Source organism: Pseudoxanthomonas sp. OG2 (assembly GCF_014192765.1).
Lineage (GTDB): Bacteria > Pseudomonadota > Gammaproteobacteria > Xanthomonadales > Xanthomonadaceae > Pseudoxanthomonas_A > Pseudoxanthomonas_A beigongshangi.
The window spans coordinates 1,441,695-1,667,556 of the sequence record NZ_JACHYM010000001.1 but is presented as its reverse complement, the minus strand read 5'-3'; the positions used below and the strand labels follow the sequence as shown (position 1 = coordinate 1,667,556).

The following is a 225,862-nucleotide window of genomic DNA, read 5'->3' as shown; positions in this document are numbered from 1 at the left end:
GCCGTTCGTCCGACGCATGCCGGACGCTGGCGGGGTCATGACAAGGAGCGTGTACCGGAGCGCGCCGCGGCGAGGAACAGCGCCGCCGACACCAGCCACAGGCCGGTGAACACCACCGTCGCCGGCCAGGGATGATCCATGCCGGAGAACTGGGCAACCAGGCCGATCGTGGCCTGGGCGATGGCGGTGGCGGTGAGCGCGGCGGCCATGCCGCCCGGACGGAAGCGTGCGATGAACGCACTGGCCACGCCGATCGCCAGCACGCCGGCATACCAGAGATTGTAGGAATTGGTTTCGCTGCCGACGAACCCGACCGCCAGGTTCACCCACACCAGCAGGAACGCGGTGCCGACCGCGAGCAACGCGCCCGCCCGGTACCGCCAGTTGCCGCCCTTGCGCATCGCCACGTCGCAGGCGCCGCAGGCGACGGCGAGCATGCCGCCGAAGACGACGAAATCGGACAGCGTCCAGTTCACTTCGTCGGTGAACTGCATGGCGATCAGCGGCAACGACAGCAGGCAGGCGGCGGCGCCCCACATCAACGGGCGCCAGCCGGCGAAATGCGGTTCACGGGGATGTCGCGCGTCTGTGGTCATGAGCTTGTCTCCCTTCCGAGGTGGCCCAGCGTGCCGGCCAGGCATGAAAAAAGCAGGGCGGCTGTGTGAAGTGGAGATGAAAACAACGTCGATGCCATGCGTTTCAGATAGCAGGTAGCGCGAAGCCCCCAGGTCCAGGTCATGTCACGCCGGCTTGGCGGTTGGCGACGCTGACCTGGTTCATGTGGTGTGCCGGCGCTGGCGCCTGCGCCGCCGCCAGTATCGCCACAGGGCGACCACGCCCCCCAGCAACGCGAGCGCGGCGGTCGCCAGCACCGTCATGCGGACCGCTACACCATGCTGGAACACCACTTCCTCGCCCTCGCCATCCAGCGTGTAGGCGATGACGTAGTCGCCCATCGGGCCCAGGCCTTCACGCCCGCCCGCCGCGATCACCACGTACTGGCGTCCTTTCACCGCGTAGATCGATGGCGTGGCCTGTCCGCCGGCCGGCAGCTTGGCGTCCCACAGGATCTCGCCCGTCCTGCTGTCGAGGGCGCGAAAGCGCGCATCGGCGGAGGCGCCGATGAAGGTCAGGCCGCTGGCGGTGGTGACCGCGCCGCCGAGCACCGGCATGCCGACGTTCAACGGCAGCCACGGCAGTTCCTCCTCCAGCGTTCCGAGCGGACGCTCCCACAGCACCTTGCGCGCGCGCAGGTCCACCGCGACCACGCGTCCCCACGGCGGCTTGACGCACGGCGTTCCCTTGGCCGAGGCCAGCACACCGCGGCGCATGCCGTAGCGCGTGCCGTCCATGCTGTTGAACTCCTGCTCCGGATAGGCGTCGTCCTTGTCCCAGTCGAAGTCGGGCCGCGGGATCAGCGCCACCTGCATCGGCAGATCCGACACCGGCAGGATGGCGATCTGGCGCTGCGCGTCGATCGCGATGCCGCCCCAGTTCACCCCGCCTGCCCAGCCGGGCAGGGCGATGGTGCCGCGCACGCTGGGCGGGGTGAAGATGCCTTCCGAACGCAGCCGCGCGATCTGTTGCGCGCAGTCGCGGCGCACGCCGGGCGTAGGGCCCCAGGCATCGTCCGGCGTCAGCGGCGCGTGGCGCGCCAGGCGCAACGACGGCTCGGGCATCGGCTGGGTCGGCCAGGCCTGCTCGCCGGGCACATCCGAGGCGGGCACCGGCACTTCGCTGATCGGGAACACCGGTTCGCCGGTGCGCCGATCGAAGGCGAACAGGAAACCGGTCTTGGTCGCCTGCAACACCGCATCGCGCGGACCCTGCGCGGTCTGCACGGTGGCCAGGGCCGGTTGCGAGGCCAGGTCGTAATCCCACAGATCGTGGTGCACCAGCTGCTGCGCCCACACGCGCCGGCCGCTGCGCAGATCCAGCGCCACCAGCGAATTGGCATCGCGGTTTTCGCCCAGGCGTTCGCCGCCGTGGTAGTCCGGACTGGCCGAACCGGTCGGCACGTAGACCATCCCCAGCGCCGGATCCACCGACAGTGGCGCCCAGGCGTTGGCCGCGCCCACGGTGCGTGCCTGCTCCGGTTGCCAGCCGCGCGCGGCGGCTTCGGCCGGATCCCGGGGTACCGGATCCCAGCGCCACAGCTCGGCACCGCTGCGTACGTCGTAGCCGCGCACCACGCCTTCTTCCAGTGCATGCGCGCGGTTGTCGCCGACCGAGCTGCCGACCACCAGCACGCCGTCGGCGATCACCGGCGGCGAGGTCACCGCGTAGTTGCGCCATTCGCTGTCGGGTTCGTCGTGCAGGGTGATGCCGGTGCGCAGATCGATCGTGCCCTGCACGCCGAATCCGGCACAGGGCTGGCCGTTGGCGGCATCCAGCGCGATCAGGCGCGCATCCAGGGTGCCGAACATGATGCGCTCGCGGCAGGCCGCGCCGGCGGCGGCTTCCGGATCGCGCCAGTAGCTCACCCCGCGTGAGGCGGGATCGCTGTAGCGTTTGTTGCGTGCGACCTTCGCGTTGAACGACCACAGCTCGCGACCGCTGGCCGCGTCCAGCGCGAAGGCGATGCCGGTGCCGGTGTTGAGGTACATGCGACCGTCCACCACCAGCGGATTGGCTTCGAACCGCCGCCGCTCCGGATCCGGCAGGCCCGCGCCCAGTTCGCCGGTGCGGAACGACCAGGCGATACGCAGCCGGCCGACGTTGGCCGGGGTGATCTGGGTGAGCGGTGAATGCTGGCCGCCGCCGGGGCCGCCACCGTAGCTGGACCAGTTGTCCGCATCCGCCGCCCGGGTGCCCGCGCCTGCCAATGCCAGGACCACGCCACCCACCCATCCGTACCACGCCTTGCCCACCATAGGTCTTCGCTCCCGTGTCGTTGCCGGCGGAGTGTGCGCGCAACGGCGCGGGGCGGGAGAGGGAAGGGATGGATCGCGGGCCGCGGGGACGAATGGCGGGAAACCGGGGCCGAGCCGCGCCGTCATGTCGTCCGCCAGTCACCGATCAGCGCCGGGGGCCGCAATCGGGACGCCGCTCAGGCGTACGCCACCCAGCCGCGAAAGGTGAATCCGACGTGGAACAGCTCGATGCCGGTGAAGCCGGCGTCGGCCAGGATCGCTTCGTCCTCGGCGGGTGCAAGCAGATGCAGGTGCCGATCGATGGCGTCACGCCCGGCCGTCGCCTGCGCCGGTTCGATGCCGGACGCCATCGCGAAGGCGGCGTAGCGCGACAGCCAGCGTGCGCGTTGCTCCCCGTCCTGCGGAAAGCTGGCGTGGGCCACCACGAACGGCGCACCCGGCCGCAGCCTGCGCCGGACCTCGCGCAGGGTCCGCAGGCGCTCCCCGGCGGACAGGAAATGCAGGGTCAGCAGGCAGGCGCCCGCGTCGAAGGGACCGTCGGGCGCGTCGTCGATGGTGCCGGGCACCCATTGCGTGCGCGCCGCCAGCGGTCCCAGCGTTTGCGCGGCCAGATCCAGCATGGCCCGCGCCGGATCCACGCCGGTGAAGGTCCAGCCCGGATGGGCCTGGGCGAACGCCTTCAGTTCCAGCCCGCCACCTGCGCCGAGCACCAACACCCGCGCATCGGCCGGCGCCCGTTCGGCCAGCAGGATCGTGGCCATGCGTTGCAGACCGACGAATCCGGGCACCAGCCGCGGCGGTCCCTCGGCGTAGCGCGCCACGGCGGCGGCGTCGGAAAACGCGGAGGTGGGGTCGGTCATGCGGGACGCTCTTCGGAGTGGCGTGGTGGTGACTGGAACATCAGCCTTCGCCCCGCGCCAGCGCGTCCGGCTCGGGCTCAACGACGATGGCCGGCGCTTGCGGCTGATCGCCGTCGGCGCTCACCCGTCCCACCCACCACACCGCCAGCAACGACAGCGCCACCGCCACCCAGCCCGCGGTGCCGTAGCCGCCGATGGGGCCGGCGGGCGTTGGCGAGGACAGCATCAATCCGCCCAGGTAGGCGCCGCAGCCGGTGCCCAGCGCCTGCACCGCGCTGTTGGCGCTGAGGAACGCGCCGCGCTCGGCCGGCGCCGGCACCGTGGTCAGCAGCGCCTGCATCGGAATCATGCGGCCGGACATCAGCACCATGAAGAACGGGAAGAACGCCAGCATCGCGATGAAGCCGATGTGGGGCAGATGGGTCACGAACAGCATCGGCGCCAGCGACAGCAGCACCGCGACCCGGAACACCCGATGCTTGCCGTGCCGATCCGCCAGCTTGCCGATAGCGCGCGAGGTGAAGAACGTCGCCGCGCCGCCGACCATGTACAACCACGACAACTGGTCCGGAGCGATGCCGTGGTTGGCGACCAGAACCGGCGACATGAAGGGAATCACCAGCATCGAGGCGACCATCAGCAGCAGCGTCAGCACGAACGCATTGAGGTAGCGCGCCTGGGTGAACAAGCCGAACAGGTTCGGGAACGCCTGCTTCCACGGAACCGCCTGCCGCGCCAGGTGTTGATCCAGCGGCGGCAGCACGCGCGATCCGGCGAACCAGATCACCACCGACAGGCCGACCAGCAGCCAGAACGGGGCAGCCCAGCTGTAATGCGCGCCCAGCAACACGCCGGCCGGTACGCCCAGCACCGAGGCCAGCGAGAACGCCATCATCACCGTGCCGGTGGCCGCACCGCGGCGCGGACCGGGAATCACGTCGGCGATGATCGCCATCACGATCGAGCCGAGCACGCCGCCACTGATGCCGGCCAGCGCGCGCGAGGCCAGCAGCAGCGCGTAGCTGTCCGCCATCGCGCAGGCCAGGTTGGACAACGCGAACAGCGCGTACACGACCAGCATCAGCTTGCGCCGGTCGAAACGATCGATATAGGTGGCGGCCAGCAGGCCGGACAGGCCGGCACACCAGGAATAGGCCGACACCGCGGCCGCGAACGCGGCGGGAGTGATATGGAAGGCCTGCATGATCTGCGGACCCAGCGGCATCATCACCATGAAATCCATGATGAGGGTGAACTGGGTCAGCATCAGCAGCCAGAGCAGGTGACGCTCGCGGGGAGCGCTCAACGAATACATGCAACGTCCTTGCGGTCTGACGACCGGAGCAATGGGGGGATGGAATCAGTCTTCCAGGTTTTCGTGCACGCCCTGCGCGCCGCGTTTCCAGTAGGCGGCGGCGCGGATGCGTGATTTTTCGACACCGCGTTCATCCACCAGGTAGCGGCGCACCGCACGGATGTCGGCGGATTCGCCGGCGGCCCACACATGGCCATCGCCTTCGGGCAGCGCCAGTGTGCGCAGTGCCTGCAGCAGGAGCGGCTCGGCGGTGTCCGCGCCGTCGCGATGGCACCAGTGTATCGACAGTTCGGCATCGGTCCGCAGATCCGGCCGCGCCGAGGCGTTGGCGATCTCCAGCACGGCGATCGCGCGCGCGCCGGCCGGCAGTTCGCCCAGGCGGCGGGCGATGGCCGGCAACGCGGTGTCGTCGCCGATCAGCAGATGCCAGTCGAAGCCGGTGCCGATCACCAGCGAACCGCGTGGTCCGCCGACGCCCAGCCAGTCGCCCGGCTGTGCGCGCGATGCCCAGTCGGTGGCCGGACCGGCTTCGTGCAGGGCGAACTCCAGTTCCAGTTCGCAGGCGTCGTTGTCGTAATGGCGCGGGGTGAAATCGCGCATCACCGGGCGTGGCCTGTCGTCGCGGAACTCCACGCCGTTCGGACCGAGCTCGGGGAGTTCGGGACGCGCTTCGCCCGGCGCGGGGAAGAACAGCTTGACGTGATCGTCGAATGAAGCGGAAACGAAATCGCGCAACGAATCGCCGGTGAGGGTGACGCGCCGCAGATGCGGGGTGACGTCGTGCACGCGCGCCACCTGCAACAGGCGCAGTTTCAGCGGATGGCGGACGCGCACGACCGCCTTGTCGGCAACTTCGGACATGGAAACCTCGTGGGGGAGAGGTGAAACATTTCCGCCGCCCGAAGGCGGCGGAGGGGAACATCGGTCATTGGCCTTCGCCGTCCTCGATCTCGCGGGTGGCGCGTTCGAGGATGGCGGCGATGCGGCGCTGCTCGGCGGCCGGTACGCCATCGCGGCGCACCAGCGCGTGCTTCAGGGCGTGCCGCGCGCGGATCAGTTCGGGCACCCAGCCACCTTCATCGACATCGGCCTGCGGTTCGCCGGCGAACGCGCGCCGCACCGAATCCATCTTGCGCGCGATATGCGACAGCTTGGCGAGCATCAATTCGACCCGATCGCGGTTCGCCTCCAGATACTCGCGTCCAGGCGCCGCGAGCGCGTAGCGCTTGCGGTTGCCCTCGGCCTCCACGTCCACGTAGCCCAGCTCTTCCAGATAGGTGAGGGCGGGGTACACCATGCCCGGACTGGGGCTGTAGAACCCGTTCGAGCGCGCCTGCAGGGCCTTGATCAGCTCATAGCCGTGGCTGGGCTGGTCCTCCAGCAGGGCCAGCAGCAGCAGTTGCAGATCGTCGGAACTGAATTTGCGGCCCCGGGTCAGGCCATCCTCGCCAAAGCCGCCGAATCCGCCCGGAAAACCGGGGCCCGGCCCGTGGCGATGACCGCCGCGGCCGCCGTGGCGCCGGCCGACGGCCTGCCAGAACGCATGCACGGAAAAGCCTTCGGAGAAGGGGAAATCGCCGCCGCAGTCTTCGCCGCGGCGCGCGTGTCGGGGGTGATGACGACGCATCGGACACTCCTCGGTGTCATAAGATGCATCGTAAGATATATATCGTAAGAGTGTTCGTCAAGCCTGGACCGCGTGGAGCGTTTCCTGGATTTCGGCGCCCTTGGGTTATGGTGGCCGCCGCTCGTGGATCGGGATAGCGGGCATTCACTGGAACATCCGATGGCGACATCCGAAGACTCGATGGGGAAAACAACGACAGGCTCCGGCCAGGATCCGGAACTCCTGCGCCGCCTGCTGCGCGCCCGGGACCGGATGGATGCCGCCTCGCACGAGGACTGGCCGGTGGCACGGCTGGCGCGGGTGAGCCATGTGTCCGAGGCGCATTTCGCACGCTCGTTCAAGGAGGCGTTCGGCGTGCCGCCGCATCGCTACCTGCTGACCCGGCGCATCGAGCGGGCCAAGACCCTGCTGCGCGATACCGAACTGCCCATCCTCGACATCGCGCTGCGGACCGGCTGGAACAGCCTGGGCACCTTCGGCCGCACCTTCCGCGACATCACCGGCGAAAGTCCGGGTGCGTTGCGCGGCCGCGAAGGCGCCGCCCGCCGCTCGGCGCAGGCGATGCCGGCCTGCTATGCCAGCGCCGCGCACCGTCCCGATCTCACCATCGCAGTTTCGGAGAAGCGGCGGCGGGAGGCCGGTGCTACAAAGGCGGCCCCAGAGAAACCGGAGGTCACATGAGTCAGGGTGTTGGAATGGTTGGGCTGTACGTCCGCGATCAGGACGAGGCGCTGGAGTTCTACGTCGACAAGCTGGGTTTCCGCGTGCACACCGACGTGCGCAACGGCGACTATCGCTGGCTGACCGTGCAGCATCCGGATCAGCCGTCGTTCCAGCTGGGACTGTTCAAGCCGCAGGAGCCGGTGCTCGACGCCGCCACCGCGCAGACCGCGCGCGAGATTGTCGCCAAGGGCGGGATGCCGCCGCTCATCCTCGACGTCGATGACTGCCGCGCGGCCTACGAACGCATGAGCGGGCGCGGGGTGGAGTTCACCCAGCCGCCGGAAGAACGCTACGGCAATGTCGACGCCAATTTCCGCGATCCCTCAGGCAATGGCTGGAAGATGATCGAGTCACGTCGCGGCAAGCACTGAATCCACGTTGGTCCCGCACGCGGCCGGATGACCGCGCGCGGGCGCAGCACCGTCCGGCAACGTGCAAGCCCGCCCGAGGCGTCTCGGGCCAAGCGCAGAGGAAATCCCGATGAACAAGTGGATCCGTCAGTTCCACCGCTGGCTGTCGATCATCTTCACCCTGACCGTGCTCGCCAACCTTGTCGCGTTGGCGATGCAGAAGCAATCCACCTGGGTGGGATTGATGGCGCTCTTCCCGTTGATCCTGTTGATGATCACCGGACTCTACCTGTTCGCCTTGCCCTACCTGGCGAAGTCGCGTGCCGCCCCGCAGGCGGGAAGCTGAGGCACGGTGTCATTGCGCAAGCGCCAGCAGCACGATGCCCGTGGCGGCCAGCATCAGGCTCCACAGGCAACGCAGGGTCGCGGCGCGCCAATGACGCAGGTACCTGCCCCATCCATGGCAGGCGCCCCGCGCCAGAGCGCCGGTCACCAGCAGCATGGCGGTCATGTGCAGCGCCACCGCCGCCAGCAATGCCGCGGATGAGGAACCGGAGGCGGTGAAATCGCGCCACGGGCCGGCGGACAGGCACAGCGGCACCAGCGCCGGCACCAGGACCATGCCCAAACCGTGCGCGGTCGCCATCAAGCCGGACCACAGCGCCAATCCGACCGCGCCGAGGCGGTTCGCGGTGGGCGCGGGTGGCGCATGTCGGCGCCACAGGTGATGGCAGGCCAGGACGAGCAGGGCGGCTCCGGCGATGCGCGTGGCGACCGCCGCCTCCACGCGCAGGCCAATCGCGAAGGCGGTGGCGATCAGCACGATCGCCGTGGCATGTCCAATACCGATCGGCCACAACGCATGCCAGGCGTGTTCGCCACGGCCGGCATGGATCGCGCCGGCTGCGGCGAACATCCAGCCATTGGCCGGATGCAGCCCGTGCAGGGCACCTAGTCCGGCGATCGCCAGCCAGGGCCAGATCGTGTCCATGCCGCCGCGCCGGCCTTCGTGCTCAGCCGTGGCAACCGCAGGCGCTCTTGCCGTCCGCCTGTTCGTAGAGATCGTGGTGGCGCACCCAGGACATGGTGTCTTCCAGGCCGGCTTCGCCGCGGCCCTTCGGGGTGAGGTCGAGCAGCGGGTATGTCCCCATCATCACTTCCACGCCACGACCGAAGCGCGAGTAGGTGTGGAAGACGGTGCCGGCGTCGTCGCGATGGAACACGCTGATGCCGGGGGCCTCGGAATGCGGGAAATACTGGTGGGCGTAGTTGTAGTCGACCGCGCCGGTGGCCATGTCCTCGGGGGTGAAGCTGACCCCGAAGTCGTAGTTGAAATCGGAACCGAACGAGGACACCCACGGGAACTGCCAGCCCATGCGCGCGCGGAAGCGCTGGATGTCGGCCAGCGGCGCGCGCGAGATCACCAGCAGGGTGGTGTCGCGCTGGGCCAGGTGCGCGCGCGCGCCATCATGGTGATCGGCCATGTAGGAACAACTGCGGCAGCCCTGGTCGCGGCCGGGCGTGAACATGAAGTGCTGGACCAGCAACTGGTGGCGGCCGTCGAACAACTGGTCCAGCCGGCGCGGCCCGTCGACGGTATCGAATACATAGTCCTTCTCGACCTTTACCCAGGGCAGGGCGCGGCGTTCCTCGGCGATGCGATCGCCCAGGCGGGTCAGCTCCTTCTCGCGTGCGAGCAACGGCATGCGTTCTTTCAGCCATTGTTCGCGGCTGACGATGCGGGGGGAGGCGGCGGGGATTCGGGTAGTGAGGTTCATGATCTGCTCCTGGGGTGTGGGTAGAGCCATCGGGGGAGGAACGGTTGGTGTGGTGCGGGATTGATCGGATCGCGTGGTGGCGCCGGTGACCCCTTTCGAAGAGAGCGGATCCGCCGGAGGTGATCGGGGGATTTGCTTTTCGCGCCAGGAGCGAATCCTCCTCGGTCCCCCTTTTTTTCAAAGGGGGAGGTGGAACGGCGGGGAACTACCCCCTTCGAAGAAGGGGGTGGGCACCGGAGGTGACCGGGGGATTTGCTTTTCGCGCCAGGAGCGAATCCTCCTCGGTCCCCCTTTTTCAAAAGGGGAGGCAAAAAGCGTGAAAGGGCAAGTGCGGTGCTTGGTTCAGTGGCCCGCGCCGGACATCACGCGGCGTGTCGTGGCCTGCGCACCGCGCGGACCTTGCCGCTGCCGCCACCACCGGCGTAGAACAAATCCGCGCCATCGGACTCCAGCCCGCTCACGTTGGTGCCGGCCGGCATCTGCAAACGTTCCAGCACCTCGCCACTGTCGGGATCGATGCGGCGGATCTCGCTCTCGTCGCCTTCCCAGGTGCCGTGCCAGAGTTCGCCGTCCACCCAGGTGACGCCGGTGACGAAGCGGTTGGATTCGATGGTGCGCTGGATGGCGCCGGTGGCCGGATCGATGCGATGAATCCGGCGATCGCGGTAACGGCCGACCCACAGGCTGCCTTCGGCCCAGGCCAGTCCGGTGTTCCCGCCCACGGCGGGAGCCGGAATCGTCGCCACGACCTCGCCGCTGGCCGGATCGATCTTCTCGATGCGCGAATCGGTGATCTGGTACAGGTACTTGCCGTCAAAGGCGGTGCCGGCGTCGCAGGGACGCTCCAGCTTGCGAACCGCGGCGCCGCTGTCCGGATCGATGGCCACCAGGCGCTCGTTGGTGGCGGCCCAGATGCGGGTGCCGTCGTAGGTCACGCCATGCACGCCTTCGAGATGATCGAGCGGGTATTCGCGGACGATTTCGGCGGCCTTGGCCGGGGTGGCGGAACGGGAGGAAGTGCGGGTCATGGCCTGGCTCCTGCGTGGTGCGCCGGTTGCGGCGCGATGGAGACACTCTAGCCAGCGGGCAGGGTAGCGGGGAGTAACAAGATCGTCGTGAATCCGGTCAGCGGCGGCGCCACCCAGCGCCGGGCACGTGCACGCCCGACCGCGCGCGCGCGGCCACCGGCCTCGAGCTCGGCGAGCGCGCGCTGCACGGTGCGCTGGCTGGTATCCAGCGCCAGTGCCAATGCCGAAGTGGACCAGGCCGCGCCATCGGCAAGCAGCGCCAGCAGTTCGGCCTGTTCGCTTTCCAGCGGCGGCACCAGCAGTGCCACTTCGCGTGCGTCGTGCGGAATCAGCGCAAAGCCGCGCGCGGTGGCTTCGATGCGCGCCAGTGGTGCCGCCAACGCGCGCAGGCGGCCGAGTTCCACCCGCAGGCGGGCGCGGTGGGTCTCGTCCGGATCGCGTGTGCGGAACGCCTGTTCGATCAGGTGCTCGCGGCTGGCGTCGCCCGGCCAGGCTTCGGCCAGCACGCGCGCCAATGCGAACAGCACCGGCCGTCGCGCCAGCGGATACCAGGCGCCATCCCGACGCAGTCCGCGCCGGCAGGCATCGATCACCAATGCGCCGGAAGCGAGCAGGGTTTCGACTTCGTCCAGTCGCAACGACTGTTCGCCTTCGGTGTGCCGGCGCCGCGCCGCGGGGCGGGCCAACAGCGAACGCGCGTCGGCCACTTCCGCACGCAGGGCGGGAATGCCGGCGTGGAGGGCGGCTTCGTCGGCACGCTCCAGTGCGGCGCGTGCCGCGCCGGTACGCAATCCGCGCAGGGCCAGTTCGGCGCGCACCAACTGCGCGATCGCGGCCAGCGCCGGCGACAGCCGGCCGCGCGCCAGCACCGCCAGGGTGGCGGCGGCGGCGTCCAGGCGCCCGAGCAGCAACTGCCTGCGCGCCAGCACCAGGCGGCCCTGGCTGGCGTTGACGTGGTCGGCCTGCGCTTCCAGGACGGCGACGGCGTTCTCCAGCGCACGCGGGGTGGCGTCCAGATCCCGCATCGCCAGCGCGACTTCGGCTTCTGCGACCACGCATCGCGCGCGCGACAGCGGTTCGCGCGCACCGAAACCGCGTGCGGCCCGGCGCAGCAGTTCGCGCGCGCGCGCATGCTCGCCCAGTTGCGCCATCGCGATGCCGCGCAGCGCCAGCGCCGGCGGATCCTCGCGCAGGGCCACGCCCTTGAGCGCGCCCAGGGCATCGCCGGTGGCGAGGGCGCGTGCGGCGGCGGTGATCAGGGCGTCCATCGCGACAGGCTAACCGGTCACGATGGCCGGAGCGAACAAGGACGGCGAATGCCGGCCCATCCGCGCACGCAGCCGCGGGATGTGGCGGGCGGAACCGCGCGCTCAGCCCTCGGCGCGGTATTCCTTCTCTTCGATGAAGGTCGAGCCGGCCTGCTGGTTGATGGCGTTCTTCAGGCCTACGCGATGACCGTTGTGCTGGGCGACCGCGCGCGCCAACTGGATGAAGGCGTCATCGAACACCTGCGCGGCTTCCTTTTCGCGCAGCGCGTCCTGCACGTCCCACATGAGTTCGTTGGCCTGCTTCAGCTGCACCTTCAGCTCGGCCATGGTCGGATGGCGCTCGGCGATCGGCGCCCACAACGGCAGAAGATCCTGCAGTTCGGCGAGCACGTTGCGGCGCTTGCCCTCGTCGGTGATGCGCTCGGACTTGATCTCCAGGATGGTGATCTTGTCCGCCAGTTCACCGATCGACACCGGTACCCGAATCGAATCCACGTCCGTTCCTGCGTTGGGAATTTGCGCGGATGATAGCGGATCGTCCCCGTCGGACGGGGGCGGTCAGTCCGCCACCCGCACGACCAGCTTGCCGAAGTTGTGGCCCTGCAGCAGGCCGGCGAACGCGGCCGGCGCCTGTTCCAGCCCATCCACGACGTCCTCGCGCAGGCGGATGTCGCCGTTGGCGAGCCAGTCCCGCATGTCGCGGCGGAACGCCTCGAACCGATCCGCGTAGTGATCCAGGATGATGAAGCCCTGCATGCGCACGCGCTTCTGCAGGATCGTCGCCAGCAGCTGCGGCCGCTGATCCACCGCGCCGGTGGCGTCGCGATCGTTGTAGTGGGCGATGAAGCCGCACACCGGCACGCGCGCGTGCAGGTTGAGCAGAGGCAGCACCGCGTCCAGCACTTCGCCACCGACGTTCTCGAAGTACACGTCGATGCCGTCGGGACAGGCGGCGGCAAGATGTTCGGCCAGGTTTCCCTCGCGCCGATCCAGGCAGGCGTCGAAACCCAGTGCCTCCACCGCGAAGCGGCACTTGTCCGCGCCGCCGGCAATGCCGACCACGCGCGCGCCTTTCAGCTTGGCGAGCTGGCCGACCACGGCGCCGACCGCGCCGGTCGCCGCGGCCACCACCACCGTCTCGCCCGCGCGTGGCTGGCCGATGTCGAGCAGTCCGACGTAGGCGGTGAAACCGGGCATGCCCAACCCGCCCAGGGCGAGCGACGGCTGGGGCAGGCCATCCAGCGAGGCCAGATCGGATCCGTCCGACAGGGCGTAGTCCTGCCAGCCGGCGTTGGCGAGCACGATCTGGCCTTCGCGGAAACCGGGATGGCGCGAGCTCTCGACCCGGCTGACGGTGCCGCCGACGATCACCTCGCCCAGCGCCAGCGGCGGCGCATAGCCCGGACCGATCTCGTCCATCAGGTTGCGCATGTACGGATCCAGCGACAGGTGCAGCGTGCGCAACAGCACCTGTCCTTCGCCGGGCACGGGCACCGGCTCGCGGAGCAGACGGAAGTCGGTCGCCGCCGGCAGGCCGCGCGGACGCGCGGCCAGGGTGATGCGGCGGTTGAGCGGTGTTTCGGCGGAATCGGCGGGCAGGGACATGCGGAAGGCTCAGTGGAAACCGGTACGGGAAGGCAGTGCTTCGTCCGCCAAGTTGGCCGGACGCGGGCCGTGGCGCAGGGTCAGCAGGGTACCGAGCGTCATCATGACGACCGCGAACAGCGGACCGCCGATCGCGCCGACATGATCCACCAGCAGGCCACCGCCGATCGCGCCGGTGGCGATGGCGATCTGGAACGCGGCCACCAGCAGGCCGCCCGCGCCTTCGGCCTGATCCGGCGCGGCGCGGATGATCCAGATCTGGAAGCCGACCGGGAACGCGCCGAACGCGAAGCCCCATAGCGCGATGGCGACCGCGGTGACGATCATCGAGTGGCCGGCCAGCAGCAGGCCGATCGCCAGCAGCGCAATCAGGGTGCCGCCGAACACGATCGCGGTGCGCTCGCTGCGTCCGGCCAGGTAGCCGCCGGCGAAGTTGCCGAAGAAACCACCGATGCCGTAGGCCAGCAGGATCGCCGAGATCGCGCCCACCGACAGGTGGGTGACGTTCTCCATCAGCGGACGCAGATAGGTGAAGCCGGCGAAGTGGCCCGAGATCACCAGCAGCACCGCCAGCAGCGCCATGCGTACGCCCGGCCGGCCCAGCAACTGGCCGAGCACGCGCAGATCCGGGTTGGCCGTCGGCGGCAGCGAGGGCAGGGTGAAGATCTGTGCCAGCAGCGTGATCACGCTGACCACGCCGGCGGCGACGAACGCGCTGCGCCAGCCCCACAGTTCGCCCATCCACGCGCCCACCGGCGCGGCGCAGACGGTGGCGACCGAAACGCCGGTGAGGATGAACGACATCGCGCGCGGGAATTTCGATTCCGGCACCAGTCGCATCGCCAGCGCGGCGGCCATCGACCAGAATCCGCCCAGCGCCACGCCCAGCATCACCCGCGCCGTGAGCAACGGCCACAGGCTGTCGGCGACGACGGCCAGCGCGTTGGACAGCACCAGCAGCGTCGTCAGCGCCAGCATCACGTGCTTGCGGTCGATGCGGCGGGTGAGCAGCGGAATCGACGGCGCGGCGATGGCGCCGATCAGGGCGGTGGCGGTGACGGTCTGCCCGGCCGCGCCTTCGCTGATGGACAGATCGGAGGCCAGCGCGGTGAGCAGGCTGGCCGGCAGGAATTCGGCGGTGACCAGGCCGAACACGCCCAGCGCCAGCGCGCCCACGGCGGCCCAGCGGGCGGGGACGTCGTCGCCGGCGATGGTTGGGGAAGCGGTGTCGGCAAGCGGCGAACCGGGGTCATCCAGCAGGCCGTCGGCGGTGCAGTCGGAACAGGAGGGGGAAGACACGGGGGAGGGAATCCGGGGGAGCGGACGGGCAGATTAGGCGTATGATGCTGGCGTTTCCATGCCGGAAAGGCCGATATGCTTGCTCATTCGTCCAGGATTTCGAACCCCGCCACCTCGCGTGGCGAGGCCGAGGCGCCCGCCGGCGGACGCGACATGCTCACCCGGGTCCTGCTCGACCTGCGCCTGGACGGCGTCGAATACGGCCGCTGCGTGATGCAGGCGCCGTGGGCGATCGCCTTTCCGGCCAGCCGCGAGGCGCGCTTCCACTTTGTCGCCCGGGGCGGCTGCTGGCTGAAGCTGCCGGACGCGGACTGGGTGCGCCTGAACGCGGGCGACGCGGTGCTGCTGCCGCGTGGCGGTTTCCACGTGCTGGCCAGCGCGCCGGACGTGCCGACGATGGACATCGACGCGCTGGCGCGGGTGCCGGTGTCGGAGAACATCTACCTGGTCAAGGCGGAACACGACGGCGATGCCGATCCGGAAGCCAGCACCGTGATGTTCTGCGGCAGCCTGCGCTTCAACCTGGATCCGTTGCATCCGCTGCTGGCGATGATGCCGGACATGATGCGTGCCGGCGAACTGGCGCAGCGCGATCCCACCGTGCCGGTGATGCTGGAGGCGATGGAGCGCGAAGTCGCGCTGGATCGCATCGGCGCGTGCGGCATCCTGGCGCGGCTCGCCGACGTGCTGGCCGCCAGCATCATCCGCGCGTGGGTGGAATGCGGATGCAGCGATTCCTCCGGCTGGATCGCCGCCGTGCACTGCCCGTCGATCGGCAAGGTGGTCGCCGCCATCCACGCCGAACCCGAACGCGACTGGACGGTGCCGGAGCTGGCCGGCCTGATGGGCGCGTCGCGATCCCGCTTCGCCGAGGCGTTCACCCGCACGCTCGGCGAGACACCGGCGCGCTATGTCGCGCGGATCAAGATGTTCCAGGCGCGGCGCTGGATCGCGCAGGACGGCATGCGGGTGGCGGTGGCGGCCAATCGCCTGGGCTACGACTCCGAAGCCTCCTTCAGCAGGGCGTTCAAGCGCATCATCGGCCAGTCGCCCGGCGCGCTGCGCAGCGAGCATCTGCACGCGCGACCGCGCGCGGCGTTCGAGGCGCGCGCACCGCGCTGATCGTCGCGAGGTGCGGCGTGGTGCCGGTCAATGCTTGCGGACCTCATCGAGCCGGATCTCATCAAGGATCCGGCGCACCGCCCCGGCGACCACGGCCGGATTCTCGTACGGGATGACATGGCCGGTGTTTTCCGCGACCACCAGGAAGCCGTGCGTGGACAGGGTCGCCAGATCTTCCTGCCACTCGCGCCACTGGAGATCCTCCGCGTTCGGCGGCGTCTCGGTCTTGCCGCGCCGGATGACCGCCAGCGGCAGATCGCCGAGAGTGCCGTAGCCATGCGCCTGCCGCATCGCGGCGGGCACGCGATCGAGCGCTTCGTATTCCTGCTTGACCGTGGCCAGCACGCGCGGCAGGAACGCCACCACGATGTCGGGCTCGACGTCGGCCGGCAGCGGCACGACCGGACCGTCGCCCTGCGCCTTCTTCAACCCGGCATCGATTTCCGCCGCCAGGCCCGTGCGGAATTGCGCCGCGCCCGGAGTGAACAGATACGGCTCGGGACTGGCATCCACCAGCACCAGGCCGGCGACCTCGTCCGGATATTCCCGCGCGTACAGCCGCGCCAGCAGTCCGCCGACGGAATGGCCGACGATCACCAATGGCGTCCGCAATTTCTTCGCGGCGATCAGTGCGTGCAGATCCGCCACCATGTCCTGTTGCGTGCGGGCGCCGGGAACCGGATCGCTCCAGCCCAGTCCCGCGCGGTCATAGGTGCAGGCGCGGGCGAACGGCGCGATGGCGTCCTGCGCCTTGGAGAAGCCCGAATGCGCGGTGTACTGCGACAGCCCGGCCTCGAACAGCACGGTGGGAGCAGCCGCGTCACCCTTGCAGTCCAGGTGCAGGCGGCGTCCGCCGATATCCACGAGTTCGCCCGGCGCGGGTGGCGGAACGAACGCGGGTGGAGACGGAGCGGATTCATCCGCGAAAACGAGGTTGGCCAGGCCCAGGTTGGCCGGAATCAGGGCGAGCGAAAGCAGACACGCGCGAAGCATGGCGGGACTCCTTGGCAAGGGAAGCGGGAAGGCCGGCGGCGCCGGCCGGTGGTGTCAGCCGGAAAGATCCGGCAGACGGATGCGGGTGCGGCCGCGCTGCAGGCGGATCCCCAGGTCCACCAGCATGATGACGACGATCAGCGCCAGGATGCCGCGCGCACCCTGATCGGTCGGCGTGGCCTGGAACATGCGGCCGGCGGTGACCCACCAGAGCAGCAGTGCGATGAAGGCCGCGCTGGACACGATCTCCAGCTTGCGCATGAGCGGCGACCAGCGTCCCTGCACCAGTACGCAGGCCAGGATCGCGAAACTGGCCGCCCACAACGGCAGCACCGGCCAGGCGCGGATCCGCAGGAAATCCGGATCCAGCGCCAGCACCCGCGGCAACGCGCCGGGCAGATGCGGTACCAGCCAGGGCAGCGATACCACCACGGCCACGCCGATCACGAACCACGCCAGGCCGAAGGCGAGCGCGCCGCGGTTGACGCGTTCGGGATCGACCGCTCGCGGTCGCCAGCGCGGCTTGAACCAGCCGCGCTGGCGCAGCCACGCGGCGAGCAGGGTGAACATGATCATGAAGCCCGGCCACCAGAACGCGCCCAGGCCCGGACCCAGCCACCAGCCGGCCAGCGGCAGGCGGCCGTCGAACACGTGCGGCAGGCTGATCGCCCACTGGATGGCGAGGCCGATGATCGCGATCAGCGCGAACTTGCCGGTCTCCTGCGGAGGAATGGCGACCAGGCCCGGCGGGCGGTAGCGCGTGGCCACCTCGGCCGGCGTACCGAATTCGCGCAGCAGCGCCAGCACCATCGCATCGTCGGCGGGCCGGCCTTCGCCATCGGCGCGTTCGGCCAGCATCTCGGCGAGCAGGCCACGCAGTTCCAGCCCGATTTCGTTGCGCTCGCGTGCGGGCAGGCGGCGCATCACATCGATCACGTAGGCATCGATCACGTCGTTCACGTTCATTTCCCGTCCCCTTGCAGCAGTCCACCCATGGTCCCGACCAGCGAATCCCAATAGGCCTTCAATTCGGCGAGCATCGCCTCGCCCGCGTCGTTCAAGCGGTAATAGCGGCGTGGCGGGCCGTCCTCGATCCGCCACTCCGAGGCCAGCACCCCCTGGCCTTCCAGACGCCGCAGCAGCGGATACAGCGTGCCTTCCTCGATCGGCATGCCACGCTGGGCCAGCGCCTGCCGCAGCGAATAGCCGTACTGGAACTCGCGCAGCTGCGACAGCACCGCCAGCACCAGCACGCCGCGCCGCAGCTCCAGTTCCAGCTTGGATCCCGGGTTGTCGCGCGCTTCCACCATGTTCCACCCCGTAAAGTTTGGCGAACAGTACTTTGTGTTGCACAGTATGTAAATCCCGGGAAGCAACTTGCCGACGGACGGCGGCAGGACGCCCGGTGGCGGACGCCGAACGTACGAAAACGGACATGATGGCGTGCCAAGGGGGAAAGAATCTTCCACTGAATCAATCAGTTGAGCGCGCGTCACGATTGGCACGCGGCATGCTCTTCAAAGGGACATGGACATCGCCCGCCCCCAGACCCGCTCCGCGTCCCGCCGCCGCCTGCTGCTTGTCGGCGGCCCGATTCTGTTCCTGGCGGCGGTCGCCGCCGTCGCCGTGCTTGGCGTGGGCCAGGCCGCACCCAAGGTCGAGCGCGGCAGCCTGTGGATCGGCGACGCCGAGCGCGGCGACATGGTGCGCGAGATCCGCGCCACCGGCACGCTGGTGCCACGCGACATCCGCTGGATTACCGCCGGTGCCGTCGCCACGCTGGAGCAGGTGCTGGTGCAGCCCGGCAGCCGGGTGGGCGCGGACACGGCGATCCTGCGCATGGTCAATCCGGAGCTGACCGCCAACCTGGAAAAGGCCGAAGCGGCGCTGGCGGGCGCCGAGGCCGAAGTCGCCTCGGTGCGCACGTCGCTGGCCTCGCAGTTGCTGGACCAGCAGGCGCAGCAGGCGCAGGCGGAGTCGGAATGGCGCATCGCCGAGGTCAAGGCGCAGGCCTACGAGCGTGCGCACGCCGCCGGGGTGATGTCGAAGATCGATCTGCGCCAGGCGCAGATCACCGAGACCACCCAGCAGGGACGCGCGGAAATCGAAACCCGGCGCGTGTCCGCGTTCCGCCAGAACATGGCCGCGCAACTGCGCGCGGCGCAGGCGCGGCGCGACGAAGCCGCCAGCACGCTGGCGATCGCGCGCCAGCAGGTCGCGGCGCTGGACGTGCGTGCCGGCAGCGATGGCATCCTCCAGCAGATCGACGTCGAACCGGGCCAGCAGGTCCCCGTCGGCGCCAAGCTCGCACGGGTGGCGCGTCCGGATGATCTGATCGCGCGGTTGCAGGTGCCCGAAGTGCTGGCCAAGGACCTGTCGCTGGACCTGGCGGTGAGCGTGGACACCCGCAATGGCGTGGTCGAGGGTCGGCTCACCCGCATCGATCCGGCGGTACGCAACGGCAGCGTGACCATCGATGTGGATCTGGGACGCAAGCTGCCGCCCGGCGCGCGCCCGGATCTGTCGGTCGACGGGCGCATCCGCCTGGGCGTACTGCGCGACGTGATCAGCATTCCGCGCCCGGCGCTGGCCGTGCCTGGCAGTCCCGGCACCCTGTTCGTGCTGGACGGCGATGGCGAGGCCCGCCAGACCGCGGTGCGCTTCGGCGCCGCCTCCAGCGATCGCATCGAAATCCGCAACGGTCTTCGCCCCGGCGACCGCGCCGTGCTTTCCGACACCAGCCAGTGGGCGCAGTACCCGCGACTGCGTTTACGCTGACCTTTCCCAGGAGCCCCGATGAATACCGCCGTCCCGCCCGCTTCCGCCATCCCCGCACCGCTGCTGCGCCTGCAGCACCTGGGCAAGGTTTTCCATACCGACGAGGTCGAAACCCACGCCCTGTCCGACATCGCGCTGGACATCGCCCAGGGCGATTTCGTCGCCATCACCGGTCCTTCCGGTTGCGGCAAGTCCACGTTGCTGTCGATCCTGGGCCTGCTGGATGCGCCCAGCCGCGGCGAGTACTGGCTCAACGGGCGCAATGTCGCCGACCTGGATGCGCGTGGCCGCGCGCGCATCCGCAATGGCGAGATCGGTTTCATCTTCCAGGCGTTCAACCTGATCGCGGATCTGACCGTGGAAGAGAACGTCGCCCTGCCGCTGACCTATCGCGACGGCTTCGGTCGCGCCGACATCACCCGGCGGGTGCGCGAAGTGCTGGAACTGGTCGGCATGAACCATCGCACCCGCCACTATCCGGGGCAGCTGTCCGGCGGCCAGCAGCAGCGCGTGGCGGTGGCGCGCGCGCTGGTGGGGAACCCGTCGATCCTGCTGGCCGACGAACCCACCGGCAACCTCGACAGCCGCAACGGCGAGGCGGTGATGCAGTTGCTGGAACAACTGCACGAAAACGGCACCACGCTGTGCATGGTGACCCACGATCCCGCGTTCGCGCGACGCGCGATGCGCATCGTGCACATGCTCGACGGCCGCATCGTCGACGAGGACACCTTCGAGCGGCTGCGTCATGAGCGCGACATGGCGTTGCCGGGACTGGAGGCGGTGTCGTGAGCGCGGCGATCCTGTGGAACGAGGCGCGCCAGTCCTGGCGCGGCCTGCTGCGCCGGCCCGGCTACCTGCTACTGGCGGTGCTGACCCTGGCGCTGGGCGTGGCGACGACCACGGCGGTGTTCTCGCTGCTGGACCAGGCGCTGCTGAAGCCGCTGCCGTTTCCGCAGCCGGATCGGCTGGTCACCCTCGGCCAGTACTTCGACGGCGAGCGCAACTCGGCCGCGCCCGGTTACTACGCGCCGGTGCGGCGCATGCGCAGCTTCGCCTCGACCGGCATGCTGCGGAGCTGGGCGATCAACACCAATATCGCGCGCGGCGACGAGGGGCGGGTGGTCGGCTCCCTGCTCGTGGATCGCGGCTTCCTGGACACGCTGGGCCTGCCGATGGCGCTGGGCCGCAACTTCAACGCCGAGGAGGACCGGGTGAACGGTCCGCAGGCGGTCATCCTCAGCCATGCGTTCTGGACGCAGTACTACGGCGCCGATCCCGCCGCGATCGGCCAGACCCTGCAGGTGGAAGGCCGCGCCGCGCAGGTAGTCGGGGTGTTGCCGGCCGCGTTCCGCTGGCCGGTGCAGTTCGACATCCTGCTGTCGATGCAGCCGGACCTGGCCAGCACCAATCTGTCCACCAATGAGCAGATCATCGCCCGGATCAAGCCCGGCATCAGCGTGGCCGAAGCCTCGGCGGAAACCGGCGCCGTGCTCGGCGCGCTGCTTCGCCAGAACCCGCGGATGACCGAGGAATGGCAACGCCACCTGCTCGAATTTCCGCCCAACGCGCTGCCGCTGAAGGGCAGCGTGTTCGCCTCGCGCACCGGCAATACCCTGTGGCTGTTCTTCGGCGCGGGCGCGTGCGTGCTGCTGATCGCCGCGATCAACCTGGCCAGCCTGATGCTGCTGCGCGCGCTGGGCCGCAGCCATGACAGTGCGGTGCGCCTGGCGCTCGGCGCGCCACTGGCCCGGTTGGGCCTGCCGGCGCTGGCCGAGGGGCTGTTGATTGGTATTGGCGGCGCGCTCGTCGGCATCGCGTTGGCCTGGCTGGGCCTGCGCCTGATGGCCGGCTGGGTGCCACCGGAATGGATCCGCGGCGAAGCGGCCGCCTTGACCGGCACCAGCGTGGGCTTCGCCCTGCTGGCCGGCGCGGCCACCGCGTTGCTGGCGTCCGTGCTGGGACTGCTGCGCGTGCGCGGCTTGCAACTTACCCGCGAACTGGTCGGCGGCGGACGCGCGGGCTGGAGCCGCGGTGCCGGCCGGCTAGGCCGCGGACTGGTGATCGCGCAGGTGGTGGTGGCGGTGGTGCTGCTGATGGGGGCCGCCCTGTTCACCCGCACGTTGCAGCGATTGTCGGAGGTGCCGATGGGTTTCGAGAGCCGCGCGGTCACCATTTTCAGCCTGGCGCCGATCCGCGAACGCCACGCCGAAGTCGGCTCGATGGCCGAGCAGACCGATCGCATCGTCGAACGGCTGCGGCGGTTGCCCGGGGTCGCCCATGTCGGGGCGGGCAGCAACCCGCCCACGGCCACCCAGTTGAACTGGAGCTACGTGCTGCCGGACGGGCGCTCGATCAGCGCGCAGTACCGCTTCATGACGCCGGACTTCTTCAATGTGTTCGGCATGCCGGTGCTCGCCGGCCGCGGGATCGGCGAACAGGACACCGCCGGCGCCGAGCGCATCTGTGTGGTCAGCGCCGCGTTCGCGCGCCAGTACCTGGGTGATGCGCCGCTGGGAAAAATCGTCGCCATCGAGGACGACGGCGAGGATCGGCGCGTGCCGATGCGGGTGGTCGGGGTGGTGGGTGACGTGCGCCAGTTCGGCCCGGCCGAGCCGGCGCCTCCGATCGTCTACACCCCGCTGGCGCAGCTGTCCCCGGGCGCATGGCGGATCATCCGCGGATTCGGCGGACTGACCTATGCGCTGCAGTCGCGCGCCGGCAACACCGCCGGAAGCGCCGAACGCGCGTTGCGCGAGGCGATCGCCGAGGTCGCGCCGCAGCAGCCGATCTCCGATCTGGACGCGATGGACGCGGTGGTCGCGTCCACCACCAGCGAGCAGAAGCTAAACCTGCTGCTGGTGGGCCTGTTCGCCGGCCTGGCGCTGCTGCTGGCGGCGGTGGGCCTGTACGCGGTGATGGCGACCGCGGTGGCCGCGCGCCGGCACGAGTTCGGCGTGCGCGCCGCGCTCGGCGCCGACCCGCGCCGGCTGCTGCGGCAGGTGCTGCGCGAGGCCGGCCTGCAGATCGCCATCGGCCTGCTGGCGGGACTGGGCATCGCGATGGCGATGTCGCGGTTCCTGCAGCGCTATCTGTTCGAGGTGCAGGTGGCGGATCCGCTGGCGATCGGCGCGGTGGTGGCGGCGCTGGCGCTGGCCGGCCTGCTGGCCGCGCTATCGCCGGCGCTGCGGGCGGCGCGGGTGCCGCCGATGCAGGCGCTGCGCAATGAATAGCGCCCGCGCTCCGGCGCGGACGCTAGACTGGCGGCGATGAGCACCGTGCCGACTTCCCGTCCGTCCCCCAGCGCCCGCATCCTGGTCGTCGACGATCAGCCCGATGTGCGCGAGGCGCTGCGCATGCTGCTCAAGAGCGCCGGCTACGGCATGGTCGGCGCGGAGTCGCCGGAGATCGCGCTGGGCTGCCTGCGCGGCGACGAATTCGCCGCCGTGCTGGTGGACATGAACTACCGCCGCGACACCACCTCCGGCGAGGAGGGGCTGGCGCTGGTGGAGCAGATCGCCGCGCAGTGCCCCGGCCTGCCGGTGGTGGCGATGACCGCCTGGGGCAGCATCGAACTGGCGGTGACGGCGATGCAGCGCGGCGCGGTCGATTTCATCGAGAAACCGTGGCAGAACGCGCGCGTGCTGAACGTGCTGGAAAGCCGCATCGCGCTGGATCGCAGCCGTCGCAGCGAGCAGCGGCTGGGACAGGCGCAGGCGCTGCTGCTGCAGGAGGCCGGCGACGATTTCATCGCCGAATCACCGGTGATGCGCCGCCTGCTGGAGGATCTGGCGCGGATCGCCGAGAGCGACGCCAACCTGCTCTTGCTGGGCGAGAACGGCACCGGCAAGAGCCTGCTGGCGGGCTTCGTGCATCGCGGCTCGCGGCGCGCGGCGCGGGCCTTCGTCAAGGTCAACATCGGCGGCATCGCGCCGACCCTGTTCGAGGCCGAACTGTTCGGCCACGTGCGCGGCGCCTACACCGACGCGCGCCAGGATCGCGCCGGCCGGTTCGAACTGGCCGACGGCGGCACCCTGTTCCTGGACGAGATCGGCAACCTGCCGCTGGACCAGCAGCCCAAGCTGCTGCGCGCGATCGAGGAAGGGGAATTCGAACGACTGGGCTCCTCGCAGACGCGACGGGTGGACGTGCGCGTGATCGCCGCGACCAACGCGGATCTGGAAAGCGAAGTGGCGGCCGGCCGCTTCCGCCAGGATCTGCTGTACCGGATCAACACGTTCCAGGTGCGGGTGCCGGCGCTGCGCGAGCGCGGCGAGGACATCCTGCCGCTGGCGCGCCATTACCTGTCCGTCGCCTGCACCCGCTACCGCCGCCCGGTGCCGCGCATCGGGCGCGACGCCGAACGCGCGCTGCTCACCTACCCGTGGCCGGGCAACGTGCGCGAACTGTCGCATGTGATGGAACGCGCGGCGCTGCTGGCCGACGAAGGCGTGCTGGACGCCGCCGCGCTGCGCCTGCCCGGCGCGGCGGAGCCGCGGCTGTCCGAACGCATGACCCTGGAGGAAGCTGAAGCGCTGCTGCTGCGGCGCGCGCTGGCCGATCAGGGCGGCAACCTGCAACGTGCCGCCGACCAATTGGGCATCACCCGCCAGAGCCTGTACCGGCGGCTGGAGAAACACGGCCTGCGTGGCGATGAGAACGCCTGAGCGCGGACGCGCGGCGTGGCTGGTCGCGCCGTCGATGCTGGCGCTGGCGGCCGTGCTCGCGCTGGGCACGCCGGCACCGCGCGAGGCGGCCCTGTTGCTGATCTGCGTGCTGGCGCTGACCGCGATCATCTGGCGATTGCAGCGATACGCGGATGGACGCCGCCTGCGCACCCTCGACGGCCTGCTGGAATCGTTGCGCGAAGGCGACTACAGCGTGCGCGGCGCGGCTTCCGGTGGCGGCGGGCAGATTCAGGTGATGGGCCGTTTCAACGCGCTGGCGCAGCGCCTGCAGGACGAGCAGCGCGACTCCCATGAGAGCCTGCAACTGCTCAGCAAGACCCTGGCCGCGCTGGACGGCGCGGTGTTCGCGTTCGAGCAGGGCGACCGCCTGCGCCTGATCAATCCCGCCGGCGAACGCCTGCTGGGCCGTCCGGCAGCGGAACTGCTGGGACAACGCGCGGACGCGCTGGGACTGGCGCCGTTGTTCGATATTCCGAATGGCCGCATCCACCCGCATGCCTTTCCCACCCAGCAGGGGCGCTGGCAGATCGGGCACGCGTCGCTGCGCAGCCGCAGCCAGGCCGGCCGCCTGCTCGTCCTGCAACCGATGGAACGCGCGCTGCGCGACGAGGAAGCGCAGGCGTTCCGCCGCCTGCTGCGCGTGCTCAGCCACGAAATCAACAACTCGATGGCGCCGATCGCCTCCATGGCCGATACCCTGGCGCGCATGTTGCCGCCGGAAGGCGCGACGCTCGACCCCGAGGCGCGCACGGACCTTGCCCGTGGCCTGGACCTGATTGAACAGCGCAGCCTGGCATTGCAGCGTTTCCTCGGCGGCTATGCGCGATTGGCCAAGCTGCCCGAACCGCAACCGGCCAGCGTGCCGTTGGCGCCGCTGTGCGAGCGCGTGCGCCGGCTGGTCGACGAACGCATCCAGGTCGAGGTCGCACCGCAACTGCGGGTCGTCGCCGATGCCGATCAGCTGGAGCAGGTGCTGATCAACCTGCTGCGCAACGCGGTCGAAGCCGGCGGCAGCGCGCCGGTCGAGCTGTGCGCATGGGCGGAAAACGGACAGGCGCGCGTGCAGGTTAGGGACCGCGGCGAGGGGCTGCCGTCCAGCGACAGCCTGTTCGTGCCGTTCTTCACCACCAAGAGCGGCGGCTCCGGCATCGGCCTGGTGCTGTCACGCCAGATCCTGGAAGCGCAGCAGGGCAGCCTGGAGCTATTGTCGCGCGCACCGGAGACGGGCACGGTGGCGGAACTGCGGTTGCCGTTGGCACAAGACGGCTGACGTCTTTCCGCTAGGGCCGGGGCAGTCCCGCCGCCAGCCATGCCGCGCCCAGGCACATCGCCAGCACCCACAGCGCGGATCGCCGCACCCGCGCGGCGATCAGCAGGCCCAGCGCGACGATGCCCACGTCGACGGGCGTGCCCACCGCGTTCTTCCACAACGGGTCGTACAGCGCCGCCGCCAACAGGCCCACGACCGCCGCGTTGATGCCGGCCACCATCCGCGCCAGCCGCGGACGCGAGGCAATCCGCGTCCAGCCAGGCAGCAGCGCGATCAGCAGCAGGAAACCCGGCAGGAAAATGCACAGCAGCGCCACCGTGGCGGCCAACGGACGGGCGACGCCGGCATCCACACCGGCGCCAAGAAAAGCCGCCAGCGAAAACATCGGTCCGGGCATCGCCTGCGCGGCGCCGTAGCCGGCGAGGAACTGGTCCGCGCTCAACCATCCCGGCGCCACCAGCTTGGCTTCCAGCAATGGCAGCACCACGTGGCCGCCGCCGAACACCAGCGCGCCGGACTGGTAGCTGGCCGCCGCCAGTGCATCCAGTGTCGGTGCCTCGCCACGCGGCCAGAACGCCCATGGCAACCCCGCCGCGAACAGGACCAGCGCGATCGGCGCCAGCCAGCGCGGCACGAGCGGAGCCGGGCTGCTGCCCGCCGGCGCCGGCGGGCAGCACCACGCGCCTGCGATCGCGCCGAGGCCGATGCCCGCCAGCTGCCAGATCGGATTGCGGGCCAGCAACACCAGCACGGCGATCGCGGTCGCCAGTGCGATGCGGCGCGGGTCCGGGGTGAGCGTGCGCGCCATCCCCCACAGACCGTGCGCGACCACCACCACCGCGACCAGCTTGAGGCCATGCACCAGTACCAGCCCGAGGGGCGTCGTGGTCGCGCGCGGCGCATGCAGCGCCAGCCAGTACATCAACAGCGCCGAGGGCAGTGTGAAGCCGAGGAATGCCGCCAGCGCCCCGCGCCAACCGCCGCGCAGCCAGCCCAGCGCGAAGCCGAGCTGGCTGCTCGCCGGACCCGGAAGAAACTGGCACAGGCCCACCAGACCGGCAAACGCGTCTTCGTCCAGCCAGCGCCGACGCTGCACGAATTCGGCGCGGAAGTAACCCAGATGCGCCAGCGGCCCACCGAACGAGGTCAGCCCCAGCCGCAGGAACACCAGGAAGATCGCGATCGCGCCCGAGGGCGGCGCATGGGAACCGGTGGGCGATGGATGGCTCAAGGACATTCCTTCAGGACGGCGCGGCGCACGGAGATCGGACAGGCCACCATGATCCAACATCACCGCGATGACCCGATGATGGCAATTCCCCAAACGCTTGCGGGAGCGACGACAGTCGCGGCCACTTCCCGGGGGCACTGAACCCCACGGTCGCGACTTACGTCGCTCCTACGGGGAAGGAACGCCTTGATTGCAAGATGGATCACTTGCCAGCCATCGCCTTTGTCCGCTCCACTCAAGCCAACCTGCCATTGTGGGAGCGACGTCAGTCGCGAGCTTTTCCGCAGATGCCACGAGTCCCGCTTTCGCAACCAGCGTCGTTCCCGCAAGCGGGCGCGATCACGGTTGTAGGAGCGACGTCAGTCGCGACCGCTTCCCGGGGGGAGGCACAGAACGCCACGGTCGCGACTTACGTCGCTCCCACAAGGAAGTGCCGGGCGTGCCGGTCAATGCGCGGACGCTTCCATCCACCATGCCGGCGACCAGCTGTAGTCGTACAGCGGGCGCGCCTCGCGCGGCTGGTAGCCGGCCTGTTCGAACTCCCGCTGCCAGTCCACAACCGGCTGTTCCCAGTTCGAGGGCGCGACGCCGCGGCGCAACTGGCCAGCCAGCATCGGCGCGAGGAAGCCATGTGCGATCAGCGCCGCATCCTCGCCATACTGCGCCAGGCAACGTTCGTAGCGGCCGGCGACCGAATGGAAGTACGCGGGCGTGCCGTGCGCCAGCGCGGGTACGTCGAATTCCACCACCACCAGCGTGTCCACGCGCGGCCGCAACGCGCGCAGCGCGTCCACCCGTTCGGGGGGCGGCAGCGATTGCAGCGCGAAACTGGACTGCGCCAGATCCCAATGGTCGCCCTGCGACAGCCCCTGTACGAAGGCCTGCAAGGTGACGCCGTGCAGCTGCAGCCGTCCTTGCGCGTGGGCGCCGGCGAACTGTTCGGCGAACAGCGCCGCCAGCGCATCGCGCAGGCCGTCCTGCGGCTCTATCACGTCGATGCGGTCAGGCAGCCGCGTGCCGGCACGCAGCGCCGGCAATAGCGCCATGCCATCACCGGCGCCGATATCGAGCAGCCGATGCACCGCCGGCCGCGCATGGCGTTCGGCCATCGCCTGACTGACCGCCGCGTACAACGGCACGTTGTCGCCGCCCCGGATGAAGGCCTGGAACGCGGCGTGCGCCGCGTAGGCGTGGTCCGGGCCTTCGCCGGCCAGATGCCGCAGCAGCGCGGCGGCCATGCGCGATCCCCGCGCGTCCGCTTGCCGAAGCAAGGGCAGGGCGGTGGCGGGACGCTCGTCGGCGATGGCGGCAAAGGCATCGGCCAGTCGCGTGACGGCTTCGCCATCGACATCGGACTTCAGCGCGCCGGAGAGGTCGTGGCGTGGTTCGGCGTGGTTCGACATGCGTGCGAAGAAGGCGGAAGGCCAAGCGATTATGCCGAGCCACGCGTGGTTGGTCAGTCTTCCTCCAACGCCAGGAAACGCTGCGCGAGATGGTCGATCAAGTGGCGCACCGACGGTACCAGCCCACGCCGCGACGGGAATACCGCGTGGATGATGCCCTGCTTTGGCTGCCAGTCCGGCAGCAGCCGGATCAGGCGTCCGTCGGCGAGTTCGTCGCACATCACCATGGTCGGCAGCAGCATGATGCCGACCCCGGCGACCGCCGCCATGCGAATCGCGGTCATGTCGTCGGTGACCAGGCGGGGTTCGTGATGGACGGTGGCGAGGGTGCCTTCGCGATCGCTGAATTGCCAACTGTGATCGCGGTGGAACGGCCCGAGATCCAGGGTGGGATACCGCGCCAGGTCCGCCGGCGTGGCCGGTATCGGGCTGTTCTCGAAAAGACGCGGATTGGCGGCCACGTTCCAGCAGCGCTGCGCCAGCACGCGGATCACCAGATCGCTGTCCTCCAGCGGCGGCGGGCGCACGCGGATCGCCACGTCCACGCCTTCACCGACCACATCGACGCGACGGTTGGTCGCGTCCAGCAACACCGTGATCTTGGGATTCTCCGCCATGAAGTCGGCCAGCATCGTCCCGACCCGCGCATGCAGCAACGCCACCGGACAGGCGACCCGCACCACGCCGCGCGGCTCGGAGCGGGTGAGTTCGATCGCCTCCTGCGCGGCCTCGGCCTCCACGATCATCGCCTTGCAGTGGCGGTAGTAGTCCTGGCCGATCTCGGTCACCGAAAAACGGCGGGTGGAGCGCTGGATCAGGCGCACGCCGAGGCGCTCCTCCAGCAGCGCGATGCGCCGGCTGAGCTTGGACTTGGGCACGCCGAGTGCGCGCCCGGCGGGGGCGAACCCGCCGTGATCCACCACCTGGGCGAAGTAGAACAGGTCGTTGAGGTCGGTCGGAACCATGCCAGTCATCGTTCACCTGGTAGGACTCTGAGGATAAATCCTGCCGACTACCGGGTCCATCGTTCCGGGACTAACGTGGCGCCCATCGCAAATCAAGCCCGGTCCGCCCGGGCGGGAACCCACCATGAAGAAAGTCCTCGGCGTCTACGGCGCCCCGCGTCCCCACTGGGTCGGGGACGGTTTTCCGGCCCGTTCGCTGTTCTCCTACCAGACCCACGGCAGCCACCTGAGCCCGTTCCTGCTGCTGGACTATGCCGGCCCGTACCGGTTCGAACCGACCGAGCATCGGCGCGGCGTCGGCCAGCATCCGCATCGCGGTTTCGAGACGGTGACCATCGTCTACGAGGGCGAACTGGAGCACCGCGATTCTTCCGGCGCCGGCGGCCGCATCGGTCCGGGCGACGTGCAGTGGATGACCGCCGCTTCCGGGATCCTCCACGAGGAATACCACTCGCCGGATTTCGCCCGTACTGGCGGCACCCTGGACATGGTGCAGCTGTGGGTGAACCTGCCGGCCGGCGCCAAGATGTCCGCGCCGGGTTACCAGACCCTGCTGGATCGCGACATTCCGTCGATTGCGCTGCCGGAAGACGCGGGGCGGTTGCGGGTGATCGCCGGACGCCATGGCGATCACCATGGCCCGGCGCGCACTTTCACGCCGATGGATGTGTGGGATGTACGCCTGCAGCAGGGCCACGGCACCACCTTTGAAGTCGCCGAGGGGCGCACGCTCGCGCTGGTCGTCCTGAAGGGCGCGTTGCGCGTGAACGGCAAGCAGGCCGCGCACGACGCCCAACTGGTCGTGCTGGATCGCGATGGCGCCGACGTTTTTGTCGAGGCCGAGGCCGATACGACCTTCCTGCTGCTCAGCGGCGAACCCATCGAAGAACCGATCGTCGGCTATGGCCCGTTCGTGATGAACACCCAGGACGAGATCGTCCAGGCCATCGACGACTTCAGCCGTGGCCATTTCGGCCGGATCGCGCAGTAGTCCCGAGGGGCGCCCGCAGCGCGGGCGCCTTTTCCTTCCCGCGGGCGGCGACGCCCGTCCTCCCCCAACCGGAGTGTTTCCCATGAGCCTTCCCGCCAACTTCAACGGCAGCAAGCCGATTCTCGATCCCGCCAATGCCGCGATGCTGCTGATCGACCACCAGAGCGGCTTGTTCCAGACCATCGGCGACATGCCGTTCACCCGCGTGCGGGCGCACGCCACCGCGCTGGCGCGGATGGCCACCCTGGCCGGTCTGCCGGTGATCACCACCGCCTCGGTGCCGCAGGGCCCGAACGGCCCGCTGATTCCGGAAATCCATGCCGCCGCGCCGCACGCGCAGTACGTGGCCCGTCGTGGCGAGATCAACGCCTGGGACAACCCCGACTTCGTCGCTGCGGTGAAGGCGACCGGCCGCAAGCAGCTGATCATCGCCGGCACCATCACCAGCGTGTGCATGGCGTTCCCGTCGATCGCCGCGGTGGCAGACGGCTATCAGGTTTTCGCCGTGATCGACGCTTCCGGCACCTATTCGAAGATGGCCGAGGAAATCACCCTCGCGCGCGTGGTCCAGGCCGGCGTGGTACCGATGGACACCGCCGCGGTCGCCTCCGAACTGCAGAAGACCTGGCACCGCGACGACGCGCAGCAATGGGCCGAGATCTATACCCAGATCTTTCCGAACTACCAGTTGCTGATCGAAAGCTACATGAAGGCCCAGGACGTGCAGAAGAACCACGAAGCCCTGGATTCGCAGCGCGCCTGAGCGCCTGCGACCCGGCCGATCCGGCGATGGCCGGTTCCGCGCTTCCGCATCGCGATGCCGTCCTCCTCCCCGCGGCGTCGCGGTGCATCCCCCGGCGGTGCCGGACCCTCCACAGGAGCCACCAGCCGGTGCAGGTAAATTCCATCGCTTCGATGGTTTGCCAGTTGCTGGTCAACAACATCGTCGGTGCGTCCCCGGCATCCAATTCTCCTACGATCGCAGCGAGTAAGCGTTTCCGGGATGGGCGGGACGGGCGGGTGGCCCGTTCCGCTCATTCACGGTCCATGCCCTCGACGTAGGCCTTGAGCACGTGCAGGGTGCCAGCCCAGTAGAACGTGGTGTGGTGGAAGATGGCACCCGTGGGAAATCCGTGCGCGGCCAGGGTCAGGCGGGTGCCGCCGTTTTCTTCCGCCAGATCGAAATGCAGGTGCGTCTGGTTGGCCGGTTCGTCCGCCAGTCCCGACAGCGAGCTGAGATAGCGATAGCCCAGCGCGTGCGGTGGATCGAAAGCCAGCACCACGCCGCGATTCTCGAACGGCACATTATGGAAGCCCCGGATGGTGATGGGAGCGCCGATCCGCCAGTCGGTCGCCACCGAAATCCGCAGTTCGGGTTCGCCCATCCAGCGCGGCAGGTGCGCGGGGTCGGTGAGCGCGAGCCAGACCCGCGCATTGGAGGCGTTGACGTAGACGTGATCGGTCCATTCACCGGGCACCGCGTCGTCGGACCGTGCCGTGTCATCCATGTGCGAGGCTCGCGGCAATCAGCGCCACCGACACGATCGCCAGCCCGATGCCCAGCCAGTTGATCCGGCTGAGCCTTTCGCCGAAGGCGAACGTGCCGACCAGCGTGCCCAGCACGACCACGCCCAGGTTCATCGTCGCGAAAACCACCGCCGGATGGCCGGGCAATGCCTGGTGGGCCTTGATGTAGAACAGGATGTTGGCGAAGTTGCAGGCACCGACCAGCAGGCCGGCGAGCAGCGCGCCGGCTTCCATCCGCGCCTGTCCGCGCAGCACGCGCGCGCCGTGCACCGCGATCATCAGCAACAGCGCACCGGCAAAGGCCACCGCGAGCGAAGCGGCGAACGGGGTTCCGGCCATCGCGATGCGCTTGAGCAGGATGTCGACCGCGGCGTAGCCCAGCAACACGGTCAGCGGCAGCAGCCAGCGCGCCCGCGCCACGGCGGTGCCGCCATCATCGCCCGCGCGGGGGCGCGAGACGATGCCGGCGATCGCGATCAGGCCCAGCAACAGCCCGGCCAGCTTGCCGGCATCGGCGGTTTCGCCGAAGAACAGGAAGGCCGCACCCAGCGAGACCACCAGCGACAGCCGCTGGGCCACGTCGGTGCGGGCGATGCCGGCCGCGCGCACCGACGCGGCCATCGCGAGGAAGATGCCCGGCAGCAGGATCACCAGCAATCCCAGCGCCAGCCAGGGCGTGCCCGGCTCCCGCAGGCGGGCTAGAGGCGGGTCCAGGGTGGCCAGGCACAGCGCCAACGCCGCCACGTAGTTGCCCAGGATCACCGGCACCATGCCCAGTCCGCGCCGTTGGGCCAGTTTCAGCAGCACCCCGACCAGTACGCTGAACAGGACGCTGACGATCAAGAAGGACATGCGCGGGCCGTTAGGGAGGGGCGGCGATTATCTCCCGGTGGCCGGGCGTGCGCCGGATTCGCGTTTCAGGACCATGATCCCGGTACCAATGGGTCATGGAAGAAGGTCTGCATTCGCTTATCATCGCGGCTTCCGCGGGCTGCCATTCGGATGGTTGCGGCGGAACTCAGGGGAGGGGCCCGACGGCCCCGCAATGTTTCAACCAAACAGGGATTGATTTTTCATGTTGAAGATTTCTTTGAAGCAGGCCGCGCTGGCGGCCTCCATGCTGCTGATCGCCGTGCCCGCCTTCGCCGCCAAGAGCGCCCAGGACACGCGCAAGGAAAAAGTCGCGCAGATTCCGACCTGCACCAAGCCGCTGGGCACCATCTCGGTGATCGAGCCGGAAGACGTGGTGAACTGGTGGACCGGCCAGCAGCTGCCGGCGCCGTCGCGCCTGATCAAGGTCTTCGTCAACAAGTCGCGCTGCTTCACCCTGGTGGATCGCGGCGTCGGCCTGAATGCCGCGATGAGCGAGCGCGCGCTCGCCGCCGACGGTGAGCTGCGCAACCGCTCCAACATCGGCAAGGGCCAGATCAAGGCGGCCGACTACGTGCTGGTGCCCGACCTGATCTCGCAGAACTCCAACGCCAGCGGCAACGCCATCACCGGCCTGCTGGGCGGCCTGATCGGCGGCACCGCCGGTGCCGTGGTCGGCGGCCTGAACTTCAAGAGCAAGACCGCCGACGTGGTCCTGACCCTGACCGACGTGCGTTCGTCCGAGCAGGTCGCGATGGCCGAAGGCAACGCCAAGAAGACCGACATGGGTTGGGGCGCCGGCGGCGGCCTGTTCGGCGGCAGCGGCGTGGGCGCGGCCGGCGTGGGCGGTTACGCCAACACCGAGATCGGCCAGGTCATCACCCTGGCCTACCTGCAGGCCTACACCGATCTGGTCACCCAGCTGGGTGGCGTGGCCGAGAACGCTTCGGCCGCCAGCGCCCAGCAGGCGGTCGAAATGACCAAGCCGGGCCGCCTGTTCGCCAACGCCAAGGGCACCGGCAAGGCCGTGCGCGATCTGGAGCCGGGCATGATGCTGTACCCCACCGGCACCAAGGAAGGCGTGATGTGGGAAGTCGAGGACGAACTCGGCAACAAGGGCTGGGTCTCCTCCACCCTGGTGCAGCTGGCCCGCTGAGGCCCGCGCCGCACCTGACGCACCGGAGGCCGCGGGAAACCGCGGCCTTCGCGTTTTCCGGGGCCGGCGGGGCCCGCGCTTGGTTTTCACCCGGACCGGCCCAATAATTCCCGCCATGGAAATCAAGTCCGACAACCCCGAACACGGCTTCCAGTTCCCCGGCACCTTCGAACTGAGCGCCATGGGCACCGCCAACGCGGGCCTGGAAACCGAACTCCCGAAACTGCTGACCCAGGCCGGCGTGGAAGTGATCCACGAGGACATCACCTGGAAGCACTCCGCCAACGGCAAGTACGTGTCCGTGCGCATCGCCTTCCAGGCCGCCAGCCGCGAACAGTTCGACGCCGCGCACGAAGCCCTGCGTTCGCATCCGGAAGTGAAGTGGACGCTGTGAGCCGTCCGTGCGTGGTGCGTGAACTGGGACGCCAGCCCTACGAGCCGGTGTGGCGGGCGATGCAGCGCTTCACCGACGCGCGCGACGAACAGACTCCCGACGAGCTGTGGCTGGTCGAGCACGATCCGGTATTCACCCTGGGCCAGGCCGGCAAGCCGGAGCACGTGCTGGCGCCCGGCGACATCCCGGTGGTGCAGGTGGATCGCGGCGGCCAGGTGACCTATCACGGTCCGGGCCAGATCGTGGCCTATCCGCTGTTCGACCTGCCACGGATGAAGGTCGGCGTACGCGACTATGTCTGCAAGATCGAGCAGGCGATGATCGACACCGCCGGTGAATGGAACATCCACGCCGAACGCAAGTCCGGCGCGCCTGGGGTGTACGTGGCAGGCGCCAAGATCGGCGCCCTCGGCATCCGCGTGCGCCACGGCCGCACCTTCCATGGCCTGGCCTTCAACGTCGCCATGGACCTGTCGCCCTGGCACCGCATCAATCCCTGCGGCTACGAAGGCCTGCAGGTCGCGACCCTGTCCGATCTCGGCGGCCCCTCGGGGCTGGAGCAGGTCAAGCCCGTCCTGCTGGAAAAACTGGCCGCGCAGTTCGGCCTGGACCTGCAACCCGAAACCACCCTGCCGGATCTCTCGCTGGCCGCCTGACAAAGCGAAGGCTCCCTGTAGGAGCGACGTCAGTCGCGACCGCTAACCGTGCCTTCCCGCTTCTTCCCATGACGCGCATGCCCTGGGGGAAAGCACGGGTTTGCTTGCGCATCAGTTTTCCGGTCGCGACTGACGTCGCTCCTGCAAACAAAGCCGGGACGGCATGCCACAATCCGGCGATATGGATGACAACGCCCCGGTTTCCGACACCGATCTCGAAGCGCTGATCGAACGCGGCCTGGCCCGCCTGCGCGAATCCTCGCCCGCCTCGGCCGAACTGCTGGCCGATGCCGTCCGCGCCGCGCGCGTCGGCAGGGTGATCCTGGCCAGCGACTTCGCCCTGGAAACCCTGCGCCGCCAGCCGGAACGGCTGGAAGCCCTGTTGCGCGACGATGGCGCCGCGCCGACCCCCGCGCCGATCCTGGCGGCCGATGAATCCGGACGCTGGCAGGAACAACTGCGGCGCTACCGCGCCGCCGAATCGACCCGCCTGATCTGGCGCGACGTGCTGGGCCTGGACGACGTCGACGCCATCCTCGCCGGCAGCACGCGGCTGGCGGAGAACTGCCTGCGCATCGGCCTGGAAGCGCTGGAAGCCGAATTCGCCCAGCGCCATGGTGTCGTGCGTGCCGCCGATGGCAGCGTGCAGCGGCTGGTGGTGTTCGGTCTCGGCAAGCTGGGCGGCGGCGAGCTGAATTTTTCCTCCGACGTGGATCTGGTCTACGCGTTCCCGCACAACGGCGAATCCGACGGCGCGCGTTCGCTGGCGGCGGAAGACTACTTCGCCCGGCTCGGCCAGCGCCTGGCCAAGCTGCTGGACGAACCCACGGTCGATGGTTTCTGCCATCGGGTGGATTTGCGCCTGCGCCCGTTCGGCAATGCCGGACGGGTGGCGCTGTCGTTCGCCGGCATGGACCAGTACTTCCAGCGCGAGGGTCGCGACTGGGAACGCTACGCCTGGCTGAAGGCGCGCGCGGTGGCCGGCGACATCGAAGCCGGCGAGCGCTGGCTGGAGAGCCTGCGCCCGTTCGTCTACCGCCGATATCTGGACTACACCGCGCTGGACGGCCTGCGCGAGATGAAGGCCGCGATCGCCGCGGAAGTGGCGCGCCGCGAACTGGCCGACGACATCAAGCGTGGTCCCGGCGGCATCCGCGAAATCGAATTCCTGGTGCAGGCGCTGCAACTGATCCGCGGCGGCCGCGAACCGTCGCTGCGCGAGCGCCGGCTGATGCCGGCGTTGCGCGCGCTGGTCGCGACGCGCCAGGTGGTCGAAGGCGATGGCGCCGCGCTGGGCCAGGCCTACCGCTACCTGCGCCGGCTGGAAAACCGCCTGCAGATGCTGCGCGATGCGCAGACCCATGCCTTGCCGGACAACCCGCTGGATCGCGAGCGCATCGCACGCGGGCTCGATTACCCGGACTGGCCGACGCTGCTGCTGGCACTGCAACGCCAGCGCGATCGGGTGGCGCAGGAATTCGCCGAGCTGCTGGCGCCGCGCCGCGGCCAGGCCGAGCCCGGCGTGCTGGAACACTACTGGCGCGCGTTGCCGGAAGGCGGCGACGAATCCGCGCTGGCCGACGCCGGCTTCGCCGACGCCACCACCGCCGACGGCGCGCTGCGCGATTTCGCCCGGTTCTCCGGCGTACGCGCGCTGTCGGACGGATCGCGCGCGCGACTGGATCGGGTGGTGCCCGCGCTGCTCGGCGCGGCGGCGCGCTCGGCGCAGCCGGATGCCGCGCTCAAGCGCGTGCTCGCGCTGCTGCAGGCGATCCTGCGTCGCGCCAGCTATCTGGCGCTGCTGGACGAACAACCCAGCGCGCTGGCGCGGCTGGTCGACGTGCTGGCACGCAGCGCGCTGCTGGCCGAACGGCTGGCGCTGTATCCGCTGCTGCTGGACGAACTGCTCGACGCGCGCGTGTCGGGCCCGCTGCCGGACAAGCAGAGCCTGCAGGCCGAATGCAACCGCGCGCTCGATGGCGGCGATGCCGAGTCGACCCTGCGCGAATTGAACGAACGCCGGCTCGCGCTGAGCTTCCGCATCGCCATGGCCGCGCTGGATCGCCGCCAACCCGCCCGCGAAAGCACCCGCCAGCTGGCCTGGCTGGCCGATGACGTCGTGCGCGTGGTGCTGCGTACCGCCGAGGAGGAGGTCGCCGCCGCGCACGGGCGCGTGCCGCAGGGACGCTTCGCGGTGATCGGCTACGGCAGCCTGGGGGGCGAGGAGCTGGGCTTCGGCTCGGATCTGGATCTGGTGTTCCTGTACGACGCGCCCGCCGACGCGCAGTCCGATGGCGCGCGTCCCCTGGAAGCCGGACGCTGGTACGCGCGGCTGGCACAGAAGATCGTGGCGCTGCTCGGCGCGGAGACCGGTGCAGGGCGGCTCTACGACGTGGATGTGCGCCTGCGCCCGGACGGTGCCAAGGGCCTGTTGGTGTCGTCACTGGCCAGTTACCGCGAATACCAGCGCGAGCGTGCCTGGACCTGGGAACACCAGGCGCTGGTGCGCGCGCGCGGTGTCGCTGGTGACGAGGTGCTGCAGCAGGATTTCGAGGACATCCGCGACACCACCCTGTCGAGGTTGCGCGATACCGCGCAGTTGCGCGATGACGTGATGAAGATGCGCCAGCGCATGCGCGCGGAACTGGATCGCAGCGACGCCGCGCGTTTCGATCTCAAGCAGGGCGAGGGCGGCCTGGTCGACCTGGAGTTCCTGCTGCAGTACCGCGTACTGCGTGAATCGGGCGCCGCACCCGCGCTGTTGACGCCGCGCAACACCGCCTCGCTGATCGCCGCGCTGCTGGCAACCGGCCGCATCGACGAACCGACCGCGCAGGCACTGACCCAGGCGCATACCGTGTTCCTCGCCGAAGGCCTGGCCTGCACCCTGGACCGGCGCCCGCGGCTGGTGCCGGAGACCGCCGCCATCGCCACCGCCCGCGCCGCCGTGCGCCACGTGCTGGCGGCCCACGATCTCGATTTCGGCGGGTAACCCTGTGGTGTTGTGCAGGAGCGACGTCAGTCGCGACCGTAGTCTCCGTACCGCCGGTATCTCCGGTCGCGACTGAGGTCGCTCCTACAAAAACAGCTCATTCCCCCGCATAAAACCCCGACCGTTCCAGGAACGCCTCCACCTTCGCGCCATCGCGATAGTCAAGCTCGATGATCTCGGCCAGCGCGCGTGACTGGTCGGGTGCGCGCTGGTAGTAATCGCGCATGATCGCGTAGCCGATGTAGTAGCCCAGATCGCCCGTGCCGTAGGCATTGCCCGGGCCGTTGTAGAGCCAGCCGCTCCAGTCCGTGGCGTGCATCTGCGCTCTGAAATCACGCTTGAGCGTGGCTTCGTTGCGTGGTCCGTAACGCATGTACGGCTGCGCGGGTACCTGGCCGGTAATGCGCTCCGCGACGAAGTCCGCCGCGCCTTCGTACATCGCTTGCGCCAGCAGGTTGGCGCCGGGTCCCTTCTGTTGGGTGTGCACGTACTCGTGCACGTTGAGCAGCACCAGCTGCGTGCCCGGCTCGCTGCGGAAATAGACGCCCAGCGCCCTGGACATGCGCTCCGGCAGTTCGGACACATCGGTCCGCGGATCGCCGCCGGCGATTTCCGCGCCAATCAGCACCTTGTCACCGAGCGTGGTGCCGCTGGAGCGCAGGCAGCCGATGGCGAAATAGATCCGGGCCGGCCGCAATGCCGGATACAGCTCGCGGAAGCGGGCGATAGCGGGCGCGAACTCGCCGCCGCGCGCCGCCAGCGCCAACGATCCGGTGCGCACCGAGCCCCAGAACTTCGGATAGCGCCGGATCGCGTCCAGATAGCAATCCGCGTCGTAGCCCTTGGCCTGCATGAACGCCTTCAGGCCCGCGCTGCCGGGATCGAGGAACTCCCGTTGCAGGATCCGACGCCGGTTCGCATCGTCCGGTGTGGCGACGATGCGGTCGTACGCGGTCCAGAAGCGATCGACGTCGGCCGATTCGACTCCGCCGGCACCGCCGTCGCTCCGCCCCAGCCCGGGCAGGGCCAGCATCATCAGGCCCAGCAGCAGGGCGCCCAGGGCGTGTACGTAGCGCATGCCTTCACCCTCGTCGCCGGAAAACAGGAACCGGTTGGATGCGCCGGGTGGGCAGGGCGTTTAAAGCGGCCGCCGACGGCAATCCTGGCCATCGGTGGAGGCACTCAACTGAAATCGGCCAGATGGTTGATGCGAGCACCGGCGAAGCCGAACTCCGAACGTCCCTTCAACGCCAGTTCGGTACCGGCGGCGGGGCCGCCGGGGACGTCCTGGGCGAGGGTGCCTCGATAGTCGATCTCCACGATCGTCCGCTCGGGATCGAAACGCCATGATGTCACCCGCTGTTCGCGGACGGAGAACAACCGCCGCGATTGCTCGGCGAGCGCGCGAAAGGCGTCGCGCCCGTCGGTGGCGGTGGTGAGCGCGCCGCCGGCATGGTTCTCGAAGCGCACGTCGTCGGACAGCAGCGCGACCATGCCGTCGATATCGAAGGCGTTGTAGGCGGCGATGTAGCGTTCGACCAGGGCCTGCTTGTCGGCATCGTTCATGGGAACACCGCGTGGGGGAGGAAGGCCCACTTTATCCGTCACCACCGTGATCGCGCTGTTTCCTTGATGCGGGCCGTTTCCCGTCAGCCGACGGAACCGCCCAGCCGTTCCCGCAGCACGCCGGCCACGCGCGCGGTTTCGCGCAAGGGCTCGACCGCGAACGGCGCCAGCTTCCCGTCCATGGCGCGGATCCGGCCGCTGGCCAGCAGCGCGTCGAGGAACCGGCGCGGCCGTCCGCTCACGCGCGGCGGATCGAACACGAATACCGGCACGCGGGTGGCGCAGGCTTCGGAGATCATGTTGACCGAATCCGGCGAGCACACGATGCGGTCGGCCCAGGCCAGCAGCCCCGGATAGGGGTTGGGACCGTCGGCGTCGTCAATCCAGGTCAGTCCCGGCGTTTCGACGAAGCGGTGGCGCAGCGCGTCGCGGACCTGCGCGTCGGTGCGCCGCGAAGCGGTGATCAGCAGGCTGCCGCCATCGCGGGCGAGCATCGCCTCCAGCCGGCCGGCCAGCACTTCGAAGGCATTGCGGTCGAAGCGGGCATGCGCACTGCTGCCGCCCAGCAATACGGCGGTGCGCGGTCCCGGCAGATCCGCGAACGCGGCAAATCCGCTGCGCGCCTGCGCCAGCCAGGCGTCGTCGATGGGGTTCAGGCCGCCCTGCACGGTGAGGACGTTGGCGCCGGCCAGGCCGTCATGCGCGGGCGCGATCACCCAGTCCCACAGCGACGGGTCCAGCCGCGGATCCAGGATCTGCACGACCCGGCTGCCGGCCGCGCGCAGCATTCGGGTCGCGAGCGCGGCCTGCCGGCCGCAGCCGATGGCCAGCCGCGGCGGGGCGGCCAGCGCGGCCCGGAACGCGGACCCGAACGCACCCGTGTCCCCGGGCAGCCGCCGGGGCGCCCACCAGCGCCAGGGCGCGCTCGTCCGCAGGACCAGTGCCTCGTGCGGTGCCGCCTCCAACGCGCCGGCCAAGGCCGACGCCTGGCGGACGTTGCCCGCATGGCCGTCAGTGAGGGTCCAGAGGCGGTCGGAAAGCAGGGTGGGGCGGTCTGTTTGTTCCACCTGTCAAAACAATCCGTTCCGGAGCAGCCGGATGATCGCCAAAGTCGGGACACTCTACACTGGCCGGGTTGTGATTCGCGCGGTCGGGCGAATCCGACGTGCCCGATCCCGCCTCCTTTCGGATGAACCTTTTCCCCGGGTCTTCCGCCGGCCGTCGGTCATGTCGCCCGCCTCGACCCCGCCTTGACGAAGCCTGACGTATTCGACTGACCACCACCCCCGGAGATTCCACCATGCGCAAGACCCTGTTGATTGCCGCCCTGTTCGCGTTCGCCGGTTCCGCGTTCGCCGCCCCGGTCACCTACAAGATCGACCCCAACCACACCGACGTGATCGCGCAGTGGAGCCACTTCGGCTTCTCCAACCCGAGCGCGCACTTCGGCAAGGCCGACGGCACCATCGTCTATGACGCCGAGAACGTGTCCGCGTCCAAGGTCGAGGTGACCCTGCCGCTGTCGGGCCTGAACAGCTTCGTCGCCGATTTCGACGAGCACCTGCGCAGCGCCGATTTCTTCGACGCCGCCAAGTTCCCGGCCGCCACCTTCAAGAGCACCAAGGTGGAAGCCGCCGGCGAAGGCAAGCTCAAGGTCACCGGCAACCTGACCATCAAGGACATCACCAAGCCGGTGGTGCTGGACGTGACCCTGAACAAGGCCGGCGAGCACGCCATGGCCAAGCGCGCGGCGATCGGCTTCGACGCCACCACCACCGTCAGCCGCACCGAATTCGGCGTGGGCAAGTACGCGCCGGCGGTCAGCGATGAAGTGAAGCTGCGCATCACCACCGAAGCGATGGTGCCGAAGGAGTAAGTCTCCCCGGGGCCGGTGCCCCTCCCTCCCCCGACCGGCCCACCCGCGCCGTCCGGTTTCCGCCGGGCGGCGTTTCTTTTTTTCGCCGGCCTTGTCCGCGGCGCGCGCACGGGCCCGGTTTCCCCACCGGTGGTAAACTTCCCCGGTTCCCCCGAATCGCATCGCCGCCATGAGCCAGACCGCCACCGCGCCCGCCAACGCCGAGAAGCGCTACACCGTGCATCGCGCCGACCTGCCGTTGAGCTGCCCGCTGCCGTCGATGGCGCTGTGGAACTCGCATCCACGCGTGTACCTGCCGATCGAGGATGCACCGGGCGGCGAAGTCCAGTGCCCGTACTGCGGTTCCCACTTCGTCCTCGCCGACTGATTCCGGCCGGGCCGCGATGCCCCGCCTGACCGTGGTGCAACTGCTGCCGGCGCTGGAGTCCGGCGGCGTGGAGCGATCGACCCTGGAGATCGCCGAGGCGCTGGTCCGGGCCGGCCATCGTGCCATCGTCGTCTCCGCCGGCGGCCGGTTGGTACCCGCGCTGGAAAAGTCCGGCGCCGAACACATCACCCTCGACATCGGCCGCAAGTCGTTGCTGACCCTGCGGCACGTCCGCACCCTGCGCGATCTGTTCCTGCGCGAGCGCCCGGATCTGGTGCACGCCCGTTCGCGCCTTCCGGCGTGGCTGGGATGGAAGGCGCTGGGCGCTGTGCCCACCGCGAGGCGCCCGCGCTTCGTCACCACCGTGCACGGCCTCAACTCGCCGGGTCGCTACAGCGCGATCATGACCCGTGGCGAACGGGTGATCTGCGTATCGGAAACCGTGCGCGACTACGTGCTGGCGCACTACCCGCGCACCGATCCCGGCAAGCTGCGGGTCATCCCGCGCGGCATCGATCCGACACGCTTCCCACATCGGGCATGGCCTGATCGGGCGATGCGCGCCGAGTTCGCCAGCGAATACCCGGGCCTGGCCGGCGACGGCCCGCTGCTGTTGCTGCCCGGCCGCGGGACGCGGCTGAAGGGGCATGGCGATGCGGTCTCGCTGCTTGCCCGGCTGCGCGCGCAGGGACTGGACGCGCGATTGTGGATGCCCGGCGCGCGCGAAGCCGGTCGCGAGCAGTACATCGGCGAACTGGAACGGCAGGCCGGGCAGGGCGGCTTCGGCGACGCGCTCGTGATCACGCCACCGACCGCACGCATCGCCGATGCCTATGCGGCGTCGGATCTGGTGCTGCAACTGTCGCGCAAGCCCGAGGCATTCGGTCGCACCGTCATCGAAGCGCTGTCGGTGGGACGTCCGGTGGCGGGCTGGGCACATGGCGGCGTCGGCGAACTGCTGGCGGAACTGCAACCGCAGGGCGCGGTGCCGCCGTTCGACGAAGCAGCGCTGCTGCGGACGGCACAATCCCTGCTGGCGTCGCATCCGTCGCCTTCAGCGGCTACGATGCCGGCCTACACCCTGCGTGCGATGCAGGACGCCACGCTCGCCACCTATCTTGAACTCGCCCATGACCGCCAGCTCGCCGATCACTGAGAACGCGCAGCACGCGCCCCACGGCTGGCGCTGGGCGCCGGCGTGGGTGCTGACGTTCGTCGCGCTGTGGCCGATGCCCGGGTTCGCCGAGGGCGTGATGGTGCTCGGCGCATTGGCGGCCATCGTCCGCTTGCTGCTGGCGCGCTTCCGCGGCAGTGCCAGCCTGCTCAGCAATCCGGCGTGGGCGCTGACCAGCGTGATGTTCCTGGCCTACTGGCTGCCCGAGCTGATTTCGGCCGTCGAGGCGGTCGACTCCGCGCGCGCGCTGCGCGAGGCGGTGGTGGATCTGCGCTACCTGCCTTTCCTGTGGCTGGTCGCCGCCGCAGTGGCCAACGAACGCGGCCGACGAACCACGTTCGGCGGCCTCGCCGTCATCGTGGCGGTATGGACCTGCGATGCGCTGCTGCAGGCGGTGTCGGGCACCAGCCCCTTGTTCTGGAGCCTGGATCAGCTCAAGCAGCTGACCAGTGGTCATTCCATGTGCACGGCCGAGGACGTGGCGGTGCTGGATCGCCTCAGCGGCTTCCTGGGGCCCTGCAACCTCAAGCTGGGCGTGGTGCTGGCCAGCCTGTCCCCGTTCGTGCTGTTCGGCGCGGGCCGGAAGCTGGGAACCTTCGGATGGGTCGCCGCGGCCGCGGCGGTGGGCGTGGTGATCATCCTGGCCGGCGCGCGCGCCGCCTGGATCACCTATGCGCTGGTGCTGGTGTTCTCCGGCCTGCCGCTGCTGGGCTGGAAGCGCCTGTTGGCGGTATTCGCCTTCGGCGCGCTGGCGCTGGTCGCACTCGGCGTGTCCTCGCCGCAGCTGCGCGAACGCCTGGACCGCACCAGCCAGGCCCTGGCCGCCGACGAGGACGGCGTCGACATGGCGCTGTCCGGACGTACCCAGATCTGGGGCGCGGCCTGGTGCATGGTCAAGGAACAACCGATCAACGGCGTCGGCGTGAGGGGATTCCGCAAGGCGTTCCCCGACTGCGATCCGTTGCACGGCGGCCGCCCGGCATGGGGCCACGGTCCCGCGCTGCATGCCCACCAACTGGTGCTGGAAGTGCTGAGCGAAACCGGCGGCATCGGCTTGCTGCTCTGGCTGGCCGGCGCCGCGCTGGCCTGGCGCGCCTGGCGCTATGCGACCCCGCAGGCCAAGGAGCGCGCGCGCCCGGCGATGCTGGCGCTGGCGGTGACGGTGTTCCCGTTCAATACCCACCTGGCGTTCTATTCGACATTCTGGGGCGGGCTGACCCTGATGCTGGCCGCGCTCTACACCGGTAGCCTGCTGGCCCGCGAGGCCGCGCCGGAATCCGGGCCGGCGGCGTGATCCGGTTGGCGGGTCCCGCGGCCTGAGCGAGGCGTGTCCGATCCGGACTGCGCGGACTACAGGCGGACTACGGGTCGTACCGCTTGCTGCGGCCTTCGGGCTGGCGCTTGAAGCGGCGGTGGATCCACAGGTACTGCGCGGGCGCTTCCCGCACCATCGCTTCGATCTGCGCGTTGACGCGCGCGCTGTCGGCCACCGCGTCCTGCGACGGGAAATCCTCCAGCGGCGGCGCCACCCGCAGGATGTAGCGGCCGCCTTCCCGGCGATGGAAGAACGGCACCACCGCGCATCCGGTCAGGCGCGCGAGCTGGTGGGTGGCGGTGATGGTGGCGGCCGGCACGCCGAAAAACGGTGCGAACACCGTGTCCTTGCCGCGCATGTCCTGGTCGGGCGCGTACCAGAGGAAACCACCCTGCTTGAGATGACGGACCGCGCCGCGGATCTCGTCGTTGGTGAACATGTGGGTGGCATAGCGCAGGCGGCCGCGCTTGACCGCCCATTCGAACACCGGATTGCGGTGGCGCCGGTACATGCCGGCCAGTTCGATGTGGTCGCAGATGAGCCGGCCGCACATCTCCAGGGTCATGAAATGCCCGGACACCATCAGCACGCCGCGCCCCTGCGCGCGCAGCGCCTGCAGGTGTTCCAGTCCTTCGACGACCACGTCGCGCCGCATCGGCGTGATCGAGCCCCACCAGGCGCGCGCGAATTCGAACAGGCCGACCCCCAGCGCCTGGAAGCTGTCCTTCAGCAGTGCCTGCCGCTCCGCCTCGTCCATGCCCGGGAAGCACAGCGCGAGGTTGACCTCCGCCGCGCGCCGGCGCGAAGGCGCCAGGTATGGCGCCAGCCAGCCGATGCACGCACCCAACGCGCGCTGTACCGGCCAGGGCAACTGCGCCCCGGCGACCATGACACCCAGGCCAAGCCACTTCAGCCACAGGCGTGGGGAAAACGGGGGGCGGGCGGGCATCTGCGGGGCGGCCATGGCTTAATTCTAGCGTCTTACCTATCCTTTCCCGATGCGGAAGGACTTCACCGAGCGTTTGTTGCGTGGCCTGTACTCGGGCGCGCTGTACCTGTTGACGCCCGTCACCGTGTACCACCTGATCTGGCGCGGTTTCCGCTTCGCCGAGTACTTCCAGCGCTGGAACGAGCGCTTCGGCAGCTACGAGCGCAAGCCGGAGCCGGCGGACATCTGGCTGCATGCGGTGTCGGTGGGCGAAGTCAACGCCGCCGCGCCGGTGGTGGAAGCATTGCGCCGCGCGCGTCCGGACCTGCGCTGGGTGGTCACCACCATCACCCCGACCGGCTCGGAGCGGGTCGCCGCCCTATGGGGCGACAGTGTCGAACACGTCTACGCGCCCTACGACCTGCCCGGCGCCGTCGGGCGCTTCCTGGACCATTACCGCCCGGCGATCGGCCTGGTGATGGAAACCGAGCTCTGGCCCAACCTGCTGTTCGGTTGCCAGGACCGCCACATACCGACCTACATCCTCAACGGTCGCCTGTCGGCGCGTTCACTGCGTGGCTACAGCGTATTGCGGCCGTTGATCGCGCGCACCCTGCGCACCCTGCGCCGGGTCGCCGCGCAATCCGATGCGGATGCGCGCCGGTTCGTGGTGCTCGGCGCGGATCCGGAACAGGTGCGCGATATCGGCAACCTCAAGTTCGATGTGCGTGTTCCCGATGGACTGGACGGATTCGTGGCGGGCTTCCGCGAGAACGTTGGCCCGCGTCCGGTCTGGATCGCGGCCAGTACCCACGAGGACGAGGAATCGGCGGTGCTGGCGATCCACCGCCATCTGCGCGCGCGCTGGCCGGATCTGCTGCTGCTGTGGGCGCCGCGCCATCCCGAGCGCTTCCCGCGCGTGCAGGAAGCGGCCGAAGCCGCGCACCTGCGCACGGCCTCCCGTCGCGGGAAGCGCTGGCCGGCCGCGGATACCGACGTGTTCGTCATCGATACGCTGGGGGAACTGGCTTCGTTCTACGCCTGCGCGGATGTGGCTTTCGTCGGCGGCAGCCTGCAGCCGATCGGCGGCCACAACCTGCTGGAACCGGCCGCGGTGGGCACCCCCGCGGTGACCGGTCCGCACCTGCACAATTTCGTCGAGATCGCCAAGCGGCTGAGGGAGGCCGATGCGCTGATCGTCGGCCAGGACGCGCAGGCGGTGGCGGCCGGCGTGCAGCGCCTGCTCGAGGACCCGATCGAACGCCAGCGCATGGCCGACAACGGACGCGCGCTGGTCGAACACGGACGTGGCGCGCTGGCGCGCACGCTGGCGATGATCCAGCCGGATCTGCCGCCCTCGGTGGACTGACGCGCAGGTGAGTACGCCCGTCATTCCTCCACAGGCGCTGGCCGGCGTGCGCGTGCTGGATCTGTCGCGGGTGCTCGCAGGGCCCTGGTGCACGCAGACGCTCGCGGATCTGGGCGCGGACGTGATCAAGATCGAGCGCCCCGGCAGCGGTGACGATACCCGTGGCTGGGGCCCGCCATTCCTGCGCGATCACGATGGCCACGAGACCGGCGAGTCGTCGTATTACCTGTGCGCCAACCGCAACAAGCGATCGCTGGCGGTGGATATCGCGACCGCCGACGGGCAGGCGTTGATCCGCCGGCTGGCACGGGGCTGCGACGTGGTGGTGGAGAACTTCAAGGTCGGCGACATGGCGCGCTACGGACTGGACGCCGCCCGCCTGCGCACCGACGATCCGCGCCTGATCTATTGCTCGATCACCGGCTACGGACAGACCGGGCCGTATGCGCGCCGCCCCGGTTACGACTTCGCCGTGCAAGGGCTGGGCGGCCTGATGAGCGTGACCGGCGAACGCGACGGTCTGCCCGGCGCGGGACCACAGAAGGTGGGCGTCGCCGTCGCCGATCTGTTCACCGGCATGTACGCCACCGTCGCCATCCTGGCCGCGCTGCGGCATCGCGACGCGACCGGAGAAGGGCAGGTCATCGACATGGCGTTGCTCGATGCGCAGGTGGCGATGCTGGCCAATCTCGGCAGCCAGTACCTGGTGGGCGGCGTCGTGCCGCAAAGAATGGGCAACGGCCATCCGAGCATCGTGCCGTACCAGGCGTTCGAGGCCGCCGACGGCCACGTCATTCTCGCGGTGGGCAACGACGCGCAGTTCGCGCGTTTCTGCGCCATCGCCGGACATCCGGAATGGGCCGGCGATCCGCGTTTCGCCCGCAACGCCGATCGCGTGCGCAACCGCGACGTGCTGGTTCCATTGATCGCGTACGCGATGCGCATGCGCGTACGCGCGGATTGGCTTGCGGCGCTAGAAGCGGGCGGCATTCCATGCAGTTCGGTCAACGACATCGACGAAGTGTTCGCGGATCCGCAGGTGCGTGCACGCGGCCTGCAAGTGGCCGTGGATCATCCCGCGCGGGATGCGCTGCCGTTGGTGGCCAGCCCGCTGAGACTGTCGGCCACGCCGGTGCGCTATCGAAGCGCGCCGCCCACGCTAGGGCAACATACGGAGGAAATCTTGCGCGAATTCGGCTTCAGTGGAGAAGAGATTGCGGCTTTATGGGCGGCCGAAGCTATATCCTCTTAGTTCAAACGGAGCAACAGTCTCCATTGCTGTTGCTCCGTACCTCGGACGACTCAAGGGACGGTACAGGCCATCGTTACCCTCACAATCCAAGGTCCGAACTTTCCGACCTGTTGTTGGCTTATCACGTTAACTCTGGCGAACCTTGAGTCACCACCCATGAATGCACATTGTCGTTTGACTTCCATTGTGGCGAAGTTCATGGCGCTGGCCTGTGTTGAACCGGAACCGCTTCCATAAACCGTTCTTGTCCAAGCGGCTTGAGCCCCTTGCGTTGCCAGGCACAGGATCGCAGCAGTGCCAAATGCAACTACACACTTTTTCATTGCTAGCTCCTTCTTAGCGGATGGGAGCGTTGAAGCTATGAACGTTTCTACATGTAGTTGTTATCTATCGGTTAGTTCGAAGAGAAAATCCTTCAAAATTAGATTAGTCATATTCTTGGAGCAACTAAAAAAGGCGGGCCGAAGCCCGCCTTTTTGGTTGTTGCCCGGAAGATAGTTTTAGTTCGTACCGGTGGCCGCCGGCGCCAGACGCGCCTCGGCGTTGACCGTCAGCAGGCGGTTCACGTCTTCGACATCGGCGCGCTCCAATGTGCCGGCGGCCTGCTCCAGCAACAGCCGGTTCTGCAGGTACTGGTACTTGGAGCGGGCATACTCGACCTGCGCCTGGAACAGCGTGCGCTGGTTCTGCAGCACGTCCAGCACGGTGCGGGTACCGACTTCCAGACCGACTTCGGAAGCGTCGTAAGCGCTCTGCGCCGACACCACCGCCAGGCGGCGGGCCTCGACCTCGCTCACGCCCGCGACCAGCGCCTGATAGACATTGCTGGTATTGCGGACCAGGGCGCGCTTGGTCTGCTCGACGGTATCGTCGGCGATGTCGCGCTGGGCCAGGGCCTGGCGCACGCGCGACTGGGTGGCGCCACCGGCGAACAGCGGCACGTTCAGGGTGAGGCCCCACCGGTGGCCTTCGGAATCGCTCGAAATACCCGGGCTGCCGGGGCCGTGCACCGAATCCCAATTGGCGCCGTTGCTGTAGCTGCCCTGGAAGCTGAGGGTCGGGTAGTGAGCGGCGCGCGCGCTGGACACGCCGAAGTCGGCGGCCTGCTTCTGGAACTCGGCGGCTTTCAGTGCCGGATTCTGTTCGACCGCGCGATCCACCCAGCCCTGCGCCGACTGCTCGGCCGGCAGTTCGGGACGGAAATCGTCCGGCAGGCCCTGCAGGTTGCTGATCGGCTGGCCGGTCAGCTCCGTCAGTGCGCGATAGGTGTCGTCCAGGGTGTTGCGGCTCAGGATGGTGCTGGCGCGGGCGCTGTCGTACTGCGCACGGGCTTCATGCACGTCGGTGATCGGCGCCAGGCCGACTTCGAGGCGCTTCTGGGTGTAGTCGAACTGCTTCTTGGCGGCAGCTTCGTTGGTCTGGGCCGCGGCCAGCGACTCGATCGCGATCAGTACGTCGAAGTAGGCCGCCGACGTGCGGGTGATCAGTTCCTGGTTCGACGAGTTGAGGCTGTAGTCGGCCGCGGAGCTGTTGGCGCGCTCGGCACGCAGGTTGGAGATGCGGCTCCAGTCGAAGATCGACTGGCTCACCGTGGCGCCGTAGGTGCGGCCCTTGGTGTCACCGACCGCGACGACGTTGCCGAATTCATCCTGCTGGAAATTGCCGGGGCGGCTGCTGTGCGAACGCTCATAGCCCACCGAGCCATTGAGCTGCGGAAGCAGCGCGGCGCGTGCCTGCACCTTGCCTTCCTTGGTGCTCAGCGTGTTGGACTCGGCGATCGACAGCTGGGTATCACCGGTCCGCGCCAGATCGAAGGTCTGGAGCAGGTCGGTGGCGCTGGCGCCGACGGGCAGGGCAAGGGCGAGCGCGAGTACGAGGGGGCGACGGCTCATGCGGTTTCCTTATTGATCCTTTAGAAGACGAACTTCGGCGCCGGGGCGGCGCCGACAAGGTAGGCGAGATCAGTCTCGAACAACGATTCGATGCGGCCGCCGTTGACATCGGCGTGGTGCAGGACCGCTTCCATCACCGGCGACTGTCCGCGCACGACGAACAGGCGGCCACCGGGGCGCAGCCATTCCAGGAAACGCACCGGGATGCTGTCCACCGCCGCGGTCACGCAGATCGCATCGAAGCGGCGCTCGGTCGTGTAGTGCAGCGCATCCGCGGTTTCGATGCGGACGTTGTTGCCCAGGCCGGTGCGATCCAGGCGCTCGCGCGCGGCGGCGGCCAGTTCGGGCTGGATTTCCAGGCTCACCACGTCGCGCGCCAGCGCGCCCAGGCAGGCCGCCATGTAGCCGCTGCCGGTGCCGATCTCCAGCACTTCCTCATCGGACTGGATGTTGAGCGCCTGCAGGGTACGGCCCTCGAGCACCGGCTTCATCATCTTCTGGCCATGGCCCAGCGGGATCTCCAGATCCGCGTAGGCCAGCGCGCGGTGAATCTCCGGGACGAACGCCTCGCGCGGCAGCGTGGCCAGCACGTCCAGCACGCGGACTTCCAGCACGTCCCAGGGACGTACCTGCTGTTCGACCATGTTTTCGCGGGCGAGGGAGTAATCGATCGTCATGGGGGAAATCATCCGGCGCGTGGGACTGGGTCGAGCATTTTACCGGGACGGCCCCGGTCGCGCTCGGGAAGGATCGCGGCTGGCCCCCGCAGGGCGCAGTGCCGGAAGTCACCGCGACCTCCGTCGGGCATCCTCGGCCGCATGAGCCTAGCGCTTTCCGTAGGCCCGCAGGAACAGGTCCACGCCGGCATCCAGGTGGCTGTCCACGTCACCCCGGCCGGGCCGCTCGCACAGGCCGCACATCATGCGTCCATGGAGATCGCCCTTGATCAGGCTGAAGAACTGCTCGGCGGCCCGGGGCACGTCGGGGATATCCAGCTCGCCGGCATCCACGCGCGCCTGCAGCAGGGCCGCGAAGGCGTCGTGGGTGCGCTGTGGCCCGGCCTGCCAGAACACCTGCTTCAGGTTGTCGTCGATGTTGCCGGGCACCAGCATCATCCGGTGGGTGCTGATGGCCTCGTCGCTGCTGATCAGGGCGAAAAACGCCTGGGCGATGACCCGCAACTGGTCGCGCAGCGGTCCCTTGAGTTCGATCTGGAACAGATCGTCGGGCAGCATTTCCTCGCATTTGGCCCGCACGGCCTCGGTGAACAAGGCTTCCTTGTCACCGAAATGGCTGTATACGGTCAGCTTGGAGACGCCGGCCTCGGCGGCGATCTGATCCATCGAGGTTCCTCCGAAGCCCTCGCGGGCGAACAGCCGCTTGGCGGCGTCGAGGATGGCGGCGCGCTTGCCGAGATCCTTCGGACGCCCCGGCCCGGTGGCGGGCTTGGCGGCAGGACGGCGGCTGGCGGGGGGAACGGGGCTGGCCATTCGGCAATACTAGACTACTCGGTTCGATATTTATACTATACCGGCAAGTCCATTAATTACTGAATGACAACGGAGTCGCGATGCACAGGCACGGCTTGCGCGGGATCGGAATGGGTCTGTTCCTCGGATTGGCGCTGTCGGCCTGCGGAGGAAGCGATGAAGCCGCGGAAACCCCGCGGCCGGCCATGGTGGTGCATCCCGCTGGCGGGGTCGAGGCCGCGCTGACGGCTTACGCGGGCGAGGTGCGGGCCCGCGAGGAAAGTCCGCTGTCGTTCCGGGTCGGCGGCAACCTGACCCGTCGAAACGTCGATGCCGGCGCGCGGGTGCGGCGCGGAGAAATCCTGGCGCTGCTGGATCCGGGTGATTTCAGCCTGCAGGAGCAGGCCGCGCGCGCCGAACTGGCCGCGGCCGAGGCCGAACTGGCCCGCACCCGGGGCGATCGGGACCGTTATGCCAAGCTGGTCGAGCAGTCGGTGGTCAGCCGCTCGGCCTACGATGCGCAGGTCGCGGCCTGGAAGGCCGCCGAAGGCCGCGCCCGCGCCGCCCGCGCGCAGATGGAAGTGATGCGCAACCAGGCGGGCTATTCGCAACTGCGCGCGCCGCGCGACGGGGTGATCGCCAGCCGCCAGGCCGAAGCGGGCCAGGTGGTGGCCGCCGGCCAGACCATCTACACGCTGGCCGCCGATGGCGGGCGCGAGGTCGCGATCGGCCTGCCGGAAAACCGCATCCGCGAGTTCAGCGTCGATCAGCCGGTACTGGTGGAACTGTGGAATGCGCCGGGCGAGCGGTTGCCGGGCACCATCCGCGAAATCGCACCCGCGGCCGATTCGCAGACCCGCACCTACGCCGCGCGGGTCAGCCTGATCGGCGAAGCGGTCAACGCGGTCGAGCTGGGCCAGAGCGCGCGCGTCTACGTACAGGAACATGGCGCCAAGGCGGCATTGAAGCTGCCGCTGTCGGCGGTGCAGCGTGGTGCCAAGGGCGGCACCGCGGTCTGGGTGGTGGATCCGAAGACCGCCAAGGTGTCGCTGCGACCGGTTCGGCTCGGCGCCTACGGCGATACCGAAGTACCTGTGCTGTCCGGCGTCGCCGCGACCGACTGGGTCGTGGCCGGCGGTGGCCATCTGCTGCGCGAAGGCGTGGCGGTGACGCCCGTGGATCGCGACAACCGTCCCGTGCTGGCGGCACCCGCCAAGGAAGCGCGCTGATGAAAGCGACGATCAGCATGGCGCGCGCGCCCGCGCGGCCGCTTCGCGTCGCATCCATTGAAGGGAGCCGCTGACCATGCGCCGCTTCAATGTTTCCGAGTGGGCGCTGACCAACCGCTCGCTGGTACTGTTCGCGATGATCGTGCTTGCGCTGATCGGTACCTGGTCATACCGGCACCTGGGCCAATCCGAGGATCCGCCGTTCACCTTCAAGGCGATGGTCGTGCGCACGGTATGGCCCGGCGCGACCGCGGACGAAGTGTCCAAGCAGGTCACCGAGCGCATCGAGAAGGCGCTGATGACCACCGGCAAGTACGAGTTCATCCGCTCGTATTCGCGCGCCGGCGAGTCGCAGGTCATCTTCATGGCCCGGGATTCGCTCAAGTCCAAGGACATTCCCGAACTCTGGTACCAGATCCGCAAGAAGGTCGGCGACGTCCGCTACACCCTGCCCGAAGGCGTGGTGGGGCCGTTCTTCAATGACGAGTTCGGCGACACCTTTGGCAACATCTATGCGTTGACCGGGCCGGGTTTCGACTATGCGGTGATGAAGGACTACGCCGACCGCATCCAGCTGGAACTGCAGCGCGTATCCGACGTGGGCAAGGTGGAACTGGTCGGACTGCAGGACGAGAAGGTCTGGATTGAACTGTCCAACACCAAGCTGGCGACGCTGGGCATCCCGTTGACGGCGGTGCAGCAGGCGCTGGACGAGCAGAACGCGATGACCCCGGCCGGCTTCTTCGAGACGCCGAGCGATCGCGTGCAACTGCGCGTCAGCGGCGAATTCAGTTCGGTCGAGGAGATCCGCGAGTTCCCGATCCACGCCGGCGGCCGCACGGTGCGCCTGGGCGACATCGCCGAAGTGCGTCGCGGCTTCGCGGATCCATCCGCGCCGAAGATGCGCTTCATGGGCGAGGACGCCATCGGCATCGCGGTCGCGATGAAGGACGGCGGCGACATCCTCAAGCTGGGCGATACCCTGGAACACGAATTCCAGCGCCTGCAGAAGACCCTTCCGGTCGGCATGCAGCTGCGCAAGGTATCCGACCAGCCGCATGCGGTGGAGGAATCGGTCGGCGAGTTCGTGCGGGTGCTGACCGAGGCGGTGATCATCGTGCTGGTGGTGAGCTTCTTCTCGCTGGGTCTGCGTACCGGCCTGGTGGTGGCGGTCTCGATCCCGCTGGTGCTGGCGATGACCTTCGCGGTGATGCATTACTTCGGCATTGGCCTGCACAAGATCTCGCTGGGCGCGCTGGTGCTGGCGCTGGGCCTGCTGGTGGACGACGCGATCATCGCGGTGGAGATGATGGCCATCAAGATGGAGCAGGGTTACGACCGGCTGAAGGCGGCGAGCTTTGCCTACGAGTCGACCGCCTTCCCGATGCTGACCGGCACCCTGGTCACCGCGGCCGGCTTCCTGCCGATTGCGACCGCCGCGTCGAGCACCGGCGAATACACGCGCTCGTTGTTCCAGGTGGTGACGATCGCGCTGGTGGTGTCGTGGATCGCGGCGGTGCTGTTCATTCCCTATCTCGGCGACAAGATGCTGCCGGATCTGGACCAGCCGCGCCCGCCCAAACCGGGTTCGCTGGCCGCGCGCTGGCATGGCCTGCGCGCGCGCCTGGCCGATCGCCATCCCGCACTGGCCGGCTGGCTGGAACCCGCGCCGCATGACGCCCACGATCACGACCCCTACCAGCGGCCGTTCTACCAGAAGTTCCGCAAGCTGCTGGATGCCTGCCTGCGCCATCGCTGGCTGGTGATTGGCGTGACCGTGCTGGCATTCGTACTGTCGATCGTGATGTTTCGTTTCATTCCGCAACAGTTCTTCCCCGATTCGGTGCGTCCGGAACTGATGGTGGATCTGGAGCTGGCCGAAGGCAGCTCGCTCAAGTCCACCGACGCGCAGGCGCGCCAACTGGAGAAGCTGCTGGCCAAGCGCGAAGGCATCCAGAACTACGTGGCCTACATCGGCACCGGCTCGCCGCGTTTCTACCTGCCGCTGGACCAGCAATTGCCACAGGCCAATTTCTCGCAGTTCGTGGTGCTGGCCGATGACATCGAGACGCGCGAATCGACACGCAAATGGCTGATTGAGGAAGTCGCGCCGAAATTCCCGCAACTGCAGTTCCGGGTGACCCGGCTGGAGAATGGACCGCCGGTGGGCTATCCGATCCAGTTCCGCGTGTCGGGCGAACATATTGATCGCGTGCAGGCGCTGGCACGCCAGGTGGCCGAGAAGGTGCGCGCGAACCCCAATGTCGCCAACGTCAATCTCGACTGGGATGAACCCAGCAAGATCGTGCGCCTGGTGATCGACCAGGATCGCGCCCGCGCGCTCGGCGTGAGCACCGCGCAGGTATCGCACTTCCTGACCAGTTCACTGTCGGGCCTGCACGTGAGCACCTATCGCGAGGGCAACGAGCTGGTCGAGATCCTGCTGCGTGGTCCGGAGCAGGAACGCGCGCGCATGGATCTGGTCGGCAGCCTGGCGGTGCCGACCAGCAATGGTGGAAGCGTGCCGCTGTCGCAGATCGCCAACCTGGAGTACGCCTTCGAGGACGGCATCATCTGGCACCGCAACCGCCTGCCGACGGTGACCGTGCGTGCGGATCTCAATACCGACGATCTGACCCCGCCGACCGTGGTGGGGCAGATCCAGCCGACCCTGGAGGACATCCGCAAGGCGCTGCCGGAAGGCTATCTGCTGGAGACGGGCGGCACCGTCGAGGATTCGGCGCGCGGGCAGAATTCCATCAACGCGGGCATGCCGCTGTTCCTGCTGGTGGTGGCGACCCTGCTGATGTTGCAGCTGCGCAGCTTCCCACGGATGGCGCTGGTGGCGATGACCGCGCCGCTGGGACTCATCGGCGTGACCCTGGCGCTGCTGATCTTCCGGGTGCCGTTCGGTTTCGTCGCCATGCTCGGCACCATCGCCCTGGCGGGCATGATCATGCGCAATTCGGTGATCCTGGTGGATCAGATCCAGCAGGACATCGACGCGGGCCATGACCGCTGGCACGCGATCATCGATGCCACCGTGCGCCGGTTCCGGCCCATCGTGCTGACCGCGCTGGCAGCGGTGCTGGCGATGATCCCGCTTTCGCGCAGCGCGTTCTTCGGGCCGATGGCGGTGGCGATCATGGGCGGCCTGACCGTGGCGACGCTGTTGACCCTGCTGTTCCTGCCGGCGCTGTACGCGGCCTGGTTCAAGGTCAAGCCCGAGGAAGGCGACGCGGCCTGACGCCGGGTGGGCTTCGGCCCGCCCTAGCGAAGATACCGCGGTACCTTGGCGCGCAGCAGCGTGATCAACTCCGGGTCCATGTAGTCGTACTCGTCAGGGATATCGAGGCAGACGATTCGCTGCCGGCCCAGGTGGGCACGGAAGCGCGACGACAGCTTGTTGCGGTGCGCGCGTTCCATGACGAATACCAGATCCGCCCACGTCAACAACTCCGGCGTGAGCGGATTTTCCGCATCATTGTTCAGGCCGGCCGACGCGGTCTCCACGCCGGGCCAGTCCGCAAAGATCTGCTCGGCCGTCGGACTGCGCAGACGGTTCTGGCTGCAGATGAAAAGCAGCTTGCGCATGCGTGCCGGACTCAGGCGCCGAGTGCGTGGTCGGCCGCGGCACGGGCATGCAGCGCGGTGGTATCGAACAGCGGGACGGAAGAGTCCTCCGCGCTCACCAGCAGCGATATCTCGGTGCATCCCAGGATCACCGCTTCCGCGCCGCGTGCGACCAGACGGCCAATGATGTCCCGATAGAGGTGCCGCGAGCGATCGTCGACGATGCCCCGGCAAAGCTCCTCGTAGATGATGCGGTGGACCTCGAGGCGGTCTTCGCCCCCGGGGACAAGCACTTCCAGACCGTGCCGCCGCTGCAGGCGCACGCGATAGAACTCCTCTTCCATGGTGAAGCGCGTGCCCAGCAGGCCGACCCGCCGGACTCCCGCCGCGGCGACGGCGCTCGCGGTCGGATCGGCGATATGAAGCAACGGCAGCGCGATCGCGGCTTCCACCGCGGGCGCTACCTTGTGCATCGTGTTGGTGCAGATCACGATGAAGTCGGCGCCGGCCGATTGCAGGCGCCGTGCGCCGTCCGCCAGCAGCGTTCCCGCGCGCTCCCATTCGCCGGCGTGCTGGAGCTGTTCGACGTCATGGAAATCCATGCTGTAGAGCAGGAGGCGCGCCGAATGCAGCCCGCCCAGGCGTTCCTGCACGCGCTGGTTGATCAGGCGGTAATAGGGCACGGTGGATTCCCAGCTCATGCCACCCAGCATTCCGATGGTCTTCATGCCGGTATTGTAGGGGCAAGGACACGCGGGTGATGCGTGTGGGAGACAGGTGGGAACGGATGCCAATCAGGCGTCCGACGGAGAACCTTCGTCGCGAACCAGGGCTTCGCCGGCCGGTTTCGGATCGGACTGTAGAACCAGTTGTGCCAGCAACGCCATCCACACGGGAATCACGAACCAGCCCCGCCAGACATCTTCGAGCCCGCTCTTTGGGAACCCATGCTTCGCCACGAAGTAGAACACGCCGAAAAACAGCAGGACGAAGATCGGAACCAGGCGCGGTTGCATGAGGCCCATGAGCCCGGACTCGTTGGAGTCGGCCGTTTCCGCGGGCGAGTTGAGCAGGAAGACCAGGGCCAGCGGAAGGAAGCCTTCCAGCACCGGCCATCCCGCCAGCGAGCCGACGCCCCAAAGCGTGATCAGCGAGGCGGAGACCACCAGTTTCAATCGATGCTTCGTGCCGGGCGTCATGTCCGCGTCCTCTGCATGGCGAGGCGGACTATGGCCGGATCAGGCCTCAACCACAAGCAGCTGGGGGACGGCTGGCAAGACAGACAAAAAAAAGGCGGGCCGAAGCCCGCCTGTCAGAGAGAGCAGACTCAGTCCCTGAGTTCGGCGACGTAGCAGTGCTCGTTCAACTGTTCGACCACCGCCTGGGCGGCGGCCTGGGTGGAGACACCGCGACCACCCGCGGCCAGATCATTGGTGAACACCTGCGCGTTCAGGGCGCCGTCGACCGCGCGCTCGATGCAATCTGCCTCTTCGTCCAGGCCCAGCGAGTGGCGCAGCAGCATCGCGCAGCTCAGGATGGTGGCGTACGGGTTGGCGATGCCCTTGCCGGCGATGTCCGGCGCGGAACCGTGGATGGGCTCGTACAGGCCGACCCGGCCGTCGCCCAGCGAGGCCGACGGCAACAGACCCAGCGATCCGGCCAGCATCGAGGCTTCGTCGGTCAGGATGTCGCCGAACATGTTCTCGGTGACGATCACGTCGTACTCGCGCGGCCGCGACAGCAGATGCATGGCCATGGCATCGACCAGCACATGCTCCAGTTTCACGTCGGCGAATTCCTCGCGGCCGATGCGCGCGGTAACGTCGCGCCACAGGCGCGAGGTCTCCAGTACGTTGGCCTTGTCCACCGACACCAGGTAGCCGCGACGCTGGCGCGCCAGGCGGAACGCGCTGCGCACCACCCGCTCGATCTCGGTGACGCTGTAGCTGCACAGATCGCTGGCGCCGCGTTCGTCGCGGGTCTTGTCGCCGAAGTAGATGCCGCCGGTCAGTTCGCGCACCACCATGATATCCACGCCGGTCAGCAGGTGCGGCTTGATCGGCGAGGCGTTCAGCGCGGCCGGGTGCGGGCGGACCGGTCGCAGGTTGGCGAACAGGCCCAGTCCACGGCGCAGCGCCAGCAGGCCCTGCTCGGGACGGATCCTCGCGTTCGGGTCGGACCATTTCGGTCCGCCCACCGCGCCCAGCAGCACCGCGTCGGCCTGCTGGCAGGCGCGCAGCGTGGCGGCCGGCAGCGGATCGCCATGACGATCGATGGCGATGCCGCCGATGTCGTGTTCGGTGAAGGTGAAGTCGTGGCCGTGGCGACGGGCCACGGTACGCAGGACGGAGACGGCGGCGGCGGTGACTTCCGGACCGATGCCGTCGCCGGGCAGGACGGCGATTTCAGCGCGCATGGCGGGTTTCCTCGTAGTGTTCGATATCGGCCTGGCGGGCCAGCAGATAGCCCATTTCGTCGACGCCCTCGAGCAGGCAGGTCTGGGCGAAGGCATCCAGCGGGAAGGGGTAGATGCGGCCGTCGGGCGTGCGCAGCTCGCGCTCGGCCACGTCGATGACCAGTTCGTCATCGGGGCGTTCCATCAGCGCCTGCACGTCGTCCTCGGCCAGCACCACCGGCAACAGGCCGTTCTTCAGGCTGTTGTTGCGGAAGATGTCGGCGATCTCGCTGCTGACGATCGCGCGCAGGCCCAGGTCGGTCAGCGCCCACGGCGCGTGTTCGCGCGAGGAGCCGCAGCCGAAGTTCCGGCCGGCCAGCAGTACGGCGCGGCCGGCGTTTTCCGGCTGGTTGAACGGGAATTCCGGATTGGGCGTGCCGTCGGCCTGCCAGCGCCAGTCGTTGAACGCATTGCGGCCCAGACCGGCGCGTTCGGTGGTGGACAGGAACCGGGCCGGGATGATCTGGTCGGTGTCGATGTTGGTCTGGCGCAGCACGACGCTCTGCGAACGCAGTTCACGGAAACCGCTCATCACGCCACCTCCTTGCGCGCACCGAACAGTTCGCGGGGATCGCTGACCCTTCCGTTCACCGCCGCCCACGCCGCCGTCAGCGGCGAGGCCAGCAGGGTGCGCGAGCCGGGGCCCTGGCGTCCCTCGAAATTGCGGTTGCTGGTGCTGACGGCCAATTGGCCGGGGGCGACCAGATCACCGTTCATGGCGATGCACATCGAGCAGCCCGGTTCGCGCCATTCCGCACCGGCGGCACGCACGATGGCGTCGATGCCCTCGGCCTCGGCCTGGCGCTTGACCTGCTCCGAGCCCGGCACCACCAGCATGCGCACGCGCGCATCGATCTGGCGGCCGCGCAGTACGGAAGCGACTTCGCGCATGTCGCTCAGGCGGCCATTGGTGCAGGAGCCGACGAACACCACGTCCACCGCGGTGCCGGCCAGCGCGTGGCCCGCCTCCAGCGCCATGTAGTCCAGTGCCTTGCGCGCGGCGGCGTCGTTGGCGGCGGGAATCGGGACATCCACGCCGATGGCGGTGCCCGGATGGGTGCCCCAGGTCAGGGTCGGGCGAATATCCGCGGCGTCGATGCGCACTTCCACGTCGTGGCGGGCACCCTCATCGCTGCGCAGCGCCGACCACTCGCGCCTGGCCTGCTCGAAGTCGGCGCCCTTGGGCGCGCGCGGCGCCTGCGCCAGCCAGGCGAAGGTGGTCTCGTCCGGGGCGACCATGCCGGCGCGCGCACCGGCTTCGATCGACATGTTGCACAGGGTCATGCGCTGCTCCATGTCCATAGCGCGGATGGTGGAACCGCGATACTCGATGACGTGGCCGGTGCCGCCGTTGACGCCAATCACGCCGATGATGTGCAGGATGACGTCCTTGGCGCCGACGCCCGGCGCCAGTTCGCCCTCCACCGTGATCGCCATGGACTTCGGCTTGCGCTGCAGCAGGCACTGGGTCGCCAGCACGTGGCCGACCTCGCTGGTGCCGATGCCGAACGCCAGCGCGCCGAACGCGCCGTGGGTGGAGGTGTGGCTGTCGCCGCAGACGATGGTCATGCCGGGCTGGGTGAAGCCCAGTTCGGGCGCGATGACGTGGACGATGCCACGCTGGTCGGAACCCATGTCGAACAGTTCGATGCCGTGTTCGGCACAGTTGCGCGCCAGGGTCTGGACCTGCGATTCGGCGGCGGCCGTGTAGTAGGGCAGCTTGCCGTCCGACCCGGCGGGCAGGGTGGGCGTGGAGTGATCCATCGTCGCCTTGGTGCGGTCCGGGCGGCGCGGCTTCAGGCCGCGCGACTTCAGTTCGGTGAACGCCTGCGGCGAGGTCACTTCATGAATCAGGTGCAGGTCGATGTAAAGCACCGCGGGCGCGGCGTCGCTTTCGGGACTGACGACATGCGCGTCCCAGAGTTTGTCGAACAGGGTACGGGGTGTTTGGGTGGTCATGGTCGGGGAGTCGGGAGAATTCATGTCGCGATCGGCCTCACGCGGCCGCTACTTCCTGGCTGGCAACGCGGCGATGGCGCAGCAGGCGGTTGGCCACGTCCAGCCACGCCAGCGCCGATGCCTCGATGATGTCCTTGCTGGTGCCGGTGCCTTCGTATTCCTCGCCTTCGCAGCGCACCGACAGGCTGGCCTCGCCGCGCGCGTCGGCGCCGATGCCGACGCTGTGAACCTGGTAGCTCTCCAGTTGCAGCTGCACGCCGGTGGCGGCTGACAGCGCGCCGAACAGTGCGTCCACCGGACCATTGCCCTGCGCCGTTTCGGCGACCCGGTTGCCGTCCGGATCCGACAGTTCGACCAGGGCGTTGGCGCGGCTGCCGACGTCGCTGATGGTCATCGAGGACAGGCGGTAACCGTCGCTGACGGACGCATCCTGCATCAGCGCCTGCAGGTCGGCGTCGCCAACCACGCGCTGCTTCTCGCACAACGCCTTGAACTGCTCGAACACCAGCTTCAGCTCGTCCTCGTCCAGCCAGTAGCCCAGTGCGCGCAGGCGCTGTTCGACCGCTGCGCGGCCGCTGTGGCGGCCCAGCACCATCTGCGAAGAGGGCCAGCCCACGTCCTGCGGCTGCATGATTTCGTAGGTGCCGCGATGGCGCAGCATGCCGTGCTGGTGGATGCCGGATTCGTGGGCGAAGGCGTTGGCGCCGACGATCGCCTTGTTGCGCTGGACCGGCATGCCGACCAGCCGCGACAGCAGCTGCGAGGTCGGCACGATGCGGCGGGTGTCCACCCCGGTGTCCAGGTTGTAGAACGCGTTGCGGACCTTCAGCGCCATCACGATTTCCTCGATGGCGCAGTTGCCGGCGCGCTCGCCGATGCCGTTGATGGAACCCTCCACCTGGCGCGCGCCGCCCTCGATGGCGGCCAGCGAGTTGGCCACGGCCAGGCCCAGGTCGTTGTGGCAGTGGGTGCTGAACACCACCTTGTCCGCGCCCGGCACCTGCGCGATTACGCGCTGGAACATGCCGCGGATTTCCTCCGGCGTGGTGAAGCCGACGGTATCGGGCAGGTTGATGGTGCGGGCGCCGGCCGCGATCGCGGCGGCGACCACCTCGTGCAGGAAATCCTCCTCGGTGCGGGTGGCGTCCTCGGCGGAGAACTCGACGTCGTCGATATGCGCGCGCGCCATGCCGACGTGCTTGTGGACCGACTCCAGCACCTGCTCGCGGCTCATCCGCAGCTTGTGCTCGCGATGCAGCGGACTGGTCGACAGGAACAAGTGCAGGCGTGGCCGGGCGGCGGCGGTGACCGTGCGCAGCGAGGTCTCGATGTCACCCGCCAGGCAGCGCGACAGCACCGCCAGGGTGGTCCCGCGCAATTCACGCGCGATCAGCGCGTGCGCCTCGCGGTCCGACTGCGAGCTGGCGGGGAAGCCGGTCTCGATGATGTCCACGCCCAGGTCGGCCAGCCCGCGCGCCATCACCAGCTTCTGCTGCGGGGTCATGCTGCAGCCGGGCGACTGCTCGCCGTCGCGCAGGGTGGTATCGAAGATGCGGACGTGGTCGGACGGCTTGGATTCGGAAATGTTCGTGTTCACCAGCTGGATTCCTCTGCGACGGCGGCAGTGCGGCGCGGACGGGATGCGGGCGGCACTGCGGTGGAACGGGGGATGGTCGGATTGCGCGGCGTCGTGCCGGCAAGCGAAGGCTCGCCTTCGCGGTTGCGCCGGCGCGGTTTGCGCGGCGGGCGCGGACGGACTTCGGAGAGCAGTCGGGCCAGGACGGTGGCATCGATGTTCCCGCCGGACACCACCGCGCACTTGCGCTTGCCGGCCACGCGCCGGCCGGCGGCCAGCGCCAGCGCGCCGGCACCTTCGGCGATGACGTGTTCCTCCAGCGCCAGCCGTACCAGCGTCTCGCGCAGTTCGGCCTCGCGCACGATGACCACGTCGTCCAGCAGGTTGGCGCACAGGCGGCGGGTGATGAAGCCGGGAATCTTGACCCGCACGCCATCGGCCAGCGAAGCGGCGGGATCGCGCGCGGCGGTGTCGCCGCGGATGGCGCGGGCCATCGAATCCACGCCTTCCACCTGCGCCCCGATCACGCGCACGCCCTGCGATTTCAGCGCCAGCGCGACACCGGACGCCAGGCCGCCGCCGCCGATCGGCACGATGACCACGTCCGGCGCGTGTGGGGCGATTTCGATTCCTACCGTGCCCTGGCCGGCGATCACGTCCGGGTCGTCGAACGCGGACAGGAAGCGGTAGCCGTTCTGTTCGGCGAGGTCACGGGCGAAGGCGAAGGCTTCGTCGTAGCTGGCGCCATGCTGGCGCACGGTCGCGCCCCAGTGGGCGACACCGGCGATCTTGGTTTCCGGCGCGCCGTGCGGCATCACCGTGATGGCCTGCACGCCCAGCCGGTAGGCGGCCCAGGCCACGCCCTGGGCGTGGTTGCCCGCCGAAGCGCAGATGACCGGGCGGCTGTCGCCGCGTTCGCGCGCGGCCAGCAGCGCGTTCAATGCGCCGCGCACCTTGTAGGAACCGGTGCGCTGCAGGTTCTCCAGTTTCAGCATCACGCCGAAGCGTTCGGCATGGTGCAACGGCGTCGGCGGCAGATAGCGGCGCAGGCGCGCCTGCGCGGCCAGCACGTCGGCCACGCTGACCCGGACGTCGCCGACGTCCGGGTCTTCGCTGCTGGCGGCGCGGCCGGCATCAGGCATCGCGGCACGCGAACGGCTGATGTTGAAGAAGACGCCTCCGGACGTGGGTGCCGACGGCGTGGACGGACAACGTGTTCATCACGCGGCCTCCCCGGAATCGACGGCGGTGATCTCGACCGATTCGCAGTCGTAGATCTTCTGCATCTGCAGGCGCAGGGTTTCGGGCGGGCGCTGGCCGTCGACCACCAGCTGCACGCGCCAGCGCCCGTCGGAGGGCGCGGGTTCGCCGCTGATGGCGCGCGGCGCGAAGCCGCGCCGCTCGGCCATGCCGATCACGCGCGTCAGCGCGCCCTCGGCGGGTTTCAGCACCAGGTCAAGCCGGTATCGCATGGGAGGAGGGCTCCGGGCTCTGCTTGGCGGGATTGCCGTCCAGCATCGAGCTGTTGGCATGGTTGGGCGGCACCAGCGGCCATACGTTGGCCTTGATGTCGATGGCGACGTGCAGCAGCGCGGGACCGGGCTGGGCCAGCAGTTCGGCCAGCGCGTCATCGACCTGGTTGCGCAATTCGATGCGGCGGGCGGGAATGCCGAACACCTGCGCCAGCGCGGCGAAGTCCGGGTTGTCGGACAGATCGATTTCGCTGTAGCGCTCGGCGAAGAAAAGTTCCTGCCATTGCCGGACCATGCCCAGCGCGCTGTTGTCCAGCAGCACGATCTTCACCGGCAGTCTGCAGCGGGCGATGGTGGCCAGCTCCTGCACGTTCATCATGAAGCTGCCGTCGCCGCTGACCAGCACCACCGTGCGATCCGGGCAGGCGAACTGCGCGCCCATCGCCGCCGGCAGGCCGAAACCCATCGTGCCCAGCGCGCCGCTGGTCAGGTGGTTGCGGGGATGCCCGAACTTGCAGTGCTGGGCCACCCACATCTGGTGCTGGCCAACATCGCAGGCGACGATCGTGTCGGCGGGCGCCACTTCGGTCAGCCGCTTTAGCAGGCCCGGCGCATAGATGTCGCTGCCTGGCGCGTCGTAGCGGAAGCCGTGCCGTTCGCGGTTGCCGGCGCAGCGCTTGCGCCATTCCTCGCAGGTGCTGCGCGCCGCGCTCAGGGTCCGCAGGCCGGCGGCGACGTCGCCCGGAATCGCGATGTCGGCGCCGCGCAGCTTGGAGATCTCGTAGGCGTCGGCATCCAGGTGCACGACCCGCGCGAACGGCGCGAACTCGGCCAGCTTGCCGGTGGCGCGATCGTCGAAGCGCGCGCCGACGACCACCAGCAGATCCGCTTCCTGCACCGCCATGTTGGCGGCGCGGGTCCCGTGCATGCCCAACATGCCCAGGAACTGCGGGTGGTTGCCGGGCAGTGCGCCCAATGCGCGCAGGGTCAGCACGGTCGGGATGCGGGTGGCCTCGACGAACTGGCGGAACGCATCCACGGCGTCCGCCAGGGCGATGCCGCCGCCGCCGTAGATCACCGGCTTCTCGGCGCCGGCGATCGCCGCCAGCGCCTCGGCCAGCCGCGCGTCCTCCGGCGCCGGCACCGGATCGACCGCGGCCGGCACGTGGTCCGGCAGATGCGAGGCATCGGCCATCTGCACGTCCTTGGGCAGATCGATCAGCACCGGTCCCGGACGGCCTTCGCGCGCGATGCGGAACGCTTCGCGCACCATCTCCGGCAGATCCTCGACGCGCCGCGCCAGGAAGCTGTGCTTGACGATCGGCATGGTCAGGCCGAACACGTCCAGTTCCTGGAACGCGTCCGTACCCATCAGCGGCGTGGCGACCTGTCCGGTCAGGCAGACCATCGGCACCGAATCCAGCATCGCGTCGGCGATGCCGGTGACCAGGTTGGACGCACCGGGGCCTGACGTGGCCACGCATACGCCGACCTTGCCGCTGGCGCGGGCATAGCCGTTGGCGGCCAGCGCCGCGCCCTGCTCATGGCGCACCAGGATGTGCTTCAGCGACGAATCCACCAGCGCGTCGTAGAACGGCATGATGGTGCCGCCCGGATAGCCGAACAGCGTATCCACGCCTTCGGCTTCCAGGGCCTGGGTCAACCAGCGGGCGCCATTGCGGGAAGCAGCGGCAGCGTCGGCGTTCATGCGGCGGCGGCCTGTTCTGTATCGGGTTGGGAGGCGTTGGCCTGCAGCCACACCATCTTGGCGCGCAATTGCTTGCCGACGACTTCGATCGGATGTTCCAGATCGGCCTGCTTGTACTTCTTGTAGTTCGGCAGGCCGGCTTCGTACTCGGCGATCCAGTTCTTGGTGAAGGTGCCGTCCTGGATGTCCTTCAGGACTTCCTTCATGCGTGCCTTGGTGCCGGCGTCGATCACGCGCGGGCCGCTGACGTAGTCGCCGTACTGGGCGGTCTCGGACACGAATTCCAGCATGCGGGTGATGCCGCCCTCGTAGAACAGGTCGACGATCAGCTTCAGCTCGTGCAGGACTTCGTAATAGGCGATTTCCGGCTGGTAACCGGCTTCCACCAGGGTCTCGAAGCCAGCCTGCACCAGCGAGGAAGCACCGCCGCACAGGACGGCCTGCTCGCCGAACAGATCGGTTTCGGTCTCTTCCTTGAAGCTGGTCTTGATGATGTTGGCGCGGGCGCCGCCCAGGCCGGCGGCATAGGCCAGCGCCAGCGCCTCGGCCTGGCCGCTCTTGTCCTGGTAGACCGCATAGATGCAGGGCACGCCGCGGCCGATTTCGTACTCGCGGCGGACCAGCGCGCCCGGGCCCTTGGGCGCGACCAGCACCACGTCCAGATCCTCGCGCGGGCCGATCAGGCCGTAGTGGACGTTGAGGCCGTGGGCGAACAGCAGGCAGGCGCCTTGCTTCATGTTCGGTGCCAGCACGTCGTTGTAGAGCTGTTTCTGGACCATGTCCGGGGTCAGCACGGCGACCAGGTCGGCATCCTTCACGGCTTCGGCCGGCGACTTGACCAGGAAACCGTCGGCCTGGGCCTTGGCCTCGGTGGGACCGCCCGGGCGCAGGCCCACGGTGACGTCGAAACCGGATTCGCGCAGGTTCAGCGCGTGCGCGCGGCCCTGGCTGCCGTAGCCGACGACGGCGATCTTGGGTTGCGGGGCGGAGGAGGCGGCGGTGGTCATTTGCGGAATTCCTGAGTTGGGAAGGGCGGGTGGGTCGGAAAAAATCGGCGGCAATAAAAAACCCCGCACTTCTCAGTGCGGGGTTTTGCGAATCTGGCGTTGTTTTCTGCTTACACGCCCGTTCGTCCCGCACCTGTTGGCGAGGTAATAAGGACGACGACGAGAATGGAGGCCGCGCTGGGCGCGGTCCGCAGGTCGTGGGTCAGGGGCGTGTGGCGATGCAACATGAGGCCAAGGGAAACATGCCCGTTCGAGCCTTGTCAAGCGCGCCGGGGAAATTTTCGGTAATGTCCCGATGAGAGGCCGGTTTGCGTGGCGATGGTTGCAACTGCAACCATGAAAAGCCCGCAGAATCGCCGCCTTCCGCGCAATACGACTCCCCCGCAGACCATGCCTGAATACCGATCCAAGACCTCCACCCATGGGCGCAACATGGCCGGTGCCCGTGCGCTCTGGCGCGCCACCGGCATGAAGGACGGCGACTTCCAGAAGCCGATCATCGCCATCGCCAACTCCTTCACCCAGTTCGTGCCGGGACACGTCCACCTGAAGGATCTCGGCCAACTGGTCGCCCGCGAGATCGAACGCGTCGGCGGTGTCGCCAAGGAATTCGACACCATCGCGGTCGACGACGGCATCGCGATGGGCCATGACGGCATGCTGTATTCGCTGCCCAGCCGCGAAGTCATCGCCGACTCGGTGGAGTACATGGTCAACGCGCACTGCGCCGACGCGCTGGTGTGCATTTCCAACTGCGACAAGATCACTCCGGGCATGCTGATGGCCGCGCTGCGGCTGAACATCCCGACCGTGTTCGTTTCCGGTGGTCCGATGGAGGCGGGCAAGACGCGGCTGGCCGATCACAAGCTGGATCTGATCGACGCGATGGTGATGGCGGCGGATCCGAACGCCAGCGATGAAGCGGTGGCGGCGGTCGAGCGCAGCGCGTGCCCGACCTGCGGTTCCTGCTCGGGCATGTTCACCGCCAACTCGATGAACTGCCTGACCGAGGCATTGGGCCTGTCGTTGCCGGGCAACGGCACGGTGGTCGCCACCCATGCCGACCGCGAGCAGTTGTTCCTGCGCGCCGGCCGCCTGGCCGTCGAGCTGTGCCATCGCTGGTACGGCGCGGAGGATCCGACCGCATTGCCGCGCGGCATCGCCACCTTCGAGGCCTTCGAGAACGCGATGACCCTGGACATCGCTATGGGTGGTTCGACCAACACCATCCTGCACCTGCTGGCGGCCGCGCAGGAGGGCGAGGTGGCGTTCGACATGCGCGACATCGACCGGCTGTCGCGACGCGTGCCGCAGTTGTGCAAGGTCGCGCCCAATACCCAGAAGTACCACATCGAGGATGTGCACCGCGCCGGCGGCATCATGGCGATCCTGGGGGAACTGGCGCGCGGCGGGCTGCTGCACACGCAGGTGGCGACCGTGCACGCGAAGACGCTGGGCGACGCGATCGCGCAATGGGACGTGGGCGTGGTGGAGGACGAGAAGGTCCATACCTTCTACAAGGCCGGGCCGGCGGGCATTCCGACCCAGGTCGCCTTCAGCCAGGACACCCGCTGGCCGTCGCTGGATACCGATCGCGCCGAGGGTTGCATCCGCGATATCGAGCATGCCTTCTCGCGGGAAGGCGGCTTGGCGGTGCTGTACGGCAACATCGCCCGCGATGGCTGCGTGGTGAAGACCGCCGGTGTCGACGAATCCATCCACGTCTTCGAAGGCAACGCACGCGTCTACGAAAGCCAGGACGCGGCGGTGAAGGGCATCCTGGGCGACGAGGTGAAGGCCGGCGACGTGGTCGTAATCCGCTACGAGGGACCGAAGGGCGGGCCGGGCATGCAGGAAATGCTGTATCCGACCAGCTATCTGAAATCCAAGGGCCTGGGCAAGCAGTGCGCGCTGCTGACCGATGGGCGCTTCTCGGGCGGCACCTCCGGATTGTCGATTGGCCATGCCTCGCCGGAAGCGGCGGCGGGCGGCGCGATCGGCCTGGTCCGCGACGGCGATCGCATCCGCATCGACATTCCCGCCCGCGGCATCAACCTGCTGGTGGACGAGGCGGAACTGGCCGCGCGCCGCGCCGAACAGGATGCGCGCGGATGGAAACCCGCGCAGCCGCGCGCGCGCCGGGTGACCACCGCGCTCAAGGCATACGCGCTCCTCGCCACCAGCGCCGACAAGGGCGCGGTGCGCGACAAGGCATTGCTGGACAACGCATGAGGCTGCGCCGGTTGCGTTTGGGCGCGTTTCTCGCGGGCGGTATCGCGCTCGTGTCACTGGTTGCGCCCGCCCTGGCAGCGGATCCCGAGCCACTGGTGGTGGCCACCTACGCCTATCCGCAGCGGGATCGGGCGGCGGCGATCCGGCCGCTGGCCGACTATCTCGGCCGCCGGCTGCGGCGCCCCGTCGAAGTGCGCGTGCTGCCGTCGCCCAGCGCGTTGATCGCGGGCATGGCGGCGGGAGAAGTCGATGTCGCGGTGCCCAACCTGCACGGTTACCTGCAGGCGCTGCGATTGCCGCCGGGCAGCGTGGCCACGTTGCCGGTGCCGGACGTGCCCGCCGCGCAGGCGCAGCGCTACCGCGCGGTGATCGTCGCGAAACGGCCGTTGTCAGGCATCGCGCTCGCCGCCGGGGCGGCCACGCTGAGGCTGGCGCTGGTCGGCCGCGATTCGGCGTCGGGCGGATTCGTGCCGCGTGGCGGACTGGCGGAAATGGGCATCGCGAATCCTGAAGCCGCATTCGCGCGGGTCGACTACGCCGGTTCGCATGCCGCGTCGCTGGCCTGGCTGAAGGACGGCCGCGCCGACGTGGCCGCACTGGCGGCCGATGTCTACGACGCGGAACCGCAGCCGGACCTGCATGAACTCTGGCGCTCGCCGGTCATTCCGCCCGGGCCGCTGCTGTGCCGGCCGGCAGCCGATCGGGATTGCGCCGCGATCGGCGGTGAACTGCTGGTTGCCGACCAGCAGGATCCCGCGGTGATGGCGGGACTGCGCGCCGGCTGGCCGGAGTTCGGCGACGCGGTGCGGCTGGTGCCCGCCGACGAGGCGATGCTGGCGGAACTGGCCGGCCGGATCGACTGACGGCGAGGCCGTCAGCGTTCCTCCGACTGCGCGGCGTCCTCGCGCGCGATCCAGTCCATGATCAGCCGGCGCGCGCGCTGCTCGCGCCGGCGCCCGAGCCGATATTCCTGGTTCAGCGCGCGGTACAGGCCCAGCATCACCAGCAACAGCAGCAGCGCGAATGGAAGCGCGGTGATGGTGATGACGCCTTGCAGGGCATCCAGGCCGCCTGCCAGCAGCAGGGTCGCCGCGACCAGCGCCACGCCCACGCCCCAGACCAGGCGTCGGCGCAGCGGCGGATCGCCGGCTGTGTCGGTGGACATGCTCGCCAGTACCAATACCGCCGAATCGGCCGAGGTCACGAAGAAGATCATCAACAGCAGCACCGCGATGCCGGCCAGCAGCGTCGACAGCGGCAGATGATCGAACAGGGTGAACAGCACGGTCTCATAGCCGCGTGCCAGCGGCACGCCCATGTCCACGCCGCCGAGAATCTGCATCCACAACGCCGTTCCGCCGAACACCGAGAACCACACGAAGCCCAGCAGGCTGGGGATGACCACCACGCCGAACACGAACTCGCGGATGGTCCGGCCGCACGAGATGCGGGCGATGAACGATCCGACGAACGGTGCCCACGCGATCCACCAGGCCCAATAGAAGATCGTCCAGTCGGCTACCCACGTGCTGCCGGAGAACGGCGACATCCGCAGGCTCATGTTGACCAACTGGTTGAGATAGGTGCCCAGCGTGGTGGTGAAGGTGTCGAAGATGAAACCGGTGGGACCCAGGACCAGCACCATCGCCAGCAACAGCGCGGCCAATCCGAGATTGAAGTTCGACAACCATTTGATGCCGCGATCCACGCCGCTGATGGTGGAAGCCATGTACAGCACGAACGCCACGCCGATGATCGCCAGCTCGGTGCCGATGGAATCGGGAATGCCGGTGACCCGCGCCACGCCGGCGGCGATCTGGATGGTGCCGAATCCCAGCGTGGTGGCCACGCCGACTGCGGTGGCCACCACCGCGGCGATGTTCACCGCATGGCCGATCCAGCCGCGATGATGATGGCCGATGACCGGTTGCAGCAGATCGCTGATCAGGCCGCGCCCGCCACGATTGAACTGGAACCAGGCCATCGCCAGTCCGATCAGCGCGTAGATCGCCCAGGGGTGCAGGCCCCAGTGGAAGAACACGTAGCGCATCGATGCGCGCGCGGCATCCAGGCTGCCCGGCACCAGCCCTTCCGGCGGCTTGAAGTAGTGCGACACCGGCTCGGCGGCGCCCCAGAACACCAGGCCGATGCCCATGCCGGTGGCGAACAGCATCGCCAGCCAGCTGGCATTGGAGAATTCCGGCTCGGCATCCTCGCCACCGATGCGCAGGTTGGCGAAGCGCCCCACCGCCAGATACAGCAGGAAGACCAGCGCGGCGAACACGATCAGCAGGTACAGCCAACCGGCGCTGGAAATGATCCCGGCCAGCTGCTGCTGGATCCAGGCGTTGAAAGGACCGGGCGCAAGACCGGCGGCGGCGACCAGGAGGGCCACCAGCAGGATGGAGATACGGAAAACCACGCAGGCCTCCTTGTCTGAACGGGAGGGGCCGGGCAGGGCGCGAATCGTCGGGCGGAAAAATGCGGACGGGCGGTACCCCGGCGGGCACGCATCATAGCAAGCTCCGCCTGAAGCGCTCCCGCGCCGCCGATATGGTGTAATAGCGCCCGAAGCGGGGGTATCGCCGGCCCGGTGGGCGGCGGTTGAGACAGACCCTTCGAACCTGATCCGGTTAAGACCGGCGTAGGGAAGCTTCGCAGGACGCGACCGATCGCCAGCGATCCGCCCGCGTTCCATGCGCCGCCGCTTCGTCCCGCTTTCCAACCAGGACGATGCCGATGAACGCCGTGCCCTCCCGCCTGCTGCAGGATACCCAGCAGCTCTCCGAATCCGTCACCCGTCCGATTCCCGGTTCGCGCAAGGTCTTCGTGACCGGTTCGCGCCCGGATCTGCGCGTGCCGATGCGCGAAATCGCGCTGACCCGCACGCCGACCCTGTTCGGCGGCGAGGAGAACGCACCGGTCACGGTCTACGACACTTCCGGCCCGTACACCGATCCGGATGCGCGCATCGATCTGGCGGCGGGCCTGCCGGCATTGCGCGCGCGCTGGATCGAGGAGCGCGGTGATACCGAGGCGCTGTCCGCGCTGAGCTCGGAATTCGGCCGTTCGCGCGAGACCAATCCGAAACTGGATGCGGTCCGTTTCCCCGGACGCATGCTGCCGCGCCGCGCCAAGGCAGGCGCCAACGTCAGCCAGATGCACTATGCGCGCAAGGGCATCGTGACGCCGGAGATGGAGTACGTCGCCATCCGCGAGAACCAGAGGCTGGAGGCGGTGCGCGAAGCGCTGCTGTTGGCACAGCATCCGGGCGAGAGCTTCGGCGCGAGCATCCAGAAGATCATCACGCCGGAATTCGTGCGCGACGAGATCGCCCGCGGCCGCGCGATCCTGCCGAACAACATCAACCACCCGGAGAGCGAGCCGATGATCATCGGCCGCAATTTCCTGACCAAGATCAACGCCAACATCGGCAACAGCGCGGTCTCCTCCGGCATCGCCGAGGAAGTGGAGAAGCTGGTCTGGTCGATCCGCTGGGGCGGCGACACGGTGATGGATCTGTCCACCGGCAAGCACATCCACGAGACCCGCGAGTGGATCATCCGCAATTCACCGGTGCCGATCGGCACCGTGCCGATCTACCAGGCGCTGGAGAAGGTCGACGGCCGCGCCGAGGAACTGACCTGGGAGATCTTCCGCGACACCCTGATCGAACAGGCCGAGCAGGGCGTGGACTACTTCACCATCCATGCCGGCGTGCTGCTGCGCTACGTGCCGCTGACCGCCAAGCGGGTCACCGGCATCGTCTCGCGCGGTGGTTCGATCCTGGCCAAGTGGTGCCTGGCGCACCACAAGGAGAATTTCCTCTACACCCACTTCGAGGAAATCTGCGAGATCATGAAGGCCTACGACGTGGCCTTCAGCCTGGGCGACGGCCTGCGCCCGGGTTGCATCGCCGACGCCAACGACGCCGCCCAGTTCGGCGAGCTGGAAACGCTGGGCGAGCTGACCAAGATCGCCTGGAAGCATGACGTCCAGACCATGATCGAAGGCCCCGGCCACGTGCCGATGCAGCTGATCAAGGAGAACATGGACAAGCAGCTGCGCGAGTGCGGCGAGGCGCCGTTCTACACGCTCGGACCGCTGACCACCGACATCGCGCCGGGCTACGACCACATCACCAGCGCCATCGGCGCGGCGATGATCGGCTGGTACGGTACCGCGATGCTCTGCTACGTGACGCCCAAGGAGCATCTGGGCCTGCCCAACCGCCAGGACGTGCGCGACGGCATCATGGCCTACAAGATCGCCGCCCATGCCGCGGATCTGGCCAAGGGCCATCCGGGCGCGCAGGTGCGTGACAACGCGCTGAGCAAGGCGCGCTTCGAGTTCCGCTGGGAGGATCAGTTCCACCTCGGCCTGGATCCGGAGAAGGCCAAGGAATTCCACGACGAGACCCTGCCCAAGGACGCGCACAAGCTGGCCCACTTCTGTTCGATGTGCGGCCCGCACTTCTGCTCGATGAAGATCACCCAGGACGTGCGCGATTACGCGGCCGAGCATGGCGTGGATGAACAGCAGGCGATCGAGGCCGGCATGGCCGAGAAATCGGCCGAGTTCCTCGCCCAGGGCGCGAAGGTCTATCACCAGGGCTGAACCATGCGGCGGGCGGATGCGTCCGTTCGCCGCCTTTCCGGGCCGGCGGGGCTTGTGCCGCCGCCGCGCCCGCGCGACGCTTGGCGTCCCGGACAGGAGAACGCCGAACATGCGCAATGCCATCCCATTCCTCACCCGCGGCCTGCTGCTGGCCGGGGTCCTGCTGCTGGCGGCCTGCGCCACCGGCCCGCGCATCAGCAGCGAGGCCGACCCGTCGGCCGATTTCGCGCGCTACCGGAGCTTCGCGTTCTACTCGCCGCTGGCGGTGGAGAGCGAAGGCTACGCCACCATCACCAGCGCCCGGCTCAAGGCCGCCGCCCGCGCGCAGATGGAATCGCGGGGTTACGCCTACGACGAGAAGTCGCCGGACCTGTGGTTGAACATCAACGCCTACATGCAGGAAAAGACCGACGTGGTCAGCATGCCGGACGTGGACTACAACTATTACTACAGCTACCGCGCCCGCCGGTATGTCGCCGTTCCCTACTGGTATGACCGCACCAACGTCTACCAGTACACCGAGGGCACGCTGAACTTCGATCTGGTCGACGCCAAGCGCAACCAGCTGGTATGGGAGGGCATCGCGGTCGGCCGCGTCGCCAACGCCAAGCCGGCCGAACGCGCCGCGCGCCTGGACCAGGCGGTTGCCGACATCTTTGCGCGTTATCCCTACCGGGCCGGCAGCGGTACCCCGGTCGTTCCCGCGGCGCCGCGCAAATGAGCGGCGCGGCGAGTGCGGCCCGGGCGGGCATCGGCTTCGGCACGGCGTTGGCGATCACCATTTCCTGGAGCGCCAACAAGTCGCTGCTGTGGGCCATCATCCACGGCCTGCTGTCGTGGATCTACGTGATCTATTACGCGCTGGTCTACCACTTCAAGGGTTGAGATGGGCATGACCTGGCTCCGCTGGCTGGTTGCCGCGCGCCGGCACCCGTCGGCGTGGTTGCTGCTGGTGCAGCTCGGCGGGGTGCTGCTGTACCCGGTGATGGAAAGCACCGCCGGCGGCCGCGCGCTGTTCGGGGCTTTCGGGATCCTGGTGCTCGCGCTGGCGCTGTGGGTGGTCAACCGCAGCCCGCTGCGGCTGTGGTTCGCGCTGGCGCTGGGCGTGCCGTCGGTGGTGCTGTCGCTGCTGGCCGCGATCACCGACAACAACGTGCTGTACACCCTCGCGCACCTGCTGGAGAGCGCGCTGTACTTCTATACGGCAGGCAGCCTGATGGCCTACATGCTGCAGGACCACGAGGTCTCCAGCGACGAACTGTTCGCCGCCGGCGCGACCTTCACCCTGCTGGCGTGGGCGTTCGCGTTCGCCTTCTCGGTCTGCCAGCAGTGGTATCCGGGCAGCTTCATCGCGGCGGTGAATCCGGAGCAGCCGCGCACCTGGATGGAACTGCTGTTCCTCAGTTTCAGCCTGCTCTCGGGCGTGGGCCTGAGCGACATCGTGCCGGTGCAGGCGCAGGCGCGCGCGCTGGTGATGCTGGAGCAGTTCGCGGGGGTCATGTACATCGCCCTGGTGGTGTCGCGGCTGATCGGCCTGACCACGCTGAAGATGGGGATACGCAAGAGCGGTTGAACCGGCGTCGGAACCGCCGCCTCATGCGAACAACCATGCAAACAAAAAGCCCGCCGATGGCGGGCTTTCTGCTGTGCGATGCGGGGCCGGCTTACTTCTTCAGTTCGGCGTAGCGCTGCATCGCGTCGACCAGCACCTGCTTGGCGTCGGCGGCGTTGCCCCAGCCGTCCAGCTTCACCCACTTGCCCTTCTCCAGATCCTTGTAATGCTCGAAGAAGTGGCCGATGCGCTCCAGCCAGTGCGGGCTGACCTGGTCGATGTCGGTGATGTGCTTGTAGCCGGAGAACACCTTCTCCACCGGCACGGCGAGCAGCTTCTCGTCGCTGCCGGCCTCGTCGCTCATGCGCAGCACGCCGACCGGGCGGCAGCGGATGACCGAGCCGGGGATCAGCGGCAGCGGCAGCACCACCAGCACGTCGGCCGGATCACCGTCGCCGCACTGGGTGTTGGGCACGTAGCCGTAGTTGCAGGGATAGCGCATCGGGGTGGAGAGGATGCGATCGACGAAGATCGCCCCGCTTTCCTTGTCCACTTCGTACTTCACCGGTTCCGAATCCTTCGGGATTTCGATGATGACGTTGATTTCTTCCGGCGGGTTCTTGCCGGTGGAAACGTGGTCCAGACCCATGATGCGTGTGCTCCAGAGCGTGCGGAATGACAGGGCCGGCAATTCTACGCGCTTGCCTGCTGCGGCGCAGCAGGGGCGTGCCGGAGGACTTCCCGGAAGGGGGCCGGAATCCCGGCGTGGCCGGGCTGCCGGGCCAGCGGTCGCCGGTTCGCCATGGGGGTTGCGGCTCAGCTTGCCGGCCCTAGAATCCGCCCCGTATGCGCGGCCCCTCCGTCCTGCTGGTCTGTCTGCTGGCCTTCCTGGCCGGCTCCGGCGTGCCCGACGCCCAGGCGCGGACGGTCTACCGCTGCGTGCGCGACGGCACCGTCAGCCTGGCCACCGCGCCGGAGCCGGGCTCGCGCTGCCAGGCCAGGGAAATCGACGACAATGCCGTGCAAACCCCGAACCTGTGGGGACGGATGGGCATCTTCAGCGGCACCCTGTACGAGCGCGAGCAGGACGGCCAGCTGGTGTACAGCACCCGCAACCTGCCCGGGTCGCGGGTCTACCTGAAGTTCACCGTGGCCACCCCGCCGGGCGAGCCGGCCCATCCGGGTCTGGGCAAGGTCGGCAAGCCGCGCCTGAACATGTATCCCGTGGATTTCCGCACGGCGGCGAAGAAGACCGGCGTGGACGATGCCTGGCTGCGCGCGATTGCCCATGCGGAAAGCGATTTCGACGCCAAGGCGGTGTCCTCCAAGGGTGCCAAGGGCGTGATGCAACTGATGCCGGAGGTGGCGACCGAGTACGGGGTGACCGATCCGTTCTCCTCCACCCAGTCCATCGATGCCGGCGCGCGCCATCTCAGGCAATTGATGCGGCGCTACAAGGGTGACCTGACCCTGGTGGCGGCGGCCTACAACGCCGGCATCGGCACCGTCGCCCGGTACGGCGGGGTGCCGCCCTATGCGGAAACCCAGGAATACGTGGCCAAGGTCACCGCCCTGTACGACCTGTACCTGCGCGCGCTCGGCCGCAAGAGCGCCCCCGAACGCCCGGCGCAGTGACCGGCCGATGATGCGCATCCGCGCGTCGTTCCGGCCTGCGCGGCATTTCTTCACTTCCACATCTCCTGCGCGGGCCTATGGTCTTCACAGGCTGGAAGACAGCCGCCCACGGGAGAACGCCATGAAACGACGTGTTTTCAGCGCTCCGGACCTGGGCACCGCGGAACAGGCCATGGGTGCCGCGCTCCGACTCGGCATCCGTCCCGGCCACGCCGCGGTCCTGGCCCAGTCCGACATCGAGATGACCCAGGTCCCCGATGCCGAGAAGGAAGCCTCGCCGACCGATTTCATCCCCGCCGCCTGGCGCGGAATCGTCGGCGGTGGCGTCATCGGCCTGGTCGGTGGCCTGATCGGCATGTGGCTGCCGCAGGCCGGGTTCCATGCGCTTGGGGTGATCATCACCACGCTGGTGGGCGCGACGGTCGGTGGCTGGTCCGCCGCGCTGGCCGGATCCACCGTGCCCAGCGAGGTCCGCCGGGACTACGAGCGCGAAATCGAAGCTGGCCGCCTGCTGGTGGTCATCGATGGCGAGGACGATGCGTTGCTGGACCGCGCCAGCCAGGCGATTGCCGCCACCGACGGCATGCAGCCGCTGCGGCAGGTGCCGCACGGACTGCTGCGCTGAGTTTCCCCCGCAACTGATGACAACCGTCACTGGTCCCGGCGCCCTGCCGGGACCTAAGGTGGGCGCCAACCAATCCCTGGACGCCCGCCATGCCTGCCGCCGCCCTGCCAGCCCTGACTCCCTATCTCGTCACCGCGGGGATCGGCTGGATCATGTATCGCCGCATCCGCCGCAGCTTCGGCCGCCAGCCCTGGCAGCCCAAGCGCACCGTGTTCCGCCTGGTCCTGATGGTGTTGCTGCTGGGCATGCTGCTGTTCGGCGCCGCGTTCCTGCCGGGGGTGGCGGCGGGTGTGGCCACCGGGCTGGCGGGTGGCTTGCTGCTGGGCGGATTCGCGCTGCGGCACACGCGGGTCGAATGGCACGAAGGACTGCCGACCTACGTGCCGAACCCCTGGTTCGGCGGCATCCTGACCCTGCTGCTGGTCGGCCGCCTGGCGTGGCGCTGGTCGCAGGGCGCGTTCGCCGACGGTGCGGCGGCCTCCGCGCAACAGGCCAGTCCGCTGACGATGGGATTCGCGGCGGCGCTGGTCGGCTATTTCCTGCTGCTCAACGCCGGCCTGTGGTGGCGCATGCGACGCCTGCACGCCACGGTTGGCTAACCGGATATCGGCCGAGAATCAGCGGGCAATCGCTTCGGACTCGATGATCCGCGTGCCGGGCGTCGCCGCATGGGCAGCCTCCAGCAGCGCGGCGGCCACCGCGGTGGCCGGCACCACCCGGTAGCGTGCGGGCACCAGCGGTGCGAGCGTGGTCAGCAGGCGCAGCGCGAGGTGTTCGCCGGCGCGCCGGCGCGGGCGTTCGCCGCCCAGCAGGGAAGGGCGGATGAAGGTGAGCGAATCGAAGCCGCAGGCGGACAGGGCCTGTTCCAGTTCTCCCTTCGTGCGCGAGTAGAAGATCCGCGAATCCGCGCGAGCGCCGGCGGCCGAGGTGACCGCCAGCGTGCGTGCGCCATGCTGGTGCAGCAGGCGGGCGAGCGCGAGCGGATAGTCGAAGTCGACCCGGCGAAAGGCATCGCGCGAGCCGGCGTCGCGCAGGGTGGTGCCCAGGGCGCAGATCATGGCGTCCGCGCGCCAATGGTCGGCCGTCGGATCCAGGCGCTCGAAATCGATGATCGGGTTCGACAATCGCGGATGCGGGGCCAAAGGCCGACGGGTCGGTGCGATGACCCTGCCGATGTGGGTATCGGCCAACGCGAGTGCCAGCACCGCCTGGCCCACCAGCCCCGTGCTTCCCGCCACCAACAGACGTTCCATCCCGTTCCTCCCGTGGCCGTTTTCCGCCGTGGCACGAGCCGACATCCCGCCACGCCTCCGGCCACGGCCCGGCGCGCGCATCACGTATCCTATGCCATCGCCGTCGAACGCCGCCGGCACCTGCACGATCCGCGTTGCCGGATCCCTCGCGTGACGGGAGCACGCAAGAACGCATGAACCTGCCCCTGCACTTCGGATTCCTCGGCGCGCTGGAAGCCTGCCTGATCGCTTTCGCCATCGGCCTGCTGGTCTACGCCGGCTGGCAGGCGATCTGCCGGGCACTGGGCTGGTCGATCGGGCATGCGATCGGATGGTCGTGCGTGATTGCGGTAATCATCGGCGCCGGCATCGATATCTGGAACCTGTTCTACCTGGGCATGGTGAAGCTGGAGTCGCCGCTGTACGCGCGCATTGCGCTGAAAGCCATCCACGATCCGGACGCGCTGGGCACCCGCGTGGTCCTGGAGATCATCGGCGCATTGACCGGCGTGGTGATGGGTTGGCAATGGTTCAGCCGAGCCTGGCGTGAAGGGTCCGTTCGCCGGGAAGAAAAAAACACGCGGATTGAACACTGATCTGACGTGTGCATCACGCTGCGATACGCCTTGCACATAGCCATCACGTATCGCTAACGAACGATGTAATCGAAAAAAAATCGCGGGTGGTTAAGCCTGCGTGCACATTCATTTCGCGCCGCAGGATTGATTCAGAAGCACAACGGCATCGTCGGCATCGTGCGCTACAGGACGCACTTCCTAATTCCATAACGGAGCAAACGACGATGACCAAGAACAACACCCGCAAGCCGCTGATTGCCCTGATCGCCCTGGGTGCCGCCGTCGCCATGCCGATGGCGTTCGCGCAGGATACGCAGGCCCAGCAGCAGCCGCAGACCCAGCAGGCCGAGCCGACGCAGCAGGCGCAGCCGACCACGGATCAGGCGGCGGGCGGTGCGGAGCAGTCCGCCCAGCAGTCGACCCAGTCGGGCAGCCAGCAGGGTTGGGCCGATATCGACAAGGACGGTGACGGCAACATCACCAAGGAAGAGGCCGCCGCCAATGCCGGCCTGTCCCAGGTGTTCGACAAGGCCGATGGTGATGCCGATGGCAAGCTGACTGCCGACGAGTACAAGGCGTTCGTCGAAAAGAACTACAGCGAGCCGCAGAAGTAAGTCGCGCAACGCGGTCGTCATGACCGCAGGGTGACGGCGCAGCGCACCGTCATCGCGCCCGCGGAGGGCGGCACCGCCGCCCTCCGTCTCCAGGCGAGCCGTTGTTCCCCGTGTCCGGATGCACGCATCGGCGGGTGTACGAACGCAGCAACAGGAGGAGCGCATGAAATCATCATCTCCCCGGTTCCATCTTCCGCTGGCCCTGCTGGTCGCCGCATTGGCGGCATCCGCGCCGGGCATGGCGCAGGACCGCGACGCCCAGGAGCAACGCCAGGAGACGCCTCCGCGGCAGGCCGACACACCGCCGGCCAATGACGCGGCCACGCCCGCGCCCCGGCCGTTCGAAGAGCTTGACGCCAATGGCGATGGCAGCATCGCCAAGGACGAAGCCGCGGTCGATCCCGCATTGACCCAGGCTTTTGGAACCCTCGACCAGGACGCCGACGGCAAACTCGCACCCGCCGAGTACGCCGCCTACAAGCCGGCCGGCAACGGCCGCTGATCTTTTCACCCGCCGCGGCACGATCCGCGATCGGCGCGGCCAGAGGAGGACATGAATGAATTCCTTTTTCCACAGCAACACGCAGGACCGCCCGCGTCCCACCTGGTGGTTGGTGGCGATGCTCGGTGGCGCGCTTGCGTTGACGGCATGCAGCAAGACGCAGGACGAAACGACGATGCCGCCGTCCGACACCGCACCGCCGGCGGAAACCACGCCGCCACCGTCGGAACCGGCGACCACGCCGCCACCCGCCGATCCGAGCGCACCGCCGACCACGGATCCGAATGCACCGCCGACGACCACGCCGCCGCCGGCAGACGGCACCACGCCGCCGGCCAGCGATCAGACGCCGCCGCCTCCGGGTGATTCCGGCAGCGGCAGCAGCACGCCGCCGGCAAAGTAACGGCGCGCGGCGCGCTTCCCGTTCCAGTGGTACCGGAACGGAAGTTCGCGCGACACGGTTCACGACCAAGGAAGAGGGCGGCCTTCGGGCCGCCCTCGGCATGTCCGGCGGCTGCTATGCTGCGCGCCCCCACGATCAGGAGGCCGCACGCATGGGCATACGCTGGGTCGGTTTCGACGGCGACGACACCCTCTGGAAGAGCGAGGACTATTACAGGCAGGCCGAGCAGGATTTCGAGGCGATCCTGGCCGGTTACATCGATCTGGCCGATCGCCGCATGCAGCAGCACCTGCTGGATACCGAGCGACGCAACCTCAAGGTGTTCGGCTATGGGGTGAAGGGCATGACCCTGTCGATGCTGGAAACCGCGATCCAGCTGACCGACGAGCGCATCAGCGCGCGTGATCTGCATCGCGTCCTGGAGATTGGCCGCGCCACCCTGCAGCATCCGGTCGATCTGTTGCCGGGAATCCGCGAGGCGGTCGAAGCGATCGCGCGCGATCACGAAATCGTCCTGATCACCAAGGGCGACCTGTTCCACCAGGAAGCCAAGATCGCGCAATCCGGACTGGCCGATCTGTTCCACCGCATCGAAGTGGTGTCGGAAAAGGATGTGTCCACCTACACGCGCGTGCTGCAGGAACTGGAAGTGGCGCCCGCGCAGTTCGCGATGATCGGCAATTCGCTGCGCTCGGACATCGAGCCGGTGATCCAGCTCGGCGGCTGGGGCATCCACATGCCTTACCACGTCACCTGGGCGCTGGAAGCCGAGCATGGCCTGGGCGCGGAGGTGCCGAACCTGGTGACGGTGGCCGCCGCAGTCGAACTGCCGGCCGCGCTGGCGGGGATCGAGGCCCGTACCGGCTGAGGGCGTCCCGGCGTTCTCCCGGGAATCGGGGCCGGAAAAGGAGCCTGGTTGAACGGAAGGTATCCGCCTCCAGCGGGAGCCGGGGAAGGCCCGCCGGGTTATATCCGGGTTCACGCGTCAGGCGACATCTTTCACACACAGGTCCGCGGGACAGGACCTTTCACCTATGGGCCCGGCGAGACGGGCCACCGGAGGATGTCATGGCAAGCTTCTCACTCACGCGTCTGCTGGCTCCCACTGTCCTGGCCGCCGGTCTCGGACTGGCGGCGCTGGCGCCTTCGCCGGCCCGCGCGGACGACGATCTGGTCCGGGTCATCGTGGACGTGGCCGATGTCATCTACCACGGCGGACAGCCCTACTACCGCCACGGGTACGGGGATCGTTACGGCTACGGCAATCGCGTGATCGTGGTGCGCGATCGCTACCACCGTCCGACCTACTACCGCTACGTGCCGCGGCAGTATTACCGCACGCCGCCGCGCGGCAACGCCTACGGCTACTACCGCAACAACCCGCATTACGTGCGTTACGTCGATCGCGACCGCTATGATCGCTACGACCGTTACGATCGCCGTGACCGGTATGACCGGCGTGATCGGGATCGCTGGGACGACGACGATCGCCGCTGGCGCCGCCACGATGGACGTGGCCGCCATCACGACGACGATTGATCCGATACCCATCGCATGACCAGCGGGCGGCCGGTGCACACCGGCCGCCTGCAATGACACCGGCGCTGCGGCACAATGCGCGCATGCCTGCGCCCCGTTTCCTCCGCACCACCCTTTTCCCCGGCCTGATCGCGCTCGTCGTGGCGGCGGGCGCCGCGCAGGGCACCACGCCCGCGCCAGCCAGGACCGAAGCGGCTGAATGGCCCGGGAGCGGGGACGCGTCGGTGGATCGCCACCTCAAGGACATCAACGACTACGCGGCGCGCTATCCGGCGGCCTTCGCCGATGAGATGGCGCGTTACTACAGCGTGCCGCGCGCCTATGTGGAAGCGATGATGAAACAGCCGGACTGGTCCGCCGGCGACATCTACATGGCCTGCGCGGTGGCGCAGGTGGCCGGCCAGCCGTGCCGCGCGGTGGTGCGCGAATGGTCGCGCGATCACGCCGGCGGTTGGCGCGCGGTGGCCGAACGCCTGGACGTGCGCCCCGGTACCGCCGGCTACCGCCGCCTGCGCAAGGGCCTGGACGACACTTATCGACGTTGGGAGCGTCCCGAGCCCTGAGCAGAGCGGCGGCGATCGGGCGACCTTGTCTCCGTTTCAATGCAATGCGCGCGCCAGCGCCTGCGGCACCGTACACTCCGGGACCGTTACATGCATGGACAGGGAGGCGGAGTGGGGAAGGTTGTCTGTTTTGGCGAACTGCTGCTGCGGCTGGGCGCGCCCGGTCGCGGGACCCTGCTGCAAACGCCTTCGCTGGAGGTGCATGTCGGTGGCGCCGAGGCGAACGTCGCGGTGTCGCTGGCCCGCTTTGGCCACGCCGCGCACATGGTCGGCGTGGTGGCCGACAATGCGCTGGGCCAGGCCGCAACCGGAGAATTGCGCCGGCATGGGGTCGATATCTCGGCGGTGCAGCGGCTGCCTGGACGGATGGGCCTCTATTTCCTCACTACGGGCGCGATCCACCGGCCCTCGCAGGTGCTCTACGACCGTGCCGGTTCGGCCTTCGCGCAGGCCGGCGGTGGTTGCCATGACTGGCCCGCGCTGCTGGCCGGCGCCGATTGGCTGCATGTGTCCGGGGTGACGCCGGCGCTGGGCGCGGACGCGGCGCGGGGCACGCTGGAAGCGATGCGCGCCGCGCGCGCGGCGGGCGTCCGGGTGTCCTTCGACGGCAACTATCGCCCGCAGCTGTGGCAGGCATGGGATGGCGATGCGCCGGCGCTGCTGCATGGCCTGATGGCCGAGGCCGACGTGATGTTCGCCAGCCATCGCGACATCGAAGTCGTGCTGGGACGCTCGTTCGATGGCGCCACCGCGCAGGAACGCTTCGCCGCCGGCGCGCAGGCCGCGTTCGCGGCGTTTCCGCGATTGCAGCGGATGGCCGCGACCGTGCGCGTGCAGCGCAACGTGGATCACCATGCCCTGTCCGCGGTCGCGCTGCGGCGCGACGGGCGCCTGCTGGGAACGCCGGAGTACGAGATTCCGGGCATCGTCGACCGCATCGGTACCGGCGATGCGTTCGCTGCCGGCGTGCTGCACGGCGATCTGACCGGCCGGGACGACGCCGACGCGCTGCGTTTCGGCCTGGCGGCGGGATGCCTCAAGCATTCGCTGCCGGGCGACTTCAGCACCCTGGATGTCGCCGAGGTCGATGCCTTCCTGACGCAGGCGGGGTTCGACGTGCGCCGTTGACCGCGCGGCGACGGGTTGCATCGCAGCAAACCGGGCCCATCCGGGCGCGCGGCCAGGGGCGCGCTTGTCGTCGCGGGTGTTTCGCGGCGCGCGCGCCTGCCGCGACACGGGGCCGGGATCACCGCCACGGCAAGGCGTGACGCGGCGGCGGTGGCATATCGCAAGCAAATGTTGGGTCTGAAGATGCCGGGCGCGACTTTTCTTTGTGTCCGCATCGTTGAAACTGCCCCGCCATGAAGAGTGCGGTCCATGCGTAGCAAGTTGTTCGTGCCCGGCAGTCGCCCGGAACTGTTCGCCAAGGCGATGGCGAGCGGTGCCGACGCGATCTCCTTCGACCTGGAGGACGCCGTGCCTCCCGGGCGCAAGGCGGAGGCGCGCGCGAACCTGGCGCAGTTCCTGGCGGGCGCGGACCTGCCGGCCGGCAAGGTGATCATCGTGCGTACCAACGCGCCGTCTTCGCCGGAGTTCGAGGCGGACCTGGCCGCGCTCGCGGGCCGCCGGGTGGATCTGCTGAACCTGCCCAAGATCGAGCAGGCCCGGGACGTCACCACGGCGGTGGTGGCGATGGCCTCGCTGCTGGCGACCGAGCAGGCGCCGGAATTGCTGATCAACATCGAGACGCCGCTGGGCCTGCGCAACGCCGCCGACATCGCCCGCGCGCATCCGCGCGTGGCCGGACTGCAACTGGGCCTGGGTGACCTGTTCGAGCACCAGGGCATCGATCGCCGCGATCCGGCCAACCTGCACGCGGCGATGTACGCCCTGCGCATGGCCGCCGCCGAAGCCGGCGTGTTCGCCTATGACAGCGCCTATCCGGACCTCGCCGACGAGGCGGGATTCCGGACCGAGGCGGGCATCGCCCGCCGGCTGGGCTATCTGGGCAAGAGCTGCATCCATCCCCGCCAGATCGACCTGGCCAATGCCGTGTTCCAGCCTTCCGGCGAAGAGATCGCGCGGGCGCGGCGGATCGTCGCGGCCGCCGCCGAGGCGGCACGGCAAGGACGTGCCGCCTTCCTGCTGGAAGGACGCATGATCGATCCTCCCTACCTGCACCGTGCGCAAGCCATCGTCGCGGCGGCGGAGGCATGAAGATCGCGGGGGAGCGCAGGGGATTGCCATCCACGCGGCGCGTTCCGGATGCGCCGGATGCCGCGACCACACCGAATTTCGAAAGCATGGAAACACGATGAGCCGAACCGCCTTCCTGCCCGTATCCAAGGAGGCGACCGGCTTCCTGCGCGCCGCGCTATGCCTGTTGCTGCTGCTGTGCGCGGCCGTTCCCGGCGTGCACGCCGAGAGCCTGACCTCGGTCGAACGCGATGCGCTGCCGGCGCTGCCTGCCGGCGCGCACGTGGAGATGCTGAGATCGATCGAGGACCGTCCGCTTGCGCTGGGCAGCGATGGCGCGTGGGCCCTGTCGGCCGATGGCCGCCAGTGGCAGGCGCTGTCATGGCCTGGCGGCGCCGCGCCACGCGTGCTGGACGCCGGCGGTGATGGCCGTCGCCTGTTCGCGCTGGTGTCCGTCGGAACCGGGCCGGCGCGGATCGAGGAACTTCGGCTAAGCAGAAACAGCCTCGCCCGCCAGTCGATGCCCGCGCTCCCGCTGGCGCTGAGCGGCGCACGCTTCGCCATCCTGGGCGAAAACCTGTACGTGATGGGCCTGGGCGACGGCACGCCTCGCCTGTGGCGTACCGTATTGAACGGGCCTGCCGCGTGGGTAGACGGCCCGGCGTGGCCGGAAGGCGCCTCGGGCGGCGAGTTGCTGGCGCAGACCAACGCGCTCTACCTGATCGGCACCGGCACGACCTCGCAACCGTTGTGGCGCTGGACGGCCGATCACGGGTGGGAAACCAAGCCGGCGGTGCCGGGCACGCGCCTGCCGGGTTCGGCGCGCGCGATGGGACAGGCGCATCTGCTGATGCTGGTGCGCGACAATCGCGGCACGCACCTGATGACCTATCACACCATCACCAGCGCCTGGGCCACGCTGCCGGCGACGGTTGGCGACGACGTGCTGCTGGCCACCGGCTGGCGCAACGGCCTGGTCTGGATGACCGGCGATGGCAAGGGCGGGCAGGTCATCGAATCCGCGCAGCTGGCGTCCGGAAAACACCTGCTGAAGTGGATGGACTGGCTGGTGATCATCATCTACCTCGCGTCGATGATCGGCATTGGCATGTACTTCTACCTGAAGGAAAAGCGCAATTCGACCTCGGACTTCTTCGTCGGCGGGCGCAGCATTCCGTTCTGGGCGGCAGGCGTGAGCCTGTATGCCACCAACACCAGTTCGATCAGTTTCATCGCCATTCCGGCCAAGGCGTTCGAGACCAACTGGCAGTACATGACCAACAACCTGATCGCCGTGCTCGGGCTGATGTTCGTGGCGGTGTGGATCGTGCCGCTGCTGCGCCGGCTGGACCTGATGTCGGTGTTCTCGTACCTGGAAACCCGCTTCCACCCTGCCATCCGCATGCTCGCCAGCGCGCTGTGCATCGCCATGCAGGTCGGCGCGCGGATGAGCGTGATCCTGTTCCTGCCCGCGCTGGCGATCGCCACCATCACCGGCATCAGCGTGGTGTGGAGCGTGATCCTGATGGGCGTGTTCACCATCATCTATACCGCGATGGGCGGCATGAAGGCGGTGATCTGGACCGACTTCGTCCAGGTATTCGTCAAGATGGGGGGCGCGATGTTCGCCATCGCCTTCATCATCTGGCACTTGAAGGGCGGTGCGCCGGAGTTCTTCGCCACCGCGATGGCCGAGCAGAAGATGCACACGCTCGACTTCAGCTTCGACCTGACCAAGGCCACGGTGTGGGGTTTCATCTTCCTGGTGATCTTCGACGTCGTGCTGACCTTCCCCAAGGACCAGGTGTTGATGCAGCGCACCCTGTCGACCAAGTCGGACAAGGAGGCCGGGCGTTCGATCTGGGCGTTCGCCGCGATCATGATTCCCGGTGGTTTCATCTTCTACGGTATCGGGACGGCGCTGTTCGTCTACTACAAGAACAATCCCGAGCGCTTGAATCCGCTGCTGCCGATCGATGCCACCTTCCCGCTGTTCATCGCCGCCGAACTGCCGCCGGGCGTGACCGGGCTGATCATTGCCGGCATCTTCGCCGCCGCGATGGCCACGCTGTCGAGCATCATGAACAGCGTTGCCACCCTGATCTCGGTCGACTTCTACGAGAAGCTGTCGAAGAAGGCCGACCAGAAGAAGAGCGTGCTGTTCGCCGAGATCACCACGGTGATGGTCGGCCTGGTCGGCATCGGCCTGGCACTGCTGCTGTCGCGCTACGACATCCATTCGCTGTTCGACATCTCGATCGAGTTGGCCGGCTTGCTGGGCGGTGGTTTCGCCGGCGCGTACACGCTGGGCATGTTCACCCGCCGGGCCAATTCACCAGGCGTTGCGATCGGTATTGGCTCGAGCATCGTGCTGACCTTCCTGGCCTGGTCGATGGACCTGGTCCATCCGTACTTCTACCTGGCCATCTCGATCCTGCTGTGCATCGTCATCGGCTACCTGGCCAGTCTGCTGTTCCCGGCGCCGCAACGCTCGCTCAAGGGCCTGACCATCTACCGCGATGCGGAGTAACCGCGCTTTCCGCCCCTGCCGTTGGTCCTGTCGCGCGCGCGGCGGGGCTCCTGTAGCCTGAGCGCACGCCAGGGGGAGACACGTGGATACCCAGTTCCTGAACACCTTCGTCACCGTGGTCGACCGCGGCTCGATGGCGGCGGCCGCGCGTGAACTGAACATCACGCCGGCGGCGGTGGCGCAGCAGATCCGCACCCTGGAACGCGAACTCGGTGCATCGCTGATCGCGCGGGTGGGGCGGACCGTGAGCGTCACCGAGGAGGGCTCGCGGATCATCCAGCGGGCCCGCGATCTGCTGCGCGACGTGGCCGACATGCGCAGCGTCGCCAATGACAGCGCGGTATCCGGCGAACTGCGCCTGGGGGCCTGCCCGACCGCGCTGGCCGGCATGCTGCCGGATATCCTGGCGCGGATGGTGGAAACGTTTCCGCAGATCAACGTGTTCATCAAGCCGGGCTACTCGGCGGATCTGTACCGCGCGGTGGAGTCGGGCGAGTTGGACGCGGCCATCGTGCTGCAGGCGCCGTTCTCGCTGCCCAAGACCTGCCAGTGGCAACTGCTGCGCGAGGAACCGCTGGTGGTGCTGGCGCCGGCGGCGATGGCTGGCCGCGACCCGCACGAGCTGCTCGCCACCCAGCCGCTGATCCGCTACGACCGCAACCAGTGGGGCGGCCGCCAGGCCGACGAGTACCTGCGCAGCGCCGGCATCGTTCCGCACGAGCGTTTCGAACTCAACGCCCTCAACGCCATCGCGGTGATGGTGGACCGCGGCCTGGGCGTTTCGCTGGTGCCCAACTGGGCGCGGCCCTGGCCGGAGGGGCTGGACCTGGTCCGGATTCCGCTGCCCAACGAATGCGTGCCGCGCCGCATCGGCATGGTCTGGTCGCGCTCGACCGTGCGCATCCGCCTGGTCACCGTCCTGCTGCAGGAAAGCCAGGCGGTTTCGCAGCTGTCCTGAACACGCGCGATGCTGCACTGCATCGATACCGTCGACCGGGATCACCCAACAAAAACTAGGCTCTGAACATAGGCGCGGAGGATTCTTTCCGTGACGGCGTGCACCTAGGCTCTGTCGACATTGTCGAGGCTGTCGCCGGCGTCTGGGAGGAACGTCTGGCAGCGCGGGCGCCATTTTCTCCGCCGCCCGCGGATGCGCAACAACAACAAGAACGCTATCGGGGAGCCCTGCGGCCTGCGCCGCGGTTCTCGCAGCCCACCATCTCAGAGAAGAACACCATGAAGCACGTGCCCGCCGCATTCGGCGTATTCCTGCTGGCCGCCGCCGTCAGCGCCAGCGTCAAGGCCCAACAGAACACCCCGCCGCCGCCGGACGAGGCGTCGAAGGCCGGGGAAGTGGAAGCCACCAATCTCGATCAGGTGATCGTGACCGGCGTGCGCACGCCGAAGGCGGTGGACAAGATTCCGGGCGCGATCACCCTGGTGTCCAAGGAAGACATCGCCCATACGCTGCTGGTGACTGAAGACGCCACCGCGGTGCTCGCCCGCACCGTTCCCGGCTACGCGGAATCCTCCCAGGCGATGAGCAACACCGGCGAGACCCTGCGCGGCCGCATCGCCCTGCGCCTGTTCGACGGCGTGCCGCAGGGATCGCCCCTGCGCGAAGGCGGACGCAATGCGACCTTCACCGACATGGGCATGGTCGGCCGCATCGAGGTCATCAATGGCCCGTCGGCGTCCGAAGGCATCGGCGCGGCCGGCGGCATCATCAACTACCTGTCCAAGAACCCGACCAAGGAAGGCCACGAGACCACGGTCACCACGCGCTATTCCACCCAGTTCGGTTCCGACAGCGCCGGCTGGAAGCTGGGTGTCAACCATGCGTACAAGCAGGACAACGCCGACTTCATCGGCGGTGTGTCCTTCATCGATCGCGGTATTTCCTATGATGGCAACGGTCGCCGCATCGGCATGAACACCAGTGGCTCGGTGGCGGATTCGGAAGCGAAGAATCTGTTCCTGAAGGGCGGCATCAACTTCGGCGAGAACGGCGAACAGCGCATCCAGGCGACCATCAGCCACTTCAAGATCGAGGGCAAGGGCAACTATGTCCAGGTCGTGGGCTGCCGCGGTCCGGAAGACCAGGATGCCGATCCGCCATGCACCGTACCGCGTACGAATACCTCCGAGCGCGGGCAGATCTTCGGCCAGAAGGCCGAGTTCAACGACTTCAAGCAATACGCCATCAAGTACACCCACGGCGACTTCTTTGGCGGCACGCTGGGCGTCGATGCCTACTACGCCGACCAGGCCATGCGGTATCTGCCGGAGAACGGCGACGACAAGCAGCTGGTCAAGGTGGATGACGACTTCAACGAGGCCGACCGCATCTACGATCAGTCCGAAATCGTCTCCGACAAGAAGGGCTTCCGCGTCGGTTGGACCCGTCCGGAGCTTTTCAATGTCGCCGGCCTCGAACTGCGCACCGGTGTCGACGTCGTCAAGGACACGGCCCAGCAGCGCTTGGCGTTGACGAACCGCTTGTGGGTGCCTCCGATGGAATATGAAAGCACCGCGCCCTACGCGCAGCTGACCTACGATATCGGCCCGGTCACCCTGAGCGGCGGGTACCGCCGCGAGGACGGCGAGTTGAATGTCGACAGCTATACCACCACCGCCTATCGCAACAGCGTGTTCGTGCAGGGCGGTGGCGTGAAATACAAGGAAAACCTGATCAACTACGGTGCCATCTGGCGCATCACCGATGAATGGTCGGTGTTCGGCTCCTATGGCGAGGGCTTTGGCTTGCCGAACATTGGTATCCCGCTGCGTAACATCAGTGATGAAGGGCAGTCGGTGGACCGGATCACGGACATCGCCGCGATCGTTGTCGACAACACCGAGTTTGGCGTCAACTGGCGCGGCAACCGTGGTTCCTTCAGCGCCTCGCACTATGACTCCAAGACGCCGTTCGGTACCTCGCTGGCGATTGACCCGAATTCCAACGACTTCATCCTCAGCCGCGCGCCGACTCGCATCAAGGGCGTCGAGGTGAGCGGCGACTGGCGCTTCAACCCGCAATGGAAGGTCAGTGCGCTGTACTCACGCATCCGTGGCAAGACTGCGTTCTGGGCCGCCGATCCCGCTGGAAACTACGGCGCCGGCGCACTGAACAAGCCGATGGGCGTGCTGGACATCAACCCCGACAAGATCTCCGCCGCGGTGACCTGGAACCCGACCGCGAACATCGACGTCACCCTCGGGGCGACCCGCCTGGCGGATCGGAACATTTCGGGCAGTGACACCCGCGCCTACGACAACCGCTTCTTCGAATACGAGGAAAAGACCACCGGTTACACCCTGTTCGATCTGGGCGTCAACGTGCAGACCGAAAGCTTCGGCAAGTTCTCGGTCGGCATCGAGAACCTGACCGACAAGCAGTACATCCTGAGCTGGTCGCAGCTGGCGGGCTACCAGAACTACTGGGCGGGCCGTGGCCGCATGGTTTCGATCACCCACACCATCAACTTTTGAAACGGACGACTCCCCCACGTCGGATGTTTCAGGCAACGCACGGGCGGCGGGTGTGGCCGCTGCTGATGGCCGCGCTGTTGGCCGTGCACACGGCGCGGGCGCAGGGCCCGGTGGTGGACCTTCCGTCCGCGGCATCCGCCGCGGCGGAAGGTTTCTCTCCGGTCCGCCTGCAGCGGCTGGATGATTCCCTCGAACGGGCGACCGGACCGGAGGGCTACCTCGGTGCGGTGGCCCTGATCGTGCGCGACGGCAAGGTCGTCACGGTGCAGGCGCATGGCAGCCGCGATCTCGCGCGCAGCCGGCCGATGACGGAGGACGCCATCTTCCGCATCTATTCGATGACCAAGCCGATCACCTCGGTGGCGGTGCTCCAGCTGATGGAGCAGGGCAAGCTGGGCCTGGACGATCCGGTGAGCCGCTACCTGCCGGCGTTCAAGCACATGCAACGCTTCGCCGGCGGCACGGCGGACAAGCCGGTGCTGGTGCCGGCGCAACGTCCCATCACCCTGCGTCAGCTGCTGACCCATACCGCGGGTTTCGCCACCGGCGGCGAGGGCTTCGAGGAAGCCACCCGCCTGCTGGAACGCGCCGACCTGCACGATTCACCGGATCTGGCGACCTTTGCCTCGCGACTGGCGGCGGTGCCGCTGGCGACCGAACCCGGAACCCGCTTCAAGTACGACGGCACCGGCATCGAGGTGCTGGCGCGCGTGGTCGAAGTGGTGAGTGGAGAGTCCTTCGAAGCGTATGTGCGCGGACATATCCTTGCGCCGCTGCGCATGCGCGACACCGGATTCAGCGTGCCGGAAGCCGCGCGCGGGCGCGTGGTCGATTTGACCCGCATGGGCGCCGACGGTCGGCTTGGGCTGGACGACAGCCGCAGCGCACGGCAACCGGGGGGGTCCCTCAATGCCTATCCCAGCGGCGCGGGTGGCCTCTACTCCACGATTTCCGACTATGCGCGGTTCTGCCAGATGCTGCTGGCTGGTGGCGCGCTGGATGATCAGCGCATCCTCGGCCGCAAGACCGTGGACCTGATGATGATGAACCACCTCCAGGGACAGCTCGATCCGCCGGTTACCGAATTCAGCCGCGCCGAAGGCTTCGGCCTGGGCGGCTCGGTGATCCTGGACGTGGCCGGGCGCGGGCGATTGGGTTCGGTCGGCGCGTTCGGCTGGTCCGGCGCGGCCTCGACCTATTTCACCATTGACCGGCAGGAACGCCTGATCGCGATCCTGTTGCTGCAGCACCTGCCCGACGGCCAGGCGCACGATCTTCCCCGTCTCGCCACGCCTTTCTACAACCTGGTATACCAGGCACTGGAACCATGACCGCAACACCCAGGCACATCCTCGTCGCCGGCTCGGCGAATCTCGATTTCGTCGTCCGCGCCGCGCACGTGCCGGCTCCGGGCGAAACGGTGCTGGGGCGCGACTTCGCCACCTTCCCGGGCGGCAAGGGCGCCAACCAGGCGGTGGCGGCGGCGCGCGCCGGCGGCGCGCCCACCCGCATGCTGCTGGGACTGGGCGAGGATGCGTTCGCCGCGACCCTCGAGGATTCATTGCGCGGCGCCGGCGTGGAACCGGTGATCGTGCGATCCCGAAAACTGCCCACGGGCACCGCATTCATCTGCCTGTCCGACGACGCGGAGAACGCGATCACGGTCGCGCCCGGCGCCAACAACGCGCTGCGCGCCAGCGATCTGCCGCCGTTGGCCGCGGTGTCGCACCTGCTGCTGCAACTGGAGACGCCGATAGAAACGGTCACGGCCTATGCCGCGACCGCGCGCCACGCGGGAGTCACGGTGGTGCTCAACGCCGCACCCGCGCGGTCGCTGCCCGATGCGCTGCTGCGCGCGGTCGACGTGCTGATCGTCAACGAAGGCGAACTCGAAGCGCTGGCGGGATCCGCCGGCGGCATCGCCGATCGTCTTGCCCGCCTGGCCGTGCCCTGCGTGGTGGTCACCCTGGGTGCGCGCGGCTGCATCGCGCGCAGCGCCGAGGGCCTGTTCCTGCAACCGGCGTTCCGGGTGGACGCCGTCGATACCACCGCCGCCGGCGACACCTTCTGCGGTGCGCTGGCCGCGCGGCTGGCGCGGGGCGACGTCCTGGCCGATGCATTACGCTACGCCTGCGCGGCGTCGGCGCTGGCCTGCACGCGCCTGGGCGCGCAGGCCTCGGTGCCCGCGCGCGAGGCGGTCGAAGCCTTCCTGCGCGACGCGCCGGCCACCACCGCGCAGGCGCGCGAGGCATTGGCCGCGCAGTTCGGCCTGACCTGAATCCCCCTCCCTGAAAGAACCACGCCATGACCGCCGCACCGGATCCGTTCCCTCCCGCCCACGACGACGACGCGCCGCGCCACGTGCCGAAGACCGAGTACAAGTTCTCGCACGTCACCACCCAGCGCTATCTGCCGACGCCGGGCAAGGCGCCGGGTTGGCCATTCGCCGAGATCGGCCACTGGAAGATCGACGTCAACGCCACGTCGGCCGACTGGATCGCCGAACTGCGCGACTGGCGCCGCGAACATCTGACCCGCATCGGCTACGACGACGCCAACTACCGACGCCCCGAGCTGCAATGGGCGCAGCGCAACTTCGTGCATGCGCAGATGATGGTGGAGGATCGCTATTTCTACGATCCGGTAGCCGGCCGCTACACCGTGGATCGCTACCTGGATGATCTGGAGCAGCGCTTCGGCGGGCTGGACAGCGTGCTGCTCTGGTACGTCTATCCGAATATCGGCATCGACGATCGCAACCAGTTCGACATGGCCGCGGATCTCCCAGGTGGCCTGGCCGGCCTGAAAAGCGCGGTCGATGATTTCCATCGACGTGGCGTCAGGGTGTTCCTGCCGACCATGCCCTGGGACAACGGCACCCGCGCGCAGGGCGAGGCGGACTGGCAGGCCATCGCGCGGCTGGTGAAGGAAGTCGGCGCCGACGGCATCAACGGCGACACCTACAACGGCGTGCCGCGCGCGTTCTTCGATGCCTGCGATGCGCTCGGCCAGCCGGTGGTGGTGCAGCCGGAATCCACGATCAGCGCCGAGGAACACCTGATCTGGAACGTGCAGAGCTGGGGCAAGAAGGCACCGAACGAGGTCATTCCGCCGGTCGCCAAGTTCAAGTGGCTGGAACCGCGCCACATGATCAACTACGAGAACCGCTGGGGCCGCGACCGCAACCACGATCTGCAGTACATCTTCTTCAATGGCATTGGTTACAACGCCTGGGAGAACATCTGGGGCCTGTGGAACCAGTTCACCCCGCGCGACGCCGAATCGCTGCGCCGCATCGCCACCCTCGAGCGCCGCTTCGCACCGCTGATGGTCAGCCGTGACTGGACGCCCTACTACCCGACCTTGCAGGCGGGCGTGTTCGCCAGCCGTTTCCCGGGCGAGGGCCAGGTGCTGTGGACGCTGGTCAACCGCAACGAGTACGACGTGGAAGGCGAACAACTGGCGCTGCCGCACCAGCCGGGCCGCCAGTACTTCGATGCCTGGCACGGCGTGGAGCTGCAACCGCTGATCACGGGTGATCAGGCGGTGCTGGAGATGAACCTGGAAGGCCGCGGGTTCGGCGCGGTGCTGGCCTTGGACGAAGGCGTTGAGATCGAAGGCTTGGCTGCGTTCCTGTCGCTGATGGCGGATCTGGCGCGGGTGCCGCTGCGCACGCTGTCCAACCGCTGGCACGCCATTCCGCAGCGGATCACGCCGATCGCGCCCACTGACGTGCGCGCGCAGGCACCGGAAGGCATGGTGACCGTGCCGGCCGGCGAGTTCGTGTTCGTGGTCGGCGGCGTGGAGATCGAGGGCCAGACCTGGGAAGGGCTGGACGTGCAGTATCCGTGGGAGGGCAGTGCGCGCCGGCATCATCGGAGGCGGATGGCGATGAAGGCGTTCCACATCGATCGCCATCCGGTCACCAACGCCCAGTTCAAGCGGTTCCTGGAGGCCAGTGGCTACGCGCCGCGCGACGTGCACAACTTCCTGCGCGACTGGCAGGACGGTGCACCGCGCCCGGGTTGGGAAGACAAGCCGGTCACCTGGGTCTCGCTGGAGGACGCGCGCGCCTATGCCGAATGGGCGGGCAAGCGCCTGCCGCGTGAATGGGAATGGCAATACGCCGCGCAGGGCACCGACGGGCGGTTGTATCCGTGGGGCAACGAATGGCGCGCCGATGCGGTGCCGCCGGTGAACCGCGGGCGCCGCCTGCTTCCGCCGGCTGATGTCGGCGCGCATCCACAGGGTGCGAGCCCGTTCGGTGTTGAGGATCTGGTCGGCAGCGTGTGGCAGTGGACCGACGAGTACGCCGACGAGCACACCCGCGCGGCGATCCTGCGCGGCGGCAGCGCTTATCAGCCGCAGACTTCGCACTGGTATTTCCCGCAGGCGTACCGGCTGGATCAGCATGGCAAGTACCTGCTGATGGCACCGAGCAAGGATCGGTCCGGCATGCTCGGTTTCCGTTGCGTGGTGGACGCGGAGTAGGGCATGGCGGTGAATGCACAGGCCCCGCGGGGCGATCGCTTCGTTCCCGCGCCCGCGGGCGCGGTGGTGCTGGGCGGCGTGCTGGGCGAGGCCATCGAGGCCAGCCGGCGAGGCCGCCTGGGCCGTTTCATCACCGGCCCGGACAGCCCGGCGATCGCGATCTTCCATCCCGAGCACACCCGCGAGAATCTGGAAGGCGACTGGTACGGCGAACACGCGGGCAAATGGTTGTACGCCGCCGCCCGCGCGGTGGCGCGCAGCGGCGATGTCGACCTGCGCGACAACCTGCGCGCGGTGGCCGACTACCTGCTGTCCCGCCAGGCCGACGACGGCTACCTGGGCAACTACGCGCCCGAGCGCCGCTTCATGCGTCCGCAGCCGCCCAAGCCGGTCAGCTGGGATGGCGCGCCGGCCTGGCGGACCTGGGACATCTGGACCCACAGCTATCTGATCCTCGGCCTGCTCGAAACCTGGCGCGCGCTGGGCGACGAGCGCTACCTGGCCGCCGCGCAACGCATCGGCGATCTGTGCTGGCGCACGCTGGGCGAAGGCGGCATCGACATCACCTCGCTCGGCAACCACTTCGGCATGTCGGCCACGGTGCTGATGGATCCGGCGGTGGAACTGCATCTGGCGACCGGCGACCTGCGCTACCTGGAATTGGCCGAGCGCATCGCCGGACAGGCCGACGCCGAGCCGCGGCTGGGGCTGATCCGGCGCGCGCTGGAAGGTGCCGACGCGTCGGAAATCGCCACCGGCAAGGCCTACCAGCTGGCCTGGAACCTGGTCGGTCTGGCCAAGCTGCACCGGGCGACCGGCAAGGCGCGCTATCGCGACGCGGTCGATCACCTTTGGCGCAACATCCGCGATCACCACCTGACCCTCGGCGGCGGTCCCTGGGGCGGGGTGGCGCATCGCTCGCGCGAAGTGTTCAATCCCGCCGGCGTGTTCAGCCCGCAGGCCTATGTGGAAACCTGTTCGGTGCTGGCATGGCTGCAGCTCAATCGCGAGCTGCTGCGGATCACCGGGCATGCGCGCCATGCCGAGGAAATCGAGCGCATCGCCTACAACGATCTGCTCGGCGCCGCCGCGCCCAACGGCGAGGACTGGTGCTACTACTCGTTCCCGAATGGCCCGCGCGTCCACACCACCTATTGGCGCTGCTGCAAGTCCAGCGGCGCGATGGCGTGGGAGGAACTGCCACCGCTGGCCTACGGCGTGGCCGAGGACGGCGCGTTGCAGGTCAATCTTTACGCGCCCGGACAGGCGCGGCTGGCCTTGCCAAAGGGTGAAGTGGGGATCGTCCAGTCGGGCGGTTACCCGTTCGCGGACGACGTGACCCTGACACTGCAACCGGCGCAGGCGATGCGCTTCGCCCTGCGCCTGCGCGTGCCCGCCTGGACCGAAGGCGCCCGCGTGACAGTGAACGGCGAGGTGCTGGATGCCGGAATCGCGCCGGGAGAGTGGCTGGACATCAGCCGTGACTGGCAGCCGGGCGACGTCGTGGCGCTGCGCCTGCCGATGATGCCGACGCTTCATCTCCGTCGCAGCCGCAACGTGCAGGAATCGCGCGCGCCGGACGGTTCACCGGTGCGCCAGCAGGTGCTGCGCTACGACTACGTCGGCCTGACCCGGGGACCGCTGGTATACGCGACGGGGCTGATTGACGGATTCAAGCACGAGGAAGCGGTGCGCCTGCCGGACGCGCCGCCGGCGCGATGGCTGCGTGAACTCGCCGCCGCCGATGGCGGTCCGGGCATGGACGTGGAGATGCAACTGGATGGCCGCGCGCCGCTGCGCTTCGCGCCGTACTACCGCGCCGGCGGCCGCGAGGATGGCGCGTGGCGGCTGGGCTGGCTGTCGCTGGCGCCGGATCCCGCCGCCTGGGCGGATCCGCCGGATGCCGGCCGGGCCATGGAGTAGCGGAGTGCGCGTGCCGGGCAAGCAAGAATTTGTCGCCGCTGAAAATATGCGGTCCCGCTGTTTCGTCCCCGGAGCATGCGGGAGACTGGCCGCGGCACGGCTAGCGGCACCCGATGGAAACTTCACGCATGGATAACCCGTCTCCCTTCGGCCTGGTGCGGCGCGAGGGCCCCGCAGGACCGCTCAGCGGCGTCAAGGTGCTGGATCTGAGCGCCTACATCGCCGGGCCGTACGGCTGCACGCTGCTGGCCGACCAGGGCGCGCAGGTGATCAAGATCGAGCCGCCGGATGGCGACAACCTGCGCAAGTATCCCTCCACGCTGGCGGCCGAGAGCCGCGCGTTCATGGGCGTGAACCGCAGCAAGATCGGCATCGTCCTGGACCTCAAGTCGGCCGAGGGCCTGGCCGCGCTGTTGCGGCTGGTGCGGGAGGCCGACGTGCTGGTGCACAACTTCCGGCCCGCCGTGCCGAAACGGCTGGGTATCGATTTCGATCGCCTGACCCTGATCAATCCGCGCCTGATCTACTGCGCCGTCACCGGCTATGGCGAGCATGGTCCGATGAAGGACAAGGCCGGTTACGACCAGGTCCTGCAGACCATGACCGGCATGTGCGCGTTGCAGGGCAAGCGCGGCGGCGCGCCGGAGATCATCTACGGTTCGGTGGTGGACTATTACGCAGCGGCGCTGCTGGCGGGCGGGGTGTCCTCCGCGCTGTACGAGCGCGAGCGCAGCGGGCGCGGCCAGTTCGTCGGGGTGTCGCTGTTGCGCAGCGCGCTGACCATGCAATCGGCAAGGATGATCTGGGCCGAGGGCGAATCGCTCGACATCGGCCGCGACATGCGCTCCGGTGGCGTCACCGGCATCCATCCTGCGCGCGAGGGCCACATCTACATCTCCGCCAATACACCCAGGTTCTGGAAGGCCTTGTGCGGAAAGACCGGCCTGGACGCGCTGGCGGCGGACGAACGCTACGACAGCGTGCGCAAGCGCGCCGAACACGCCAATGAAATCGTGCCGCTGCTGCATGACGCGCTCGCCACCCGCACCGCGCTGGAATGGGAAGCCCTGTTCGGCGACGAGGTGCCGTGCGCGGCCGCGCGCCGGGTCGAGGACATGTTCGATCATCCGCAGGTGCTGGCCGAGGACATCGTCGCCAACATCGAACATCCGGCGGTGGGCCGCTATCGCGGCGTGACCCGGCCGATCGCGTTCGGCCGCACGCCCGGCCCGGCGCCGTTCGCCGCGCCGGTGTTCAACCAGCACACCGGCGACGTGCTGGATCGCTGCACGGTCGATGGCACCGTGAAGGACTGAACCCCCGAACCGGTCCACGCACCGGTTCTCACGGGTTTTTACGATGAATTTACGCGGCCGACCGGGCCGCGAATGGAGGCTTTACGCCTGCCGGCGGGAAGATTTCCACAGTCGCGGAGCCGTTTCCGCGTGGACATCCTGCAATGCGCATTCCTTCCCTCCGCACGCCGGCACTGGCGTGTGTATTCCTGCTGGCGCTGGCCGAACCCGCCGCCGCCGTTACCCTGAGCGGCAATGCCGCGCTCACCACCGACTACATCTGGCGCGGCACCAGCCAGACCCAGGGCGATCCGGCGATCCAGGCCGGCTTCAAGGCGGCCGCCGCCAATGGCCTCTACGGATCGGTGTGGGGTTCCAATGTGGAATTCGCCCCTGGAACGAATGCTTCCAGCGAATTCGATTTCGTCGTTGGCTGGACCGGCAACCTCGCGGACGACTGGGCGCTGGACGTCAATCTCACGCATTACCGCTATCCGGGCACGACCGTGGATCTCAACTGGTCCGAACTCAACGGCACCGTGACCTGGAAGCAGAACACCTGGGCGCAGGTCGGCTGGTCCAACGACGCCCTGGCGACGGACCGGAACGGCACCTACGCGCAGTTGGGCGCGCGCGCTCCGCTGGGAGAACGGTGGCGGCTGGAAGGCGCGGTCGGCCGTTACTGGCTGGATGACGCCTATGGCGACAGCTACGCACACGCGCAACTGGGCGCGGTGTGGACGTTCAAGGCGCCGTTCGAACTGCGCGTGACCGCGCACGCCACCGACGATTCCGCCAAGCGCCTGTTTCCGGATCTGGCCGGCTCGCGTGTCGAGGCGGCCCTGCAAACGTCTTTTTGAGGAGAACTCCCATGCCTGGTTGGCTGGCCCTGTTGTGTGGCATCGCGGTGATCGTGGCGGCAGGCTACCTGCTGTACGTGATCCTGCGTCCCGAAGAATTCTGATGCGGGTGAACGACAATGACTGAAGCATTTCTCGTCTTCGCGCTGGCCATCGCGCTAGGCTGGCCGCTGGGCCGTTACCTGGCGGCGGTGATGCGCGGCGCGCCGATGCGCGGCGACCGGCTGTTCGGCTGGATCGAAAAGCCGATCTACGCGCTGCTGGGCACGCGCCCGGAGCGGGGCATGAACTGGCGCGGCTATGCCGGCGCGTTCCTGCTCAGCAACCTGATCGTCGGCCTGATTGCCTGGGTCATCTTCATGACCCAGGCCTGGCTGCCGTTCAATCCCGACGACATCCCGAACATGCGCTGGGACACCGCGCTGCACACGATGGTGTCGTTCCTGACCAATACCAACCAGCAGCACTACTCCGGTCAGGCGCAGCTGTCCTACCTGTCGCAGATGACCGGCATCGTCGGCCTGCAGGTGGTGACGCCGATGATGGGCCTGGCGATGGTGGTGGCGACGCTGCGCGCGTTGTTCGGCGGCCGCGGCGGGGTGGATTCCACCCAGGAAGGCGGTGTCGGGCAACCGAGCGAACGCGTGGACGTGGGCAACTACTGGGCCGATGTGGTGCGTTCGACGGTCCGCTTCATGCTGCCGCTTTGCCTGGCGTGGACGCTGCTGCTGACCAGCCAGGGCGTGCCGTCCACGCTCGCTGCCGGTCCGGTGGCGACGCCGGTGGACAGCAGTGCCGGCATGGGCGAACAGAAAATCCCGTTGGGCCCGGTCGCGGCGATGGTCGCGGCCAAGCAGCTGGGTTCCAACGGCGGTGGCTGGTACGGCCCGAACAGCACGGTGCCGCTGGAGAACCCGACCCCGCTGTCCAACCTGCTGGAGACCCTGGCCATTCTGCTGATCCCGGTGTCGGTGGTGTTCATGGTCGGCGCGTTCACCGGCCGGCGGAAGTTCACCGCGCTGGTATTCGGCAGCATGATGCTGATGTCGGTGATATCCACCGGCGCGGCGATCTGGTCCGAGGCGCATTCGGCGACGGCTGCCGATCCTGCGCTGATGGAAGGCAAGGAAGTGCGTATCGGCGCCGACGCGTCCGCGTTGTGGGCGGCGGTGACCACCCAGGTCAACAACGGTTCGGTCAACGCCATGCACGACTCGCTGGCGCCGATGACCGGGCTGGTCGCGCTGGTCAACATGCTGGTCAACGCGATCTGGGGCGGTGTGGGCTGCGGCCTGCAGCAGTTCATCGTGTACCTGCTGCTGAGCGTGTTCCTGGCCGGCCTGATGACCGGGCGCACGCCGGAACTGTTCGGCCGCAAGATCGAGGCCGGTGAAGTGCGCCTGCTGGCGTTGCTGATCCTGCTGCAGCCGCTGGTGGTGCTGGGACTGACCGCGATCACGCTGGCCGTCCCGTCGATCACCGGAAATTCCAATCCCGGCTTCCACGCCATCAGCCAGGTCTTCTACGAGTACACCTCGGCCTTCGCCAACAACGGCTCGGGTTTCGAAGGGCTGGGCGACGCCACCTACTGGTGGAACCTGAGCTGCGTGGTGGCGCTGGCACTGGGACGCTTCCCCGCGCTGATCATCCCGCTGCTGGTGGCCGCGCGCATGGCCGGCAAGCGCCACGCCGCCGAATCGGCCGGCACCCTGCACATCGAAACGCCTACCTTCGCGCTGACCCTGGTGGCCGTGGTCGTGATCCTCACCGTGCTGCAGTTCATGCCCGCACTGGTGCTGGGACCGATCGCGGATCACCTGTCGCTGGTCGCGCACTGAGAGCACTCCCATGACGACGATTTCTTACCAGGAAAAAACCCGCCGGGATCATCCGGCGCTGATGGACGGCGCGGCGTTCCGCGCGGCCCTGCGCGACGCCTTCCTCAAACTGGCGCCGCGGCACCTGATCCGCAGCCCGGTGATGGCGGTGGTGATGGGCGGCACCCTGCTGTCGGCGGTGATCACGCTGGCCGGGGTGGCATCGGCCGGATTTGGCTGGGCCGTGACCGTGATCCTGTTCGTGACGGTGCTGTTCGGCAACTTCGCCGAAGCGGTGGCCGAAGCGCGCGGCCGCGGCCAGGCCGCATCGCTGCGGCGCGCACGCAAGGATCTGGTCGCGCGCCGGGTGGAGACCGCGCTGGGCGGCGCCGAAACCCGCATTCCGGCGGCCGAGCTGCGTCCGGGCGATTACGTGATCGTCTCGGCGGGCGAGCAGATTCCCGCCGACGGCGAGATCATCCGTGGTGTGGCGACCATCAACGAGTCGGCGGTGACCGGTGAATCGGCGCCGGTGCTGCGCGAGGCCGGCACCGATCGCTCCGGCGTGATCGGCGGCACCAAGGTGCTTTCCGACGAGATCGTGGTGAAGATCACCGCCGAGCCGGGGCACAGCTTCCTCGACCGGATGATCGCGCTGGTGGAAGGCGCCAATCGCCAGAAGACCCCCAACGAGATCGCGCTGACCCTGCTGCTGGCGGCGATGACCCTGACCTTCCTTATCGTGGTGGCGACCCTGCCGGCGATCGGTGCCTTCGTCGGCGTGAAGGTGGATCCGCTGCTGCTGATCGCGCTGCTGGTGTGCCTGATTCCGACCACCATCGGTGGCCTGCTGCCGGCCATCGGCATCGCCGGCATGAACCGCGCGTTGTCGGCCAACGTGCTGGCCAAGTCCGGCAAGGCGGTGGAAGTGGCCGGCGACGTGGACGTGTTGCTGCTGGACAAGACCGGCACCATCACCCACGGCGATCGCCAGGCCACCGCGTTCCATCCGCTGGCCGGCATCGACAAGGCGCAGCTGCGTGACGCCGCGCTGCTGGCCTCGCTGGCCGATCCGACCCCGGAAGGCAAATCGATCGTGCGGCTGGCGCGTGAGCAGGGCTGCGTCCTGGACGAACCGGAGCGGGCGACCTACCTGCAGTTCACCGCCCAGACCCGGATGTCCGGCGTGGACGTGGAAGACCGGGTGATCCGCAAGGGCGCCGGCGATGCCATCGGCCGGCATGTGCAGGCACACGGCGGCAACGTGCCCAACGAACTGGCCGCGCGCATCGAGCAGGTCGCCCGCGGCGGCGCCACCCCGCTGGTGGTGTCCGAGGGCCGGCACGTGCTGGGCGTGGTCGAGCTGTCCGACGTGGTCAAGCACGGCATCAAGGAGAAATTCGCCCGCCTGCGCGCGATGGGCATCCAGACCGTGATGATCACCGGCGACAATCCGCTGACGGCTGCGGCCATCGCCGCCGAGGCCGGCGTCGACGATTACATCGCCGAGGCCAGGCCGGAGGACAAGCTCGCCCGCATCCGCCGCGAGCAGGCCGCTGGCAAGCTGGTGGCGATGGTCGGCGACGGCACCAACGATGCGCCGGCGCTGGCGCAGGCCGACGTGGGGCTGGCGATGAACTCGGGCACGCAGGCGGCCAAGGAAGCCGGCAACATGGTCGATCTGGATTCGGATCCGGCCAAGCTGCTGGCGGTGGTCGAAGTGGGCAAGCAGCAGCTGATCACGCGCGGCGCGTTGACCACCTTCTCGCTCGCCAACGACGTGTCCAAGTACTTCGCGATCCTGCCGGCGCTGTTCGCCGCCGCGCTGCCGCAGATGGGCGCGCTCAACGTGATGCACCTGTCCAGTCCCGCCAACGCCGTGCTGGCCGCGCTGATCTTCAACGCGATCATCATCCCGGCGCTGATTCCGCTGGCGCTGCGCGGCGTGCGTTTCCGCCCGGCCACCGCCACCGTGCTGCTGCGGCGGAACATGCTGATCTATGGCGTGGGCGGCGTGCTGTTGCCGTTCGTGGGCATCAAACTGATCGACATGGCGCTGTCCCTCGTGAGCGGCGCCTGAGGAAAACGACATGCAATCTCCCGTGAGCTACAAGATCGTCGCATCGCCGCAGATCACCCGCGCCGGCCTGCTGCGTCCCTCCCTCGGCCTGGCGCTGGTGTCGCTGCTGGGTTTCGGCCTGCTGTATTCGCTGGCCGGCACCGGGCTGGGACGCGGCCTGTTCCCCGCGCAGGCGACCGGATCGATCATCACTGCGCAGGGCCGAGTCACCGGCTCGGTGCTGGTGGCGCAACCCTTCACCGACCCGCGCTACTTCCAGCCGCGTCCGTCGGCGGCCGGCTACGATCCGATGGCGGCGGCCGGCAGCAACCAGTCACGCGGCAATCCGGATCTGCGCAAGCGCATCGACGAAGCCCGCGCGGCGGTGGCCGCGCGCGACGGCATCGCGCCGGTCGATGTGCCGCCCGATCTGATCACCCAGTCCGGTGGCGGTCTGGATCCGCACGTCAGTCCGCGGGGCGCGGAGGTGCAGATCGCCCGCGTCGCCCGCGCCCGCGGCCTGCCGCCGGCCACGGTGGCGGAACTGACCAAGCGCCATACCGAGGCCCCGCAGTTCGGCCTGCTCGGCGAGCCCCGGGTGAATGTCCTGCGCCTGAATCTGGCGCTGGACGCACTGCCGGCCACCACGCAGCAGGCACAATAGCCGCATGACCGACGCCCGCAGCCGCCAAGCCGATGCCCTGATCGACGGCCTGCACCGCGAGGCGGGCGGCCGCCTGACCATCTTCCTGGGCGCCGCGCCCGGCGTCGGCAAGACCTACACGATGCTTTCGCGCGCGCGGGAAATGCGCAAGCAGGGCACCGACGTCGTGATCGGCATCGTCGAGACCCACGGCCGCAGCGAGACCGCCGCGCTCACCGAGGGCCTGGAGGTGGTGCCGCGCAGGCGGGTCAGCTACCAGGGGCGCTGGCTGGACGAGATGGATCTCGACGCGCTGCTGGCGCGCCGGCCCAAGGTCGCGCTGGTCGACGAGCTGGCGCACCGCAACGCGCCCGGCAGCCGCCACGAGCGCCGCTGGCAGGACGTGATGGAACTGCTGGAAGCGGGCATCGACGTCTACACGACGATCAACATCCAGCATCTGGAAAGCCTCAACGACGTGGTCCACCGGATCACCGGCGTGCGGGTCAGCGAGACCGTGCCGGACGCGGTGTTCGATCGCCTGCGCGACATCGTGCTGGTCGACCTGCCGCCGCGCGAGCTGATCGAACGCCTGCACCAAGGCAAGGTCTACCTGCCGGACCAGGCCGCGCAGGCGTTGCAGGCGTTCTTCTCGCCATCCAACCTGATCGCGCTGCGCGAACTGGCGATGCAGACGGTCGCCGATCGGGTCGACAACGATCTGCGCGATACCCGGACCGCGCGCGGCCTGCCCGGCATGGCGCTGCGCCGCCGGGTGCTCGTGGCGATCGACGGCATGGGCCAGTCGGAATACCTGGTGCGGGTCGCCCGGCGCCTGGCCGAACGCCGCGACGCGCCGTGGACGGTGGTGACCGTGCAGGCGCGCGAGGCCGGCGAGGCCACCCAGCTGGAACTGGATCGCGCGTTCGCGCTGGCGCGCCGACTCGGCGCGCAGACCGATGTGGTGCACGGCAACAGCATCGCCGACGCACTGCTGGATTACGCCGCCCAGATCGGCGCCTCCACGCTGGTGCTGGGACGCACCCGCGAGCGGCCGGTGGCGCGGATGTTCAACCGCACCCTGACCCAGCAATTGCTGCAACGGGCCGCGCACTACGAACTGGTCATCATCAACACGCCGGAAGCGCGGGCACGCTCGCGTCGCCGCTGGAACCGCGCCGACATGCCGGTGTTGCGCAACGATCTGCTGTTCGCGGTAATCGCGGCGGTGCTGGCGGTCGGCGTGTCCTGGCTGGTCGAACGCTGGACCGGCATCGACGATCTGTCGATGGTGTTCATCGTCGCGGTGGTGCTGGTGGCCACCCGCACCCGGATGGCGGCGGCGGTGGTCGCGGCGCTGCTGAGCTTCCTGGCCTACAACTTCTTCTTCATCGACCCGCGCTTCACCTTCAACATCGGCGCCTCGCAGGGCGTGACCACGGTGTTCCTGTTCCTGCTGGCGGCGCTGGTCGCCGGCCGGCTGGCCTCGCGCCTGCGCATGCAGGTGCTGGCGCTGCGCGCGGCCAATGCCCATGCCACCGCCCTGCAGATGCTCGGACGGCAGCTCACCAGTGCGGCGGATCTGGGCCAGGTGCTGGCCGCCGGCCGCGACGCGCTGGGCACGGCGATGGACGCCGAAATCTGGCTGCGCTGGGATGGACAGGTGGCGGCATCGAACGGGGTGGTGCTGGAAGGCAAGGATCTGGCCGCCGCCGACTGGGCCCAGCAGCATGCGCAGGCCACCGGTCGCTTCACCGATACCCTGGCCGGATCCGCATGGTGGTTCCTGCCGCTGCGCGACGCGCGCGGGGTGATGGGGGTGGCCGGCGTGCGTTTCCCGCGCGAACTGCCCCGGCTGGGTTTCGAGCAACGGCGGATGGCGGAGGCGATGGCCGACGACATCGCCCAGGCCGCGCTGCGCACGCGGCTGGTCGCGGATCTGGAGGGCGCGCGCATCACCGGCGAGACCGAGCGCTTGCGCTCGGCCCTGCTGTCCTCGGTCTCGCACGATCTGCGCTCGCCGCTGGCCTCGATGATCGGTTCGGCCAGCAGCCTGGCGAATTACGCCGACGCGATGGACGCCGAGGATCGCAAGGCGCTGCTGGACACCATCCAGCGCGAGGGCGAGCGGCTGGATCGCTACATCCAGAACCTGCTCGACATGACCCGGCTGGGCCATACCGGGTTGACCCTCAACCGCGACTGGATCAACGTCGACGAACTGATCGGCTCGGCGGTCGGGCGGCTGCAGCGCTACCAGCCGGAAGTGCGGCTGCAGACCCGGATCGCCACCGACCTGCCGCCGATCTGGGTGCATCCGGCGCTGGTCGAGCAGGCGGTGTTCAATGTGCTGGAGAACGCCGCCAAGTTCTCCCCGCGCGGCGAGCCGGTCGAGGTCGAGGCGCGCCTGGTCGACGAACAGTTGCGCATCGACGTGCGCGATCGCGGGCCGGGCATCCCGGAACAGGAGCGCAGCCGCATCTTCGACATGTTCTACAGCGTGGAGCGCGGCGATCGCGGCCGCCAGGGCACCGGCCTGGGCCTGACCATCTGCCAGGGCATGATCGGCGCCCACGGCGGCAGCGTGGAGGCGCTGCCCGGGCCGGATGGCCGCGGCACCACGATCAGGATTACGCTTCCCCTCCTGCATCCCTGAGTTTCGCCGGTCCCGCCTTGAATCCCGCCGACACCGTCCCGGTTTCGTCCGCGCCCCCGGTCCGCATCCTGGTGGTCGACGACGAGCCGCAGATCCGCAAGTTCCTCGACATCAGCCTGCGTGCGCAGGGGTATCGGGTACTGCTGGCCGAGGACGGCGCTTCCGGCCTGGCCGCGCTCGCTTCGCCCGGCGCGGATCTGGTGATCCTGGACATCGGCCTGCCGGATCGCGACGGCCACGAGGTGTTGCGCGAAATCCGCGGATTCTCGCAGGTGCCGGTGATCATGCTGACCGTACGCGCGGGCGAGCAGGAGAAGGTGGCCGCGCTCGACGCGGGCGCCAACGACTACGTGACCAAGCCGTTCGGCGTGCAGGAACTGATGGCGCGCATCCGCGGCCTGCTGCGTGCCCACGCGGGCGCGACGGTGGAGGCGCCGGTGGTGTTCGATGATGGCCGCCTGCATGTTGATCTGGCCCGGCGCGAGGTGTCCCTGGACGGCGAGCCGCTGGCGTTGAGCCGCAAGGAATTCGCCCTGCTGTCCCTGCTGTTGCGCCATGCCGGCCGGGTGGTCACCCAGCCGCAATTGCTGCGCGAACTGTGGGGCCCCACCCACCAGCAGGACACCCACTACCTGCGCATCCTGGTCGGCAAGCTGCGCCAGAAGATCGGCGACGACGCTTCCGCGCCGCGCTACATCGCCACCGAGCCGGGCGTGGGCCTGCGTTTCATCGACGGTGGCCACTGACGCGGCCACCGCGCGAAGGCAACCGTGACGCAGGCGTCAGGGACGACGCTCCAGCCGCAGCAACCGTCCCTCCGGCTCATCCGTCAACAGGTACAGCGTGCCGTCCGGCGCCTGTTTCACGTTGCGCAGGCGGGTTCCGCTAAGGAGCACTTCCTCGCCGAGCACGCGATCGCCCTCCAGGTCCAGCCGCAGCAGGCTGCCGGTGGACAGTCCGGCGAGGATCATGTCGCCGCGCCATTCCGGAAACTGCGAGCCGCTGTAGATGACCAGGCCGGTGGGCGCGACGGTGCGATCGGTCCAGGTCCATGCCGGCGCGGTGTAGATCGCCCCGGGCAGCGTCTGCGGCCGGTAGCCGGTGGTGCGATAGCGGCCCGAGGTGTGCACCGGCCAGCCGTAGTTGGCGCGCGGACGCAGCACGTTGACCTCGTCGCCGCGATGGGTGCCATGTTCGGACATCCAGATGCGTCCGTCCGCCGCCTGCGCCAGTCCCTGCGCGGCGCGGATGCCGAGCGCATAGAGACCGGGCACCGCATTCGCGCCGAAATCCGGATTGCCAGGCACGGGCTCACCGTCGAGGGTGAACCGATAGATCTTGCCGCGCCTGTCCGTGGGATCCTGCGCCACCGGCAACGGCGGATTGTCGCCTTCGCGGAAATGACGCTCGCCGACGGTCAGGTACAGATGGCGCTGGCGATCGATCAGCAAGCCGCCGCCGTAGTGGAAGCGCTCGGCCGAACGCGGGGTGGCGGCGAACAGCGGACGCAGCTCGGCCAGGCGATCATCGATCAGGCGCGCGGTGGCCACGCGGGTGGTGAGGCCGTCCGCGTCCTGCGACGCGTAGGTGAAGTACAGGCGGCGATTGCTGGCGAAATCCGGGTGCAGCACTACGTCGAACAGTCCGCTGTTGTCGCCGCGACCCTCGAAGGCGTCGACCAGATCGTCGGGCATGCCGGCGACCGGATGCTTCGCGCCGTCCGGCCCGATGCGGACAAACCCGCCTTCCTTTTCGCTTACCAGAAAGTCCCCATCGGGCAGGAATGCCATCGACCAGGGACGCCGGAGGCCGGTGGCGACCGGGATTGTTTCGATTGCTTCCGCGGGGGCTGTCGCCATGCCCGCGGCCAGTACCAGTTCGAACAGCATCGACGATTCCTTTGTTATCGTGCCCCGCCGCCCATGCCGGTCGCGCGTGGGCCTTGAAGGAGGGTTTCCCGTGTCGTCGAACAGGCTAGCCGTTGCCGGGATGCGCGGCCGCGCGTTTGCGCCGGAGCGTTCCCGACGCGCGCCGAACCGAGCCGCGCCGGGCGTCCGGCCACGCCGCGCGGCCTATCCTGTCCATCGGGTTGCACCATGTATGCCATGACGCCGGATCCCGCTTCTTCCCGCCCTCCCGCTCCGCCGCTCGATCCGTCGCCGGCATGGTCGGGAAATGCCCTGTTCTGGTGGCTGCATGCGGGTGGCTGGGGCGGCGTTTTCCTGGTCAACTACTTTTCCGCGCTCGCCAACGGCAAACCGGCCGAATACTGGACCGTGCTGCTGGCGGTGGCGACGACCGGATTCCTGGGCACGCTGGGCCTGCGCTACCTGCTGCGCGCATGCGCCGACCGGCCGCCGGCGCGGTTGGCGCTGCTGATGATCGTGCCGGTGTTGTTGATCGCGGCGGCGATGGCGATGGCCTTCAAACTCGTCACGGATTTGGGGTGGTGCGGTCACTGCCTGCCCTTCACCCGGTTCGGCTACGTCACCTACGTGATCAGCCAGCTCTACGTGCTGGTGGGCTGGACCAGCCTCTATCTGGTCATGACCACGTGGCGGAAACTGCGCATGCAGACCGAAGCGGCGCTGGCGGCGACGGCGATGGCCCACCAGGCGCAGCTGAAGATGCTGCGTTACCAGCTGAACCCGCACTTCCTGTTCAACACCCTCAACGCCATCTCCACCCTGGTGCTGGATCGCGACAATGCCACCGCCAACCGGATGGTGCAGGGGTTGAGCGCATTCCTGCGCCACTCGCTCGACAACGATCCCATGCAGCGGGTGACCCTGAAGCAGGAACTGGACGCGATCGGCCTGTACCTGGATATCGAGAAGACCCGCTTCGCCGAGCGCCTGCGGTTGGAGATCGAGATAGAACCGGCCTGCTGGTCGGCATTGCTGCCAAGCCTGCTGCTGCAACCGCTGGTGGAGAACGCGATCAAGTACGCGGTGGCCAAGCGGGTGGAAGGCGGAACGATTGGATTGCGCGCCTCGCGCGAAGGGGAGCGCCTGAGATTGTCGGTCGTCGACGACGGTCCGGGATGGCCTGCGCTCGATCACGGGGGCGTGCCCCCCGACAACGCGCCGCGCGGCAACCGGGTCGGCCTGGCCAATACCCGTGATCGGCTTCGCGTGCTGTACGGCGCGCAACAGAGTTTCGATGTCCGCAATCGCGAGGAGGGCGGGTTCATGGTGACGATGACCCTGCCGTTCGAAACCGGCGGCGCGCCACGGGAGTGACCATGCCACGAGCTGCGAGTGAACGGATGATCCGGACCCTGATCGCCGACGACGAGCCGCTGGCGCGGCGCGGACTGGAACTGCGCCTGGCCGGCGAACGCGACATCCACATCGTTGGCCAGGTCGGCGATGGTGCCGCGGCGGTGCGCGCGGTGTCGGAGCACGCGCCGGATCTGCTGTTCCTCGACGTGCAGATGCCAGGCCTGGACGGCTTCGCGGCCCTGCGCGCGATCCCGGCGCAGCAGATGCCGCTGGTGGTGTTCGTCACGGCTTATGACCACTACGCGCTCAATGCCTTCGAGGCCAGCGCGGTGGACTACCTGCTCAAGCCGGTGGACGACAGCCGCCTGCAGCAGGCCCTGTTCCGCGTGCGCGAGGCGCTGGATCGCCGCGATGCCAGCGATCATCGCGCGCGGCTGCTGGGTCTGCTCGGCGCGCTCAGCGGCCGGCCCGCGTTGACCCTGGACGAGGCGCTGGACGCCGGCGGCGCGCAGGCGTTGCGCGATGCGGACACGCCGCTGGCGATCCGCGATGGCGCGCGCACCTTGCGGCTGCCGAGGAGCAGCATCCGCTGGGTCGATGCGGCGGGCGATTACCTGTGCATCCATACGGATCGCGACACCCACGTGCTGCGCGCAACGCTCGGACAACTGGAGAAACGGCTGGATCCGACCCGGTTTCCACGCATCCATCGCTCGACCCTGGTCAACGCCGGACGGGTCAGCTCGCTGCGTCCGCACCTCAACGGCGAGTATTTCCTGACCCTGGACTGCGGGCAGGAACTCAAGCTCTCGCGCAGCTACCGCGACCGGCTCGCCCTGTTCAAGTAACACGCGCCCGAGGCGCGTGCTCGGAGGCATTGCGCCGAAGCGTGCGGAATCCGCGGTGGGCGCCATTGTCCGCGGACGCCCCGCCCGTCAGTCTGCACGGACATTCCCAAGGAGACGTGCAATGAACCAGCCGCGGTTTCGAAGCCTGCTCGCGGGTGCCCTCTTTGCCTTGACCGCGGGCGCGCACGCGCTGCCGGCCGATGCACCCGCTGCCCATCCGGCGGCGCAACAGGATCCCGCCGCGCAGGCGGGCATGCGCCAGGCGATCAATCACTACTTCCGCGGCCAGGCCACCGGTGAGGCGTCCCACATGCGCCAGGCGTTCCTGCCGAGCGCGCGGATCGAGAGCGTGCGCGACGGCAAGGTCACCTCGCTGACGCTGGACGAGTTCTGCGCGTTCTTCAAGGGCAAGGCCGCGGCAGACGAGGCATCGCGCGTGCGCACCATCGATTTCATGGATGCCTCGGGGAGCGCCGGCACCGCCCGCATCACCCTGGACCATGGCGCGGTCGTGATCACCGACTATTTCCTGCTGCTGAAGGTCGGCGACGAGTGGAAGATCGCCAACAAGATCTCCTATTTCGGCCGCAAGGCCGAAGGCCAGGCCGGATGATGCGCATGAAATCCGCGCTGCTCTTCGCTTCGCTCCTGTGCCTGTCCATTGCCAGTCTCCCCGCCCCCGCGGCGGACGGGCCAATGGCCCGCGAGGCCGAGGCGGCGATCCGCGCGACCGACGCCCGATGGTCCGAGGATCTCTACGCCGGCCGCCTGGACCGGGTGATGGAGAACTACGACGAAAACGCGGCGTTCCTGACCCATGGCAGTCCACTGATCCGCGGCAAGGCGGCGATCCGCGCGTGGTTCCGGGAACGCCTGGATACGCCGGGATACTCGGCCAGGTTCCGGCCCACGGAGATCATCATTGCGGCATCCGGCGACATGGCCTACGAACTGGGCGAGTTCGAGGCGACCGTCCTGTCCGGGGGACGGACGATGCGGGTCAAGGGCAAGCACCTGGTCACCTGGCGATGGAACGGCGCGCGTTGGGTGGTCACCGCCGAGTCGATCAACACCGATGGGCCGGCGGTCGCCGGGTAGGCCGCACGCCCTCGCGGGAAATCGGCGGCACTGCGCTCTGAACCGGCGCGGACGGCGCTGGACAGGGACGTGGGAGGAGTTCGGGCCTCCGCCACGACATGGGCGATAATGGCCCGGCAGGCGCCTGGCGGCCGCGGACCCGCGTCCCGGACCGTCCATCAGGCGGCCTGGATGTCCGCAGACCCCACTGGAAACAAGCCGAGCATGCCGTTGGAAACCGCCGTCCCGACAGGGGCAAAGCCCCGTAGTCCCGATATCAGGGAAGGCGTGACCCTGTCCGTCGCGCCGATGATGGACTGGACCGATTCGCATTGCCGCGTGTTCCATCGGCTGCTGTCGCCGCATGCGCGGCTCTACACCGAGATGGTGCATGCGCAGGCGGTAATCCACGGCGATCGTGATCGCCTGCTCGGATTCGATGCGGTGGAACATCCGGTCGCGCTGCAACTGGGCGGCAGCGAGCCCGACCTGCTGGCACGGGCCGCGCGCATCGGCGAGGAATGGGGCTACGACGAGGTCAACCTCAACGTCGGCTGTCCTTCCGATCGCGTGCAGGCCGGCCGCTTCGGCGCCTGCCTGATGAAGGAACCGGCGCTGGTGGCCGACAGCGTGGCGGCGATGATCGCCGCGGTCGCGATTCCGGTGACGGTGAAGTGCCGGTTGGGCGTGGATGAACTGGAGGACTACGATCGCTTCCGGGCGTTCGTCGATACCGTCGCGGACGCGGGCTGCACGACGTTCTTCGTGCATGCGCGCAAGGCCTGGCTGCAGGGCCTGTCGCCGAAGGAGAACCGCGAGATCCCGCCGCTGCGCTATGACTGGGCCTACCAGCTCAAGCGCGAGCGCCCCGATCTGACCGTGGCGGTCAATGGCGGCATCGGCACCGTCGTCGACGTGCAAACGCACCTGCGGCACAGCGACGGGGTGATGCTGGGCCGCGCCGCGTATCACGAGCCGTATCTGTTGCATGAACTGGAAGCCTCGCTGTGGGGGGCGCCATTGCGCAGCCGCGCCGAGCTGCTGCGCGCGCTGCGTCCTTACGTGGAAAGCCGGCTGGCGGCGGGCGTCGCGCTCAAGCACGTGACCCGCCATGTCCTGGGCCTGTTCCATGGCCAGCCCGGCGGGCGCATGTTCCGCCAGATCCTGAGCGAGGGTGCGCATCGGCCGGGGGCCGACTGGTCGCTGCTGGAGCGCGCGCTCGCGGCGACGGAATCGCGCCTGCAGCCGGCCGCCTGAGGGCGACCCGCGATGCTCACCCGCGATATTCCGGAGTTCCTGCGTCTGGCCCGCGCCAGCGCCGCCGACTTCGGGCCCGCCACCGCGCGCGCCGCGTTCCTGGTCAGTCCGGAGGGTTTCGTCCGTGCCGACGAGTCGGCGCGCGACAACCGCTACATGGCCGATGCCGGCGGCTTCGATGCGTCGGCCGCGCTGGACGAACACCGCGCGCTGCATCGCGCGCTGTCCGCAGAGTTGCCGGTGATCGCCTTTCCGGGCAATCCGCGGACGCCGGACGCGGTGTTCCCCAACAACGTGTTCGCGACCGCGCCCGGGCGCCTGATCGTCGGCCGCATGCGCTACGAGGTCAGGCGGCGCGAGGCGGAGCGGGGCGATATCCGCGGCTTCTTCCGCGACACCCTCGGTTACCGGGAAATCGACCTGTCCATCCAGCCCCATCCCTGCGAGCTGACCGGGGCGCTGGTCATCGATCGCGCACGCGGGCTGGGTTTCTGCGGCCTGTCCGACCGCTGCGACGAAGCCGGCGCGGCGCTGATGCACGAAGCGTTCGGCCTGCGCGCGACCCTGATGTTCGACCTGGCCCCGGGCGAATACCACACCAATGTCGTGCTGGCCTTACTGGCCGGGCGTGCCGTCCTGTTCGCTGCGCCGGGCTTTGCCGACCCGCGCGTGCCGGCTGCCCTGGGCGAACTCTACGGGCCACTGGCCATCGCCCTGTCACCGGACGAACAGGCCGCGTTCGCCGCCAACGCAATCGCGCTGCGCCCGGACAGCGTCTGGATGAGCGAACGGGCGGCCCGGGCGCTTTCCGCCGATACCCGCCGACGCCTGGAAGCGCAGGCCGGGTTCGTCGTGCGCGACGTCCCGCTGGCCGCCGTCGAGGCCGGCGGGGGCTCGCTAAGATGTTGTGTCGGCGAGATTTTCTGACCGTTCCGTAAGCTGAACGGTGGCGCCAGGCTTGTGGATAAGTTCAGACCGGATTCACCGCCCGGAGCCAAGACTTTGCGTCCATTGGTCTAGAAGTGGTTTCGGGTTCCGTTCAGTTTGGGAAGCCGAGATCCGTTACGATTCCGTTATGCATCGCACACTTTCTTCCATCGCGTTCGTGGCACTGCTGGCGCTGGCCGGCATGGTGGTCGTGGCCGACGCCCGGGCGCAGGCACAAGGCCAGGGACAGGGGCGGGGACATGACGATCGTGGCGAGCGTTCGGGGCAGCGCGAACAGGGATTTCCCCGTTCCAACGATGCCCGCGACAACAACCACAATTCGCTGTCCGATTCCGTGCGCCGCGCCCAGCGCGAGCCCGGCATCCGCGTGCTGAGCGCCGAACGCGTGCCGTTCGATGGCCGGGACATCAATCGCATGAAAGTGATCGATGAGCGTGGCCGCGTGCGTTACATGGACGATGCCGGCGGCAGCCGCCGCCGCACGCCGTCGCGTGGGGGAGAAGGCGAACAGGCGCCCGCGTCTGCACGTAGTGATAACCCACCTCAACCGTAGTCTTACGTAGAATCACTCGTAAGCTCGTGGCGGCCCAGGTGCCGCCCGCATTCCAAGGAGAGTCCATGCGTATCTTGCTGGTCGAAGACGAAGCCCCCCTGCGCGAAACCCTGGCCGCCCGTCTGAAGCGCGAAGGCTTTGCCGTCGACGCCGCCCAGGACGGCGAAGAAGGCCTGTACATGGGCCGCGAAGTCCCGTTCGACGTGGGCATCATCGACCTCGGCCTGCCCAAGATGTCGGGCATGGAATTGATCAAGGCCCTGCGCGACGAGGGCAAGAAATTCCCCATCCTGATCCTGACCGCGCGTTCCAGCTGGCAGGACAAGGTCGAGGGCCTGAAGCAGGGCGCCGACGACTACCTGGTCAAGCCGTTCCATGTCGAGGAACTGCTGGCGCGCGTCAACGCGTTGCTGCGCCGTGCCGCCGGCTGGAGCAAGCCGACCCTGGAGTGCGGTCCGGTCGCGCTGGATCTGGCCGCGCAGACGGTCAGCGTCAATGGCAGCAACGTCGACCTGACCAGCTACGAGTACAAGGTGCTGGAGTACCTGATGATGCATGCCGGCGAACTGGTCTCCAAGGCCGACCTGACCGAGCACATCTACCAGCAGGATTTCGATCGTGACTCCAACGTGCTGGAAGTCTTTATCGGCCGCCTGCGCAAGAAGCTGGATCCGGAAGGCGAACTGAAGCCGATCGAGACCGTGCGCGGACGCGGCTACCGCTTCGCCATCCCGCGCACCAACGAGGCTTGATGGCGTCCCCGGCGGGCGCCGAACCCTCGGCCAGGCCGCGGCGCGCGCCGTTCGACGGCTGGCGCCCGCGATCACTGCGTGCCCGCCAACTGCTGGCCGCCAGTCTCGGACTGGTGGCCTTTCTCGCTTTGGCGGGCTACGCGCTGGATCGCGCGTTCATTGCCACCGCCGAGGACAACCTGCGCCAGCGCCTGAAAGCCTATGCGCTCAAGTACACCGACGAAATCGACTTCACCCGCGGCGGTGCGCTGATTCCGCCGTTCGACACGCCCGATCCGCGTTTCGAGATGCCCGACAGCGGCCTGTATGCGGAAGTGATCCTGCCCAACGACCGCTGGGGCTCCAACTCCACCCTCGGGCCTGTGCTGCCGGCGTCGCCGATGCTCGGCCCGCTGGAGGAAGCCTTCGACGGTCCGGTCACGTTCCGTCGCGCCGACGGCAGCGAGAGCCAGGTCTACCGCTATGGCGTGGGCTTCGTCTGGGCCGAGCGCGGCCCGGATGCGGAGTTTCCCTACAGCATCTACATCCTCGAGGACGCGCAGGCGCTCAACGCGCAGATGCGCGTGTTCCGCGGCGCGTTGTGGGTGTACCTGGGCAGCGCCGGCTTCATCCTGCTGCTGCTGCAGATGGCGGTGCTGCGCTGGAGCCTGCGTCCGCTGCGGCGCGTGATCACCGAGTTGACCCGCGTGCAGGGTGGACAGATTGACCGCATGAGCGAACGCCATCCGCGCGAACTGGAACCGCTCACCGACAGCATCAACGCCTTCATCGAGAGCGAACGCGAGAACCTGGAGCGCCAGCGCAATACCCTGGCCGATCTCGCGCACAGCCTGAAGACGCCGCTGGCGGTGCTGCGCACCCAGCTCGACAGCGGCAGCGGCGAGGCTTCGCTGCGGGAGGAACTGGACAACCAGCTCAAGCGCATGAATGGACTGGTGTCCTACCAGCTGGCGCGCGCGGCCTCCAGCGGCCACAAACTGTTCTCCGCGCCGGTGCCCATCGAACCGCATGCGGAAGAGATCGTCGGCGGCCTGGAGAAGGTCTACGCCGGCAAGCGCGTGCTGTGCGAATTCGAAATCGATCCGCAGGCGAGGTTCTACGGCGAGACCGGCGATTTGCAGGAACTGATGGGCAACCTGCTGGAGAACGCGTTCAAGTGGGCGCGTTCGCGCGTGTTGCTGACCGTGCGCCCGCTGCCCGCGGCACCGCAGCGGCGCGCCGGCCTTTACCTGTCGGTGGAGGATGACGGCCCCGGCATCACCGAGGAGAACATCCCGGTCGTCCTCCAGCGTGGCGTGCGCGGCGACGAGCGCGTGCATGGCCATGGCATCGGCCTGTCGATCGTGCAGGACCTGATCCGCGACTACCGCGGCGAGCTGCAGGTGGGACGTTCGGAGGAACTGGGCGGCGCGCAGTTCGTGGTCACCCTGCCGCAGGGACTCTGATCCGCCGCACGGTGCGCGGCGACCCGCCGGTCACCATTCCGGCGGCGGACCATAGAACCGGCGCAGGTGTGCGGCCACGTCGGGCATGGCCTGGCGCAGCAGGCGTGGTGCGGAGAAGTGGTATTCGGTGGCCACCGCGAAGAATTCGTCCGGGCCTTCGGTCGCATAGGCGTCGATCCGGGTCTCGCGGCCGGTATCCACCTCCTGGCACAACTGATCGTAGGCACGCTGGAAATCCTGCGCCCAGCGGCGGCGCCAGTCGCCGGGCAGTGGAGGCGTCCCGTCCATCTCGCCGTCGAGCGCATCCAGCTTGTGTGCCATTTCGTGCACGGCCACGCAGAAACCGGCGTCGGGTTCGGCCAGGTCCGCCTGCACGTCCGCCCACGACAGGATCAGCGGGCCGGCATCCCAGGATTCGCCGGCCAGATCGTCTTCCCATTCGTGTTGCACGCCCGCCGCGTCGGTGTGGCTGCGGTGCACGCGGAAGGCTTCGGGATAGACGATGAGCTGCGACCAGCCGCGCCAGCCGCGATGGCCGAATTCAAGCAGCGGCAGGCAGCACAGCGCGGCCAGTTGGGTGCACTGCTGGATATCGAGCGACAGCCCACCCAGCGGAGTGATGGTCTTTTCGTGCAGGAAGCGCGCGGTCAGTGCGCGCAGGCGCCAGCGGCGCACGTCGTCGAGCCGCGCAATCCACGGCGTATCGCGGCAGATGCGTTGCCAGATCTCGTCATCGATGGGAGCAGGCGGACGTAACCGCCGGAGCAGTCGCAACACTGGTCAGCGAAACATGCCCGGCAGGAAGCTGTGCCATTTCGGTGCGCGCGGGCGCGGCAGCACCGGGCTTGGATCGCTTTCATCCTCGCCGCCGCCGCCGCGACTGCCCACCACCGGCAGCGTGCCGCCGGACGATGACGTGGTCGCGGGCGCATACTTGTCGCGCACCGACGCGCGCGCGGCGCGCGTGGCGGCTTCGCTGGGCGGGGATGCTTCGCTGGCCTTGTCGGCGATTTCCTGGCAAGCCGATGCGCTGACGGTCGACAACACGCGGCCGTTCTGCGCCATCGCCGGCGCACAGATGCAGGTCAGCAGGACGATGAAGCTGGCGCGAAGCATCGGAGGACTCCTGTCGGATGGCGGCCGAGGCGGCGGCCATCCTGCTGAATATAGCCGGAAACCGGGATGATGGTCTGAATAGGCCGGGGCGCGGCGAAGTCGCCCGGGAGCGGCCGGAGCGGGCCCGGCCCGCGCCGGCATAATGACGCCATGTCATGCCCGCCCACCGCCGCCCCTGAAGCCTCCCTTCCGCCCGCCGACAACGGCCGGGAGCCGGGGCGGTGAGTGCCGAACGCGAGCTGCTGAGACGGCTGCAGGCCGGTCCCGTGTCCGGTGACGCGCTGGCCCGGGACGCCGGTCTGACCCGTGCCGCCATGTGGAAACGCATCGAGGCGCTGCGGGAGGCGGGGGTGCGCATCGACGCCAGGGCCGGCCGGGGCTATGCCCTGGCCGGGCCGCTGGACCTGCTGGATGCCGGAACAATCGGCCAGGCGCTGGACCCCGGCTGCCGGGATGGCCTGGCGGCGCTGGAAGTCGCCTGGTCGCTGGATTCGACCAACAGCGAACTGCTGCGCCGGGATACCCCCTCGCAGGGCGTGAGCGCATTGCTGGCCGAACAGCAGACCGGCGGGCGCGGACGGCGCGGGCGCCGATGGGCGTCGCCGGTCGCGGCCAACCTGTACCTGTCACTGGCACGCCATTTCTCCGGCGGACTGGCGCGGCTGGGCGGACTCAGCCTGGTCACCGGCGTCGCGGTGGCGGAGGCGCTGCGCGCGCTGGGCTTCGCCGGCACCGGACTCAAATGGCCCAACGATCTGGTGGTGGACGGCCGCAAGCTGGGCGGCGTGCTGGTCGAAGGCGGCGGCGAACATGGCGGCCCGGTCCGGGCAATCATCGGCATCGGCATCAACGTGCGCATGCCGGCGACGTTCGCGGCCGGCATCGACCAGCCCTGGATCGATCTGGCCGCGCTGGGCGGCACCGCGCCGGATCGCAACGCGCTGGCGGCGGCGCTGCTGTCGCATCTGCTGCCCGCGCTGGACCGGTTCGATCGCGATGGCCTGGCCCCGTTCCTGCCGCGCTTCGCGTCGCTGGACGTGCTGGCCGGGCGGGAAGTGGCGATACATGGAGCGCGGCAGACACGCCACGGTGTCGCCGGCGGGCTGGCCGAGGACGGCGCATTGCGCGTCCTGATCGATGGTGCCTGGGAGAACGTGCATGCCGGGGAAATCAGTGTGAGGGCGCAATGACGCAATGGTTGTTCGATCTGGGGAACTCGCGGCTCAAGTGCACGCAACTGGATGGCGAGGGACGTCCCGGCGAGGTGATCGCGTTCGGCCATGACGAGCGTGGGTTCGCCGAAGCGCTGCGGCGGCACTTGCCGGCCGCGGCGGATTCGGCCTGCCTGGCGAGCGTGGCGTCGCCCGTGCTGACCCTGGCCGTCATCGATGTACTGACCGAAAGATTCCAGCGCATTTCACTTGCCCGCACGCAGGCCGCGTTCGCGGGCGTGCGCGTCGCCTATGCACGGCCGGAAAAGCTGGGCGTGGATCGGTTCCTGGCGATGGTCGCGGCGCATGCCCGCGGCGCGCGCGCGTGGATGATCGCCGGCATCGGCACCGCCATCACCATCGATCTCCTGGACGCACGCGGCCTGCACCGGGGCGGGCGCATCGCACCTTCGCCCGCGCTGATGCGCGCCGCGCTGCACCAGGCCGCCGCGCAGTTGCCGGCGCAGGGTGGCATCTATCGCGAGTTCGCCGACGATACCGAGGACGCGCTGGCGTCCGGTTGCGACGGCGCCGCGTTGGGCCTGATCGAACGCAGCCTGCGGCTGGCCGCCCGCGAACTCGGCGAGACGCCGGCGCTGCTGCTGCACGGTGGTGGCGCCGAGGCATTGCGCGCCTGCCTGCCTGAAGCGGAGTTCGCCCCGTCGCTGGTACTGGAGGGCCTGGCGCAATGGGCGAAGGCCGGCCGCCCCGCCGATGCGGCGGCGTGACCGTCATGGATAGAATCCCCGCATGCTGATTCGCGCCCTGATCGTCCTGCTGGCCGTCCTCAACCTGGGCGTGGCCGCCTGGTGGCTCACCCGCTCCGAACCCGCCGCGTCGCCATTGCCGGAAGTGCCGGCGGGAGTGACCAGGCTGGAACTGGTGGAATCCGCGGTGCTGCCATCGGCTGCGCCGCAGGCGGCCGTCACCGCCGCCACGCCGCCGTCTTCGCCCGCAGCGCCGGCCAGCGTGCCGGCCGCGCCGCCAACCGCCGCGCGGGCCTGTTTCCGCGCCGGTCCGTTCGCCGAGCGGGCCGCCGCCGATCTCGCGCGTGGCCGGATTGACCCGACGGTCGGCCGCGCGATTCCACGGGAAACGCCGGGGAAGGGCGCCAGCGGCTACCGGGTCTCGCTGCCGCCAATGGCCAGCCGCGAGGAAGCGGTGGCGATGGCGCAGCGCATCGGGGCGGCGGGCTTCGACGATTTCCTGGTCATCAACCAGGGAGAGGAAACCAACGGAATCGCATTGGGTCGCTACCGCAGCCGGGAAGGCGCCGAGCGGCGCCAGGCACAACTCGCAGCGGCTGGTTTTCCCGCACGCGTCCATGCGATAGGCGAGGAGGGCCCGTCGCGCTGGTGGCTGGACGTCGCCGCCCCGGCCGGAACCACCGCTATGGTGCTGCGCCCGTTGGCCGGCGTTCCGGTGCAGCCGCAGGACTGCCCTGCCGCACTGCGGTAGAATCCCGGGACCGGCGCAACGCCGGCCCTCCGTGCCGCTTTAGCTCAGCTGGTAGAGCAACCGCCTTGTAAGCGGTAGGTCATCCGTTCGATTCGGATAAGCGGCACCATCTCGCTCTTGCGAGCGTCGATCATCAAGCGGTCCATCGCCGCCGCGCTGCTGCAGCGCCACAGCCCGGTCATGCAAATCGGACTAGACTTCCGGATCTTTCCAGAACACCGAGTGTTGCCGATGGCCCGTACGTTTCCCCCCGTTTCCCTGATAGGCGTGCCCACCGACATTGGCGCGGGGCACCGCGGCGCGCGGATGGGACCGGATGCCCTGCGCATCGCCGGTCTCGGCGAGGCGCTGGCCGGGCGCGGGGTGGACGTGATCGACACCGGCAACGTGCAGGGACCGGCGAATCCCTGGATCGATCCGGTGCGCGGCTATCGCCACCTGGACGAAGTGGTGGCCTGGAACCATGCGCTGATGGAAGCGACCGCCGCCGAGTTGGGCAAGGGACGCCTGCCCATCATGATGGGCGGTGATCATTGCCTGGCAATCGGATCGATCACCGCCATCGCCCGCCATTGCCGCCAGCAGGGCAAGCGCCTGCGCGTGCTCTGGCTCGATGCGCATTCGGATTTCAACACCAGCGAAGTCACGCCTTCCGGCAACATCCACGGCATGCCGGTCGCGTGCCTGTGCGGCATCGGCCCGGATGCGCTGACCCGGCTGGGCGGCGACAGCCCGGCGATCACGCCGGCGATGGTGCGGCAGATCGGCATCCGCTCGGTGGATCCGGAAGAAAAGAAGCTGATCAAGGACCACGCGGTCGATGTCTACGACATGCGCTACATCGACGAAGTGGGCATGAAGCGGACCATGGAAGCGGCGCTGGAAGGCGTCGATGCCGATACCCACCTGCATGTCAGTTTCGACGTGGATTTCCTGGATCCCAGCATCGCGCCGGGCGTCGGCACCACCGTACCGGGGGGGCCGAACTACCGCGAGGCGCAGCTGGTGATGGAGATGATTGCCGATACCGGCCGGATGGGCTCCCTGGACATCGTCGAACTCAATCCGGTGCTGGACCGCCGCAACCGGACCGCCAAGCTGACCGTCGATCTGGTGGAAAGCCTGTTCGGGAAATCCACCTTGATGCGCGACTGAACCGGAGCCGGCCGCAGGCTTATTCATGCCTGAATGCCGCCCGCCGCTTTCACGTGCCGTGAACGGCCGGCTGTCCATGGTGGAACTACGCTGCAAGGGTCGCCTGCCGCACCGATGCAGCATCGTTCCACCAGGCATTTCACCAAGGAGGCGAGCATGAAACGTTGGATGGCTTTGCTGATGCTGGCGATGTTTTCCACCGCGGTCCTTTCCGGCTGCAACACCATGGCCGGCGCGGGCAAGGACGTGCAGAAGGTCGGCGAGAAGGTCGAAGACAAGGCGCAGGATTGCAAGGACGGCAAGTGCTGACGTCGTAACCCCCTTGGCGCAGCGACGAGGCGCGCCTTCCGGAAGGGCCGGCCATGCCGGCCCTTTCGTTTTCCGGAGCCTTGGTCAGCCCCGATGCAGCATGCTTTAATCAGACTCGCCGCCGCAGGGGAAGGCTGGCGCGGGAAGGTCGGCCGCCACTCCCCGGGAGCCAACATCAACCAGGAGCTTTCCCATGAAGCGCTACGTCGCCCTGTTGTTCATCGCCATGTTCTCGATCGCCGCGCTGTCCGGCTGCAACACCGTCAAGGGGTTCGGCAAGGACGTGCAGAAAGTGGGCGAGAAGGTCGAGGACGCCTCCGGCAAGTAAGCGCCGGTCCGCGTGCGCCGGCAGCCACTTGCTGGCGCGGGCGGGAAGGGAAGGGCCGGCATCCGCCGGCCTTTTTCCGTTGTGGGAGGGTGTCGGGAAATCGGGCCTCCGAGTTTCGCGGCGCGTTTTCCGGAGGAAATCCGGCGGAAATAATGTGGCGTTGACGCCGCCTTGATCGTGCGGGAATGGCCGGGTTGCGATGCTGGTCGCGCGGTGTTCCCCGCCGCGAGACCAAGAGGAAATCCCATGAACCAGGACATCATCGCCGGTAACTGGAAACAGCTGAAGGGCCGCATCCAGGCCAAATGGGGCGATCTGACCGACGACGACTTCCAGGTTGCCGAAGGCAATGCCGAATACCTGGAAGGACGCCTGCAGGAACGCTACGGCTGGGGCCGCGAGCGGGCCCACGATGAAGTGAAGGCATTCGAGCGCAGCCTGCGCTCGGACATGAAGCACTGATTCGGCCGGACAACCGGTACGACGACGGGCCGCGCGAGCGGCCCGTTTCTTAGTGGCGTCCGATGGTTCCGGCGTTCAGCGCCAGCGCGGCGGGTCGGCGACGAAACCATTGGGGAACGCCTGCGGCGCGCGTTCGCGATAGGACGGACGGTAGGGCGGCGGCAGGATGCCCAGGGCCACCAGCCGGCGCGGTTCGTCGTATCGGATCTGGCTGACCTGGTCGGGCGTGCGCCGGGCGCGCACGAAGTCGGTGGAACCCACCGGCGCCCATTCGCGTTCGCCGTGCCCCGTGCCGATGCGCTGGCGGCTGGCCATCGCGTCGCCGGCGGACTCGGCCGCGGTCGGTGCGGCGGCCTTCGCGTCGGCGCTTTCCGATTGCGCGCGGGAACCGGCATAAGGCGGGTAGGGCGCCGGCGTCGGGTGGACCGGATAGCGCGGCGAGTAGTAGGGCCGTGCTTCGCGGAACGCCGCGACACCGATCACCCCGACATTGCGCGGACGTCCGGTCCGCGTGGCATAGCTGTCGCCATGATCGGTGAACACGAACTGGGCGACATCCTCCAGCGACTTCCGCCAGCCGGCAATCTCGGCGGTCTCCCAGGGATCCAGCACGTAGCCGGCCTGCGAGGGCGCGGCGGTTTCGCCGGTGACCGCGTTGACGCCGTCCACCGACAGCACCACCAGCACGCGCTCGCCGGTGGTATTGGTCAGGCGTACGGCGTAGCGGTGGCCGGGCTGGCCGGCCACCCAACTATCGCCGCGATGCGGATAGCTGGGCAGCCATTGGCCGGTGTCGCGGTCGATGACCGCCACCTCCACCAGCGGCCCGGCCTCGGCGCGGGAGCAGGCGGCCAGCGGGAACAGCGAGGCAAGCAGGAGCAGGCAGGCGCGGAACATGGCGGTTCTCCGGAAGGGACGTGCGTGTCAACGCGTCGCCGTCGCGGATGGGGTTTGCGCCAGCAGCGGTTAAACTGGCCGTGTTCAGACTTCAGAAAGACGCAATGACCACCCGAGTCCTGACCGGCATCACCACCTCCGGCACCCCCCACCTGGGCAACTACGTCGGCGCGGTCCGCCCCGCCGTGGCGGCCAGCCGCAACCCGGGCGTGGAGAGCTTTTATTTCCTCGCCGACCTGCACAGCCTGATCAAGGCGCAGGATCCGGCGCGCACCCAGCGTTCGACCTTGGAAATCGCCGCCACCTGGTTGGCGGCGGGGCTGGATCCGGACAAGGTGTGGTTCTACCGGCAGAGCGACATTCCCGAGATCACCGAGCTGGCCTGGTTCCTGACCTGCGTGGCGGGCAAGGGCATCCTCAACCGCGCGCATGCCTACAAGGCGGCGGTGGACAAGAACCGCGCCGACGGCGAGGACGATGACGCAGGCGTCTCCGCCGGACTGTTCATGTACCCGGTGCTGATGGCCGCCGACATCCTGATTTTCAACGCCAACCAGGTACCGGTGGGGCGCGATCAGATCCAGCACATCGAGATGGCGCGCGATTTCGGCCAGCGTTTCAATCACGTCTACGGCAAGGAGTATTTCGCGCTGCCGGAAGTGCTCATCGACGACAACGTCGCCACGCTGCCCGGCCTGGACGGGCGCAAGATGAGCAAGAGCTACAACAACACCATTCCGCTGTTCGTGCCGCGTGAGGAGCTGAAGAAGCTGGTGTTCTCGATCCTCACAGATTCGCGTGGACCGGGCGAGGCCAAGGACACCGAGGGTTCGGCGCTGTTCCAGTTGTACCAGGCCTTCGCCGGCGCGGAGGAAACCGCCGCCTTCGCCCAGGCCTTCGCCGACGGTATCGGCTGGGGCGACGCCAAGCAGAAACTGTTCAAGCGCATCGACGCGGAAATCGGTCCGCTGCGTGACAAGTACCTGGCGCTGATGGCACGGCCCGAGGAGATCGAAGCGATCCTGCGCGACGGCGCGCAGCGCCTGCGCACGAAGTACGCCATCCCGTTGCTGGCGGAATTGCGCCACGCGGTTGGCCTGCGCAACCTGGCCGAGCAGCCGGCGGCGCCCGCGAAGGCGGCCGCGGCCAAGGCCGCATTGCCGCAGTTCAAGCAGTATCGCGACAAGGACGCGCGGTTCTATTTCAAGTTCACCGATGCCGATGGCCAGTTGCTGATCCAGAGCAATGGCTTCGACGCGCCCAAGGATGCCGGCCAGATCATCGCCGTGCTGAAGCAGGCCGAGCGCGCGGATCAACTGGAAACCACCGAGATCGTGCTGCAGGTTGCCGCCGCGGAGGTGCTGGCGGCATTGAAGCAGTTGCGCGACGCCGAGGCCTGAGATGCCGTTCCTGGCGATGGTGCTGTTCCTGCCGTGGTTCGCGCTGCTGGGCACGCTGTTCTGGCTGTTTCCCCGGCAACCGCGCAGCGGCCGGCGCAAGGCGTTCGACACGGCCAGCCTGGCGGTGGCGTTCGTGCTCAGCATGCTGGGCATGTATTGGGGCTACGCGCTGGGTCTGGCCGACATCGGCACCGGCGCGATCTGGAAACAGGTGCTGGCGACCCTGGTCGGCTACGGCGGTTTCCTGTTCGTGCTGACCGTGGCGGTACTGCTGCGGTCCTGGTGGCTGGAGCGCGGCTGAGCGCGCCGGGTGGAAACGTCCTTCCGGCTGATTGTGGGAGCGACGTGAATCGCGAAAAGAAGTGCTTCCGATTCGCGACTCACGTCGCTCCCACAGTGAGGCATGTGATGTGCTTCTGCGACCAAAGATGCATCGTGGCGGCGCCGGGACGCCGGTAGAATCGGTTCCATCCTAGCGTTACCCCACAAGCGTATGGACACCATTGGCATCCACACCATCGATACCGCGTTCCAGCGGGATCATTTCGATGCCGCCTACCTGATTGTCGAACAGGGACGTGGCGCATTCATCGATACCGGCACCAACCACGCGGTCCCGCGTTTGCTGGAGACGGCACGAAAGACGGGCCTGGCGGCGGAGGACATCGATTGGGTGCTGGTCACCCACGCGCATCTGGATCACGCCGGCGGCGCGGGCGAGTTGATGGCGCACCTGCCGCATGCGCGCCTGGTCGCGCATCCGCGAGCCGCCCCCCACCTGATCGATCCGGCCAAACTGATTGCCGGCGCCACCGCCGTCTACGGAGAAGCGGAGATGGCGCGCAGCTACGGTTCCATCCGGCCGGTGCCGGCGGAACGCGTGGTCGTCGCCGAGGACGGCCATGCGCTGGAACTGGCCGGACGCCGCCTGCAGTGCATCGACACGCCCGGGCATGCGCGCCACCACTACTGCGTGTGGGACGAACGCAGCCGCAGTTGGTTCACCGGCGACACCTTCGGTCTGTCGTATCGCGAGATGGACGGTCCGCACGGGCCGTTCATCCTGCCGACCTCCTCGCCGGTGCAATTCGAGCCCGAGGCGCTGAAGACCTCGATCGCGCGATTGCTCGCGTACCGGCCGCGGGCGATGTACCTCACCCACTATGGCCGGGTTGAGGAACCGGACCGGCTGGCGGCGGAGCTGTTCGAACAGATCGATGCGATGTGCGTGTTGGCCCGGCAATGCGACGGCAAGCCGGACAGGCACCGCGCCATGGTCGCCGGATTGACCGCGCTGTACCAGGAACGCGCCCGCGCGCTGCGGTGCCCGCTGGACGATGCCGGCGTGACGCAGGTGCTGGAGATGGATATCGAACTCAACGCGCAGGGCCTGGCCTGCTGGCTGGATCGGGATCGCCGCTGATCAATCCCAGCGGTTCACGCCCTCGCGTTCGCCTTCACCCATCGGCACGATGCAGAAGCGCTGCCCGGTCGGGGCTTCCATCACCCACCAGCGGTCGTGGACGAAGCGGATCCGGCGCGCGCCGAGTTGTTCCAGGCGCGTGGCCTCGGCTTCCAGATCGTCGGCTTCGATATCCAGATGCACGCGGGAAGGGTGATCGACCTTCTGCACCTCCACGTGCAGTCCGCCGGCGGCGTCCTTCAGCCGGTCGTACAGGCCAACGCCGCCATCATCGGCGCTGACCACCGGCAGGCCGAGGGCGCGGCTCCAGAACGAGGAGGCGGCGCCCAGGTCGTCGGTCTGGCAATCGATGATGAATCCGGTGAGGCGGCTGTGGTGGGCCATGTCGATGCTCCGGAAAGGATGGTTTGAACGTCCGCTGGCGGGAGGCGTCAATCCCAATGGTTCGGCTCGACGCCGCGCTCGGGATGGCGCATGCGCACCACGCAGAAACGTTGCCCGGTCGGCGCTTCCATCAGCCACCAGCGTTTGACGAAACCGATGCGCTTGGCGCCCAGTTTCTCCAGTCGGTCGGCTTCGGCATCCACGTCGTCGGCCTCGATGTCCAGGTGCACGCGCGAGGCGTGCGCCACCTGTTGCACTTCGACGTGCAGGCCGCCCGGCGCGCCTTCCAGCTCGGCGTAATGGGCTTCGCCATCCTGGTAGGTCTCGCCGCGCGGCAGGCCCAGCGCCTGGCTCCAGAACTGCGCGGCGGTTTCGTGATCGTGGGTCTGGCAATCGATGATGAAGCCAGCCAGCCGACTGCGATGGGCCATGTTCCGTTCTCCGCGACGTGGGAGGAAACGCGACCCGCCGCCGTGTCCGGCGGCGGGTGGGGACCGGCTTACGCCGGCAATGCCAGATCGTCGATCAGCGCCTTGAGGAAGCGCGCGGCTTCGCCGCCGGTGCAGGCGCGGTGATCGAAGGTGACCGACAGCGGGATGATCTTGTGCGACTCGAAGCCGCCCATCACCGGCCTGACCTGGTGGCGGGCGCGGCCGGCGGCGACGATCGCCACGCACGGCGGCACTACCACCGGCGTGGCGTAGCGGCCGGCGAACATGCCGAAATTGGACAGCGAGATCGTGTAGCCGCTCAGCTCGGAAGCCGGGATGCTGCGATCCTCGACCTGCGCGCGCAGGCGGTTGATGCCTTCGCGCACGCCGCGTGCATCGAGGATGTCGGCATTTCGCAGGGCCGGCACGAACAGGCCGTCGTCGGTGTCCACCGCGATGCCCACGTCCACCTGCGGATGCAGGGTGCGGGTGAGCTTGTCGCCATCGAACCAGGCGTTCATCGCCGGCACCGCCTTGCAGGCGCGGACAATGGCGCGGATCAGGCGCACGGTGACGTCGTTGCCCGGCGTCCAGGCATGCACGTCGGCGTCGTCGCTGAGCGTGGTCGGTACGACCTTGGCGTGCGCGTCGGCCATCACCCGCGCCATGTTGCGGCGCACGCCCTTGAGCTGTTCCGGCTGGCCGGTGACCGCCACGCCCGGCGGCTGGGTGCGCATCGGCTTGCCGGAGGCGGACAGCGTGGTGCGCTGCGCGACGGCGGGAGCCGGCGCCGGGGCGGCTTCGGCCACGGCGGCGCGAACCGGTGCGGCGGGCGCCGCGCCGACCCGGGCCGACCCGTCGGCGGCGGCCTGCTTGACGTCGGCCATGGTCACCGCGCCATCGGCGCCGGTCGCGCGCACGCGGGCCAGGTCGACGCCCAGCTTCTTGGCCATCGCGCGCACCGCCGGCATCGCCTTGACGCCGCCGACCGCGACCGCCTGCTCGGTGTGCACGGCGTTGGAGGTCTGCATCGCGCCGACCACGGTGCCGGCGTCGTCGCGCTCGGTTTCGGGGGCGGCGGGTGCAGGCGCAGGCACGGCCGCCGCCGGAGCGGGTTCGGGCGCATGCGCCTTCGCCGGGCCGTGGTGGTGGCCGGTGTCCTGGCCTTCCGCGCGCTGCGGCAGGTTGGGATCGGGCTGGAACACCGCCAGCATGCTGCCGGTGACCACCACGTCGCCCGCGCCGCCGGCCAGCTTCAGCACCTTGCCGGAGACCGGCGACGGCACTTCCACGACCGCCTTGGCGGTTTCCATCGAGACCAGCGGCTCGTCGAGCCGGATCACGTCGCCTTCCTTGACGAACCACTCGACGATGGTGGCGTCGGGCAGGCCTTCGCCCAGATCGGGAAGATTGAAGGTCTTGCTGTCGCTCATTCGGATTTCTCTTGTGCAGGTGTTGCTTGGAAAGGTTCCAGGTTGCGCGCCGGAATCCAGCCGGTACGGCCGAGTGCGTTCTCGGCCCACCACCAGTCCGCCATCTCGTGGTGCAGGGTCAGGATCTCGCCCTTCTCCGCATCCAGTTCGCGCGTGTCGTATTCGTCCGTCGCGGTGGCCGCGCCATGTTCGGCGTCGAACAGCGCGACCGGAATCCAGCCGCCCAGTCCGCTGGCCAGGCTGGTCCAGACGAACTGCGGCCAGTCGGTGTCGCGTTCGCCCAGCGTCACCGGATCGCCGGCGGCGATCCGGATGGCCGGGCGATCCGGCGCGCGGTGCGTCGCGATGACGCGCGCGCGCTTCATCAGCCGTTGGCCAGGGTGCGCTTGGCCGCGGCGACGATCTTGTCGACGCTGGGCAGGTACTTCATCTCCAGGCGGAACAGCGGAATGTGGGTGTCGTAGCCGGTGACGCGCTCGACCGGCGAGAGCAGGTCGTACATCGAATGCTCGGCCAGGCGCGCGGCGATCTCGGCGCCGAAGCCGGCAGTGCGCGGGGCTTCGTGCACGATCACGCAGCGGCCGGTCTTGGACACCGACTCGGCGATGGTGTCGAAGTCCAGCGGACGCAGCGTGGCCACGTCGATGACCTCGGCGCTGATGCCCTCGGCGGCCAGCTTGTCGGCGGCTTCCAGCGCTTCCTTCACCTGCGCGCCCCAGGTCACCAGGGTGACGTCGGTACCGTCGCGCAGCACGAAGCACACGTCCAGCGGCAGCGCCTCGCCGTCGTCGGCGACCACTTCCTTGTACTGGCGATAGATGCGCTTGGGCTCCATGTAGATGACCGGATCCGGATCCCGGATCGCCGCCAGCAGCAGGCCGTAGGCGCGCTGCGGCGAGGAGGGAAGGACCACGCGCAGGCCGGGCACGTTGGTGAAGATGGCCTCGTTGGCCTCGCTGTGGTGTTCCGGCGCGCGGATGCCGCCGCCCCACGGCACGCGCAGCACCATCGGGCAGTGCAGGCGGCCACGGGTGCGGTAACGCATGCGCGCGGCGTGGCAGATGATGTGATCGACCATCGGGTAGACGAAGCCATCGAACTGCGCTTCGGCGACCGGCTTCATGCCCTGCACGGCCAAGCCCACGGTGAGGCCGGCGATGGTGGTTTCGTCCAGCGGGGTGTCGAGGATGCGATCGGCGCCGAAGCGCTGCTGCAGGCCGGCGGTGGCGCGGAACACGCCGCCGTTCACGCCCACGTCCTCGCCCAGCACGATGACCGAGTCGTCATGCGCGATTTCCCAGGCCAGCGCCTGGGTGATGGCTTCGATCAGGGTGATCGCGGTCGGCGCCGCCACGGTGTCGGCCGCCTTGTGCTTGGCGGTGGTGTTGTTTTCCATCACGGTGCTCATGAGCGGCCCTCCGCGGCGAGCGCGGCGGCCCGTTGCGCCAGCAGTTCCGGCGGCGGATCCGCGTACAGGTAGTCGAACATCGCTTCGACCGGCTGCACCGGGGTGTTGAGATAGGCGTTCACTTCCTCGTCCACGCGCGCGCCGCATTCCTCCTTCCACTTGGCCTCTTCGGCCTCGTTCCAGGCACCCTGCGCGACCAGCCAGGTACGCAGGCGGGTCATCGGCTCGCGTTCCCAGGCCGCCTTCACTTCGGCGTCGTCGCGGTAGCGGCGGGCGTCGTCGGCGGTGGTGTGATCGGACAGGCGATAGGTGACGAATTCCAGCACGGTGCCGCCCTGGCCCTTGCGGGCGCGTTCACCGGCACGGCGCATCGCTTCCAGCACGGCGATCAGATCGTTGCCGTCCACCTGCAGGCAGTGCAGGCCGCCGGCCAGGCCTTTCTGCGCCAGCGTCTGCGCACCGGTCTGGGCCTTGCGCGGCACCGAGATCGCCCAGCCGTTGTTGACCACGCACAGGATCAGCGGCAGCTCGTAGGCGCCGGCCGAATTCAGCGCGGCGTAGAAGTCGGTCTTGGACGAACCGCCGTCGCCACAGGTGGCGACCGCCAGATGTGGCTGGCCACGCAGCTTGAACGCCAGCGCGGCGCCGGCGGCGTGCAGGCACTGGGTGGAAATCGGCACGCTCCAGGCGAAGTCGTGGCGGGCGATCTTGAAATCGTTGCCACGTTCGTCGCCGCCCCAGTACATCAGCACGTCGCGCGGCTGCACGCCACGCATGAACTGCGCGCCGTACTCGCGATAGCTGGGGGCGAACACGTCCTCGGGCTTCATCGAGGCGCCGATGCCGACGTGGGTGGCTTCATGGCCCAGGCAGGAGGCGTAGGTGCCCAGCTTGCCGGTACGTTGCAGCGCGATGGCCTTGGTGTCGAAGGTGCGCACGAACAGCATCTGCTTGAACAGCTCGCGCAGGCGCTGGGTGTCGCGCCCGGCTTCGGGCAGGTCGTCGCGGACGAGCTTGCCGTCCGGGCCGAGGTATTGGAGGAACTCGATTTCGAACTTTGCGGCGATGGTCATGCCGGGTGTCACTCTGCGGATGTTGCGGCGAATGTTGAAGGATCCAATGTTAAGGAACCGGAGCCGACCGGCCTTCCTGCGCTGCAACAACACAGATCCGCACGGTGCGCGGAAATACCGGGAAACGCTGGCGCGTCAGGTGCTTGGCGCCGGCCGCGCGGCGCCCGCGCGGGAATTGTCCGGAGGTTGGACCAGCGCGATTCTGCGCGGAAAAACCCCGGCTTGACGCGCACGCGGGGAAGGTGCACAGGGCGGGCGCACGCGGAAAACCAAGCGCGGAAACGACAAGGGCGCGGCCAGGCCGCGCCCTTGTTCATCCATCGCCGGTGCCGCGTCAGCGGATCAGCTGCGCGCGGTTGTTGCCGGTGTCCGGGTCCGGGGTGGCACTCTCCACCTGGGCGGTGAAGGCGAACACCGTGCCGCGCTTGGGCCGGTTCGGCACCACCAGCGCGAACGCCAGCACCTGCGTCGAACCGGAGGCCATCGGCGTGCTGCGCGTGCATTGCGCGGCCGAGCCGGTGGCGGTGTCGGCGGCGCGGCCACACGACCAGCCGCGCGGCGCTGCCACCGCCATGTGGCGTGCCTCGACATTGCTGGCCAGCACCACCTTCACCTGTTCGGCGGAATCCGGGCCGGCGTTGCGCACCGGCACCAGCAAGGTGGCGACGGCGCCGCGGCGGAACGTCGCCGCCCCGCCGAGCAGGCGTACCGACAGGTCGGCCTGCGGCAGCGCGGCCACCGTGACCGCCACGGCCGCGGTGTTGTCGGCATTGGCCGGATCCGGCACCGGCGAGCTGGCCGACACGCCCAGGCCGAGCGCGCCGCCGGCGACGCTGGCCGGCACCGTGACCTGCAGGCTGAAGCCGGCTTCGACACCGCTGGCCAGCGACGGCGTGGTGCAGGCCAGGCGGGTGCTGCCGCCGGATTGCACCGGCGCTTCGCAGGTCCAGCCCGGGGCGACGGCGCCCAGCACCGGTGCCACGTCCGCGGCGAACACGAACGCGACCGCGGCCGGCGCCGCCACGCCTGGACCGGCGTTGCGGACGGTGGCGGTGTAGGACACGGTATCACCGACCGCCGCGCTGGCGCGATCCGCGCTCACCGTCGCCGACAGATCAGCGCGGGCGAAGCCCGGCACGCGGATGGCCAGGCGCACCGGATCATGATCCGAGGAGCGCAGCGCCACGCTGGCGTCGCCGAAGTTGTCCACGCCGAAATCGGCGTTGATGCGCGCGTGATCCACCTGCACGTCCGCACCCATTACCAGCGCCTCGTTGACCAGCACGTGATCCAGGGTCTGCGCGTTGCCGCCGAAGACATAGGAGTAGCGCTGCGCGGGATCGGCGATCAGCTGCGAACCATCGATCAGCGGCGTGGTCACCGGGCTGGCGGCCCAGGTCAGTACCTGATCGGCCGGCGCCGCGTCGCCACGCAGGATGCCCATCACGTCGACGTAGCCGTCGTTGAACTCGAACGCGTTGAAGTCACCGACCAGCACGATCTTCTCGTTCGGATCGGCCTGTTGCATCTGCTGCACCAGTCCGCCCAGGTAGGCAGCTTGCGCGGCGCGCTTGGCCCGCACGCGATCGCCACCGGTCGGCCAGCCGTTGCTGCCCGGCGCGGTGTCGTCCATGTCGTTGAGCGAACGCAGGTGGTTGACGATCACGGTGACCGGATAGCCGGCCGCACCGTCCTGGTGGATCCGCGCGCGCAGCCGCAGCGGCGGGCGATCGTTGAGCAGGCTGGTGCTGCCGTCGGGATTGGCCAGCGGGGTGTTCTTGCCGAACTGGGCCACTTCCAGCACTTCCACCCGCGGCGCGCCGCCGGCGGTGGCGCGGGAACTGACCAGGAAGCCGACGTTGATGCCGCCGACGTCGTTGCCCGGTTGCAGATAGGGAACATAGCCCGGGCGGCTGGCGCAGGTGGCGTCAATGCGCTCGGACAGCAACTGCAGCACGCGGGTGTTCTCCACTTCCACCACGCCGAGGATGTCCGGCGTCTTCAGGAAGTCGCAGATCGCCAGCGCCGCCTTGGCCAGGCGCTTGTCCAGCGCGGCCGGCGTCAGGGTGACCGCGCCGTTGCCGTCGGCCACCTCGTCGAACAGGCGCAGCAGGTTGAAGCTGCCGATGGTCGCCTCGTCGTAGCGCGCATCCGGAACCGCGCGCGGCGCCATGCCGGCGCCGGCCGTCGGCGGCGTGGCCGGATCCGACAGCAGCGCCCAGGTGCCGGAGAAGTAGTCGAGCACGCCGGACAGCCCGGTGACCTCTGCGCCGGTGTCGACCGACAGCGGCTGCGCGTTGACCTGCCCACGGCTGCGCACCATCAGGCGTTCCTGGTTGGTGTCGAAGCGCGGCGGATGCTTGTCGCCGGGAATCGGGATGATGTCCATGACGCCGATGCCGGGTTCGCGGAACGGACGCGCGACCTCGGGCAGGGTCACGTGGAACACGCCGTCGCTGCTGGCGGTGGCGTCGTTCTCGTCGATGCTGCCCCCCGAGGGCGCCACCACCACCGCGCGGGCCACGCTCACGCGCATGCCTTCGAGGCGTTCCAGCGTGCCGGGCAGGGCGGCGGGTGCCAGATCGGCGGCCGCCAGTTCGACCGGCGCCGGCAACGCCACGCCGGCTTCCAGCATCTCCACGGTCGGGCCGGTGATCTGGGTGATGGTCAGCTGGTGTGGATTGGAGGGAGGCACGAATTCGGCCACGGTGCCGGTCACGCGCACGCGGTTGCCGACCGCGACGCTCGCCGGCGGCGCGCTGCCGGTGAACACGAACAGCCCTTCGGACGTGGCCGGATCGCCATCGTCGTTGGCGGCCTGCAGGAAGAAGCCGTTGTTGAACTTGAGTGCGGTGACCACGCCTTCGGTGATGACCCGCTTCTCCACATACGGCGAAATCAGTCCGTTGCCCTGGATCTGCGGAATGGTACGGGCCACCGGCGGATCCGGCGGGGCCGCGCCGCTGTTGCGCGGATTGGGCGTGCCGACGCTGAAGTCGGCGCCGTTGTTCTGGGTGTCGATGCTGCCTTCGCCATTGCGCAGCGCCGCGCTGGTGTTGCTCAACGTGCCGGTCGGGGCGGCGCCCTCGAAGCAGTTGGCCGCACTGCCGAAACCGACGAAGTCGACCAGGTTGGCGTCGGTGAGCGGACATCCGCCGGACAGCGTGGCGGTACTGCGGCTCAGCGCGATCTTGCCGGCGGTGCCGGACAGGGTGAGCGTGCCGGTCGCGTCAGGCGTCGGCAGATCGACGGTGCCGCCGTTGCCCTGCGCCTGCTGGATCAGGTAGTAGCCGCCCGGGGCGATGCTGCCGGCGAGGTTGGTGCGGCTCCAGGTGGTACCGGTGGAGGAGGCGTACTGCACGCTCCATCCGTCCAGGCTGACCGCGCTGGCGCCGTTGTTGCGCAGTTCGATGAAATCGTTCTTCAGCGTGGCGCCGCTGTTGCCGCCACCACCGTAGACCTGGCTGACCACCACCTGCGCCTGCGCCGTGGCGGCAAGCAGCAGGGTGGCGACCGAAAACAGCAAGACCGCCATGCGGCGGTTTCGAGGCATGCCCATCAACAGACTCTCCCTGACCGTGAATGCGTGCGCCGCTGCCCGATGCTGCCGTGGCCGGCTCCGGTTGGCGCAATGTAGCGGAAGCCTCCGGCCCGTGCATTGCATGGCGATGACATAAGTCCCGGTTTTTGCAGGCGACCGCCGGCCGGGGAGGGCGCGGTCGGCGGTATCGGTTACGCTGGCGACCCCGCTGCACCCGCAGCCTTGCCCCGCCTGTCGACGGATGTCCGTAGAAAAGAACGAACGCGCCCTGGAAGCCGGCATCCACACCGACCTGGAAGGCCGGCTGACCTACGGCGGCTACCTGCGCCTGGATCGTTTGCTGGCGGCACAGCAGCCGGTCTCGGATCCGGCCCATCACGACGAGCTGCTGTTCATCATCCAGCACCAGGTCTCCGAGCTGTGGATGAAGCTGATGATCCACGAGCTGCGCGCGGCCACCGTGCACCTGCAGCGCGACGAGGTGTGGCAGACCCGCAAGGTGCTCGCGCGCGCCAAGCAGGTGCTGCGCCAGTTGACCGAGCAATGGTCGGTGCTGGAAACGCTGACGCCTTCCGAGTACATGGGATTCCGCGATCTGCTGGGGCCGTCGTCCGGCTTCCAGTCGCTGCAGTACCGCACCATCGAGTTCCTGCTGGGCAACAAGAACGCCGCGATGCTCAAGGTGTTCGCCCATGATCCCGAAGGACAGGCGCAGCTCCAGCGGATGCTGGAGGCGCCCAGCCTGTACGACGAGTTCCTGCGCTACCTGGCGCGTTTCGGCCACGCGGTGCCGCAGGAGCATCGCGAACGCGACTGGCGCCAGCCGCACGTGTCGGATTCGGCGCTGCTGCCGGTGTTCGAGCGCATCTACGAGGACACCGACCGCTACTGGCGCGAGTACTCGCTGTGCGAGGACCTGGTGGATCTGGAATCGCAGTTCCAGCTCTGGCGCTTCCGCCACATGCGCACGGTGATGCGCATCATCGGCTTCAAGCGCGGCACCGGCGGTTCCAGCGGCGTGGGCTTCCTCAAGCAGGCGCTGGAACTGTCGTTCTTCCCGGAACTGTTCGAGGTCCGGACCTCCATCGACGGCGACCGACCGGCGTCGCCCTGAGCCTCCCGGGCTCGGCCCCCGCAGGAAATCCGCGGGTTTTCCGGGCTTTCCGCTAGCCCACCGGCCCCCGTATTCAGGAAAAACGGCATTGACGGAGCCGCGGGCGTCGGTAATTCTCCCCCGTCCCGCGCGGCTTTCGCGTGGATTTGTCATTCCTGAATAACGAGGGGGGAGACCGCATGAGCGGTGCCGTCGATACGCAAAACCCGGTGCAACCGATACCGGAATTCCAGCAGGCCCTGGGCCATCCGCGTCCATTGTGGATGCTGTTCATGACAGAATTCTGGGAGCGGTTCGCCTTCTACGGCATCCGCTGGGCGCTGGTGCTGTACATCGTGGCGCAGTTCTACGGCGGCAGCGGCACCGGCGAGACGCCGGCCAACCAGGTCTATGGCGCCTACCTGGCGCTGGTCTACGCGGCGGCCATCTTCGGCGGCTACGTGGCGGACCGGATCATCGGTTACCAGCGGTCGATCCTGCTGGGGGCGGCCATCATGGCGGCCGGCCTGTTCATGATCGCCGTGCCGGACCAGAACATCTTCAAGGTGGGCCTGGCCACGATCATCGCCGGCAATGGCCTGTTCAAGCCGAACATCTCGACCATGGTCGGCAAGCTCTACACGGTCGGCGACGAGCGCCGTGATTCGGGCTTCACCCTCTTCTACATGGGCATCAACCTGGGTGCGATGATCTCGCCGCTGCTGACAAGCTGGCTGGCCGAGAAGGTGTTCGGCACCGATGCGATGCCGGTGTACAAGATCGTGTTCATCACCTCCGGCATCGGCATGCTGATCAGCCTGGTGTGGTTCTGGTTCGGACGCAGCCAGCTCAAGGGCATCGGCGTGCCGCCGGTGGGCGGCGAGAGCATGGCGCGGTTGGCGGTCACGGCGATTTGCGCGATCGCGGCGATCCCGGTGTTCTACTTCCTGCTGAACCTCGGCGCGGATTCACTGCAGTGGATCCTCACCGCGATGTTCATCGGCCTGGCGATCCTGTTGCTGGTCGAAGGCATCCGCAATGGGCCCAAGCAGCGCGACATGGTGATCGCGATGTTGATCATCTTCGCCTTCAACGTGCTGTTCTGGTGCTTCTTCGAGCAGGCCGGCAGCTCCTTCAGCTTCCTCGCCGACAAGATCGTCAATCGCGACTTCGGCGGCTGGATTTTCCCGGTCGGCTGGTTCCAGTCCGTCAACTCGGTCGCCATCATCACCCTGGCCCCGATCATGGCGTGGCTGTGGGTCAAGATGGGCCGCGCCAACCCGTCGATCCCGCGCAAGTTCGGCCTGGGCCTGATCTTCAACGGCCTGGCGTTCCTGCTGCTGATGTTCGCGCTTTCCAGCCTGGTGGATCCGCAGAGCCTGAAGATTCCGTTCTGGACGCTGTTCGCGGTGTACTGGATCCAGTCCATCGGCGAGCTGTGCCTGTCGCCGATCGGCCTGTCGATGGTGACCAAGCTGGCACCGGTGCGCCTGGTCGGTTTCGGCATGGGCGGCTGGTTCCTGTCCACCGGCATCGGCAACAACCTGTCCGGCATCTTCGCCAGCCACGTCAGCGGCGAGACCGGCATGACCACGGCCTCGGCGCTGTCCGGCTACACCTTCGGGTTCTGGACCCTGCTCGGTTTCGGCGTGCTGCTGTTCCTGATCGCGCCGCTGGTGCAGAAGCTGATGCACGGCGTGAAGTAAGCCGCCGGCGTCGACTTGAAAGGAAAAAGGCGGCCGATGGCCGCCTTTTTCATGCCCGCGGGACCTCTCCCGGACACGTTGTCAGTCGGCCTGCTTCCACGGCGTGGAGCCGGTCATGTGGGCGACGCCGTCGGACAGCTTGTCGATCAGCTGGCTGAGCTGGCGGGTTTCTTCGGGGCTCAGTTCCGACAGCAGCCGGCGCTCGCACTCCAGGGTCATCGGCGCGACTTCGTCGTAGACCGAGTAGCCGACTTCCGACAGCGCCAGCACCGAGCGGCGGCGGTCGTCGCCGTGGGTATCGCGCTTGATCAGTCCGCGTTCCAGCAGCTTGGCCACGGCCCGGCTGACCGCCACCTTGTCCATCGCGGTGCGCTCGGCGACCTCGCCGGCGGACAGGTCCGAGAACCGCCCCAGCACCGCCATGATCCGCCACTCGGTGATGGCCAGGCCGAAGCGCTGGTCGTACAGGTGGGCGATGGTCTGGCTGACCCGGTTGGACAGCACGCTCAGGCGGTAGGGCAGGAATCGCTCCAGCTCCAGTACGGCATGGGGGTGCGGCTCGGCCGGGGCCGGCGCGGCTGGGGCATCAGGGGTCGGATTGGGATCGTTCATGGGGCCGGTTCGGAAAGGGATGGCGCGGCGCAGCTTGCAAGTAGTTTCAATTGAAACTATAAAGCAGGCTGTCCCACGGCAAGCCTAGCGAGGCGCTCCATGAACGCACAACCCAACCTCGGCATGCAGGTCACCACCTTCGAGAACCCGATGGGTATCGACGGCTTCGAATTCGTCGAATTCGCCGCCCCGGATGGCCAGGGCGAGGCCCTGCACGACTATTTCCGCCGGCTCGGCTTCACCGCCGTGCTGCGCCACAAGACCCGTCCGATCACCGTGTACCGCCAGGGCGGGGTGAACTTCCTGGTCAACGAGGATCCGGATTCGTTCGCCGCCGATTTCACCCGTGCGCACGGTCCCTGCGCCTGCGGCTTCGCGATCCGCTTCAGCAAGCCGGCCGAACTGGTGTACGACACCGTCCTCCACAACGGTGGCGAGGCGATCGATCACAAGCCGGAAACCCGCGCGGTTTCCGCGCCGGTGGTCAAGGGCATCGGCGACTGCATGCTGTACCTGGTGGATCGCTACGGCGGTACCGGGAGCATCTACGACGGCGACTACCTGCCGGTGCAGGGCGCGGAGCAGAACCCGAAGGGCTTCGGGCTGACCTTCATCGATCACCTGACCCACAACCTGTACTTCGGCAACATGGACAAGTGGTCGGATTATTACGAGCGCCTGTTCAACTTCCGCGAAATCCGCTACTTCGACATCAAGGGCGCCAAGACCGGCCTGCTGTCCAAGGCGATGACCGCGCCGGATGGCATCGTGCGCATCCCGCTCAACGAATCCTCGGATCCGAAGTCGCAGATCAACGAGTACCTGGACGCGTACAAGGGCGAGGGCATCCAGCACATCGCCTGCTTCACCGACGACATCTACGAGACGGTGGAAGCCATGCGCGAGGCCGGCGTCGAGTTCCTCGACACCCCGGACACCTATTTCGACGTGATCGACCAGCGCGTGCCGGATCATGGCGAGGATGTGCCGCGGCTGGCCAGGAACAAGATCCTGATCGACGCCGATCCCGAGACCCACCAGCGCAAGCTGCTGCAGATCTTCACCCAGAACGCGATCGGCCCGATCTTCTTCGAGATCATCCAGCGCAAGGGCAACGAAGGCTTCGGCGAAGGCAACTTCCAGGCGTTGTTCGAGAGCATCGAACGCGACCAGATGCGCCGCGGCGTGCTCTGAACCCGGGCGGCGCCTGGCGCCGCTCCCCAGTTCAGGCAAAATCGCGTCATCGGCATCGCCGCGACGGACGTCGCGGCCACAGGCAGGCACCATGAAAAGCAGCGGCTACCAAACCGGTTTCGGCAACCATTTCGCCAGCGAGGCCGTGGCCGGCACGCTGCCGATCGGACGCAACTCGCCGCAGCGGGTGGCCCACGGCCTGTACGCCGAGCAGCTCTCGGGCACGGCGTTCACCGCGCCGCGCAGCGAGAACCGTCGCAGTTGGCTGTACCGGATCCGCCCGGCGGCGATGCATTCGAATTTCGAGGCGTTCGAGCAGCCGCGCTTCCACAATGATTTCGGCAGTGGGCCGGTGACTCCGGATCAGCTGCGCTGGAAGCCGCTGCCGCTGCCGCTGCCGGAAGCATCCACGGATTTCGTCGAAGGCCTGTACACCATGGCCGGCAACGGCTCGGCCGCCGGCCAGCATGGCGTCGGCGTCCACCTGTACGCGGCCAACCGCTCGATGCAGGGCCGGTTCTTCTACGATGCCGATGCCGAGCTGCTGATCGTGCCGCAGCAGGGGCGGTTGCACATCGCCACCGAACTGGGCGTGGTCGAGGTGGAGCCGCAGCAGATTGCGGTGATTCCGCGCGGCGTGCGCTTCCGTGTCGAACTGCCGGATGGCCCGTCGCGCGGTTATGTGTGCGAGAACTTCGGCGCCGCGCTGCGTCTGCCCGACCTGGGGCCGATCGGCGCCAACGGCCTGGCCAATCCGCGTGATTTCGAAACGCCGCACGCGGCGTACGAAGAAGTGGAAGGCGAGTTCGAATTGATCGCCAAGTTCCAGGGCCACCTGTGGCGCGCGTCGATCGGCCATTCGCCGCTGGACGTGGTCGGCTGGCACGGCAACTACGCGCCGTACCGCTACGACCTGCGCCGCTTCAACACCATCGGGTCGATCAGCTTCGATCACCCGGATCCGTCGATCTTCACCGTGCTGACCTCGCCCAGCGACACCCACGGCACCGCCAACCTGGATTTCGTGATCTTCCCGCCGCGCTGGCTGGTGGCGCAGGACACGTTCCGTCCACCGTGGTTCCACCGCAATGTCGCCAGCGAGTTCATGGGCCTGATCACCGGCGTGTACGACGCCAAGGCCGAGGGCTTCGCGCCGGGCGGTGCGTCGCTGCACAACTGCATGACCGGACATGGCCCGGACGCGGCCACCTTCGAGAAGGCCAGCGCCGCGGACCTGGCCAAGCCGGATGTCATCCGCGACACCATGGCCTTCATGTTCGAGACCCGTGCGGTGATCCGCCCCGCCGCGCAGGCGCTGGAAGCCGGTCATCGCCAGCGCGACTACCTTGCCTGCTGGGCCGGATTGCAGAAGCACTTCCGCAAACCGGACTGATCCGTTCGCGACAGCTTCACCGCGACGCGCTAGGCTGCGGCTTTCCCACGGAGCCGCCGCCATGACGTTCGCCCCCAAGCCGGTCCTGCTGACTTTCGCCCTGACGCTGGCGCTGGCCGCCTGCAAGCCGCCGGCCGCGCAGCCACCGGCCGAGGCGGACGCACCGGCTCCCGCGCCGCCGCCGGCCGCGAGCGTTCCCGCCGAACCCACCACTCCGCCCACCACTCCGCCCGCCACCGATCCCGCCGCGCCGCCCGCATTGGCCCAGGCCGGGCTGGCCGGTTTCGGCGACATGAAGCTGGGCAGCAGCGAAGACGAGGCCAAGGCTGCCTGGGGCGGCGAGCTCAAGTCGCTGCCGGCGGGCGAGGGCAGTACCTGCCACTACCTGCTGCCGAAGTGGGCGAAGGACGGCAACGAACTGGCCTTCATGATCGAGGACGGCAAGTTCGTCCGCTACGACGTCGGCAACGACAAGGAGACCGCGCCCGGCGGCGGCAAGGTCGGCATGCAGGCCGATGCCCTGCAGAAGCTCTACAACGGTGGCCTGCAATCCACGCCGCACAAGTACGTCGAGGGCGGCCAATACCTATCGATGGCCGCCAGCGGAGTGGCGCCGAGCAAGCTGGTGTTCGAGGTCGGCGCCGACGGCAAGGTCAGCCGTTGGCGGGTCGGCCTGATCCCGCAGGCCGACTACGTGGAAGGCTGCTCCTGAGTTTCCCTCCGCCGACGGTGGCTGGCTGGTGGCCGGCCGCCGCGCGGGCATAGAATCGCCCATCGACGCGAGGAGGCGCACGGATGGAAGCATGGGGCTTTTTCCTGCTGGGCCTGGTGCTGCTGGCACTGGGTGGTGATTCCATCGTCAAGGGCGCCTCGGCGCTGGCGCAGCGCCTGGGGGCCTCGCCCTTCGTGGCCGGCCTGCTGCTGATCGCCTTCGGCACTTCGCTGCCGGAACTGGCGGTCAACGCGCGCGCGGTCTGGGTGGGCGCGCAGGACCTGGCATTGGGCAACGCGGTCGGCAGCAACATCGCCAATCTCGGCCTGACCCTGGGCCTGGCGGCGCTGAGCGCGCCTTTGCTGGTGCGCATGCGCCTGCTGTCGCCATTGCTGCTGTTGCTGGTGGCGGCGACGCTGGCGCTGATCGTGCTCGGCCTGGATAGTGTGATCGGTCGCGTCGAAGGCGGCGTGCTGCTGCTGGCCTTCGTCGCCATGCTCGCCTTCCTGCTCGCGCGCGGTGCGCGCGAGGACGAGGCGGTGCGCGCGGATGTCGCCGCCTATGCCGGTCCCGCGGTTGCCTGGTGGCAGGCATTGCTGCGCCTGGCCATCGCCATCGCGCTGCTGTACTTCGGCTCGAAATTCATCGTCCAGTCCGCGACCACGCTCGGCGCCGGACTGGGCCTGACGCCGCTGCTGTCCGGCCTGTTGCCGGTGGCGATTGGCACCGCCCTGCCGGAAGTGGCGGCCGCCATCGCGGCGGCGCGGCGCGGGCAGGGCGACATGGTGGCCGGCCACGTGATCGGTTCCAGCCTGTTCAACCTGTTGGTCGTGGTGGGCGGCATGGCGGTGTTCCGGCCGCTGCCGCTGCCGACCTCCTTCGTCCGCCTGGAGCTGCCGGCGGCGATCGCCTTCGCGGTGATCCTGTTGCCGATGTTGCGCGGGGACCTGCGCGTGAGCCGGGGCGAGGGCGCCGTGCTGGTGCTGGCGTTCGTGGCCTGGGTGGTGCTGGAAATCGCGATGCTGGCCTGATCAGGCCGGGTCGTCCTGCGCGGGTTCGCCCGCCTGTCCATCGGTCTGGCCGGGTTCGGGTGGGCGCGTGGCCATCTTCAGCGACAGCGCGGCCTTGGCCATCAGGTGCGCGCTGATCGGCGCGGTGATGAACAGGAACGCGGTGACCAGCAATTCACGCGGTTGCGGATCGTGCCCCAGTGAAGCGTGGTAGCCGACCGAGGCCAGCAGCACGCAACCCACGCCCAGCGTGCTGGCCTTGGTCGGGCCATGCAGGCGCTTGAAGAAATCCGACAGCTTGGCCAGTCCGTAGGAACCGACCAGGATGAAGAAGCTGCCGACGGCCAGCAGCGTCGCGAGCAGTACGGCGATCAGCATGTTCATTCGACGATGTCCCGGCGCAGGATGTACTTGCTCAGCACCACGGTGCCGACGAAGCCGAGCATCGCGATGATCAACGCGGCCTCGAAGTAGATTGGCGTGTCCAGGTGCATGCCGAACAGCATCAGTTCGGCGATGCCGGCCACGAACAGGGTATCCAGCGCGAGAATCCGATCCGGCACGGTCGGCCCGCGCAGCAGGCGCCACAGCGCCAGCAGCATGGCCAGGCCGACCACGTGCATGGAGCCGACGATGGCCACGGCGACGATGGATTCGGGCGTCATGGGAATATCTCCATCAGGGGCGCTTCGTAGCGGTGCTTGATCTGGGCGACTACCGCTTCCGGATCCTTCAGATCGAACACGTGCACGAGCAGATGGCGGCGGTCGTCCGACAACACCGCCGACAGGGTGCCGGGTGTCAGGGTGATGATGCTGGTCAGCGCGGCGATGCCATGGATGTTGCCGATGTCCAGCGGCACCCAGACGAAGCCGGGCGTGATCGCCGACTCCGGTCCCAGCACGCGGCGCGCGACTTCGATGTTGGAACGGACAATGTCCCAGCCCAGCACCCACAGCATGCGCGGCACCTGGCGCAGGCGGCCGATCCGGGCGAACTCGCGATCCAGGCGCGCGGCGAACAGCGGGATGACGATCGCCAGCACCACCGCCAGCACGGCGTGCCCCCAGCTGAGCGCCGAGTTCATCAGCAGCCAGAAGCAGAAGATCGTCAGGCTCAGCGGCCAGGAAGGAATCCAGCGCTTCATCAGGGTTTCCTCATCGCCGGCAATTGCGCGCGTACCTGTTCCACATAGTCGGCCGGCGACAACAACTGGGCGGCGGCGGCTCGCGTGTAATCCAGGATCGGGGCGGCGGCCAGCACCATCGCCACGCCGTAGCCGAGCAGCAGCACGGTGGCGGCGGTTTCCAGCGTGCGCGCCGGCGCCGCGATCGTGCCCGATGGTGCGGGAACCTGGGCGCCCGGAGGCACCCGCCAGAACAGCCGCGTGCCCGCGCGCGCCATGCCGACCAGGACCAGGAAACTGCTCACCAGCAGCGCCGCCCAGATCCAGCGTTGTTCGACCGTGGCCATCAGCAGCGCCAGCTTGCCGATGAAACCCGACAGCGGTGGCAGGCCGGCCAGCGATACCGCCGCGATCAGGAACATCAGACCGGGCAGGGTCTTGGACGGCACCGGCAGTCCGCGATCCCCGCGATCGCCATCGACGCCGCGCTGGCGCCGGACCAGATCCGCGATCAGGAACAGCGACGCGCCGGCGAAGGTGCTGTGCGCCAGGTAGTAGAGTCCCGCGCCGATGGTGCCTTCGCGGGCCAGCGCGAAGGCGATGAACAAGGTCGCCGCCGACACCAGCACCAGGTAGGCCGCCAGCGCGCGCAGCCTGACCGCTGCCATCACTCCCAGCGAGGCCAGGGCCAGCGTGATCACGCCGGCCGGCAGCAGCCAGTCCCAGGCGAATCCAGCCAGCGCGCCGGCCGACGCGCCGAACAGCAGCAGGCATACCCGCAGCACCGCGTACAGGCCGACCTTGGTCATGATCGCGAACAGTCCCGCGACCGCGGCCGGTGCGTGGGTGTAGGTCTGCGGCAGCCACAGGTACATCGGCAGCAGCGCCGCCTTGGTGCAGAACACCAGCAGCAGCAGGCCGGCGGCGGCCTGGATCAGCGGCAGATCGGCGGCCGGCGCCTGCGCGATCTTCGTCGACATCTCGGCCATGTTGAGCGAGCCGAGCAGCGCGTACAGCAGGCCCAGCGCCATCAGGAACAGGGTCGAGGCGGCGATGTTGACGCTGACGTAGTGGAAACCGGCGCGCATGCGATCGCCGCGCCCGCCGCTGAGCATCAGTCCATAGGAGGCGATCAGCAGCACTTCGAAGAACACGAACAGGTTGAACAGATCGCCGGTCAGGAACGCGCCGTTCAGGCCCATCAGCTGGAACTGGAAGAAGGCGTGGAAATGCGGCGCGCGCCGATCCCAGCCGGCGCCGGCGTGCAGCAGGCAGGCCACCGCCAGCAGCACCGACACCAGCACCATCATCGCCGACAGGCGATCCACCATCAGGCTGATGCCCAGCCGCGCCGGCCAGTCGCCGAGCAGATAGACCAGCACCGTGCCGTCTGCGACCGCGCGCAGCAGGCACACCGCCACCAGCACCTGCGCGGCCAGCGAGACACCGGCAATCAAACGTTGCGGCACCATGCCGAAACGGCGGTGCTCGGCGAACAACGCCAGCGCCGCGGCGAACAGCGGGACCAGGATCGGCAGCAGCGGCAGGTGGCTCATGCCTTCCTCCGCCGGTCTTCGTGGTAGCTGTCCACGCGCGCCTCGTGCAGGCGTTCGCCGGCGGCGCCGTCGACGTGATCGCTGCCGTTGTCGGCGCGGCTGCGGATCGCCAGCACGATGCTGACCGCGGTCATCGCGAACGCGATCACGATCGCGGTCAGCACCAGCGCCTGCGGCAGCGGGTCTGTGTAGTAGGCGAGGGTGGTCGCCACGCCGTCGCGCAGCACCGGCGGCTTGCCGGCCACCACACGGCCACCGGCGAAGATCAGCAGGTTGGTGGCGTAGGAGAGCAGGGTCATCCCGAGGATGACGTCGAAAGTGCGCGCGCGCAGCAACAGGTACACGCCGGAGGCGGTGAGCAGGCCGATCGTGCTGGCCAAGGCGAGTTCCATCAGCGTTCCACCTCGCCGGTCCGGAGTGAGCGCCGGTCAAGATCGATGACACCATCGCGCGCTTCCCGCGTGCGCGAGGGTTTGATCGTGCCCAGCATCGAGAGAATCAGCATCGCGCCGCCGAACACCACCAGGTAGACGCCGGTGTCGAACACCATCGCGCTGGTCAGCTCCAGGTCCCCGATCAGCGGCAGCGTCCATACGACGTGGCCGCTGGTGAGGAACGGGTACCCCAGCAGCAGCGGCGCGACCCCGCCCAGCCCCGCCACCAGCAGGCCCACGCCGATGCAGCGCACGTAATCGAAACCGAAGCGCGACTCGACCGAGGCGGCGCCCTGCATGACGTACTGCATCAGCAGCGGCACCGCCAGCACCAGACCGGCGACGAAACCGCCGCCGGGGGCGTTGTGCCCGCGCAGGAACAGGAAGAACGAGACGGTGAGCGTCAGCGGGAACATGATCTGGGCCAGATCCGCCGGCACCGGCAGTGGAATCGGCGGGCCGGGCATGATCTTCTCCGGCGCCATCCGCGCGCGCCGCAGCAGCGCATGCACCAGCAGGGCGGCGATGCCGAACACCGTGATCTCGCCGAAGGTATCGAAACCGCGGAAATCGACCAGGATCACATTGACCACATTGTGGCCGAACGCCTCCGGCAACGAGCGCGCCAGCATTTCCTCGCCGATGCCGCCGGCCGGCCGGGTCATCGCCGCGTAGGCCAGCACCGCCACGCCGGTACCGGCGACCAGGGCGATCACGATATCGCGCCAGCGCCGCGCCGCGTTGCGCTCCGGCGGCGAGCGGAACGGCAGGTAATGCATGCCCAGCAGCAGCAGCGGCAGGCTGACCATTTCCACCAGCAACTGGGTCAGCGCCAGATCCGGCGCCGACAGGAACACGAAGGTCAGGCTGACCGCCAGTCCCGCGCCGCCCAGCAGGATCAGCACCACCAGGCGCTGCCGGTACCAGCGCAGCGAGGTGATCGCGCAGGCCGCCAGCACCAGCCACAGCACCCAGCCCAGCGGCGGCATCGGTTGCGGCGCGCGCCATTCGATGGAAGCGCCGCCGGACAGGAACGGCGCCAGTCCGACCGCGATCGCCGCCAGCACCAGCCAGGCCAGGCTGCGCTGCAGGCTGCCGTTGGCGATGCGCCGGGTCAGCCGCTGCGCCAGCGCGAACAGCGCCTCGACGTTGAACAGGAAGATGCGCCGTCCCAGCGACTGGCGGACGATCGCGTGCAGATCCAGCAACCGGCGCAGGCCGAAATACAGCGCCACGCCGCCGACCAGGCTGACCACGCTCATCAGCAGCGGCAGGTTGAAGCCGTGCCAGACCGCCAGGCTGTAGGTCGGCGCGGCGGCGCCGAGCGTGCCGCGCACCGCCGCCTCCAGCACCGGGGCGATGGTCCAGGCCGGGACGATGCCCACGATCAGGCACAACACCACCAGGATCTCGACCGGGATCTTCATCCAGCGCGCGGGCTCGTGCGGCTCGTGCTCCAGCGCGCGGGGGCCCTTGCCGAAGAACGTGTCGTGGACGAAGCGCAGGCTGTAGGCGACGCCGAAGATGCCGGCCAGCACCGCGACCAGGCTCATCGCCGAGCGCATGGTCGCGTGCGCGTCGCTCATGTCCAGCGTCTCGGCGAAGAACATTTCCTTGGACAGGAAACCGTTGAGCAGCGGCACGCCGGCCATCGCCAGGCTGGCGATGATCGCCAGCGCGCTGGTGAACGGCAGGTAATGGCGCAGGCCACCGAGCCGGCGCATGTCGCGGGTGCCGGTCTCGTGATCGATGATGCCGGCGGCCATGAACAGCGAGGCCTTGAACACCGCGTGGTTGAGGATGTGGAACAGGCCGGCGACCACCGCCATCGGGGTGGAGAGGCCGAACAGCAACGTGATCAGGCCCAGATGCGAGATGGTCGAATAGGCCAGCAGGCCCTTGATGTCCTGCTGGAAGATCGCCTGCCAGGCGCCGATCAGCAGCGTCGCCGCGCCGATCGCGCTGACCAGGTAGAAGAACAGTTCACTGCCGGCCAGGGCAGGGTGCAGGCGCGCCAGCAGGAACACGCCGGCCTTCACCATCGTCGCCGAATGCAGGTAGGCCGAAACCGGCGTCGGCGCGGCCATCGCGTGCGGCAGCCAGAAGTGGAACGGAAACTGCGCGCTCTTGGTGAACACGCCCAGCAGCACCAGTACCAGGGTCAGCGGATACAGCGCGTGCGCGCGGATCTGCGGGCCGGCGGCGAGCACGTCATCCAGTTGGTAACTGCCGACGATATGGCCCAGCAGCAGCGCGCCGGCCAGCAGCGCCAGGCCGCCACCGCCGGTGATCGCCAGCGCCATGCGCGCGCCCTCGCGGGCGTCCTGGCGCTGGTGCCAGTAACCGATCAGCAGGAACGAACTGATGCTGGTCATCTCCCAGAACACCAGCAACAGGATCAGGTTGCCGGCCAGCACCACGCCGAGCATGGAGCCCATGAACAGCAGCAGGTACGCATACAGGCGCACCGCCGAATCGCGCGGGCTCAGGTAGTAGTGCGCATACATCACCACCAGCGCGCCGATCGCCAGCACCAGCCCGGCGAAAGTCCAGGCCAGGCCGTCCAGGCGCAGGCCGAAGGCGAGGCCAAGCTGGGGAATCCAGGGATGCTCGGCGCGCACGACGCCGCCTTGCAGGATCTCCGGCGTCATCGTCGCCAGCAGGCCCAGGCCCAGCAATGGCGCCGCGCCGGCCAGCCAGGCCGCCATGCTGCGCGACTTGGGTCGCCACAGTGCGATGAGCAGGGCGATCAGGAACGGCAGGCACAGGAGCAGGTCGAGAGATGCGGACACTCGTCGGACTTCGATGGCGGGTGTTGACCCGAGTTTAACAGGGCAACGCACGCGGAATGGCGGCTTCGCTATGCTTTGCACCGGTTCCGGCCATCTCGTTCATCCACGGGGAAACGTGCATTCCATGTCTTCGCAGTCCCGCAGCGCCCTGATCTTCGGCGGCACCGGACAGATCGGCGCGGCCCTGCTGGCGCGTCTGCGCGCGGCGGGTTGGCGCAGTTACGCCGTGTCACGGCAATCGCGCGAGCAACAGTCCGGCGTTCACTGGTTGCGAGGGGAGTTCGACGCGATGCCGGAACTCCCCGAGCGGGTCGACGTGATTTTCAGCACTGGTCCGCTGGATCGTTTTTCACATTGGTACGCGGACGCGCGAATGGCATGTCCGCGCGTGGTGGCCTTCGGGTCCACCAGCGTCGAGACCAAGCACGCTTCCGCCGACAGTGGCGAGCGTGATTTGGCCGGACGCCTGCGGGATGCCGAAGCGCGGGTGTTCGGGACGGCGACGCTGCGGGGGGCGCAGGCCACGGTGCTGCGTCCCACGCTGGTCTATGGCGCGGGCAGCGACCAGACCCTGTCGCGAATCGCGGCGATGGCACGGCGCAGCGGATTCTTCGTGTTGCCTGCCAATGCGCGCGGGCGGCGCCAGCCGGTCCATGTGGCGGACCTGGCCGCGGCCGCCCAGGCGGTGGTGGATGTGGCGGCCACGCACGCCAAGGCCTATGCGTTGCCCGGTGGCGAAACCGTGGTCTATCGCGAAATGGTCCGACGCACGCTGGCCGCGCTGCAGCCTCCGCCGCGCCTGATCGTGCTGCCGTCGCCGCTGTTTGCCGCCGCGGTCCTGGCGGCGCGCGCGAGCGGACGCTTGCAGGGCCTGACGGGTGCGGCGGTGGCGCGTATGCGCGAGGACCTGGTGTTCGACGCCGGGCCGGCGCGACAGGATTTCGGCTACGCGCCGCGCGGTTTCCAGCCGGATGCGGACATGCTGCCGCGCTGAGCGCGGCGCATCCCGATCAGTAACGCCAGCCCATCACCCGGTAGAACTTGGCCAGGACCCAGGCCGGCCCGATCAGCAGGTAGGTGAGATCGGTGAGGAAACTCGGTTTGCGGCCTTCGATCTTGTGGCCGATGAACTGCGCGATCCAGGCGACCACGAATACGCCCAGGGCCAGCCAGAACAGGTTCGCGACCCCCAGCATGCCTTCCAGCCAGCGGGTCAGCCAGGCCATCGCCACGAAGATCGCCAGCATGCCCAGGCCGAGCGGGCGCGACATCCGGTTGTAGAACATCCACGCACCGAACATCGCCAGCGCCGCCCAGATGCCGGACTTCATCCAGGTGCCGAACACGGGGATGCACCACAGCAGCGCGACCACCGTCCACAGGATGGCGGGGACGGCGAAGAGGTGGATCTTCTGGTTGGTGACGTTCTGGTGGTCGCCGGAGTAACTGGCGAACCAGCGGTCCACCGGGCGTTGCGCGGTCGCGTTCATGCATCCCTCCCGAGGATGTCGATGCGGCAGGGTATGGAGCATAGCGCAGGCGCGGGCGGCGCGCGTCGCCACCCGGCCCCGGGTGGGCGGACTAGTGGGTGGAAACCCGCGAGAACAACTGGATGACCGCGACCCCGGCCACGATCAGGCCCATGCCGAGCACGGCGGGCAGGTCGAGCGCCTGCTTGAGCACCAGCCAGCCGACCAGGGCGATGAGGACGATGCCGGCGCCGGACCAGATCGCGTAGGCGACCCCGACCGGAACGGTCTTCATCACCTGCGACAGGCAGTAGAAGGCGATGCCGTAGCCGGCCGCCACCAGCAGCGAGGGGCCGAGGCGGGTGAAGCCCTCCGCCGATTTGAGCGCGCTGGTGGCGATGACCTCGGCGACGATGGCGACGGCCAGGTACAGGTAACCCGGATTCATGGCGGCGGGACAGGCGGCGTGCGCGGCACGGGACCGGGATGCTAGCCCACGCCGCGGTGAACGCCGCCCGACCGGCCCGCGGCCCGAACCGCAGGAACGGGCTCTGGGTGCGGGCTTTTGCCTGCGATCAATCCAGCCGCAGATCAGCCAGCCGCAGCAGCGCTTCGGCGTACTTCGCGCGGGTGCGTTCGATGACTTCGGCGGGCAGGCGCGGGCCCGGCGCGGTCTTGTCCCAGTCCAGCGTTTCCAGGTAGTCGCGCACGAACTGCTTGTCGTAGCTCGGCGGGCTGGTGCCGACCTCGTACTGATCCGCCGGCCAGTAGCGCGAGGAATCGGGGGTCAGCATCTCGTCCATGATGTACAGGCGGCCGTCGGCGTCGGTACCGAACTCGAACTTGGTGTCGGCCAGCAGGATGCCGCGCTCGGCCGCGTACTCGGCGGCGTAGCGGTAGATGCGCAGGGTGGCGTCGCGCACGCGCTCGGCCAGTTCCGCGCCCACGGTCTTGACCATCGCGTCGAAATCGATGTTCTCGTCGTGGTCGCCGACCGCCGCCTTGGTGGAGGGCGTGAAAATCGGTTCCGCCAGACGTTCGGCCTGGCGCAGGCCGTCGGGCAGCTCGATGCCACTGACCTTGCCCGTGCGCTGGTAGTCCTTCCAGCCGCTGCCGATCAGGTAGCCGCGGGCGATGGCTTCCACCGGCACCGGCTTGAGCCTGCGGGTCACCACCGCGCGCTTCGCGTACAGCGCGGGATCCACGCCTGCGGGCAGCACGCTGGCCACGTCGATGCCGGTCAGGTGGTTGGGCAGCAGGTGGGCGGTCTTGGCGAACCAAAAGTTGGAGATCTGGCAGAGCATCTCGCCCTTGCCGGGAATCGGATCCGGCAGCACCACGTCGAACGCGCTGAGGCGATCGGTGGCTACCATCAGCAGGTAGTCGCCAGGCGGCGCGTCGGCGGGCAGACGCTCGCGGGGAATGTCGAATACATCGCGGACCTTGCCGCGGTGGCGCAACGGCAGGCCGGGCAGATCGGATTGAAGCAACGTCGTCGGCACAAATACTCCTCGGGGAGTCCGGATTTCGGTCGGAAGGGCGCGCGCAGCGCACCCGAAGTCCTCCCCGCTCCGTGTCCCGCAAGCCGCCTGGGCGTGCCCGGAACCCGGCCGGGCCGCGTAGTGTACGGCGATGCCGGGCCGCTGTGCCGTAAAATGGCCGCCAATTTCACGGAAACCCCGCCCGGATGAAGCGCTGGTACGGCAAATTGCTCGGATTCATCGCCGGCTGGCTGCTGATGCGGCACCCGGTGGGCGGCCTGATCGGGCTGCTGATCGGCCATGCCTTCGACGAGGACTGGTTCAAGCTGTCCCGGGACAACCCCTACCGGGTGTTCAACCTCACCAGCGACGCCACCGACGCCGAGATCGACCAGGCCTACCGCCGGCTGATTTCCCAGTACCACCCCGACAAGTACGCGGGCGCCGCCGAGGAACTGCGCCGCCAGGCCGAGCGCAAGGCCGGCGAAATCAATGCCGCCTACGACCGCATCAAGACCCTGCGCCGGCGCTGAACGCGCCGCGCCTTCCCGCCGCACCGACCCGACGAGAGCCCCATGTCCGATTGCCTGATTGCCCCCTCCATCCTGTCCGCCGACTTCGCCAGGCTGGGCGAGGAAGTCGACAACGTGATCGCCGCCGGCGCCGACTGGGTGCACTTCGACGTGATGGACAACCACTACGTCCCCAACCTCACCATCGGCCCGATGGTATGCCAGGCCCTGCGCAAGCACGGCGTCACCGCGCCGATCGACGTGCACCTGATGGTGGAACCGGTGGATCGGATCATCCCGGACTTCGCCGAGGCCGGCGCCAGCATCATCAGCTTCCATCCCGAGGCCTCGCGTCATGTCCATCGCACGGTGCAGCTGATCAAGTCGCACGGCTGCAAGGCCGGGCTGGTGCTGAATCCGGCCACGCCGGTGGACGTGCTGGACTGGGTGCTGGCGGACCTGGATCTGGTCCTGCTGATGTCGGTGAATCCCGGCTTCGGCGGCCAGGCGTTCATTCCTTCCGCGCTCGACAAGCTGCGTGCGGTCCGCGAAAAGATCGATGCCTCCGGCAAGGCCATCCGGCTGGAAATCGACGGCGGGGTGAAGGCCGACAACATCGGCGAAATCGCCGCAGCCGGCGCCGACACCTTCGTCGCCGGCTCGGCGATCTTCAACGCGCCGGACTACGCCGACGTCATCCGCCGCATGCGCGAAGCCGTCGCCGCCGCCCGCTGAGTAGAGCGGAGCTTGCTCCGCTGTGCGAGGTTTGGTTCCGCACGAAGAGCAGCCGAGCAAGCTCGGCTCCACGTAGACGGTAGAGCGGAGCTTGCTCCGCTGCCCCGGCCGTCAAATCCCGGCCAAGAAGAAAGGCGGTGGCCAATGGCCACCGCCTTTCGGAAAATTGGAGGCTGATCCTGCCTCCGCCCATCGTCCCTGCTATGACTTTCTACGCTACCGGCGCCGGATGACACCCGGATGACAGCCGGGCCTCATCACGGCAGTTCAGGCGGTTGCGCAATGTGCGCCGGGATCGACCCAAGCGGGAACGAAAGCAACGGCACCTGCACGACTGCCCGCGACCGCTGCCGGGCAGGCATTCCGCATCCTCCCCGCGCCCACGCGTTAACCTGCCGGTGCGCGTGACCTGCTAGCGTTCCCCATCCCCTTCTTCATCCTCCTTCATGCAGACAGCGCGCTGGCGTCTCATCCTCAATGGCAAAGCGGCGGGCGACGATGCCCTGCGCGCGGCGGTCGCGCACTGGCGCGAACGCGGGATCACGCTGGAAGTGCGGGTGACCTGGGAAGCCGGCGACGCCGAACGCCACGTATCCGAAGCAATCGCCGAAGGCGTGGACACGCTGGTGGCCGCCGGAGGCGACGGAACCCTGAGCGAGGTGGCGACCGCCCTGGCCCATCGCGAGGAAACCGCCGACGCGCTTCCCACGCTGGCCCTGGTGCCGATGGGCACGGCCAACGACTTCGCCGCCGCGGCCGGCATCCCGCCCGAGCCCGGAGACGCGCTGGGACTGGCGGCCGCCGAACCCGCGGTGCCAATCGATCTGCTGAGGATCGAAACTGGCGACGAGGTCCATTGGTGCGCCAACCTGGCCAGTGGCGGGTTCGGCACGGAAGTGACCGTGGAAACCGATGAAGGCCTGAAGAAAGTGCTGGGCGGGCTGGCCTATCTGGTCACGGGGATTGCCCGCCTCGGCCGCATCGAGCCGATCGTGGCGGAACTGCGCGGCCCGGATTTCGCCTGGGGCGGCGAGTTCATCGCCCTGGGCATCGGCAACGGGCGCCAGGCCGGCGGCGGTCAGGCGCTGTGTCCGGATGCCGTCGCCAACGACGGACAACTCGATCTGACCATCGTGCCGACGCTCAACGGGGAAGTGGGCGCGACCGTGGGAACCCTCCTGACCCATGGCAAGCGCGAGGCGCTGGAGCGGATCGCCACGCATGCGCGCCTGCCCTGGGTCGAGTTGTCGGCAGCCGAACCCATCACACTCAACCTCGACGGCGAACCGGTGCGTTCACGGCATTTCCGCATCACCTGCGTCCCCGGCCGTCTGCGCATGCACCTGCCACCCGACTGTCCGCTGCTGGCGCACGGCTGACCCAGCGTTCGCTGGATGGCGACGGATTTCGCGTCGGACCATATCCAGCCTCCACCAGAGGACGATTTAAAGTCCGCCTCCCACCATCCCAGCGAAAGCCGGGACCCATTTCCACCCAGTGATCCGCAGCCCCGAGGACTGGCCCCGCGGCCCGGCCATCGGGTAGAGTAGCCCCGTGTTCAGCCAGACGACCCCGCTTTCCGTTTCTTCCGCACGCCGCTGCTGGCGATGGTGGCCCGTTGCCGTCGTCTGCCATGCCCCCGCGTCCCGGAAGGAAAGCCGTCTTGATTTCGCTCGAGCAGTTCCAGCGCCACGCCGCTGAAGGTCACACCCGCATCCCCGTTGTCCGTGAAGTGCTGTCCGACCTGGACACGCCGCTCTCGGTCTACCTGAAACTCGCCGACGCCCCGCATACCTACCTGTTCGAATCGGTGGAAGGCGGCGAGCGTTTCGGCCGCTATTCGATCATCGGCCTGCCGGCGCGGCGGGTGATCAGCTTCCGCGGGCACACGCTGGAAATCCGCGAACGCGGCGAACTCGTGGAACGCCGCGAAGTGGCCGACCCTTTCGCCGAGATCGAGTCCCTGCGCGCCGCGCATACCGTGCCGCGACTGGAAGGGCTACCCGGTTTCACCGGCGGGCTCGTGGGCTGGTTCGGTTTCGAGTGCATCGGCTATATCGAGCCGCGCCTGAGCGGCGGCGACAAGCCCGACGAACTCGATACCCCTGACATCCTGTTGATGCTGTCGGAAGAACTTGCGGTGTTCGACAACCTCAAGGGGCGCCTGTACCTGATCGTGCACGCCGATCCGCGCGAGGACGGCGCCTGGGAAGGCGCGCAGGCGCGCCTGGACGCGCTCACCGCCAAGCTGCGCCAGCCCGGCGCGGGCTATCCGGCGCCCATCACCCGCGATGTGCTGGATGAAAGCCACTTCGTCTCCGGCTTCACCCGCGAGGGCTTCATCGCCGCGGTGGAAAAGTCCAAGGACTACATCCGCGCCGGCGACATCTTCCAGGTGGTGCTCTCGCAGCGGCTGAGCGTGCCGTTCAGCGCGCGTCCGGTGGACGTGTACCGCGCCCTGCGTGCGCTGAATCCGTCGCCCTACATGTATTTCCTCGATGTGGGCGACGTCCAGGTGGTCGGTTCGTCGCCGGAAATCCTGGTACGCCTGCAGGACGGCGAGGTCACCGTGCGTCCGATCGCCGGCACCCGTCCACGCGGCCGCACCCACGACGAGGACCTGGCGCTGGAAGCCGAGCTGCTGGCCGATCCCAAGGAGCGCGCCGAACACTTGATGCTGATTGACCTCGGCCGCAACGATGCCGGCCGGGTCTCCGAGGCGGGGACCGTGCAGGTGGGCGAGCAGTTCGTCATCGAACGCTACAGCCACGTCATGCATATCGTCAGCGAGGTGACCGGCCGGCTGCTGCCGGGCCTGAGCTATGCCGACGTGCTGCGCGCGACCTTCCCGGCCGGCACCGTCAGCGGCGCGCCGAAGATTCGCGCGCTGGAAGTGATCCGCGAACTGGAACCGATCAAGCGCAACGTCTACGCCGGCAGCATCGGCTACATCGGCTGGCATGGCGATGCCGACACCGCCATCGCCATCCGCACCGCGGTGATCAAGGACGGCCGCCTGCACGTGCAGGCCGGCGCCGGCATCGTCTACGACTCGGATCCGGACAAGGAATGGGACGAGACGATGAACAAGGGCCGCGCGCTGTTCCGCGCGGTGGCCGAAGCGGCGAAGGGATTGTGAGAATCCACGGGACGAAGGAGCTGTACCGATGCGAATGATGAATCGATTGTTGTGGGCGATAGTGTTCCTGTCCGCCCCGATGCTGGCCGCCGCGCAGATGAATGCCTTGCCGGCCCTGCCGCATCTGTTGGTCAAGGGGCAGGGCACGCGCACGGTGGTGCCGGATCGCTTCACTGTTTCCCTGGACCTGCAGGTGACTGACCTGGACACCGACGCCGCCAGGCGGAAGGTGCAGGCCAGCGCCGCCCAGGTCATCGAGGCCTTCAAGCGCAATCAGGTGATCGAAGACTCCCTGCAGGCATCCTCCCTGAGTGTTTCCCCTGACTATGATTGGCGCGACAACAAGCGGGAGTTCAAGGGAAGCCAGGTGCGCCGGAAGGTCCTTGGAACCTTTTCCCGGTTGGAAGATACGCAGGCTTTCCTGGCGCAAATCAAGGCCAGTCCCGAGCTCCAGATCGCCAGTCTCGAACCGGGCTACTCCGCAGAGGCCAGCTTGCGCGGGCAGCTCAAACGCGAAGCCGGTGAGCAAACCCGGCATACGGCCGAGCAGCTGGCCAAGGCATACGGTACCCGGATTCGTGGCCTGTACAGCATTTCCGATGTGGCCCCGGATTTTGCCTATGGCGTGCAAGCGGGAACATGGCCCAGTGGTCCCGTGGCGGCCATGGAGCCCAGGCCGGCCGATACCTACCTGCCGCCGGCCCCCGCGGCACCGCCGCTGCAGGCGGAAAGCCTCGCGGCCGGCACCCTCACCTTCACCGAAAACGTGTACGCGATCTTCCTGATCGCACCCTAGCCCCCCGCATTCCTCTTTCCATCGAAATGAAAGAGGGGAGTTCCGCATGCTCCTGATGATCGACAACTACGACAGCTTCACCTACAACCTCGTGCAGTACCTGCAGTCGCTGGGCGCCGAGGTGAAGGTGGTGCGCAACGATGCGCTGACGGTGGACGAAATCGTGCGGCTCGCGCCGGAACGCATCGTCATTTCGCCCGGTCCGTGCACGCCCAACGAGGCCGGTGTCTCGCTGGACGTGATTGAATCGCTGGGACGGAATACGCCGATCCTCGGCGTGTGCCTGGGCCACCAGAGCATCGGCCAGGCCTACGGCGGCAAGGTGATCCGCGCCGGCCAGATCATGCACGGCAAGACCTCGCGCATCCGTCACGAGGGTCGGGGCGTGTTCGCCGGTTTGCCGGATGCCTACGAGGCCACCCGCTACCACTCGCTGGTGGTCGAGCGCGGCTCGCTGCCGGACGCGCTGGAGATCACCGCCTGGACCGAGAACGAGGACGGCTCGTTCGAGGAGATCATGGGACTGCGTCACCGGGAGTTCCCGGTGGAAGGCGTGCAGTTCCACCCCGAGTCCATCCTGACCGAGCATGGCCACGCCCTGCTCAAGAATTTCCTTGAACGATAGCGCCACCGGTCGGCCGCCCCACGCCGCCAACCAGCCACGCGGGAATCACACCATGCCCCTTACCCCCCAGGAAGCGCTGCAACGGACCATCGAGCACCGCGAGATCTTCCACGACGAGATGGTCGACCTGATGCGCCAGATCATGCGCGGCGACGTGTCGCCGACGATGACCTCGGCCATCCTCACCGGCCTGCGGGTCAAGAAGGAAACCGTCGGCGAGATCGCCGGCGCCGCCACGGTGATGCGCGAGTTCTCGCGGCCGGTGCCGATTGCCGACACCCGCCATCTGGTCGATATCGTCGGCACCGGCGGCGACGGCTCGCACACCTTCAACATCTCCACCTGTTCGATGTTCGTGGCCGCGGCGGCCGGCGCCAAGGTCGCCAAGCACGGCAACCGCAGCGTGTCCTCCAAGTCCGGCAGCGCCGACGTGCTGGAAGCACTGGGCGCGGCGATCGAACTGCAACCGGAACAGGTGGCGAGTTCCATCGAACAGGCCGGCATCGGCTTCATGTTCGCGCCGGTCCATCATCCGGCGATGAAGGTGGTCGCCCCGGTCCGCCGCGAAATGGGCGTGCGCACGATCTTCAACATCCTCGGTCCGCTGACCAATCCGGCCGGCGCGCCCAACATCCTGATGGGCGTGTTCCATCCCGACCTGGTCGGCATCCAGGCGCGGGTGATGCAAGAACTGGGCGCCGAACGCGCGCTGGTGGTGTGGGGCCGGGACGGCATGGACGAACTGTCGCTGGGCGCGGCCACCCTGGTCGGCGAACTGCGCGACGGCGTGGTGCGCGAGTACGAAGTGCATCCGGAGGATTTCGGCATCGCCATGTCCGCCAGCCGCAACCTGCGCGTGGCCGATGCCGCCGAGTCGAAGGCGATCCTGCTGGGCGTGCTGGACAACAAGCCCGGACCGGCACGCGATATCGTCGCGCTCAATGCCGGGGCGGCGCTGTACGTGGCCGGCGTGGCCGGCAGCATCGAGGACGGCATCGTCCGCGCACGTGAAGCCATCACCGACGGTCGCGCGGCCGCGCGGCTGCAATCCTTCGTCGAGACCACCCGGCGCCTGGCCGGGGAAGGGAAGTAGACATGGCAGGCAACGGTTTCGCCCAGCTCCCCAAGCCGCCGTACTACGCGGTGATCTTTTCCTCTCAACGCAACGGCCAGGATGATCCGGGCTATGGCGCGATGGCCCAGCGGATGGTCGAACTGGCCGTGCAGCAGCCGGGCTTCCTGGGCATCGAGTCGACCCGGGGGGCTGACGGCTTCGGCATCACCGTGGCGTACTGGGACAGCGAGGACGCGATCCGCGCCTGGCGGCAGCACGCCGAGCACACCGCGGCGCGGGAGCAGGGCCGGCGCGACTGGTACGATCACTTCGAACTGCGCGTGGCCAAGGTGGAACGCGCCTACGGCTGGGATCGCGGCTAGGACTTCCCGCGCCGCCGCACCACCGAAGACTGGACATTGATCGGAACCCCATGAGCGACATCCTCAACACCATCCTCGCCCGCAAGACCGGGGAAATCGCCGAGCGCAGCGCCCGCGTGCCGCTGGCCGAACTGGTCGCGCGTGCCGCCGACGTGCCCGACACGCGCGGCTTCGCCGATGCGCTCAACGCGATGATCGCGCAGGGCGACCCGGCGGTGATTGCGGAGGTGAAGAAGGCCAGTCCGTCCAAGGGCGTGATCCGGCCCGACTTCCGCCCGGCCGACATCGCGGTGGGCTACGAGTTCGGCGGCGCGGCCTGCCTGTCGGTGCTGACCGACGTGGATTTCTTCCAGGGCGCCGACGACTACCTGCGGCAGGCACGCGAGGCCTGCACGCTGCCGGTCCTGCGCAAGGACTTCACCATCGATCCCTACCAGGTATACGAAGCGCGCGTGCTGGGGGCCGACTGCATCCTGCTGATCGTCGCCGCGCTGGATGACAACCAACTGGTCGATCTGTCCGGCCTGGCGATGCAGCTGGACATGGACGTGCTGGTGGAAGTGCACGATATCGACGAACTGGAGCGTGCCCTGCAGGTGCCGGTGCCGCTGGTCGGCATCAACAACCGCAACCTGCGCACCTTCGAAGTCTCGCTGGAGACCACGTTGGCGATGAAGGACGCGGTGCCGCGCGACCGGCTGCTGGTGACCGAGAGCGGCATCCTGGTACCGGACGATGTGGCACGGATGCGCGCGGCCGGGGTCAACGCGTTCCTGGTCGGCGAGACCTTCATGCGCGCGGACGAACCGGGCGAGGCGTTGCGTCAGCTATTCTTCGCGTCATGAGCGATCTTTCCTACCCGAAGCCGCGTCCCGAGGCGCCGCTGGTGGTGTTCGATTTCGACCATACCCTGTACGCCGGCGATTCCGGCGGCCATCTGGTGACCTGGCTGATCAGGCGCAACCCGCTGCGTGCCGCCGTGGCGATCCTCGCCTCGGTGGTGCTGGGCCCGATGGTGGCCTTCCTGCCAACCCGCCGGCATGGCATTTCCGGCTACATCTGGATCGGTACCTTTGGCCTGCATGGGCGCCGAAGCTTCGACTCATTGATCGATCGCTACGTCGCCACCCATCGCGAGGAAGTGCGGCAGCGACTGCTGCCGGTGGCGCTGGAGGTATTCCGCCAGCATCGCGCGTCCGGTGACCGGGTGGTGGTGGCCACCGGCGCACCACCGGAACTGGCGCGGGCGATCCTCAGCTTCGTCGCCCACGAGGACGTGCCGGTGATCGGCACCGCGGTGGGGCCGCGCCTGGGCGCGGTGGTCGCGACCCGTCATTGCCACAACGAGGAAAAGATGCGGATGTTGCGCGAACGCGGCTATGGCGAAGTCGCCGTGGCCTATTCGGACAGCAGCGCCGATCTGCCGCTGCTCAAGGCCGCGCGCGCCCCGGTGGTGGTCAACCCGAAACCTGGCCGGATCGAAATGTTCCGGCGGGTATTGCCGGCCGGCACGCCGATCCTCAACTGGGGCTGCCGTGATCGCGGTGGCGAGCCGGTGTCCTGACGGAACGGGCGAAACTTACAGTCGCTCGGGAGCGTTCCAATCCCTGATCAGGTCCATCAGGTCGTGATGGACGAAATCCTGGTACTCGCCGGCGTCATAGAACCGCCCGTAGCAGTTCTTGCAGCTCTCGAACCAGATGTGCGGCTGCTGCGGATCGACCATGCGCACCAGATCCCAGTGGCCGATGCAGACGGGGCACTGGATGCGGTCGACGTCGTTGCATTTTTCGCCCTGCGCCGGATCTCCGGTATCGATCTCGTCCACGCGCTCCTTCAGGAGTTCATGGGTACGCATGTCGAACCACAATCCCTTGCAGTGCGTGCAGCGGTGCACGTCGGCCTCGGGCAGGTTCAGTCGCTCCATCGCGTGGTGGCACTTGGGGCATTGCATGGCGGGGCGGCTCGCGGCGGGAAACGTGGCGGATACGTTAGCGGGCGCGGCCCGGCTTGCCCAGCGCTCAGAACAGCCAGGCCGCGCCGATGTGGTACAGGCTGATGCACAGGACCAGCACGCCCACCACGGTCAGCACGACGCGCTCCGGCACATGGCGCACCAGATAGGCCGCCAGCGGTGCGGCGAGCACGCCGCCGATCAGCAGGCCCAGCACGATTTCCAGGTGCTGCAGGCCGATGGTCAGGAAGAAGGTCAGCGAAACGGCGAGGGTGATGACGAACTCGGCCGCGTTGACCGTGCCGATGGTGGTGCGCGCCTTGCCGCCGCCGGCAAGCAGGGTGGAGGTCGCCAACGGGCCCCAGCCGCCGCCGCCGCTGGCATCCAGCAGTCCGGCGAAAAAGCCCAGCACGGGCACCCGCTGGATCTGCTTTTTCGGCATGAAGCGGCCGAACGAGCGCAGCAGGATCAGGATCGACAGCAACAGCAGGTACAGGTAGACGAAGGGACGGATGGCCTCGCCGGGCAGCCGGGTGAGCACGTAGGCGCCAATCACCCCGCCGAGCGCGCCGGACAGGGTCAGGCGCCAGAACAGGCGCTTGTCGATGTTGCGGAAATAGGCATGCGAGGCGCCCGAGACGCCCGTGGTGAAGACCTCGGCCGTGTGGACGCTGGCGCTCACCGCCGCCGGCGGCAGGCCCATGCCCAGCAGGATCGACGAGGAGACCAGCCCGAAGGCCATGCCCAGCGCGCCATCCACCAGTTGCGCGCCCAGGCCGATGAGGATGAACCAGTAGAACTCGCTTCCAAACGCCATCCAGCGCTTCCCGTGGGGCAGGAATGCCCAGTTTGCGCGGTCAGGATAACCGGAGGCGGGGAGGCCGGGTCCATCTGGACCCGGCGGAGCAAATCAATGTGACCCGTCAGCGCGTGCCGTACAGCACCACGGTCTTGCCGCGCGCATGCAGCGTACCGTCGGCCTGCAGCTTCTTCAGCACGCGGCCTGCCATCTCGCGGGAGCAGCCCACCAGACGGGCCAGTTCCTGGCGCGACACGCGCAGCTGGGTACCCTGCGGATGGCTCATCGCCTCCGGCTCGCGGGCCAGATCGTGCAGGGTGCGCACGATGCGGTCGGTGACGTCCAGGAAGGCCAGCCGGCTGGCTTTCCTGCTGGTATCCAGCAACCGGCGCGAAAGCTGAGCGCCGATGGCGTAGAGCAGCTTGGGCGCATCCGCCGACAGCGAGCCCAGGAACAACTGGTGCAGGCGCTCGTAGCTGATCTCGGCTAGTTCGCACTGGGTCCGGGTCCGCAGGATGACTTCCCGCCGGTCGGACTCGATGAACAGGCCCATCTCGCCGACGAACTCGCCGCCGCCGAAATAGCCGAGCACCAACTCGCGGTCGTCATCTTCTTCCGTGATGATGCTCACGGAACCGCTGACCACATAGTAGAGTGTGCCGGCGGGATCCCCCGGGCGGAACACATCGGCCCGAGCGGGATAGCGCCGGCGATGGCTGTGGGCGAGGAAACGCTCGATCGTGGCTGCATCCGGCGTCAGCGGGCTGGCGGCGGTGCGAGCGGGGGCGGAAAGAGGCAGGCCAGGGCTCATGATGGTCGGGGCGGTGAATTCAGGAAGCTTAGTCCCAATACGCCCCGGACGGCAAACCCGGGCCATGCAAGCGCCGGGCCAAACCCGCGTCGGCCGGCCGTCGGCCCCGGACATTTCGTTGTCACGTCGTTTGCCCCATAATTCCGCCCCTTCCCCATTACCCCCAAAGAGGGACCGCTGCCGTGGTAAAACCACTGCCTCGCCTCAGGCTGCAAGGTTTCAACAACCTCACCAAGGCGCTGAGCTTCAACATCTATGACGTGTGCTACGCCGTTTCCGAAGACGAGCGCCAGCGCTACATCGAATACATCGACGAAGAGTACAACGCCGATCGCCTCACCCAGATCCTGACGGATGTGGCGGAGATCATCGGTGCCAACATCCTCAACGTGGCCCGCCAGGACTACGACCCGCAGGGTGCGTCGGTGACGATCCTGATCTCCGAAGAACCGGTGATCGACAAGAAGCAGGCAGGCAAGGAGATCATCTCCGACGCGGTGGTGGCGCACATGGACAAGAGCCACATCACCGTGCACACCTATCCGGAGACCCATCCGCAGCACGGCATCGCCACGTTCCGCGCCGACATCGACGTCGCCACCTGCGGCGTGATTTCGCCGCTGAAGGCGCTGAACTACCTGATCGAGAGCCTGGAGTCCGACATTGTCATCATGGACTACCGGGTGCGTGGCTTCACCCGCGACGTGAAGGGCAAGAAGCACTACATCGATCACAAGATCAACTCGATCCAGAACTTCCTGGCGAACAACATCAAGTCGCGCTACGAGATGTTCGACGTCAACGTCTACCAGGAAAACATCTTCCACACGAAGATGCACCTGAAGGACTTCGATCTGGATCAGTACCTGTTCGAAGAGAAGGCCAAGAACCTGTCGTTCAAGGAACGGATGAAGATCGAGGCGCTGCTCAAGCGCGAGATCGAGGAACTGTTCCACGGGCGCAACCTGTCCGAGTAATCGGCGGGCCCGCGCCGGTTACATCCGGTTCGGGCGCGCGGGTTCACACTGGCGCGCAAATCAGGCGGGACGACCCGCCCGCGGCCCGCAGGCCGCGAAAGCAGGACCGACGGCGGTCCGGAGCGAAAGTTCCGGGCCGCTTTTTCGTTGGCGGCCCGGGCACAACCTGGAGGAAAGACGTATGGCGTGGGTATATCTGGTGCTGGCCGGCCTGCTGGAAGTGGTGTGGGCGATGGGCCTGAAGTATTCGGAAGGTTTCAGCCGGCTGTGGCCGAGCCTGATCACGGTGGTCGCGATGGTGGCCAGCTTCTGGCTGCTGGCGACGGCGCTCAAGCAGATCCCGCTCGGCACCGGTTACGCGATCTGGGTGGGCATCGGCGCCGTGGGCACCGCCCTGCTCGGCATGCTGGTGCTGAAGGAGCCGGCCACGGTGGCGCGGCTGGTCTGCATCGGCCTGATCATCGCCGGCATCGCCGGGCTCAAGCTCACCTCGAACGGGTAAGTGGCCCCGGGCGCCATCGCCGTTTCCGGCTGGCGCATGGCGATACGCCGTGGTCCCGGGCAAGGCCGGGACCCATTTGCCGTGACTCCAATCGGGACGGACGTGCCGGCGGATCCTGTCGCTTCAGGAAAGGGCGAGAAGCGGGGGGCGGGGCGGTGGGGCCGTAAAGATGGCTTTCCGGACCAGCTACAGGCGGTAGGCGACCGTCTTCATGAACCGCGAGGCGGCGGCCATCAGGGTGGGAATCGGCGGTGGCAACACCCGCGCGCCGGCCTGTTCGGCGTGCTCGGCGTGGCGGGCCTCGTCGGCCTTCATCACCTTGAGGATCTCGCGGCTGCGCAGATCCGCCTCCGGCAGGGTTTCCAGATGCTCGTCCAGGTGCGCTTCGACCTGGTGTTCGGTTTCCACCACGAAACCCAGGCTCCAGCCGTCGCCGCGCAGGCCCGCGAGCGCGCCCAGGGCGTAGCTGCCGCCGTACCAGAGCGGATTGAACAGGCTCGGCCGGCTGTCCAGTTCGCGCAGGCGGTCGGCGCACCAGGCCAGGTGGTCGGTCTCCTCCTGGGCGGCTTCCAGCAGGTGGGCCTTCGTCGCATCGTCGCGTGCGACGGCCGCCTGGCCGAAGTACAGGCCCTGCGCGCAGACCTCGCCGACATGGTTGATCCGCATCAGTCCGGCCGCGTGGCGGCGCTCGCCGGCGTCCAGTTCGACCTCCGGGGTGTCCCCGGCCGGGTTCGGGCGCTGCGCGGCCGGGCTGCCGAACACGGTTTCCAGGGCGCGCTGGGTCTCGATCAGGAACTGGTCCAGCGGGGTGTGCAGGCGGATCGGACGCATGGGACGGGCAGTGGCGAGTGGGGAGGACGGATTCTCGCCCCCGCCGCTTCCCCTGCCAACCCGGCGAGCGCCGCCGCCCGGATTCCGCCAGGGGGCCGACTTGCACGCCGCTCGACCGACCAGTACAATCCCGCTTCTTTCGCTCCACCCTTCACATCGCGTGGCAAAGTTCCGTCGGCGCCCGCCGGCGCAATCCGCCCGACCCACACCTAGAGTTCCGTCATGAAGACCTTCACCGCCAAGTCCGAGACCGTCCAGCGCGACTGGTATCTCGTCGACGCCACCGGCAAGACGCTCGGCCGTCTGTCCACCGAACTGGCCCGCCGCCTGCGTGGCAAGCACAAGCCCGTCTACACCCCGCACGTCGATACCGGCGATTACCTCGTCGTGATCAACGCCGAGAAGATCGCGGTGACCGGCAACAAGCTGGCGGACAAGAAGTACCACCGCTTCACCGGCTACATCGGCAACCTGAAGACGGAAACCCTGGCGCAGGCGCTGGAACGTCATCCGGAGCGCGTGATCGAGACCGCCGTGAAGGGCATGCTGCCGAAGGGCCCGCTGGGCCGCGACATGTACCGCAAGCTCAAGGTCTACGCCGGCCCGAATCATCCGCACGCCGCTCAGCAGCCGCAGGTCCTGGACATCTAATCATGGCTATCACTCAGAACTACGGCACCGGCCGTCGCAAGTCTTCCACCGCCCGCGTGTTCCTGCGCAAGGGCACCGGCAACATCACCGTCAATGGCCGTCCGCTGGACGAGTTCTTTGGCCGTGAGACCGCGCGCATGATCGTGCGCCAGCCGCTGGAACTGACCAAGAACACCGAGAATTTCGACATCGTCGCCACCGCTTCCGGCGGCGGTACCACCGGCCAGGCCGGCGCCATCCGCCTGGGCATCGCCCGCGCGCTGGTGGAATATGACGAAACCCTGAAGACCGAGCTGCGCAAGGCCGGCTTCGTGACCCGCGACGCCCGCGAGGTCGAGCGCAAGAAGGTCGGTCTGCACAAAGCACGTCGTGCAACCCAGTTCTCGAAGCGCTAAACTACGCTCCACACGTTTTACAGCCCCGTCGCCAAGCGGTAAGGCACCTGACTCTGACTCAGGCATTCGGTGGTTCGAATCCATCCGGGGCTGCCAATTCGAAGACCGGTCACTCTGGCCTCGCCAGGGAACCGGAATCCAGCAAAAGCCCGCCTCGTGCGGGTTTTTGCTTTTGCCGAGGACCATGCGATGGTCGCGACGTTCCTGCCGCCCTTCATTCCCGCCGCGCAACTGCTGCCGCAGATGCGCCAGCGCGGCTATGCCGTGCTCGAGCCGGCCGCCGTCGGCGAACTGTGCGGCTTTCCGGTCCCCGCCCTGGACGTGTTCAAGCCGGACTGGGACCACCTGGTGGTCGATGAGTATCTGAAGGACGGCGGACGCTATCGGCGACGGCGGCATTCCTGTTTCGTCGTCGAGGGCGATGAGTTGGGCCAGGCGCCACATCGCGCGCATTGGCAGTCGCTGGACTACAACGCGCTGCACGGTGGCATGCGCCGCTGGTTCGAGCCGATGCGGCCGGAAACCGCTGGCCATCCGCTGTGGCGGCATCTGCTGATGGCGCTGGGCCGGGTCTGCTCCGAGCTGAAAGGCGCGCGTGCCTGGTATGTCGAGGCCCACCAGTTCCGCATCGACACCACCGACGGCATCGGCCGCCCCACGCCCGAGGGCGCCCATCGCGACGGCGTGGATTTCGTGGCGGTGATGCTGGTGGATCGGGTCGGCATCAAGGGCGGCGAAACCCGGGTGTTCGAGGCGGCTGGCCCGGACGGGCAGCGCTTCACACTGGAAGCGCCTTGGTCACTGATGTTCCTGGATGATGCCCGGGTGATCCACGAATCCACCCCCATCCAGCCCGTTGAAGGGCAGGCGGGTCACCGCGATACGCTGGTACTGACTTTCCGCGCGGATGGCTTCCAGGGCGACTGACAGCGTGGCGCGCGGGTAGTTACAATTGAAACCATAATCAGCAGAGGTCCGCAGAGCGATGAAACTGGGTTCTTTGAAGGAAGGCGGCCGCGACGGCACGCTGGTGGTGGTGTCCCGTGACCTGGCCCGCGCCGTGCGCGCGACCGGCATCGCCGCGACCCTGCAGCAGGCGCTGGAAGACTGGTCCAATGTCGCGCCGCGCCTCAATGCCCTGTCCGAGTCACTCAACCATGGCGACGCCGACGGGGTGTTCGATCTGGATCACAAGGCGCTGGCCGCGCCGCTGCCGCGTGCGTACGAATTCGTCGACGGCAGCGCCTACCTGCCGCATGTCGAGCGGGTGCGGCGTGCCCGCAACGCCGAAGTGCCGGAAAGCTTCTATACCGACCCGCTGATGTACCAGGCCACCAGCGCCGGCTTCCACGGCCCGCGCGATCCGGTCCGGGTGGTCAGCGAGGACTACGGCATCGATCTGGAAGCGGAAATCCTCGTGGTCACCGACGACGTGCCGATGGCCGTCACTCCCGAGCAGGCGGCAGGACACATCCAGCTGATCGGCTTGGTCAACGATGTATCGCTGCGCAACCTGATTCCGCCGGAACTGGCCAAGGGCTTCGGCTTCCTGCAGTCCAAGCCGCGTTCGGCGCTGTCGCCGGTGTTCGTCACGCCCGACGAACTCGGTGACGTGTGGCGCGGCAACAAGGTGCACCTCCCGCTGCTGACCCATATCAACGGCGAATGGTTCGGCGCGCCGGAGGCCGGCGTGGACATGCAGTTCGACTTCGCCCAACTGGTCGCCCATGCCGCCAAGACCCGCCCGCTCTCGGCCGGCACCCTGGTGGGTTCGGGCACGATCGCCAACGAGGACGTCTCCAAGGGCGCGTCCTGCTTCGCCGAGCGACGCACGGTGGAGACCCTGCGGGACGGCAAGCCGAGCACGCCGTTCATGAAGTTCGGTGACGTGGTTCGCATTGAAATGCTGAATAGTGACGGCGATTCCATTTTTGGCGCAATCGAGCAGCGCATCGAGCCCCAGTCCTTGCCTTGAGCCGGCCGGAGAGCGCAAATGGACCAGACTGTCGCGTAGGGGGGCTCATGGGCGTTCGGCAACAGGGAAGGCAAAACAAAACGGAACGGAGTTTCCGCCATGGGTGAGCAACTGAAGCTCTATTCGTACTGGCGTTCCAGCGCGGCCTACCGCGTGCGCATCGGCCTGAACCTCAAGGGCCTGGCCTACGAGACGATTCCGGTCCATCTGGTCCGCGAAGGCGGGCAGCAGCACCATCCCGATTACGTCGCCAAGAATCCGCAGCACCTGGTACCCACCTTGCTGCACGGGACCCGGGTGATCCGGCAGTCGCTGGCGATCCTCGAATACCTCGACGAGGCCTGGCCGTCCCCGCGACTGCTGCCAATGACCGCGCGCGACCGGGCGCGGGTGCGCGCGCTCGCGCAGATGGTCACCAGCGACATCCATCCGCTCAACAACCTGCGCGTGCTCCAGTACTTCGAGAACACCTGGCATGTCCCGCATTCCGAGCGCGACGACTGGATCAAGCATTGGATCCTTGAAGGGTTTTCCGCGATGGAGACGCTGTTGTCAGGGGATGCGGCGACCGGCGCCTATTGCCATGGGCAGACGCCGGGCATGGCCGATTGCTGCCTGATCCCGCAGATCTTCAATGCCCGCCGGTTCGGCGTGGACATGGAGGCGTTCCCGACGCTGGTCAGGATCGAACAGGCCTGCCTCGCGCTACCGGCCTTTGACCTGGCGCGCCCGGAAAAGCAGCCCGACGCACAGCCCTGAGGCGGCCGCGTATCGGTGTGGTGGAGCCAGAGCGTAGCGGAGCAAGCTCCGCTCTACGTCTGTCAGCCGAAGCCGTGGGTGATGCGGGGGGACGAGGTGCCCGGATTGGAATTCTCGTAGTCCGCGTAGGGATCGTGCTCGCCCTGGCTACCCTCCGAGAGGCGGAACTTCAACGCCAGGCCATCGCGCGAATCCGCGGCGCGCAGCGCCTCCTCCTGCTCGATCTCGCCGTCCTTCGCCATACGGAACAGGCACTGGTCGAAGGTCTCCATGCCTTCCTCCAGCGATTCCTCCATCGCCTGCTTGATCTCGTGGACCTGGCCGCGGCGCAGCAGGTCGCGGATCATCGGCGTGTTGATCAGCACTTCCGCGGCCGGCAGGCGGCGCCCGTCCACGCCCTTGACCAGGCGTTGCGACACCACCGCGCGCAGGTTCAGCGCCAGGTTCATCAGCACGTTCTTGTGCGCGCTCTCCGGGAAGAAATTGAGGATGCGCTCGATGGTCTGGTCGGCGTTGTTGGAGTGCAGGGTCGCCAGGCACAGGTGACCGGTTTCGGCGAAGGCGATGGCCGCCTCCATCGTGGTGGCGTCAAGGATCTCGCCGATGAGGATCACGTCCGGCGCCTCGCGCATCGCGTTCTTCAGCGCGTTGTGGAAGGCATGGGTATCCAGGCCGACCTCGCGCTGGTTGACGATCGATTGCTTGTGCTTGTGCAGGTACTCGATGGGATCCTCGATGGTGAGGATGTGCCCGGTGGTGTTGCTGTTGCGGTGGTCGATCATCGACGCCAGCGTGGTCGATTTGCCCGAGCCGGTGGAACCCACGATCAGGACCAGCCCGCGCGGGGTCATGATGATGTCCTTGAGCACCGGCGGCAGGTGCAGGTCCTCGATGGACGGGATCACGCTGCGGATGGCGCGGATCACCATGCCGACCTCGCCGCGCTGCTTGAACACGTTGACGCGGAAACGCCCCGCATCCTGCAGGGCGATGGCCATGTTCAGTTCCAGCTCGCGCTCGAACACGGGCACCTGGCCCTCGTCCATCAGCGAGTAGGCAATCTTCTTGACCATGCCGGGCGGCAGGCCGGTATTGCCCAGCGGATAAAGCTTTCCCTCAATCTTGATATAGACCGGCGCCCCGGTGGTCAGGAACATGTCCGAGGCGTTTTTCTCGGTCATCAGCTTCAGGAAATAGCCGATGTCCATGTGCGAGCATCCCCATTTGTGGCGGCCCACCGTTGCAACGGGGGCGCAGGCTTCCGACAATGGCCGCGCGATCCCCTGATACGTCACGGCACCCAGATGATTCGTAGCTTCGCACAAATCCGCTTGCCCCTGTATGTGATGGTGGCCGCACTCACGGTCGCCGGCGGGTCGGCATTCCCGATCCGGGCCCAGACCGCGACGACGCCGGAACTGGAAACGGCGCGCCAGGCCGTGGAGCGCGCGGATCAGGCCGACGCCGATCAGTACGCCCCGGACCGCATGGCCATCGCGCGCCAGTTGCTCGCCCAGGCCCAGGCCGCGCAGAGCAGCCGCGACAAGAAGCTGGCCCTGGACCTGGCCATCCGTGCGGCGGCCGATGCCGACGTGGCGCGCGCGCTGAGCCTGGAGGCGGTGGCGAACGCCGACCTGCAGCAGCGACGCGCCGAAATCGCGGATCTCCAGCGCAAGCTCGGTATGGAGGGCGGCCAATGAACCGCAATCTCCGTCGCGCGGGCCTGCTGGTCCTGCTGCTGTCGCTGCCGGCCGGCGCATTGCTGGCAGCGGACAATCCCGTCGTCATCCAGCTCGGCCAGCGCCTGGCGGCATTGCGCGCCAATCCCGAATACGCTGAATTGGCGGCCTTCGAACGCCTGCAGGCCCAGCAGGCCATCAGTGAACTGGCCGAAGCGCGGCGCAGTGTCCGCGAGCGGGCCCAGTACGTCGCCGAGCGGCGGGTGGAAATCGCCGAGATCGCCACCCGCACCCAGGCCGCGCAGCGCGAAGTCGGACGCCTCGATCGCACCCGCAGCGAGCTGCTGGTGGAAGCCAGCCGGCGCGAGGCCGAACGCGCCCGGCAGGAAGTCGAGCGAATGCGCATCCAGGCGCAGATCCAGGCCGAGGAAGCCGAGCGCCTGCGCCAGGCCGCCGAAGCCGAAACCCTGGCCCGCCAGGACGCCGAGCTGGCGCTGACCAGCGTGGCCGGGCAGCAGAGCGCCAAGCTCAGTGCCGCCCGGCAGAAGGAAGCGCGGCTGGCCCGCGAGGAGGCCGAACTGGTGTCGGGGACCAAGCTGCCGGCTTCGAAGTTCGAGGCGCGCGGCGAAGTCTTCACCCTGCCGGCGAGCGCGTTCTCCGGCGGCTCGGCCAAGCTGTCGGAGGCGGGCCAATCCAGCGCGTCCGCGTTGGCCGCCTACCTGCAGGCCAGTCCCAAGGCCAAGGCCCGGATCGAGGGTTTCGGCGACAAGCAGACCCCCGGCCAGCGCCGCGCCGACGCCTTGCGCGATGCCCTGGTCGCGGCGGGCGTGTCCAAGGGCCGGATCCAGGCCGCCGGCAAGGGCAATGGTTCCAGCAGCAAGGCGGCGGAGATCGTGGTCACGCAGTAGTTTTGTTTTTAAAAACAAAGACCTGCACGAAAAACGGGGCGTTCCGGACGAACAGTCTGAACGCCCCGTTTGCCGTTCTTGCCTTGTCGGATCAAGGACTTGTGAAGGGGCTTGTCGGGTCCGGGGACGAGGAGTAGGGTCATATACCCAAGCGACCCCCGTCGCTTGGCTCACCGGAGAGTCGAGCCGATGACGTTGTTCAAAGCCCCAGAGGAGAACGCCCCCGACGGCCAGGTCCGTGCGGGTGTTCCCGGTGGAGGCGCCCGCCATCCCGCTTCGACGTTCCGCTCCCAAGCCAACGCCCCGAGCCTGCCCAGGCCGGGGCGTTCGTTTTTCCGCTGAAGGAGGTACTCCCCATGTTCGAAGGTCAACCGCAGACTGAAATCGACGCACTGATCAAGGCCGACCCGGAATTCAAGCAGCTGTACCAGCGCCATCGCGAACTGGACAAGAAGGTCACCGATGCCGAGCTGGGCGTGCTGCCCATCGACGACAATCTGCTGGGACAGATGAAGCGCGAGAAGCTCGCGACCAAGGAACGGCTGATCCGCATCTACGACGCGAAGCCGCACTGACCCACGACCCGCTCCATCGTCGCGGGCGGCGGCGGCCTCCTCGTCGGCCGTCGCCGCCCGCGTCACTCGATGCGATAATCCGGGCTCCATCACGATCCGTGAGCGCGAGTCCGCAATGGCGATTCAATCTTCCGTTCTCCAGCTGATCGGCAACACGCCGATGATCAAGGCCCAGCGCCTGGACACCGGCGTCTGCGAGCTGTTCCTCAAGCTGGAAAGCGCCAACCCCGGCGGATCCATCAAGGATCGCATCGGCCTGTCGATGATCGAGGCCGCCGAAAAGCGCGGCGATCTGAAGCCCGGCGCCACCCTGGTCGAAGGCACCGCCGGCAACACCGGCATCGGCCTGGCGCTGGTTGCCCAGCAGAAGGGCTACAAGCTGATCCTCGTCGTCCCGGACAAGATGAGCCGGGAAAAAATCTTCAATCTCAAGGCGATGGGCGCGGAAGTCGTGCTGACCCGCTCGGACGTGGCCAAGGGCCATCCGGAGTACTATCAGGACCTGGCCGCCCGTATCGCCAGCGAGACGCCGGGCGCCTACTTCATCAACCAGTTCGGCAATCCCGACAATCCGGCCGCGCACGAATTCGGCACCGGCCCGGAAATCCTGGCCCAGATGGATGGGAAGCTAGACGCGCTCGTGTTCGGCTGCGGCAGTTCCGGCACCATGACCGGCCTGTCGCGCGCGTTCGCCAAGGATGCCCCGGGCGTGGAGATGGTGTTGGCCGACCCGGTCGGTTCCATCCTGACCCAGTACATCAACGAAGGCACCCTCAGCGAGAAGTCCGGTACCTGGCTGGTGGAAGGCATCGGCGAGGATTTCCTGCCGCAGATTTCCGATTTCAGCCGGGTGAAGAAGGCCTATTCGATCAGCGATAAGGAGAGCTTCCTGACCGCGCGCGAGCTGCTGGCGAAGGAGGGCATCCTCGGCGGCTCCTCCACCGGCACCCTGCTGGCCGCGGCCCTGAAATACTGCCGCGAGCAGACCACGCCCAAGCGCGTCGTGGTGCTGGTGCCGGACACCGGCAACAAGTACCTGTCCAAGATGTACAACGACTACTGGATGCTGGACAACGGCTTCATCGAACGCCCCCAGTACGGCGACCTGCGCGACCTGATCCTGCGCCCCTACAGCCAGCGGGACACCGTGGTGGTCAGCCCCACCGACCTGCTCACCACCGCCTACCAGCGGATGAAGCTGTATGACGTGTCCCAGCTGCCGGTCATGGAAGGCGACAAACTGGTGGGCATCGTCGATGAAAGCGACGTGCTGCTGCACGTCTACGGCGACGAGGCCCGGTTCCGCGACCCTGTGTCCACCGCCATGGTCAGCAAGCTGGATCGCCTGGACGTCCGTTCCCCCATCGAGGCCCTGCTGCCGGTGTTCGACCGCGGCCAGGTTGCCATCATCACCGATGGCGACGCCTTCCTGGGCCTGATTACCCGGATCGATTTGCTGAACTACCTGAGGCGCCGGGCGCAGTAACCGCCCGGGGTCCCGGAACCGCGTGAAAAGGACGGTACGTTAAGCCGCGACTGCTAGAATTCGCGGTCGGTTTGAAAGGAACAACTATGTCGGACTCCAAGCCCAATGGCGGGGGAGAAGCCTCCTACGCCCTCGGCACGCTGGCCATCCATGGCGGACAGGCTCCCGATCCGAGCACCGGGGCGGTCATGCCCCCGATCTACGCCACCTCGACCTACGCCCAGGCCAGCCCGGGCGTGCATCAGGGCTTCGAGTACTCACGGACCCACAATCCCACCCGGTTCGCTTACGAGCGCTGCGTGGCCGCGCTTGAAGGCGGTACCCGCGGTTTCGCTTTCGCCTCCGGCATGGCCGCCACCTCCACGGTGCTGGAACTGCTGGACAGTGGCAGCCATGTAATCGCCATGGACGATATCTATGGAGGCAGCTATCGGTTGTTCGAGCGCGTGCGCAAGCGCAGCGCAGGGCTGGAATTCAGTTTCGTCGACCTGACTGATCCCGCCGCGTTCGAAGCGACGGTTCGCCCGAACACCCGGATGGTCTGGATCGAAACCCCGACCAACCCGATGCTCAAGATCGTCGACATCCAGGCGATCGCCGAGGCCGCCCGTAAGCACGGCCTGGTCGTGGTGGTGGACAACACCTTCGCCTCGCCGATCCTGCAACGTCCGTTGCAACTCGGCGCGCACATCGTCATGCATTCTGCCACCAAGTATCTCAATGGCCACTCGGACATGGTCGGTGGAATCGCCGTGGTTGGAGACGACAACGCGCTCGCCGAACAGATGGCATTCCTGCAGAACTCCATAGGCGCGGTACAGGGACCGTTCGACAGCTTCCTGGCGCTGCGTGGCCTGAAGACCCTGCATCTGCGCATGAAGGCGCATTGCGAGAATGCGATGGCGCTGGCCGAATGGCTGCAAGGCCAGTCGGTAATCGACAAAGTCATCTACCCCGGCTTGAAGTCACATCCTCAGCACGCATTGGCCAGCCGACAGATGCATGGCTATGGCGGCATCATGTCGATCGTACTGAAGGGAGGTTTCGAGGCCGCGCGCAAGGTCTGCGAAGGTACTCACCTGTTTACCCTTGCGGAATCACTCGGTGGTGTGGAGAGCCTTATCAATCATCCGGCAGTAATGACACATGCGTCGATTCCGTTGGAGCGACGCACCGCATTGGGGATAAGCGATGGATTGGTGCGCTTAAGCGTGGGTATCGAGATCATCGAAGATCTCAGGAATGAACTTCAGCGGGTGTTCTCTTGAATTCAATGTGGAAAGACTTGTTGGCCAGCTTGAAGGAGCCGGAATTCTGGGCGTACTCATGTTGGCTGGATATCGTGACCAAGTATCGTCGCTCAAGGCTTGGTCTGCTTTGGCTTCTCATTCCGCCGCTAATCTATGTGCTTGGAGTTGGGTTCTATTTCTCCAAGTTGCAGGGCATTCCGCCGCTGGATTTCATTCCGCATCTGGGCTTGGGATATCTTCTTTTCCGCCTGCTGATGACGGTCATCGTTGAATCGTGCAGCATCCTCACGAACAACTCCAGTTTCATTCTGGATGGCCATGGGCGGCTAACGGATTTCGTGATGCGTGTGGTGGCGAAAGGAATTTTCTACTTTGTCGTCGCCATCCCCGTGCTTCTCGTAGCGCTCTTGCTCTCTCCGAAATTCCAGGTTATCGGGTTAGCCACTGTGCTTCCCGCGACCCTGCTCTTGTTGATAAATGCAGTGTGGATAGGCATGGCCGTAGCACTGCTGGGTGCGCGCTTCCCGGATATCCACGAGCTGATGGCCAGCGTGTTTATCTTTGGCTTTATTCTCACGCCTATTCTGTGGAGTGCTTCGGCGGCGCCGATGGGAACAATCCATGGCACCTTCATGAGGATTAATCCTTTGTTCCATTTGATAGAACTGGTACGTGCGCCATTGCTTGGAGAACCCATGGAGACGATGAGCTATGTCTACCTGGCTGTTTTCACTGTCGCCGGCTGGATCATTACGTCAATCCTCTATCGACGCTATGCACGCTTCGTTCCACTTTGGGTTTGAAAAGTCATGACGGTTCGGCTTGTTGCACACCACATCTCGCTACGTTTGCCTATTTATCTGCAGAGCGACCGCTCGGCGCGCTCTTGGTTGGCGATGCTGGCCAAGGCAGCCATAGAGCGTCCCCGTCGCGAGTTCAGGACGATCCTTGACGACGTTCATTTTTCTGCCCAGGAAGGCGACCGAATCGGAATTGTGGGCAGGAACGGAGCGGGCAAATCGACCCTGCTCAGGGTGTTGGCCGGTGCTTACCAGCCGACTGAAGGCTGGCTCGAGTCCCAAGGAACACGGCAAGCCCTGTTAAATATTTCACTGGGCTTCAATAACGAAGCCACGCTCAAGGAAAACATCTATCTGCGGGGAACCGCGATGGGCCTCAGAGCCAGCCAACTTGTCGATCTTGTCGAGCCAGTCCTCGACTTTTCGGAATTGCACGACAAGGCCAATCATCGTTTGAAGACGCTCTCCTCTGGTCAGAGGATGAGGCTTGGCTTTGCGATTGCAACCGCAGTGCAACACGACATCATGGTAATGGATGAGTGGATCGGCGCAGGAGATGCTTCGTTCATTTCCAAAGCCAAGGAGAGAATGGCAAGCCGCGTGAATGGCGCCAAGATTGTCGTGCTTGCCAGTCATAATTTTCAGCTGATGCGCGACGTGTGCACAAAAGGACTGTTGATGGTCGGAGGCAGGGTTGAGTTCTTTGGCGATATCAATAGCACCTTGATTGAGTACGACAAGCTGCTGAAGAGCGGCGGGCCACCTCAGACGGCAGCATGAAAGATGCGAGTTTTGCTGATCGCCTATGATTTTCCTCCTATACCCTCTCCGCAGTCTCTGCGCTGGGCCTACTTGGTCCGGGAACTGGCCGATGCGGGTCATGAGGTGCGCGTGCTTGCGCCGGATGTTGCCGGGTACGGATCCGGGGGACTGCCCGAACTCCCGGCGAGCGTCAAAGTGCACAGGGTCTGGCCCGGCCCCTATGCGGCGACGTTGACCTGGTTGGCGCGACGCAGGCAGCCGCAACGCCACGCAGGATCACAAGCCTCACCGGAACCGCAGGGATTCAATGATTTGCTGGAAGACAATGCCGGCTATGCCGATACCCGACACCCGCAGCTCAAGTTGAACTGGAAAGGAAGAATCGTCGAACGCATTCGTCGATTGAACCGGCGTGTCTTCAATTTGCACACGGTTGTTCCCGACGCACTTGGACGAGTGATGTTTCCGGATATCCGAGCAGAGTGGCTGCCATGGGCGCGACGCAGGCTCAAGCATCTTCTTGGTGAGATGGTGCCGGATGTTGTTATCACATCGCATGAACCTGCGAACTCGATTCCGCTGGGAATCTATGCGAACAAACTCGGATTCAGATGGGTTGCTGATCTGGGGGATCCGGTGCTTGCGCCCTATACGCCTGAGCGTTGGCGGAAAACGGCATGGGAGCTGGAAGAGGAGATCTGCAAGCGCGCAGAGCTCGTGTTGCTGACCAGCCAGCACGCCATCCATGATATGCAGAAGCGCCATGATGTCCACGCCTCGAAGCTGAAGTTGCTGACACAGGGATTCGATGGAACATCGCACCGCGGACCGCACCTGCGTTCGAATGGGCCTTTCGATCCGGAAGTGCTCGAGTTGCTCTATACAGGAAGCTTCTACGCATTTCGTGATCCGTCCTCACTGTTGGAGGCCGTGCGCAGGGTGCCCGGTGTCCGGTTGAACATTGCAACGATTGCTGCACCGCACGGTGTCGCAGAAGCTGCGCGAGACAGCGGTGGCTGCATAAGGCTACTTGGGTTCCTGCCACATACCCTCGCTTTGTCGTACCAGCGGCAATGCGACATGCTTGTCAATATCGCCAATGCGAACCCATTGCAAGTTCCTGGAAAGCTCTACGAGTATTTGGGAGCTCATCGGCCAATACTGCATATTGGCGGTGACCGCGCGGATGCCGCCAGGATTCTTTTGGAAGAAACAGGTGCCGGCAACCCGGTTGCGGCGGAGGCGACAGCCATTGAAGCGGTTCTCCGGAATGCGCTCCACAAGAAACGGCTCGCGCCTCGGGAGCCAAGTGCCGTAGTCGATGATGGGCGCATGCGCTATTCCTGGAAGTCATTGGCATTGCAGTTAGCAGATCTGCTCGAAGCTGGTGGAACAACTTCAAGTAGGGCACAGAATAATCTTAGTAAGGAGTCAGTATGACCGAGTCCATGCAGCAGAAGGATCGCGACGAACATGTTTGTGTAATCGGTCTGGGCTACATTGGATTGCCCACCGCCGCCATGTTCGCCTCCGCTGGAAAGCGCGTTTCCGGCGTGGATATCTCGAAACGAATCGTAGATGCCGTGAATGGAGGCGAGGCGCACTTCGAAGAGGCGGGCCTGTCGGAGCTCGTGGAGGAATCCGTTGGAAGCGGACGCATGCGTGCGATGCCGACACCTATCCCGGCGGATGCTTTCGTGATCGCCGTTCCGACCCCGCTCGACCACGGAAACCACGAGCCCGATATCAGCTTCGTCGAAGCTGCAGGACGTTCTCTAGCGCCGGTGATAGGCCGGGGAAACCTGATCGTACTCGAGTCGACGTCTCCGGTCGGCACCACAGCCAGATTGGCCCGGCTACTGGCGGAACTTCGGCCGGACCTAAAGTTCCCCACCGGCGATTCGCATGATGTTCCGGATGTAAACATGGCGTACTGTCCGGAACGGATCATTCCGGGGAAGATGCTGCAGGAGCTGGTCGAGAACGATCGCATTGTCGGAGGAATGACATCCTCATGTACTGAGCGCGCGTCCTCGCTCTATCGTTCCTTTGTCCGGGGGAGCTGCATTGGGAGCGACGACCGGACGGCCGAGCTCTGCAAGCTGGTGGAAAATTCATTTCGAGATGTGAATATCGCATTTGCCAACGAGCTTTCCATGATATGCGGTGATCTCGGGATCGATGTGCAGAATGTCATTCGCTTGGCCAATCATCATCCACGAGTGAACATCTTGAATCCGGGACCCGGCGTTGGGGGGCACTGCATCGCAGTGGATCCCTGGTTCATCGTGGCGGGTGCAAAGGAGCGGGCACAGCTCATCAGCACGGCCCGACAAGTCAATGATTCGAAACCCGGTTATGTGTTGGCACAGGTTGAGGCAGCAGTAGCAGGATTGGAGAATCCCTCCATATGCTGTCTGGGATTGACCTACAAGGCAGATGTTGATGATTTCAGGGAGAGCCCTGCCCTGGACATCGCGCTCGCGCTATCGGAACGTTATGCCGGCAACGTACGTTGCGCCGATCCCTTCTTTGATGTGCTCGAATCGGTACACGGTATATCAGGGCTGGTTTCCGCAGATGCGGCGTCCGCCATCGCGTCCGCGGATGTAGTGGTGGTTCTCGTGGGTCATACATCTTTCCGACGGCTTCCCAAACCGCAGGGCAAGAAGGTGGTTGACACCATCGGATTCTGGAAGTAACGGGTCGGAACCTCAGCGGAGACAGTAGTCATGCACGACGACCACGCACATGAAGGTACCCAGGGACAGGCTTCCGGGAAGAGCAGCAACCCATGGCCGGATCGGGTAAACGAGGCCTACTACGATCATATGGGGGAGACGTTTGGTCGACAGACTCGCGCACGAATTAATTGGATGTGCTCGCAGGCCAAGCCTGGAAGAGCATTGGATGTAGGCTGTAGCCAAGGTATTGCAGCCATTCTCATGGCACGGGAAGGGAAACACGTGCTGGCCATCGATATCTTCCAGCCGGCCATCGACTATGCAAACGACGAGAGAGCGAAGGAAATCCAGTCAGTACAGGATCGTGTTGAGTTCCGCTGCACAGAGCTTGCTGCGCTGAAGGGCATGCAGTTCGACACCATCCTGATGGGCGAGGTCATCGAACATCAAACGGATGTTCCCGCGTTCATCTCCCAGGCCGTTGATCTTTGCGCTCCGGAAGGACGAATCGTCATCACCGTTCCGTTCGGATATCACCCATGGCCGGACCACAAGGCCACGGTTTTCCCGGATGACTTGCTGGATGCGCTTCGCGAGACGTTTGAAATTTCGGTCCTTGATGTGGTTGATGGCTATATCAGATGTGTGGCGAATCGGATTTTGACAAAGCCGTCTCTTGAAAACAGCTTGGCAATGGCAATCAGGGCTACGGAAGCTGGGGCATGGGAAGTGCAGAAGCGAAATATCGAGCTCAGCACCTCCTTGAGCGATGCGAAAAAAGTTATCGCGGAATACAAGGCGGAGGCCGGAAAGCGGGGTGACGCATCGAGCGAACTGACCGTGGAACGTGCGCTCCATAAAAGGTCAAGCGAAACCATTGTCAACCTCAGCGAAGAGCTTGCTGCTCTGCGGCAACGGTCGGAAGTTTGGATTCGGGAAGCGGCGGAGCAAAAGTCCGTCGTTGATGAATTGGGGCGCGGAATCCAGGTATCCAATCATGAGAGTGCTCTGCTTAGGGAACAACTGTCCGTTCTTCAGGCCGAAGTAGGTCGACTTGGGGAAGAAGTAAATCAAGGGCACGAGGAACTATCAAAGCGTGAGCGCGAATTGGAGCGTGCCCGCGTGTCGCTGCGCCTACTGGGATCCAAGGACAGGGACCACAGGGCCACCATTAAGAGAATGGAGGAAGGCTGGAGGGCGAGGGACAAGCGGCAGAAGGACGTCATCTCTACGATCAATGAGGAATTATCCGAGCTGAAGCTCCGGATGAAGACGCTGCAAGAAACCCTCGTCGATGCACAGCACAAGCGCTCCAGCCATTGGGCGAAGCTTGAAGCCGAGCGCGCGCGCGCGCAGGAACTCATACAACTGTGCGAGTCACTCCACAATGACAATCAGTTGTATCGGAACTCGCTTGCACTTGCTCTAGGCCAGGCACTGATTGGTCTTAAGAGTCCACGTGGAATCCTTGGATTCCCAAAGGCGGTCGCGGCCATATTGCTTCGTTATCGCAGGCGCGGAACGTCGAACCATCAATCACAAGCGCTTAGCTTGCCGAAGCTACGACATGTACACATTCCCGATCCCAAAAAGGTGGTGGATGATTTTGCCGTGGTCGCGAATCCACAAGCGGCAAGAAATGAAGAGGTGGACGCATTATCCATCGACGGATGGGAAGAGGTACGTACCGGAAAGCCTCTATTGATGGGAATTCTTGACGAATTCACCCTCAATTGCCTGCAACCGACGGCTGACTGGTTGCTGCCGCGCCCGGACAACTGGCGCGGACTACTGGAGAAGTTTCAGCCAACCTTGCTGTTTGTCGAATCCGCCTGGAATGGCAACCATCAGGCTTGGCAGTATCGCGTCGCTCGGAGTGAGTACATGCCGGGTGCCGAGCTGGTTGAGTTGGTGGAAGCATGCAAATTGAAGGGAATTCCTACTGTGTTCTGGAACAAGGAGGATCCATTGCACTATGAGGATTTCATCCAAGCAGCGGCCCATTTTGACTACATATTCACGACTTCGATCGAAGCCAAGCCTCGCTATGCGGTGGACGCTGACGTTAGGTCCGTTGACCTGCTTCAGTTCGCTGCTCAGGAAGCAGTTCACAACCCTATCCAGTCAGGCAGTCCGCGTGAATCCAAGGTCTGCTATGCAGGAAGCTTCTATCCAAATCTGGAAGAACGGTCCCACCAGCAGGCCATGCTTCTGGATGCAGCGTCCGGCTTTGACCTTGATATTTTTGACAGGAACTATTCGGATAGTTCTCTCGATTCTCAATATCAGTTTCCGGAACGTCATCAACGGTTCGTGCGTGGAAAGATCCAATATTCGGAGATTGGTGACGTCTATCGAAAGTATCGTGTATTCCTGAATGCCAACAGCATCCAGGATTCCGACACTATGTTCTCCCGCCGCGTATTCGAGCTTCTTGCCTGCGGTACTCCGGTCGTGAGTACGCCGTCGCCGGGATTCGCAGCGACATTCGGACCGGACGTGGTCTGGGAGGTCGCCACGGAAGAAGAGGCACGGCACGCAATTGACACTTTGCTGAATGATGACAAAGAGTTCCGGCGCAGGAGCGCTGCAGGCATCCGCGCCGTCATGTCAAGACATACCTATCGCCACCGGATGGAACAGGTGATGCGGACAGTCATGGGTGTCAGCAAGACGACGATGCGACCACAGCGTGTCAGGGTCGTACTACTCGCGAATCAGGATGGGGTAAATCCCGAGACTATCTCCTGGATCAGGGAACAGCGCATGTGCAATGGCGAAAGTCCGCAGGTCACGGTGCTGGGAAATGTACCTGCTGGAACTGGGAAGGTCGGATTTGACAGTGTGGATGGTGATCCTCGAATGGCTTTCCGCCAGCTCGTAAAGGCAACGCGCGCATCGGATGAACAACTGGTTCTGGCGGTTGGCCATCAGGGACAGGATGCACACCAGATAGAGGACCTCCTCCAGGCGTCACGCTACTCCCGCGCAGGGTTGATCGGAATGGCGGTGATTCCGGAAGACGAATACAGGCTTGGTGGTGCGATAGCGAGAACTTGTCTTCTTATCAATAGTGATGACCCAGATGTCTGTGACGCGGCATTTGCATTCGCGGACGGCACCAGTAAGAAACTGGCGCTGAAGGACGAAACGGACGTGCTTGCCATCCGGATGATGGCTGATGAATGATCCAAAAATACGGCGCCCGCTAGTCACTACAGGGCGGACAAGGTAACTCCATGAAGAAAAGAAAGACACGCGTGGGTGTGAGTGGCCACGACCTCAAGTTCTGGACGCCGATACAACTACAGCTGGAGCAGACAGGGGACTTCGATTTCCGTATCGACGAATGGAGTGGCCACGCAGATCACGACGAAAAGTTGTCGCGAGAGTTGATTGAATGGGCCGATGTCCTGTTCGCGGAGTGGGCGCTTGGCAATGCGGTCTTCTATTCTCGCAACAAGCGACCAGACCAGAAACTGGTTATACGTTGGCATCTTCAAGAAAGGAGGACGAGTTTTCCCAACGATATCAACTATGGCGCGGTTGACGACCTTGTCTTCGTTGGCGCTCATATCCTTGGCGAATGCGTAGAAAAATTCTCCATTCCCCCCGAGAAATGCCGGGTTGTAGGAAACCTGATCGAGCACGAGCGTTTCAATCATGAAAAGCTGCCAGGGCACGAGCGAACCTTGGGCATGATCGGTGTTCTACCTGCTAGGAAGAGGCTGGATCTCGCCCTGGATACACTTGAATTGCTTGTCAGGGCGGATGACCGCTTCCGGTTGCGGATTAAGGGACAGAACCCGGCGGCGGTCGATTGGCTGTGGCAGCAGGGTCAGGAACGCGACTACTATGTCAGCCTGTTCAAGCGGATAAACGCCTCGCCGGTGTTGCGCCACCGCGTCATCTTCGACCCGGCTGGAAAGGATGTCGAACAGTGGCTGAGACTCGTCGGTTCCGTCTTGTCGCCGTCGGATTTCGAGAGCTTTCATGTGGCCGTCGCGGAAGGCGTGGCCTCCGCGGCACTTCCTGTGGTTTGGAACTGGGAGGGCGCCGGGGAGATCTACCCAGGCATCCCCTTGGTTGAATCAGCGGAAGCCGCGGCGCAACTCATCCTCGCAAAAGAGCGTCATGCGGAGATAAAGGAACGGGCGCTTGATGGCGTAAAATCAAGCTTCGGTCCGGAAGCATTACTGCCGATCTGGCGGACTCTTCTTACTCCGATCAATGAACAGGTAGTCGCCTACAATTGGGGGGAGGGGGGCGAGAAGTCAGCTTCGGTAGAGTGCGATAAATCCTTGCGCCGGCTAAAAGTCGCGCTCATCTGCGATGAATTTACTTACAACAGTTTCAAGGGAGAATTTGTTCCCGTCGTGCTGGAGCCAGGAAGCTGGCGTGAACGAATGGAGAGCGAACGCCCGGAGCTGCTCTTCTGTGAATCCGCCTGGTCGGGCGTTGATTCTGAGACGCGGCCGTGGAAGGGAAGAGTTTATGCCAGCTCGAACTTTACTAAAGAAAATCGCGGAGAACTGCTCGCGATTCTGGACTATTGCAAGGAACATAACATTCCAACCGCCTTCTGGAACAAGGAGGACCCATCGCACTATGAAGACAAGGTGCATGACTTTGTAAGTACGGCAAAGCTTTTTGATGTGGTCTTCACTACTGCATCGGAATGCGTCGAGCGGTACAAGAAGGAGCACGGGGTCAAGAACGCTTACTGTCTACCGTTTGCGACGCAGCCGCGCTATTTCAATCCAATCGAGGTGGAAGGCGCTCGCTCGAGAAAAGTTGTATTCGCCGGAAGTTGGTATGCATACCATCAGGAACGCTGCAAGGCGATGGAGGCGATGCTGGACAAGTTCATCGAAGATGGCCTGGAGCTGGAAATATACGACCGGCACTTCGGAACCAGCGATAAGAATCACATATTCCCTCAGAAGTATCATCGCTACTTGAAGGCGGCCGTACCTCATGCCGAGATAGGCAATGTCTACAAGTCGAGCCAGTATGGCTTGAATTTCAATACCGAGACGAGTTCGCCGACCATGTTTGCGCGTAGGGTGTACGAACTCATGTCCAGCAATACATTGTGCGTATCTAACTACTCCAAAGGAATGGACGACATGTTTGGCGATCTCGTTTTTTTCGCCGATCGGGAATCACGAGGGTTGCCAGATTTGGGCGAAGATGAACTGGCGAGCATGAGGGATCGTGCGCTGCATCACGTGCTAAGGGAGCATACGTACAAGCAGAGATTCCGGTTCGTTGCTGAGAAGCTCGGGGTGGCCTTGGCGCAGGAGAGCTTCGCCGCGACGGTCTGCTGCATCGTGGCATGCGACGACGACATCGAAAAAGCAATCGCCTACTACCAGGCACAGAACGTTGCGGAAAAGGGGGCTCCGTTGCTCCTTGTCCTGGACAGGTCCATTGAGGCGAGCAGTCTTAAGGACTATTACGAGACATATAATCGCAACGGAGTAACTGTCGTTTCAGAGCACTATCTACTTTCTTATGCAAACAAGCCGGGCCGAGTAATAGAAACGGACTACCTTGCCTTGGTTGACTACCGCAAGGTTCGACCGGCCGACTATCTGGAAAAAGCGGTGCTGCATACCTCTTATGCAGAAAACGTCGTGATCGTGCCCGGATCCGAAAGGAAGTACGTACAGGTGGAAGAGGCCCTCATCGATGAAGTCATAGCGCCCGCCAGCTTTTTGCCATGGTTGATGAAAATGCGCGGGCGCCGGGCCTCTGCACTGTTCTACTTGGTCTGAACCTCGAAATGAAAGTATCCATCATCATCCCCTGCCACAATGCGATTGGGAAGATAGAGCGCTGTTTGGCATCGCTGCGAAAGCAGACGATGCCGGTCGGTGAGTATGAAGTTATTTTTGTCGACGATTGCTCCAGCGATGGGACGGCCGACTACCTTCTGCGGCAAACGGAGGTCGTGGACGGAACGAGGTGGAGGGTCATCCGCAGGGTCTCCAACAGCGGCTCTCCATCTGAGCCACGGAACATGGGTGTCGATGCGGCCAGAGGCGAATATATCTTCTATCTCGATTGTGACGACGAGATCCTGCCAGATACGTTAGAGCGGCACACGCGCCAGGCAATCGATCAGGATCTCTGTGTCTTGCGCGGGTATTTGAGAGTATTCGATGGCAGTTCATTCACGGATGCCAACAGAATTAAGGGTTTTTCTGCCGGCACGCCAAAGAAGTCAATCATCGAGGGGATAATTCGTCAGCAAAGCACCACCGTGCCGAGCCTGATACGCAGATCCTTGCTGGTCTCGAAGGGGATCCGCTGGGATCCGGTGCTGCGCATGGGGGAGGACACGCTCTACCTGATCGACGTACTTCTGGCTGCAAAGAGGATTGGCTACATCGATCATCCTACCTTTGTGTATAACAAGGTGGCCACGCGGATAGCCTCATCCACCAGGCAGTACGGCGCGCGCGAGTTGCGCAATCATCTTCGGGTATGGCAATCGGCAGACGCGAAGTTGAAAACCATCGGATTGAGCTATGTATCGATGCGCCTGCAAGTAGGATTGCAGACGGCGTTGCTGTCGTTGATAAAGTTCAATCGCTGGGACATTGATGAGTCGCTTTTTGGTGATTTTAGCGTTTTCATCAACGAGCACTGGTCGGCTATAGAGAAGTTCAACTACGGTACGCGCCTGAAGGATCTGGTGAAGTCGATAAGGGCGGGCGATTTTTCGGTTTTCAAGGAGCAGGTGAAACCGCGGTTGCTTGTAGCAGGGTATGGGCTCCAGTTCATCGAAAAGGCGCTGCCTGGCCTCTCGGAGTACTTCAGCATTCGAATCGATGAATGGACCGGACATGCGACGCATGACCTGGCGCGGTCCAAGGAGTGCCTGGATTGGGCAGAAGTAATATTCTGCGAGTGGCTTCTCGGAAACGCGGTATGGTATTCGAACAACAAGCGACCGGATCAGAAGTTAATCGTCAGGGCTCATCGTTTCGAGCTTGCGCGGGACCTGGGAAATCGGGTGAACGATGCGGCAGTTGACCTGTATATCGCGGTATCACTGTTTTACTTCGAGATGTTGATCGAGCGCTTCGGCTACGCGCGCAAGAAAATACGTCTTGTCCCGAACTACATCAACCTAGATAGTTATGCATCCAACGATGACCCCGCCCGAGTATTCAATCTCGCCATTATCGGCACGTTGCCTTCCCGTAAGGGATACCTGCGTTCGCTCGAACTATTGAAGGCATTGGTGGAGTTGGACTCCCGTTACAATCTGTCCGTTTACGGGAAGTCATACTCCGATACTAGCTGGACCACCCGGAACCAGGAAGAAGATGCTTATTTTGAGGAATGTCAAAACTATCTCGAGAGAAATGGTCTGGCGAGTCATGTTCATCAGAAGGGATACAGTGACTTGACCGTCGCACTTAGCAATACGGGCTTTGTCCTTTCGGTCAGTGATGACAGTGAACTCCCGGAGAGCTTTCATATTGCACCGGCGGATGGATTCGCGGCAGGGGCGCAAGGGGTTTTTCTCGACTGGCGGGGGGTCGAGTATATTTATCAATCCGAGACCGTTTTCCCCGATTTGGACGCCATCAAAGCCCATATCGTCGAACATCAGGACTACTCGCGGTTCAAGGAGGCGGCGCTGAGAGGCAGGAATTTCCTGCGTGAAAACTACACAATGAGTGCTTTCGTGAGTAGGTTCAGACGAGAGGTTGCAGATCTCTTCTGACTGTGAGTGTGATCTGCCTTATCAATTTTTCAGGGAAAAATACGATGAAAATTTATGCGCTGATATTCGGGGCCTTGTTGTTGAGCGCATGCAAGCCACCCGAAAATCCGGAATCGACCGGGGCTGCCGCCACGGCGGAAAACCAGGCCGCAACACAGCCGCAGGTGCCGGCCGCCGGCGCGGCGGCTCCGTCGATGCTCCCCGCTGGTTTGCAGCTCACCTTTCCGCACAAGATCAGGTCCACTGGACAGGAGCAGGTCGACGGCAAGGTCATTCACCGGGCGGTGATCGAGTTCATGGATGTCGATGTCGCCGAAGTTGATAGCGCGCTGGAACTGTCGCTGGCTGGAAAGGGGTACCGGCGATATAAGACCTTGTCGCGGGGAGCCGAGATCGTGGGTGACTACGCAAGACCCGAACGTCGCGTGACAGTGACGGTCAGTCCCGCGGATGGCCGTCTTGCTCTGTCAGAGGGAGCCAAGGGTACGATCTACATGGTCTGGAACGACTGAGATCATGGTCTGGGCATGCCGTTTGTCGGCATGCTCAACGGGAGTGGGGAACGCGATGTGGAATGAACTCAAAGACAGCTTGCCGATTGACACTGCGCGCCAGTTCCAGGCGACGGAATATGCATGGGCGCTCGGTCGGAAACTTCGCGAGAACGCGACCATTGTCGATCTTGGATGCGGAACGGGTGTCTCTTTGGATATTTTTCGTCAGTCGGCGCCGACCGCGAAGTGGATTGGTGTCGATATCGAGGATTCTCCCGAAGTAAGAGCGCGAACGCGTACGGATGGCGAGGTTCGCACGTTCGATGGCGTTAACATTCCGGTGGAAAGTGACAGTGTCGATCTGATCTATAGCCGTCAGGTTTTCGAGCACGTCCGCCATCCTGAGCAATTGCTTTCGGATATAGCGCGCGTGCTGAAAGTGGATGGTTGTTTCGCTGGTTCAACATCGCACCTGGAGCCATATCACTCGTACAGCTACTGGAACTTCACGCCATTCGGTTTCAAGAAACTGGTGGAGGCTGCCGGGCTGAGGTTGCGTGAGATTCGTCCTGGCATCGATGCAATCACCTTGATTACCCGTTTGTATCGAGGCAATGATCCGACTTTCAACCGTTGGTTTGCGGAAGAATCCCCGTTGAACCAGGAAATAGAGCAGAAATCGAAAGAGGCAGGCTGGAGCGTGCAGCAGTTGGCTTACCAGAAACTGACGGTGTGCGGGCAGTTTTGTTTCATTGTTGAGCGTCAGCGCTGAAGCGGTAGTCAACGAAGGTTGCAGCATCCATGCATAACAAAGCACGCAACGTATTCATCCTAGGGAGCTGTGTGTCCAGGGACGCGTTGGAGGGAAATGAGGATTTATTCGCGATTCGGCAGTACGTAGCGCGAACATCCATGGCTAGTTTTGGTCTGGATCCAGTTAGCGAGGTCCAGGTGCGGGATTTGGTCGCTTCCTTGCAAAGCCCTTTCCAGCGGAGGATGCTTTTCAATGACCTCGACAAAACCACTGGGACATTATTAGCGGGGAATCCGCACGATATCCTGCTGCTGGATTTCATTGACGAGAGATTCAAGCTCGTTCTGGCGGGGAATACTTGCTTCAGTCTGTCGGGTGAACTTGAACACGCTGGATTCCAGTCGGAAGGAAGAGTGCTGCTTACCCCAGATTCTGAAGAGTTTCTCACTCTCTGGTTGGCGGGCGTGAGTCGCTTGCTTGGGAGTGTCGATCGAAGCAAGCTCGTGATAAACAGAGCGTTCTGGGCAGAAAAGTTCGAGGATGGCAGCGATGCCTCTAGTATCCGTTGGATTAAGGATAACAATGAGATTCTCTCGCGGCTGTACGATGCGTTGGAGAAGCATTGGTCACTTCGATACATCGATTATCCGGAGTCGGTTGTGCGTGCAGACCCCAACCATCGGTGGGGCAAGGCTCCTTATCACTTCACCCAGACATATTACGACCACACGGTGGCCGAACTCGCGAAAATTACGCAGAGGCAATGATCAGCTGAGTCTGATGTCGCGAACCACTAGCGAAGGGTATCTGCAATAATCGACGCTATACGGGTTGCTGAGAGACCGTCCCCGTATGGATTGTGTGCCTGCGACATGGAAGCGTAGCGAGCGGGATCATCGAGTAATTGCGATACCTGCGCATGGATTCTGTCCGTATCCGTCCCGACTAGCGTGACGGTGCCCGCCTCCACAGCCTCTGGGCGTTCGGTAGTGTTTCTCATGACCAATACGGGCTTGCCCAAAGAAGGCGCTTCTTCCTGGACACCACCGGAGTCGGTGAGAATTACATGTGATTGCTGCATCAGATAGACGAATGGAAGATAGTCCTGGGGAGCAATCAAATGGATGTTTGATGACCCTGAAAGATGGCGATTTACAGGCTCCTGGACGTGGGGATTCAGGTGCACGGGATAGACGATCTGCAGATCATCACGTTCCGCCAGATTCGAGATCGCCTTGCAGATGCGTTCGAAGCCATCACCGAAGTTCTCTCGACGATGCCCCGTCACTAGTAGCAGCTTGCGGTTGGGGTCGAGGAATGGAAATAGTTCCTGCATCCGTGCGGACAGTGTCGGCTCGGTACGCAGCCGGGAATCAACGGCTAGTAGTGCATCGATGACGGTATTGCCCGTTACGTGCACGCTGTCAGCGCGAATTCCTTCGCGAAGCAGATTTTCCCGGGATTGGGCAGTTGGCGCAAAATGGAGATTGGCTAGCGGCGCAGTGAGCCGCCGGTTCATTTCCTCTGGCCAGGGGGCATGCATGTCCCCGGTCCGCAGTCCTGCCTCTACATGGCCAACTGGAACCTTGGCGTAGAACGCCGCCAGCGCTGTCGATAGTGTTGTCGAGGTATCTCCATGGACCAGGACGATGTCCGGGGCCATGGCGCTGATCAAGGGTGACATACCACTGACGATTCGTGCCGTTAGCTCCGGCAGAGTCTGTCCATGGCGCATGATATCGAGATCCTGGTCAGGCTCTATCTGGAAGATATCCAGCACCTGATCAAGCATCTGGCGATGTTGCGCAGTTACCACCACCTGTGGCTGCAACAGAGGGTGAGCCCTGAGTGCGTGTACCACGGGCGCCATCTTGATCGCTTCCGGCCTCGTGCCGAACACCACCATCACTTTCTTCATCATGCTTTACCGCGCGCTCACAGGGCCGCTTCCAGTTCCGGTAGCAACTTGAACAAATCCCCCACCAGCCCGATGTCCGCAATCTCGAAAATCGGGGCTTCCGCGTCCTTGTTGATGGCCACGATGGTGCCGGCGTCCTTGATGCCGGTCAGGTGCTGGATGGCGCCGGAGATGCCGACGGCCACGTATAGCTCGGGGGCGATGATCTTGCCGGTCTGGCCGACCTGGAGTTCGTTCGGGACATAGCCGGCGTCGACCGCGGCGCGCGAGGCACCGACGCCCGCGCCCAGCTTGTCGGCCAGGTCGTAGATGATCTTGAAGTTCTCCGCCGAGCCGACGCCGCGGCCACCGGAGACCACGCGCTTTGCGCTCTGGAGGTCGGGGCGGTCGGATTTGCCGGCAGCCAGGCCGAGGTAGCGGGTATGCGAGGGCAGGGAGGCGTCGGCGGTGACCGCCTCGATGCTGGCGCTGCCGCCCTTGGCCGCTTCCGGCCAGGAAGCGCTGCGGACGGTGGCGACGACGGTCTGATCGGCCGGCGCCTCGACGGTGATGATGGCGTTGCCGGCGTAGATCGGGCGCTTGAACACGTGGCTGCCCTCGACGCTCATCACGTCCGACACCTGGGCCACGCCCAGCAGCGCGGCGACGCAGGGCATCAGATCCTTGCCGAAAGTGGTGGAAGGACCGAAGACATGGGTGTAGCCGGCGGCCAACTGCGCGATCTGCGGAGCCAGCACCTGGGCGATGGCGTTCGCGTTGGCGGGATTGGCGACCGTCAGGACGCGGGCGACCCCGGCGACCTGCGCCGCTTCGGCGGCGATGCCGGCCGGATCGGCGGCCAGCACCACGACATCGATGCTGTCGGGCTTCAGGGCCTGGGCGGCGCTGACGGTCTTGGCGGTGGCGCTGTTGAGCTTGCCGTCCAGGTGTTCGGCGATGACGAGGACTTTGGACATTGCGGAATCTCCAGAATTCTGGCGGTGGCGCGCCTGCGTTTCCGCGTCGCGCCATCGCCGCGACCCTCTTCCCGGAAGAAGAGGGAACGATGGGTTACAGCAGGCCCTTGGCCTTGAGCGCGGCGACCAGTTCGGCCGCATCCTTGACCATCACGCCCTTGCTGCGCTTGGCCGGGGCGGCGTAATGGGTGGTCTTCAGGGTATCGGCCGCCTGCACGCCGAGATCGGCCAGTTGCAGGGTCTCCAGCGGCTTGCTCTTGGCCTTCATGATGTCCGGCAGCTTGATGAAACGCGGCTCGTTGAGGCGCAGGTCGGTGGTGACCACCGCTGGCAGGTCGACTTCCAGGGTTTCCAGGCCGGCGTCCACTTCCCGGGTCACGGTGGCCTTGTCGCCGGCGATTTCCAGCTTGGATGCGAAGGTCGCCTGCGGACGGCCCCACAAGGTGGCCAGCATCTGGCCGGTCTGGTTGGCATCGTCGTCGATGGCCTGCTTGCCCAGGATGACCAGCTGTGGCTGTTCCTTCTCGATCAGCTTGAGCAGGGTGCGGGCGGCGGTCAGCGGCTGGATCGGCTGGTCGGTGACCACGTGGATGGCGCGGTTGGCGCCCATGGCCAGGCCGTTGCGCAGGTGCGCCTGGGCGTCGGCCGGCGCGATGGTGGCGACCACGACCTCGGTGGCGATGCCCTTGTCGCGCAGCCGCAGGGCTTCTTCCAGCGCGATTTCATCGAAGGGGTTGGCCGACAGCTTGACGCCGTCGGTGACCACGCCGGACCCGTCCGGCTTGACCTGGATGCGGACGTTGTAGTCCACCACGCGCTTGTAGGCGACGAGAATCTTCATCCTCTGGGAATTCCTTCAGTGCTACGGAGAGGCCCGGCCGCGGCGGCTGGCCGAGGGCAGAACGCTGATTCTAGCGGTCAGCCGATATCCGTGCGAGTCCGTACGGTGCCGTTCGCGAGCCTTCCCGCCAGGGCCTCGGCCAGCCGGCCGGCGGACTCCGGGGCCTGGGCGAAGAACAGGGAAGGCTCGGTCAGTTCGAGTTCCAGCAGGCGCGGCACGCCGTCCATCCCGCGCAGCAGGTCCACGCGCGCATACAGGAGGGGAGCTTCCAGCTTGAGCAGCCGGGTGGCCGCGGCGAGCACCTGATCGGCCAACTGCCGTTCGTCGTCGGCCGGTTCCCGCGCCTGGATATCGCCGAAAGCATGCGGATCCAGCGGCGGTGTGTCGCCGGCCTTCAGCAATGCGGCCTTGCGGATGGCGTGGCTGAATACGCCGTCGATGTGGATGAGGGCGGTTTCCCCGTCGGCATCCACGGCCGACAGATACGGCTGGAGCATCGCGCTGCGGTTGGCGTCCAGCAGGCGTGCCAGATGGTTGCCCGCGGCGAACTCCTGATCGCGACGGTAACGCTGGGTATCACGCGCACCCGCGCTTACGGTCGGCTTCACCACGAATTCCGCGGACGGGTGTTTTGCCAGGAACGCCTGCAGGGCCTCCATCGGTTCGGCGTCGGGTTCGACGAACTCCGTCGGCACGACGGGTACGCCGAGTGCGGCCAGATCGGCCAGATAGTGCTTGTCGGTGTTCCAGCGGACCACCGGCAACGGATTGAACAGTGCCAGGGAATGCGCCGCGCGCTCGCACCATGCCATGAACTCGGCCAGGCGCTCGGTGTAGTCCCAGGGCGAGCGCAGCAAGGCGGCATCCAGGCGGCTCCAGCCCACCGACGCGTCATCCCAGGCAAGTGCGCGGACCGATAGCCCGGCGCGCTCGCAGGCGGCCAGCAGCGGTGGAAGATCTTCATCGTGGCCGGTGGCGGAGATGGCGGTGATGAGGGCGATGGCAGTCATGGCGTGCAGTGTAGGGGGCATGGTCGAGCGGGTGTTGCCATTGCCCGAAAGTACCTGTTGCGCAGGGGGGGCACGGGTAGAATGGCGGACATTTCCCGAGATGGATCCTGCCAATGGCTGAAACCGCGAACGCGGCCCCCAAGACGGGCAAGCAGAAACTCTTTCCCAGCGCCGCCGCCGCGCTGGATGGCATCGTGGCGGATGGCCAGATCCTGGCGGTCGGCGGATTCGGCCTGTGCGGCATCCCGGAAGCGCTGATCGCCGCGCTGCGGGACAGCGGCGTGAAGGGGCTGACGGCCATCTCCAACAATGCCGGCGTCGACGGTTTCGGCCTGGGGCAACTGCTGGCGACCCGCCAGATCAGCAAGATGATTTCGTCCTACGTGGGTGAGAACAAGGAGTTCGAGCGCCAGTACCTGGCCGGTGAACTGGAGCTGGAATTCAACCCGCAGGGCACGCTGGCCGAGCGTCTGCGCGCCGGCGGCGCCGGCATTCCGGCCTTCTTCACCCGTACCGGCTACGGCACCGTGGTGGCCGAGGGCAAGGAGACCCGTCAGTTCGGCGAGCACTGGTACGTGATGGAAACCGCGCTGGTGGCCGACGTGTCGCTGGTCAAGGCCTGGAAGGCCGACAAGGCCGGCAACCTGGTGTTCCGCAAGACGGCGCGCAACTTCAATCCCGCCTGCGCCATGGCCGGGAAAATCTGCGTGGCCGAGGTCGAGCAGGTCGTGGAGATCGGCGAGATTGACCCCGACCACGTCCACCTGCCGGGCATCTACGTGGATCGCATCGTTCACAACCCGAATCCCGAGAAGCGCATCGAACAGCGCACCGTGCGCCAAGGAGACAAGTGATGGCCTGGACCCGCGACGAGATGGCACAGCGCGCCGCGCGCGAACTGACCGATGGCGCCTACGTGAACCTGGGCATCGGCCTGCCGACCCTGGTAGCCAACCACATCCCCGCCGGCATCGACGTCTGGCTGCAGTCCGAGAACGGGCTGCTGGGCATCGGCCCGTTCCCGACCGAGGACGAAGTCGACGCCGACCTGATCAACGCCGGCAAGCAGACCGTCACCGCCCGGGCAGGTGCCAGCTACTTCGGCAGCCACGATTCGTTCGGCATGATCCGGGGTGGCCACATCGACCTGGCCGTGCTGGGCGCCATGCAGGTCACCGACCGGGGCGACCTGGCCAACTGGATGGTGCCCGGCAAGATGGTCAAGGGCATGGGTGGCGCCATGGACCTGGTCGCCGGGGTCAAGCGCATCGTCGTGCTGATGGAGCACGTGGCGAAGGACGGCAGCCACAAGATCCTGCCCCAGTGCGACCTTCCGCTGACCGGCGTCGGGGTGGTGAACCGGATCATCACCGACCTGGCCGTGTTCGACGTCACCCCGGAGGGGCTGGCCCTGGTTGAAACTGCGGACGGCGTCACCCTTGACGAACTCAGGGACAAGACCGGCGTACCCATCCGGACCTCCTGAAAAAGGAGGGGCAGGGGCGGCTTAAGACAACCTGTACGATGCCGCCCCTCCCGTCGTGTGAAACCCGGCTTCACGGCCGGGAAGCCGCGAGCTGGGTTATATTTCCCGATTCAGGGGCAACACCAGCCAGATTGAGGGTTCGCATGAAGTTTCGCCTCGGCGCATGCGCCGCCGTAGTTTTGTTGGCCGCCTGCAGCGGCCAGAAGTCCGACAGCCAGATGGCTGCGCTGCATGGCTCCGCAGGAGGCGATTCACTCAAGTCACAGGCCCGGGCGGGGATGACCCCATCCGGCCGCGACGTCCATCATTCGATTGCCAACGCACCCGATCGCGGGACGCTGATGGCCTATCAGAACCAGGGGAAGCCGGTGAAGCGCGAAGGCGCCTTTACCTATTACCCGGTGAGCATGAGCGAAGAGCACGCGCTCAAGGGTGTGGTGACCGGCCACATGACCGTGCCCCTGCCGGATGGCAGCGAGGTCAAGCTCAAGTACGAACGCCACGACGAGGGCATCGACGGCAACTGGACCTGGGTTGGCCGCGTGGAAGGTGGTGATCCCATGCAGGAAGCCATCATCACCTTCGGTGAGGAAGCTGTCTTCGCCTCCATTCCGCAGGGCAACGGCAAACCACCGCTCAGCATCCGCACGCGTGGTACCGGCCTCTATGCGGTCCAGATGGATCCGACCAAGGTGCGTTCACCGAATGTTGGCCATAACGACATGGCGATTCCGGAGGCCAGTGGCCTGGTGGACACGGCTGTGAGCCAGGCGTTGGCGGCCAAGGCGCAGGTTGCGCAGAACGCTGTCGCCATGGCGGCTCCTCCGACCGGAGTCAATACGATTGACGTAGCGGTGGGTTACACCGCTGGCTTCCGCAACCAGGCGGCCCTGAAGCAGCAGTCCGTGACGACGGCACTGACCTTCCTGTTGCAGGTCGCGAACCAAGGCCTCAGCAACAGCAAGGTCAATGGCTATCTGCGATTGGTGAACGCCCAGGAAGTCTCCTATACGGACACCAACGCAAATCAGACGGCCCTGTATGAACTCACCGGCAGCAATGGCGCCAGCAACGTCACCATTCCTGCAACACTGACCCCGCTGCGTACCGCGCGTGATCAGTACGGCGCCGATGTCGCGCTTTTGGTTCGTGGATTCCAGCAGCCTGAGCACCAGGGATGCGGTATTGCCTGGTTGATTGGCGCCAACGGTGCCACCGTGACCCCGGCTCAGGATGCCAAGTGGGGTTACGGCGTGGTCAGCTTCGGCGATGATTTGGGCGCGGATGGCAACAGTTACTATTGCGCAGCCGAAAGCATGGTGCATGAGGTTGGCCATCTGCTGGGCTCGGCCCATGATCAGGCCAATTCCAACAACACCCCAGGTCGTTACCCCTACTCGTACGGCTACAAGAACACGGCTGGCAACTTCTATACCATCATGGCTTATGGTGATGCGGGCCAGACGCCGTACCGCCTGTTCTCCAATCCGAACCTCACGACCTGCGGAACCCCAGCCAGCGCTTGTGGAGTTGCGAACTCGGCCGACAATGCGCGCAGCTTGAACCAGACGATTCCGGTGGTGGCGCAGTTCCGGGCGACGGTGGTTCCCTTCCGCGGCACGGCCAATGACTTTGATGGCGACGGGAGGTCGGACGTCCTTTGGCGGAACTCATCGACCGCGGGCAACGTCATCTGGAAAACAGCCAACTCGTCAACGCAGCAGCATGTTTATTCTTTGAATGCTCCCTGGACGGTTGTCGGTATCGGTGATTTTGACGGTGACGGCAAGGCCGATATCCTGTGGCGAAATCTGACCACCGGTGCAAACGCCATCTGGAAAAGTGGGAGCGCAACAACCCAACAGACGATCAGTTCTGTCGCGACTTATTGGAAAGTTGTCGGCATTGGTGATTTTGACGGTGACGGAAAGTCGGACATTCTCTGGCGTAACGGTAGCAACAACACCATCTGGAAGGGAGGTGTTGCATCGTCTCAACAAGCCGTGGGTAAGCTGGATGCCGTGTGGCGGGTCGCCGGAATTGCCGATTTCAACGGAGACGGTCGATCCGACATTCTGTGGCGTAATCCAACTACTGGCGCCAATGTCATCTGGCGTTCCGCCAGTTCCAGCTCTACCCAAGCCGTGACCTCGGTCGCGACCTATTGGTTCGTGGCTGGCGTTGGTGATTTCAACGGTGATGGCAACGCCGACATTTTGTGGCGCAACAGCAGTTCGGCGGGCAGTAACGTCATCTGGAGAAGTGCAATCGCGACGCAGCAGCAAAGCGTCAGCTCCGTTGCTTCGTATTGGAAAGTTGTGGACATCGGTGACTATGACGGTGACGGCAATGCCGACATTCTCTGGCGCAATGCCAGCAATAGCACCATTTGGAAGTCCGCGAACGCAACTACTCAACAAGCGGTTTCCACAATTGACCGGGCGTGGATGCCGCAGCCTGCCAGGTAAAGTCTGACATTTGGCCAAGTGAATGAAGAAGCCCCGCAGTTGCGGGGCTTCTTTTTGCTTACTCCTGTCCCACCGGACAACCGACGGTTCTATAGATTCTGATAGTTCGGCCCCGAACCACCCTCCGGGGTCACCCAGGTGATGATCTCGTAGGGGTCCTTGATGTCGCAGGTCTTGCAGTGCACGCAGTTGGCGGCGTTGATCTGCAGGCGCTTGCCGCTGCTTCCATCCGCCATGGTATCGTCGACGATCTCGTAGACCCCGGCGGGGCAGAAGCGGGTGCAGGGGTTGTCGTATTCCTCGGCGCAGCGGGTGACGCAGATCGAGGTGTCGGCGACCTTCAGGTGGACCGGCTGGTCCTCGTCGTGCTCGGTGGCGGCGTAGTAGACGCCTTGCAGGCGGTCACGCGGGGCGAGCGTGCGCTCGACGTAGTCGCGGCGCGGTTCCTCGTGCTGGCCGATCTTGTCCAGCGACGACCAGTCCGGCTTGACCTTGAGCGTCCACGGCGAGAGTCCGCCGGTCGCGGTTTCCCAGGCGGCGTTGAGCAGGCCGAACCACATGCCCTTCTTGAAGCCGGGCTTGATGTTGCGGACCTGCTTCAGTTCCTTCATCGCCTCGGAGGCGCGCAAACGGGCATCGAAGCCGGCTGGTTCCAGGCTGTTGCCGGCCAGGTGTTCGGCGGCCAGCATGCCGCTGCGGATGGCCTGGTGGGTGCCCTTGATCTTGGGCACGTTGAGCAGGCCGGCGGTGTCGCCGATCAGCAGCGCGCCGGGCATTTCCACCTTGGGCAGCGATTGCCAGCCGCCGGTGACGATGGCGCGTGCGCCGGCGGACAGGATGCTGCCGCCTTCCAGCAGCGGTTTGATCATCGGGTGGTTCTTCCACTGCTGGAAGGCCTCCCACGGCTTGTACTCGGGATCGGCGTAGTCCAGTCCGCTGACGTAGCCCAGCGCAATCTGGTTGTTGTCCAGGTGGTAGAGAAAACTGCCGCCATAGATCTTGCCGTCCGCCGGCCAGCCCATGGTGTGCACGATCTTGCCGGGGCTGACCCGGCCTTCCGGCACCTGCCACAGTTCCTTGATGCCGATCGAATAGCCCTGCGGGTCGCTGTCCTTGTCCAGGCCGAAGCGCTTGACCAGCCGCTTGGTCAGGTGACCACGGGCGCCTTCGGCCAGCACCGTGACCTTGGCGCGGATGTCGATGCCCTGGGTGTAGCCGGGCTTGTGCGAACCATCCTTGGCCACGCCCATGTCGCCGATGCGCACGCCAACCACCTTGCCGCTTTCGTCGTGCAGGGTCTCGGCGGCGGCGAAGCCGGGATAGATTTCCACGCCCAGCGCCTCGGCCTGCGGCGCCAGCCAGGCGCACATCGCGCCGAGGCTGACGATGAAGTTGCCATGGTTGCGCATGCCGGGCGGGACGATGGGCGCCTTACGGCCGCCGGTCTTGCTGAGGAACCAGAACTCATCGTCCTTCGCGGGCACGCAGACCGGTGGCGGATTGTTGCGCCAGCCGGGCAGCAGGGCGTCGAGCGGCGCCGGTTCGATCACCGCACCGGACAGGATCTGCGCGCCGACCGTGCTGGCCTTCTCGATCACGCAGACCGAGATTTCCGGGTTGAGCTGTTTCAGGCGGATGGCGAAGGCCAGGCCCGCGGGACCGGCACCGACGGTGACGACGTCGTACTCCATGACATCGCGTTCGGCTTCGGACATGGCTGGGCTTCCTCGTGGCGTTAGGCTGCGGCTATTTTCGGGGTTTGCGCGGGGTGGGGCAAATCCGCGAGCATGGCGTGCGATGACCATACCCCTGCCGCTGCTGCCGGATGGAATGATTGACCTGCCGGGGGCGCATTTGCGCCTGTGGCCACAGTGGCTGGAACCGGAGGAGGCCGACGTCCTGTTCGCCAGCGTGATGGCGGGGGTGCCGTGGGAAGTGCATCGCATCCGCCTGTTCGGGCGGGAAGTGGATTCGCCGCGGCTGAGCTGCTGGATGGGGGAACCGGAAGCGCGCTATCGCTACTCCGGCGCGCTGTTCGAGCCGCGCGCCTGGCATCCGGACGTGAAGCGGCTGGCATCACGCCTGCGGGATACGCTGGGTACGCCGTTCAACAGCGTGCTGCTCAATCGCTACCGCAACGGGCGCGATGCGATGGGATGGCACAGCGATGACGAACCGGAACTGGGCGAGGCGCCGGCAATCGCCTCGATCAGCCTGGGTGCCACCCGCCGCTTCGCGCTGAAGCACCGTGAACGGGCGGAAAGCCGACTGGCCCTGGATCTGCCGCATGGCAGCCTGTTGCTGATGGCGGGCGACACCCAGCGCCATTACCGCCATGCGCTCCCGCGCACGGCGCGGCCGGTGGGCGAGCGGATCAACCTGACCTTCCGCCTCATCCATCCGGCGCCGGGCCGCGGGTAGCGGCCGGCATGCGCGGACAGGACGGCAAAGCGCTCAGGGGCGACTGGCGTCGGCCTGTCCGCTGACCAGCACCCAGCCGGCAATCTCGCCAGTCAGGGCGGACAGCGCCTGCTCGAACGCGGTCGCCACCTGTGCGACGTCGGTCGAACCGGCTGGCCGGACCTGCTGGAAGGTGCGCGAGGCGACCACGCGCTGGCTGCGGTTCTGCACCAGCTTGGCGTTGACCTCGATGGTCGCGGCCGGCGCCGATTGGCCGGCATAGTCGGCCTCGAAGCGGCGCACGTCCATCACCAGCCGGTAGTCGCCCAGGATGCCGGCGTCGGCACTGGAAACGGCGGGAATCCGGCCGGAATCCTCCAGCGTGCGCTGCACCGCGTCCTGCAGCAGTTCGGTCGCCGGTTGCGACCACGACGCGCCCTTGTAGACCTGCAGTTCACCCGGCGCCGGCCGTACCGAGATGCGCGGGCTGTCGACCACGCGCGCGGCGGTGGGTTTGGCGATGACCAGCGACCAGGCGACGGTCGGCCAGTTCGGGTCGGCCGTGACCCGGACTTCCGGTGCGTAGATGGTGGTGGGTTCACGCGGGCCGCTGCCCAGGATCGAGGAGCAGCCGGCCAGCAGGACCAGCGACAGGGAGACGGGAATGCGCAGCGCCTTCATTTGGGTTCGAACTCCTTGGGTGCGTCGCGGCCGAGCAGGTAGCGGGTGGGGTTGCCTTCCAGCCGATCACTGACCCGGCGCAGGTCGCGGACCAGGCCGCGCAACTCGGTCAGGGTCGGACCCAGCTGGCCCAGGCCATCGTTGGCGAAGCTGTTGATGGCGGCGCGGTTCTCGCCCAGGATGGCGTCGGCGTTGCCGGCGGCCGAATCCAGCTTGGCGAGGGTGGCGTCCAGCTTGTTCAGCAGGGGCGGCAGCTGCCGCACCAGATTCTGATCGATGCGCTCGATGGCGCCGTTGGTGGTGGTCAGGGTCGCATCCAGCTTCTTCGCCGCGTCGCGCGCGCTGACGATCAGCGCCTGCAGGCCCTCGTCGCGGTTGGCCAGCGAACCGCTGATGTTCTCCAGGTTCTGCAAGGTCGCCGCGATGCTGGCGACGTTCTTGTCGCTCAGCACTTCATCCAGCCGTTCGACGATCCGGTTGGCGGTGTCGGTGATGTTCTGCAGCGCGGACGGCGCGGTCTGGATGACCGGGGCCTCGCGCTTGTCCACCGAGGTCAGCGCCGGCGCCTGCGGGGTGCCGCCGCTGAGCTGGATGATGGTGGGGCCGGTCAGGCTGGTGATGGCCAGCTTGGCGCGGGTGTCGGTCTTGATCGGGGTGGAGGACTCCACCCGGATGCTCGCCACCACCTGGCGCGGGTCATTGGGGGCCAGCGACAGCTTGGTGATGGAGCCCACGGCGATGCCGTTGTACTGCACCGGGCTGCCGACCGACAGGCCGGTGACCGCTTCGCGGAACACGATCTGGTATTGCTGCCAGGTGCGTTCGGAGGAGTATTTCGCCGCCCACAGGCCGAACAGCAGCAGCGCCGCCGCCGTCACCAGGGTAAAGGCGCCGATGAGGACGTAGTTGGCACGGGTTTCCATGTTTCAGGCTTCCTCTTGTTCGGGCTCGCCGCGGGCGGCCCTGGCCCGGGGGCCGTGGAAATACTCCTGGACCCAGGGGTGATCGAAACGCTCCACCTCCGCCAGCGGCGCGGTGATCACGACCTTGCGGTCGGCCAGTACCGCGACCCGGTCGCAGATAGCGTACAGGGTGTCCAAGTCATGGGTGATGAGGAACACCGTCAGGCCCAGCGCTTCCTGTAGCGTCTTGATGAGGCGGTCGAACGCGGCGGCGCCGATCGGGTCCAGGCCCGCGGTGGGCTCGTCCAGGAACAGCAGCGGCGGGTCCAGCGCCAGCGCGCGTGCCAGGCCGGCGCGCTTGCGCATGCCGCCGGACAGCTGCGCGGGCAGCTTGTTGAGCGCGTCGGCCGGCAGGCCGGCGAGTTTTATCTTCAGCAGCGCCAGTTCATAGCGCCAGCTGTCGGGCAACTCGCCGTGGTGCTCCTTCAGGGGCACCTGCACGTTCTCGCCGACGGTCAGCGAGGAGAACAGGGCGCCATCCTGGAACAGCACGCCAGTGTTGCGCTCGATGTGCAGGCGCGCCTGCGGGTCTTCTGACAGCGCATCGGTGTCGAGCACGCGGATGCTGCCGGCCTGCGGCGCGCGCAGGCCGAGGATGGCCCGCATCAGCACCGATTTTCCGGTGCCCGAGCCACCGACCACGCCGAGGATTTCACCGCGCCGCACGTCCAGGTCCAGGCCATCGTGCACGACCTGCTCGCCGAACCGGTTGACCAGTCCGCGGACCTGGATGATCGCGTCGTCGCTCGTATCGGCCATCGCGTCACCAGCCCATGTGCATGAACCACAACGCGGCCAGCGCGTCGAGGATGATGACCAGCGAGATCGTCTGCACCACGCTGGAGGTGGTGCGCTCGCCGACCGATTGCGCGGTGCCGGTGACCTGCAGGCCCTGCAGGCAGCCAATCAGGCCGATCACCAGCGCGAACACGGGCGCCTTGGACAGGCCGACCAGGAAATGCCGCACCTCCATGGTGTCGTGCATGCGCGCCAGGTACATCTGCGGGGGAATGTCCAGGTCGAACGCACCCACCGTCACGCCGCCGGCCAGGCCGGCCATCATCGAAATGAAGGTCAGCAGCGGCAGCATCACCAACAGGGCGACCAGCCGCGGAATCACCAGCAGATCCACCGGATCCAGGCCCAGGGTCCGGATCGCGTCGATCTCCTCGCGGCTCTTCATCGCGCCGATCTGGGCGGTGAAGGCCGATGCGGTGCGGCCGGCCAGGACGATTGCCGTCATTAGGACCGCGAACTCGCGCAGGAAGGCGATGCTGACCAGTTCGACCACGAAGATCTCGGCGCCGAAGTCCCGCAGCACCGTCGAGCCGAGGAACGCGATGACCGCGCCCACCATGTACGACAGCAGGATGACCAGCGGTACGGCGTCCAGGCCGACCTGCTCCATGTGCGAGACGGTGGCGATGGCGCGGAAGCGGCGCGGTTCCTTGACCATCCGTGCCAGCTTGACCAGATTCTCGCCGGTGAAGCTGAGCAGGGCGACGATTTCGTGCCCGTTCTCGCTGACCCGTTCGCCCAGGCGCGACAACGCGGCCAGGAAGCCGTAGTCGCGCTTGCGCGGCGGCCGATCATCGGCGACATCCTCGATGGTCGAGACCAGCGCCTGATGATCCTCGCGGAACAGCAGCGCCTCCGGCGCCAGCTTGCGCCGACTGGCGAAGCGCAGCAGTTGCAGCACGCCGGCCGAATCGATGCGGGCGATGCCCGTGGCGTCCAGCTCGGTCACCCCTTCGGGGACTTCGCGCAGGCGCTCGGCCACCTTCAGGGCGGTCGCGAGCGTCCAATCGCCTTCCAGCCGCACCCGCGAGGGTTCGGAGGGGTCGGATTGGAACTGCGGGCGTGCGTCGGTTCGGGTCATGGCGTCGCTCGGCCCAGCAGCATACAGGCTATGCCGCTGAACGTAAGCAGGACGCCGACCGCGCCGCGCCGGCCCAGCGGTTCGCGCAGCCAGACCGCCGCGAGGATCACCAGGAATACCGATGCGGACTCGTTGAGGATGGCCGCCACCGAGGCCGAGGTGTATTTGTAGCCGCCCAGCCACAGCACCATCGACAGCCCCTGGCCGATCACCGCGGCGAGGATCAGCCGGTGCCACGGCACCTTGCCGGGATCGAACGCGCGATGGCGGCGCAGACCGGGCAGGGCGGCGATCAGCAGCAGGCCGGCGACCGCGCCGGCCAGGCGCAGCACGGTGACCCAGAGCAACGGTTGTTCCTCGAGGATGCGCTTGACCATCACGATCGCGATCGCCATCAGCGCAATCGCGCTCATGCCAATCAGCACGCCACGCAACGTGTGGGCGGGATGTGTCCGCCATTCCCGCGGCGGGCGGGTGACCAGCAGCACGCCCAGGCCGACCAGGCCGAAGCCCAGCCATTGGCGCGCGCCCAGGCGCTCGTCCAGCCACAGGAAACCCATCAGCAGCACCAGCGGACTGTAGAGGTTGCCGATGACGCCCATGCGGCCGGCGCCCAGTTCGTTGAGCGCGCGGAAGTACAGGGTGTCGGCGACGGCGATGCCGAGCACGCCGCTGGCCAGCACCAGCGCGACATCGCGCATCGGCATCTGCGGCCATTGGCCGGCGTGCAGGAACAGGACCACCGGCGCCAGCAGCGCCAGTATCAGTCCGTTCTTCATCAGGTTGAGCGCCAGCGGCGGCAGGGTCGCGCCCAGCTGGCGCGCCAGGATCACGCCCACCGCCCAGGCGGCCGCGCTGCCGAGCGCCAGCGCCTCGCCGATACCAATACTCAACGTCCACCTTTATGCTGCGCCGACCGCGATCAGTTTACGCAATACCCTCGCGGCCCACCCCCGGCGAAGCCGGCTCCAACCTTTGTGACATGTCAGAGAATTCGGCTTCCGCCACCTACGCCCAGCGCATCGCCTTCGTCTGCGAGATCGCCAGCCGCCTGCACAGCTACGGCACCACCGCCCAGCGCCTGGAAGCGGCGGTGGCCGCGCTCTCGCAGCGGCTTGGACTGGATTGCGAGCCGTGGTCGAATCCGACCGGGCTGATCCTGAGTTTCAATGATCCGGCGCGTCCGCTGGGCGCCAGCGACACGACCCGGGTGATCCGGCTGGCGCCGGGTGAAAACGACCTGCACAAATTGAGCGAGGCCGACCGGATCGCCGAGGACGTGGTCGCCGGGCGCATGAGCGTGGCCGAGGGGCATACCGCGCTGCGCTCGCTGGATCGCAGGCCGAGCGCCCGCTGGCGGGCGATGCAGGTGCTGGCCTCGGGGCTGGCCTCCGGCGCGGTCGCCGGACTGTGGCGGCTGCCGTGGCTGGATATCGCCACCGCCGGCCTGATCGGCTTGCTGATTGGCCTGCTGGGCCATGTGATCGCGCGACGGCCGCAGATGAAGGAAGCCAGCGATGCGTTGTCGGCGCTGCTGGCCGGCTTCGTGGCGATCCTGATCGCCAACTTCATCGCGCCGCTGAATCTCAACACGGTCATCATCGCTTCGCTGATCGTGCTGCTGCCCGGCATGGCGCTGACCAACTCGGTGAACGAGCTGACCAGCCAGCACCTGGTGTCCGGCGTGGCCCGCTTCGCGGGTGCGATGGCGACGATTCTGAAACTTACCGTCGGCAGCCTGATCGCGGTCACGCTGGCGGAACTGGTGGGCCTGTATCCGGAAGTGCGCGCGTCGCGGCCGCAGCCGGAATGGGTGGAATGGTCGTCGATGGTGCTGGCCGCGTATGCGTTCGCGGTGCTGTTCAAGGCGCATCGGCGCGATTACCCGTGGGTGATGGCGGCGGCTTTCGCCGGTTACGGCATCTCGCGCTTCGCCGGCGAGGCATGGGGGGCGCCGGTGGGCATCTTCCTGTCGGCACTGGTGCTGACCGCCGCGGGCAATGCCTTCGCGCGCTGGGCCAACCGGCCCGGCGCGTTGATCCGGGTACCGGGCATCCTCATGCTGGTCCCGGGCAGCGCGAGCCTGCGCGGACTGATGACGCTGGTCCAGCAGCAGGACGTCGGTGTCGGCCAGTCCGCACTGCTGGGCGTGACCAATATCGTGATGGCGCTGATCGCGGGGCTGCTGTTCGGCAATCTGGTGGTATCGGCGCGAAAGAATCTCTGAATCCTGATGCTGGCCGGATTCCGTCAGGACCGGGCATCGGCCCGAAAATCCACCTCCCAAAACAAGAAACGCCACGGGCCGAAGTCCGTGGCGTTCTTTTTTACTTTGCGATGAAGCGGATTACTTCTTCTTGTTGATCAGGAAGTCTTCCAGCTTCTTGCCCTTGGCGGTGTGCGCGGCCAGCCAGCGCGGCTGCTTGCCGCGTCCGGTCCAGGTTTCCTTGGGATTGGCGGGATTGCGGTACTTGGGCGCCACCTTGCCGAGCTTGCGGCCGGCGCGCGGAGCGGATTTGGCGGCGGCCTTGCGGCCACGTGCCGCGGGAGCCTTGCCTGCCGTGCCGAACAGTTCCTCGATGGTATAGCCCTCGGCCTTGGCGAACTTGGTGATTCTGCTGCGAATGGCAGCGATGGGAGTGCGCTTGGCCAGTTTCGTCTGCTGCTGGCGGGCCTTCTCGATCAGGGTGCCCAGTTCTTTGGCCGACAGGCCACGCAAATCAATCGACATCTAGTTCTCCGGATGTATGGAAAGGGAATATCACCTGTCCATGGCGGGAGTTGCATCTTAGCCATGCGGCTTTGCAGAAACAAATCGGGGCGAATAATGTCAGTGAATCGACAAATATCCGCCCCGAATTGTCATCCGGATTATCGTTCAGCCCGCGAGGCGGCGAATCAATTCCGACTTGTCGAGGTTTTCCGCTTCGCTGGCCTTGCGGAAGCGATATTCGTAGGTTCCGGCGGCGAGACCGCGTTCGGACACGACCACGCGATGCGGAATGCCGATCAGTTCGATGTCGGCGAACATCGCGCCCGGACGCAGGCCGCGATCATCCAGGACGGCATCGACGCCGTCGCCGATCAGTTCCGCCAGCAATTCGTTCGCCGCCTGGGTGACCGCCGGATCGTTCTTGGGATTGATCACGCAGACCGCCACCGACCAGGGCGCCATCGGCGCTGGCCAGATGATGCCGTTGGCGTCGTGGTTCTGTTCGATCGCCGCGGCGACGATGCGGGTGACGCCGATGCCATAGCAGCCCATCGCCGGAATGGCGGCCTTGCCGTTTTCGTCGAGCACGGTGAACTGCATCGCCTCGCTGTACTTGCGGCCCAGCTGGAACACGTGGCCGACCTCGATGCCGCGCGCCAGGCGGATCTGGCCGCCATCGGCGGCGGCTTCGCCCGCGACCACGTTGCGGATGTCGGCGACGGTTTCGGGTTCGGCCAGATCGCGACCCCAGTTGACGCCGGCGAGGTGGAAGCCGGCCTCGTTGGCGCCGACCACGAAATCGGCCATCGCCGCGACGTCGCGATCGGCGATCACGCGGATGGCCGTGCGCGGGTTGATCGGGCCGAGGAAACCGGGTTCGCTGCCCAGGTGGGCCAGGATTTCCGCCTCGCTGGCCAGCCGGTACCCGGCCATGCCGGCCACCTTCGCCAGTTTGATCTCGTTGACCGCGTGATCGCCGCGCACCAGCGCCAACACGAAGCCGCCTTCGGTCATCAGCGCGACCGACTTGACGGTTCGCTGCAACGCGACGCCCATCAGCGCGGCCACGTCCTCGCAGGTCTTCTGGGTGGGCGTATCGATCTTCCGCAGCGCTTCCGCGGCGGCCGGACGCGGCCCGGGCGGCGCGGCCTGCGCGGCTTCCACGTTGGCGGCATAGTCCGAACCGGTGGAGAAGGCGAGCGCGTCCTCGCCGGATTCGGCCAGCACATGGAACTCCTGCGAGGCGTCGCCACCAATCGCGCCGCTGTCGGCCTGCACCGCGCGGAAATCCAGGCCCAGGCGGGTGAAGATGCGGGTGTACGCCGCATGCATGTTGCGGTACTCGCGCACCAGATCCTCATCGGTCAGGTGGAAGGAGTACGCGTCCTTCATGATGAATTCGCGCGCGCGCATCACCCCGAAGCGCGGACGGATTTCATCGCGGAACTTGGTCTGGATCTGGTAGAAGTTCACCGGCAACTGCTTGTAGCTGTTCAGCTCCTGCCGGGCGAACTCGGTGACCGCCTCTTCCGCGGTGGGGCTGTAGCAGAACTCCTGCTCCTTGCGATCCTTGAGCTTGAGCAACTGATCGCCGAACTTGTCCCAGCGTCCGCTCTCGTCCCACAGTTCTCGCGGCTGGATGGTCGGCATGACCATTTCGATGGCGCCGGCGCGATTCATTTCCTCGCGCACGACGGTTTCCACCTTGCGCAGCACGCGCAGGCCCAGCGGCGACCAGGTGTACAGGCCAGCGGCCAGCTTGCGGATCATGCCGGCGCGCAGCATCAGCTGGTGGCTGACCAGTTCGGCGTCGGCCGGGGTTTCCTTGGCGGTGCGGAGATGGAATTGCGACAGGCGCATCGAGATTCGGTTTTTCGGGGGAATGAACGGCCTATTCTGCCAGCCTTGCGCAGTCCGCGCCCGCACGGCGGGGCCCGCAGCGAAGCCGGACCTGCGCGGGATGCACCGATGCCCGCGTCCGGCGCTGGAGAGCGGGTGCGCCGATTACTTGGCCGGGGGCGCGCAGTAAGCCTTTTCGGCCGCCTGCGCCAGTGCCAGCTGGTTGGCCCGCTGGGTGTCGTCCATCGCCTGGCCCGGCTTGCCGTCCTCGCCAGCCTGCGCGACCGGACCGCTGCTGCCGAGGATTTCCAGATTCTTGCGGGCGGTGGTGCATTGCGGGTGTTCGACGGATTTGCCGGCGGCGGCATCGGCCTGCGGAACCGGCTCGCCCCGCGGCGCGATGCGGCGGTCCTGGTATTGCCGGTCCGTCGGTGGCTTGTCCGAATAATGGGTCACGCCCTTGGCGTCCTTCCATTGGTAAACGGGACCGGCGAGGGCCGGCAGGCTGGCCACGACCAGCGTCGCCAACGCCAGTAGCGGAAGGGCGGTGGACGGTCGGGGCGGTGCGCGCACGGTCGGCTCCAGGCGGAAACGGCAGGAACCGGATTGCAGCATTCCCCCGCCGGGCTGGCAAGCCGGCGGCGGCTGGGCTTGGGCTAAACTGGGACGCATGGACGAAATCAAGCCGCCGCCGCGTTCCCGCGGCATCTACCTGTTGCCGAACCTGTTCACCACCGCCGGCCTGTTCGCGGGTTTCTACGCGATCATCGCCGCCGCCGACGGCCAGTTCGTCAACGCCGCCATCGCGGTGTTCGTGGCGGGGCTGATGGACGGCATCGACGGCCGCGTCGCCCGCCTCACCGGCACCAGCAGCGCGTTCGGCGTGCAGTACGACTCGCTGGCCGATCTGGTCAGCTTCGGCCTGGCGCCGGCGCTGGTGATGTATCACTGGTCGCTTTCGGCGCTGAAGCTGGACAGCGCCGCGATGGGCCGCGTGGGCTGGGCGGTGGCATTCCTCTACGCGGCCTGCGCGGCGTTGCGGCTGGCGCGGTTCAACACCCAGGTCGGCACGGTCGACAAGCGCTGGTTCGTCGGCCTGGCCAGTCCGGCGGCGGCCGGGCTGATGATGTCCTTCGTGTGGGCGTTCGCCGATGGCAGCCTGGGCTGGAACGGCGATGAACTGCGCTACGTGGCGCTGGCGGTGACCATCCTGGCGGCATTGTTGATGGTCAGCCGGATCCGGTTCTGGAGCTTCAAGGGCAGCGGTGAAGGCGGCGCGCGCGCGGATCGGGTGCCGTTCGTGGGCCTGTTCCTGGTCGCGGTGGTGATCGCGATCCTGTTCATCGATCTGCCGCGTGTCCTGTTCGCGGTGGGCGTTTGCTATGCACTGTCCGGTCCTGGCTACTGGCTGTGGCAGCGGATGCGCCGTGGCGAGGCGCGGGCATGAGCCTGTCCGCGCAGACGCCATGGTCGGCAGAGCAGCAGGGCTGGCTGGCGGCGCTGGGCTATACGGTCTGGGTGACCGGCGCGCCGTCGCCCGCCGAGCTGGAGCCGGCGGAGGCCGGCCTGGGCGCCGCCGCGCCGTCGCACGCGCCGGCCTCGCCGCCGCGTGCGGAACCGCCGAAACCTCCCGTGGCCCGTGAACCGGCGGCGGCGCGGGTTGCACCCGCCCTCGATCCCGAATCCTCGCCCGCCCCGGAGCGCGTACGCGCCGCGACGCCGCGCTCCCGCCCGGCCTCGCGGTTGCCGGATCGCCTGCATTTCGCCCTGATCCGCGCGTCGGGCTGCAATCCGAACGCGGAAGGCGCCGCGGAGATCTTCGCGCAGTGGCCGGCCTCTTCGGAACTGCGCGGCAATCCGGCCGCCAAGCGTGCCCTGTGGCCGCGGCTGCGGGCATTGCGCAGGCCATCGGCACCGTGAGCGCGGTCAGCGTCGAGCCGGGCATCGTCCCGTCGGCCTCGTTGCGGCCGATGCGCGATGGCGATCTCGACGCGGTGATGGCGATTGAACAGCGCGCCTATCCGTTTCCCTGGACCCGCGGCATTTTCCGCGACTGCCTCAAGGCCGGTTATCCGGCCTGGGTGATGGTCGAGCATGGCCTGGTGATCGGCTATGGCCTGATCAGCATCGCCGCCGACGAAGCCCACATCCTCAATGTCTGCGTGACGCCCGAACGGCAGGGACGCGGCCTGGGCCGGTACTTGCTGCGCGCGCTGGTGAAGCAGGCGGGTGATCTGCGCGCGGGCCGCGTGTTCCTGGAGGTCCGCCCGTCCAACCTGGGCGCGATCCGGCTGTACCACAGCGAAGGCTTCAACGAGATCGGCCGGCGGCCGCGCTACTACCCGGCCCGCGACGGGCGCGAGGACGCGCTGGTGATGGCGATCGAACTGGTCGCCGGCGACATCGAGAAGATGCCGCCGCTGTAGGGTGGGCCTTGGCCCACTCCGTCGGATTACAGCTTGGCGCGCTGTTCGCGCAGGCCGTTGAGCTGGGTGGTCCATTCGGCCAGGCGCTGGCGCTCCTGCTCGACCACCGCCGCCGGCGCGTTCTGCACGAAGGTGGCGTTGCCCAGCTTGCCGTTGCACTTGCCGATTTCGGCTTCCACGCGCTTGATTTCCTTGTCCAGGCGGGTGCGCTCGGCATCCAGGTCGACCAGGCCCTCCAGCGGCACCAGCAGCTTCAGCTCACCGACCATCGCCGCGGCGGAGGCGGGAGCCGCGGCGTCCACCGCCAGCCATTCGATGGCTTCGAGCTTGAGCAGGAACGACAGCGAAGCGGCATGTCGCTCGATCCGCTGGCGATCCTGCGCGGTGCCGGCTTGAAGGAGCAGGCGGACGCTGCGCGAGGGCGCGACGTTCAGTTCGCTGCGCACGCGGCGCAACGCGGTGACCATGGTCTTGAGCCACTCGACGTCCGCCTCGGCGTGGCCGAAATCCTGGCCGGCGAAGTCCCCGCTCGCGGGATACGGGCGCAGCGAAATGGTCTCGCCGGCGATGCCCAGTCGCGGTGCCACCTGCTGCCACAGCTCCTCGGTGACGAAGGGAATCAGCGGGTGCAGCAGGCGCAGCAGCGTTTCCAGCACGTGCAGCAAGGTGTGGCGGGTGCTGTCGGCGGCCGCCGCGTCGCTGCCGTTGAGCGCCGGCTTGGCCAGTTCGACGAACCAGTCGCAGAACTCGTTCCAGGCGAATTCGTACAGGGATTGCGCCAGCAGATCGAAGCGGTAGTTGGCGAAGTGGGTTTCGGCTTCGGCGGTGGCCTTGGCCAGGCGGGCGAGGATCCACTTTTCGGCGTCGGTGACGGGATTGGGGATTGCGGTGCGTCCATCGGCACCGTTGCCTCCACCTGCCGGGCGGCCCCCATCTGCCCTTCGGGCATCTTCCCTCGCTTGCTGGGGAAGAGTAAGGGGAACGGTCCCCGCTTGCGGGGGAAGAGTAGGGGGCACGGTCCCCACTTGCGAGGGAAGGGTGAAGGTGGCGGTGTTCATCAGCACGAAGCGGCTGGCGTTCCACAGCTTGTTGCAGAAGTTCTTGTAGCCTTCGGCGCGGCCGAGATCGAACTTGATGTCGCGGCCATGGGTGGCCAGCGCGGCGATGGTGAAGCGCAGCGCGTCGGCGCCGTGCTGGGCGATGCCGTCCGGGAATTCCTTGCGGGTGGCCTTCTCGATCTTCTCGGCCATCTTCGGCTGCATCAGCCCACGGGTGCGCTTGGCGACCAGATCCTCCAGCGAGATGCCGTCGATGATGTCGAGCGGATCCAGCACGTTGCCCTTGGACTTGGACATCTTCTGGCCGTCCTTGTCGCGGATCAGGCCGGTCATGTAGACGTCCCTGAAGGGCACCTTGCCGGTGAAATGGTCGGTCGCCATGACCATGCGCGCGACCCAGAAGAAGATGATGTCGAAGCCGGTGACCAGCACCGAGGACGGCAGGTAGCGGTCATAGCCGCGTGCCGCCATCGCCTGCGGGTCCGGCCAGCCCAGGGTGCTGAACGGCCACAGCTGCGAGGAGAACCAGGTTTCCAGCACGTCGCTGTCCTGGGTCAGCGCCACGTCGGCGGACAGTCCGGCCCTGGCGCGCGCTTCGGCCTCGTCGCGGCCGACGTAGCAGCGGCCCTCGGCGTCGAACCAGGCCGGAATGCGGTGGCCCCACCAGAGCTGGCGGCTGATGCACCAGTCCTGGATGTTCTCCATCCAGTGGCGGTAGGTATTGATCCAGTTCGGCGGCACGAACTTCACCTCGCCGTTCTCGACCAGTTCCAGGCCGCGACGGGCCAGGCGGTCCATCTTCACGAACCACTGGTCGGTCAGGTACGGCTCGATCACCTGGCCGGTGCGATCGCCGCGCGGCACCTGCAGCTTGTGCGGCTTGGTTTCCACCAGCAGTCCGGCTTCCTCCAGGTCCGCCAGCACCGCCTTGCGCGCGTCGTAGCGATCCAGGCCGCGATATTTCTCCGGCGCGTTGTCATTGATGGTGGCGGTGGGAGTGAACAGGTTGATCAGCGGCAGTTCGTGGCGCACGCCCACCTGGTAGTCGTTGAAATCGTGCGCGGGGGTCACCTTGACCACGCCGGTGCCGAACTCGCGGTCCACGTAGTCGTCGGCGATCACCGGGATCTCGCGATCGGTCAGCGGCAGCTTCACCGCCTTGCCGATCAGGTGCGCATAGCGCTCGTCTTCCGGATGCACCATCACCGCGACGTCGCCGAGCATGGTTTCCGGACGGGTGGTGGCCACGGTCACGCTGCCGCTGCCATCGGCCAGCGGATAGGCGATCGACCACAGGAAGCCGTCTTCCTCGACGTTCTCCACTTCCAGATCGGAAATCGCCGTCTTCAGCACCGGATCCCAGTTGACCAGCCGCTGGCCGCGATAGATCAGGCCTTCCTCGTGCCAGCGCACGAACGCTTCGATCACCGCGCGCGAGGGTTCCGGATCCATGGTGAAAGTGCTGCGCGACCAGTCGCCGGAGGTGCCCAGGCGGCGCATCTGCCGCTCGATGATGTCGCCGGATTCGGCCTTCCACTCCCAGACCTTGCCGATGAAGCCTTCGCGGCCCAGACCGTCGCGGGTCAGGTTTTCCTGGCTCAGGTTGCGCGCCACGACCATCTCGGTGGCGATGCCGGCGTGATCGGTACCGACCTGCCACAACGTGTCGAAACCGCGCATGCGGTGGTAGCGGATCAGCGCATCCATGATGGTCTGCTGGAACGCATGGCCCATGTGCAGGGTGCCGGTGACGTTCGGCGGCGGCAGCAGGATCGTGTACGGCTCGCCTTCGCCGCGCGGCTTGAAATGGCCGGCGCTTTCCCACTCGGCGTACAGGCGGGATTCGAAGGTTTTCGGGTCGTAGCTGGAGGCGAGATCGGTCATTGGGGACGGGATTCGGGATTGGGGATTTGGGATTCGTGATGGAGCGGGATGCGGCGAGCGACATCTCCAATCCCCAATCCCGAATCCCGGGCATCACATGTCGTACTTGTTCACGTCGAAGCCGCGCGCCTTGTACTGCTTCCAGCGTTCGCGCAGCGGGTCGCGCGCGGCCGGATCGGCGGGCACCACTTCCAGCACCCGCTCGCAGGTGCCGGCATAGGCATCGTCGCGCAGATTGATCACCAGCGTGCGCGAGGGCGCGTCGAAGTCGGGCGTGGCGATCAGGACCGGGGTCAGATCGTCTTCCTCGTCGGTGCCGGCAATCTGGTGCGGGATGTAGGCATCGTCGTCGAACGACCACAACAGCTCGTCCAACGCTTCGGCCTGCTCGGCGTCACGCGCCAGGATCAGCGTCCAGTGGTTGCCGTCATAGGCCTTGCGCGCCAGCTCGCACACCAGCCGCAAAGGCTCCTCCAGGAACCGGGGCTTGGCGATGAGGTAGAAATCGGCGCGCATGTGGGGGCTGGGATTCGTGATTGGGGATTGGGGATTTGCGGAAGCGTCTTCAGTGGATTCGGGATTCATGCCTGGCACGAATCCCGAATCCCGAATCTCAAATCCCGGCCCTGTCGAGCAACCACTGCGCCAGCAGGCCGACCGGGCGGCCGGTGGCCATGCCGCGCTTGCCTTCGTCGTTGGCGACGCCGGCGATGTCCAGGTGGGCCCAGCGCTGGCCTTCGGTGAAGCGGGCCAGGAAGCAGCCGGCGGTGATCGCGCCGGCCCAGCGGCCGCCGATGTTGTAGACGTCGGCGAAGGTGGAATCGAGCTGGGTCTGGTACTCGTCCCACAGCGGCAGGCGCCAGGCGCGGTCGAAGACCTGTTCGCCGGCGGCCAGCAGTTCGTTGGACAGATCGTCGTGCTTGCTCATAAGACCGGTGGCGTAGCGGCCGAGGGCGACGATGCACGCGCCGGTCAGGGTGGCGGCGTCGACCAGCGCCTGCGGTTCGAAACGCTGCGCGTAGGTCAGCGCGTCGCACAGGATCAGGCGGCCCTCGGCGTCGGTGTTGCCGACTTCGATGGTCTTGCCCGACATGCTGGTGATGACGTCGGACGGGCGGTAGGCGTTGCCGTCGATGGCGTTCTCGACCGCCGGCACGATCACCACCAGGTTCAGCGGCAGCTGCATCTTCACCGCCGCCACGAAGGCGCCGAGGACGCTGCCGGCGCCCAGCATGTCGTACTTCATCTCCTCGATGCCGCCCTGGGTCTTCAGGTTGACGCCGCCGGTGTCGAAGGTGATGCCCTTGCCGACCAGCACGAAGGGCTTGGCATCGCCGCCGTTGTTCCACTTCAGCACGATCAGGCGCGGCCGGTTGGCCGAGCCGCGGGCCACCGCCAGCAGCGAACCCATGCCGAGGGTTTCCATCTGCGCCTCGTCCAGCACCTCGCATTCGGCGCCGTTGTCGGCGGCGAACTTCTGCGACTGCTCGGCCAGGTAGGCGGGATTGCAGATATTCGGCGGCAGGTTGCCCAGCTCGCGGGTGAACTGCACGCCGGCCGCGATCGCCGCGCCCTGCGCCAGCGCCTGCGCGTCTTCGCCGGAAATGGCGAAACGGGCCAGGCCGGGTTCGTCGTTCTTCTTCTTGCCCAGGGTGGCGGTGTAGCGGTAGCAGGCATGGTCGGCGGCGATCACCGCCTGGCGGATCTTCCAGGCCGCGTCGCGGTCCTTGACCTCGACTTCGGCCAGGGTGAACAGCGCGCTGGCCGAGGGGCCGGCCTTCAGCGTGCGGGCGGCGTCGCCGACCGCCTTCAGGTACTGCGGCACCCCGAACTTCGCCGCCTCGCCCAGTCCCACCACCAGCACGCGCGGCGCGGCCACGCCCGGCAGGTCGTGCAGGAGCGCGGTCTTGCCGGTCTTGCCGCTGATGTCGCCGCGCGCGACCAGGGCCGCCAGACGGCCGCCGCTGGCGGCGTCGATGGCCTGGGCGGCCGGGGTCAGGGTCTTGTCGCCATAGGCGCCAACCACCACGCAATCGACGCCGGCGCTGGCCGGGGCGTCATGGTTCAGGGTGAATTCCAGGGTCATTGAGCAGATTCCATGGCCAGTTCCGTACAATCGCGGGTCCTGTCGAAGGGCGGGCTTCCCGTGCGGAAGCGCAAGACCGCCGTCTGCCGACGCCAGCGAACGAACCCCGGATTGTAAAACAAGCACGATGCCGAAGCTGGACCGCTACCTGTTCCGAGAATTCACCCAGAGCTTCCTGGCCACCCTGATCATCCTGCTGATGGTCAGCGTGGGCGGGGTGATGGCCGACATCCTGGGCAAGGTGGCCGACGGCAAGGTGCCGGCCCGGCTGCTGCTGTCCCAGCTGGGGCTGCAGTTCCTGGGCTATCTGCCCTACATCCTGCCGCTGGCGCTGATGCTGGGGCTGCTGCTGGCCTTTTCCCGCCTTTATCGCGACTCGGAGATGGCCGTGTTCACCGGTACCGGGGTGGGCCCGCGCCGCCTGCTGAGGCCGCTGTTGCTGCTGGTCGTGCCGGTGGTGGCCGCGGTGGCGTTGTGCTCGCTGTGGCTCGGCCCCTGGGCCAAGCGGACCGCCGAGAACATGCTGGACCAGGCCAATCGCAGCCTGGTCGTGTCCGGGCTGGAGGCGGGCAAGTTCACCGTGCTCTCGAACGGCACCGTGGTCTACGTCAGCGGCATCTCCGCCGACGGCACCACCCTGAACCGCGTGTTCATGCACCGGCAGAAGGAGGATCGCCTGGACGTGGTCACCGCCCAGCACGGGCAGATGTTCTTCGAGGGCCAGCGCAAGCGCTATCTGCGCCTGACCGACGGATTCCGGGTCGAGGGCCCGGCCGGGGAGGGCCTGGACTACCGGCTGATGCGCTATGCCAGCAACGAATCGGCGCTGCCGGATCGCACCGACACCCTGGACCAGAACGATCCCGAGGTGCTGTCCACGCCGGCCCTGCTGGGTGACGACCGGCCGGGCGCCAATGCCCAGCTGCACGCCCGCCTGACCCCGCCGCTGCTGGCGCTGGCGTTCGCGCTGCTGACCCTGCCGCTGTCGCGCAGTTCGCCGAGGCAGGCGCGCTATGGGCGGGTCATGCTGGGGTTCCTGGCCTACCTGGTCGGCGTCAGCCTGATGTTCAACGGCACCCAGTTGCTCACCGACGGCAAGCTGCCGGGCTTCGTCGGCCTGTGGTGGCTGACCCTGCCGCTGCTGGCCGCGGCCATCTGGTTCTATCTGCGTGACGGCAAGCTGGGCCGTCCGAGGGCGCGCGCATGAGGCTGCGTCCGAATCTGCACGATCTGTATGTTGGCCGGGTGGTGCTGGCCACGGTGTTGCTGACCTGGGCGGTGCTGGTCGGCCTGGACCTGGTGATGGCGCTGTCCAACGAGGTCAGTGACATCGGCAAGGGCAACTACACCTTCGGCCACGCGGTGGCCTGGCTGGCTTACACGGTGCCGCGCCGCGCCTACACGATGTTCCCGACCGCGGCGGTGATCGGTTCGCTGATGGGCCTGGGCCAGTTGGCGGCCAGCTCCGAGCTGACCGCGCTGCGCGCGCTGGGCCTGTCGCGGCGACGCCTGAGCATCTCGGTGGCGGCCGCGCTCGGCATCCTGACCGCGCTGATGGTGTTCAGCGGCGAGACCCTGGGCCCGTGGGGCCAGCGCCAGGCCGACGTGCTGAAGAACAGCGCCCGCAGCGGCGACGTGGCGGTGGATCGCTTCTCCGGCCTGTGGGCGCGCGAAGGCAATACCTTCATGTACGCGCAGAGCGGCGAGGAGCGCAAGGAAGACGGCCGCAACTGGCTGCAGCTGCGCGATGTCCGCCTGTACGAACTGGCTCCCGACGGCCGCCTGGCCTCGATCGCCCACGCGGCGACCGCCGAGCATCTGGAGGGCCACTGGCTGTTGAAGAACGTGCGCCGGACCACCTTCCACGCGCGTTCGGTGACCCAGCAGCAGGTGCTGGGCGAGCGCTGGGAATCCAAGCTCGACGCGGCGGTGTTGTCGTCCGGCCTGACCAAGGCGCGCAACCTGCCGACCCGCGAACTCGGCCAGAACATCGACTACCGCAAGCGCAACGGGCTGGATGCGCGCGAGTACGAGGATCTGTACTGGAGCCGCTGGTTCTATCCGCTCAACGTACTGGCGCTGTGCCTGGCCGCGATCCCGTTCGCGTTCGGCAGCCTGCGCAGCGGCGGCATGGGCAAGCGCCTGTTCCTGGGCATCATCTTCGCGGTCAGCTTCTGGGCGCTGCAATTGCAGTTCGTGCGCCTGGCCAGCGCGTTCCACATGGACTTCCGCATCGCCTACGCGATGCCGCCGATCCTGCTGCTGGCGGTGTCGGCCTGGATGTTCCGACGGCGCAGCGCATAGCGTCGCGCCGCGCCCCGACCCACTTCCGGTGACGGGGTATCGAACGCGCCGCAGCGCGCCGGGAAAACAATGCGTCAGCGCTTCCGCTTCGGCAGACGGATCATCCGCGTGCCGCTGAAGCGGTCATGCCGCGCCCCGACCCACTTCCGGTGACGGGGTATCGAACGCGCCGCAGCGCGCCGGGAAAACAATGCGTCAGCGCTTCCGCTTCGGCAGACGGATCATCCGCGTGCCGCTGAAGCGGTCATGCCGCGCCCCGACCCACTTCCGGTGACGGGGTATCGAACGCGCCGCAGCGCGCCGGGAAAACAATGCGTCAGCGCTTCTGCTTCGGCAATCGGATCATCCGCGTGCCGCTGAAGCGGTCATGCCGCGCCCCGACCCATTTTCGGTGACGGGGTATCGAACGCGCCGCAGCGCGCCGGGAAAACAATGCGTCAGCGCTCCTGCTTCGGCAATCGGATCATCCGCGTGCCGCTGAAGCGGTCATGCCGCGCCCCGACCCACTTTCGGTGGCGGGGTATCGAACGCGCCGCAGCGCGCCGGGAAAACAATGCGTCAGCGCTTCTGCCTGGGCAGCCGGATCATCCGCGTGCCGCTGAAGCGGTCATGCCACGCCAACCGATCCCGATCGACCCACGCCCACCAGAACCCCAATCCGCCCAGTCCCAGCGACAGCGTGGCGACGGCAAACCGCAGCCACAGTGCGCGCATCGTCGGTGGTCCACCCTGCGCGTCCACCACCTTCAACCGCCACGGACGCATGCCCAGCGTCTGTCCGCCGCGCGCCCAACTGAGCGTCGCGTATAGCCCGGCCACGGTCCAGCAGCACAGCCAGAGCAGGAGCTGCAGCGGACTGTAGGGCGCGATGTTCTCGCGTGCGGCGTGGTGGCCCAGGAAGGTGTAGCCGAGGGTGAAGGCCAGGGAGATGAGCATACACAGCGCCAGGACCGGCCATACGTCGTAGAGCAGTGACAGCAGGCGCCAGCCGATCAGGGCGCGGGGTTTTTCGGTGGGTGTGGCGGACGCGGTCATCGCAAAAGGATAGCGCGCCGCCGCGCGCGCGGTGCCAATGGACCCGCATTCCCGCATGCGTCCGTGCGCGGATCTGACCTAAGCTTGCGCGATGACTTCCCGCACGCCCGCCGAGCGCCGCCAGCAAGTACAGGCGCTGCCCCCCGTTCCCGACGCCGACGCCGCGGTCATCGCGGCGTTCCTGGATGCCACCTGGGCCGAGAGCGGCCTGGCGCGCCCTTCGCTGGACAGCTACCGGCGGGATCTGGAGGGCTTCGCGCGCTGGCGCAATGGCGCGCACGGCGGCTTGGCGCAGGCCGATCGCGCCGCCCTGTTCGACTACTTCGCCTGGCGTACCCGCGAAGGCTACTCGCCGCGCAGCAACGCGCGGCTGCTGTCGTCGCTGCGGGCCTTCTTCGCCCATCGTCTGCGTCGCGGCGATCGCGGCGACGATCCAACCGCCTTGCTGGACCCGCCGAAGCTGCCGCGCTCGCTGCCCAAGGCGCTGGCCGAGTCGGAGATCGACGCGCTGCTGGCGGCGCCGCTGGCCGATACGCCCGAGGGCCTGCGCGATCGCGCGATGCTGGAGCTGATGTACGCGGCGGGACTGCGCGTCAGCGAACTGGTCAATCTGCCGGCCACCGCGGTCAATCTGCGCCAGGGCGTGATCCGGGTGACCGGAAAGGGCAGCAAGGAGCGGCTGGTGCCGCTGGGCGAGGAATCGCAGCACTGGCTGGAAACCTATCTGGCGCAAGCGCGGCCGGCGCTCGCCAACAAGCGCAGCCTGGCGGCGCTGTTCCTCACGCCGCGAGGCGAAGCGCCAAGCCGGCAGCAATTCTGGACCCTGGTCAAACGTTACGCCGCCGTGGCCGGCATCGATCCGGTACGGATCAGCCCGCACGGTCTGCGCCACAGTTTCGCCACCCATCTGCTCAACCGCGGCGCGGATCTGCGCGCGCTGCAACTGCTGCTGGGCCACAGTTCGCTGTCCACCACCCAGATCTACACCCTGGTCGCGCGCGAGCATCTGAAGCAACTGCACGGCAAGCACCATCCGCGCGCCTGAGACCCGGTTAATCGAACTGACTCGGGGCTGTGCGAGAATTGCCCGCATCCTGACTGGCCGCCCCCGGCGGAATTGAAACGAGATGCCGATGACCCGCCTTCTTTCCATCGCGCTGCTGGGCGCTTTCAGCCTCACCGCATGCGCGCAGGCACCGCAGGCGCCGGGCGCCGACAACAAGTCCGCGCCGGCTTCCGCCAATGCGGCTTCCAGCGGCGGTCCTGCCGATGCCAAGGTGCGCGAGGCGATCAAGCGACTCAATCCGCAGATCAGCGTCGAATATGTCGGCGTGGCGCCGCTGCCCGGCTTCCGCGAAGTGATCGCCGGCGGCCAGCTGGTCTACATCAGCGACGATGGCCGCTACCTGGTGCAGGGCGCGGTGGTCGACCTGCAGGGTGGCAACCGCGAACTGATGAAGGGCAGCCCGGCGATGGCGCGCTATCGCGCCGATCTGCTCAAGTCGGTGCCGCACGCCGATCGCATCGTGTTCTCGCCGCCGAACGCCAAGTACACGGTCAGCGTGTTCACCGACATCGAATGCGGCTACTGCCGCAAGCTGCACAGCGAGATCGCCGAGATCAACCGGCAGGGCATCGCGGTGGAGTACCTGGCGTTCCCGCGCATGGGCCTGGGCAGCCAGGACCACAAGGACATGATCTCGGTCTGGTGCTCGACCGATCGCAAGAAGGCGCTGACGGAAGCCAAGTCCGGCCGCCCGGTGCAGTCGCGCGACTGCACCAACCCGGTCACCATGGAATACAACATCGGCCAGCGGGTCGGCGTGGACGGCACCCCGGCGATCTTCGCCGCCGACGGCACCCAGCTGGGCGGCTACCTGCCGCCGGCCGCCCTGCGCAAGGCGCTGGACGACCTGGCCGCCGAGCAAGCCAAGGCCGGCGGCGCGCCCTGACCGAAGCTCCCGTCTTTTGGGATGCCCGAAGGCCGGTCCCCTTGCAGGGGCCGGCCTTTTTCATGCCCGGGCGCCGGCCCGCGGGCGCCAGAGGTCCGGCCAGGAGCCGGATCCGGGCTGGGTCGGGTCCGGGAACCCGGCCTCCGTTACAATAGCGGGCCCCGTCCTGACGGCACGCTCCCACGGTTCCGGACATGATCGTCCTCGAAGGCCAGCCGGCCTTGTCGCAATTCCGCCGCGCGCGGCTCGAAAGCAAGCTCCAGTCCCTGATCCCCCACGTCCGCATCCGCGGTGCCTGGCACGTCTATTTCATCGATGCCGATGCCTCGGCAAGCCTCGACGAAGCGACCCTGCGCCGCATCCTGCAGGCGCATGAACAGCCAGAGCCGCTGGCCGCGGGCGGGGTCTCCCGCTTCGTCGTGCCGCGCCTGGGCACCCTGTCGCCGTGGGCCAGCAAGGCCACCGAACTGCTGCGCGGCGCCGGCCTGGAACTGCACCGGGTCGAACGCGGCATGCGCATCGATCTGGAAGGCTGGACCGACGACATGCCCGCGCTGGCCAAGGCGCTGCATGACCCGATGACGCAATCCCTGCTGGCCGCCCGCGAACAGGCGGCGGCGCTGTTCACCACGCCGGCACGCGGTGAGCTGGAACGCATCCCGCTGGACCAGTTGGAAACCGCCAACACCCGCCTGGGCCTGGCGCTGGCCGATGACGAGATCGCCTACCTGCGCGATCGCTACCGCGAGCTGGGCCGGGATCCGTCCGACGTCGAACTGATGATGTTCGCGCAGGCCAATTCCGAGCACTGCCGGCACAAGATCTTCAATGCGTCCTGGACCATCGACGGCAAGGAAATGCTGGTCAATGGCGGTCCGCAGTCCTTGTTCCGGATGATCAAGCACACCCACGCGCAGACGCCGCAGTACACGCTGTCGGCCTACCGCGACAACGCGGCGGTGGTGGAAGGCTATCCGGCCGCGCGCTTCCGCCCGGACGGGCAGGGCCGTTACCGGGTCGAGGCGACCCTGGACTCGGCGTTCTGCATCAAGGTCGAGACCCACAACCATCCCACCGCGATTGCGCCGTTCCCCGGCGCCAGCACCGGCGCCGGCGGCGAGATCCGCGACGAGGGCGCGACCGGTCGCGGCGGCAAGCCCAAGGCCGGCCTGACCGGCTTCAGTGTTTCCCATCTGCGCATTCCCACGCTGCCGCAGCCGTGGGAAGCCGGGCGCGCGCTCAATCCGCGCATGGCGCCCGCGCTGGAAATCATGCTGGACGGCCCGCTGGGCGGCGCCGCGTTCAACAACGAATTCGGCCGTCCCAACCTGCTGGGTTATTTCCGCAGCTTCGAACTGGCGCAGGGCGATGCGCTGGCGCGTGCCTACGACAAGCCGATCATGCTGGCTGGCGGCCTGGGTGCGATCGATCGCATCCAGGTGCAGAAGAAGACGCTGTCCGCCGGCGACGCGGTGATCGTGCTCGGCGGTCCGGCGATGCTGATCGGCCTGGGCGGCGGCGCGGCCAGTTCGGTGGCCTCCGGCGAGAGCGCCGAGGAACTGGATTTCGCCAGCGTGCAGCGTGACAACCCGGAAATGGAGCGGCGCTGCCAGGAAGTCATCGATCGCTGCGTGGCGATGGGCGAGGACAATCCGATCCTGTGGTTCCATGACGTCGGCGCGGGCGGCCTGTCCAACGCCATTCCGGAACTGCTGCATGATTCAGGCGTCGGCGGCGTGATCGATCTGGGCAAGGTGCCCACCGACGATCCCTCGCTGTCGCCGATGCAGTTGTGGTGCAACGAATCCCAGGAACGCTACGTGCTCGGTGTGCCGCAGGCGCGGCTGGCCGAGTTCGCCGCGTTGTGCGAGCGCGAGCGCTGTCCGTTCGCGGCGGTCGGCGTGGCGACGACGGAAGAGCGCCTGGTGGTGGCCTACGGCGCGACTGTCGACGCGATTCCCGCCGATGCGCCGATCGATCTGCCGATGGACGTGCTGTTCGGCAAGGCGCCGAAGATGCATCGCGAAGCCCGCCATCCCGCGCCCGCACCGTGGCCTGCGCTGGAAACGGCGAAGCTCGACCTGCATGAGGCCGGCCTGCGGGTGCTCGCGCATCCCACCGTGGCGGCCAAGCAGTTCCTGATCACGATCGGCGATCGCAGTGTCGGCGGCCTGACCGCGCGCGATCAGCTGATCGGTCCATGGCAGATGCCGGTCGCCGACTGCGCGATCACCCTGTCGGACTACAGCCGCTTCAGCGGCGAGGCGATGGCGATCGGCGAACGCACGCCGCTGGCGCTGCTGGACGCCGCCGCCGCCGCCCGCATGGCGGTGGGCGAGGCGATCACCAACCTGTGCGCCGCGCCGATCGAGTCGCTGGACCGAATCAAGCTGTCGGCCAACTGGATGGCCGCCGCCGGCCACGACGGTGAAGACGCGCTTCTGTTCGACGCGGTCCGCGCCGTGGGCATGGAATTGTGTCCGGACATCGACCTGAGCATTCCGGTCGGCAAGGACTCGCTGTCGATGCAGGCGCAATGGCAGGGCGCGGACGGCCCGCAGAAATCGGTGTCGCCGGTGTCGCTGGTGATCAGTGCGTTCGCGCCGGTGACCGACGTGCGCCGGCAGCTCACTCCGCTGCTGCAGCGCGAGGAAGCCAGCGATCTGTGGCTGATCGGCCTGGGCGCGGGCAAGAAGCGGCTGGGTGGTTCGATCCTGGCGCAGGTCCATCCGGAAGCTGGCCATCGCCACGGCCTGCCGGCGTTCGCCGGCGACGAAGCCGATGACGGCGTGCCGGATCTGGACGACCCGCAGCGGCTGCGTGATTTCTTCGCGCTGATCCGCGACGCGCGCGAGGCCGGCCTGCTGCTGGCCTATCACGATCGCAGCGATGGTGGCGCATTCGCGACCCTGTGCGAAATGGCGTTCGCCTCGCACCTGGGACTGGACATCAACCTCGATGGCTGGGGCGATGATCCGTTCCGCACCCTGTTCGCCGAGGAACTGGGCGCGGTGGTGCAGGTGGCCGACGAGGATCGCGCGGCGTTCGCCGATCTGGTCGAACGCCATGCGCTCACCGAATGCGCGCAGCGCATCGCCCGCCCGAGCACGGCCCCGGTGATCCGCGTGCAGCAGGATGGCGAGACCCTGAGCGAATGGCGTTGGGAAGCGCTGTTCGATGCGTGGTGGTCGGTGACCCACGCGATGCAGAAGCTGCGCGACAACCCGGAAGCGGCCGATCAGGAGCGCGACGTGGCGCGCCAGTTCACCGCCGCCGGACTCAAGCCGAAGCTCGCCTTCGATCCGTCCGAGGATGTGGCCGCGCCGTTCATCGCCACCGGCGCGCGCCCGAAGGTCGCGATCCTGCGCGAGCAGGGCGTCAACGGGCAGATCGAGATGGCGTCGGTGTTCGATCGCGCCGGATTCGACGCCTACGACGTGCACATGAGCGACCTGGTCGCCGGCCGTGTGTCGTTGGCCGATTTCAAGGGTTTCGCCGCCTGCGGCGGCTTCAGCTACGGCGACGTGCTTGGCGCGGGGCGCGGCTGGGCCACCTCGGTGCTGGAGCGGGCCGCGCTGCGCGAGGCGTTCGCCACGTTCTTCGCGCGCGGCGACACCTTCTCGCTGGGCGTGTGCAACGGCTGCCAGATGCTGAGCCAGCTCAAGGACATCATCCCCGGTGCGACGCACTGGCCGCGCTTCCTGCGCAATCGCAGCGAGCAGTTCGAAGCCCGCACCTCGCTGCTGGAAGTGCTGGAGTCGCCTTCGATCCTGCTGCGCGGCATGGCCGGCTCGCGCATCCCGGTCGCGGTCGCGCACGGCGAGGGACGCGCCGAGTTCGACAGCGCGGTGGACCAGGCCGCGGTGCGGGTCGCGCTGCGCTACATCGACGGCGAAGGCAACGCGGCCACGCAGTATCCGCTCAACCCCAACGGCTCGCCCGACGGCATCACCGGCCTGACCAGCGACGACGGCCGCTCCACCATCCTGATGCCGCACCCGGAGCGTACCCCGCGCAGCGTCAACCTGAGCTGGGCGCCGTCCGACTGGCACGAGGACTCGCCGTGGCTGCGGATGTTCCGCAACGCGCGGGTGTGGGTGGGCTGAGCGAAGGCCTTATCGCGATGACGGAAAAAGCGGCGCTTCGGCGCCGCTTTTTTTTTTCGGTACCGCACGATCCCAATGCCACTGCGGTGGCGGGATGGCGTTCGCGATACCGACGGAATGTCAATGTTAGTTGACGGCGCCATCCCGTCTGCAGACTATCCGACGGCACAGGTTTGAGGGTTCCGTTCCCGAGCCTGCAACGGAAGCCTCATCGACGGGTGTTTCCGTCCACCCGGGGGTCATCTCCAACCAAGACACCGACAACCGGCACATCCGGTGGTCGCGGGATTTTTTTGCTCAGGAAAAGGGAGTCTCAAAGATGCGCCATTCCATGCCTGCCATCCGCAGGAACCGCACCGCTGGCAATGACAGCCCGGTTTCCACGGCAAGGGCCCGCCGGTCGTCATCATGCCGAACGTGCAGGACCTCGACGTTCGCCATCGCGATCAACATCGCGGTCGCGTCGCTGTTGATGGCGGGGAACGCTTTGGCGACCGAAACCGAAAGCCGGACTCCCGCGGAGTCGTCGCCGGTGCAGGGGAGCAACTCCCGGACAACCATGTTCGGTGCCGGTTCGATGGCGGTCGCGATTCAACATCACGTCCAGTCCAATGGGCCCGGCCTGGCCTATGCGGAAGGCGAGGATGCGGTGGCGTTGGGTTCCGACGCCGCGGCGCTGGGCGATTATGCGGTCGCACTGGGCGCAACCAGTTCCGCCTATGGCCAGCGCGCGTCCGCCTCCGGCAACGGTGCCAGCGCGCTTGCGGACGATGCCACCGCCACGGGTTACAGCGCCCTCGCGGATGGACAGGGTTCGATGGCGGCCGGCAGCCATGCCCATGCTTCCGGTATCGGCGCCGCTGCGATGGGAAGCGCCAGCCAGGCCAGCGGACACGGAAGCATCGCCATCGGCAATGGCGCGTGGAGCCTGGCGGAGAACAGCGTGGCCCTGGGAGCCGGTGCCGTCAGCGAGCGCGGCAACAGCGTGTCGGTGGGACGCACCGGCCAGGAACGCCAGATTGTCCACGTGGCGGCGGGCGTCGTGGAAACCGATGCCGTCAACAAGGGCCAGATGGACGCCGGCCTGGCGGACACGCGGGCGCACGCCGACGCGACGGGAGCGCGGGTGGAGGCGAATGCGAACAGCTACACCGATGCGCGCGCGGCGCGGACGCTGGCCGATGCGAACGCGCATGCCGAAGCGACGGGAGCGCGAGCAGAGACGAATGCGAACGCCTACACCGATGCGCGCGCGGCGCGGACGCTGGCCGATGCGAACGCGCATGCCGAAGCGACGGGAGCGCGGGCGGAGACGAATGCGAACGCCTACACCGATGCGCGCGCGGCGCGGACGCTGGTCGATGCGACCACGCATGCCGACGCGGTGGGCGCGAGGGCGGAGACGAATGCCAACGCCTATACCGACGCGAGTACGACGAAGGCGCTGGCCAATGCAAACGCCCATGCCGATGCCACCGCGGCGAAGACGCTGGCCAACGCCAATGCCTACACGGACACCCGGTTCGCGGCGTGGAACGACGACTTCACCCGGTTCAAGGGCGATCTGGAACGCCGCCTCCATGCCCAGGACCGCCGCATCGACCGGCAGGGCGCGATGGGCGCGGCCATGCTCAACATGGCGATCAGCGCCGCGGGCATTCGCACCGACAACCGCGTCGGCGTGGGCGTGGGTTTCCAGGGTGGCGAACGCGCGCTGTCAGTGGGCTACCAGCGCGCTTTCGGCGAGCGGGCCACATTCAGTCTGGGCGGCGCGCTCAGCGGGGACGAACGCTCGGTCGGCATGGGTGCCGGTTTCGGCTGGTGACGGTGATGGATGCACGACACCGCATCGGGCGATTAATCAAAGAAGGAACCACGAATATGAAATGCAACGGAAAGGGGATGATGACCGCCATGGCGCTGCTGGTCTGGGCGATCGCGGCGGAGTCGAGCCTGGCGGCGATTCCGCTGGCGCGGACGGCGGAAGTCGAGTCGACGCCGCCAAGGCGCATCGAGGGAGACCGCATCATCGTGCGCCAGCGTATCGCCGGCACGCGCAGCCACGACAAGGCTGCGGTCGTGCGCGCGGCCGTGGCGCGCGCACGCTTGTTGGATACACCGCCACGGCAGCGCGGGAATGGCGGCATGCTTGGCGTCAGGATGCTGCATCCATTGGCCAGCGGCGGCGACGCGTTCTCGCTCTCGCGTGCACTTTCCCAGGCGGAAATGGCGCGGTTGCTGGCTGAACTCAGATCCGATCCCGGCGTGCTGCTCGCGGAGGCGGACGAACGCATGTACCCGCTGTACGCACCGAATGACCCGCCGAATGACCTGCTGTTCGACCTCCAGTGGCATTTCCATCATCCGGTGGGAGGCATCGGCGCGCCGAGGGCCTGGGACATCGCACAGGGTGAGGGTGTGGTGGTCGCGGTGCTCGATACCGGGGTGCTGACCGATCATCCGGATTTGTCCGCGAACCTGTTGCCCGGCTACGACTTCATCAGCAATGCCTGGATATCGCGCAGACCCACCGACGCCCGGGTGGCGGGAGCGCTGGATCTGGGGGACTGGAGTCCGGTGGCGGGCGAGTGCTACGGCGGCTCGCCGGTGCGCAACAGCACCTGGCATGGCAGCCACGTGGCCGGCACCATCGCCGAAGTCACCCACAACGGGCTGGGGGGGGCGGGCGTCGCGTACCGGGCCAAGGTGCTTCCGGTCCGGGTGCTGGGTCGTTGCGGCGGCCTGACCTCGGACATCGCGGATGCGATTGTCTGGGCCTCTGGTGGGCGGGTTCCGGGTGTGCCCGCCAATCCCCATCCCGCCGAGGTCATCAACCTGAGCCTGGGCGGCAATCGCTCGTGTCCGCGCATTACCCAGGACGCCATCGACATCGCGACCGCCAACGGCAGCGTGGTGGTGGTGGCGGCGGGCAACAGCAACGTGGATGCGGCGGATGTCAGCCCGGCCAGCTGTCGTGGCGTGATCACCGTCGGCGCCTCGCGCATCACCGGCGGCAAGGCCTATTACTCAAACTTCGGCGCGGCGGTCGATATCGCGGCGCCGGGTGGTGGCGGGGGGGAGGACACTGGCAATTCCGGCTGGGACGGTTA

Annotated in this window: 213 protein-coding genes, 2 tRNA genes, 1 pseudogene and 1 riboswitch (1 of these 217 running past the window's edge); of the genes and pseudogenes, 131 read left to right on the top strand and 85 right to left on the bottom strand. The window is 67.1% G+C overall.

The genetic code is table 11. The annotated features are described in order from the left end of the window. Positions 1-35: 35 nt before the first annotated feature. The 6 genes from FHW78_RS07885 to FHW78_RS07860 form a co-directional block, all read right to left on the bottom strand. Positions 36-596 (bottom strand): hypothetical protein, encoded by a 561-nt coding sequence (locus FHW78_RS07885; RefSeq protein ID WP_221188926.1) that lies wholly within the window; start codon positions 594-596, stop codon positions 36-38. A 180-nt stretch (positions 597-776) separates the two neighbouring features. Then, positions 777-2,870 carry a pyrroloquinoline quinone-dependent dehydrogenase gene (locus FHW78_RS07880; protein WP_343205546.1) on the bottom strand — a complete coding sequence of 698 codons (2,094 nt, stop codon included), beginning with the start codon at positions 2,868-2,870 and terminating at the stop codon, positions 777-779. 179 nt (positions 2,871-3,049) lie between these two features. Further along, positions 3,050-3,733 carry a class I SAM-dependent methyltransferase gene (locus tag FHW78_RS07875; RefSeq protein WP_183639373.1) on the bottom strand — a complete coding sequence of 228 codons (684 nt, stop codon included), beginning with the start codon at positions 3,731-3,733 and terminating at the stop codon, positions 3,050-3,052. Between the two features lie 40 nt (positions 3,734-3,773). Then, positions 3,774-5,048, bottom strand: a complete 1,275-nt coding sequence (locus tag FHW78_RS07870; RefSeq protein ID WP_183639372.1) for an MFS transporter — start codon at positions 5,046-5,048, stop codon at positions 3,774-3,776. A gap of 45 nt (positions 5,049-5,093) precedes the next feature. Next, the gene (locus tag FHW78_RS07865; protein WP_183639371.1) at positions 5,094-5,909 is read right to left on the bottom strand and encodes a siderophore-interacting protein; all 816 of its coding nucleotides are present in this window, start codon (positions 5,907-5,909) and stop codon (positions 5,094-5,096) included. 64 nt (positions 5,910-5,973) lie between these two features. Next, complete coding sequence (locus tag FHW78_RS07860; protein ID WP_183639370.1) at positions 5,974-6,675, bottom strand: PadR family transcriptional regulator; 702 nt, start codon at positions 6,673-6,675, stop codon at positions 5,974-5,976. A gap of 159 nt (positions 6,676-6,834) precedes the next feature. Between FHW78_RS07860 and FHW78_RS07855 the strand changes: the two genes are divergently transcribed. From FHW78_RS07855 to FHW78_RS07845, 3 genes are all read left to right on the top strand, one after another. Then, positions 6,835-7,356 carry a helix-turn-helix transcriptional regulator gene (locus tag FHW78_RS07855; RefSeq protein ID WP_328805199.1) on the top strand — a complete coding sequence of 174 codons (522 nt, stop codon included), beginning with the start codon at positions 6,835-6,837 and terminating at the stop codon, positions 7,354-7,356. Then, positions 7,353-7,769, top strand: coding sequence for a VOC family protein (locus FHW78_RS07850; RefSeq protein WP_183639369.1), 417 nt, complete (start codon positions 7,353-7,355; stop codon positions 7,767-7,769). The genes FHW78_RS07855 and FHW78_RS07850 overlap by 4 nt, the downstream gene beginning before the upstream one ends. 109 nt (positions 7,770-7,878) lie before the next feature. Beyond that, complete coding sequence (locus tag FHW78_RS07845) at positions 7,879-8,094, top strand: hypothetical protein (protein ID WP_203323379.1); 216 nt, start codon at positions 7,879-7,881, stop codon at positions 8,092-8,094. 9 nt (positions 8,095-8,103) lie between these two features. Here FHW78_RS07845 and FHW78_RS07840 read toward each other — a convergent pair whose 3' ends face one another. The 7 genes from FHW78_RS07840 to FHW78_RS07810 form a co-directional block, all read right to left on the bottom strand. Next, positions 8,104-8,739 (bottom strand): hypothetical protein, encoded by a 636-nt coding sequence (locus FHW78_RS07840; RefSeq protein WP_183639368.1) that lies wholly within the window; start codon positions 8,737-8,739, stop codon positions 8,104-8,106. Between the two features lie 22 nt (positions 8,740-8,761). Further along, positions 8,762-9,526 carry a thioredoxin family protein gene (locus tag FHW78_RS07835; protein WP_183639367.1) on the bottom strand — a complete coding sequence of 255 codons (765 nt, stop codon included), beginning with the start codon at positions 9,524-9,526 and terminating at the stop codon, positions 8,762-8,764. A gap of 362 nt (positions 9,527-9,888) precedes the next feature. Continuing rightward, a complete protein-coding gene (locus FHW78_RS07830; RefSeq protein ID WP_183639366.1) occupies positions 9,889-10,554 on the bottom strand; it encodes a hypothetical protein in 666 nt (221 codons plus the stop codon). Between the two features lie 47 nt (positions 10,555-10,601). Next, positions 10,602-11,822, bottom strand: coding sequence for a helix-turn-helix domain-containing protein (locus FHW78_RS07825; protein ID WP_183639365.1), 1,221 nt, complete (start codon positions 11,820-11,822; stop codon positions 10,602-10,604). Positions 11,823-11,924: 102 nt separating this feature from the next. After that, positions 11,925-12,317, bottom strand: coding sequence for a DUF6165 family protein (locus FHW78_RS07820; protein WP_183639364.1), 393 nt, complete (start codon positions 12,315-12,317; stop codon positions 11,925-11,927). Positions 12,318-12,380: 63 nt separating this feature from the next. Next, positions 12,381-13,427: an NADP-dependent oxidoreductase gene (locus tag FHW78_RS07815; RefSeq protein WP_183639363.1), complete on the bottom strand. Its 1,047-nt coding sequence runs from the start codon at positions 13,425-13,427 to the stop codon at positions 12,381-12,383. A gap of 9 nt (positions 13,428-13,436) precedes the next feature. Beyond that, the gene (locus FHW78_RS07810; RefSeq protein WP_343205545.1) at positions 13,437-14,726 is read right to left on the bottom strand and encodes an MFS transporter; all 1,290 of its coding nucleotides are present in this window, start codon (positions 14,724-14,726) and stop codon (positions 13,437-13,439) included. A gap of 75 nt (positions 14,727-14,801) precedes the next feature. On the opposite strand from FHW78_RS07810, the gene FHW78_RS07805 reads away from it, so the two are divergent. Continuing rightward, positions 14,802-15,848 (top strand): AraC family transcriptional regulator, encoded by a 1,047-nt coding sequence (locus FHW78_RS07805; RefSeq protein WP_183639362.1) that lies wholly within the window; start codon positions 14,802-14,804, stop codon positions 15,846-15,848. A gap of 27 nt (positions 15,849-15,875) precedes the next feature. On the opposite strand, the gene FHW78_RS07800 is transcribed toward FHW78_RS07805, so the two are convergent. The 3 genes from FHW78_RS07800 to FHW78_RS07790 are packed head-to-tail and all read right to left on the bottom strand — an operon-like array spanning position 15,876 to position 18,151. Next, entirely contained in the window at positions 15,876-16,841 is a 966-nt protein-coding gene (locus FHW78_RS07800; protein WP_183639361.1) for an alpha/beta hydrolase, read from the bottom strand. Positions 16,842-16,895: 54 nt separating this feature from the next. Further along, positions 16,896-17,807 (bottom strand): hypothetical protein, encoded by a 912-nt coding sequence (locus tag FHW78_RS07795; protein WP_183639360.1) that lies wholly within the window; start codon positions 17,805-17,807, stop codon positions 16,896-16,898. After that, the gene (locus tag FHW78_RS07790; protein WP_141455437.1) at positions 17,804-18,151 is read right to left on the bottom strand and encodes a PadR family transcriptional regulator; all 348 of its coding nucleotides are present in this window, start codon (positions 18,149-18,151) and stop codon (positions 17,804-17,806) included. Before FHW78_RS07790 ends, FHW78_RS07795 begins: the two co-directional genes overlap by 4 nt. Before the next feature lie 217 nt (positions 18,152-18,368). Between FHW78_RS07790 and FHW78_RS07785 the strand changes: the two genes are divergently transcribed. The 5 genes from FHW78_RS07785 to FHW78_RS19820 all read left to right on the top strand — a co-directional run bounded on the left by FHW78_RS07785 (position 18,369) and on the right by FHW78_RS19820 (position 25,577). Further along, positions 18,369-19,619, top strand: a complete 1,251-nt coding sequence (locus FHW78_RS07785; RefSeq protein WP_183639359.1) for an efflux RND transporter periplasmic adaptor subunit — start codon at positions 18,369-18,371, stop codon at positions 19,617-19,619. Between the two features lie 18 nt (positions 19,620-19,637). Next, entirely contained in the window at positions 19,638-20,411 is a 774-nt protein-coding gene (locus FHW78_RS07780; RefSeq protein WP_183639358.1) for an ABC transporter ATP-binding protein, read from the top strand. Then, the gene (locus FHW78_RS07775; protein WP_183639357.1) at positions 20,408-22,852 is read left to right on the top strand and encodes an ADOP family duplicated permease; all 2,445 of its coding nucleotides are present in this window, start codon (positions 20,408-20,410) and stop codon (positions 22,850-22,852) included. The genes FHW78_RS07780 and FHW78_RS07775 overlap by 4 nt, the downstream gene beginning before the upstream one ends. Before the next feature lie 36 nt (positions 22,853-22,888). Then, a complete protein-coding gene (locus tag FHW78_RS07770; RefSeq protein WP_183639356.1) occupies positions 22,889-24,286 on the top strand; it encodes a sigma-54 dependent transcriptional regulator in 1,398 nt (465 codons plus the stop codon). Positions 24,287-25,097: 811 nt separating this feature from the next. Then, on the top strand, positions 25,098-25,577 hold the full coding sequence (locus FHW78_RS19820; RefSeq protein WP_203323654.1) for an ATP-binding protein: 480 nt from the start codon (positions 25,098-25,100) through the stop codon (positions 25,575-25,577). Between the two features lie 10 nt (positions 25,578-25,587). Here FHW78_RS19820 and chrA read toward each other — a convergent pair whose 3' ends face one another. From chrA to FHW78_RS07750, 3 genes are all read right to left on the bottom strand, one after another. Further along, positions 25,588-26,814 (bottom strand): chromate efflux transporter, encoded by a 1,227-nt coding sequence (gene chrA / locus FHW78_RS07760; RefSeq protein ID WP_183639354.1) that lies wholly within the window; start codon positions 26,812-26,814, stop codon positions 25,588-25,590. A 440-nt stretch (positions 26,815-27,254) separates the two neighbouring features. Beyond that, positions 27,255-28,211, bottom strand: coding sequence for a hypothetical protein (locus FHW78_RS07755; protein ID WP_183639353.1), 957 nt, complete (start codon positions 28,209-28,211; stop codon positions 27,255-27,257). Positions 28,212-28,264: 53 nt separating this feature from the next. Continuing rightward, the gene (locus FHW78_RS07750) at positions 28,265-29,176 is read right to left on the bottom strand and encodes a LysR family transcriptional regulator (protein ID WP_183639352.1); all 912 of its coding nucleotides are present in this window, start codon (positions 29,174-29,176) and stop codon (positions 28,265-28,267) included. A 124-nt stretch (positions 29,177-29,300) separates the two neighbouring features. On the opposite strand from FHW78_RS07750, the gene FHW78_RS07745 reads away from it, so the two are divergent. Next, positions 29,301-30,167: a pirin family protein gene (locus FHW78_RS07745; RefSeq protein WP_183639351.1), complete on the top strand. Its 867-nt coding sequence runs from the start codon at positions 29,301-29,303 to the stop codon at positions 30,165-30,167. A gap of 82 nt (positions 30,168-30,249) precedes the next feature. Then, positions 30,250-30,930 (top strand): hydrolase, encoded by a 681-nt coding sequence (locus tag FHW78_RS07740; protein WP_183639350.1) that lies wholly within the window; start codon positions 30,250-30,252, stop codon positions 30,928-30,930. A 271-nt stretch (positions 30,931-31,201) separates the two neighbouring features. Here the strand turns inward: FHW78_RS07740 and FHW78_RS07735 are convergent, their stop codons facing one another. Together FHW78_RS07735 and FHW78_RS07730 are read right to left on the bottom strand one after the other, a co-directional pair. Further along, positions 31,202-31,675 carry an SRPBCC family protein gene (locus FHW78_RS07735; protein WP_183639349.1) on the bottom strand — a complete coding sequence of 158 codons (474 nt, stop codon included), beginning with the start codon at positions 31,673-31,675 and terminating at the stop codon, positions 31,202-31,204. Then, complete coding sequence (locus FHW78_RS07730; protein WP_183639348.1) at positions 31,668-32,546, bottom strand: EamA/RhaT family transporter; 879 nt, start codon at positions 32,544-32,546, stop codon at positions 31,668-31,670. Before FHW78_RS07730 ends, FHW78_RS07735 begins: the two co-directional genes overlap by 8 nt. 265 nt (positions 32,547-32,811) lie before the next feature. Between FHW78_RS07730 and FHW78_RS07725 the strand changes: the two genes are divergently transcribed. The 4 genes from FHW78_RS07725 (at position 32,812) to glnE (ending at position 37,762) form a co-directional block, all read left to right on the top strand. Then, positions 32,812-33,720, top strand: a complete 909-nt coding sequence (locus tag FHW78_RS07725) for a CsgG/HfaB family protein (protein ID WP_225562353.1) — start codon at positions 32,812-32,814, stop codon at positions 33,718-33,720. A gap of 115 nt (positions 33,721-33,835) precedes the next feature. Continuing rightward, the gene (locus FHW78_RS19930; protein WP_183639346.1) at positions 33,836-34,114 is read left to right on the top strand and encodes a DUF493 family protein; all 279 of its coding nucleotides are present in this window, start codon (positions 33,836-33,838) and stop codon (positions 34,112-34,114) included. Beyond that, on the top strand, positions 34,102-34,770 hold the full coding sequence (gene lipB / locus FHW78_RS07715; RefSeq protein ID WP_328805223.1) for a lipoyl(octanoyl) transferase LipB: 669 nt from the start codon (positions 34,102-34,104) through the stop codon (positions 34,768-34,770). Before FHW78_RS19930 ends, lipB begins: the two co-directional genes overlap by 13 nt. A gap of 181 nt (positions 34,771-34,951) precedes the next feature. Beyond that, on the top strand, positions 34,952-37,762 hold the full coding sequence (gene glnE / locus FHW78_RS07710; RefSeq protein ID WP_255443158.1) for a bifunctional [glutamate--ammonia ligase]-adenylyl-L-tyrosine phosphorylase/[glutamate--ammonia-ligase] adenylyltransferase: 2,811 nt from the start codon (positions 34,952-34,954) through the stop codon (positions 37,760-37,762). A gap of 97 nt (positions 37,763-37,859) precedes the next feature. On the opposite strand, the gene FHW78_RS07705 is transcribed toward glnE, so the two are convergent. The 3 genes from FHW78_RS07705 to FHW78_RS07695 form a co-directional block, all read right to left on the bottom strand. Further along, a complete protein-coding gene (locus FHW78_RS07705; protein ID WP_183639344.1) occupies positions 37,860-38,840 on the bottom strand; it encodes a hypothetical protein in 981 nt (326 codons plus the stop codon). 104 nt (positions 38,841-38,944) lie between these two features. Further along, on the bottom strand, positions 38,945-39,328 hold the full coding sequence (locus tag FHW78_RS07700) for a nuclear transport factor 2 family protein (RefSeq protein ID WP_183639343.1): 384 nt from the start codon (positions 39,326-39,328) through the stop codon (positions 38,945-38,947). Between the two features lie 83 nt (positions 39,329-39,411). Next, the gene (locus FHW78_RS07695; RefSeq protein ID WP_318287805.1) at positions 39,412-40,395 is read right to left on the bottom strand and encodes a mitochondrial fission ELM1 family protein; all 984 of its coding nucleotides are present in this window, start codon (positions 40,393-40,395) and stop codon (positions 39,412-39,414) included. 233 nt (positions 40,396-40,628) lie between these two features. On the opposite strand from FHW78_RS07695, the gene FHW78_RS07690 reads away from it, so the two are divergent. The 4 genes from FHW78_RS07690 to FHW78_RS07675 all read left to right on the top strand — a co-directional run bounded on the left by FHW78_RS07690 (position 40,629) and on the right by FHW78_RS07675 (position 44,039). Next, complete coding sequence (locus tag FHW78_RS07690) at positions 40,629-41,204, top strand: YceI family protein (RefSeq protein ID WP_141455456.1); 576 nt, start codon at positions 40,629-40,631, stop codon at positions 41,202-41,204. Positions 41,205-41,373: 169 nt separating this feature from the next. After that, the gene (locus tag FHW78_RS07685; RefSeq protein ID WP_141455457.1) at positions 41,374-41,571 is read left to right on the top strand and encodes a zinc-finger domain-containing protein; all 198 of its coding nucleotides are present in this window, start codon (positions 41,374-41,376) and stop codon (positions 41,569-41,571) included. Between the two features lie 16 nt (positions 41,572-41,587). Then, positions 41,588-42,727 carry a glycosyltransferase family 4 protein gene (locus FHW78_RS07680; protein ID WP_183639342.1) on the top strand — a complete coding sequence of 380 codons (1,140 nt, stop codon included), beginning with the start codon at positions 41,588-41,590 and terminating at the stop codon, positions 42,725-42,727. Further along, positions 42,702-44,039: an O-antigen ligase gene (locus FHW78_RS07675; protein ID WP_183639341.1), complete on the top strand. Its 1,338-nt coding sequence runs from the start codon at positions 42,702-42,704 to the stop codon at positions 44,037-44,039. Before FHW78_RS07680 ends, FHW78_RS07675 begins: the two co-directional genes overlap by 26 nt. Positions 44,040-44,106: 67 nt before the next feature. Here FHW78_RS07675 and FHW78_RS07670 read toward each other — a convergent pair whose 3' ends face one another. Beyond that, the gene (locus tag FHW78_RS07670) at positions 44,107-45,024 is read right to left on the bottom strand and encodes an LpxL/LpxP family Kdo(2)-lipid IV(A) lauroyl/palmitoleoyl acyltransferase (RefSeq protein WP_183639340.1); all 918 of its coding nucleotides are present in this window, start codon (positions 45,022-45,024) and stop codon (positions 44,107-44,109) included. A gap of 34 nt (positions 45,025-45,058) precedes the next feature. Here FHW78_RS07670 and waaA point away from each other — a divergent pair, with 34 nt between their 5' ends. Beyond that, positions 45,059-46,357 carry a lipid IV(A) 3-deoxy-D-manno-octulosonic acid transferase gene (waaA, locus tag FHW78_RS07665; RefSeq protein WP_183639339.1) on the top strand — a complete coding sequence of 433 codons (1,299 nt, stop codon included), beginning with the start codon at positions 45,059-45,061 and terminating at the stop codon, positions 46,355-46,357. Positions 46,358-46,364: 7 nt separating this feature from the next. Further along, positions 46,365-47,609, top strand: a complete 1,245-nt coding sequence (locus FHW78_RS07660) for a CaiB/BaiF CoA-transferase family protein (protein ID WP_183639338.1) — start codon at positions 46,365-46,367, stop codon at positions 47,607-47,609. Positions 47,610-48,109: 500 nt separating this feature from the next. On the opposite strand, the gene FHW78_RS07655 is transcribed toward FHW78_RS07660, so the two are convergent. The 3 genes from FHW78_RS07655 to FHW78_RS07645 all read right to left on the bottom strand — a co-directional run bounded on the left by FHW78_RS07655 (position 48,110) and on the right by FHW78_RS07645 (position 50,991). Next, positions 48,110-49,501 carry a TolC family outer membrane protein gene (locus FHW78_RS07655; RefSeq protein ID WP_183639337.1) on the bottom strand — a complete coding sequence of 464 codons (1,392 nt, stop codon included), beginning with the start codon at positions 49,499-49,501 and terminating at the stop codon, positions 48,110-48,112. A 20-nt stretch (positions 49,502-49,521) separates the two neighbouring features. Continuing rightward, positions 49,522-50,178, bottom strand: a complete 657-nt coding sequence (locus FHW78_RS07650; RefSeq protein WP_183639336.1) for a protein-L-isoaspartate O-methyltransferase — start codon at positions 50,176-50,178, stop codon at positions 49,522-49,524. A 147-nt stretch (positions 50,179-50,325) separates the two neighbouring features. After that, positions 50,326-50,991, bottom strand: coding sequence for a TetR/AcrR family transcriptional regulator (locus tag FHW78_RS07645; protein ID WP_183639335.1), 666 nt, complete (start codon positions 50,989-50,991; stop codon positions 50,326-50,328). Positions 50,992-51,101: 110 nt separating this feature from the next. Between FHW78_RS07645 and FHW78_RS07640 the strand changes: the two genes are divergently transcribed. Further along, positions 51,102-52,199: an efflux RND transporter periplasmic adaptor subunit gene (locus FHW78_RS07640; protein WP_255443157.1), complete on the top strand. Its 1,098-nt coding sequence runs from the start codon at positions 51,102-51,104 to the stop codon at positions 52,197-52,199. Positions 52,200-52,275: 76 nt separating this feature from the next. Further along, the gene (locus FHW78_RS07635; RefSeq protein WP_183639333.1) at positions 52,276-55,446 is read left to right on the top strand and encodes an efflux RND transporter permease subunit; all 3,171 of its coding nucleotides are present in this window, start codon (positions 52,276-52,278) and stop codon (positions 55,444-55,446) included. Positions 55,447-55,469: 23 nt separating this feature from the next. Here the strand turns inward: FHW78_RS07635 and FHW78_RS07630 are convergent, their stop codons facing one another. From FHW78_RS07630 to ilvC, 11 genes are all read right to left on the bottom strand, one after another. Then, on the bottom strand, positions 55,470-55,793 hold the full coding sequence (locus FHW78_RS07630) for a low molecular weight protein tyrosine phosphatase family protein (RefSeq protein ID WP_183639332.1): 324 nt from the start codon (positions 55,791-55,793) through the stop codon (positions 55,470-55,472). 11 nt (positions 55,794-55,804) lie between these two features. Continuing rightward, entirely contained in the window at positions 55,805-56,500 is a 696-nt protein-coding gene (locus FHW78_RS07625; protein ID WP_183639331.1) for an aspartate/glutamate racemase family protein, read from the bottom strand. A gap of 66 nt (positions 56,501-56,566) precedes the next feature. Continuing rightward, a complete protein-coding gene (locus FHW78_RS07620) occupies positions 56,567-56,971 on the bottom strand; it encodes a hypothetical protein (protein ID WP_183639330.1) in 405 nt (134 codons plus the stop codon). A 128-nt stretch (positions 56,972-57,099) separates the two neighbouring features. After that, positions 57,100-58,188, bottom strand: a complete 1,089-nt coding sequence (leuB, locus tag FHW78_RS07615; protein ID WP_183639329.1) for a 3-isopropylmalate dehydrogenase — start codon at positions 58,186-58,188, stop codon at positions 57,100-57,102. Continuing rightward, positions 58,178-58,759, bottom strand: coding sequence for a 3-isopropylmalate dehydratase small subunit (gene leuD / locus FHW78_RS07610; RefSeq protein ID WP_183639328.1), 582 nt, complete (start codon positions 58,757-58,759; stop codon positions 58,178-58,180). The genes leuB and leuD overlap by 11 nt, the downstream gene beginning before the upstream one ends. Beyond that, positions 58,759-60,210 (bottom strand): 3-isopropylmalate dehydratase large subunit, encoded by a 1,452-nt coding sequence (leuC, locus tag FHW78_RS07605; RefSeq protein WP_255443156.1) that lies wholly within the window; start codon positions 60,208-60,210, stop codon positions 58,759-58,761. Before leuC ends, leuD begins: the two co-directional genes overlap by 1 nt. A gap of 13 nt (positions 60,211-60,223) precedes the next feature. Then, positions 60,224-61,783 (bottom strand): 2-isopropylmalate synthase, encoded by a 1,560-nt coding sequence (locus FHW78_RS07600; protein ID WP_183639327.1) that lies wholly within the window; start codon positions 61,781-61,783, stop codon positions 60,224-60,226. Next, on the bottom strand, positions 61,780-62,904 hold the full coding sequence (locus tag FHW78_RS07595; protein WP_183639326.1) for a threonine dehydratase: 1,125 nt from the start codon (positions 62,902-62,904) through the stop codon (positions 61,780-61,782). The genes FHW78_RS07600 and FHW78_RS07595 overlap by 4 nt, the downstream gene beginning before the upstream one ends. Before the next feature lie 78 nt (positions 62,905-62,982). Next, positions 62,983-63,234, bottom strand: coding sequence for an ACT domain-containing protein (locus tag FHW78_RS07590; RefSeq protein WP_141455474.1), 252 nt, complete (start codon positions 63,232-63,234; stop codon positions 62,983-62,985). Beyond that, positions 63,218-64,942 carry an acetolactate synthase 2 catalytic subunit gene (ilvG, locus tag FHW78_RS07585; RefSeq protein ID WP_183639325.1) on the bottom strand — a complete coding sequence of 575 codons (1,725 nt, stop codon included), beginning with the start codon at positions 64,940-64,942 and terminating at the stop codon, positions 63,218-63,220. Before ilvG ends, FHW78_RS07590 begins: the two co-directional genes overlap by 17 nt. Beyond that, on the bottom strand, positions 64,939-65,949 hold the full coding sequence (ilvC, locus tag FHW78_RS07580) for a ketol-acid reductoisomerase (RefSeq protein ID WP_183639324.1): 1,011 nt from the start codon (positions 65,947-65,949) through the stop codon (positions 64,939-64,941). Before ilvC ends, ilvG begins: the two co-directional genes overlap by 4 nt. 390 nt (positions 65,950-66,339) lie before the next feature. Here ilvC and ilvD point away from each other — a divergent pair, with 390 nt between their 5' ends. Then, positions 66,340-68,181 (top strand): dihydroxy-acid dehydratase, encoded by a 1,842-nt coding sequence (gene ilvD, locus FHW78_RS07575; protein WP_183639322.1) that lies wholly within the window; start codon positions 66,340-66,342, stop codon positions 68,179-68,181. A 50-nt stretch (positions 68,182-68,231) separates the two neighbouring features. Beyond that, positions 68,232-69,044 carry a PhnD/SsuA/transferrin family substrate-binding protein gene (locus tag FHW78_RS07570; protein ID WP_183639320.1) on the top strand — a complete coding sequence of 271 codons (813 nt, stop codon included), beginning with the start codon at positions 68,232-68,234 and terminating at the stop codon, positions 69,042-69,044. Positions 69,045-69,055: 11 nt separating this feature from the next. Here FHW78_RS07570 and FHW78_RS07565 read toward each other — a convergent pair whose 3' ends face one another. Next, positions 69,056-70,603, bottom strand: coding sequence for a BCCT family transporter (locus FHW78_RS07565; RefSeq protein ID WP_183639318.1), 1,548 nt, complete (start codon positions 70,601-70,603; stop codon positions 69,056-69,058). A gap of 143 nt (positions 70,604-70,746) precedes the next feature. After that, positions 70,747-70,850, top strand: a riboswitch (TPP riboswitch). Between the two features lie 70 nt (positions 70,851-70,920). Here FHW78_RS07565 and thiC point away from each other — a divergent pair. From thiC to FHW78_RS07545, 4 genes are all read left to right on the top strand, one after another. Further along, positions 70,921-72,798 carry a phosphomethylpyrimidine synthase ThiC gene (thiC, locus tag FHW78_RS07560; RefSeq protein ID WP_203323150.1) on the top strand — a complete coding sequence of 626 codons (1,878 nt, stop codon included), beginning with the start codon at positions 70,921-70,923 and terminating at the stop codon, positions 72,796-72,798. A gap of 109 nt (positions 72,799-72,907) precedes the next feature. Continuing rightward, positions 72,908-73,519: a DUF4136 domain-containing protein gene (locus tag FHW78_RS07555; RefSeq protein WP_183639316.1), complete on the top strand. Its 612-nt coding sequence runs from the start codon at positions 72,908-72,910 to the stop codon at positions 73,517-73,519. Continuing rightward, a complete protein-coding gene (locus FHW78_RS07550; protein ID WP_181444250.1) occupies positions 73,516-73,683 on the top strand; it encodes a hypothetical protein in 168 nt (55 codons plus the stop codon). Before FHW78_RS07555 ends, FHW78_RS07550 begins: the two co-directional genes overlap by 4 nt. A 7-nt stretch (positions 73,684-73,690) precedes the next feature. After that, positions 73,691-74,371: an ion channel gene (locus tag FHW78_RS07545; protein ID WP_183639314.1), complete on the top strand. Its 681-nt coding sequence runs from the start codon at positions 73,691-73,693 to the stop codon at positions 74,369-74,371. A 91-nt stretch (positions 74,372-74,462) separates the two neighbouring features. Here the strand turns inward: FHW78_RS07545 and ppa are convergent, their stop codons facing one another. Next, positions 74,463-74,999 (bottom strand): inorganic diphosphatase, encoded by a 537-nt coding sequence (ppa, locus tag FHW78_RS07540; protein ID WP_183639312.1) that lies wholly within the window; start codon positions 74,997-74,999, stop codon positions 74,463-74,465. Between the two features lie 197 nt (positions 75,000-75,196). Between ppa and FHW78_RS07535 the strand changes: the two genes are divergently transcribed. The 3 genes from FHW78_RS07535 (at position 75,197) to FHW78_RS07525 (ending at position 77,209) form a co-directional block, all read left to right on the top strand. After that, on the top strand, positions 75,197-75,985 hold the full coding sequence (locus FHW78_RS07535; protein WP_183639310.1) for a lytic transglycosylase domain-containing protein: 789 nt from the start codon (positions 75,197-75,199) through the stop codon (positions 75,983-75,985). A gap of 121 nt (positions 75,986-76,106) precedes the next feature. Further along, the gene (locus FHW78_RS07530; RefSeq protein ID WP_183639308.1) at positions 76,107-76,610 is read left to right on the top strand and encodes a hypothetical protein; all 504 of its coding nucleotides are present in this window, start codon (positions 76,107-76,109) and stop codon (positions 76,608-76,610) included. A gap of 89 nt (positions 76,611-76,699) precedes the next feature. Further along, the gene (locus tag FHW78_RS07525; protein WP_183639306.1) at positions 76,700-77,209 is read left to right on the top strand and encodes a hypothetical protein; all 510 of its coding nucleotides are present in this window, start codon (positions 76,700-76,702) and stop codon (positions 77,207-77,209) included. Positions 77,210-77,227: 18 nt separating this feature from the next. Here the strand turns inward: FHW78_RS07525 and FHW78_RS07520 are convergent, their stop codons facing one another. Beyond that, a complete protein-coding gene (locus FHW78_RS07520; protein WP_183639304.1) occupies positions 77,228-77,863 on the bottom strand; it encodes an NAD-dependent dehydratase in 636 nt (211 codons plus the stop codon). Between the two features lie 173 nt (positions 77,864-78,036). Between FHW78_RS07520 and FHW78_RS07515 the strand changes: the two genes are divergently transcribed. The 24 genes from FHW78_RS07515 (at position 78,037) to FHW78_RS07400 (ending at position 106,749) form a co-directional block, all read left to right on the top strand. Continuing rightward, a complete protein-coding gene (locus FHW78_RS07515; protein WP_183639302.1) occupies positions 78,037-78,438 on the top strand; it encodes a hypothetical protein in 402 nt (133 codons plus the stop codon). A gap of 206 nt (positions 78,439-78,644) precedes the next feature. Continuing rightward, positions 78,645-79,034, top strand: coding sequence for an EF-hand domain-containing protein (locus tag FHW78_RS07510; RefSeq protein WP_183639300.1), 390 nt, complete (start codon positions 78,645-78,647; stop codon positions 79,032-79,034). Positions 79,035-79,197: 163 nt separating this feature from the next. After that, the gene (locus tag FHW78_RS07505) at positions 79,198-79,536 is read left to right on the top strand and encodes an EF-hand domain-containing protein (protein WP_183639298.1); all 339 of its coding nucleotides are present in this window, start codon (positions 79,198-79,200) and stop codon (positions 79,534-79,536) included. 55 nt (positions 79,537-79,591) lie between these two features. Then, entirely contained in the window at positions 79,592-79,939 is a 348-nt protein-coding gene (locus FHW78_RS07500; protein WP_183639297.1) for a hypothetical protein, read from the top strand. A gap of 151 nt (positions 79,940-80,090) precedes the next feature. Then, positions 80,091-80,807, top strand: coding sequence for an HAD family hydrolase (locus tag FHW78_RS07495; protein ID WP_183639295.1), 717 nt, complete (start codon positions 80,091-80,093; stop codon positions 80,805-80,807). A 200-nt stretch (positions 80,808-81,007) separates the two neighbouring features. Further along, entirely contained in the window at positions 81,008-81,478 is a 471-nt protein-coding gene (locus FHW78_RS07490) for a hypothetical protein (protein ID WP_183639293.1), read from the top strand. A gap of 83 nt (positions 81,479-81,561) precedes the next feature. Beyond that, positions 81,562-82,041: a hypothetical protein gene (locus FHW78_RS07485; protein ID WP_183639291.1), complete on the top strand. Its 480-nt coding sequence runs from the start codon at positions 81,562-81,564 to the stop codon at positions 82,039-82,041. Between the two features lie 111 nt (positions 82,042-82,152). Then, positions 82,153-83,169 carry a sugar kinase gene (locus tag FHW78_RS07480; protein ID WP_343205542.1) on the top strand — a complete coding sequence of 339 codons (1,017 nt, stop codon included), beginning with the start codon at positions 82,153-82,155 and terminating at the stop codon, positions 83,167-83,169. 249 nt (positions 83,170-83,418) lie between these two features. Continuing rightward, positions 83,419-84,258 carry a CoA ester lyase gene (locus FHW78_RS07475; RefSeq protein WP_183639287.1) on the top strand — a complete coding sequence of 280 codons (840 nt, stop codon included), beginning with the start codon at positions 83,419-83,421 and terminating at the stop codon, positions 84,256-84,258. A gap of 97 nt (positions 84,259-84,355) precedes the next feature. Then, on the top strand, positions 84,356-86,767 hold the full coding sequence (locus tag FHW78_RS07470; protein ID WP_183639286.1) for a sodium:solute symporter: 2,412 nt from the start codon (positions 84,356-84,358) through the stop codon (positions 86,765-86,767). A gap of 82 nt (positions 86,768-86,849) precedes the next feature. Then, positions 86,850-87,725 (top strand): LysR family transcriptional regulator, encoded by an 876-nt coding sequence (locus tag FHW78_RS07465; protein ID WP_183639284.1) that lies wholly within the window; start codon positions 86,850-86,852, stop codon positions 87,723-87,725. Between the two features lie 278 nt (positions 87,726-88,003). Further along, positions 88,004-90,259, top strand: coding sequence for a TonB-dependent receptor (locus FHW78_RS07460; protein ID WP_183639282.1), 2,256 nt, complete (start codon positions 88,004-88,006; stop codon positions 90,257-90,259). A 65-nt stretch (positions 90,260-90,324) separates the two neighbouring features. Beyond that, positions 90,325-91,590, top strand: a complete 1,266-nt coding sequence (locus tag FHW78_RS07455) for a serine hydrolase domain-containing protein (RefSeq protein ID WP_183639280.1) — start codon at positions 90,325-90,327, stop codon at positions 91,588-91,590. Then, positions 91,587-92,537, top strand: coding sequence for a ribokinase (locus FHW78_RS07450; protein ID WP_183639278.1), 951 nt, complete (start codon positions 91,587-91,589; stop codon positions 92,535-92,537). The genes FHW78_RS07455 and FHW78_RS07450 overlap by 4 nt, the downstream gene beginning before the upstream one ends. Before the next feature lie 26 nt (positions 92,538-92,563). After that, positions 92,564-94,750, top strand: a complete 2,187-nt coding sequence (locus tag FHW78_RS07445) for an SUMF1/EgtB/PvdO family nonheme iron enzyme (RefSeq protein ID WP_183639276.1) — start codon at positions 92,564-92,566, stop codon at positions 94,748-94,750. Between the two features lie 3 nt (positions 94,751-94,753). Further along, positions 94,754-96,673 carry a beta-L-arabinofuranosidase domain-containing protein gene (locus FHW78_RS07440; protein WP_221188925.1) on the top strand — a complete coding sequence of 640 codons (1,920 nt, stop codon included), beginning with the start codon at positions 94,754-94,756 and terminating at the stop codon, positions 96,671-96,673. Positions 96,674-96,801: 128 nt separating this feature from the next. Next, positions 96,802-97,989: a CoA transferase gene (locus tag FHW78_RS07435; RefSeq protein ID WP_183639274.1), complete on the top strand. Its 1,188-nt coding sequence runs from the start codon at positions 96,802-96,804 to the stop codon at positions 97,987-97,989. A 143-nt stretch (positions 97,990-98,132) separates the two neighbouring features. Next, positions 98,133-98,828, top strand: a complete 696-nt coding sequence (locus FHW78_RS07430) for a TorF family putative porin (protein ID WP_183639272.1) — start codon at positions 98,133-98,135, stop codon at positions 98,826-98,828. 11 nt (positions 98,829-98,839) lie between these two features. Beyond that, positions 98,840-98,932, top strand: coding sequence for a potassium-transporting ATPase subunit F (locus FHW78_RS07425; protein ID WP_141455506.1), 93 nt, complete (start codon positions 98,840-98,842; stop codon positions 98,930-98,932). A gap of 15 nt (positions 98,933-98,947) precedes the next feature. Next, complete coding sequence (gene kdpA / locus FHW78_RS07420; RefSeq protein ID WP_183639270.1) at positions 98,948-100,666, top strand: potassium-transporting ATPase subunit KdpA; 1,719 nt, start codon at positions 98,948-98,950, stop codon at positions 100,664-100,666. Between the two features lie 10 nt (positions 100,667-100,676). Then, a complete protein-coding gene (gene kdpB / locus FHW78_RS07415; protein WP_183639268.1) occupies positions 100,677-102,725 on the top strand; it encodes a potassium-transporting ATPase subunit KdpB in 2,049 nt (682 codons plus the stop codon). Between the two features lie 10 nt (positions 102,726-102,735). Further along, entirely contained in the window at positions 102,736-103,368 is a 633-nt protein-coding gene (gene kdpC, locus FHW78_RS07410; protein ID WP_183639266.1) for a potassium-transporting ATPase subunit KdpC, read from the top strand. Positions 103,369-103,372: 4 nt separating this feature from the next. Continuing rightward, on the top strand, positions 103,373-106,003 hold the full coding sequence (locus tag FHW78_RS07405; RefSeq protein ID WP_183639264.1) for a sensor histidine kinase KdpD: 2,631 nt from the start codon (positions 103,373-103,375) through the stop codon (positions 106,001-106,003). A 17-nt stretch (positions 106,004-106,020) separates the two neighbouring features. Continuing rightward, positions 106,021-106,749 carry a response regulator transcription factor gene (locus FHW78_RS07400; RefSeq protein WP_183639262.1) on the top strand — a complete coding sequence of 243 codons (729 nt, stop codon included), beginning with the start codon at positions 106,021-106,023 and terminating at the stop codon, positions 106,747-106,749. 36 nt (positions 106,750-106,785) lie between these two features. Here the strand turns inward: FHW78_RS07400 and FHW78_RS07395 are convergent, their stop codons facing one another. Continuing rightward, on the bottom strand, positions 106,786-107,892 hold the full coding sequence (locus FHW78_RS07395; RefSeq protein ID WP_183639260.1) for a PQQ-dependent sugar dehydrogenase: 1,107 nt from the start codon (positions 107,890-107,892) through the stop codon (positions 106,786-106,788). A gap of 207 nt (positions 107,893-108,099) precedes the next feature. Between FHW78_RS07395 and FHW78_RS07390 the strand changes: the two genes are divergently transcribed. The 9 genes from FHW78_RS07390 (at position 108,100) to FHW78_RS07350 (ending at position 116,107) form a co-directional block, all read left to right on the top strand. Further along, the gene (locus tag FHW78_RS07390) at positions 108,100-109,245 is read left to right on the top strand and encodes a histidine kinase (protein ID WP_183639258.1); all 1,146 of its coding nucleotides are present in this window, start codon (positions 108,100-108,102) and stop codon (positions 109,243-109,245) included. Between the two features lie 26 nt (positions 109,246-109,271). After that, entirely contained in the window at positions 109,272-110,075 is an 804-nt protein-coding gene (locus FHW78_RS07385; RefSeq protein WP_183639255.1) for a LytTR family DNA-binding domain-containing protein, read from the top strand. 121 nt (positions 110,076-110,196) lie between these two features. Next, positions 110,197-110,688 (top strand): nuclear transport factor 2 family protein, encoded by a 492-nt coding sequence (locus FHW78_RS07380; RefSeq protein WP_218533473.1) that lies wholly within the window; start codon positions 110,197-110,199, stop codon positions 110,686-110,688. 5 nt (positions 110,689-110,693) lie between these two features. Further along, complete coding sequence (locus tag FHW78_RS07375; RefSeq protein WP_183639253.1) at positions 110,694-111,173, top strand: DUF4440 domain-containing protein; 480 nt, start codon at positions 110,694-110,696, stop codon at positions 111,171-111,173. Between the two features lie 267 nt (positions 111,174-111,440). Beyond that, a complete protein-coding gene (gene dusA / locus FHW78_RS07370) occupies positions 111,441-112,409 on the top strand; it encodes a tRNA dihydrouridine(20/20a) synthase DusA (RefSeq protein WP_343205541.1) in 969 nt (322 codons plus the stop codon). A gap of 12 nt (positions 112,410-112,421) precedes the next feature. Beyond that, on the top strand, positions 112,422-113,336 hold the full coding sequence (locus tag FHW78_RS07365) for an arginine deiminase-related protein (protein WP_183639249.1): 915 nt from the start codon (positions 112,422-112,424) through the stop codon (positions 113,334-113,336). Between the two features lie 202 nt (positions 113,337-113,538). Then, positions 113,539-113,910, top strand: a complete 372-nt coding sequence (locus FHW78_RS07360; protein WP_318289389.1) for a hypothetical protein — start codon at positions 113,539-113,541, stop codon at positions 113,908-113,910. Positions 113,911-113,975: 65 nt separating this feature from the next. Next, positions 113,976-114,662 carry a response regulator transcription factor gene (locus FHW78_RS07355; RefSeq protein ID WP_141455518.1) on the top strand — a complete coding sequence of 229 codons (687 nt, stop codon included), beginning with the start codon at positions 113,976-113,978 and terminating at the stop codon, positions 114,660-114,662. After that, entirely contained in the window at positions 114,662-116,107 is a 1,446-nt protein-coding gene (locus tag FHW78_RS07350; protein WP_183639247.1) for an ATP-binding protein, read from the top strand. Before FHW78_RS07355 ends, FHW78_RS07350 begins: the two co-directional genes overlap by 1 nt. Positions 116,108-116,137: 30 nt before the next feature. On the opposite strand, the gene FHW78_RS07345 is transcribed toward FHW78_RS07350, so the two are convergent. After that, entirely contained in the window at positions 116,138-116,884 is a 747-nt protein-coding gene (locus FHW78_RS07345) for a M90 family metallopeptidase (RefSeq protein WP_343205540.1), read from the bottom strand. Between the two features lie 3 nt (positions 116,885-116,887). Then, a complete protein-coding gene (locus tag FHW78_RS07340; RefSeq protein ID WP_183641428.1) occupies positions 116,888-117,223 on the bottom strand; it encodes a hypothetical protein in 336 nt (111 codons plus the stop codon). Between the two features lie 221 nt (positions 117,224-117,444). On the opposite strand from FHW78_RS07340, the gene birA reads away from it, so the two are divergent. The 8 genes from birA to FHW78_RS07300 all read left to right on the top strand — a co-directional run bounded on the left by birA (position 117,445) and on the right by FHW78_RS07300 (position 122,146). Then, positions 117,445-118,413 carry a bifunctional biotin--[acetyl-CoA-carboxylase] ligase/biotin operon repressor BirA gene (gene birA / locus FHW78_RS07335; RefSeq protein WP_183639245.1) on the top strand — a complete coding sequence of 323 codons (969 nt, stop codon included), beginning with the start codon at positions 117,445-117,447 and terminating at the stop codon, positions 118,411-118,413. Then, positions 118,410-119,162, top strand: coding sequence for a type III pantothenate kinase (locus tag FHW78_RS07330; RefSeq protein WP_183639243.1), 753 nt, complete (start codon positions 118,410-118,412; stop codon positions 119,160-119,162). The genes birA and FHW78_RS07330 overlap by 4 nt, the downstream gene beginning before the upstream one ends. 22 nt (positions 119,163-119,184) lie before the next feature. Further along, positions 119,185-119,892 carry an SPOR domain-containing protein gene (locus FHW78_RS07325; protein WP_183639241.1) on the top strand — a complete coding sequence of 236 codons (708 nt, stop codon included), beginning with the start codon at positions 119,185-119,187 and terminating at the stop codon, positions 119,890-119,892. A 33-nt stretch (positions 119,893-119,925) separates the two neighbouring features. Next, a tRNA-Thr gene (locus tag FHW78_RS07320) sits at positions 119,926-120,001 on the top strand. Positions 120,002-120,123: 122 nt separating this feature from the next. Then, complete coding sequence (gene rocF, locus FHW78_RS07315; protein WP_183639239.1) at positions 120,124-121,047, top strand: arginase; 924 nt, start codon at positions 120,124-120,126, stop codon at positions 121,045-121,047. Between the two features lie 156 nt (positions 121,048-121,203). After that, positions 121,204-121,356 (top strand): entericidin A/B family lipoprotein, encoded by a 153-nt coding sequence (locus tag FHW78_RS07310; RefSeq protein ID WP_141455525.1) that lies wholly within the window; start codon positions 121,204-121,206, stop codon positions 121,354-121,356. Positions 121,357-121,549: 193 nt separating this feature from the next. Beyond that, positions 121,550-121,684 carry an entericidin A/B family lipoprotein gene (locus FHW78_RS07305; protein ID WP_141455526.1) on the top strand — a complete coding sequence of 45 codons (135 nt, stop codon included), beginning with the start codon at positions 121,550-121,552 and terminating at the stop codon, positions 121,682-121,684. Positions 121,685-121,930: 246 nt separating this feature from the next. Beyond that, positions 121,931-122,146, top strand: a complete 216-nt coding sequence (locus tag FHW78_RS07300; RefSeq protein WP_183639237.1) for a CsbD family protein — start codon at positions 121,931-121,933, stop codon at positions 122,144-122,146. A gap of 75 nt (positions 122,147-122,221) precedes the next feature. Here the strand turns inward: FHW78_RS07300 and FHW78_RS07295 are convergent, their stop codons facing one another. Then, complete coding sequence (locus FHW78_RS07295; protein WP_183639234.1) at positions 122,222-123,043, bottom strand: hypothetical protein; 822 nt, start codon at positions 123,041-123,043, stop codon at positions 122,222-122,224. 104 nt (positions 123,044-123,147) lie between these two features. Here FHW78_RS07295 and FHW78_RS07290 point away from each other — a divergent pair, with 104 nt between their 5' ends. The 3 genes from FHW78_RS07290 (at position 123,148) to FHW78_RS07280 (ending at position 125,866) form a co-directional block, all read left to right on the top strand. Then, positions 123,148-124,443, top strand: coding sequence for a tryptophan--tRNA ligase (locus FHW78_RS07290; RefSeq protein WP_183639232.1), 1,296 nt, complete (start codon positions 123,148-123,150; stop codon positions 124,441-124,443). Position 124,444: 1 nt separating this feature from the next. Next, positions 124,445-124,744 carry a hypothetical protein gene (locus tag FHW78_RS07285; protein WP_183639230.1) on the top strand — a complete coding sequence of 100 codons (300 nt, stop codon included), beginning with the start codon at positions 124,445-124,447 and terminating at the stop codon, positions 124,742-124,744. A gap of 192 nt (positions 124,745-124,936) precedes the next feature. Beyond that, positions 124,937-125,866: an MBL fold metallo-hydrolase gene (locus FHW78_RS07280; RefSeq protein WP_183639229.1), complete on the top strand. Its 930-nt coding sequence runs from the start codon at positions 124,937-124,939 to the stop codon at positions 125,864-125,866. On the opposite strand, the gene FHW78_RS07275 is transcribed toward FHW78_RS07280, so the two are convergent. The 7 genes from FHW78_RS07275 to FHW78_RS07245 all read right to left on the bottom strand — a co-directional run bounded on the left by FHW78_RS07275 (position 125,867) and on the right by FHW78_RS07245 (position 134,130). Beyond that, positions 125,867-126,250, bottom strand: coding sequence for a VOC family protein (locus FHW78_RS07275; protein WP_183639227.1), 384 nt, complete (start codon positions 126,248-126,250; stop codon positions 125,867-125,869). A 47-nt stretch (positions 126,251-126,297) separates the two neighbouring features. Next, a complete protein-coding gene (locus FHW78_RS07270; RefSeq protein ID WP_183639225.1) occupies positions 126,298-126,681 on the bottom strand; it encodes a VOC family protein in 384 nt (127 codons plus the stop codon). Positions 126,682-126,749: 68 nt separating this feature from the next. Further along, on the bottom strand, positions 126,750-128,114 hold the full coding sequence (locus tag FHW78_RS07265) for a dihydrolipoamide acetyltransferase family protein (RefSeq protein ID WP_183639224.1): 1,365 nt from the start codon (positions 128,112-128,114) through the stop codon (positions 126,750-126,752). Next, positions 128,111-128,479 (bottom strand): SH3 domain-containing protein, encoded by a 369-nt coding sequence (locus tag FHW78_RS07260; RefSeq protein WP_183639222.1) that lies wholly within the window; start codon positions 128,477-128,479, stop codon positions 128,111-128,113. The genes FHW78_RS07265 and FHW78_RS07260 overlap by 4 nt, the downstream gene beginning before the upstream one ends. Beyond that, positions 128,479-129,510 (bottom strand): alpha-ketoacid dehydrogenase subunit beta, encoded by a 1,032-nt coding sequence (locus FHW78_RS07255; protein ID WP_183641215.1) that lies wholly within the window; start codon positions 129,508-129,510, stop codon positions 128,479-128,481. Before FHW78_RS07255 ends, FHW78_RS07260 begins: the two co-directional genes overlap by 1 nt. Before the next feature lie 8 nt (positions 129,511-129,518). Continuing rightward, positions 129,519-130,595, bottom strand: coding sequence for a pyruvate dehydrogenase (acetyl-transferring) E1 component subunit alpha (pdhA, locus tag FHW78_RS07250; RefSeq protein WP_141455536.1), 1,077 nt, complete (start codon positions 130,593-130,595; stop codon positions 129,519-129,521). 334 nt (positions 130,596-130,929) lie between these two features. Beyond that, positions 130,930-134,130, bottom strand: coding sequence for a lamin tail domain-containing protein (locus FHW78_RS07245; RefSeq protein ID WP_183639220.1), 3,201 nt, complete (start codon positions 134,128-134,130; stop codon positions 130,930-130,932). A gap of 247 nt (positions 134,131-134,377) precedes the next feature. Here FHW78_RS07245 and FHW78_RS07240 point away from each other — a divergent pair, with 247 nt between their 5' ends. Both FHW78_RS07240 and FHW78_RS07235 read left to right on the top strand, forming a co-directional pair. Next, positions 134,378-135,250: a tryptophan 2,3-dioxygenase family protein gene (locus tag FHW78_RS07240; RefSeq protein WP_183639218.1), complete on the top strand. Its 873-nt coding sequence runs from the start codon at positions 134,378-134,380 to the stop codon at positions 135,248-135,250. A gap of 179 nt (positions 135,251-135,429) precedes the next feature. Further along, entirely contained in the window at positions 135,430-136,935 is a 1,506-nt protein-coding gene (locus tag FHW78_RS07235) for an oligopeptide:H+ symporter (RefSeq protein ID WP_183639216.1), read from the top strand. 81 nt (positions 136,936-137,016) lie between these two features. Here FHW78_RS07235 and FHW78_RS07230 read toward each other — a convergent pair whose 3' ends face one another. After that, complete coding sequence (locus FHW78_RS07230; protein ID WP_183639214.1) at positions 137,017-137,547, bottom strand: MarR family winged helix-turn-helix transcriptional regulator; 531 nt, start codon at positions 137,545-137,547, stop codon at positions 137,017-137,019. Between the two features lie 99 nt (positions 137,548-137,646). On the opposite strand from FHW78_RS07230, the gene hppD reads away from it, so the two are divergent. From hppD to FHW78_RS07210, 4 genes are all read left to right on the top strand, one after another. Next, positions 137,647-138,741: a 4-hydroxyphenylpyruvate dioxygenase gene (hppD, locus tag FHW78_RS07225; RefSeq protein WP_183639212.1), complete on the top strand. Its 1,095-nt coding sequence runs from the start codon at positions 137,647-137,649 to the stop codon at positions 138,739-138,741. A 91-nt stretch (positions 138,742-138,832) separates the two neighbouring features. Beyond that, complete coding sequence (gene hmgA, locus FHW78_RS07220; protein ID WP_183639210.1) at positions 138,833-140,134, top strand: homogentisate 1,2-dioxygenase; 1,302 nt, start codon at positions 138,833-138,835, stop codon at positions 140,132-140,134. A gap of 61 nt (positions 140,135-140,195) precedes the next feature. Next, positions 140,196-140,846: a lectin gene (locus FHW78_RS07215; protein ID WP_183639209.1), complete on the top strand. Its 651-nt coding sequence runs from the start codon at positions 140,196-140,198 to the stop codon at positions 140,844-140,846. Positions 140,847-140,929: 83 nt separating this feature from the next. Further along, on the top strand, positions 140,930-141,877 hold the full coding sequence (locus FHW78_RS07210) for a calcium/sodium antiporter (RefSeq protein WP_183639207.1): 948 nt from the start codon (positions 140,930-140,932) through the stop codon (positions 141,875-141,877). A gap of 78 nt (positions 141,878-141,955) precedes the next feature. Here FHW78_RS07210 and FHW78_RS07205 read toward each other — a convergent pair. From FHW78_RS07205 to FHW78_RS07180, 6 genes and pseudogenes are all read right to left on the bottom strand, one after another. After that, positions 141,956-142,240, bottom strand: a pseudogene (locus FHW78_RS07205) (Na+/H+ antiporter subunit G); the annotation flags it as partial. Beyond that, positions 142,237-142,521: a K+/H+ antiporter subunit F gene (locus FHW78_RS07200; RefSeq protein ID WP_141455545.1), complete on the bottom strand. Its 285-nt coding sequence runs from the start codon at positions 142,519-142,521 to the stop codon at positions 142,237-142,239. The pseudogene FHW78_RS07205 and the gene FHW78_RS07200, both read right to left, overlap by 4 nt. After that, the gene (locus FHW78_RS07195; protein ID WP_183639203.1) at positions 142,518-143,003 is read right to left on the bottom strand and encodes a Na+/H+ antiporter subunit E; all 486 of its coding nucleotides are present in this window, start codon (positions 143,001-143,003) and stop codon (positions 142,518-142,520) included. The genes FHW78_RS07200 and FHW78_RS07195 overlap by 4 nt, the downstream gene beginning before the upstream one ends. After that, positions 143,003-144,538 (bottom strand): monovalent cation/H+ antiporter subunit D, encoded by a 1,536-nt coding sequence (locus tag FHW78_RS07190; RefSeq protein ID WP_183639201.1) that lies wholly within the window; start codon positions 144,536-144,538, stop codon positions 143,003-143,005. The genes FHW78_RS07195 and FHW78_RS07190 overlap by 1 nt, the downstream gene beginning before the upstream one ends. Further along, complete coding sequence (locus FHW78_RS07185) at positions 144,535-144,930, bottom strand: Na+/H+ antiporter subunit C (protein ID WP_183639199.1); 396 nt, start codon at positions 144,928-144,930, stop codon at positions 144,535-144,537. The genes FHW78_RS07190 and FHW78_RS07185 overlap by 4 nt, the downstream gene beginning before the upstream one ends. Then, positions 144,930-147,764 (bottom strand): monovalent cation/H+ antiporter subunit A, encoded by a 2,835-nt coding sequence (locus FHW78_RS07180; RefSeq protein ID WP_183639197.1) that lies wholly within the window; start codon positions 147,762-147,764, stop codon positions 144,930-144,932. The genes FHW78_RS07185 and FHW78_RS07180 overlap by 1 nt, the downstream gene beginning before the upstream one ends. A 124-nt stretch (positions 147,765-147,888) precedes the next feature. On the opposite strand from FHW78_RS07180, the gene FHW78_RS07175 reads away from it, so the two are divergent. Continuing rightward, the gene (locus FHW78_RS07175) at positions 147,889-148,758 is read left to right on the top strand and encodes a nucleoside-diphosphate sugar epimerase (RefSeq protein ID WP_225562315.1); all 870 of its coding nucleotides are present in this window, start codon (positions 147,889-147,891) and stop codon (positions 148,756-148,758) included. Between the two features lie 16 nt (positions 148,759-148,774). On the opposite strand, the gene FHW78_RS07170 is transcribed toward FHW78_RS07175, so the two are convergent. The 3 genes from FHW78_RS07170 to FHW78_RS07160 all read right to left on the bottom strand — a co-directional run bounded on the left by FHW78_RS07170 (position 148,775) and on the right by FHW78_RS07160 (position 150,735). Further along, a complete protein-coding gene (locus FHW78_RS07170) occupies positions 148,775-149,254 on the bottom strand; it encodes an Mpo1-like protein (RefSeq protein WP_183639193.1) in 480 nt (159 codons plus the stop codon). Positions 149,255-149,345: 91 nt separating this feature from the next. Continuing rightward, positions 149,346-149,681 (bottom strand): SMR family transporter, encoded by a 336-nt coding sequence (locus tag FHW78_RS07165; RefSeq protein ID WP_183639191.1) that lies wholly within the window; start codon positions 149,679-149,681, stop codon positions 149,346-149,348. 127 nt (positions 149,682-149,808) lie between these two features. Beyond that, positions 149,809-150,735, bottom strand: coding sequence for a phosphoribosylaminoimidazolesuccinocarboxamide synthase (locus tag FHW78_RS07160; RefSeq protein ID WP_183639189.1), 927 nt, complete (start codon positions 150,733-150,735; stop codon positions 149,809-149,811). A gap of 185 nt (positions 150,736-150,920) precedes the next feature. Between FHW78_RS07160 and FHW78_RS07155 the strand changes: the two genes are divergently transcribed. From FHW78_RS07155 to FHW78_RS07110, 10 genes are all read left to right on the top strand, one after another. After that, entirely contained in the window at positions 150,921-151,247 is a 327-nt protein-coding gene (locus FHW78_RS07155) for a DnaJ domain-containing protein (RefSeq protein ID WP_141455554.1), read from the top strand. Positions 151,248-151,289: 42 nt separating this feature from the next. Then, on the top strand, positions 151,290-151,961 hold the full coding sequence (gene rpe / locus FHW78_RS07150) for a ribulose-phosphate 3-epimerase (protein ID WP_141455555.1): 672 nt from the start codon (positions 151,290-151,292) through the stop codon (positions 151,959-151,961). A 446-nt stretch (positions 151,962-152,407) separates the two neighbouring features. Beyond that, a complete protein-coding gene (yegS, locus tag FHW78_RS07145; RefSeq protein ID WP_183639187.1) occupies positions 152,408-153,340 on the top strand; it encodes a lipid kinase YegS in 933 nt (310 codons plus the stop codon). Positions 153,341-153,624: 284 nt separating this feature from the next. Continuing rightward, complete coding sequence (gene trpE, locus FHW78_RS07140) at positions 153,625-155,100, top strand: anthranilate synthase component I (protein WP_183639185.1); 1,476 nt, start codon at positions 153,625-153,627, stop codon at positions 155,098-155,100. A 37-nt stretch (positions 155,101-155,137) separates the two neighbouring features. Continuing rightward, positions 155,138-155,896, top strand: a complete 759-nt coding sequence (locus FHW78_RS07135; protein ID WP_225562314.1) for an SIMPL domain-containing protein — start codon at positions 155,138-155,140, stop codon at positions 155,894-155,896. 46 nt (positions 155,897-155,942) lie between these two features. Continuing rightward, the gene (locus FHW78_RS07130) at positions 155,943-156,521 is read left to right on the top strand and encodes an aminodeoxychorismate/anthranilate synthase component II (RefSeq protein ID WP_183639181.1); all 579 of its coding nucleotides are present in this window, start codon (positions 155,943-155,945) and stop codon (positions 156,519-156,521) included. 52 nt (positions 156,522-156,573) lie between these two features. Beyond that, on the top strand, positions 156,574-157,614 hold the full coding sequence (gene trpD, locus FHW78_RS07125) for an anthranilate phosphoribosyltransferase (RefSeq protein WP_183639179.1): 1,041 nt from the start codon (positions 156,574-156,576) through the stop codon (positions 157,612-157,614). 2 nt (positions 157,615-157,616) lie between these two features. Beyond that, positions 157,617-157,958: an antibiotic biosynthesis monooxygenase gene (locus tag FHW78_RS07120; RefSeq protein ID WP_183639177.1), complete on the top strand. Its 342-nt coding sequence runs from the start codon at positions 157,617-157,619 to the stop codon at positions 157,956-157,958. A 50-nt stretch (positions 157,959-158,008) separates the two neighbouring features. Next, the gene (trpC, locus tag FHW78_RS07115; RefSeq protein WP_183639175.1) at positions 158,009-158,803 is read left to right on the top strand and encodes an indole-3-glycerol phosphate synthase TrpC; all 795 of its coding nucleotides are present in this window, start codon (positions 158,009-158,011) and stop codon (positions 158,801-158,803) included. Then, a complete protein-coding gene (locus FHW78_RS07110) occupies positions 158,800-159,522 on the top strand; it encodes an HAD-IB family phosphatase (protein WP_183639172.1) in 723 nt (240 codons plus the stop codon). The genes trpC and FHW78_RS07110 overlap by 4 nt, the downstream gene beginning before the upstream one ends. A 15-nt stretch (positions 159,523-159,537) precedes the next feature. Here FHW78_RS07110 and FHW78_RS07105 read toward each other — a convergent pair whose 3' ends face one another. The 3 genes from FHW78_RS07105 to crp form a co-directional block, all read right to left on the bottom strand. Beyond that, positions 159,538-159,912: a zf-TFIIB domain-containing protein gene (locus FHW78_RS07105; RefSeq protein WP_183639170.1), complete on the bottom strand. Its 375-nt coding sequence runs from the start codon at positions 159,910-159,912 to the stop codon at positions 159,538-159,540. A gap of 67 nt (positions 159,913-159,979) precedes the next feature. After that, positions 159,980-160,729, bottom strand: a complete 750-nt coding sequence (locus tag FHW78_RS07100; RefSeq protein ID WP_183639167.1) for a sulfite exporter TauE/SafE family protein — start codon at positions 160,727-160,729, stop codon at positions 159,980-159,982. Between the two features lie 106 nt (positions 160,730-160,835). Further along, a complete protein-coding gene (gene crp, locus FHW78_RS07095; protein ID WP_141455566.1) occupies positions 160,836-161,522 on the bottom strand; it encodes a cAMP-activated global transcriptional regulator CRP in 687 nt (228 codons plus the stop codon). 182 nt (positions 161,523-161,704) lie between these two features. Between crp and speD the strand changes: the two genes are divergently transcribed. Beyond that, positions 161,705-162,499 (top strand): adenosylmethionine decarboxylase, encoded by a 795-nt coding sequence (speD, locus tag FHW78_RS07090; RefSeq protein ID WP_141455567.1) that lies wholly within the window; start codon positions 161,705-161,707, stop codon positions 162,497-162,499. A gap of 181 nt (positions 162,500-162,680) precedes the next feature. Further along, positions 162,681-163,001 (top strand): quaternary ammonium compound efflux SMR transporter SugE, encoded by a 321-nt coding sequence (gene sugE / locus FHW78_RS07085; protein ID WP_183639165.1) that lies wholly within the window; start codon positions 162,681-162,683, stop codon positions 162,999-163,001. 186 nt (positions 163,002-163,187) lie between these two features. On the opposite strand, the gene coq7 is transcribed toward sugE, so the two are convergent. After that, positions 163,188-163,832, bottom strand: coding sequence for a 2-polyprenyl-3-methyl-6-methoxy-1,4-benzoquinone monooxygenase (gene coq7 / locus FHW78_RS07080; protein ID WP_183639163.1), 645 nt, complete (start codon positions 163,830-163,832; stop codon positions 163,188-163,190). A gap of 222 nt (positions 163,833-164,054) precedes the next feature. Here coq7 and rplM point away from each other — a divergent pair, with 222 nt between their 5' ends. The 6 genes from rplM (at position 164,055) to maiA (ending at position 167,612) form a co-directional block, all read left to right on the top strand. Then, positions 164,055-164,483 carry a 50S ribosomal protein L13 gene (gene rplM / locus FHW78_RS07075; protein ID WP_141455570.1) on the top strand — a complete coding sequence of 143 codons (429 nt, stop codon included), beginning with the start codon at positions 164,055-164,057 and terminating at the stop codon, positions 164,481-164,483. Between the two features lie 2 nt (positions 164,484-164,485). Then, positions 164,486-164,878: a 30S ribosomal protein S9 gene (gene rpsI, locus FHW78_RS07070; RefSeq protein ID WP_141455571.1), complete on the top strand. Its 393-nt coding sequence runs from the start codon at positions 164,486-164,488 to the stop codon at positions 164,876-164,878. A gap of 21 nt (positions 164,879-164,899) precedes the next feature. After that, positions 164,900-164,974, top strand: a tRNA-Gln gene (locus FHW78_RS07065). Between the two features lie 93 nt (positions 164,975-165,067). Next, positions 165,068-165,805: a 2OG-Fe dioxygenase family protein gene (locus FHW78_RS07060; RefSeq protein WP_183639161.1), complete on the top strand. Its 738-nt coding sequence runs from the start codon at positions 165,068-165,070 to the stop codon at positions 165,803-165,805. Positions 165,806-165,863: 58 nt separating this feature from the next. Further along, the gene (locus FHW78_RS07055; protein ID WP_183639159.1) at positions 165,864-166,853 is read left to right on the top strand and encodes a fumarylacetoacetate hydrolase family protein; all 990 of its coding nucleotides are present in this window, start codon (positions 165,864-165,866) and stop codon (positions 166,851-166,853) included. 99 nt (positions 166,854-166,952) lie between these two features. Continuing rightward, the gene (maiA, locus tag FHW78_RS07050) at positions 166,953-167,612 is read left to right on the top strand and encodes a maleylacetoacetate isomerase (RefSeq protein WP_141455574.1); all 660 of its coding nucleotides are present in this window, start codon (positions 166,953-166,955) and stop codon (positions 167,610-167,612) included. A gap of 62 nt (positions 167,613-167,674) precedes the next feature. On the opposite strand, the gene FHW78_RS07045 is transcribed toward maiA, so the two are convergent. Further along, positions 167,675-168,820 (bottom strand): PilT/PilU family type 4a pilus ATPase, encoded by a 1,146-nt coding sequence (locus tag FHW78_RS07045; protein ID WP_183639157.1) that lies wholly within the window; start codon positions 168,818-168,820, stop codon positions 167,675-167,677. Between the two features lie 96 nt (positions 168,821-168,916). Here FHW78_RS07045 and FHW78_RS07040 point away from each other — a divergent pair, with 96 nt between their 5' ends. From FHW78_RS07040 to FHW78_RS06970, 15 genes are all read left to right on the top strand, one after another. Then, positions 168,917-169,312: a DUF4398 domain-containing protein gene (locus tag FHW78_RS07040; RefSeq protein WP_183639156.1), complete on the top strand. Its 396-nt coding sequence runs from the start codon at positions 168,917-168,919 to the stop codon at positions 169,310-169,312. Next, on the top strand, positions 169,309-170,199 hold the full coding sequence (locus FHW78_RS07035; protein WP_183639154.1) for an OmpA family protein: 891 nt from the start codon (positions 169,309-169,311) through the stop codon (positions 170,197-170,199). Before FHW78_RS07040 ends, FHW78_RS07035 begins: the two co-directional genes overlap by 4 nt. Before the next feature lie 356 nt (positions 170,200-170,555). After that, positions 170,556-170,774 (top strand): YdcH family protein, encoded by a 219-nt coding sequence (locus tag FHW78_RS07030; RefSeq protein ID WP_183639152.1) that lies wholly within the window; start codon positions 170,556-170,558, stop codon positions 170,772-170,774. 115 nt (positions 170,775-170,889) lie between these two features. Then, complete coding sequence (locus FHW78_RS07025) at positions 170,890-172,260, top strand: pyridoxal-phosphate dependent enzyme (RefSeq protein WP_183639151.1); 1,371 nt, start codon at positions 170,890-170,892, stop codon at positions 172,258-172,260. Between the two features lie 86 nt (positions 172,261-172,346). Then, entirely contained in the window at positions 172,347-173,528 is a 1,182-nt protein-coding gene (locus FHW78_RS07020; RefSeq protein WP_183639148.1) for a cystathionine gamma-synthase, read from the top strand. A 20-nt stretch (positions 173,529-173,548) separates the two neighbouring features. After that, positions 173,549-174,313, top strand: coding sequence for an ABC transporter permease (locus FHW78_RS07015; RefSeq protein WP_181444254.1), 765 nt, complete (start codon positions 173,549-173,551; stop codon positions 174,311-174,313). 6 nt (positions 174,314-174,319) lie between these two features. Next, on the top strand, positions 174,320-175,090 hold the full coding sequence (locus FHW78_RS07010) for an ATP-binding cassette domain-containing protein (RefSeq protein ID WP_183639146.1): 771 nt from the start codon (positions 174,320-174,322) through the stop codon (positions 175,088-175,090). A 3-nt stretch (positions 175,091-175,093) separates the two neighbouring features. Continuing rightward, complete coding sequence (locus FHW78_RS07005; RefSeq protein ID WP_183639145.1) at positions 175,094-176,512, top strand: hypothetical protein; 1,419 nt, start codon at positions 175,094-175,096, stop codon at positions 176,510-176,512. Next, positions 176,509-177,774: a UDP-N-acetyl-D-mannosamine dehydrogenase gene (gene wecC, locus FHW78_RS07000; protein ID WP_225562313.1), complete on the top strand. Its 1,266-nt coding sequence runs from the start codon at positions 176,509-176,511 to the stop codon at positions 177,772-177,774. The genes FHW78_RS07005 and wecC overlap by 4 nt, the downstream gene beginning before the upstream one ends. 30 nt (positions 177,775-177,804) lie before the next feature. Next, positions 177,805-180,945: a glycosyltransferase gene (locus FHW78_RS06995; RefSeq protein WP_183639143.1), complete on the top strand. Its 3,141-nt coding sequence runs from the start codon at positions 177,805-177,807 to the stop codon at positions 180,943-180,945. Positions 180,946-180,995: 50 nt separating this feature from the next. Further along, positions 180,996-183,536: a glycosyltransferase gene (locus tag FHW78_RS06990; RefSeq protein ID WP_183639141.1), complete on the top strand. Its 2,541-nt coding sequence runs from the start codon at positions 180,996-180,998 to the stop codon at positions 183,534-183,536. A gap of 8 nt (positions 183,537-183,544) precedes the next feature. After that, positions 183,545-185,500, top strand: a complete 1,956-nt coding sequence (locus tag FHW78_RS06985; protein ID WP_183639139.1) for a glycosyltransferase — start codon at positions 183,545-183,547, stop codon at positions 185,498-185,500. 44 nt (positions 185,501-185,544) lie between these two features. Then, on the top strand, positions 185,545-186,012 hold the full coding sequence (locus tag FHW78_RS06980) for a hypothetical protein (RefSeq protein ID WP_183639137.1): 468 nt from the start codon (positions 185,545-185,547) through the stop codon (positions 186,010-186,012). A gap of 55 nt (positions 186,013-186,067) precedes the next feature. Next, complete coding sequence (locus tag FHW78_RS06975; RefSeq protein ID WP_183639135.1) at positions 186,068-186,766, top strand: class I SAM-dependent methyltransferase; 699 nt, start codon at positions 186,068-186,070, stop codon at positions 186,764-186,766. A gap of 29 nt (positions 186,767-186,795) precedes the next feature. Then, entirely contained in the window at positions 186,796-187,515 is a 720-nt protein-coding gene (locus tag FHW78_RS06970) for a DUF6270 domain-containing protein (RefSeq protein ID WP_220094184.1), read from the top strand. A 26-nt stretch (positions 187,516-187,541) separates the two neighbouring features. On the opposite strand, the gene wecB is transcribed toward FHW78_RS06970, so the two are convergent. The 4 genes from wecB to FHW78_RS06950 all read right to left on the bottom strand — a co-directional run bounded on the left by wecB (position 187,542) and on the right by FHW78_RS06950 (position 191,473). Then, positions 187,542-188,666 (bottom strand): UDP-N-acetylglucosamine 2-epimerase (non-hydrolyzing), encoded by a 1,125-nt coding sequence (gene wecB / locus FHW78_RS06965; RefSeq protein WP_183639131.1) that lies wholly within the window; start codon positions 188,664-188,666, stop codon positions 187,542-187,544. A gap of 17 nt (positions 188,667-188,683) precedes the next feature. Then, a complete protein-coding gene (locus FHW78_RS06960; RefSeq protein ID WP_183639128.1) occupies positions 188,684-189,622 on the bottom strand; it encodes an electron transfer flavoprotein subunit alpha/FixB family protein in 939 nt (312 codons plus the stop codon). Positions 189,623-189,716: 94 nt separating this feature from the next. Then, positions 189,717-190,463: an electron transfer flavoprotein subunit beta/FixA family protein gene (locus tag FHW78_RS06955; protein WP_183639126.1), complete on the bottom strand. Its 747-nt coding sequence runs from the start codon at positions 190,461-190,463 to the stop codon at positions 189,717-189,719. A gap of 77 nt (positions 190,464-190,540) precedes the next feature. Then, positions 190,541-191,473: a hypothetical protein gene (locus FHW78_RS06950; RefSeq protein WP_183639124.1), complete on the bottom strand. Its 933-nt coding sequence runs from the start codon at positions 191,471-191,473 to the stop codon at positions 190,541-190,543. A gap of 113 nt (positions 191,474-191,586) precedes the next feature. Between FHW78_RS06950 and FHW78_RS06945 the strand changes: the two genes are divergently transcribed. From FHW78_RS06945 to FHW78_RS06935, 3 genes are all read left to right on the top strand, one after another. Next, positions 191,587-192,327, top strand: a complete 741-nt coding sequence (locus tag FHW78_RS06945; protein ID WP_141455594.1) for a CoA transferase subunit A — start codon at positions 191,587-191,589, stop codon at positions 192,325-192,327. Then, entirely contained in the window at positions 192,327-192,959 is a 633-nt protein-coding gene (locus FHW78_RS06940; RefSeq protein WP_183639122.1) for a CoA transferase subunit B, read from the top strand. Before FHW78_RS06945 ends, FHW78_RS06940 begins: the two co-directional genes overlap by 1 nt. A 143-nt stretch (positions 192,960-193,102) precedes the next feature. Further along, positions 193,103-195,427 (top strand): FG-GAP-like repeat-containing protein, encoded by a 2,325-nt coding sequence (locus FHW78_RS06935; RefSeq protein ID WP_183639120.1) that lies wholly within the window; start codon positions 193,103-193,105, stop codon positions 195,425-195,427. An 89-nt stretch (positions 195,428-195,516) separates the two neighbouring features. On the opposite strand, the gene FHW78_RS06930 is transcribed toward FHW78_RS06935, so the two are convergent. Further along, positions 195,517-197,142 (bottom strand): electron transfer flavoprotein-ubiquinone oxidoreductase, encoded by a 1,626-nt coding sequence (locus FHW78_RS06930; protein ID WP_183639118.1) that lies wholly within the window; start codon positions 197,140-197,142, stop codon positions 195,517-195,519. 115 nt (positions 197,143-197,257) lie between these two features. On the opposite strand from FHW78_RS06930, the gene FHW78_RS06925 reads away from it, so the two are divergent. Continuing rightward, a complete protein-coding gene (locus tag FHW78_RS06925; protein WP_183641210.1) occupies positions 197,258-197,848 on the top strand; it encodes an alpha-ketoglutarate-dependent dioxygenase AlkB in 591 nt (196 codons plus the stop codon). Between the two features lie 33 nt (positions 197,849-197,881). Here the strand turns inward: FHW78_RS06925 and FHW78_RS06920 are convergent, their stop codons facing one another. Genes FHW78_RS06920 through FHW78_RS06900 form a run of 5 tightly spaced genes read right to left on the bottom strand, consistent with a single transcriptional unit; the run spans position 197,882 to position 202,242 of the window. Further along, positions 197,882-198,508, bottom strand: coding sequence for an ABC-type transport auxiliary lipoprotein family protein (locus tag FHW78_RS06920; protein WP_183639116.1), 627 nt, complete (start codon positions 198,506-198,508; stop codon positions 197,882-197,884). Beyond that, positions 198,505-199,431, bottom strand: coding sequence for an MlaD family protein (locus tag FHW78_RS06915; RefSeq protein ID WP_141455600.1), 927 nt, complete (start codon positions 199,429-199,431; stop codon positions 198,505-198,507). Before FHW78_RS06915 ends, FHW78_RS06920 begins: the two co-directional genes overlap by 4 nt. A 3-nt stretch (positions 199,432-199,434) precedes the next feature. Further along, a complete protein-coding gene (locus FHW78_RS06910) occupies positions 199,435-200,229 on the bottom strand; it encodes an ABC transporter ATP-binding protein (RefSeq protein WP_183639114.1) in 795 nt (264 codons plus the stop codon). 4 nt (positions 200,230-200,233) lie between these two features. Further along, a complete protein-coding gene (locus FHW78_RS06905) occupies positions 200,234-201,349 on the bottom strand; it encodes an ABC transporter permease (RefSeq protein WP_183639112.1) in 1,116 nt (371 codons plus the stop codon). Beyond that, on the bottom strand, positions 201,346-202,242 hold the full coding sequence (locus FHW78_RS06900) for a DMT family transporter (RefSeq protein ID WP_183639110.1): 897 nt from the start codon (positions 202,240-202,242) through the stop codon (positions 201,346-201,348). The genes FHW78_RS06905 and FHW78_RS06900 overlap by 4 nt, the downstream gene beginning before the upstream one ends. Before the next feature lie 89 nt (positions 202,243-202,331). On the opposite strand from FHW78_RS06900, the gene FHW78_RS06895 reads away from it, so the two are divergent. Continuing rightward, positions 202,332-203,576: a threonine/serine exporter family protein gene (locus FHW78_RS06895; RefSeq protein WP_183639108.1), complete on the top strand. Its 1,245-nt coding sequence runs from the start codon at positions 202,332-202,334 to the stop codon at positions 203,574-203,576. Between the two features lie 120 nt (positions 203,577-203,696). On the opposite strand, the gene FHW78_RS06890 is transcribed toward FHW78_RS06895, so the two are convergent. The 3 genes from FHW78_RS06890 to FHW78_RS06880 form a co-directional block, all read right to left on the bottom strand. Next, positions 203,697-204,080 carry an H-NS histone family protein gene (locus FHW78_RS06890; RefSeq protein WP_183639106.1) on the bottom strand — a complete coding sequence of 128 codons (384 nt, stop codon included), beginning with the start codon at positions 204,078-204,080 and terminating at the stop codon, positions 203,697-203,699. A 147-nt stretch (positions 204,081-204,227) separates the two neighbouring features. Further along, a complete protein-coding gene (locus FHW78_RS06885) occupies positions 204,228-205,922 on the bottom strand; it encodes a proline--tRNA ligase (protein ID WP_183639105.1) in 1,695 nt (564 codons plus the stop codon). A 144-nt stretch (positions 205,923-206,066) separates the two neighbouring features. Continuing rightward, a complete protein-coding gene (locus FHW78_RS06880) occupies positions 206,067-206,474 on the bottom strand; it encodes a DUF4124 domain-containing protein (protein WP_318287731.1) in 408 nt (135 codons plus the stop codon). 97 nt (positions 206,475-206,571) lie between these two features. Here FHW78_RS06880 and pssA point away from each other — a divergent pair, with 97 nt between their 5' ends. From pssA to rimI, 3 genes are read left to right on the top strand one after another with little or no spacing between them, the layout of a single operon-like run. After that, the gene (gene pssA / locus FHW78_RS06875) at positions 206,572-207,348 is read left to right on the top strand and encodes a CDP-diacylglycerol--serine O-phosphatidyltransferase (protein ID WP_183639101.1); all 777 of its coding nucleotides are present in this window, start codon (positions 206,572-206,574) and stop codon (positions 207,346-207,348) included. Then, the gene (locus FHW78_RS20160) at positions 207,345-207,821 is read left to right on the top strand and encodes a hypothetical protein (RefSeq protein ID WP_183639099.1); all 477 of its coding nucleotides are present in this window, start codon (positions 207,345-207,347) and stop codon (positions 207,819-207,821) included. The genes pssA and FHW78_RS20160 overlap by 4 nt, the downstream gene beginning before the upstream one ends. Positions 207,822-207,871: 50 nt before the next feature. After that, positions 207,872-208,327, top strand: a complete 456-nt coding sequence (rimI, locus tag FHW78_RS06865) for a ribosomal protein S18-alanine N-acetyltransferase (protein WP_183641208.1) — start codon at positions 207,872-207,874, stop codon at positions 208,325-208,327. Positions 208,328-208,353: 26 nt separating this feature from the next. Here the strand turns inward: rimI and FHW78_RS06860 are convergent, their stop codons facing one another. From FHW78_RS06860 to FHW78_RS06850, 3 genes are all read right to left on the bottom strand, one after another. Further along, positions 208,354-211,269, bottom strand: a complete 2,916-nt coding sequence (locus FHW78_RS06860) for a valine--tRNA ligase (RefSeq protein ID WP_183639098.1) — start codon at positions 211,267-211,269, stop codon at positions 208,354-208,356. Positions 211,270-211,362: 93 nt separating this feature from the next. Beyond that, on the bottom strand, positions 211,363-211,785 hold the full coding sequence (locus FHW78_RS06855; RefSeq protein WP_183639097.1) for a DNA polymerase III subunit chi: 423 nt from the start codon (positions 211,783-211,785) through the stop codon (positions 211,363-211,365). Positions 211,786-211,882: 97 nt separating this feature from the next. Beyond that, positions 211,883-213,355 carry a leucyl aminopeptidase gene (locus FHW78_RS06850; RefSeq protein WP_183639096.1) on the bottom strand — a complete coding sequence of 491 codons (1,473 nt, stop codon included), beginning with the start codon at positions 213,353-213,355 and terminating at the stop codon, positions 211,883-211,885. 127 nt (positions 213,356-213,482) lie between these two features. On the opposite strand from FHW78_RS06850, the gene lptF reads away from it, so the two are divergent. Both lptF and lptG read left to right on the top strand, forming a co-directional pair. Then, positions 213,483-214,562 (top strand): LPS export ABC transporter permease LptF, encoded by a 1,080-nt coding sequence (lptF, locus tag FHW78_RS06845; RefSeq protein WP_183639095.1) that lies wholly within the window; start codon positions 213,483-213,485, stop codon positions 214,560-214,562. Beyond that, on the top strand, positions 214,559-215,659 hold the full coding sequence (gene lptG, locus FHW78_RS06840) for an LPS export ABC transporter permease LptG (RefSeq protein WP_183639094.1): 1,101 nt from the start codon (positions 214,559-214,561) through the stop codon (positions 215,657-215,659). Before lptF ends, lptG begins: the two co-directional genes overlap by 4 nt. 558 nt (positions 215,660-216,217) lie before the next feature. Here lptG and FHW78_RS06835 read toward each other — a convergent pair. Beyond that, entirely contained in the window at positions 216,218-216,694 is a 477-nt protein-coding gene (locus FHW78_RS06835) for an RDD family protein (RefSeq protein ID WP_183639093.1), read from the bottom strand. A 91-nt stretch (positions 216,695-216,785) separates the two neighbouring features. Between FHW78_RS06835 and xerD the strand changes: the two genes are divergently transcribed. The 5 genes from xerD to FHW78_RS06810 form a co-directional block, all read left to right on the top strand. After that, positions 216,786-217,739 carry a site-specific tyrosine recombinase XerD gene (gene xerD / locus FHW78_RS06830; RefSeq protein ID WP_183639092.1) on the top strand — a complete coding sequence of 318 codons (954 nt, stop codon included), beginning with the start codon at positions 216,786-216,788 and terminating at the stop codon, positions 217,737-217,739. An 88-nt stretch (positions 217,740-217,827) separates the two neighbouring features. Then, on the top strand, positions 217,828-218,646 hold the full coding sequence (locus FHW78_RS06825; RefSeq protein ID WP_141455615.1) for a thioredoxin fold domain-containing protein: 819 nt from the start codon (positions 217,828-217,830) through the stop codon (positions 218,644-218,646). Positions 218,647-218,840: 194 nt separating this feature from the next. Further along, on the top strand, positions 218,841-222,752 hold the full coding sequence (gene purL / locus FHW78_RS06820) for a phosphoribosylformylglycinamidine synthase (protein WP_183639091.1): 3,912 nt from the start codon (positions 218,841-218,843) through the stop codon (positions 222,750-222,752). Positions 222,753-223,083: 331 nt separating this feature from the next. Beyond that, the gene (locus FHW78_RS06815) at positions 223,084-224,577 is read left to right on the top strand and encodes a YadA-like family protein (protein WP_183639090.1); all 1,494 of its coding nucleotides are present in this window, start codon (positions 223,084-223,086) and stop codon (positions 224,575-224,577) included. A gap of 5 nt (positions 224,578-224,582) precedes the next feature. Further along, positions 224,583-225,862, top strand: partial view of a S8 family peptidase gene (locus FHW78_RS06810; protein ID WP_255443155.1) — the 5' portion only. 619 nt of this gene lie beyond the right edge of the window; only the first 1,280 of its 1,899 coding nucleotides appear in the window; its start codon is at positions 224,583-224,585; its stop codon lies off the right edge, out of view.

Bases quoted from the DNA above. Each gene is read 5' to 3' on its own strand.
- FHW78_RS06935 (WP_183639120.1), top strand. From the start codon at position 193,103: ATGAAGTTTCGCCTCGGCGCATGCGCCGCCGTAGTTTTGTTGGCCGCC.
- FHW78_RS07375 (WP_183639253.1), top strand. From the start codon at position 110,694: ATGAAATCCGCGCTGCTCTTCGCTTCGCTCCTGTGCCTGTCCATTGCC.
- kdpC (WP_183639266.1), top strand. From the start codon at position 102,736: ATGCAATCTCCCGTGAGCTACAAGATCGTCGCATCGCCGCAGATCACC.
- FHW78_RS07020 (WP_183639148.1), top strand. From the start codon at position 172,347: ATGTCGGACTCCAAGCCCAATGGCGGGGGAGAAGCCTCCTACGCCCTC.
- FHW78_RS07525 (WP_183639306.1), top strand. From the start codon at position 76,700: ATGCCTGCCGCCGCCCTGCCAGCCCTGACTCCCTATCTCGTCACCGCG.
- xerD (WP_183639092.1), top strand. From the start codon at position 216,786: ATGACTTCCCGCACGCCCGCCGAGCGCCGCCAGCAAGTACAGGCGCTG.
- waaA (WP_183639339.1), top strand. From the start codon at position 45,059: ATGCGGAAGGACTTCACCGAGCGTTTGTTGCGTGGCCTGTACTCGGGC.
- FHW78_RS07670 (WP_183639340.1), bottom strand. From the start codon at position 45,024: ATGGCCGCCCCGCAGATGCCCGCCCGCCCCCCGTTTTCCCCACGCCTG.
- FHW78_RS07450 (WP_183639278.1), top strand. From the start codon at position 91,587: ATGACCGCAACACCCAGGCACATCCTCGTCGCCGGCTCGGCGAATCTC.
- FHW78_RS07725 (WP_225562353.1), top strand. From the start codon at position 32,812: ATGCTGCTGATCGCCGTGCCCGCCTTCGCCGCCAAGAGCGCCCAGGAC.
- FHW78_RS07255 (WP_183641215.1), bottom strand. From the start codon at position 129,510: ATGGAAAACAACACCACCGCCAAGCACAAGGCGGCCGACACCGTGGCG.
- FHW78_RS07620 (WP_183639330.1), bottom strand. From the start codon at position 56,971: ATGACGCCCGGCACGAAGCATCGATTGAAACTGGTGGTCTCCGCCTCG.
- FHW78_RS07825 (WP_183639365.1), bottom strand. From the start codon at position 11,822: ATGGACGCCCTGATCACCGCCGCCGCACGCGCCCTCGCCACCGGCGAT.
- FHW78_RS07875 (WP_183639373.1), bottom strand. From the start codon at position 3,733: ATGACCGACCCCACCTCCGCGTTTTCCGACGCCGCCGCCGTGGCGCGC.
- FHW78_RS07270 (WP_183639225.1), bottom strand. From the start codon at position 126,681: ATGGCCCATCGCAGTCGGCTGGCTGGCTTCATCATCGATTGCCAGACC.
- FHW78_RS06940 (WP_183639122.1), top strand. From the start codon at position 192,327: ATGGCCTGGACCCGCGACGAGATGGCACAGCGCGCCGCGCGCGAACTG.
- rplM (WP_141455570.1), top strand. From the start codon at position 164,055: ATGAAGACCTTCACCGCCAAGTCCGAGACCGTCCAGCGCGACTGGTAT.
- FHW78_RS07830 (WP_183639366.1), bottom strand. From the start codon at position 10,554: ATGACCCGCACTTCCTCCCGTTCCGCCACCCCGGCCAAGGCCGCCGAA.
- FHW78_RS07700 (WP_183639343.1), bottom strand. From the start codon at position 39,328: ATGAACGATGCCGACAAGCAGGCCCTGGTCGAACGCTACATCGCCGCC.
- FHW78_RS06920 (WP_183639116.1), bottom strand. From the start codon at position 198,508: ATGAAGGCGCTGCGCATTCCCGTCTCCCTGTCGCTGGTCCTGCTGGCC.
- wecB (WP_183639131.1), bottom strand. From the start codon at position 188,666: ATGAAGAAAGTGATGGTGGTGTTCGGCACGAGGCCGGAAGCGATCAAG.
- FHW78_RS07755 (WP_183639353.1), bottom strand. From the start codon at position 28,211: ATGTCGAACCACGCCGAACCACGCCACGACCTCTCCGGCGCGCTGAAG.
- FHW78_RS07735 (WP_183639349.1), bottom strand. From the start codon at position 31,675: ATGGATGACACGGCACGGTCCGACGACGCGGTGCCCGGTGAATGGACC.
- leuC (WP_255443156.1), bottom strand. From the start codon at position 60,210: ATGAATTCTCCCGACTCCCCGACCATGACCACCCAAACACCCCGTACC.
- FHW78_RS07500 (WP_183639297.1), top strand. From the start codon at position 79,592: ATGAATTCCTTTTTCCACAGCAACACGCAGGACCGCCCGCGTCCCACC.
- FHW78_RS07340 (WP_183641428.1), bottom strand. From the start codon at position 117,223: ATGCTTCGCGCCAGCTTCATCGTCCTGCTGACCTGCATCTGTGCGCCG.
- FHW78_RS06985 (WP_183639139.1), top strand. From the start codon at position 183,545: ATGAAAGTATCCATCATCATCCCCTGCCACAATGCGATTGGGAAGATA.
- FHW78_RS07365 (WP_183639249.1), top strand. From the start codon at position 112,422: ATGCTCACCCGCGATATTCCGGAGTTCCTGCGTCTGGCCCGCGCCAGC.
- FHW78_RS07025 (WP_183639151.1), top strand. From the start codon at position 170,890: ATGGCGATTCAATCTTCCGTTCTCCAGCTGATCGGCAACACGCCGATG.
- FHW78_RS07165 (WP_183639191.1), bottom strand. From the start codon at position 149,681: ATGAATCCGGGTTACCTGTACCTGGCCGTCGCCATCGTCGCCGAGGTC.
- FHW78_RS07215 (WP_183639209.1), top strand. From the start codon at position 140,196: ATGACGTTCGCCCCCAAGCCGGTCCTGCTGACTTTCGCCCTGACGCTG.
- FHW78_RS07865 (WP_183639371.1), bottom strand. From the start codon at position 5,909: ATGTCCGAAGTTGCCGACAAGGCGGTCGTGCGCGTCCGCCATCCGCTG.
- ilvD (WP_183639322.1), top strand. From the start codon at position 66,340: ATGCCTGAATACCGATCCAAGACCTCCACCCATGGGCGCAACATGGCC.
- FHW78_RS07800 (WP_183639361.1), bottom strand. From the start codon at position 16,841: ATGCTTCGCGCGTGTCTGCTTTCGCTCGCCCTGATTCCGGCCAACCTG.
- FHW78_RS07425 (WP_141455506.1), top strand. From the start codon at position 98,840: ATGCCTGGTTGGCTGGCCCTGTTGTGTGGCATCGCGGTGATCGTGGCG.
- FHW78_RS07435 (WP_183639274.1), top strand. From the start codon at position 96,802: ATGGATAACCCGTCTCCCTTCGGCCTGGTGCGGCGCGAGGGCCCCGCA.
- FHW78_RS07265 (WP_183639224.1), bottom strand. From the start codon at position 128,114: ATGAGCGACAGCAAGACCTTCAATCTTCCCGATCTGGGCGAAGGCCTG.
- lptG (WP_183639094.1), top strand. From the start codon at position 214,559: ATGAGGCTGCGTCCGAATCTGCACGATCTGTATGTTGGCCGGGTGGTG.
- FHW78_RS07870 (WP_183639372.1), bottom strand. From the start codon at position 5,048: ATGTATTCGTTGAGCGCTCCCCGCGAGCGTCACCTGCTCTGGCTGCTG.
- FHW78_RS07445 (WP_183639276.1), top strand. From the start codon at position 92,564: ATGACCGCCGCACCGGATCCGTTCCCTCCCGCCCACGACGACGACGCG.
- FHW78_RS07295 (WP_183639234.1), bottom strand. From the start codon at position 123,043: ATGTTCCGCGCCTGCCTGCTCCTGCTTGCCTCGCTGTTCCCGCTGGCC.
- ppa (WP_183639312.1), bottom strand. From the start codon at position 74,999: ATGGGTCTGGACCACGTTTCCACCGGCAAGAACCCGCCGGAAGAAATC.
- FHW78_RS06885 (WP_183639105.1), bottom strand. From the start codon at position 205,922: ATGCGCCTGTCGCAATTCCATCTCCGCACCGCCAAGGAAACCCCGGCC.
- FHW78_RS07750 (WP_183639352.1), bottom strand. From the start codon at position 29,176: ATGGTTCCGACCGACCTCAACGACCTGTTCTACTTCGCCCAGGTGGTG.
- FHW78_RS07690 (WP_141455456.1), top strand. From the start codon at position 40,629: ATGCGCAAGACCCTGTTGATTGCCGCCCTGTTCGCGTTCGCCGGTTCC.
- FHW78_RS07280 (WP_183639229.1), top strand. From the start codon at position 124,937: ATGGACACCATTGGCATCCACACCATCGATACCGCGTTCCAGCGGGAT.
- FHW78_RS07275 (WP_183639227.1), bottom strand. From the start codon at position 126,250: ATGGCCCACCACAGCCGCCTCACCGGATTCATCATCGATTGCCAGACC.
- FHW78_RS07030 (WP_183639152.1), top strand. From the start codon at position 170,556: ATGTTCGAAGGTCAACCGCAGACTGAAATCGACGCACTGATCAAGGCC.
- pdhA (WP_141455536.1), bottom strand. From the start codon at position 130,595: ATGACCATCGCCGCAAAGTTCGAAATCGAGTTCCTCCAATACCTCGGC.
- FHW78_RS07630 (WP_183639332.1), bottom strand. From the start codon at position 55,793: ATGCGCAAGCTGCTTTTCATCTGCAGCCAGAACCGTCTGCGCAGTCCG.
- FHW78_RS07635 (WP_183639333.1), top strand. From the start codon at position 52,276: ATGCGCCGCTTCAATGTTTCCGAGTGGGCGCTGACCAACCGCTCGCTG.
- FHW78_RS07045 (WP_183639157.1), bottom strand. From the start codon at position 168,820: ATGGACATCGGCTATTTCCTGAAGCTGATGACCGAGAAAAACGCCTCG.
- FHW78_RS07490 (WP_183639293.1), top strand. From the start codon at position 81,008: ATGGCAAGCTTCTCACTCACGCGTCTGCTGGCTCCCACTGTCCTGGCC.
- FHW78_RS07680 (WP_183639342.1), top strand. From the start codon at position 41,588: ATGCCCCGCCTGACCGTGGTGCAACTGCTGCCGGCGCTGGAGTCCGGC.
- leuB (WP_183639329.1), bottom strand. From the start codon at position 58,188: ATGCGCGCTGAAATCGCCGTCCTGCCCGGCGACGGCATCGGTCCGGAA.
- FHW78_RS07010 (WP_183639146.1), top strand. From the start codon at position 174,320: ATGACGGTTCGGCTTGTTGCACACCACATCTCGCTACGTTTGCCTATT.
- FHW78_RS07550 (WP_181444250.1), top strand. From the start codon at position 73,516: ATGAGCGGCGCGGCGAGTGCGGCCCGGGCGGGCATCGGCTTCGGCACG.
- FHW78_RS07475 (WP_183639287.1), top strand. From the start codon at position 83,419: ATGCGTAGCAAGTTGTTCGTGCCCGGCAGTCGCCCGGAACTGTTCGCC.
- crp (WP_141455566.1), bottom strand. From the start codon at position 161,522: ATGAGCCCTGGCCTGCCTCTTTCCGCCCCCGCTCGCACCGCCGCCAGC.
- wecC (WP_225562313.1), top strand. From the start codon at position 176,509: ATGACCGAGTCCATGCAGCAGAAGGATCGCGACGAACATGTTTGTGTA.
- FHW78_RS07005 (WP_183639145.1), top strand. From the start codon at position 175,094: ATGCGAGTTTTGCTGATCGCCTATGATTTTCCTCCTATACCCTCTCCG.
- FHW78_RS07200 (WP_141455545.1), bottom strand. From the start codon at position 142,521: ATGACGCCCGAATCCATCGTCGCCGTGGCCATCGTCGGCTCCATGCAC.
- ilvG (WP_183639325.1), bottom strand. From the start codon at position 64,942: ATGAACGCCGACGCTGCCGCTGCTTCCCGCAATGGCGCCCGCTGGTTG.
- coq7 (WP_183639163.1), bottom strand. From the start codon at position 163,832: ATGCGTCCGATCCGCCTGCACACCCCGCTGGACCAGTTCCTGATCGAG.
- FHW78_RS06925 (WP_183641210.1), top strand. From the start codon at position 197,258: ATGATTGACCTGCCGGGGGCGCATTTGCGCCTGTGGCCACAGTGGCTG.
- FHW78_RS07230 (WP_183639214.1), bottom strand. From the start codon at position 137,547: ATGAACGATCCCAATCCGACCCCTGATGCCCCAGCCGCGCCGGCCCCG.
- purL (WP_183639091.1), top strand. From the start codon at position 218,841: ATGATCGTCCTCGAAGGCCAGCCGGCCTTGTCGCAATTCCGCCGCGCG.
- FHW78_RS07305 (WP_141455526.1), top strand. From the start codon at position 121,550: ATGAAGCGCTACGTCGCCCTGTTGTTCATCGCCATGTTCTCGATCGCC.
- kdpB (WP_183639268.1), top strand. From the start codon at position 100,677: ATGACGACGATTTCTTACCAGGAAAAAACCCGCCGGGATCATCCGGCG.
- yegS (WP_183639187.1), top strand. From the start codon at position 152,408: ATGCAGACAGCGCGCTGGCGTCTCATCCTCAATGGCAAAGCGGCGGGC.
- chrA (WP_183639354.1), bottom strand. From the start codon at position 26,814: ATGTCCTTGAGCCATCCATCGCCCACCGGTTCCCATGCGCCGCCCTCG.
- FHW78_RS07350 (WP_183639247.1), top strand. From the start codon at position 114,662: ATGGCGTCCCCGGCGGGCGCCGAACCCTCGGCCAGGCCGCGGCGCGCG.
- trpC (WP_183639175.1), top strand. From the start codon at position 158,009: ATGAGCGACATCCTCAACACCATCCTCGCCCGCAAGACCGGGGAAATC.
- FHW78_RS07705 (WP_183639344.1), bottom strand. From the start codon at position 38,840: ATGCGCTACGTACACGCCCTGGGCGCCCTGCTGCTGGGCCTGATGATG.
- FHW78_RS07040 (WP_183639156.1), top strand. From the start codon at position 168,917: ATGATTCGTAGCTTCGCACAAATCCGCTTGCCCCTGTATGTGATGGTG.
- FHW78_RS07210 (WP_183639207.1), top strand. From the start codon at position 140,930: ATGGAAGCATGGGGCTTTTTCCTGCTGGGCCTGGTGCTGCTGGCACTG.
- FHW78_RS07155 (WP_141455554.1), top strand. From the start codon at position 150,921: ATGAAGCGCTGGTACGGCAAATTGCTCGGATTCATCGCCGGCTGGCTG.
- FHW78_RS07100 (WP_183639167.1), bottom strand. From the start codon at position 160,729: ATGGCGTTTGGAAGCGAGTTCTACTGGTTCATCCTCATCGGCCTGGGC.
- FHW78_RS07195 (WP_183639203.1), bottom strand. From the start codon at position 143,003: ATGAAGCGCTGGATTCCTTCCTGGCCGCTGAGCCTGACGATCTTCTGC.
- FHW78_RS07120 (WP_183639177.1), top strand. From the start codon at position 157,617: ATGGCAGGCAACGGTTTCGCCCAGCTCCCCAAGCCGCCGTACTACGCG.
- FHW78_RS07285 (WP_183639230.1), top strand. From the start codon at position 124,445: ATGCCGTTCCTGGCGATGGTGCTGTTCCTGCCGTGGTTCGCGCTGCTG.
- rimI (WP_183641208.1), top strand. From the start codon at position 207,872: ATGCGCGATGGCGATCTCGACGCGGTGATGGCGATTGAACAGCGCGCC.
- trpD (WP_183639179.1), top strand. From the start codon at position 156,574: ATGCCCCTTACCCCCCAGGAAGCGCTGCAACGGACCATCGAGCACCGC.
- FHW78_RS07055 (WP_183639159.1), top strand. From the start codon at position 165,864: ATGAAACTGGGTTCTTTGAAGGAAGGCGGCCGCGACGGCACGCTGGTG.
- FHW78_RS07555 (WP_183639316.1), top strand. From the start codon at position 72,908: ATGCGCAATGCCATCCCATTCCTCACCCGCGGCCTGCTGCTGGCCGGG.
- FHW78_RS07545 (WP_183639314.1), top strand. From the start codon at position 73,691: ATGACCTGGCTCCGCTGGCTGGTTGCCGCGCGCCGGCACCCGTCGGCG.
- FHW78_RS06850 (WP_183639096.1), bottom strand. From the start codon at position 213,355: ATGACCCTGGAATTCACCCTGAACCATGACGCCCCGGCCAGCGCCGGC.
- FHW78_RS06960 (WP_183639128.1), bottom strand. From the start codon at position 189,622: ATGTCCAAAGTCCTCGTCATCGCCGAACACCTGGACGGCAAGCTCAAC.
- thiC (WP_203323150.1), top strand. From the start codon at position 70,921: ATGAACGCCGTGCCCTCCCGCCTGCTGCAGGATACCCAGCAGCTCTCC.
- FHW78_RS07785 (WP_183639359.1), top strand. From the start codon at position 18,369: ATGGACATCGCCCGCCCCCAGACCCGCTCCGCGTCCCGCCGCCGCCTG.
- FHW78_RS07845 (WP_203323379.1), top strand. From the start codon at position 7,879: ATGAACAAGTGGATCCGTCAGTTCCACCGCTGGCTGTCGATCATCTTC.
- FHW78_RS07235 (WP_183639216.1), top strand. From the start codon at position 135,430: ATGAGCGGTGCCGTCGATACGCAAAACCCGGTGCAACCGATACCGGAA.
- FHW78_RS06895 (WP_183639108.1), top strand. From the start codon at position 202,332: ATGTCAGAGAATTCGGCTTCCGCCACCTACGCCCAGCGCATCGCCTTC.
- FHW78_RS07355 (WP_141455518.1), top strand. From the start codon at position 113,976: ATGCGTATCTTGCTGGTCGAAGACGAAGCCCCCCTGCGCGAAACCCTG.
- FHW78_RS07190 (WP_183639201.1), bottom strand. From the start codon at position 144,538: ATGAGCCACCTGCCGCTGCTGCCGATCCTGGTCCCGCTGTTCGCCGCG.
- FHW78_RS06945 (WP_141455594.1), top strand. From the start codon at position 191,587: ATGGCTGAAACCGCGAACGCGGCCCCCAAGACGGGCAAGCAGAAACTC.
- FHW78_RS07170 (WP_183639193.1), bottom strand. From the start codon at position 149,254: ATGAACGCGACCGCGCAACGCCCGGTGGACCGCTGGTTCGCCAGTTAC.
- FHW78_RS07325 (WP_183639241.1), top strand. From the start codon at position 119,185: ATGCTGATTCGCGCCCTGATCGTCCTGCTGGCCGTCCTCAACCTGGGC.
- FHW78_RS07310 (WP_141455525.1), top strand. From the start codon at position 121,204: ATGAAACGTTGGATGGCTTTGCTGATGCTGGCGATGTTTTCCACCGCG.
- FHW78_RS07105 (WP_183639170.1), bottom strand. From the start codon at position 159,912: ATGCAATGCCCCAAGTGCCACCACGCGATGGAGCGACTGAACCTGCCC.
- FHW78_RS07260 (WP_183639222.1), bottom strand. From the start codon at position 128,479: ATGAAGCGCGCGCGCGTCATCGCGACGCACCGCGCGCCGGATCGCCCG.
- FHW78_RS06990 (WP_183639141.1), top strand. From the start codon at position 180,996: ATGAAGAAAAGAAAGACACGCGTGGGTGTGAGTGGCCACGACCTCAAG.
- FHW78_RS07485 (WP_183639291.1), top strand. From the start codon at position 81,562: ATGCCTGCGCCCCGTTTCCTCCGCACCACCCTTTTCCCCGGCCTGATC.
- FHW78_RS07885 (WP_221188926.1), bottom strand. From the start codon at position 596: ATGACCACAGACGCGCGACATCCCCGTGAACCGCATTTCGCCGGCTGG.
- FHW78_RS07595 (WP_183639326.1), bottom strand. From the start codon at position 62,904: ATGCCTGATGCCGGCCGCGCCGCCAGCAGCGAAGACCCGGACGTCGGC.
- FHW78_RS06905 (WP_183639112.1), bottom strand. From the start codon at position 201,349: ATGACCCGAACCGACGCACGCCCGCAGTTCCAATCCGACCCCTCCGAA.
- FHW78_RS07780 (WP_183639358.1), top strand. From the start codon at position 19,638: ATGAATACCGCCGTCCCGCCCGCTTCCGCCATCCCCGCACCGCTGCTG.
- FHW78_RS07795 (WP_183639360.1), bottom strand. From the start codon at position 17,807: ATGAACGTGAACGACGTGATCGATGCCTACGTGATCGATGTGATGCGC.
- FHW78_RS07440 (WP_221188925.1), top strand. From the start codon at position 94,754: ATGGCGGTGAATGCACAGGCCCCGCGGGGCGATCGCTTCGTTCCCGCG.
- FHW78_RS07430 (WP_183639272.1), top strand. From the start codon at position 98,133: ATGCGCATTCCTTCCCTCCGCACGCCGGCACTGGCGTGTGTATTCCTG.
- lptF (WP_183639095.1), top strand. From the start codon at position 213,483: ATGCCGAAGCTGGACCGCTACCTGTTCCGAGAATTCACCCAGAGCTTC.
- FHW78_RS07850 (WP_183639369.1), top strand. From the start codon at position 7,353: ATGAGTCAGGGTGTTGGAATGGTTGGGCTGTACGTCCGCGATCAGGAC.
- FHW78_RS07860 (WP_183639370.1), bottom strand. From the start codon at position 6,675: ATGCGTCGTCATCACCCCCGACACGCGCGCCGCGGCGAAGACTGCGGC.
- FHW78_RS06825 (WP_141455615.1), top strand. From the start codon at position 217,828: ATGACCCGCCTTCTTTCCATCGCGCTGCTGGGCGCTTTCAGCCTCACC.
- hmgA (WP_183639210.1), top strand. From the start codon at position 138,833: ATGAAAAGCAGCGGCTACCAAACCGGTTTCGGCAACCATTTCGCCAGC.
- FHW78_RS07835 (WP_183639367.1), bottom strand. From the start codon at position 9,526: ATGAACCTCACTACCCGAATCCCCGCCGCCTCCCCCCGCATCGTCAGC.
- rpsI (WP_141455571.1), top strand. From the start codon at position 164,486: ATGGCTATCACTCAGAACTACGGCACCGGCCGTCGCAAGTCTTCCACC.
- FHW78_RS07805 (WP_183639362.1), top strand. From the start codon at position 14,802: ATGCTTGCTCATTCGTCCAGGATTTCGAACCCCGCCACCTCGCGTGGC.
- rocF (WP_183639239.1), top strand. From the start codon at position 120,124: ATGGCCCGTACGTTTCCCCCCGTTTCCCTGATAGGCGTGCCCACCGAC.
- ilvC (WP_183639324.1), bottom strand. From the start codon at position 65,949: ATGACCACCGCCGCCTCCTCCGCCCCGCAACCCAAGATCGCCGTCGTC.
- FHW78_RS07655 (WP_183639337.1), bottom strand. From the start codon at position 49,501: ATGAGCCGTCGCCCCCTCGTACTCGCGCTCGCCCTTGCCCTGCCCGTC.
- FHW78_RS07510 (WP_183639300.1), top strand. From the start codon at position 78,645: ATGACCAAGAACAACACCCGCAAGCCGCTGATTGCCCTGATCGCCCTG.
- FHW78_RS06815 (WP_183639090.1), top strand. From the start codon at position 223,084: ATGCCTGCCATCCGCAGGAACCGCACCGCTGGCAATGACAGCCCGGTT.
- FHW78_RS07060 (WP_183639161.1), top strand. From the start codon at position 165,068: ATGGTCGCGACGTTCCTGCCGCCCTTCATTCCCGCCGCGCAACTGCTG.
- FHW78_RS07360 (WP_318289389.1), top strand. From the start codon at position 113,539: ATGGTGGTCGTGGCCGACGCCCGGGCGCAGGCACAAGGCCAGGGACAG.
- FHW78_RS20160 (WP_183639099.1), top strand. From the start codon at position 207,345: ATGAGCCTGTCCGCGCAGACGCCATGGTCGGCAGAGCAGCAGGGCTGG.
- FHW78_RS07745 (WP_183639351.1), top strand. From the start codon at position 29,301: ATGAAGAAAGTCCTCGGCGTCTACGGCGCCCCGCGTCCCCACTGGGTC.
- FHW78_RS06860 (WP_183639098.1), bottom strand. From the start codon at position 211,269: ATGACCGATCTCGCCTCCAGCTACGACCCGAAAACCTTCGAATCCCGC.
- FHW78_RS07855 (WP_328805199.1), top strand. From the start codon at position 6,835: ATGGCGACATCCGAAGACTCGATGGGGAAAACAACGACAGGCTCCGGC.
- FHW78_RS06950 (WP_183639124.1), bottom strand. From the start codon at position 191,473: ATGACTGCCATCGCCCTCATCACCGCCATCTCCGCCACCGGCCACGAT.
- FHW78_RS07240 (WP_183639218.1), top strand. From the start codon at position 134,378: ATGTCCGTAGAAAAGAACGAACGCGCCCTGGAAGCCGGCATCCACACC.
- FHW78_RS07175 (WP_225562315.1), top strand. From the start codon at position 147,889: ATGTCTTCGCAGTCCCGCAGCGCCCTGATCTTCGGCGGCACCGGACAG.
- FHW78_RS07740 (WP_183639350.1), top strand. From the start codon at position 30,250: ATGAGCCTTCCCGCCAACTTCAACGGCAGCAAGCCGATTCTCGATCCC.
- pssA (WP_183639101.1), top strand. From the start codon at position 206,572: ATGGACGAAATCAAGCCGCCGCCGCGTTCCCGCGGCATCTACCTGTTG.
- FHW78_RS07495 (WP_183639295.1), top strand. From the start codon at position 80,091: ATGGGCATACGCTGGGTCGGTTTCGACGGCGACGACACCCTCTGGAAG.
- FHW78_RS06915 (WP_141455600.1), bottom strand. From the start codon at position 199,431: ATGGAAACCCGTGCCAACTACGTCCTCATCGGCGCCTTTACCCTGGTG.
- FHW78_RS06955 (WP_183639126.1), bottom strand. From the start codon at position 190,463: ATGAAGATTCTCGTCGCCTACAAGCGCGTGGTGGACTACAACGTCCGC.
- FHW78_RS07405 (WP_183639264.1), top strand. From the start codon at position 103,373: ATGACCGACGCCCGCAGCCGCCAAGCCGATGCCCTGATCGACGGCCTG.
- FHW78_RS07245 (WP_183639220.1), bottom strand. From the start codon at position 134,130: ATGGCGGTCTTGCTGTTTTCGGTCGCCACCCTGCTGCTTGCCGCCACG.
- FHW78_RS06970 (WP_220094184.1), top strand. From the start codon at position 186,796: ATGCATAACAAAGCACGCAACGTATTCATCCTAGGGAGCTGTGTGTCC.
- FHW78_RS07330 (WP_183639243.1), top strand. From the start codon at position 118,410: ATGACGCAATGGTTGTTCGATCTGGGGAACTCGCGGCTCAAGTGCACG.
- kdpA (WP_183639270.1), top strand. From the start codon at position 98,948: ATGACTGAAGCATTTCTCGTCTTCGCGCTGGCCATCGCGCTAGGCTGG.
- FHW78_RS07640 (WP_255443157.1), top strand. From the start codon at position 51,102: ATGGGTCTGTTCCTCGGATTGGCGCTGTCGGCCTGCGGAGGAAGCGAT.
- FHW78_RS07130 (WP_183639181.1), top strand. From the start codon at position 155,943: ATGCTCCTGATGATCGACAACTACGACAGCTTCACCTACAACCTCGTG.
- FHW78_RS07770 (WP_183639356.1), top strand. From the start codon at position 22,889: ATGAGCACCGTGCCGACTTCCCGTCCGTCCCCCAGCGCCCGCATCCTG.
- FHW78_RS07110 (WP_183639172.1), top strand. From the start codon at position 158,800: ATGAGCGATCTTTCCTACCCGAAGCCGCGTCCCGAGGCGCCGCTGGTG.
- FHW78_RS06890 (WP_183639106.1), bottom strand. From the start codon at position 204,080: ATGTCGATTGATTTGCGTGGCCTGTCGGCCAAAGAACTGGGCACCCTG.
- FHW78_RS07185 (WP_183639199.1), bottom strand. From the start codon at position 144,930: ATGGAACTCGCCTTGGCCAGCACGATCGGCCTGCTCACCGCCTCCGGC.
- FHW78_RS19930 (WP_183639346.1), top strand. From the start codon at position 33,836: ATGGAAATCAAGTCCGACAACCCCGAACACGGCTTCCAGTTCCCCGGC.
- FHW78_RS06975 (WP_183639135.1), top strand. From the start codon at position 186,068: ATGTGGAATGAACTCAAAGACAGCTTGCCGATTGACACTGCGCGCCAG.
- FHW78_RS07515 (WP_183639302.1), top strand. From the start codon at position 78,037: ATGAACCTGCCCCTGCACTTCGGATTCCTCGGCGCGCTGGAAGCCTGC.
- sugE (WP_183639165.1), top strand. From the start codon at position 162,681: ATGGCGTGGGTATATCTGGTGCTGGCCGGCCTGCTGGAAGTGGTGTGG.
- FHW78_RS07625 (WP_183639331.1), bottom strand. From the start codon at position 56,500: ATGAAGACCATCGGAATGCTGGGTGGCATGAGCTGGGAATCCACCGTG.
- FHW78_RS07730 (WP_183639348.1), bottom strand. From the start codon at position 32,546: ATGTCCTTCTTGATCGTCAGCGTCCTGTTCAGCGTACTGGTCGGGGTG.
- FHW78_RS07590 (WP_141455474.1), bottom strand. From the start codon at position 63,234: ATGCGATACCGGCTTGACCTGGTGCTGAAACCCGCCGAGGGCGCGCTG.
- FHW78_RS06910 (WP_183639114.1), bottom strand. From the start codon at position 200,229: ATGGCCGATACGAGCGACGACGCGATCATCCAGGTCCGCGGACTGGTC.
- FHW78_RS07645 (WP_183639335.1), bottom strand. From the start codon at position 50,991: ATGGCCAGCCCCGTTCCCCCCGCCAGCCGCCGTCCTGCCGCCAAGCCC.
- leuD (WP_183639328.1), bottom strand. From the start codon at position 58,759: ATGAGCGGTTTCCGTGAACTGCGTTCGCAGAGCGTCGTGCTGCGCCAG.
- FHW78_RS06930 (WP_183639118.1), bottom strand. From the start codon at position 197,142: ATGTCCGAAGCCGAACGCGATGTCATGGAGTACGACGTCGTCACCGTC.
- FHW78_RS07300 (WP_183639237.1), top strand. From the start codon at position 121,931: ATGAACCAGGACATCATCGCCGGTAACTGGAAACAGCTGAAGGGCCGC.
- FHW78_RS07035 (WP_183639154.1), top strand. From the start codon at position 169,309: ATGAACCGCAATCTCCGTCGCGCGGGCCTGCTGGTCCTGCTGCTGTCG.
- rpe (WP_141455555.1), top strand. From the start codon at position 151,290: ATGTCCGATTGCCTGATTGCCCCCTCCATCCTGTCCGCCGACTTCGCC.
- FHW78_RS07390 (WP_183639258.1), top strand. From the start codon at position 108,100: ATGTATGCCATGACGCCGGATCCCGCTTCTTCCCGCCCTCCCGCTCCG.
- FHW78_RS07840 (WP_183639368.1), bottom strand. From the start codon at position 8,739: ATGGACACGATCTGGCCCTGGCTGGCGATCGCCGGACTAGGTGCCCTG.
- hppD (WP_183639212.1), top strand. From the start codon at position 137,647: ATGAACGCACAACCCAACCTCGGCATGCAGGTCACCACCTTCGAGAAC.
- FHW78_RS06980 (WP_183639137.1), top strand. From the start codon at position 185,545: ATGAAAATTTATGCGCTGATATTCGGGGCCTTGTTGTTGAGCGCATGC.
- FHW78_RS07460 (WP_183639282.1), top strand. From the start codon at position 88,004: ATGAAGCACGTGCCCGCCGCATTCGGCGTATTCCTGCTGGCCGCCGCC.
- FHW78_RS07505 (WP_183639298.1), top strand. From the start codon at position 79,198: ATGAAATCATCATCTCCCCGGTTCCATCTTCCGCTGGCCCTGCTGGTC.
- FHW78_RS07135 (WP_225562314.1), top strand. From the start codon at position 155,138: ATGAATCGATTGTTGTGGGCGATAGTGTTCCTGTCCGCCCCGATGCTG.
- FHW78_RS07290 (WP_183639232.1), top strand. From the start codon at position 123,148: ATGACCACCCGAGTCCTGACCGGCATCACCACCTCCGGCACCCCCCAC.
- FHW78_RS06835 (WP_183639093.1), bottom strand. From the start codon at position 216,694: ATGACCGCGTCCGCCACACCCACCGAAAAACCCCGCGCCCTGATCGGC.
- FHW78_RS07455 (WP_183639280.1), top strand. From the start codon at position 90,325: ATGGCCGCGCTGTTGGCCGTGCACACGGCGCGGGCGCAGGGCCCGGTG.
- FHW78_RS07535 (WP_183639310.1), top strand. From the start codon at position 75,197: ATGCGCGGCCCCTCCGTCCTGCTGGTCTGTCTGCTGGCCTTCCTGGCC.
- maiA (WP_141455574.1), top strand. From the start codon at position 166,953: ATGGGTGAGCAACTGAAGCTCTATTCGTACTGGCGTTCCAGCGCGGCC.
- FHW78_RS07520 (WP_183639304.1), bottom strand. From the start codon at position 77,863: ATGGAACGTCTGTTGGTGGCGGGAAGCACGGGGCTGGTGGGCCAGGCG.
- FHW78_RS07790 (WP_141455437.1), bottom strand. From the start codon at position 18,151: ATGGTGGAAGCGCGCGACAACCCGGGATCCAAGCTGGAACTGGAGCTG.
- FHW78_RS07685 (WP_141455457.1), top strand. From the start codon at position 41,374: ATGAGCCAGACCGCCACCGCGCCCGCCAACGCCGAGAAGCGCTACACC.
- FHW78_RS07470 (WP_183639286.1), top strand. From the start codon at position 84,356: ATGAGCCGAACCGCCTTCCTGCCCGTATCCAAGGAGGCGACCGGCTTC.
- FHW78_RS07675 (WP_183639341.1), top strand. From the start codon at position 42,702: ATGACCGCCAGCTCGCCGATCACTGAGAACGCGCAGCACGCGCCCCAC.
- FHW78_RS07380 (WP_218533473.1), top strand. From the start codon at position 110,197: ATGAACCAGCCGCGGTTTCGAAGCCTGCTCGCGGGTGCCCTCTTTGCC.
- FHW78_RS07650 (WP_183639336.1), bottom strand. From the start codon at position 50,178: ATGACGATCGATTACTCCCTCGCCCGCGAAAACATGGTCGAACAGCAG.
- glnE (WP_255443158.1), top strand. From the start codon at position 34,952: ATGGATGACAACGCCCCGGTTTCCGACACCGATCTCGAAGCGCTGATC.
- FHW78_RS06855 (WP_183639097.1), bottom strand. From the start codon at position 211,785: ATGCGCGCCGATTTCTACCTCATCGCCAAGCCCCGGTTCCTGGAGGAG.
- FHW78_RS06995 (WP_183639143.1), top strand. From the start codon at position 177,805: ATGCACGACGACCACGCACATGAAGGTACCCAGGGACAGGCTTCCGGG.
- FHW78_RS07530 (WP_183639308.1), top strand. From the start codon at position 76,107: ATGAAACGACGTGTTTTCAGCGCTCCGGACCTGGGCACCGCGGAACAG.
- FHW78_RS07815 (WP_183639363.1), bottom strand. From the start codon at position 13,427: ATGTCCCTGCCCGCCGATTCCGCCGAAACACCGCTCAACCGCCGCATC.
- FHW78_RS07385 (WP_183639255.1), top strand. From the start codon at position 109,272: ATGATCCGGACCCTGATCGCCGACGACGAGCCGCTGGCGCGGCGCGGA.
- FHW78_RS07395 (WP_183639260.1), bottom strand. From the start codon at position 107,892: ATGCTGTTCGAACTGGTACTGGCCGCGGGCATGGCGACAGCCCCCGCG.